At 57.5% G+C, this 165582-nt stretch carries 150 protein-coding genes, 4 tRNA genes, 1 rRNA gene, 1 other RNA gene and 1 pseudogene; 68 read left to right on the top strand and 89 right to left on the bottom strand.

All coding sequences use genetic code 11. From position 1 onward, the window contains the following. Positions 1 to 158: IS1 family transposase (locus tag Q9R34_RS13965; RefSeq protein ID WP_001348782.1), on the bottom strand; the 158-nt coding region annotated here is incomplete at its 3' end. 372 nt (positions 159 to 530) lie between these two features. Here Q9R34_RS13965 and Q9R34_RS13970 point away from each other — a divergent pair. Continuing rightward, positions 531 to 1103, top strand: coding sequence for a hypothetical protein (locus tag Q9R34_RS13970; protein WP_407599784.1), 573 nt, complete (start codon positions 531 to 533; stop codon positions 1101 to 1103). A gap of 770 nt (positions 1104 to 1873) precedes the next feature. On the opposite strand, the gene zorD is transcribed toward Q9R34_RS13970, so the two are convergent. Genes zorD through zorA1 form a run of 4 tightly spaced genes read right to left on the bottom strand, consistent with a single transcriptional unit; the run spans position 1874 to position 9735 of the window. Further along, the gene (gene zorD, locus Q9R34_RS13975) at positions 1874 to 5116 is read right to left on the bottom strand and encodes a type I Zorya anti-phage system protein ZorD (RefSeq protein WP_407599787.1); all 3243 of its coding nucleotides are present in this window, start codon (positions 5114 to 5116) and stop codon (positions 1874 to 1876) included. Then, positions 5116 to 6795 (bottom strand): type I Zorya anti-phage system protein ZorC, encoded by a 1680-nt coding sequence (gene zorC / locus Q9R34_RS13980; protein WP_407599788.1) that lies wholly within the window; start codon positions 6793 to 6795, stop codon positions 5116 to 5118. Before zorC ends, zorD begins: the two co-directional genes overlap by 1 nt. Then, positions 6792 to 7532, bottom strand: a complete 741-nt coding sequence (zorB1, locus tag Q9R34_RS13985) for a type I Zorya anti-phage system protein ZorB1 (protein ID WP_407599789.1) — start codon at positions 7530 to 7532, stop codon at positions 6792 to 6794. Before zorB1 ends, zorC begins: the two co-directional genes overlap by 4 nt. A 13-nt stretch (positions 7533 to 7545) precedes the next feature. Beyond that, positions 7546 to 9735, bottom strand: a complete 2190-nt coding sequence (zorA1, locus tag Q9R34_RS13990; RefSeq protein ID WP_407599790.1) for a type I Zorya anti-phage system protein ZorA1 — start codon at positions 9733 to 9735, stop codon at positions 7546 to 7548. Between the two features lie 364 nt (positions 9736 to 10099). On the opposite strand from zorA1, the gene Q9R34_RS13995 reads away from it, so the two are divergent. The 5 genes from Q9R34_RS13995 to Q9R34_RS14015 are packed head-to-tail and all read left to right on the top strand — an operon-like array spanning position 10100 to position 18015. Then, the gene (locus Q9R34_RS13995; RefSeq protein ID WP_407599791.1) at positions 10100 to 11809 is read left to right on the top strand and encodes a class I SAM-dependent DNA methyltransferase; all 1710 of its coding nucleotides are present in this window, start codon (positions 10100 to 10102) and stop codon (positions 11807 to 11809) included. Then, entirely contained in the window at positions 11799 to 13175 is a 1377-nt protein-coding gene (locus tag Q9R34_RS14000; RefSeq protein WP_407599792.1) for a restriction endonuclease subunit S, read from the top strand. Before Q9R34_RS13995 ends, Q9R34_RS14000 begins: the two co-directional genes overlap by 11 nt. Further along, a complete protein-coding gene (locus Q9R34_RS14005; protein WP_063927988.1) occupies positions 13168 to 14355 on the top strand; it encodes a DUF4268 domain-containing protein in 1188 nt (395 codons plus the stop codon). Before Q9R34_RS14000 ends, Q9R34_RS14005 begins: the two co-directional genes overlap by 8 nt. Next, positions 14355 to 17486: a type I restriction endonuclease subunit R gene (locus Q9R34_RS14010; RefSeq protein ID WP_248203159.1), complete on the top strand. Its 3132-nt coding sequence runs from the start codon at positions 14355 to 14357 to the stop codon at positions 17484 to 17486. Before Q9R34_RS14005 ends, Q9R34_RS14010 begins: the two co-directional genes overlap by 1 nt. 34 nt (positions 17487 to 17520) lie before the next feature. Next, positions 17521 to 18015, top strand: coding sequence for a helix-turn-helix transcriptional regulator (locus tag Q9R34_RS14015; protein ID WP_006809979.1), 495 nt, complete (start codon positions 17521 to 17523; stop codon positions 18013 to 18015). Between the two features lie 72 nt (positions 18016 to 18087). On the opposite strand, the gene Q9R34_RS14020 is transcribed toward Q9R34_RS14015, so the two are convergent. From Q9R34_RS14020 to Q9R34_RS14035, 4 genes are all read right to left on the bottom strand, one after another. Continuing rightward, positions 18088 to 18714, bottom strand: a complete 627-nt coding sequence (locus tag Q9R34_RS14020; protein ID WP_407599794.1) for an inovirus Gp2 family protein — start codon at positions 18712 to 18714, stop codon at positions 18088 to 18090. Between the two features lie 125 nt (positions 18715 to 18839). Next, positions 18840 to 20264, bottom strand: a complete 1425-nt coding sequence (locus Q9R34_RS14025; RefSeq protein WP_000481743.1) for a YfjI family protein — start codon at positions 20262 to 20264, stop codon at positions 18840 to 18842. Between the two features lie 115 nt (positions 20265 to 20379). Further along, positions 20380 to 20610: a helix-turn-helix transcriptional regulator gene (locus Q9R34_RS14030; RefSeq protein WP_000982619.1), complete on the bottom strand. Its 231-nt coding sequence runs from the start codon at positions 20608 to 20610 to the stop codon at positions 20380 to 20382. A 341-nt stretch (positions 20611 to 20951) separates the two neighbouring features. Then, complete coding sequence (locus tag Q9R34_RS14035; protein ID WP_000459847.1) at positions 20952 to 21392, bottom strand: hypothetical protein; 441 nt, start codon at positions 21390 to 21392, stop codon at positions 20952 to 20954. 128 nt (positions 21393 to 21520) lie between these two features. Here Q9R34_RS14035 and Q9R34_RS14040 point away from each other — a divergent pair, with 128 nt between their 5' ends. Beyond that, on the top strand, positions 21521 to 21676 hold the full coding sequence (locus Q9R34_RS14040; protein WP_001225594.1) for a hypothetical protein: 156 nt from the start codon (positions 21521 to 21523) through the stop codon (positions 21674 to 21676). Here Q9R34_RS14040 and Q9R34_RS14045 read toward each other — a convergent pair. The 6 genes from Q9R34_RS14045 to Q9R34_RS14070 all read right to left on the bottom strand — a co-directional run bounded on the left by Q9R34_RS14045 (position 21673) and on the right by Q9R34_RS14070 (position 27859). Then, entirely contained in the window at positions 21673 to 22287 is a 615-nt protein-coding gene (locus Q9R34_RS14045) for a Fic/DOC family protein (RefSeq protein WP_485894445.1), read from the bottom strand. The two genes, Q9R34_RS14040 and Q9R34_RS14045, sit on opposite strands and share 4 nt — an antisense overlap. Before the next feature lie 4 nt (positions 22288 to 22291). Then, positions 22292 to 23608 (bottom strand): tyrosine-type recombinase/integrase, encoded by a 1317-nt coding sequence (locus Q9R34_RS14050; protein ID WP_485894447.1) that lies wholly within the window; start codon positions 23606 to 23608, stop codon positions 22292 to 22294. Positions 23609 to 24462: 854 nt separating this feature from the next. Beyond that, positions 24463 to 24549 (bottom strand): HGGxSTG domain-containing protein, encoded by an 87-nt coding sequence (locus Q9R34_RS14055; protein WP_485894647.1) that lies wholly within the window; start codon positions 24547 to 24549, stop codon positions 24463 to 24465. Positions 24550 to 25191: 642 nt separating this feature from the next. Beyond that, positions 25192 to 25659, bottom strand: a complete 468-nt coding sequence (locus tag Q9R34_RS14060) for a DUF6392 family protein (RefSeq protein ID WP_485894449.1) — start codon at positions 25657 to 25659, stop codon at positions 25192 to 25194. Continuing rightward, positions 25659 to 27359: an S-type pyocin domain-containing protein gene (locus Q9R34_RS14065; protein ID WP_485894649.1), complete on the bottom strand. Its 1701-nt coding sequence runs from the start codon at positions 27357 to 27359 to the stop codon at positions 25659 to 25661. The genes Q9R34_RS14060 and Q9R34_RS14065 overlap by 1 nt, the downstream gene beginning before the upstream one ends. A gap of 2 nt (positions 27360 to 27361) precedes the next feature. Next, positions 27362 to 27859, bottom strand: coding sequence for a hypothetical protein (locus Q9R34_RS14070; RefSeq protein ID WP_485894451.1), 498 nt, complete (start codon positions 27857 to 27859; stop codon positions 27362 to 27364). A 760-nt stretch (positions 27860 to 28619) separates the two neighbouring features. Between Q9R34_RS14070 and Q9R34_RS14075 the strand changes: the two genes are divergently transcribed. The 3 genes from Q9R34_RS14075 (at position 28620) to ddlA (ending at position 30460) form a co-directional block, all read left to right on the top strand. Beyond that, the gene (locus Q9R34_RS14075) at positions 28620 to 28850 is read left to right on the top strand and encodes a hypothetical protein (protein ID WP_485894453.1); all 231 of its coding nucleotides are present in this window, start codon (positions 28620 to 28622) and stop codon (positions 28848 to 28850) included. Positions 28851 to 28942: 92 nt separating this feature from the next. After that, entirely contained in the window at positions 28943 to 29278 is a 336-nt protein-coding gene (locus Q9R34_RS14080) for a hypothetical protein (protein ID WP_485894455.1), read from the top strand. An 87-nt stretch (positions 29279 to 29365) separates the two neighbouring features. Continuing rightward, on the top strand, positions 29366 to 30460 hold the full coding sequence (gene ddlA / locus Q9R34_RS14085; RefSeq protein WP_485894457.1) for a D-alanine--D-alanine ligase: 1095 nt from the start codon (positions 29366 to 29368) through the stop codon (positions 30458 to 30460). Positions 30461 to 30480: 20 nt separating this feature from the next. On the opposite strand, the gene Q9R34_RS14090 is transcribed toward ddlA, so the two are convergent. The 4 genes from Q9R34_RS14090 to Q9R34_RS14105 form a co-directional block, all read right to left on the bottom strand. After that, positions 30481 to 31908 (bottom strand): GGDEF domain-containing protein, encoded by a 1428-nt coding sequence (locus Q9R34_RS14090; protein WP_485894458.1) that lies wholly within the window; start codon positions 31906 to 31908, stop codon positions 30481 to 30483. A gap of 451 nt (positions 31909 to 32359) precedes the next feature. Continuing rightward, the gene (locus Q9R34_RS14095; RefSeq protein ID WP_485894651.1) at positions 32360 to 33829 is read right to left on the bottom strand and encodes a SulP family inorganic anion transporter; all 1470 of its coding nucleotides are present in this window, start codon (positions 33827 to 33829) and stop codon (positions 32360 to 32362) included. 2 nt (positions 33830 to 33831) lie between these two features. Continuing rightward, positions 33832 to 34452, bottom strand: a complete 621-nt coding sequence (locus Q9R34_RS14100; RefSeq protein ID WP_485894460.1) for a carbonic anhydrase — start codon at positions 34450 to 34452, stop codon at positions 33832 to 33834. Between the two features lie 585 nt (positions 34453 to 35037). Next, positions 35038 to 35847, bottom strand: coding sequence for a 5'-nucleotidase, lipoprotein e(P4) family (locus tag Q9R34_RS14105; protein ID WP_485894462.1), 810 nt, complete (start codon positions 35845 to 35847; stop codon positions 35038 to 35040). A gap of 98 nt (positions 35848 to 35945) precedes the next feature. Between Q9R34_RS14105 and Q9R34_RS14110 the strand changes: the two genes are divergently transcribed. Continuing rightward, complete coding sequence (locus Q9R34_RS14110; protein WP_485894464.1) at positions 35946 to 36659, top strand: purine nucleoside phosphorylase YfiH/LACC1 family protein; 714 nt, start codon at positions 35946 to 35948, stop codon at positions 36657 to 36659. 107 nt (positions 36660 to 36766) lie between these two features. Further along, on the top strand, positions 36767 to 38782 hold the full coding sequence (locus Q9R34_RS14115; RefSeq protein WP_485894466.1) for an oxidoreductase: 2016 nt from the start codon (positions 36767 to 36769) through the stop codon (positions 38780 to 38782). On the opposite strand, the gene rlmG is transcribed toward Q9R34_RS14115, so the two are convergent. Continuing rightward, positions 38783 to 39901, bottom strand: a complete 1119-nt coding sequence (rlmG, locus tag Q9R34_RS14120; protein WP_485894468.1) for a 23S rRNA (guanine(1835)-N(2))-methyltransferase RlmG — start codon at positions 39899 to 39901, stop codon at positions 38783 to 38785. Between the two features lie 81 nt (positions 39902 to 39982). Here rlmG and Q9R34_RS14125 point away from each other — a divergent pair, with 81 nt between their 5' ends. Beyond that, positions 39983 to 40486, top strand: coding sequence for a M48 family metallopeptidase (locus tag Q9R34_RS14125; protein WP_033755025.1), 504 nt, complete (start codon positions 39983 to 39985; stop codon positions 40484 to 40486). Here Q9R34_RS14125 and Q9R34_RS14130 read toward each other — a convergent pair. After that, positions 40483 to 42171: a chloride channel protein gene (locus Q9R34_RS14130; RefSeq protein WP_485894470.1), complete on the bottom strand. Its 1689-nt coding sequence runs from the start codon at positions 42169 to 42171 to the stop codon at positions 40483 to 40485. The genes Q9R34_RS14125 and Q9R34_RS14130 overlap by 4 nt on opposite strands. Positions 42172 to 42319: 148 nt before the next feature. On the opposite strand from Q9R34_RS14130, the gene Q9R34_RS14135 reads away from it, so the two are divergent. The 3 genes from Q9R34_RS14135 (at position 42320) to sstT (ending at position 46006) form a co-directional block, all read left to right on the top strand. Next, positions 42320 to 43312, top strand: coding sequence for a Gfo/Idh/MocA family protein (locus Q9R34_RS14135; protein WP_485894472.1), 993 nt, complete (start codon positions 42320 to 42322; stop codon positions 43310 to 43312). Between the two features lie 254 nt (positions 43313 to 43566). After that, positions 43567 to 44538, top strand: a complete 972-nt coding sequence (locus Q9R34_RS14140) for a TerC family protein (protein ID WP_485894474.1) — start codon at positions 43567 to 43569, stop codon at positions 44536 to 44538. Between the two features lie 235 nt (positions 44539 to 44773). Beyond that, positions 44774 to 46006, top strand: a complete 1233-nt coding sequence (gene sstT / locus Q9R34_RS14145) for a serine/threonine transporter SstT (protein ID WP_485894476.1) — start codon at positions 44774 to 44776, stop codon at positions 46004 to 46006. A 250-nt stretch (positions 46007 to 46256) separates the two neighbouring features. Here sstT and Q9R34_RS14150 read toward each other — a convergent pair whose 3' ends face one another. Genes Q9R34_RS14150 through uxaC form a run of 3 tightly spaced genes read right to left on the bottom strand, consistent with a single transcriptional unit; the run spans position 46257 to position 50618 of the window. Then, entirely contained in the window at positions 46257 to 47747 is a 1491-nt protein-coding gene (locus Q9R34_RS14150; protein ID WP_485894478.1) for a UxaA family hydrolase, read from the bottom strand. A 4-nt stretch (positions 47748 to 47751) separates the two neighbouring features. Beyond that, positions 47752 to 49200: a tagaturonate reductase gene (locus tag Q9R34_RS14155; RefSeq protein WP_485894480.1), complete on the bottom strand. Its 1449-nt coding sequence runs from the start codon at positions 49198 to 49200 to the stop codon at positions 47752 to 47754. A 2-nt stretch (positions 49201 to 49202) separates the two neighbouring features. Further along, positions 49203 to 50618 (bottom strand): glucuronate isomerase, encoded by a 1416-nt coding sequence (gene uxaC, locus Q9R34_RS14160; protein ID WP_434125133.1) that lies wholly within the window; start codon positions 50616 to 50618, stop codon positions 49203 to 49205. Between the two features lie 378 nt (positions 50619 to 50996). Here uxaC and Q9R34_RS14165 point away from each other — a divergent pair, with 378 nt between their 5' ends. The 11 genes and pseudogenes from Q9R34_RS14165 to Q9R34_RS14215 all read left to right on the top strand — a co-directional run bounded on the left by Q9R34_RS14165 (position 50997) and on the right by Q9R34_RS14215 (position 58431). Continuing rightward, the gene (locus tag Q9R34_RS14165; protein ID WP_434125298.1) at positions 50997 to 52301 is read left to right on the top strand and encodes an MFS transporter; all 1305 of its coding nucleotides are present in this window, start codon (positions 50997 to 50999) and stop codon (positions 52299 to 52301) included. A gap of 132 nt (positions 52302 to 52433) precedes the next feature. After that, the gene (exuR, locus tag Q9R34_RS14170; RefSeq protein WP_485894483.1) at positions 52434 to 53201 is read left to right on the top strand and encodes a transcriptional regulator ExuR; all 768 of its coding nucleotides are present in this window, start codon (positions 52434 to 52436) and stop codon (positions 53199 to 53201) included. Between the two features lie 330 nt (positions 53202 to 53531). Continuing rightward, complete coding sequence (locus tag Q9R34_RS14175) at positions 53532 to 54209, top strand: DedA family protein (protein ID WP_434125131.1); 678 nt, start codon at positions 53532 to 53534, stop codon at positions 54207 to 54209. Further along, positions 54206 to 54568: an EnvZ/OmpR regulon moderator MzrA gene (gene mzrA, locus Q9R34_RS14180; RefSeq protein WP_434125130.1), complete on the top strand. Its 363-nt coding sequence runs from the start codon at positions 54206 to 54208 to the stop codon at positions 54566 to 54568. Before Q9R34_RS14175 ends, mzrA begins: the two co-directional genes overlap by 4 nt. 178 nt (positions 54569 to 54746) lie before the next feature. Then, positions 54747 to 55120 (top strand): annotated as a pseudogene (locus Q9R34_RS14185) (DUF1090 domain-containing protein). Positions 55121 to 55156: 36 nt separating this feature from the next. After that, on the top strand, positions 55157 to 55462 hold the full coding sequence (locus Q9R34_RS14190; RefSeq protein ID WP_434125128.1) for an ElaB/YgaM/YqjD family protein: 306 nt from the start codon (positions 55157 to 55159) through the stop codon (positions 55460 to 55462). Between the two features lie 2 nt (positions 55463 to 55464). Then, entirely contained in the window at positions 55465 to 55863 is a 399-nt protein-coding gene (locus Q9R34_RS14195; protein WP_187143609.1) for a phage holin family protein, read from the top strand. Beyond that, the gene (locus Q9R34_RS14200; protein WP_434125127.1) at positions 55860 to 56150 is read left to right on the top strand and encodes a YqjK-like family protein; all 291 of its coding nucleotides are present in this window, start codon (positions 55860 to 55862) and stop codon (positions 56148 to 56150) included. Before Q9R34_RS14195 ends, Q9R34_RS14200 begins: the two co-directional genes overlap by 4 nt. A gap of 209 nt (positions 56151 to 56359) precedes the next feature. Beyond that, positions 56360 to 56773 (top strand): DoxX family protein, encoded by a 414-nt coding sequence (locus Q9R34_RS14205; protein ID WP_485894486.1) that lies wholly within the window; start codon positions 56360 to 56362, stop codon positions 56771 to 56773. 75 nt (positions 56774 to 56848) lie between these two features. After that, positions 56849 to 57823, top strand: a complete 975-nt coding sequence (locus Q9R34_RS14210; RefSeq protein ID WP_485894488.1) for a glutathione S-transferase family protein — start codon at positions 56849 to 56851, stop codon at positions 57821 to 57823. Positions 57824 to 57948: 125 nt separating this feature from the next. Further along, positions 57949 to 58431, top strand: coding sequence for a YlaC family protein (locus Q9R34_RS14215; RefSeq protein ID WP_485894490.1), 483 nt, complete (start codon positions 57949 to 57951; stop codon positions 58429 to 58431). Here Q9R34_RS14215 and Q9R34_RS14220 read toward each other — a convergent pair. The 3 genes from Q9R34_RS14220 to rsmI all read right to left on the bottom strand — a co-directional run bounded on the left by Q9R34_RS14220 (position 58428) and on the right by rsmI (position 61227). Continuing rightward, positions 58428 to 59831, bottom strand: coding sequence for an aminotransferase-like domain-containing protein (locus Q9R34_RS14220; RefSeq protein ID WP_485894492.1), 1404 nt, complete (start codon positions 59829 to 59831; stop codon positions 58428 to 58430). The two genes, Q9R34_RS14215 and Q9R34_RS14220, sit on opposite strands and share 4 nt — an antisense overlap. A 121-nt stretch (positions 59832 to 59952) precedes the next feature. After that, positions 59953 to 60330: RNase P RNA component class A (rnpB, locus tag Q9R34_RS14225), an RNA gene on the bottom strand. A 33-nt stretch (positions 60331 to 60363) separates the two neighbouring features. Next, entirely contained in the window at positions 60364 to 61227 is an 864-nt protein-coding gene (gene rsmI / locus Q9R34_RS14230; RefSeq protein WP_434125122.1) for a 16S rRNA (cytidine(1402)-2'-O)-methyltransferase, read from the bottom strand. Positions 61228 to 61289: 62 nt separating this feature from the next. On the opposite strand from rsmI, the gene Q9R34_RS14235 reads away from it, so the two are divergent. Genes Q9R34_RS14235 through dolP form a run of 4 tightly spaced genes read left to right on the top strand, consistent with a single transcriptional unit; the run spans position 61290 to position 64862 of the window. Further along, positions 61290 to 63320: a penicillin-binding protein activator gene (locus Q9R34_RS14235; protein WP_485894495.1), complete on the top strand. Its 2031-nt coding sequence runs from the start codon at positions 61290 to 61292 to the stop codon at positions 63318 to 63320. Continuing rightward, the gene (locus Q9R34_RS14240) at positions 63278 to 63673 is read left to right on the top strand and encodes a YraN family protein (RefSeq protein ID WP_485894497.1); all 396 of its coding nucleotides are present in this window, start codon (positions 63278 to 63280) and stop codon (positions 63671 to 63673) included. Before Q9R34_RS14235 ends, Q9R34_RS14240 begins: the two co-directional genes overlap by 43 nt. A 14-nt stretch (positions 63674 to 63687) precedes the next feature. Further along, entirely contained in the window at positions 63688 to 64275 is a 588-nt protein-coding gene (gene diaA, locus Q9R34_RS14245) for a DnaA initiator-associating protein DiaA (protein WP_033754962.1), read from the top strand. A 14-nt stretch (positions 64276 to 64289) separates the two neighbouring features. Continuing rightward, a complete protein-coding gene (gene dolP, locus Q9R34_RS14250) occupies positions 64290 to 64862 on the top strand; it encodes a division/outer membrane stress-associated lipid-binding lipoprotein (protein ID WP_434125119.1) in 573 nt (190 codons plus the stop codon). Between the two features lie 327 nt (positions 64863 to 65189). On the opposite strand, the gene Q9R34_RS14255 is transcribed toward dolP, so the two are convergent. Further along, a complete protein-coding gene (locus Q9R34_RS14255; protein ID WP_434125118.1) occupies positions 65190 to 65894 on the bottom strand; it encodes a pirin family protein in 705 nt (234 codons plus the stop codon). 130 nt (positions 65895 to 66024) lie between these two features. On the opposite strand from Q9R34_RS14255, the gene Q9R34_RS14260 reads away from it, so the two are divergent. After that, positions 66025 to 66924 (top strand): LysR family transcriptional regulator, encoded by a 900-nt coding sequence (locus tag Q9R34_RS14260; RefSeq protein ID WP_485894500.1) that lies wholly within the window; start codon positions 66025 to 66027, stop codon positions 66922 to 66924. Between the two features lie 45 nt (positions 66925 to 66969). On the opposite strand, the gene Q9R34_RS14265 is transcribed toward Q9R34_RS14260, so the two are convergent. From Q9R34_RS14265 to pmbA, 11 genes are all read right to left on the bottom strand, one after another. Beyond that, positions 66970 to 68880, bottom strand: a complete 1911-nt coding sequence (locus tag Q9R34_RS14265; RefSeq protein WP_485894502.1) for a BglG family transcription antiterminator — start codon at positions 68878 to 68880, stop codon at positions 66970 to 66972. Between the two features lie 130 nt (positions 68881 to 69010). Further along, positions 69011 to 69751 (bottom strand): 2-dehydro-3-deoxy-phosphogluconate aldolase, encoded by a 741-nt coding sequence (dagF, locus tag Q9R34_RS14270; protein ID WP_485894504.1) that lies wholly within the window; start codon positions 69749 to 69751, stop codon positions 69011 to 69013. Next, positions 69748 to 70869: a DgaE family pyridoxal phosphate-dependent ammonia lyase gene (locus Q9R34_RS14275; RefSeq protein ID WP_485894506.1), complete on the bottom strand. Its 1122-nt coding sequence runs from the start codon at positions 70867 to 70869 to the stop codon at positions 69748 to 69750. Before Q9R34_RS14275 ends, dagF begins: the two co-directional genes overlap by 4 nt. Continuing rightward, positions 70853 to 71986 carry an amidohydrolase/deacetylase family metallohydrolase gene (locus Q9R34_RS14280; RefSeq protein ID WP_485894508.1) on the bottom strand — a complete coding sequence of 378 codons (1134 nt, stop codon included), beginning with the start codon at positions 71984 to 71986 and terminating at the stop codon, positions 70853 to 70855. Before Q9R34_RS14280 ends, Q9R34_RS14275 begins: the two co-directional genes overlap by 17 nt. A gap of 45 nt (positions 71987 to 72031) precedes the next feature. Continuing rightward, a complete protein-coding gene (locus Q9R34_RS14285; RefSeq protein WP_434125112.1) occupies positions 72032 to 72673 on the bottom strand; it encodes a DUF4310 family protein in 642 nt (213 codons plus the stop codon). A gap of 10 nt (positions 72674 to 72683) precedes the next feature. After that, positions 72684 to 73460, bottom strand: a complete 777-nt coding sequence (locus Q9R34_RS14290) for a DUF4311 domain-containing protein (RefSeq protein WP_434125111.1) — start codon at positions 73458 to 73460, stop codon at positions 72684 to 72686. A 28-nt stretch (positions 73461 to 73488) separates the two neighbouring features. Then, positions 73489 to 73788, bottom strand: coding sequence for a DUF4312 family protein (locus Q9R34_RS14295; protein WP_434125110.1), 300 nt, complete (start codon positions 73786 to 73788; stop codon positions 73489 to 73491). A 2-nt stretch (positions 73789 to 73790) separates the two neighbouring features. Next, positions 73791 to 74153: an SFCGS family glycine-rich protein gene (locus Q9R34_RS14300; RefSeq protein WP_096072111.1), complete on the bottom strand. Its 363-nt coding sequence runs from the start codon at positions 74151 to 74153 to the stop codon at positions 73791 to 73793. Positions 74154 to 74168: 15 nt separating this feature from the next. Beyond that, positions 74169 to 74501, bottom strand: coding sequence for a glycine dehydrogenase (locus Q9R34_RS14305; RefSeq protein WP_434125109.1), 333 nt, complete (start codon positions 74499 to 74501; stop codon positions 74169 to 74171). 292 nt (positions 74502 to 74793) lie between these two features. Next, entirely contained in the window at positions 74794 to 75180 is a 387-nt protein-coding gene (cybC, locus tag Q9R34_RS14310; protein ID WP_434125108.1) for a cytochrome b562, read from the bottom strand. 69 nt (positions 75181 to 75249) lie between these two features. Beyond that, positions 75250 to 76590 carry a metalloprotease PmbA gene (gene pmbA, locus Q9R34_RS14315; RefSeq protein ID WP_434125107.1) on the bottom strand — a complete coding sequence of 447 codons (1341 nt, stop codon included), beginning with the start codon at positions 76588 to 76590 and terminating at the stop codon, positions 75250 to 75252. 117 nt (positions 76591 to 76707) lie between these two features. Here pmbA and yjgA point away from each other — a divergent pair, with 117 nt between their 5' ends. After that, positions 76708 to 77250, top strand: coding sequence for a ribosome biogenesis factor YjgA (gene yjgA / locus Q9R34_RS14320; protein ID WP_033754925.1), 543 nt, complete (start codon positions 76708 to 76710; stop codon positions 77248 to 77250). Positions 77251 to 77290: 40 nt separating this feature from the next. Here the strand turns inward: yjgA and Q9R34_RS14325 are convergent, their stop codons facing one another. Next, positions 77291 to 78031 carry an oligogalacturonate-specific porin KdgM family protein gene (locus tag Q9R34_RS14325; protein WP_434125106.1) on the bottom strand — a complete coding sequence of 247 codons (741 nt, stop codon included), beginning with the start codon at positions 78029 to 78031 and terminating at the stop codon, positions 77291 to 77293. Between the two features lie 171 nt (positions 78032 to 78202). Between Q9R34_RS14325 and Q9R34_RS14330 the strand changes: the two genes are divergently transcribed. Next, positions 78203 to 78379 carry a hypothetical protein gene (locus Q9R34_RS14330; protein ID WP_485894513.1) on the top strand — a complete coding sequence of 59 codons (177 nt, stop codon included), beginning with the start codon at positions 78203 to 78205 and terminating at the stop codon, positions 78377 to 78379. Between the two features lie 3 nt (positions 78380 to 78382). Here the strand turns inward: Q9R34_RS14330 and mpl are convergent, their stop codons facing one another. Next, the gene (gene mpl / locus Q9R34_RS14335) at positions 78383 to 79735 is read right to left on the bottom strand and encodes a UDP-N-acetylmuramate:L-alanyl-gamma-D-glutamyl-meso-diaminopimelate ligase (protein ID WP_434125104.1); all 1353 of its coding nucleotides are present in this window, start codon (positions 79733 to 79735) and stop codon (positions 78383 to 78385) included. A gap of 168 nt (positions 79736 to 79903) precedes the next feature. On the opposite strand from mpl, the gene fbp reads away from it, so the two are divergent. Beyond that, on the top strand, positions 79904 to 80908 hold the full coding sequence (gene fbp / locus Q9R34_RS14340) for a class 1 fructose-bisphosphatase (RefSeq protein ID WP_434125103.1): 1005 nt from the start codon (positions 79904 to 79906) through the stop codon (positions 80906 to 80908). Positions 80909 to 80993: 85 nt separating this feature from the next. Here the strand turns inward: fbp and Q9R34_RS14345 are convergent, their stop codons facing one another. Next, positions 80994 to 82553: a methyl-accepting chemotaxis protein gene (locus tag Q9R34_RS14345; protein ID WP_434125102.1), complete on the bottom strand. Its 1560-nt coding sequence runs from the start codon at positions 82551 to 82553 to the stop codon at positions 80994 to 80996. A gap of 155 nt (positions 82554 to 82708) precedes the next feature. On the opposite strand from Q9R34_RS14345, the gene Q9R34_RS14350 reads away from it, so the two are divergent. The 3 genes from Q9R34_RS14350 to ppa all read left to right on the top strand — a co-directional run bounded on the left by Q9R34_RS14350 (position 82709) and on the right by ppa (position 84272). Continuing rightward, positions 82709 to 83122 (top strand): lysozyme inhibitor LprI family protein, encoded by a 414-nt coding sequence (locus tag Q9R34_RS14350; protein ID WP_434125101.1) that lies wholly within the window; start codon positions 82709 to 82711, stop codon positions 83120 to 83122. Between the two features lie 70 nt (positions 83123 to 83192). Beyond that, positions 83193 to 83642: a DUF441 domain-containing protein gene (locus Q9R34_RS14355; protein ID WP_434125100.1), complete on the top strand. Its 450-nt coding sequence runs from the start codon at positions 83193 to 83195 to the stop codon at positions 83640 to 83642. A gap of 99 nt (positions 83643 to 83741) precedes the next feature. Then, complete coding sequence (ppa, locus tag Q9R34_RS14360) at positions 83742 to 84272, top strand: inorganic diphosphatase (RefSeq protein ID WP_434125099.1); 531 nt, start codon at positions 83742 to 83744, stop codon at positions 84270 to 84272. A gap of 401 nt (positions 84273 to 84673) precedes the next feature. Here the strand turns inward: ppa and Q9R34_RS14365 are convergent, their stop codons facing one another. Genes Q9R34_RS14365 through tamA form a run of 3 tightly spaced genes read right to left on the bottom strand, consistent with a single transcriptional unit; the run spans position 84674 to position 90515 of the window. Continuing rightward, complete coding sequence (locus Q9R34_RS14365) at positions 84674 to 85030, bottom strand: gamma-glutamylcyclotransferase family protein (protein WP_033754905.1); 357 nt, start codon at positions 85028 to 85030, stop codon at positions 84674 to 84676. A gap of 2 nt (positions 85031 to 85032) precedes the next feature. Beyond that, complete coding sequence (tamB, locus tag Q9R34_RS14370) at positions 85033 to 88803, bottom strand: autotransporter assembly complex protein TamB (RefSeq protein ID WP_485894518.1); 3771 nt, start codon at positions 88801 to 88803, stop codon at positions 85033 to 85035. Then, entirely contained in the window at positions 88800 to 90515 is a 1716-nt protein-coding gene (gene tamA / locus Q9R34_RS14375) for an autotransporter assembly complex protein TamA (RefSeq protein WP_434125297.1), read from the bottom strand. The genes tamB and tamA overlap by 4 nt, the downstream gene beginning before the upstream one ends. Before the next feature lie 469 nt (positions 90516 to 90984). On the opposite strand from tamA, the gene paeA reads away from it, so the two are divergent. Then, positions 90985 to 92313, top strand: a complete 1329-nt coding sequence (paeA, locus tag Q9R34_RS14380; RefSeq protein ID WP_434125097.1) for a polyamine export protein PaeA — start codon at positions 90985 to 90987, stop codon at positions 92311 to 92313. 32 nt (positions 92314 to 92345) lie between these two features. On the opposite strand, the gene Q9R34_RS14385 is transcribed toward paeA, so the two are convergent. After that, the gene (locus Q9R34_RS14385; RefSeq protein WP_033754894.1) at positions 92346 to 92552 is read right to left on the bottom strand and encodes a DUF1107 domain-containing protein; all 207 of its coding nucleotides are present in this window, start codon (positions 92550 to 92552) and stop codon (positions 92346 to 92348) included. 315 nt (positions 92553 to 92867) lie between these two features. Here Q9R34_RS14385 and Q9R34_RS14390 point away from each other — a divergent pair, with 315 nt between their 5' ends. Further along, positions 92868 to 93422 carry a YtfJ family protein gene (locus Q9R34_RS14390; protein ID WP_485894521.1) on the top strand — a complete coding sequence of 185 codons (555 nt, stop codon included), beginning with the start codon at positions 92868 to 92870 and terminating at the stop codon, positions 93420 to 93422. 30 nt (positions 93423 to 93452) lie between these two features. On the opposite strand, the gene cysQ is transcribed toward Q9R34_RS14390, so the two are convergent. Further along, positions 93453 to 94193 (bottom strand): 3'(2'),5'-bisphosphate nucleotidase CysQ, encoded by a 741-nt coding sequence (gene cysQ / locus Q9R34_RS14395; protein ID WP_434125095.1) that lies wholly within the window; start codon positions 94191 to 94193, stop codon positions 93453 to 93455. 272 nt (positions 94194 to 94465) lie between these two features. On the opposite strand from cysQ, the gene Q9R34_RS14400 reads away from it, so the two are divergent. Beyond that, a complete protein-coding gene (locus tag Q9R34_RS14400) occupies positions 94466 to 96409 on the top strand; it encodes a bifunctional 2',3'-cyclic-nucleotide 2'-phosphodiesterase/3'-nucleotidase (protein ID WP_485894523.1) in 1944 nt (647 codons plus the stop codon). Positions 96410 to 96465: 56 nt separating this feature from the next. Here Q9R34_RS14400 and bamJ read toward each other — a convergent pair whose 3' ends face one another. Next, positions 96466 to 97086: a BamJ family beta-barrel-assembly machinery protein gene (gene bamJ, locus Q9R34_RS14405; protein ID WP_033754889.1), complete on the bottom strand. Its 621-nt coding sequence runs from the start codon at positions 97084 to 97086 to the stop codon at positions 96466 to 96468. Positions 97087 to 97429: 343 nt separating this feature from the next. Between bamJ and Q9R34_RS14410 the strand changes: the two genes are divergently transcribed. Next, positions 97430 to 97975: an OapA family protein gene (locus Q9R34_RS14410; RefSeq protein ID WP_434125093.1), complete on the top strand. Its 546-nt coding sequence runs from the start codon at positions 97430 to 97432 to the stop codon at positions 97973 to 97975. Positions 97976 to 98078: 103 nt separating this feature from the next. On the opposite strand, the gene rplI is transcribed toward Q9R34_RS14410, so the two are convergent. Genes rplI through rpsF form a run of 4 tightly spaced genes read right to left on the bottom strand, consistent with a single transcriptional unit; the run spans position 98079 to position 99519 of the window. Then, the gene (rplI, locus tag Q9R34_RS14415) at positions 98079 to 98528 is read right to left on the bottom strand and encodes a 50S ribosomal protein L9 (protein WP_033754882.1); all 450 of its coding nucleotides are present in this window, start codon (positions 98526 to 98528) and stop codon (positions 98079 to 98081) included. A 39-nt stretch (positions 98529 to 98567) separates the two neighbouring features. Next, on the bottom strand, positions 98568 to 98795 hold the full coding sequence (gene rpsR, locus Q9R34_RS14420) for a 30S ribosomal protein S18 (protein WP_000135199.1): 228 nt from the start codon (positions 98793 to 98795) through the stop codon (positions 98568 to 98570). A 4-nt stretch (positions 98796 to 98799) separates the two neighbouring features. Further along, positions 98800 to 99117, bottom strand: a complete 318-nt coding sequence (gene priB / locus Q9R34_RS14425; protein ID WP_033754872.1) for a primosomal replication protein N — start codon at positions 99115 to 99117, stop codon at positions 98800 to 98802. 6 nt (positions 99118 to 99123) lie between these two features. Next, a complete protein-coding gene (rpsF, locus tag Q9R34_RS14430; RefSeq protein WP_033792326.1) occupies positions 99124 to 99519 on the bottom strand; it encodes a 30S ribosomal protein S6 in 396 nt (131 codons plus the stop codon). A 372-nt stretch (positions 99520 to 99891) separates the two neighbouring features. On the opposite strand from rpsF, the gene Q9R34_RS14435 reads away from it, so the two are divergent. Further along, the gene (locus Q9R34_RS14435) at positions 99892 to 100098 is read left to right on the top strand and encodes a hypothetical protein (protein WP_033754868.1); all 207 of its coding nucleotides are present in this window, start codon (positions 99892 to 99894) and stop codon (positions 100096 to 100098) included. Between the two features lie 46 nt (positions 100099 to 100144). Here Q9R34_RS14435 and yjfP read toward each other — a convergent pair whose 3' ends face one another. Continuing rightward, positions 100145 to 100894, bottom strand: a complete 750-nt coding sequence (yjfP, locus tag Q9R34_RS14440) for an esterase (RefSeq protein WP_485894556.1) — start codon at positions 100892 to 100894, stop codon at positions 100145 to 100147. Positions 100895 to 101049: 155 nt separating this feature from the next. Between yjfP and Q9R34_RS14445 the strand changes: the two genes are divergently transcribed. Together Q9R34_RS14445 and bsmA are read left to right on the top strand one after the other, a co-directional pair. Further along, a complete protein-coding gene (locus Q9R34_RS14445; protein WP_485894557.1) occupies positions 101050 to 102981 on the top strand; it encodes a methyl-accepting chemotaxis protein in 1932 nt (643 codons plus the stop codon). A 55-nt stretch (positions 102982 to 103036) separates the two neighbouring features. After that, entirely contained in the window at positions 103037 to 103363 is a 327-nt protein-coding gene (gene bsmA / locus Q9R34_RS14450; RefSeq protein WP_434125090.1) for a biofilm peroxide resistance protein BsmA, read from the top strand. Here bsmA and Q9R34_RS14455 read toward each other — a convergent pair. The 15 genes from Q9R34_RS14455 to nnr form a co-directional block, all read right to left on the bottom strand. Then, the gene (locus Q9R34_RS14455; protein WP_485894559.1) at positions 103337 to 104965 is read right to left on the bottom strand and encodes an isovaleryl-CoA dehydrogenase; all 1629 of its coding nucleotides are present in this window, start codon (positions 104963 to 104965) and stop codon (positions 103337 to 103339) included. The genes bsmA and Q9R34_RS14455 overlap by 27 nt on opposite strands. Positions 104966 to 105050: 85 nt before the next feature. Continuing rightward, positions 105051 to 105785, bottom strand: coding sequence for a 23S rRNA (guanosine(2251)-2'-O)-methyltransferase RlmB (gene rlmB, locus Q9R34_RS14460; RefSeq protein WP_371245467.1), 735 nt, complete (start codon positions 105783 to 105785; stop codon positions 105051 to 105053). An 83-nt stretch (positions 105786 to 105868) separates the two neighbouring features. Further along, entirely contained in the window at positions 105869 to 108298 is a 2430-nt protein-coding gene (gene rnr, locus Q9R34_RS14465; protein WP_485894561.1) for a ribonuclease R, read from the bottom strand. A 16-nt stretch (positions 108299 to 108314) separates the two neighbouring features. After that, complete coding sequence (gene nsrR / locus Q9R34_RS14470; RefSeq protein ID WP_434125086.1) at positions 108315 to 108758, bottom strand: nitric oxide-sensing transcriptional repressor NsrR; 444 nt, start codon at positions 108756 to 108758, stop codon at positions 108315 to 108317. Between the two features lie 218 nt (positions 108759 to 108976). Next, positions 108977 to 110275, bottom strand: coding sequence for an adenylosuccinate synthase (locus Q9R34_RS14475; protein WP_434125296.1), 1299 nt, complete (start codon positions 110273 to 110275; stop codon positions 108977 to 108979). A gap of 165 nt (positions 110276 to 110440) precedes the next feature. Continuing rightward, entirely contained in the window at positions 110441 to 110641 is a 201-nt protein-coding gene (locus tag Q9R34_RS14480) for a DUF2065 domain-containing protein (protein ID WP_485894563.1), read from the bottom strand. 56 nt (positions 110642 to 110697) lie between these two features. Next, on the bottom strand, positions 110698 to 111702 hold the full coding sequence (hflC, locus tag Q9R34_RS14485; protein WP_033792335.1) for a protease modulator HflC: 1005 nt from the start codon (positions 111700 to 111702) through the stop codon (positions 110698 to 110700). A gap of 3 nt (positions 111703 to 111705) precedes the next feature. Continuing rightward, the gene (hflK, locus tag Q9R34_RS14490; RefSeq protein ID WP_485894564.1) at positions 111706 to 112941 is read right to left on the bottom strand and encodes an FtsH protease activity modulator HflK; all 1236 of its coding nucleotides are present in this window, start codon (positions 112939 to 112941) and stop codon (positions 111706 to 111708) included. A 230-nt stretch (positions 112942 to 113171) separates the two neighbouring features. Continuing rightward, positions 113172 to 114452 (bottom strand): ribosome rescue GTPase HflX, encoded by a 1281-nt coding sequence (hflX, locus tag Q9R34_RS14495; protein ID WP_434125084.1) that lies wholly within the window; start codon positions 114450 to 114452, stop codon positions 113172 to 113174. 81 nt (positions 114453 to 114533) lie between these two features. After that, entirely contained in the window at positions 114534 to 114845 is a 312-nt protein-coding gene (gene hfq / locus Q9R34_RS14500; RefSeq protein ID WP_434125083.1) for an RNA chaperone Hfq, read from the bottom strand. Between the two features lie 102 nt (positions 114846 to 114947). Then, positions 114948 to 115898: a tRNA (adenosine(37)-N6)-dimethylallyltransferase MiaA gene (miaA, locus tag Q9R34_RS14505; protein ID WP_485894567.1), complete on the bottom strand. Its 951-nt coding sequence runs from the start codon at positions 115896 to 115898 to the stop codon at positions 114948 to 114950. Next, entirely contained in the window at positions 115891 to 117762 is a 1872-nt protein-coding gene (gene mutL / locus Q9R34_RS14510; RefSeq protein WP_485894568.1) for a DNA mismatch repair endonuclease MutL, read from the bottom strand. Before mutL ends, miaA begins: the two co-directional genes overlap by 8 nt. 48 nt (positions 117763 to 117810) lie before the next feature. Continuing rightward, positions 117811 to 119469, bottom strand: coding sequence for an N-acetylmuramoyl-L-alanine amidase AmiB (gene amiB, locus Q9R34_RS14515; RefSeq protein WP_485894570.1), 1659 nt, complete (start codon positions 119467 to 119469; stop codon positions 117811 to 117813). Then, positions 119466 to 119930 carry a tRNA (adenosine(37)-N6)-threonylcarbamoyltransferase complex ATPase subunit type 1 TsaE gene (gene tsaE / locus Q9R34_RS14520; protein ID WP_485894572.1) on the bottom strand — a complete coding sequence of 155 codons (465 nt, stop codon included), beginning with the start codon at positions 119928 to 119930 and terminating at the stop codon, positions 119466 to 119468. The genes amiB and tsaE overlap by 4 nt, the downstream gene beginning before the upstream one ends. Before the next feature lie 6 nt (positions 119931 to 119936). After that, positions 119937 to 121451 (bottom strand): bifunctional ADP-dependent NAD(P)H-hydrate dehydratase/NAD(P)H-hydrate epimerase, encoded by a 1515-nt coding sequence (nnr, locus tag Q9R34_RS14525; protein WP_485894574.1) that lies wholly within the window; start codon positions 121449 to 121451, stop codon positions 119937 to 119939. Between nnr and queG the strand changes: the two genes are divergently transcribed. Beyond that, complete coding sequence (gene queG / locus Q9R34_RS14530; protein ID WP_434125077.1) at positions 121450 to 122589, top strand: tRNA epoxyqueuosine(34) reductase QueG; 1140 nt, start codon at positions 121450 to 121452, stop codon at positions 122587 to 122589. The two genes, nnr and queG, sit on opposite strands and share 2 nt — an antisense overlap. A gap of 348 nt (positions 122590 to 122937) precedes the next feature. On the opposite strand, the gene Q9R34_RS14535 is transcribed toward queG, so the two are convergent. The 4 genes from Q9R34_RS14535 to orn form a co-directional block, all read right to left on the bottom strand. Then, positions 122938 to 123013, bottom strand: a tRNA-Gly gene (locus Q9R34_RS14535). A gap of 26 nt (positions 123014 to 123039) precedes the next feature. Beyond that, positions 123040 to 123115 (bottom strand) — tRNA-Gly (locus tag Q9R34_RS14540). Positions 123116 to 123142: 27 nt separating this feature from the next. Beyond that, positions 123143 to 123218 (bottom strand) — tRNA-Gly (locus tag Q9R34_RS14545). A gap of 154 nt (positions 123219 to 123372) precedes the next feature. Continuing rightward, a complete protein-coding gene (orn, locus tag Q9R34_RS14550; protein WP_033754827.1) occupies positions 123373 to 123921 on the bottom strand; it encodes an oligoribonuclease in 549 nt (182 codons plus the stop codon). 102 nt (positions 123922 to 124023) lie between these two features. Here orn and rsgA point away from each other — a divergent pair, with 102 nt between their 5' ends. The 3 genes from rsgA (at position 124024) to mscM (ending at position 129457) form a co-directional block, all read left to right on the top strand. Continuing rightward, entirely contained in the window at positions 124024 to 125067 is a 1044-nt protein-coding gene (gene rsgA / locus Q9R34_RS14555; RefSeq protein WP_485894577.1) for a small ribosomal subunit biogenesis GTPase RsgA, read from the top strand. Between the two features lie 137 nt (positions 125068 to 125204). Then, positions 125205 to 126101: an archaetidylserine decarboxylase gene (asd, locus tag Q9R34_RS14560; RefSeq protein WP_485894579.1), complete on the top strand. Its 897-nt coding sequence runs from the start codon at positions 125205 to 125207 to the stop codon at positions 126099 to 126101. Positions 126102 to 126121: 20 nt separating this feature from the next. Next, the gene (mscM, locus tag Q9R34_RS14565; protein ID WP_485894581.1) at positions 126122 to 129457 is read left to right on the top strand and encodes a miniconductance mechanosensitive channel MscM; all 3336 of its coding nucleotides are present in this window, start codon (positions 126122 to 126124) and stop codon (positions 129455 to 129457) included. A 115-nt stretch (positions 129458 to 129572) separates the two neighbouring features. Here the strand turns inward: mscM and mdh are convergent, their stop codons facing one another. Next, on the bottom strand, positions 129573 to 130511 hold the full coding sequence (gene mdh / locus Q9R34_RS14570) for a malate dehydrogenase (RefSeq protein ID WP_485894583.1): 939 nt from the start codon (positions 130509 to 130511) through the stop codon (positions 129573 to 129575). Positions 130512 to 130931: 420 nt separating this feature from the next. On the opposite strand from mdh, the gene argR reads away from it, so the two are divergent. The 4 genes from argR to yhcN (Q9R34_RS14590) all read left to right on the top strand — a co-directional run bounded on the left by argR (position 130932) and on the right by yhcN (Q9R34_RS14590) (position 132865). Next, on the top strand, positions 130932 to 131402 hold the full coding sequence (gene argR, locus Q9R34_RS14575; protein ID WP_103794479.1) for a transcriptional regulator ArgR: 471 nt from the start codon (positions 130932 to 130934) through the stop codon (positions 131400 to 131402). Between the two features lie 482 nt (positions 131403 to 131884). Then, positions 131885 to 132148, top strand: coding sequence for a peroxide/acid stress response protein YhcN (yhcN, locus tag Q9R34_RS14580; RefSeq protein ID WP_485894585.1), 264 nt, complete (start codon positions 131885 to 131887; stop codon positions 132146 to 132148). A 92-nt stretch (positions 132149 to 132240) separates the two neighbouring features. After that, positions 132241 to 132507, top strand: coding sequence for a YdgH/BhsA/McbA-like domain containing protein (locus Q9R34_RS14585; RefSeq protein WP_434127033.1), 267 nt, complete (start codon positions 132241 to 132243; stop codon positions 132505 to 132507). 94 nt (positions 132508 to 132601) lie between these two features. Then, entirely contained in the window at positions 132602 to 132865 is a 264-nt protein-coding gene (gene yhcN / locus Q9R34_RS14590) for a peroxide/acid stress response protein YhcN (protein WP_434127032.1), read from the top strand. Positions 132866 to 132927: 62 nt separating this feature from the next. Here yhcN (Q9R34_RS14590) and Q9R34_RS14595 read toward each other — a convergent pair whose 3' ends face one another. The 5 genes from Q9R34_RS14595 to aaeX all read right to left on the bottom strand — a co-directional run bounded on the left by Q9R34_RS14595 (position 132928) and on the right by aaeX (position 137930). After that, entirely contained in the window at positions 132928 to 133197 is a 270-nt protein-coding gene (locus Q9R34_RS14595; protein ID WP_434127031.1) for a barstar family protein, read from the bottom strand. Between the two features lie 50 nt (positions 133198 to 133247). Beyond that, a complete protein-coding gene (locus tag Q9R34_RS14600) occupies positions 133248 to 134708 on the bottom strand; it encodes an NAD-dependent succinate-semialdehyde dehydrogenase (RefSeq protein ID WP_485894588.1) in 1461 nt (486 codons plus the stop codon). Positions 134709 to 134820: 112 nt separating this feature from the next. Continuing rightward, positions 134821 to 136776 (bottom strand): p-hydroxybenzoic acid efflux pump subunit AaeB, encoded by a 1956-nt coding sequence (aaeB, locus tag Q9R34_RS14605; RefSeq protein WP_434127029.1) that lies wholly within the window; start codon positions 136774 to 136776, stop codon positions 134821 to 134823. 10 nt (positions 136777 to 136786) lie between these two features. Further along, a complete protein-coding gene (aaeA, locus tag Q9R34_RS14610; protein WP_485894590.1) occupies positions 136787 to 137719 on the bottom strand; it encodes a p-hydroxybenzoic acid efflux pump subunit AaeA in 933 nt (310 codons plus the stop codon). 7 nt (positions 137720 to 137726) lie between these two features. Next, positions 137727 to 137930 (bottom strand): p-hydroxybenzoic acid efflux pump operon protein AaeX, encoded by a 204-nt coding sequence (gene aaeX / locus Q9R34_RS14615; protein ID WP_033754795.1) that lies wholly within the window; start codon positions 137928 to 137930, stop codon positions 137727 to 137729. A gap of 271 nt (positions 137931 to 138201) precedes the next feature. On the opposite strand from aaeX, the gene aaeR reads away from it, so the two are divergent. Continuing rightward, complete coding sequence (gene aaeR / locus Q9R34_RS14620) at positions 138202 to 139119, top strand: HTH-type transcriptional activator AaeR (RefSeq protein ID WP_485894592.1); 918 nt, start codon at positions 138202 to 138204, stop codon at positions 139117 to 139119. 105 nt (positions 139120 to 139224) lie between these two features. On the opposite strand, the gene tldD is transcribed toward aaeR, so the two are convergent. The 8 genes from tldD to csrD all read right to left on the bottom strand — a co-directional run bounded on the left by tldD (position 139225) and on the right by csrD (position 151770). Continuing rightward, on the bottom strand, positions 139225 to 140670 hold the full coding sequence (gene tldD / locus Q9R34_RS14625; RefSeq protein ID WP_434127026.1) for a metalloprotease TldD: 1446 nt from the start codon (positions 140668 to 140670) through the stop codon (positions 139225 to 139227). Between the two features lie 126 nt (positions 140671 to 140796). Next, the gene (gene yhdP, locus Q9R34_RS14630) at positions 140797 to 144609 is read right to left on the bottom strand and encodes an AsmA2 domain-containing protein YhdP (RefSeq protein ID WP_485894594.1); all 3813 of its coding nucleotides are present in this window, start codon (positions 144607 to 144609) and stop codon (positions 140797 to 140799) included. 146 nt (positions 144610 to 144755) lie between these two features. Further along, positions 144756 to 146225: a ribonuclease G gene (gene rng / locus Q9R34_RS14635; protein ID WP_485894596.1), complete on the bottom strand. Its 1470-nt coding sequence runs from the start codon at positions 146223 to 146225 to the stop codon at positions 144756 to 144758. Position 146226: 1 nt separating this feature from the next. Next, on the bottom strand, positions 146227 to 146808 hold the full coding sequence (locus Q9R34_RS14640; RefSeq protein WP_485894598.1) for a Maf family protein: 582 nt from the start codon (positions 146806 to 146808) through the stop codon (positions 146227 to 146229). Between the two features lie 8 nt (positions 146809 to 146816). Further along, positions 146817 to 147305, bottom strand: a complete 489-nt coding sequence (gene mreD / locus Q9R34_RS14645) for a rod shape-determining protein MreD (RefSeq protein WP_434127022.1) — start codon at positions 147303 to 147305, stop codon at positions 146817 to 146819. After that, a complete protein-coding gene (gene mreC / locus Q9R34_RS14650) occupies positions 147302 to 148318 on the bottom strand; it encodes a rod shape-determining protein MreC (protein ID WP_485894600.1) in 1017 nt (338 codons plus the stop codon). The genes mreD and mreC overlap by 4 nt, the downstream gene beginning before the upstream one ends. A gap of 147 nt (positions 148319 to 148465) precedes the next feature. Continuing rightward, a complete protein-coding gene (gene mreB / locus Q9R34_RS14655) occupies positions 148466 to 149509 on the bottom strand; it encodes a rod shape-determining protein MreB (protein WP_003855260.1) in 1044 nt (347 codons plus the stop codon). A gap of 311 nt (positions 149510 to 149820) precedes the next feature. Next, on the bottom strand, positions 149821 to 151770 hold the full coding sequence (gene csrD / locus Q9R34_RS14660; protein WP_485894603.1) for an RNase E specificity factor CsrD: 1950 nt from the start codon (positions 151768 to 151770) through the stop codon (positions 149821 to 149823). Positions 151771 to 152052: 282 nt separating this feature from the next. Here csrD and msrP point away from each other — a divergent pair, with 282 nt between their 5' ends. The 10 genes from msrP (at position 152053) to fis (ending at position 160530) form a co-directional block, all read left to right on the top strand. Continuing rightward, on the top strand, positions 152053 to 153057 hold the full coding sequence (gene msrP / locus Q9R34_RS14665) for a protein-methionine-sulfoxide reductase catalytic subunit MsrP (protein WP_485894605.1): 1005 nt from the start codon (positions 152053 to 152055) through the stop codon (positions 153055 to 153057). Next, complete coding sequence (gene msrQ / locus Q9R34_RS14670) at positions 153058 to 153660, top strand: protein-methionine-sulfoxide reductase heme-binding subunit MsrQ (RefSeq protein ID WP_434127018.1); 603 nt, start codon at positions 153058 to 153060, stop codon at positions 153658 to 153660. It begins immediately after the preceding gene. Positions 153661 to 153882: 222 nt separating this feature from the next. Continuing rightward, positions 153883 to 154335, top strand: coding sequence for a type II 3-dehydroquinate dehydratase (gene aroQ, locus Q9R34_RS14675; RefSeq protein WP_033755287.1), 453 nt, complete (start codon positions 153883 to 153885; stop codon positions 154333 to 154335). Between the two features lie 21 nt (positions 154336 to 154356). After that, positions 154357 to 154824, top strand: coding sequence for an acetyl-CoA carboxylase biotin carboxyl carrier protein (gene accB, locus Q9R34_RS14680; protein WP_434127017.1), 468 nt, complete (start codon positions 154357 to 154359; stop codon positions 154822 to 154824). Positions 154825 to 154835: 11 nt separating this feature from the next. Further along, complete coding sequence (gene accC / locus Q9R34_RS14685) at positions 154836 to 156185, top strand: acetyl-CoA carboxylase biotin carboxylase subunit (protein ID WP_033792381.1); 1350 nt, start codon at positions 154836 to 154838, stop codon at positions 156183 to 156185. A 124-nt stretch (positions 156186 to 156309) separates the two neighbouring features. Then, on the top strand, positions 156310 to 156552 hold the full coding sequence (locus tag Q9R34_RS14690) for a YhdT family protein (protein WP_434127016.1): 243 nt from the start codon (positions 156310 to 156312) through the stop codon (positions 156550 to 156552). Continuing rightward, positions 156542 to 157978 carry a sodium/pantothenate symporter gene (panF, locus tag Q9R34_RS14695; protein WP_485894609.1) on the top strand — a complete coding sequence of 479 codons (1437 nt, stop codon included), beginning with the start codon at positions 156542 to 156544 and terminating at the stop codon, positions 157976 to 157978. Before Q9R34_RS14690 ends, panF begins: the two co-directional genes overlap by 11 nt. Before the next feature lie 11 nt (positions 157979 to 157989). Then, entirely contained in the window at positions 157990 to 158871 is an 882-nt protein-coding gene (prmA, locus tag Q9R34_RS14700; protein ID WP_485894611.1) for a 50S ribosomal protein L11 methyltransferase, read from the top strand. A gap of 372 nt (positions 158872 to 159243) precedes the next feature. After that, positions 159244 to 160209, top strand: a complete 966-nt coding sequence (gene dusB, locus Q9R34_RS14705; protein ID WP_033754748.1) for a tRNA dihydrouridine synthase DusB — start codon at positions 159244 to 159246, stop codon at positions 160207 to 160209. Positions 160210 to 160233: 24 nt separating this feature from the next. Continuing rightward, positions 160234 to 160530 carry a DNA-binding transcriptional regulator Fis gene (gene fis / locus Q9R34_RS14710; protein ID WP_000462905.1) on the top strand — a complete coding sequence of 99 codons (297 nt, stop codon included), beginning with the start codon at positions 160234 to 160236 and terminating at the stop codon, positions 160528 to 160530. A gap of 46 nt (positions 160531 to 160576) precedes the next feature. On the opposite strand, the gene Q9R34_RS14715 is transcribed toward fis, so the two are convergent. Continuing rightward, positions 160577 to 160798, bottom strand: a complete 222-nt coding sequence (locus Q9R34_RS14715; RefSeq protein WP_485894638.1) for a hypothetical protein — start codon at positions 160796 to 160798, stop codon at positions 160577 to 160579. Positions 160799 to 161076: 278 nt separating this feature from the next. On the opposite strand from Q9R34_RS14715, the gene Q9R34_RS14720 reads away from it, so the two are divergent. The 4 genes from Q9R34_RS14720 to Q9R34_RS14735 all read left to right on the top strand — a co-directional run bounded on the left by Q9R34_RS14720 (position 161077) and on the right by Q9R34_RS14735 (position 165231). Continuing rightward, on the top strand, positions 161077 to 162102 hold the full coding sequence (locus tag Q9R34_RS14720; protein ID WP_434127013.1) for an amino acid ABC transporter substrate-binding protein: 1026 nt from the start codon (positions 161077 to 161079) through the stop codon (positions 162100 to 162102). Between the two features lie 67 nt (positions 162103 to 162169). Next, a complete protein-coding gene (locus Q9R34_RS14725; RefSeq protein ID WP_485894640.1) occupies positions 162170 to 163348 on the top strand; it encodes an amino acid ABC transporter permease in 1179 nt (392 codons plus the stop codon). A 15-nt stretch (positions 163349 to 163363) separates the two neighbouring features. Then, the gene (locus Q9R34_RS14730) at positions 163364 to 164464 is read left to right on the top strand and encodes an amino acid ABC transporter permease (protein ID WP_485894642.1); all 1101 of its coding nucleotides are present in this window, start codon (positions 163364 to 163366) and stop codon (positions 164462 to 164464) included. Positions 164465 to 164472: 8 nt separating this feature from the next. Then, entirely contained in the window at positions 164473 to 165231 is a 759-nt protein-coding gene (locus Q9R34_RS14735) for an amino acid ABC transporter ATP-binding protein (protein ID WP_485894644.1), read from the top strand. A 117-nt stretch (positions 165232 to 165348) separates the two neighbouring features. Here the strand turns inward: Q9R34_RS14735 and rrf are convergent. Both rrf and Q9R34_RS14745 read right to left on the bottom strand, forming a co-directional pair. Then, positions 165349 to 165464: ribosomal RNA gene (gene rrf / locus Q9R34_RS14740) — 5S ribosomal RNA — on the bottom strand. A 32-nt stretch (positions 165465 to 165496) separates the two neighbouring features. Next, a tRNA-Thr gene (locus Q9R34_RS14745) sits at positions 165497 to 165572 on the bottom strand. Positions 165573 to 165582 lie beyond the last annotated feature (10 nt).

Consider the following 165582-nt stretch of genomic DNA (forward strand, 5'->3'; position numbering starts at 1 on the left):
TGCGTACCGGGCTGAGAGGCGGTGTAAGTGAACTGTAGTTGCCATGTTTTACGGCAATGAGAGCAGAGATAGCGCTGATGTCCGGCAGTGCTTTTGCCGTTACGCACCACGCCTTCAGTAGCGGAGCAGGAAGGACATCTGATGGAAATGGAAGCCACGCAAGCACCTTAAAATCACCATCATACACTAAATCAGTAAGTTGGCAGCATTACCTGAATTACCACGTGATTGCTTTTTGAATATGTATTTATAATCAGTGAGTTGTAGTGGGAAGGATAGATGATCACCGTTAAAAATAAATAATGATGGTGGTGCATTCCGAGCCATCAGATAGCAATGTGTAAAGTGATCGCTCGAGTGATCATGATCAGTGCCGGTATGTTGGTATGAGCGAGAGCTTTACAGATTCAAATAGCAAAATTTTATCGATAGTATTCCTTATTACTTATGGCCTGTTTCTGTAGTGGTACACTGAATTTGGTTGTCTAACAGATTGATCTTCATCCTCGAATAATTGATTGAGGGAAAAAATGGAGCAGCAACGCCAAAGCAGTATCAATTTCCGTCCGTTCGTTGGCTCAAAATACGCTGATAGCCGTTATGGCGTCCGGGTGATGGTATTGGGTGAGTCACATTACGCGGACGAGCACGAAGTAGGCCACGATTACACGCAGTATGTTGTTAAAACGCACGCTTACTGTGCTGGCATTCCTTTTTTCTCTAAGCTCACAGCCGTGTTGCGTGGTGATACCTCATACCCAACGGACGAAGAACGGTTTGAGGCCTGGCAGAACATCGCGTTTTATAATTACGTGCAGTCAATCGTTGGTGAGGGCTCGCGAATAGCGCCAACAACAGAAGCATGGAAGGCCGCAGAAGCCCCATTCTTTGAGGTTGTCTGGGAGCTAGAGCCTGATGTAATTCTGGTGCTGGGTAACCGCCTATGGGACAAGGTGCCAAATCTTCCGCCAGAATACCCAGTAGAATGGTGCGGAATCACACACCCAAGCGGCGGAATGGCCTATGAATCGTCAATTGCTGCGCTGGCTGATTCAATAGCGAAGGCTGGTGGCACCTTTGCCAAGAGAGAAGAACAATTGTGATTAATTTTCGCCCGATTACCCATTCGGAACTCATAAGTAGGGGCAATGAGCCCCTGCATCATGGAGTTTCAAAATGTCACGTACACGAGCGGAGCGCCGCCATCATGAGCGCCGCATAAAGCAGAAGCGTCGCCAGTATTATCATATGTTCGCCAGCGTGTCGCCACGCATGGTCGGAATCATTGCACGTACCCCAACACCTTGCTCTTGCCCTATGTGTGGAAATCAGCGTGAGCACCACGGTATGAGTTGGCAGGAGATTAACGACCGCTTGCGTTATACCGATTAGTAGGAGGATAAATGCACCATGACACCACCGGAGAACATTTGTAAGTACCTTAATTGGAGCTTGCTAATGTCTACTTTCAATACCCGTAAAGACCGTGATTGCCACGGTAAGCCATTGCCACATTGGCGCGTGCAGTACGCCACTCTCTGTCGTGTAAAGCATATTCACTACGCCAACCGTAATGGAGACAATGCGCCCCGAGTAAACTACAGCAAGAATCCGGGTTACTGGAACAACTTGTATACGACCCGCCGACGTCGCGCAGATGATCGCACCCTGGCGCATGCTGTAGTAACTGGCGCAGATCCTGATAGTCTGCTTTGGCTGCCGAATAATCGGCCCCTGGAATATTACTGGTAAACCTCATACCCGCTGCGGCGGGTTTATATTCCTGCATTAACACCACCTCTTGTGGAGGTGGTCAGCAACAGTTTTTTTGAAATGGACCTATGCATTTTTTATAGTGCGAAAATTTAAGCGCTTATGTCCCTTTTAAAATATTCTCAAAATCAGTACTGCTGAGGTCCGGTGTTGAACACAACATATCCCTGGCCAATGCCCGGCGGCGCTGAAGAAGTTCGTCCAGCGTCTCTTCAAACGTTGTGATTTCAGCGTCTCTTACCGTCGGGTAATAGACATACACATCCTTTGTCTGACCAATACGGTAGGCACGGTCTGTCGCTTGGTCTTCTTTTGCCGGGTTCCAGCAGCGGGTGAAGTGAATAACGTGGTTGGCCTTCTGAACGTTAACCCCAAAGCCAACAGCGACTGTAGAGAGAACAATCACGCCAAAGCCGGGTTGGGCCTGGAAATCATCAATCAATCTCTGACGGCTGTTCTGGCTCTGACTTTTCGTGCTGGTATCGCCATTGATGATCACCGGGCGGAAACCAAATCGCTGTTGAATAGCATGCTGGATTTCTCGCTGAAGGTCGCGTAGTTCAGTAAAAATAATCACTTTGTCTTTACTGGTGTGCTTAATTTCATCCAGCGTTTTCAGCATCCAGTTAAGTTTTGGCGACCCCTCCCGATAGCGAGGCTCTGGGCTGACCACTGCCGGATGGGCACAAATGAGTTTGAGCCGATGTAATAGTCCCAACATCCCAGTGCCTGCTTGCTGCATTCCTTCGCTGAGTGCCTGCTGTTGTTGCCAGTTGGCAATCGAGGAAAGGTACAGTTGCTTTTGAGGGCCGGAAAATGGCAGTTGTTTACAACTGGTCACTTCAATTTTTTGCGGCAGATCGCGCGCGACTTCTTCTTTAGTTCGTCGTAACGTCTGTGGCTCAATCAAGGCTCGCAGACTTTCCAGTCGTTCTGTATCCCGACCAGCTTCGTTCTCGATAGGGCGAACATAGTATTTGCCAAATTCATTGAGTGCCCCTAATAGGCCTGGCTGCGCGAAATCAAACAAGCTCCACAGGTCTACAAGCGTGTTTTCGACAGGAGTGCCGGTGCATGCCACTTTAAACCTGGCTTGTATCGCGTTGGCTGCATGGGTAATCAATGCTGCCGGGTTCTTTATTTTTTGTGCCTCGTCGCAGACCATGATGGACCATGGCTGGCGGGCCAGCGAGAACTCTTGATCGCGAAGCGTTTCGTAGGTTGTCAGAATGATTTTCGCCTCACCCTGCCAGCCGGGTTTAAGCAAATTTTTGATCCCCTGAGACTGCAGTTGAGCAGGAATAGCCTGTTTCGGGTATTTCACCGCTTTGATAGTGTCGCCATACAATTTCATCACCGAAATCCCGGAGGTGTAGAAGAAATTGTCGAGCTCACGCTCCCAGTTATCCAAAAGAGAAACGGGCGCAACGATGAGGCTGGGTGGCTCGTCAGGGAATTTTTCAATGAACCAGACCAGGAAGCTCAGGATCTGCAGCGTTTTCCCCAGTCCCATATCATCCGCTAGTAAGCAACCAGCTGTTTCTTGAGGCGAACGAAGGAAAAGCTGCTGAAGCCAGGCCACGCCTTCACGCTGATGGTCTTTGAGCCGGATGTGCTCTTTCAGGCTAAGTGGAATTTCAGGTTCAGCATGGCGTGCATTGAGGAGTGAATCTCGACGCTGTTTAATGTAAACAGCTTCTTCAATGTTCTGTTCAATTTTGAGAACCGCGCGGGTTGCTTTATCAGCAATATTTCCCTCTGATTCATGCGCGGTGTTCTGCTGTTTTTCCCAGTTCTTGCTGAACGTTTTTGCCGCATCCAGCGGCAGTTCGGTCTCATTCCAGGGGGAGATGATATGTGTTTCGCCAGCCGCTTCTGCCTGGTTGATTCTCTCCTGCAGTTCATCGAAATGGTGCAGGTTTTCAGGTTGCCAGCCGTCCAGTGTTTCTACAGAAAATGCGGAGAAGTCGATGCCATCAGGGAGCCAGTTTTCACTTTGCGCTTTGGTCAGCCAGGGAGAGGATATTTTTTCGAACTCACCGATGCCAATAACGCGATCGCCATATTTACCGATATCCAGGACATCATCGAATTCTTTACCTTCGATTTCCTGTTGCCAGCGCGACAACAGCGACTGGCAATCATGCCATTGCTGTTCAGTGAATTGGCTCAGTTCCAGCTCGTAACCCTGCCAGGAGCCTGCGGGCATTTGGGCGGCAACACTGATCCCCAATGCCTGAACAAATTTATCCAGCTCCCAGGGGGCGGAAAAGAGGAAGGTGACTTCCGGTTGTGGTACTGGCGAGACGGGCTCCAGAACCAACGTAATATCCTCTATCTTATTCTCATCATTTAGACGGGGTTGAAGTCTAAAGTGATGGAAGAAAATATGGGCATCAAACAGTGCCTGTTCATGCTCTTTAGGCGCAATCACGCTAGCGGCATCTTCACCCAGGAATGTGTAAGGGTTGCGAACAAACGACAGAGCTTCGCTTCCGGCTACTCGGCGACCTGGAATGGAATGAATTGAATTGAGAACCTCTTTCACCTCGGGAGGAATGATGACATGGCTGAGCTCGCCATTTTCTCCAGGGATGCGATAGCTATCATGAACCTGAGCGTTCTTGTCAAAGCTGCCAAGCCAGTTGGCAGGCTGATCATCGAAGTGAGGCTCAATCTCTATTACGGCAGTATCAGCAATCGTTGCTTTTCGCAGTCGTAACGACAATGAAGTCGGTTTGATGACGTGTGTTTTTTCTAAATAATCATCAAATTTTGCAGCGGCTTGTTTCGCACATTTACGGACAGCAGCCCATCCCAACTGGTTAGTTGTTTCGCTGGGAGACTGTGATTGCTGAGCACTGAGTTGCTCAACTGACTGCAAGAGTGCCCAGTTTTCCCGCGATAATAAATGCTGCTGATTTTCATGGGTGAAAAGAGCACCTGTGCGGCTGAAGCGGATAGGGTGACGGGCTGGGAGTGTGGCCCATTCAGCAATCCAGACGCGAAAATCACTGTCGCTTAATGCCCCTCGCGAACTTAAACTTGCGCGTAATGGCAAAACCTCAGGGACGCCAATCAGAGGCAGGCTACTGGCGTGCTCTTCATCTTCCAACAGGCGGTATAACGCGTCCCAGCTCAGCAACCATCGGTCTGTGAGTGATATCAGATAGTCTTCTTCAACCAATTGCTCAAGCCAAGATGCCAGAGCCCAAAGCTCCGGCACATCAACCAACGATTGTGGAAAACTGAGGCCGCTGTCTTCGACCTGGTACTGATTCTTCAGGTGGCGTTCTATCTGCTGACGGTTTCCCGTCAGTTTACTTAACAGACGTTTGAGCATTATTTGATCCAGTAGCGATGCGGTTCTTTAATCACGGGGGCGAAACCGAGTCGGAGCAACTCTCTTTCCGTTGTGTCATCCGGTGATTTGAGCTGAACAGACAGCACACCACCTTTTTGCCGGTTATCGCTGACGATGCATGAGGTGTTTTCAACCAAGCGCTGTATGGCTGTATCGCGCAATGGGTTGATGATCTTAACATCAGATACCGAGACGGGAGAGGGCGCTTTTTTGTCTACAAATTTGACGGGTTCTTCAGCCATCCAGCGAATACCCAGCTTGCGCAGCTCATCATCGTATTTCAGCATCCAGCCGGTTATGCGAACTTTGTTATAACCTTCAGCTCGTGGCATATGCGGCATCCGGAGCGCACAGCGTCCCTGGTCTTTGAGTTGGTTGATGTCTAGGGTACGCGACTCAGGGTTAAAGGGGGCATGGCCGATCCTGTAGGCATACATTGCATTACCGGTTCCGGAAAACTCAACGAACAAATAGTCATTGATTTGCATGATCATGGCGTTATCCAGGCTACGTCCGCCGCGCAAATGGCTCAGCCGCCCTCTATTTTCTTCGCGGAATTTTACGAAGTCGCTACCACGATCCTGCCAGGCATCGGGTCCCATCACGATGCGTGTGAATCCCATCTGGTTGGCAAATCGTAGCCAATAGTGGAGTCGCGCTTGGTCGACATCGCCATTACCGCGAAGCAGTTCAAAGAAGTGCATCAGGTCCTGTTTTGCCAGCCAACCCCGTACCATGGCTGCGACGGGTTCAGAAACATATTGATGCCATTTGTTCTGCTGACTCTTGAGTTGCGGGTTATCCCAGAATTCCAGCGCCGCCTGTTTTAAGGCTGAATGGGCCTGATCACGATAAATCGAATGATAATAGCGTGTTAGCGTCGCTGTCATAATATCATCGCGAAAACGCACCCACTGTGTCGCCAGCCCTAATAGCCAACTGATTTTTTCCAGGAATTGTGGATCGTCAAGCGTATCGAGTTGTGCCAATAGCACCGTGAAAATACGCTTCCATAACCAGCTGCTGTCGGGGATTTGCGCGATTTTTTCCAGTGATGATAAAGAGTTACTCTCACCGGAAAGCAGCTGTTGGGATATCACACTTCCCGCCAGCGGTGTAAAAATGTCGTGATAAAACTCAATGGTTTTCATCCACGATTTTTCTCTACGGACAGCGGACTTCACCACCAGGTAGCCCTGAGCGATGTGACCACGCAGCACACACCAGTGCGGATTTGATTCTGGTGTTTCGTTCCTGTAAGCAAAATAGCTTGAACAGAGAGCGGCCCAATCCCGGCGTTTCAGCGTTTTGGTTTCAATTCGCTGTTTGATGGCACTGTTTACCTCTGGGAAAAACTGCTCATCCTCCAGTAATACCGGCCGGTCGGGATATAACGGGTCATTATCGGCGAGGCCATAGAACACCATTCGCCACTCGCGTTCAGTCAGTTCTTCGGCAAGACGAAAGCGACGGAGTGCCGCCAGCCGCATTTCATGAGGCGGTGGGGGGATTTTCTCTGCTTTATCAAACCGTTTTTCCATATCAAGGCCAGCAGCAGTCAGTGCGTGAAAATCATTGCGCAGATAACTATCATCCTGCTTGCTGGAAGACAGCTTCGCCGCGATGCGTTGTGCCAGAGAACTGAGTGCAGGTGTCATTGCGACATCCCCAACTGGCAAACTTCTTTATTGACCACCGGAGGGAAATTCACCTCGTTGGCCCCATCTCGTTTATCTTTCAACCCAAAGAATTGCATGCGCAGCTCTACGCGACGGCTGGCTTCTTTACTCTCTTTCGCGTTATTAAACGAGACGCCACCCGCCAGGAAAAGTTTGCGGATCTGGATTTGCTGCTCAGCAGAAATGCTCTTTTGCAAAGGACTGCGGCTATCGAGCAAACTGCACATCACCCATTCAGAACGCTGCAGGGAGAGATGCAGGTTGTAAAGATACGAACCATCGGTGTCGGTAAAACCTTCGATGACGATCTGCTTAAACCACTTTTTGCCTTCTTCACTGTCGGATGCCTCTAGCACCAGCGGAACGGCATCCTGCAATGCTTTTTGTCCTTCGGCATTCAGGAAAAATCGGTTGTGATCGAAACGACCTGCCTCGCCAAAGCTGATGCGGTTATCGTGACAATCCACCACGATGGTTTTATTCACACTACGAGCATGCAGCTCCAGGCGCTCACATAATCTGGCGATATCCTGCCCTCTGACTTTTTCCCCTTGCTCTGCACGTTGAATTCGTTGTGTAACGGAGCTTAGCGACGCGACCATCACCACCAAAAATAACACCATCATGGCCGTCATCAGGTCGGCATAGGAGATCCAAAAGGGTTTCTCTGCTTCATCACTGCGGCGCTTCTTAGCGCCAAATGCATGTCCAAACATCAACTGTCACCCCTTAAGCACGAACGCGTGACAGGACATCATCAAGCTCGCCGACACTTTCACCGATCTGTTCAACGGATCCTGCAAGATGATTGGTGGCTTTCGCCATTTCGACATCCAGTTTGCCCAAGGTCTTATCCAGGCTACGTGCAACACCTTCGGAGAAGTCTTCAAACCCTTTGCCCAGCACATTGCTGACGTTATCCATAAACTCCTGCGCTTCGCGGTTATAGCCTTGCAAGCGCTCACCGTGTTGTTTGAGGTCGGTAATGAACTGGCTGCGTGTGGTCTGTTCAGACTGCGTATTGGCTGCGAGCAATTCCAGCATGGCAATGGATTTGCTGACGGCTTCCCGATTGTTTCGATAATCCGCCACAACGGAGGAGAGTTCGCTGGTGGCAAGGGAAAGCGATGAACCGGCCGATTGCGCTTTATTCAGCACATCAGCGGTGAGGTGGTTGGCTTCCGACACACGATCGCCCGCATGTTCAAAGCGCTCGGCCGCAACACGCATTTTATCGGCCCCGTTTTGCATATCCTGAATCTGTCGGTTGGTCTGTTCAGCGAGTTTGTTCAGTGTTTCTGTCGTGCCCTGATGCTGGCTGGCAACTGTTTCAATCAGCTGTTTAATCTGATCGTCTACCTCACTCATCACCTGCTGGGTCTGTTCGTGCAAGGATTTCTGATTAGCCTGCTGATTGGCTGAAATCTGCTGCTGACCCTTATCAATTTGTCCAAACAGGCTACCCAACTGCTCACCAAGTGCTTCGACAGACGTTGCCATTTTTTCCATTGTGGCACTTTGGCCCTGCTGTACTGAGTTCTGAATGGCTTCAATAAAGGCGGACATATGTTCTGCCTGGGCTTTTTCCCGCGCCTCACTGTCGGCAAACATTTTCTCAAGTTGGCGGGCCATACGTTCACCCGCACCTTCGCCTTCAGCACCAATTTTAGCGACAGATGCCTGAAGGCTGGTGAGCATGTCGTTCATGCCGGCCTGCATGGCTTGCTGGCCCGACTTCATTTCAGAGAGTAGCTGTTCAATGAGCTGGGCGCTTCCCTGGCGGGAATCGTCGCTGACCTGACGCATATCTTGCAACAGGGTGGAAAAACCGCTTTGCATCGTTTGGATAGCACCCACGGTTTGTCCCATCATCTCGTTGAGATTTGTAAACTGCTGGCCAAACGTGGTGTCGAGTTTCGCCATAAACGCGGTCAGCACATCCTGCAGCATGTTTTGAACCATGCCGCTTTGATCGCCGCTGGCGGTCTGAACCGCCCCAGCGATTTTATCCAGTGGTGACTTCAGGCTGTTTTCAATGGCGTCACTCACCTGGTCGGCAAACTGCGAACTTGATTCGCGATAAGTGGTGCTTAACGTATTTGCCAGGCGCTCGTTATCGACTTTCTGGCTTTCGGCCAGATGCAGCAGCATATCGCGTAAGTCGGTAACGAGGCTTTCTTTGAGTTGGCGCGCCTGAGTCGCGCTTTCGTTACTGGATTTCACTAACGAGGCAAGGTATTCCTCACCTACTCCGCTGTCATAAAGGGTGTCGAGGGCTGCGGTAAATTTTTCAAGGTATTTATAGCACTTGGCGATGGACATTTTTTCCAGCCAGGTGATCAAGATAGAGGCGAAAATTGCAAATGCAGAACCCAGAAAAGCGTACAGCACATCGTGCAGCAGGTTATTGACGCTGCTAGTGACCTGCTCTGGTGTGCTGGGGTCGAAGTGATTCAGGCCAATCATCAGCCCGTAGAATGTGCCGATAATCCCCACGCCGGTCAGAATACCGGGTAGATGTTTAAAGAATTCGGTATTGAGGGGAATATCTATCAGTTGCTGTTCTGAAAAATAGCTGGCGCTGGGAGCGGTAGCGCGGATTTTAACGATTTTTTCTTCACTACCGACCAGTTCATGCTGTGGGTGCAGAGACTCTGCAAACTCGCTCCAGGCATGCTTTAGTTCAGGCTGAACAAATAGGTTTTTCAGATACTTGAGTTGGTTTTCCGGCTCATTATTATTGATGTTATTAATTGACTGTGTGTATTTTTTCAGTCTGTTAACAATTTTAATCGACCGATAAAGATAAAAAATAATAAAACAAACAAATGCAAAACTGACGAGGCCGATAACGGTTGCTGGCACCATATAGGGCTGGACAGAGGTAAGTGCCAATAAAACGGAATTAAGCCAGGACATAGTTTTACCTGTTATATATTCAAAAACACACACGATAGAATAACCATCGACAACATCTTGATTACCTTTAATCAAAATTTCGTACGGCTACCCACATTTAACATCTATGAAAGTATCGTTTCGATGTCGCAGGACAGACCTTGCAGCTCTACGGATAGGCTGCGGATGAAGGCGATAGGGCTGATTAGTGCAAACAGAACGGCGGTTTAGTTTCCTATTATTTGTCGATCAAATGCAAATTTCTTTACGTTGTGTCGTTTGTAATCATTCCTGTTCCGGGTATGATTTTGCGAACTAAATTCCAATACTGAATTGATGCCAGGTTGTTATTGCATGCTGGCTGCGATCGTAACCGAGGATTTTCATGAACAACGCGGAACAACTGTTTCTGAACGAGCTGGATAATAAATTCTGGAAGGCCGCTGATAAGTTGCGCGCCAACATGGATGCTGCCAACTACAAGCATGTGGTGCTGGGGCTTATCTTCCTGAAGTATGTCTCCGATGCCTTTGAGGCCCGTCAGCAGGAGTTGATCACCCTGTTCCGCGATATCGGCAATCCGGACAACATCTACGCCATGTTGCGTGAGGGTTTCGACTCTGATGAAGAGTACACACAGGCGATTATGGATGAGCTGGAGGTGGAGGATTATTACACCGAAAAGAACATCTTCTGGGTGCCAAAAGCCGCGCGCTGGGACACGCTGAAAAACAAAGCCATGCTGCCGACCGGCACCGTGCTGTGGGTGGATGAAACCACCGGCAAGGATGTGACGCTGCGCTCTGTCTCCTGGCTGGTGGATAACGCGCTGGATGAAATCGAAAAAACCAACCCGAAACTGAAAGGTATTCTGAACCGCATCAGCCAGTATCAGCTGGGCAACGAGGTGTTAACCGGGCTGATTAATACCTTCTCGGATGCCAACTTCAGCAACCCGGAATATAACGGCGAGAAGCTCAACTTAAAGAGCAAAGATATTCTCGGCCACGTCTACGAATATTTCCTCGGTCAGTTCGCGCTGGCGGAAGGCAAACAAGGCGGCCAGTACTACACGCCAAAAAGCATCGTGACCCTGATTGTCGAAATGCTCCAGCCTTACAACGGCCGCGTGTATGACCCGGCGATGGGTTCCGGCGGGTTCTTTGTTTCCAGCGACCGTTTTATTGAAGAGCACGCGGGAGAGAAGCAGTACAACGCCGCAGAGCAGAAGCAGAAGATCTCCGTCTACGGCCAGGAGTCCAATCCGACCACCTGGAAACTGGCGGCGATGAACATGGCGATCCGTGGCATCGACTTTAACTTCGGACAGAAAAACGCCGATACCCTGCTGGACGATCAGCACCCGGATCTGCGTGCCGACTTTGTGATGGCTAACCCGCCGTTCAACATGAAGGAGTGGTGGAGCGCGAAGCTGGAAAACGACGTGCGCTGGAAGTACGGCACGCCACCGCAGGGCAATGCCAACTTTGCATGGATGCAGCACATGATCCACCACCTGGCACCGAAAGGCTCGATGGCGCTGCTGCTGGCTAACGGCTCGATGAGTTCCAACAGTAATACTGAAGGAGAAATCCGCCGTAGCCTGATCGAAGCCGATCTGGTGGAGTGCATGGTCGCACTGCCGGGCCAGCTGTTTACCAACACCCAAATCCCGGCCTGTATCTGGTTCCTGAGCAAAGACAAATCTGGTGGTAACGGCAAAGCGCACCGCAAAGGCGAAGTCCTGTTTATTGATGCCCGTAAGATTGGCTTTATGAAAGACCGCGTGCTGCGTGATTTCAGCCGCGAGGATATCGCTAAAATAGCCGACACCTTCCACGCCTGGCAGACGGATAAAGACTACGAAGACGAAGCCGGTTTCTGCTTCTCCGCAACGCTTGCAGATATTCAGAAAAACGACTTTGTGCTGACCCCAGGGCGTTACGTCGGTGCGGCCGAACAAGAAGAAGACGACGAGCCATTTGCCGAGAAGATGGCGCGACTGACGGCTCAGCTTAAAGAACAGCTGGCAGAGAGCGCGAAGCTGGAAGCGCAGATTAAGGCGAACCTGGGGGGGCTGGGTTATGAGTTCTGAATTATCAAGAACAGAACTAAGTTGTTTAATAACACATAAAAAAGGCTTTGCCTTCAAATCAAAGGATTACATTCCTTCTGGTGTCCCCGTTGTGCGCGTAAGTAATTTTACCTGGGACTCTATTTCAACTGATGACTTAAGATATGTTTCACATGAGGTAGCAAGTAGTACCAAAGTGGTACAGTTGAATGAATATGATGTAATTGTTGCAACGGTTGGTTCATGGCCTCAAAACCCAGACTCTATAGTAGGCAAGGTTGTACGAGTTCCTTGTCCGTTGTCAGGTGCCCTATTGAATCAAAATACTGTTAGACTTCGGGTAAATGATGATAACTTAGTTAATCAAAAATATTTATATATTGCACTTAAAACTAAGGAGTTTTCTGATCACCTAATATCAAAAGCTCAAGGAAGTGCAAATCAAGCAAGTATTACTTTGTCCGATATTTTCTCCTATGCTATACCGTGGGGAACTTATACGCAGAGAAAATATATTGTTAATGTTATTGATAGTATTAACGATAAAATAGTCATTGCTAACCAAATTAACCAAACCCTCGAACAAATGGCACAAGCCCTGTTCAAAAGCTGGTTTGTCGATTTTGAACCAGTAAAAGCCAAAATGGCGGTGTTGGAAGCGGGTGGTTCGCAGGCAGACGCGACGCTTGCTGCTATGACGGCGATTTCCGGGAAAGATGCCGATGCGCTGGCGGTTTTTGAGCGTGGACATCCTGAGCAATATGCCGAGTTAAAAGCCACGGCAGAACTGTTTCCGTCTGCGATGCAGGATAGTGAGTTGGGGGATATTCCTGAAGGGTGGTATTTACAACGATTTTCTAATATTGCGACACTTCATTACGGAAAAGCACTTAAAAAAACAGAACGTATAGAAGGACCTTATTCGGTTTATGGTTCAGGTGGCATCACTGGCTCACACAACAGTTATCTCGTTGAAGGTCCAGGTATTATAGTTGGCAGAAAAGGTTCTATCGGCACTCTGTATTGGGAGGATGGAAAGTTCCATCCAATTGATACCGTTTATTATGTCGAAAATAAAGAAGGTGTTCCACTAACCTATCTCTATTATTTAATGGGGACATTAAATCTTTCAAGTATGAACACTGATGCTGCTGTTCCTGGATTAAATCGGGATAACGTTTATCGGTTGGAAACCATAAATCCAGAAATAGCTATTTTGAATGAATTCAATAATCATGTGTCTGCGTTGAGAAATATGATTCAGAGAAATAAGAGTTCAACAGAAACTCTAACCCAACTCCGCGACACCCTGCTCCCAAAACTCCTCTCGGGCGAAATCACCCTGCCGGACGCCGAGCAGGCGGTAAGCGAGGTGGCAAATGTATAAAGTCGATAAGCCGACCAATAGCTTGCACTCTTTGCAAGAGGTGTCGTTTAGCAGCCTCGGTTATACCGAGCGCTATCACCTGCAGGAGTGGCTGGCAAAAAACCCCCAAGCACTGACCCGCGATAATGACGACGAACTGCTAATTATTCAGAAAGAATTCGCCGGTTTTGACGACACCAAAGAGCGGCTCGACCTGCTGGCTATCGATAAACAGCGCAACCTGGTGATCATCGAAAACAAGCTCGATGACTCCGGGCGCGATGTGGTATGGCAGGCGCTGAAATATGCAGGTTACTGCGCCAATCTGCGTAAAGAGCAGATCCTCGACATCTTCCAGCTCTATCTCGATAAATACGAACCGGAAGAGACCCGACCGGCGGCGGACGTGATGGCGGAGTTTCTGGAGTGTGAAAGCCTGGATGAAGTGCAAATTAACCAGAGCCGCACCCAGAGGGTGATGATGGTGGCGGCGAGCTTCCGCAAAGAGGTCACCAATACCGCGCTATGGTTGATGCAGTTTGGCCTGCGTGTGCAGTGCTTTAAGGTGAAACCATACAAATTCAATGACGATGTGTTCGTTGATATCCGGCAGGTGATCCCGACGCCGGAAGCGGAATCTTTCATGATCGGCATGGCGCAGAAGGAAGCCGAAGAGCAGTCCACCAGCGGCGAGCTGAAAACCCGCCATCTGCTGCGCAAAGCTTTCTGGACTAAAATGCTGGAGCGTCTGAAAGCCAGTTCCTGCACGCTGTACAACAATATCAGCCCGTCAACAGACCACTGGCTTAGCGCCGGTTCGGGTATCAGCGCACTTTCTTACAATATGATTTTTAGTAAGAAAGAAACCCGCGTTGAGTTCTGGATTGCCAAATCCTCAGCGGAGAGCAACACCTTTGCCTTTAACTGGCTGTATGAGCGTAAAGCGGCGATTGAAGAGACATTTGGTCATGCGCTGAAGTGGGAACCGCTGCCGGGCAAAAAATCCTGCCGAATCTCCTTTGCCACACCTGCTACCAGCCTCGATGAAAGCAACTGGCCAGCGATGATCGACTGGCTGCTGGTCAACCTGACGGCGTTTGAAAAAGCGCTCGATCCTTTTATCGCCCCACTGAATATGGCACTGAAAGAGATTTCAAACGCGCCGGAAGAAGTGGAAGAGCCTGCGACAGAGGAAGCCTGATGCTGAGCGAAGACGATTTAGAACAGCAGTGCCTGCAATGGTTTGCTGAACAGGGGTGGGAAGTGCTGCATGGGCCAGATATAGCGCCGGATGGCGACAACCCGCTGCGTGCCTCCTTTCATGATGTGTTTCTGCGCCCGGTGATGCTGGAGCAGCTGCAAACCATCAACCCCCATCTCCCTGTTGTCGTGCTGGAAGAGGTGATACTGCGTATCGTCCATGCTCAAAGCCCGGACTTGGTCGTCAGCAACAAAGCCTTCCATCATCTGCTGCTCGACGGTGTGCCCGTTGAGTACAAGCAGGAAGACAAGGTTATCCACGATAAAGCGCTGCTGATGGATTTTAACCGCACCGCCAATAACCGCTTTATGGTGGTCAATCAGGTGGCGATTCAGGGCATAAAACAGGTACGTCGCCCGGATGTGATTGGCTATATCAACGGCCTGCCGGTGGCGGTGCTTGAGCTGAAAAGCCCGATTGATGCCAGTGCCGATATCTGGGCGGCGTTTAACCAATTGCAGACCTATAAAAACGAACTGAGCGACCTGTTTATCTGCAATGAAGCGCTGGTGGTGAGCGACGGGCAAAATGCGCGTATCGGCTCTCTGACCGCTGATGAAGAGCGTTTTCTGCCGTGGAAAACGGTGGCGAACGAAGATGATAAACCGCAGTTTCACTGGCAGCTTAAAACGGTAGTGCAGGGCTTCTTTAATAGCGAACTGCTGCTCGATTACATTCGTTTCTTTGTGCTGTTTGAAAACGATGGCAAACGGCTTATCAAAAAGATTGCCGCTTACCATCAGTTCCACGCGGTGCGTGAAGCGGTTGCGGCAACGATTGTGGCCTCTACCGGTAAACATCTTCCGCTGCGCAGCAACATTACCCCCGGCAGTAAAAAAGCGGGCGTGGTGTGGCATACCCAGGGCTCCGGCAAAAGTATCTCCATGTGCTGTTACGCCGGAAAGCTGCTGCAACAAACAGAGATGAATAATCCGACCATCGTCGTGGTGACCGACCGTAACGATCTTGACGGGCAGCTCTACGCCACGTTTTGCCAGGCGCATGATTTACTCAAGCAAACGCCGTTACAGGCCAACGACCGCGACGAACTGCGCGAGCTGCTCAACGCCCGTGAATCCGGCGGCATTATCTTTACCACCGTGCAGAAGTTTGCGCCGCTGGACAGTGAACAGAGCCATCCGGCACTTAACGTCCGCAGCAACATCGTGGTGATTTCCGATGAAGCGCACCGCAGCCAATATGGCCTGAGCGCCACGCTGGACCGGCAAACCGGGGCCTATAAATACGGCTACGCCAAGCATATGCGCGATGCGCTACCGAATGCGTCGTTTATGGGCTTTACCGGTACACCGATTGCGTCTGAAGATAAAGATACCCGTGCCGTGTTCGGTGATTATGTCTCGATCTACGATATTCAGGATGCGGTGGATGACGGCGCGACGGTGCCGATTTACTACGAATCCCGCTTGGCAAAGCTCGACCTGAACCATGAGGAGCTGGAAACGCTCTCCGATCAGGTGGATGAGCTGGTGGAAGATGAAGAGACCGGCCAGCAGGAGAAAACCAAAGGTGACTGGAGCCGTCTGGAAAAGCTGGTAGGTTCTGAGCCACGCATCAAACAGGTCGCGGCCGATCTGGTTCAGCACTTTGAAACACGCAATGCGGCGATGAATGGCAAGGCGATGATAGTCGCCATGAGCCGTGATATCTGTGTGAAGCTCTACAATGCCATCACCGAGATCCGCCCAGACTGGCACAGCACGGATGTCGAACAAGGGGCTATTAAAGTCATTATGACCGGCTCGGCATCGGATAAAGACCATCTCCAGCCACACATCTACAACAAGCAGACTAAAAAGCGCCTTGAAACTCGGTTTAAAGATTTAAACGATCCGCTCAAATTGGTTATAGTCCGTGATATGTGGCTGACCGGGTTTGACGCGCCGTGCTGCCACACCATGTATATCGACAAACCGATGCGCGGCCATAACCTGATGCAGGCGATTGCGCGCGTTAACCGCGTGTTCCGCGATAAGCCCGGCGGGCTGGTGGTCGATTACATCGGCATTGCCAACGAGCTGAAGCAGGCGCTGAAAACCTATACCGACTCAAAAGGCAAAGGGCAGTCCACGGTCGATGCCCGGGAAGCCTTTGCCATTCTGCTGGAAAAAATCGACATTATTCATGGGATGTTTGCGCCCTCGGCAGGAAAACCCGGCTTCAGTTACGCAGGTTTTTCTCGCGACCCGTTAGCGTTCTTACGCGATGCGGTGAACTATATTCTGGGGCTGGATGACGGTAAAAAACGCTACCTCGATGTTTCGCTGGCGATGAGTAAAGCCTGGTCACTGTGTAATACGCTGGATGAGGCGAAACCCTTACAGGAGGAGTTCGCGTTTCTTTCGGCGGTCAGGGTGGGGCTTATCAAGCTCGATCCGAAGGCAAAGTTTAGCCAGTCAGAAAAAAACTCTCTGCTGAGCAAGATCCTCGATAACGCGGTTGTCGCGACCGGGGTTGAGGATGTCTTCGCACTCGCCGGGCTGGATAAACCGAACATAGGTTTGCTGTCCGATGAGTTTTTGGAAGAAGTGCGGGAAATGCCGCAGCGTAATCTGGCAGTGGAACTGCTGGAAAAACTGCTCAATGACGGCATTCATGCCCGTTCGGGCAATAACGTGGTGCAGCAGAAGAAATACTCCGACCGACTGAAAGCGGTGCTGCTCAAATACAATAACCGCGCCATTGAGACCGCGCAGGTGATTGAAGAGCTGATCCAGATGGCGAAAGCGTTCCAGGAGGCGATGGCGCGTGATGATGCGTTAGGGCTGACCCCGGATGAAATCGCCTTCTATGATGCGCTGGCTGAAAATGAAAGTGCAGTGCGTGAACTGGGCGATGATACGCTGAGAAAGCTGGCCATCGAAGTGACATTGAAATTGCGGCAGTCCACCACCGTGGACTGGCAGGTGCGTGAAAGCGTGCGTGCCCGATTGCGTATTCTGGTGCGCCAGACGCTGCGTAAGTATAAGTATCCGCCGGACAAAACGCCGGGCGCCGTGGAACTGATTTTGAAGCAGGCAGAAGTGGTGTCGAACAGCTGGACAGTCTAAAACGTTCATCGATTATCTTGACGGAGGTGGTTCAATGTCGGTTACTGTAACAGTTGAGAAAGTAGGGGCGGCATTTGCATTGATCAAATGCCACCATAGGCCTGAAGCAGAATATGAATTTACTGGTGAGTTTCTCGGGCTTTCACACGAGCTGAAGTTTGCAGGGAAGAATTTACGAGAACTGAGAGAAACTGGCTGTTCTATTTATGGAATTTATCAGGATGAATACGGCATGACCTTACTTCCTGATCATCCCGGCATTAAACTGGCCGAAATACTAGCGGTATCAAATATAGGACTGAATAAATTTTCGGTTTACATGGGATGTCGCGAGCAAGAGATAGTTGAATTGTTGAACGGTTCAGTTTCACTGACGAAAGCTATGGCACTCCGATTATCGCATGTAGTCGGTGGAAGTTGGTCGAAGTGGATGTTAATTCAAGAGCAGTTTGAATTACAGTTGGCACAACGAGAGATTAAAGAATTAATGATTTTGACTAATATCGGGGATGAGGTCGTTGGATTATAGTAAAACAACCATCTTTAACTGATGGGTTTGGCCTTTCCATCCATAAGAAAGGCCATCGTTGTAAAAAATAAATTACCCGCGACTGCAGCCGAAATTACGGTCCCCATCACCGACTATTTTAGTTCTTACTTTGGTCATGTAATCCACTCTATTCATCAAATCGCTATAAGTCTGCTCAAAGTTGTCCCTTTTACGATTGAGAAGGTATTTGCCATTTGGCGGGTAATTAACTAACTTCCCCGAGCTATCTATCGGGATGCCAAGTGCACTGTACCAAGCTGTTGTTATCATTGTTCTTATCGTATTACGGTTTAAATCGTAATCACCTACATGATAATAAGCATCCTGATTGAAGCACAGTATCAAATGGTAATGCCGCTTTCCATTTTTGGTATATTCTCGGACCCATGCGTAACGTAAGGTTGAATGTCGGGTATCAGGCCAGTCTTTCCGTTGAGTTTTAATATGCTTATCGTGTTCAAGCTTTGCTTTTAACGCACTGGTAAAGCGAGATATAGCACCAGAGTCAACTCTGGGTTGAAAGAATGGGTTATCCATATTTTCTGTATCAATTGGATCATGCAGATCAACACGAAGAATCATTGAGTTAGGATGTTCGTTGAGGGAGTCATCAATAACCTGTTGTATTCTATCCCGATATAGGGATACGTGTGATCCGAATTCACTATCGTATGTCATATTGTATCCTATTTATTGATATTGGAGTAAGTGATGGATTTAATATATATTACCTATCATGACAACAAACCATTAACTGAACTGGGCTAATTATTCATTTTTGCTCTTGAATTAAAAACAATTAATCAGAATGAAGTTGAGGAGTTCAAGCCAGCGATAGCTATTAATGTGGTTTTACCCTTTTTTCCTACAAGGATTTTATTTTGAGAGAATAATGTACTGAGTAATTCATTTGCTTTACTACGATTCCTGAATTTATTAGGACCATATTGGAGTATGGTGTTTTTCGTAATAAAAGGTTTACAATAACGAATGCAATAGTTTTTTATCCAGCAGTAAAGCTCATCTGTTTCCGCAACATCTAAAGAAAACTTTTCTTTTTTGGAGAACAAACGGATGTATTCTTCAATATACCAGGCCATTATATCCACTGCTGCTTTTACAGCGGCAATAGATATATCGCCCTCATCACCACTGAAGTAATGTAGTAAGGCAGCAAGCCTCGCCATATTCTCCGCCATTTTAGATGCATAATCCTTAAAATCAGACAGGAAGCCAAGCAACCCCATTTCTGACTCGACTTTGTTATAAAATTCGAGCCAGTGTTTTTCTGCTTCGGGAGAGAAACGCAGACACTGACGCTCATTTTCCTCATTTCTCGCAATGCTCTCATTAACAATGTCTATCAGTCGTTGATGAAATACCGGCAGATGCTCATTTGAGACAACCGGACTGGTAATTTGCCTGTTGCCCTGTGTTGAACCCGGTTGACATATCAAACATCGGGCGAAGAATCCGATCCCTTTCGCGGCATCGCCTTTTCGTTCCAGATACCCTTTTTTAAACACATCAGGCTGAATCATCAACCCCAGCGTCATTCTGGCATCTTTGATTAATTTATCTGGCTCGCTTTTTCTTTCCACGGGAAACATTGCGCCATCCCACATTTTATTGATGAACGGCAGTTCATTCAGCGCATAGCCGTCAAAAATAGTGCCAGCTTCATCAGACATAAGTCCTATGGACCGCCAGCGTCCACAGAGAGAGTCTTTTATCGCCGCAGGTGTGGCATCGTTGTATATCTGCCTTAACCGGACCGGTGCTTTTGGAGACGCAGCCAGTAACACTTTCAGCCGTTCATTCGTTGTGGAGTGATCTTTATTACGGCGAATATCGGATTTCAATTTTGACATCAGTGCTTTCTTTTCAATATTAAAAACCGTTTCTTCATTCCTCCAGACAATTAGGTCCTGGGTATATTTTTTAGACCATTCTTCTTCCAGTTGATACATTGGCTTCATCAGTAGTTTGTCCACAGTGCTTTTGCGCTCACCAGAATCAGCCAGTGTCAGTAAAAAAAGCGATACAGGGCTGCGCAGATTATTCAATCTGCACACATCAATCCGGTTCTGGCAGGCAAGCGAAATTACTCCCAATACCGATGCAGCAATCAAAGCTTGGGGAGCCTGGGTCTGCTGCTCCGCTTCATATACAGCATTTCTGATGATCTGCGGGAACACATGCACAGGGAAAGGACGACCGTTAAACATATAACACCTCTAATACAATTCACGTTAAAAATTCCCGCACAATTTGCTATTCCGCTATTAATAGCGGAAGTAGCAGGGTTAACGCGGGTCACTCAGAAAATGATCTCCCTTGAAACTAACGTTCATTGATCCAATAGAGCAGATCACTTAATAGCCATCCGCAGGATTTCAGGCCAATAGGCTTACGTAGCGGAAACTTACCAACCTGTTCCAGTTTCCACGCGGTAGAGCGGGAAATTGAAGTAATATATTGCCGTTCTTTTTCTCGTACTAATCGATCGCAAGTCTCACCATAATCTCTTAATACTTTTATACGTTGTTCATTTGTTAACTTGAAAGGCATCATTTGAGTTTCCTTGTTGATAGCGTGAAATTATAATGGTCGAGCCAAGATACGTGCGCAACATTCACGATTCTCATTAAGGAAAAGAGAACTTAAAACAAAATAAAAAACTTTACTATCAACAGGTTATGCCATGCATGCATTTTCCCTTATTAAGGGGTGCTATGATATGACTGAGATAAATTGCACACAGCAAACCATATATCACAGAAATAATATGTGAAAGATTCATGCTGGAGAAGAGCTGAAGGATGATTGCTGAAACGACTTTCAATAAATTCAAGAACCTTGTATTACCTGAGAATTACAAGCGTACTGATAAGTAACTCTCAGATTTAAAGAGATTACTGTTTAGCATCCATTTTTTTGAATTCTGTACACCAAGACTCAACAGTCTTTAATTGGAAGGAGTAAACAATATCATGTGACCTTGCTATGGAATCGAATTTTTTAATTAAATCCTTTGCAACAAACTTATCCATTCCATAGTGAGCTTTAATGAGAAGATAAATTGCATTTACTGTTGCCTTTCCTGCTCTTGGGACAGAGCTTTTAACTTTTGATGTCGCGCCATTATTTGACAACCCTTTTTTCAACTCATTATTTTCACTTCTAAGCATTTCAATATCTTTGATGAAATTTCCTCTATCAACAAGGAAGTTTTCCATATCTTTATGATACTTTTTTATGTCATCTAAAAGATTACTGTTTTCGCTTTTTAAAGCATTATTTATCCTCAGTAGTTCCTCAAAATTTTCTCGTGTCAAATCAGACTTATCAAACATTTTTTATCCTTTTAAAATCAACAAACATCTTGCAACCAAAAAAAATTACGATAAGCAATGTGAATTTAACTGGACCAAACTATCGTCAAACACCTACAATACTAGCAGCAGCCATCAGGAAATTTTTCATGAGAAAACATACATCATCTCAAGTAACTAAAGCAAAAATCCTCCGTGCCGTTGCCAGTTCAACTGCAATCGAAACGGGTGTTTCTATCCCAAAAATTGAGCAGCAACTGAAACAAAATCAGGCACAGGCGAAAGCCGTTGGCCTCGCCCGCTAGTCTGGCAAGATATCGCTCATCAGCTGCATCATAGGGCTGTAGTTCCCTGAGACACCTGCCTGTATTGCCTTGAAGTAAAACACCTTGTGCTCATCCCACAGGCTGTAGTCCAATAAGCCCTTCCCCGCCAGTACCGACAACACATCGCAAAGCAATCTCGACAGACGCCCGTTACCTTCTCTGAATGGGTGGATCAAAATAAACTCCACATGGCATTCAGCCAGATAACTTACCAGCTCCAGACGAGCCAAGGATTTCAGCGCACCAGACTGAGCGAGAAACTGTTTCTCGAAACCATCGAGAAGAAGTGGAATCCTGTCGGCAGCGGCAAACTGGAAGCCGTCCTTAGTTAAGTTGGCATTACGCAACCTCCCCGCCCAGTCATACACATTCCCCAGCCACTGGCGATGCCACCTGCTGATGTGCTCAAAAGCCAGCGCCTCAGGCGGCTGGCCCTCAATAAATAGCTGCTCATACAGCATCAGCAGTAGGCCCGATTCCAGCGCCTCCATTTCCTCTTCATCAATGATCCCCAGTTTATTAGATAGCACCAAATCACCAGAGCCCGGCTGATAGCGCTCTTCTGCTGAATTAAGCTCATATTTTGCCAAGCTCTCACCTCCGCCCAAACAAGTTCACAACGTTGTTTTCCTGCTGTCGTTGATAGTTGTTAATCCGATCTTCCCAGATCTCAAGCGCCCTGCGCTTTTCAGTAAGGTAATCATAACGATCATAGTGTTTCGAGCTAACGTCGTTCAAAGCGTGATTCTGGATACGGTCGCGGATCTCTTTGCTGATCCCCGCCTCCCCCATCAACGTTTTACAGGTGCGACGTAAATCTCGCGCCGTGAAAACTTTAAACTCAGGATTAAAAGCCCGGAAATACATGATGGAACGCGCCAGACTATCGGTACGCACCGGTCGTTCGCCGTTGGTCGAGAGCGGGAAGATATAGGGGCTGTTACTTTCCTTAGTCAGTTCTTTCACTGAGGCTAATTCACTTAATGCCGATTCAGTCAGCAGGATCAGGTGCTCCCGTTTGTTTTTCGATACATCGGCAATTACCAGGAGCGTCTTTTGCTGCCAGTCAATCGCGCTCCACTGGCTGGCAATCATTTCAAACGGACGCTGCCCGCCAGCATAAACACAGAAGCGGATTAGGTGCTGCATCAGTGGCCCAACGTTAGTTGCCTGAGCGAACTGCTCCATGACAAAACGTAGCTCTTCCAGCGTTAACCATGTATCACCCACTTTTTCCGCCGAAGACTGTTTCGGTATGGCCGATACCGGATTTACTTCAAGACCGAACGTAATACCCACACTGGTATTCATCGGATCGTTATCGGCTTTTAAGCCGTAGTTAAATGCTGCCATCAGATACGAGCGAATCCGGTTAGCATGCACCACCGCATCACGCTGGATAATGCCTGAGAGGATGGTTTTGATCTGCAGAGGTGTTACATCTTTCGCTTTGGTTTCTCGAGGGATAACCGTGTAGCACTCTTTTTCAAGACGCTTCAGGACATCAGCCCAGGTCCGCTTATTGTCGAGCTTCATCTTGTTAACGTAGCCATGCACCAGCTCATCAAACGATCCTTGAGAGCGATGGATCTGCATAAGGTGCTCTTCGGCCAGGCGTTGTTGCTCAAGCTCTTGTTGGGGCTCTTTTCCTTCAACAAGCCAGGCTCCATACTTTTTCGCCAACTCATTGGCCGTCACCAGCTTCATCTCAGGCCAGATGCCCAACTGGATGAACTTCTCTTTCTTCCCTTTCTCAACGTAATAACGGAAATAAAAAACTTTGCTGCCTGAAGGCTGAACCTTAACGCCAAGCCTGCCGGTGCCACGTTGAGCACTGTTGCTCCACACGTAGTACGACGTACTTTTTGTCTTCAATCCACGTATAGCAGTCTCGGTAAGATTAGCGGCCATGAGGTTACCTTTCTGAGGATAAGCGTTACCTGACCCAATGCCCATTTTGGGTCAGGTAATGGGTCAGGTAAGGATAGTACAATGGGGAAATGAGAGAACCAATCAGAAACAAAAATAACTTCATAACCGATTGATTATAGATAATTAAAAATACAAATAGAGACAATGACGAACAATTAAAAACATACCAATTTTATGACTCATAATCGCTTGGTCGCTGGTTCAAACCCAGCAGGGGCCACCAAATTTATCAAGCAGTTACAGCCAAAAGGTGATTTTCAGGTTTTTTCGGGGATACCTTGGGGATAGATACTTTCACATGCAACGACTTACTTTTCAATCAACGTTCCTTCACCCGATTTGATCCCCCTTCCGTAAAAGCTAACTCTGGTAAAAGTGGTCAAGGCCTTAGGAAGCGCCCATTTGTAATGACAGATTTTCATCGGCTGATGAGAGGGGCAGGTAAAGCTATTCATGTCAGATTTTTTACTGATGTATTATTTGCTCTGACTGGGATAATGCAACCCAGCACACTGACGGCATTGCATAAAGGAGCCGGAAATATAAAGTGCGGTTCTGCGCTTCTGACACACTGGGCAAATGTACCACCAGCGAACGCCGCCATAATGCGGCTGTGTTATTATCAGTTTCACACTGATCTTCTTACCATCGGGTAAGGACACCATCAGACCGTCGCCAGAGAAATACAGCCCGTTATTACCTCCCCTCCTGATTGTGCAGCCTGGTGCTCTGGCGCTTACGTCTGCCAGCATTGCGCCATCCAGTCCGGATACATCGCTGATAAAGGTTTGTGTGCGCTTTCTTCCTGCTTTGCTGGCTCGCTTCTTTTCCAGCTAGGCTAAGTAACCTTCGCGCTGACGTTTATTTCCTGCTCTGGTTTTTGCCCCCGTACTCAATCCGCCGTGGAACCTACAACGCATCCCGCTATTCAGCGTCGTAATTTTACACGGGGTGCCTTTGCGTGTTTTGCGCCACAAATGAGGCCGCGAAGTTCTTCGGGAAACGGTTCGATCTCTGAATGCGGTCGCTGACAGCCTTCTGCCATACAGCGATAATAGTTTTTTCTCAATCGCGCATAGTATGTCTTAAGGCGAGACAGCTTTTTACGGTATTCACCTTCATTAAAATCAGTCATGTCATATGCTCTGAAAAAACTTGGCATTTATTAGCAAAAACCCGGAACTTTTCGCAACTATTCATGGAGTAAGCAGCATTGAGAAAATACGTTTAAAGCGGGGGATGATCATAACGCTAAACGTCAGTATGGAGGCTGTTTTCTCTGTGATTTTCGGATGAAAATTATCCCAAAACAATTTCCGAAATTTTAAGGAAAAAAGCGCACAATTTTTACAGATTGCGCAGTGCGTCATGAACTTAACACATTGATAAAAAGTATTATTTAAATCCTACGGGCAAAATTGCGCATTTTTTTATCTTTTGAAGGTACGCATATGGCCGCTTAAAATCATGATGTTGAACCAACTTAAGCGATAAAAATACGCATCCAAAGATCTGTCTGCGCATTTAACGTCGGTTGCATTTTTAAATGCAACAAAATCACCTTACCAGCGCAATTCTGCGGTAGGCATAAATGTCACGGACCTTACTCTATCCAGAACATCGTAGTTGATTTGCATACTGGTGGAAATTGAAGGGCTTTTTGCCTCGTATAAATCCGTCCAGCCAAAAGCTCGCCTCATGATAACTTGAGGTGGAAGGCTTCTTAATGGCTCACCTAAATGTTCATGCACCCACTGGCGAGACATTTCTTTTTGCAATGGTGAAGGCAATTCATTAGGAAAAACCCAATTCTTGACCCTATCATTCTGAATTTTTAGCACTACCGACTGTAAAATACGACCATCACGCTTAAATGATAAAAAAAGCCCTTCTTTTGCCATATCCAGGCTAAGATCAGGATCACCAGAAGAAGCTGTAGGAGGGCTTTTATATGTAATTAGGCCATCATCAGTAAGCTCTTGATAGCTTTTTCCTAATCCATTAATTAATTTTTTAATATTCGCCGTCATTAGTAAAGCCCCATTTTATTGTTCAGCTCGTGCATTTTCGCTCTTGCCGCCTCTATCTTGCCTTCAGTTGCGCCATGCTCCTTTAATTCCGGGTTGATGACATCCAGATTGCGATCTAATGCAGCCCTCAGGTTCCGTGAGTCCAGGTCTATCTGTGCTAGTGTGTTACGACCACCGTAAGTCTCACTAATTTTTTGATGAACATCTTTAGGAATGATGATTGCAGCCACATCTTGTGAAGCAAGCTCGACATCTTCTGGAGTCATACCCGGATAATTAGCTTTGAGATATGCCTTAACAGCTGCCGCCGATGGCATATGGTCTGCCTCATATTTCCCCTGCCGTGACCGCCGCTTAAAGTCGCTGTAAAGCTCAACTTCCAGCAACTCTACCGGCGGTTTACTCAGATAGATATAAATCGGCGGGATATCCGGGTGCGGAAGGATAAGGATGTAATCCGCGAAGCTCTTCTCTCCCGGGGCCGGGGAGGTGGTGGACGTAATGCCGGTACTCTCAGGCAGCGGGTCTACTATCACCGGGTTTGGCAGCACCGGTCGCGTCTGATTGCCGGTATGCGACGGTGTGTTAACCCCGGCATTATCCGGCGTCCAGATGATGGTGATGCGCGGCTCTTCCGTGGTCGTGAACGAGTAAGCCTGATAGCGGCTGTCCCACGTCATTTTGCGCACCCGCACTCTATCCCTGCCCGGCGGCGTGTGCCAGCCGTGCGGCACCGGGTTGCCGCTGCTGTCATTTTCCCAGGTATAACGCACGCGGGTTGGGGCTTCGCTCAGCGATTCCATTCTCAGCCGGTCAAGATAATCCTGCTCACCGTCGTTGAGCCTTCCGGGCATCATGCCCAGCAATACCCCGGCGACTGAGGCACCTGCACCGGCTGTGGCAATCTCAGCGCCGCGAATCGCCCATGTGCCGTAAGTCAGTGAGCGCCCGGTAAGCTGTTCCAGCACACCCGCTCCGGCTGTCGCAGCCTGCGCCCGCGACGCGGCTGCTGCCGTCGCTAACGCCGCCTGATAGTCCATCTCCTCATGGTTGCCGTTCCACCACTTCCAGAGCGCGCTGCGCTTTTTCGGCTTCGGGATATCCTGCGGCCCTGCGGGCTTCTTCTTCGCCGTCTGGGCGTGCTGCGGAGCATCAGTATACGTGACGGCATCTGCTGGTGGCAGCGCCCGGAAAAAGCACATATCCGTAAAGTTGGTGTGCGGTTCGCTCTGCTTTCCGGCATCATTGCAGCCGTCACCGCGCAGGCATGATTTCGCAAACACCCGGTTACGTTCACGCTCTTCCGCCCGCTGCTGCGCTGCGGCCTCCTGCTCAGCCTTCAGAGCAGCCAGCATCGCCACATGCTTTTCCTGTGCTGTCTCCTCAGGAGACGGGCCGGAACCCAGCCATTGCCCCTTCGGGGCAATAATCCGGTTACTGCCTGGCGGGCAGCCACACCGCACGACAGAGCGATCAACCGCCGCCGCGACGCCGTGCCAGACAGAGTGCGATTCACCGTCAACAATTACCCCATTTTGACCGCACTTCGGACAGGCCGTCGTCGGGTCACCCACCCGGACAACGGCCCTGCCGAACTCAGTGCAGTTCGGCAGGGTAGATAAGATGGTCGCACCCGTTGTTGTTTTGTCGCCGTGCAGGGCCAGCCCGCGCCCGTAACAGTCGGTCCGATAACCGCCGATCGTTACTTCTGACCGACTGTCAGAAAATCTTCGGGCATCGGCACACCTTTGCGGCCCACCAGCATTCCCGATGACTGCGGCGTGCTGATGATGACGTCACCGTTATCCAGCTCGCTGCCAACCAGCGCAACCCCGCGTTCTTCATAAGTGTGCCTGCTCCCGGCACTGCTGATAATCCTTGCTGTACTCCCGTCCGGATAGCTTACCGTACAGCCCTCCGTCAGCACGCTGACCCACTGGCCGTTACTGAGGCGATACTTGTACCCCTGATCGGGGTCGGCATTAAACTCAACGCCGGTACCACCGTGCCGTGTCAGACAGCCCGCCACCGCCAGCCGGTAAATGGCGTTAACAGGATGCTGACGACAGAAAGCAGCCTGCTCAGCCACCAGCGCCTGGGCTTCACTGCTCATCTCTGCCAGCTGCTCTGCCGTGAAGGGGGGCCGATCCATTGCGGCCAGAAGGGCCGGGGTAAGTTCGTTGGTAAACTGAAGCGTCATTTAAAAATCCTTTTATAAGACGGATAGGCTTTCCGTTGCATGCCGCAGCCAATCCGCGCGGAATAATGAACGTGAAAAAATAAAATATTTTCACGCCTTATTAACTAAACTATCTGACGCAGCGGAGAGCTGATCTAAGTCAAGAATTTAACGATGTCGTCGAGTAACTTTTATTACAGCAAAAATGAATTATGTTATTTAATGGGTAATACCTTGCAATTTTCACCTCACCTCAATAGATATTGAATGAGGGGAAGGCCTACTTTTCCCCGGCATTTCTGGATGTTTCATAAAATACACTTAACTGTAATTTAAACATATCTACTACTGAACCCCGCCTTATCCCATTAAAATTATTAATTACAAATCATCAACAGGTTATGCTGAGAAAATTCAGTGGGTTAACTCTCTTACCGTACCACAACCTTTGAAAAAGATAGTTTTACGAGACAGAAAGGCATATCGCGATCTCACAAAAAAATGATGTTCATACTGCTTAATAATTAATGTTATCAGTTTATCCCGATATCCAACTTCACCCGATGCTATTGCCGCTCTGCTGATATAATGCTGCTTATTACACTTTAGGCGGGTCAGCCAAAACGTCGAAGCGTTACTTTTGTTTCTTTTATCCTGATGTTTTAAATGCCCGGCGTCCGCATTCATTGCATGTCAGCAACCCGGACTCTTCCAGAATCCTGCACTCATAACAACGACGGGCACTGCAGAGAATTTGTTCGGCAAATATAAGAGGGATAACATGATATTCCGGCTGACCATCCACACAGTGGTGGCTGAACAGATACTGGCTCTCTATATTGCCATTGCTCTTCCCAACGGCGTAAAGCTGGAAGCGACTCAGGATATGGCGCTGTATGAAATCCCGTGCCTGACCGATTATCTGATGTCTTTCGCGACTCTCAAGGCTACAATCCTGCAATCAGTCATTCATGCCTGTTGTGTGGCCGCCAGGCATGCGTCAGGTGTTTGAGTGCGCCCTGAACGAGATTTCCGCCACCGGCATCGTAGTGATGACGTTAATTTAAAGGAGCCGCGCTTCGCCTCGGCGAACCGAACCAATACATGCGATTCAGACTTAACATTCTTATTCCCCTTCTCCTCCTCTGCATAGCCGCCGCCTGGTACTGGCTGACGCCGCACTACAGCAAAGAGGATGAGGCCTGGTACACCTCGGTGTTCTGCGCGATTCACCATGACGACAGCCGCCGCTTTGTGGCAGATATGCGCACGGTTATCGAAGGCGGCAACTCCGACTACGCGCTGCAGAAAATCCACTTCCAGCCGCGCCTGGGCCAGCATGTGACAGAGGCCTGGCAAACGCTGAGCGCCGATCAAAAGGCACAGGCCAGCGCCAACGCCGACCAGTGCCGCGCCCTGCTCTCCGCCGCGCTAAATTAAGCCGACGCCAGGCTGCACCACGCCGTTACAGCGCGAAATCCGCATGTTATCTTGTGGGTTTCGCAACATCTTTTCAGGCAAGCTCTAATGACAAAACTGCGGGTAGGCATTGTGTTCGGCGGCAAATCGGCCGAGCACGAAGTATCGTTACAGTCGGCTAAAAATATCCTTGATGCGATCGATAAAACGCGTTTCGAGCCGGTGCTGTTAGGCATTGATAAACAGGGTCAATGGCATCTGAACGACGCCTCGAACTTTCTGATCAACGCGCAGGATCCGGCGCTCATCGCCCTTAACCGCGCTGGCGAAAGCGTGGCGCTGGTGCCGGGCGCGTCGCAGCAGCAGGTAATCGCCCGCCAGAGCGGTCATGCACTGTCGCAGATCGATGTGATTTTCCCTATCGTGCACGGCACGCTCGGCGAAGATGGTTCGCTGCAGGGCCTTCTGCGCATGGCGTCGCTGCCTTTTGTCGGCTCTGGCGTGCTCGGTTCGGCGGTCAGCATGGACAAAGACTTCACTAAGCGCCTGCTGCGCGACGCCGGGCTGCAGGTCGCGCCCTGGATTAGCGTCACCCAGGCGCAGCGGTCGCGCATTCAGGCGGCGGAGATTATCGCGCAGCTCGGCCTGCCGCTGTTTATCAAGCCGGCCAATCAGGGCTCTTCCGTGGGCGTGAGTAAAGTCGACAGCGTCGACGACTTCGACCGCGCGCTCGATCTCGCCTTTACCTTCGATCGCAAGGTGCTGATTGAAACCGGCATCAAAGGCCGCGAGATCGAGTGTGCCGTGCTGGGCAACGACGATCCGCAGGCGAGCCCGTGCGGCGAAGTGGTGGTGCACGACGCCTTCTACTCCTACGAGACCAAATATATCAGTGAAACCGGCGCGCAGACGCAGGTGCCCGCCGCTATCGACGCCGCGCGCAGCGAGGCGATCCGCGCCGTGGCAATTAAGGCGTTTCAGGCGCTGGAGTGCAGCGGAATGGCGCGCGTCGACGTTTTCCTGACGGAAACGGGCGAGATTATCGTCAATGAGGTGAATACCCTGCCCGGCTTTACCAATATCAGCATGTATCCCAAGCTGTGGCAGGCGGCGGGGCTCAGCTATCGCGATTTGATTACCCGACTGATCGAGCTGGCGCTGGAGCGCCATCAGCAAATCAGCCAGCTGAAAAGCAGCGTTTAGAGGCGAGGCGGCGCGGCGCGTTACGCCACGTCGCTGGTCGCCAGCGTAAGGGTTCTGAAGGCGGGCGTAGTCTGGTTGCGCCCGTTGCGCTTGGAGAGATAGAGGTTTTTATCCGCGGCGGAGATCAGCTGGTTAACCAGGCTGTGCCAGTCGCGCTCTTCGCCCGCCTTGCCCTGCGCCAGGCCCAGGCTGACGGTAACGGTCACGGTGTTGCCCTGCAGCCAGAACTTCTCTTTGCCGATCGCCTGCCGTACCGCCTCCGCCAGCTGGTAGAGTCGCTCAGGACGGGCGTCGAACAGCACGATGGCGAACTCTTCCCCGCCGAAACGGCAGATGCGCCCCTGTTTCCCTACCACCTGCTGCATGCGCAGCGCGATCTCCTCCAGCACGCCGTCACCCGCATCATGGCCGAAGTTGTCGTTGATGGCTTTGAAATAGTCGACATCCAGCAGGATCACTCCGACGTTGCGCTGCGTTGTGAACGGCTCCTCCTTCAGACTTTCATAGAGCCCGGAGCGCGACAGCAGCTGGGTGAGAAAATCGTAGTTGGCGCGCAGCGCGAGCCGCTGATTAAGCTGCCGCACCGCATCCATGCTGACGGCGACGATCAGCGGGCTGATGGTCAGGGTGGCGACGCCGAGACGCGCCGAGGTGAGGTGGCTTAAGGGCAGCAGATTGTCGCTGCCCTGAATATCCATCACACCGTGCGCCACCAGCACGATTTCGCTGATGCCGGTGAGCAGGATCACCAGGCTGGTGACCGGGATCGGCAAGACGATGGCGCACCAGATGAGCGCCGGAACCGGGAAGGTGAGGCTGCCGGCGCCGCCGATCATGGCCCCGATCGCCAGCGACAGCACCACGCTCAGCAGCGGTAGCCATTTGCCGGGCGAGAGCAGCGCGGCGAACGTCAGGCTGCGCCAGCTGCGCGTCAGCAGGAACGGCAGCAGCATCAGGCCGGTAGAAAACTGCTCGCTGAACCAGTCGGCCCAGGCGGTGGCGAAACGGGTGTCGAAGCTCATATCCTGCGCCAGTCCGCCCCAGGTCGCGCAGGCGAAGGCGGCCAGCAGGCAGGCGGGAAAGATGCGCAGCGCGTTGCTGATCTGCCGCCGGTCGGAGTCGCGCAGGTAGGACTTCACCAGCATTGAGACGGCAATCATAATAAACAGCAGGTTGGCGACGTTAAGCGTGACGGCAGGCCACGCCCAGCCGGAAAAGAGCGTGTCGTTCGCCACCATGGCGGCGAAGCTGGCGAAATAGTAGCGCAGGCGGTGCAGCCAGGGATGCCGCACGATGATAGCGGCGACAATGGCGTTGACCGGCCAGAAGAGAGAGAGCTCCGCAGGCACGCGCAGATGGCTCCCCAAAAAGCAAAACAGCAGGGTAACAAGAAACAGCGAGAGGAGATTCGTTGTCGTGTTGTGCTCTGCAAACAGCTTAACGCGCATAGGTTTTGAACCTTGTAGCTTGTAAATTCTCCGCTCCCTGCCCTTTCTGGACGTTCGCCACGCGCCATTAAACCGCATTTGCCGCCCGGGCAATTCAGTGAATAAACGGTAGAGATTGGCGCTACTCGCAATGTGGGCTGCGCCGTCTGGCTGACGGCGCGGAGATTATGCCTTAAATAAAAAAATCGGCTATCCGAGATATCCGATTTTTCAGACAACGCCTTAGTCGAACTAGCGGGTGACATGGACTGAAGAGCAAAGCGTCCCGCGCCAGGGACAAAAACGCCGGGAGCGTTTTTGAACAACGCAGCGCGTTGGCCCGGCGACGGGCGCACCTCAAGGATGAGGTGCGTAATTGCGCGGGCCGAGCTGGCAGGTATGCCGCTTTTGCGTCTTTGCGATCAGGCCATGTCACCCGCGTAGCTGCCTGACTAACAGACGAATCCTTCTTTTACTTCACCGCCACCGGCCACTGGCTAAGGCGAATGCCGCGCTTATCGGCGTTGTCGCCGAAATCCTTCAGCACCGCCTTCACGTCGGGATCCAGATACTCGGCGTTATCGTGATCCACAATCACCACGCTGTTCTCCGGGATCTCCGCCAGCAGCCCCTGCAGCTTCGGATTGTGTAGAAAGGTCAGATTCTGCTGAAAGCGCAGCACATAGTGATCGTCATAGCGCGTCAGCTGCAGCGCGTTGCAGTGGCTCTTGTAGAGGCTGTACAGCATCTGCGTCGCCAGGCCGATGCCGATGCCTGCCAGCATGCCGAACAGGATAATGCCGCCGATGGTGGCGAGGAACGGCACGTACTGCTGCGCGCCCATGCGGAACTGCTCCACAAACAGGCGCGGCGTCGCCAGCTTATAGCCGGTATAGAGCAGCACCGCCGCCAGGCTGGCCAGCGGAATGGCATTCAGCATATCGCTGAACCAGAGCCCGCAGATCAGCAGCAGCACGCCGTGGATCAGAATAGAGAGTTTGGTCTGCGCGCCGGTGCTGACGTTCACCGAACTGCGCACGATCACCGCCGTAATCGGCATGGCGCCCAGCAGGCCGGCACTGAGATTGCCGATCCCCTGCGCGAACATCTCGCGATTGGGCGACGGCGGCGGATTCTGCGGGCGCAGCTTCTTCAGCGCCTCCTGGCTCAGCAGCGTCTCCAGGCTGGCGACCAGCGCCAGCGTCACCGCCACCACCCAGACCGACGGATTCTGCCACGCATTCCAGGCCGGGCTCTCCAGCTGCGCCGCCAGCGCGGAGAGGCTGTCGAACGACGGCAGCGCGATGCGCGACAGCTGATCCGCCATCTCCGGCATCAGCCGTCCGCCGAATACCGTGGCGGCGCAGCCGAACAGCACCGCCACCAGCGGACCGGGTATCCAGCCCAGCATGCCCGCCTTTTTCACCAGCGGCGTGGTCCAGAGCCAGAGGATCGCCAGGCTGCCGCCGGCGACCAGCATCGCGGGCGCGGAAAAGGTCGCTGCGCCACTGGCGAACCCGGCCAGACCGGCATCGCCCTCAACACCGAACGCCACCGGGATCTGCTGGATAATCAGCAAAATGCCGATAGCCGCCAGCATGCCTTTAATGACGCTGCCCGGCACCAGCGAGATAAATCGACCGGCGCGCAGCAGGCCGAGCCCGCACTGCATCAGGCCAGCCAGCACCAGCGCGGTAAGAAAAGCGCTGAAGCTGCCGAGCGTCTCAATAGAGGCGACGACAATCGTCACCAGGCCCGCCGCCGGGCCGCTGACGGCAAAACGTGACGGGCTAAGCGCGGTGACCAGCAGCCCGCCGATCACGCCGGTCAGCAGACCGGCGAACGGCGGCAGTCCGCTCGCCTGCGCGATGCCCAGACAGAGCGGCAGCGCCACCAGAAAAACCACCAGACCGGCAGGAATATCCTGACGAAGCGTATTCACATTCATGGCGAAGATTCCTCTGCTGATTGCTGGATTAACTCTTTAAGGTGGCCCGACTGCAGGTCGTAAACGCAACCGAACAGATCTAATGTCTGGCCTGCGCGCCACGCGTCGCGCACCGGGGCGGCGGCGGCGAGACGGGCGAACTGCGCCAGCACGTTAACCTCCACCAGCCGGTTCAGCGTCTCCGCTGCTGGCTGAGGCTCATCGGGCAGTCCGTCCCCTAATGCCTCACGCAGCGCGGCGATACGGCGCGCCAGCGCCGAGTCTTCATGCGCCAGCGGGCTCTGCGGCAGGTCAATCGCCGCCTGAACGCCGCCGCAGCCGTAGTGGCCGCACAGCACGATGCGTTTTACGCCGAGATAGAAGATGGCGTACTGCAGCACGCTCATCAGGTTGTCATCGCCGTCGACCACCATGTTGGCAATATTGCGATGGACGAAGAGTTCGCCGGGATGCGAACCGGTCAGGACCTCAGCCGGCACGCGGCTGTCTGAACAGCCAATCCAGAGTGAATGCGGTGTTTGTTGATGGAGGTATTTTTCAAAATAGTCAGGATTACGCTCGCGGCGCTGGAGCGCCCAGCTGCGATTTTTCGCTAATAAAGGTTTCAGTGTTGTCACAATCGTCTCTCTCAACAACCGGGGATCAAATATTCAGGCGAACAAAGCGGTGAGCCGGCTCACAGTTAGCTGGCATCAGCCGAAGAAATAACGCAGTTGATCACAGAAATTGTTTATAGACGTTTATGATTAGTTACGCATCCGTAATTTTTTTCAGGCCAGACCGAATCCCTTTTTTTGTAAGGAACCATTCAGCCAGCGTAAATTCCAGGTAAATCTGGTTAAGCGCACCTCATTTCAACAACGTGAATTCCGTTATTAAAAATAAATAATTTCAAGCAATTAAAATAACCCTATTATTTTAAGGCTCTTTCCGCTGACAAATAATGACACTTCGGCTGGCGGCGTTTTTCCACGCGCTCAGTTACCAGCGGTACTTTATTACAGAAAAATCCGAATTAATTTTTTAACCAATAGCGATTCACACTGGCTGCTGGCAAAAAAGGCAGCGCAATAATCTTAATAAAGGGGGGTTTGAAAGTAAGAGATAATTAAATTAGTTTGCAGCAAAATAGTTACCTGTAAACGTAAATATCGACGGTTAAAAATAAGAGCCTGCTGGCGCAGGCTCTTTCGCTTGACGAATTATTTACCGTTCCACGCTTTCAGCTGCGCCTCGCGCGTTGAGAGCTGCTGCTGCGGCGCCAGCTTGTTGTAGTTTTGCGCCATGCCGCTCTCCCAGTCGCCATAGAGCGGATTAGGCAACACGATAAACTGGGTGCCGAACAACGCGTGATTCTGGCTGACAAAGGCGCGACGCTGCGCGTTGCCCTGATGCCAGGTCGCCGCGCCAAAATCGTTGAGGTTATCGCCCACATAGAGCACGACGTTGTAGCCCGCCGCTTTGATGGCGTCGAAACGCGCCTGCTTGTTAGAGTTGCCGGTGCTGAGGCGTACGGTCTGCGGCGTCACTTCCGGGAAGCCGAGCCGCGTCAAATTGGCGACGGTGGCGTCGAAATCCTTCTGGTCGCGGTTCGACACGTAAAACAGCGTGCCGCCGTGCGAGGTGACGTAGCGGGCGAAATCAACCGCGCCGGGCACCGCCAGCGCCTGCTTCGCCTGGGTCCATCTCGACCAGCTTTGCGCGCTGAACGGCTGGCCGTTTTTCGCCTGCCAGGCGCTGTAGGCGCTGTTGTCGATCATGGTTTCATCGAGGTCGACGATCACTGCCCTGGGCTTGCCGGTCAGCGACGGCGCGGCGTCGAACGCCAGCCGCGCGCCGTTAAAGGCCTGCCACGTCAGCGCCTGGTACTCGCCGGACTGCTGGAACCAGTTCAGGGCCAGCACCGACTGCTGGCCGAGCTGTTGCTGCGCATCTTGCGTCGTCTGCGAGGCGCAGCCCGACAGCATCAGCGCCATCAGGCCGCTGGTCAGCAGCGTTGCGGTCATTTTCATCCTGTTATCCTTAAGCCGAAAGTGGGAAGAGGTAACGCTTTAAAAATGTAGCAGTTAACCCAGGCTGAATGCAGCCAAACGTCTCAGAGGAGATTCATATGGGAATCCGTATACGCTCTACCCTGCTTGATACGCTGGAGTGGGTTGACTATGCCTTTCAGCCCGCAGGCGAAGCGCCGCCCGACGATGTCGCTTACGGCCATCAGCGCCACAGCGCCACGGTGGTGGATGACGAGGCCAACGTGCCGCCGAAAAGCTGCGAGTCCGACGGGATTATCGGCCTGGGCGCCCGGCCGGTCGCGGTCTATACCGCCGACTGCCTGCCGGTGCTGATCGCCGATACGCAGCAGCGGCGCGTGGCGGCGGTGCATGCCGGGCTAAAAGGCACGCTGGCGGGCGTGCTGGAGCGCGCCATCGTCAGGCTGTGCGAAGCGGGCAGCTCGCCGGATGGCCTGTATGTCGCCATCGGCCCGGCCATCGCGCCCTGCTGCTATGAGCTGGGCGAGGAGATGCTGAGCGCCATTATTCCTACCCTGCCCGACCCGCTATCGCCCTGCTGGCACCGCGAGCAGCCGCACAATGCGCTCGCCGTCAGGCCGCAGGCGAAGGCGACCCGCAGCGGCGTCTGGTTCGATCTGCCGCAGCTGGCGACGCAGAGGCTGACAGCGGCGGGCGTACCGGCCGCCCATATCGAAAACGTCAGCTTTTGCACCTACTGCATGGCGGAAACCGGCTCCAGCTACCGCCGCAATACCCACTTCAACAGCGGCTATCAGTCGCGCTTCTCATGGATACGCCGCCGGGGCGGCTAAGGCTCGCTTTTATGATGCGCCTCACAGCGCGGCAAACTTTCACTTTTTTTTAACATCGCGGCAGCTACATTACACTCATCCGACCACTTAACCTGAGTGATGCCGCCGTGAAGAGTCACGCCTACCCTGCCCTGTTCGCCCCGCTCGACCTGGGCTTTACCCAGCTGCGCAACCGCTTCCTGATGGGCTCGATGCATACCGGGCTGGAAGAGCATGCCGACGGCGCCCAGCGCCTTGCCGCCTTTTATGGCGAGCGCGCGCGCGAAGGGGTCGCGCTGATCGTCACCGGCGGCGTAGCGCCCAACGCGCAGGGCGTGGCGATGAAGCATGGCGCGACGCTGGTCTCGTCGGAGGAGTGCGGCTGGCACCGCCAGATCACCGACGCGGTACATGCGGAAGGCGGCAAAATCGCGCTGCAGATCCTGCACACCGGCCGCTATAGCTACCAGCCGGATCTGGTGGCGCCCACGGCGATTCAGGCGCCGATTAATCCTTATCTGCCGCAGGAGATGAGTGAGCAGGCGATCCTGCAAACCATCAACGATTTCGCCCGCTGCGCTCGGCTGGCGCAGCGCGCGGGCTATGACGGCGTAGAGATCATGGGCTCGGAAGGCTACCTGATTAATCAATTTTTAGCGCCGCGCACCAACCAGCGCAGCGACCGCTGGGGCGGCGACGCGCCGCGCCGCCAGGCGTTCGCGCTGGCCGTCACCCGTGCGGTGCGCGAGGCCGTGGGCCCCGACTTTATTGTGATTTTCCGCCTGTCGATGCTGGATCTGGTGGAGGACGGCAGCTCGCTGGAAGAGACGCTGGCGCTGGCGACCGCGCTGGAGAAAAGCGGCGTCACCCTGTTCAATACCGGCATCGGCTGGCACGAAGCGCGCGTTCCCACCATCGCCACGTCGGTGCCGCGCGCGGCCTTCGCCGCGGCGGCGCGGCGGCTGCGTCAGCATGTTTCCACGCCGGTGATCGCCACCAACCGCATCAACCATCCGCAGGTGGCGGAACAGCTCCTGCAGAGCGGCTGCGCGGATATGGTGTCGCTGGCGCGTCCGTTTCTCGCCGACGCCGCCTTCGTCAGCAAAGCGGCGCGCGGCGCGGCGGAGAGCATCAATACCTGCATCGCCTGCAACCAGGCCTGCCTCGACCAGATCTTTGTCGGCAAGATTACCTCCTGCCTGGTGAACCCGCGCGCCTGCCACGAAACCCTGATGCCGGTCACGCCCTGCGCCGCCCCGAAGGCTATCGCGGTGGTGGGCGCTGGCCCGGCAGGCATGGCCTTCGCGCTTCAGGCGGCGCAGCGCGGCCATCGGGTAACGCTCTATGAGGCCGCGGACGCCATCGGCGGCCAGTTCAATATCGCGCGCCAGATCCCGGGCAAAGCGGAGTTCAGCGAAACCCTGCGCTACTTCGCCCATCAGCTTGCCGCGGCTGGCGTTGAGGTGCAAACCGGTCGGCGGGTGACGGCGGCGGATCTGGCCGAGGCGGACGAGGTGGTGCTGGCGACCGGCATCCAGCCGCGCACGCCAGCGATCCCCGGCATCGATCACCCGAGCGTGCTGAGCTACCTTGAGGTGCTGCGCGACAAAAAACCGGTAGGCCGCCGCGTCGCCATTATCGGCGCGGGCGGCATCGGCTTCGACACCGCCATGTACCTCTCTCAGCCGCCGGAAGCGCAGACCAGCGAAAGCTTCTGCCGCGAATGGGGCATCGACCTGACGCTGGCGCAGCGCGGCGGCCTGACGCACGCCGAGCCGCAGCCTGCCGCGCGCACCCTCTGGCTGCTGCAGCGCAAACCGGGCAAACCGGGCGCGGGTCTGGGCAAAACCACCGGCTGGATCCATCGCGCCACGCTGCAGGCGCGCGGCGTGCGCATGTGGGGCGGTGTCGAGTATCTGGCGATCGACGATGAAGGGCTGCTGCTGCGACGCGACGGCGCCGTGGAGAGAGTCGCAGTGGATAACGTGATTATCTGCGCCGGTCAGGAGCCGCAGCGCGAGCTGGAGGCGGCGCTGCGGGCGCACGGCAAAAGCGTTCACCTGATCGGCGGCGCCGACGTGGCGCTGGAGCTGGATGCCCGCCGGGCAATCGCCCAGGCGGTGCAGCTCGCGCTGACTATCTGATCAGCGCATCTTCACCGCGCGCAGCACCACGAACTTCTGGTTCGAGGCTACCAGCGTGCAGTTGCCGAACAGTTTTTTCAGCTTGTGGTGATAGTCGAGGTGGCGGTTGCCGACGATGCGCAGCTCGCCGCCGTACTGCAGGCAGCGTTTGGCGTCGCGGAACATCTGCCACGCCAGGTGATCGGTGACGGCGTGCTGCTGATGGAACGGCGGGTTGCAGAGCACGGCGTGCAGACGGTCTGAGGGATAGCCGCTCAGCACGTTGTTGACGCGAAAGACGCAGCGCGTCAGATCCTGCGGACGGTTCACCTCGACGTTAAGCTGGCTCGACGCCACCGCCATGTAAGACTCGTCAAGAAAATGCACCTCCGCCTGCGGATTGCTCTCCAGCGCCATCAGGCCGATTACCCCGTTGCCGCAGCCGAGATCGACGATCTCGCCTTCGATATTTTCCGGCAGGTGCTGCATAAAGAAGCGCGCGCCGATATCGAGCGAGCTGCGCGAGAAGACGTTGGCGTGGTTGTGGATCTGCCAGGGCGTCTCGTCCAGCGGCCAGACGGTGGTCGCCGCCTGCGGCGCCAGCGTCGGCGCGCTGAACCGGGTGTAGATCAGACGCGCTTTTTTCCACGCCAGCGAGGTGCGGGTGTCGCCGAGGATCTTCTCGAACAGCTGCAGCGTGGAGTTATGGATCTCTTTGGCGCGCGCCGCCGCGAGGATCACCGTCTCGGCGGTCACCACCTCGCGCAGGGCGCGCAGCTGCTGCTCCAGCAGCGCCAGGGTTTTCGGCACCTTGATCAGCACCGCGGCTGGCGCGGCGGGCAGCGGATCGAGGCTGCTGAGAAAGCGCACTTCACCGTCGTCAAGTTCATTGAGGCGCAGGTTTTGCCGCGTCGCCTGCTGGCTGAGCCAGGAGTCGCTGACGTGCCAGACCGGACGCGGGTTGAGCGCGCAGGTGAGCGCGCCGAAGCTGTCGTTGAACACCAGGATCGGGCCTTCCGGCAGCGGCTGCTGCAGCAAATATTCATCCGCCGCATCCCACGCCTGAAGCGGGCTCTCTTCACGCATTTGCGGAAAACGATGCAGGATCAGGGTGCGATCTGCGAGTTCAAGTTGGCTCATGAATTCTCCGGCTGGTACAATCTGGCTGTTTTACGCCCTAAAAAGGGGGCGCAGTATACTGTCTTTCGCCGGGAATCCCTAATGTCCTCACTCATCTATCTGCAGGGTTATCCTGAGAACATCCTTCAGCAGGTTCAGACGCTGATCAAACATGAAAAGCTTGGCGCTTTTTTGCAGCAGCGCTATCCCGACACCCACAATATCGTCAGCGATAAAGCGTTATATGACTATACCCAGGCGCTGAAAAACCGCTTTATGCGCAACGCGCCGCCGATTAGCAAGGTGATCTGGGACAATAAAATCAAGGTGATGAAGCACGCGCTGGGGCTGCATACGGCCGTTTCGCGCGTTCAGGGCGGCAACCTCAAGGCCAAAGCGGAGATTCGCGTCTCGACCTTTTTCCGCCTCGCCCCCGAGCCTTTTCTGCGCATGATTGTGGTGCACGAGCTGGCGCACCTGAAAGAGAAAGATCACGACAAGGCGTTCTATCAGCTCTGCTGCCATATGGAGCCGGACTACCATCAGCTGGAGTTTGACGCCCGGCTCTGGATGACGGATCAGGCGATGCGCGGCAACGCGGCCTAAAGGAACTCCTGCGCTTTCTGGATCAGGCTGGTTTTGGTCAGCGCGCCGAGAAAGCGCTTCTCCTGCGGATTATTCAGCACCGGCAGGCGCTCCAGCGTGACGCGCGCAAACGCCTCCCAGCCTTCGCGCATGCTCTGGTTCTGGTAGACAAAGGGAAAGTTGTCATCCATGACCGTCGAGACCGGCGAATCCAGCGTAATCTCCTGCGCCAGCACCTTACGCGCGATATCGTGGATCGAGACCACGCCGAGAAAGGCGCCCGCCGCGTTAATCACGTAGACGTAGCGCTCGCGCTTCAGCGAGCTGACCGCCAGCGCCTGCCCGACTGACTCCTGCGGCTGCAGTGCCGCCCCCGGAATAATCAGCTCCGCCACGCGCATATTGTCGAAGTCATATTTCGCCTCCGAGCGGTTAAAGTGGTTGCCGACTACCGGATAGGTGCTGGCGGACTGCAGCCGATAGACCACCATCGACGCCAGCACGGCGGCGATCATCACCGGGAACAGCAGCGTGCTGTTCAGCGTCATCTCCAGCACCATCAGGATCGCCATCAGCGGCGCCTGACTGACGGCGGCCAGCACCGCCGCCATGCCGATGGCCGCGTAGAGCAGCAGGTTGCCGAGCGGCAGATGCAGCGACGCCCCCAGCGTCGCCAGCGCCACGCCGAGCAGCGCGCCGATCAGCAGCGACGGGGTAAAAAGACCGCCCACCGCGTTGGAGCCGACCGACAGCGTGGTCGCCAGCGTCTTCAGCAGCAGCAGCAGCAGCAGGCCCGGCAGCAGATACTCGCCCGCCATGATTTTGACGATCACCTCATAGCCGTTGCCCAGGATATCGGTGGAGATGAGCGCCAGCAGCCCGACCGCCAGGCCGCCAGCGCCCAGACGCAGCGGCAGCGAACGGATATGGCCGAACAGCGCTTTGCTGCGGGCGATAAGCTTAATCAGCAGCCAGCCCGCCAGCCCGGCGGCCAGACCAATGACAACCGTTAACAGCAGGCTGCTTACGTCCATCTGAAAGCTGGCGTCCGCCAGCGGATAGAGCGCGTTGCGGAAGCCCAGCGACCACATGGTCATTACGGCGACCGACGAGGCGATCACCAGCGGGATCAGGCGCTGCAGCGCAGAAATGCCGAAGGCGATTTCAGCCACGAAAATCGCCGACGCCAGCGGCGCGTGGTAGACCGATGAAAGCCCGGCGGCGGCGGCCATCGCCACCACGTCGCTGTTTTTCAGGTTGAGCGAGGCGGGCACCCAGCGGCCCAGCACGCTGCCGCACAGCGCGGAGAGCTGCACCATTGGCCCCTCTTTACCGATAGAGGCGCCCGAGCCGATGCTGGCGATAGAGGAGAGCGCGCGAAACAGTGAGGTGCGGGTCGGCACCGCATCGAGCCGCGCGTTAATCACCTCCAGATAGTCGGTCTTAACCGTCTGCTGCTGTTCGATGCTCACCGCGTAGCGCAGGAAAAAACCCGCCAGCACGCCGCCCGCGCCCACCAGCAGCGGCCAGAAGATCCATGGCCAGACGTGCATCGCCACGGTAATCTCACTGCCGCTGTTGAAGAGCAAACGGTTGATCAGCTCGATCACGCCGCGAAACGCCAGCGTCACCAGCGACGCCGCCAGTCCGACCGGGATCGCCACCAGCAGCGTGGTCCAGTTCAGTGCGTGTTTACTTCCCTTCAAGCGCCTTCTCCCCTTTTTTTCAGCCAGTCGCCGTTGCATCATCACTATATTGGAAGGCGGATCGCAGGATCAAATTGCCTTTACTCTCAGCGCTTGCGCCCGGTGGCGGCCATGTTACTCTGCCGCTATTTGCCGCAGGAGAGCCGACGTGATCCGTTTTGCTATTGTGGGAACCAACTGGATAACGCGCCAGTTTATCGATGCCGCGCATGAGAGCGGCCATCTGCGCCTGAACGCCATCTATTCGCGTTCACAGCAGCAGGCGGAAACCTTCGCCGAGGAGTATCCCTGTTCGCATCTCTTTACCTCGCTGGAGGCGCTGGCCGCCTCCGATCTTATCGATGCGGTTTATCTGGCGAGCCCGAATGCACTGCACTGCGAGCAGGCGCTGCTGTTTATGTCGCACGGCAAGCACGTTATCTGCGAAAAGCCGCTCGCCTCCAACCTGCATGAGGCGGAGCGGATGATCGCCTGCGCCCGTCAGCATCAGGTGGTGCTGTTCGAGGCGTTTAAAACCGCCAGCCTGCCTAATTTTGCGCAGCTGCAGCAGGCGCTGCCCGCCATCGGGCCGCTGCGCAAGGCGCTGTTCAGCTACTGTCAGTATTCGTCGCGCTATCAGCGCTACCTCGACGGCGAGAATCCCAATACCTTTAATCCACGCTGGTCAAACGGCTCGATAATGGATATCGGCTACTACTGTCTGGCGACGGCGGTGGCGCTGTGGGGCGCGCCGCAGGCGGTAAAAGCGAGCGCGGTGCTGCTGGCCAGCGGAGTCGACGGCCACGGCAGCGTGCTGCTCGACTACGGCGACTTCGACGTCACGCTGCTGCACTCCAAGGTCAGCGACTCGCGCATCGCCAGTGAAATTCAGGGTGAAGCGGGCTCGCTGCTGATCGAAAAGCTATCGGAGATGCAGTCGGTCAGCCTGGTGCCGCGCCAGCGCGCCGCCCAGGTGCAGGATCTCAGCCAGCCGCAGCATATCAATACCATGCTTTATGAAGCCCAGACCTTTGCGCAGCTGGTGCAGCAGCGTCATATCGCGCATCCAGGGCTGGAAACGTCGCGCATCACCGCCGCGCTGCTGACTGAAATCCGCCGCCAGACCGGCGTGATTTTCCCTGCCGATGAGCAGGCTGTGTAAATATGTCTAAATATGAATGACACGCTCTTGCCTCCTTCCTGACCAGCGCCTATCTTAACGGACAGCAAAGGGGAGTAACTTGTAAGCTGCACGATCGTCATTACGATGCGCAAGCATCCGGTCGGCAGGCAACCCGGAATCTGATTCTGCGTTGTAAGTGAGACCTTGCCGGAAGGCGAGGTTTGCTTACATCTCTGTAAAGCGGCTGACGTCTTCTGACTTCAGCCGTTTTTTATTTCAGGGCAGGAAACGCTATGCAGACAGTAGGAACGCCTCTTCTCTGGGGCAGCTTTGCGGTGGTGGTGCTGATTATGCTGGCGATCGATCTCTTTTTGCAGGGACGTCGCGGCGCGCAGACCATGAGTTTTAAACAGGCGGCCGTCTGGTCGCTGATTTGGGTGTCGGTGTCGCTACTGTTCAGCGCCGCCTTCTGGTGGTATCTCGAGGGGAGCGCCGGGCGTGAAGTGGCCACCACGCAAACCCTGGCGTTTTTAACCGGTTACGTGCTGGAAAAGGCGCTGGCGGTTGATAACGTCTTCGTCTGGCTGATGCTCTTCAGCTATTTCTCCATTCCCGCCGCGCTGCAGCGCCGCGTGCTGATTTACGGCGTGCTGGGCGCGATCGTGCTGCGCACCATTATGATCTTTGCGGGCAGCTGGCTGGTGACGCAGTTTAGCTGGATCCTCTATCTGTTCGGCGCGTTCCTGCTGCTCACCGGCCTGAAGATGGCCTTTGCTAAAGAGGATGATGAGAACGCGGTGGGCGACAAGCCGGTGGTTCGCTGGCTGCGCAAGCACCTGCGCATGACCGACGAGCTTGAGGGCGAGAAGTTTTTCACCCGCAGGAACGGCGTGCTGTTTGCGACGCCGCTGCTGCTGGTGCTGATTATGGTTGAGCTGAGCGACGTGATTTTTGCGGTCGACAGCATTCCAGCGATCTTCGCCGTGACCACCGATCCCTTTATCGTGCTGACCTCTAACCTGTTCGCGATCCTCGGCCTGCGCGCGATGTACTTTCTGCTGGCCAACGTCGCCGAGCGTTTCTCGATGCTTAAATATGGGCTGGCGATCGTGCTGGTCTTTATCGGCATCAAGATGCTGATCGTCGAGTTCTACCATATCCCGGTGGCGATCTCGCTGACCGTCGTCGGCGTGATCCTCGGCTCGACCCTGCTAATCAACGCCTGGGTGAATCGCAAAAGCGACCAGAAAAAGCGCTCGCAATAATCCGCTACAGGGGCAGGTAATGCCCCTGTTTTATTTTGCCAGCTCCAGATGCGACATTTCATCGCTCTGTCACACCTTCTTCATACAGCATAATAGAAATCCGATCCCCCTCGCATCGACAGAATTATCTCTTTCCTCGCCCGCTCTTTTCCTTATACTCCGCCGGGCAAACCGCTTCAGGCGCGTTAATCGACGCCCTCTGGAGCCACATCCCGCTACAACCTAAAGAACAATTATGCAGAACTCACTTTCTGGTCGTCTGGGCGCCCTGTTCGCAGGCAGTCTGGTAAAACAAATCATGGCAGGACTGGTGGCTGGCGTCGCGCTGGCCTGGTTCTCGAAGGATGCTGCGCTGGCCGTCGGCCTGCTGGGCGAGCTGTTCGTCAGCGCGCTGAAGGCGGTCGCCCCGCTGCTGGTGCTGGTGCTGGTCATCGCCTCTATCGCCAACCATCAGCAGGGACAGAAAAGCAATATCAAACCGATTATCGTGCTCTATCTGTTGAGCACCTTTTTCGCGGCGGTCGTGGCGGTGGTGTTTAGCCATCTGGCACCTCAGACGCTGACGCTGGCGGTCGGCACAACGGAAATTACGCCGCCGTCCGGTATTACCGAGGTGCTGCGCGGCCTGCTGATGAGCATGGTAGCGAACCCCATCACCGCGCTGATGCAGGCCAACTATATCGGCATTCTGGTATGGGCGATTGGTCTGGGCCTGGCGTTCCGTCATAGCTCACAGACCACGCGCGACCTGCTTAATGACGCTTCAAATGCCGTAACCTGGCTGGTGCGCTGCGTGATCCGCTGCGCGCCGATCGGCATTTTCGGCCTTGTCGCCTCGATTCTGGCATCAACCGGTTTTGGCGCGCTGTGGCAGTATGCGCACCTGCTGGCGCTGCTGCTGGGCTGTATGCTGCTGATGGCGCTGGTGGTGAACCCGATGCTGGTTTACAGCAAGATCCGTCGCAACCCTTACCCGCTGGTGTTTACCTGCCTGCGCGAGAGCGGCGTGACCGCCTTCTTTACCCGCAGCTCGGCGGCCAATATTCCGGTGAATATGGCGCTGGCGAAACGCCTGAATCTCGATGAGGATACTTATTCGGTGTCGATTCCGCTGGGCGCCACCATCAGCATGGCGGGTGCCTCCATCACGATTACCGTGCTGACGCTGGCGGCGGTGCATACCCTGGGGATCAGCGTCGACGTGCCGACGGCGATTCTGCTGAGCCTTGTAGCGTCGCTGTGCGCCTGCGGCGCATCCGGCGTGGCGGGCGGTTCGCTGCTGCTGATCCCGGTCGCCTGCAATATGTTCGGCATTCCTAACGATCTGGCGATGCAGGTGGTGGCGGTCGGCTTTATTATCGGCGTGCTGCAGGACTCCGCCGAAACGGCGCTGAACTCCTCGACCGATATTCTGTTTACCGCGGCGGTGTGTCAGGCGGAAGCCGAGCGCGAAACCAGCCGGGCTTGATAACAAAATGGCGACCATAAGGTCGCCAGTCTAAGCGCTGATGTTGAGGTAACTGCTTCAGACGGCGCAAAAGCTCAAAGAGCGGGTGGCAGGGTCCGAAGAGCAAAGCGTCCCGCGCCAAGGATGGCGCGGGCCGAGCGAGCAGGGATGCGTTTAGCGACTTTGCGATCGGACCCTGCCACCCGCGAAGGGCTCGAGACTGACAGACAGCAATGGCGGCCTTCAGGTCGCCATTTTTTTGCCCGACAAACTATAACGTCACGCCGCTTTTAAAAATCGCCAGCTCGCGGAAATCGTTCTTCTCGTTGTTGGTCAGCTGGCCGCTGGCAATCGCCACGATGGTGTCGACGAAATCCTCCAGCAGCGCATCCATGCTCATTCCTTCCAGCAGACGACCGGCGTTAAAGTCGATCCAGTGCGGCTTCTTCTCCGCCAGCGGCGAGTTGGTCGCCAGCTTCACCGTCGGCACAAAGCCGCCGTAAGGGGTGCCGCGTCCGGTGCTGAACAGCACCATATGGCAGCCTGCCCCCGCCAGCGCGCTGGTGGCGACCGCGTCGTTGCCCGGCGCGCTCAGCAGATTCAGCCCCGGCGTCTTCAGCCGTTCGCCATACTTCAGCACGTCGACTACCTGGCTGGAGCCCGCCTTCTGGGTGCAGCCCAGCGACTTCTCCTCCAGCGTGGTAATGCCGCCCGCTTTATTGCCCGGCGACGGGTTCTCATAAATCGGCTGCTGATGGTCGATAAAATAGCGCTTGAAGTCGTTGATCATCGCCACCGTCTTCTCAAAGGTCTCCTCATCGCGACAGCGGCTCATCAGGATACGCTCCGCGCCGAACATCTCCGGCACCTCAGTCAGCACCGTGGTGCCGCCGTTGGCGATCATCTGATCGGAGAAACGCCCCAGCAGCGGGTTGGCGGTAATGCCGGAGAAGCCGTCCGAACCGCCGCACTCCAGGCCAAACTTCAGCTCGCTCAGCTTGCCCGGCTGGCGCCTGTCGTGGCGCATCGCCTCATACAGGGCGCGCAGATGCTCCAGCCCGGCTTCCACTTCGTCGTCGTGCTGCTGGCACACCATGTACTGGATGCGATCGCTCTCCGGCAGCCCCAGCGTCTCGCGGAAGGCGTCAACCTGATTGTTTTCGCAGCCGAGGCCGATCACCAGCACCGCGCCGGCGTTGGGGTGACGCACCATATTTTGCAGCATGGTGCGGGTGTTCTCATGATCCTGGCCCAGCTGCGAACAGCCGAAGGTATGGCTAAACAGAAACGCGCCGTCGGTGCCCGCCGCGTTGTCGGTCTCTTGCAAAAAGCGCTGCAGGATCTGACGCGCGATGCCGTTAACGCAGCCCACGGTCGGCAGGATCCACAGCTCGTTGCGGATCCCGACGTCGCCGTTGGCGCGGCGATAGATCTGCACCTCGCGATCGCCTGCCTGCGGCGGCACATCAACGAATTCAGGCTGATAGTCATACTCATCCAGATCGCTCAGATTGGTGCGCGCGTTGCTGGAGTGGATTACTTCGCCTGCGGCGATCGGCTGCGTGGCGTGGGCGATCGGCAGCCCATACTTGATCACCAGCTCGCCCTCGGCGAGGGAGCGCAGCGCGAACTTATGGCCGCGCGTCACCGCCTGCTGCAACTGCACCGCCGTCTGCTGCAGATCGATGGTCTGCCCCGCCTCTAAGTCGCGCAGCGCCACGGCAACGTTATCCTGAGAGTGAATCTTAATCGCGTCTTGCATAGCTTTATCCCAGTGTGCTCAACGCCTCACGCATGCCGTGGACGATGATATTTTGCAGGTGTCGGCTGACCTCGGCCACCAGCTGAGGCTGCCGGGTCAAATCTTCGTCCCAGTGCTGCGCGTCGCTTAACACCTCGCGCACCAGCTGTTCCGGGGAGATCTTGTCGTTATTAAGGGCCTGCCAGTTTGTTTCAAAGCGCGCCAGCCAGTGCGCGTCATCCTGCAGCGGCCAGCGCTTTTCCGCCGACGCGCCGCGGTAAAAGGCGATGAGCGCCGCCAGCGCAAAGGTCAGACGCGGCGGCCAGACGCCGCTCTGCGCGTGCGACGCCAGCAGCGGCGTCAGCAGGCGAGTGCGAAACTTGGTCATGCCGTTGAGTGCGATAGAGAGCAGCGCATGGCGGATAAAAGGGTTGCGGAAACGTCGCTCGACCGCGTCGGCGAAGACGTGCAGTTCGCTGCGGGGCAGATCGAGCGTGGGGATAATCTCCTCCCGCAGCAGGCGGTCGACGAAGCCTGCGATGGCCGGATCCGCCATCGCCTCGCCGACGCTCTCCAGGCCAGCCTGAAACGCCACCGGCACCATCGCGGTGTGGGCGCCGTTGAGGATCGCCACTTTCTGCGCCTTCCACGGCGCAATGTCATCCACCAGCCGCACCTGCGGCGCCAGCGCATCAAGCTTCAGCTCGTCGAACAGCGCGCGCGGCCCCTGCAGAATGAACTGGTAGTAGACCTCGCCCGCCACTAGAAAACGATCTTCATAGCCGAGCTGAGCGGCCAGCGCCTCGCTCTCCTGCGGGAAACCGGTCACGATGCGGTCCACCAGCGTGTTGTAGAACACGCAGTGCTGCGACACCCAGGCGGCGAAGCTTTCCGGCAGCTGCCAGTGGCGCGCATAGCGCAGCACCAGCTCGCGCAGCGCGTCGCCGTTATGGTCGATCAGCTCGCAGGGGACGATCAGCCAGCCCTTGTCTTCAGCGCCGCCAAAGTGCTCAAAGCGCGCCCACAGCAGCTGCGTCAGCTTGCCGGGAAAGCTGGATGCGGGCGCATCCGCCAGGCGATCCCCTTCGGCAAAGGCGATGCCCGCTTCGGTGGTATTTGAGAAGACGAAGCGCATCTGCGGCGCGCGCGCCAGCGCCAGGAAATCTGCGTGCTCGACGTAAGGCTGGATCTCGCGGTTCAGGCTGCGGATCAGGCGCGTTTCGCTGACGCGCTCGCCCTGCTCGTTCAGCCCGCGGATCAGCGTGGTATAGAGCCCGTCCTGGTGATTAAGGCTGTCGCTGACGGCGCGGTTGCGCGGCCGCACCACCACCACGCCCGCGTCGGTGCCCTGGTGCTGGTTCAGCCAGTCGAGCTGCCAGTCGATAAAGGCGCGCAGAAAGTTGCCTTCGCCGAACTGGATAACGCGCTCGCTGTAGGTCGCGCCGGGAAAGTCGTGACGGTTTAGCCGCTGCATGATCAGGCTCCCAGCTCGATGCCGAAGTAGTCGCGCGCGTTATTGAAGCAGATGTTTTGCACCATCTGGCCCAGCAGCGCCTCGTCGCCCGGCGCTTCGCCGTTCTCGACCCAGCGGCCGATCATCTGGCACAGCAGGCGGCGGAAATATTCGTGGCGCGTATAGGAGAGGAAGCTGCGGCTGTCGGTCAGCATGCCGACAAAGCGGCTGAGCAGGCCGATCTGCGACAGCTGCGTCATCTGGCGCTGCATGCCGTCAAGCTGATCGTTGAACCACCAGGCGGAGCCGAACTGCATTTTGCCCGCCTCGCCTTCGCCCTGGAAGTTGCCCGCCATGGTTGCCAGCACTTCGTTGTCGCGCGGGTTCAGGCAGTAGAGGATGGTTTTCGGCAGCGCGTTATGCAGGTTCTGCGCGCCCAGCAGCTTCGCCAGCGGTTCCGCCAGCGGCTGATCGTTAATCGAGTCGAAGCCGACGTCCGGCCCCAGCCGTTCAAACTGGCGGCGGTTGGTGTTGCGCAGCGCGCCAATATGGTACTGCTGCACCCAGCCGCGACGCGCATATTCGCCGCCCAGCCACACCAGCACGGCGGTTTTGAACTGCGCGATCGCCTGCGCGTCCGGCGTTTTGCCGGCGCGGCGGTTAGCCAGGATGGCGTCCAGCGTCGCATCGTCCGCTTCGGCGTAGAGCACCACGTCGAGCGCGTGGTCCGACACTTTGCAGCCGTGCTCGGCGAAGTAGTCAAGACGCTTGCTGAGCGCGCTGCGCAGATCGTCGAAGCGGCGCACGCTGACGTCGGTCAGCGACTCCAGCTTCTCAATCCACGGCAGGAAACTTTCTGCTTCGATATTAAAGGCTTTATCTGGACGCCAGCTCGGCAGCACTTTCACGCCGAAGCTGCTCTCCTGCGCCAGCGCGCGGTGGTGCTGCAGATCATCCAGCGGATCGTCGGTGGTGCCGACCATTTTTACGTTCATCTGCTGCATGATGCCGCGCGCGGTGAACTCATCCTGCGCCAGCAGCGCGTTGCAGCGATCCCAGATGCTGTCGGCGGTTTTTTCAGAGAGCAAAGTGTCGGTAATGCCGAACGGACGACGCAGCTCAAGGTGCGTCCAGTGATAGAGCGGATTGCCGATGGTGTGCGGCACGGTGCGCGCCCAGGCGTCAAATTTTTCGCGGTCGCTGGCGTCGCCGGTGCAGAAGGCTTCCGGCACGCCGTTAGCGCGCATGGCGCGCCACTTGTAGTGATCGCCTTTCAGCCAGATGTCATAGAGGTTGGCAAAGCGGTAATTTTCGGCAATCTGCTGCGGGGGAAGATGGCAGTGATAGTCGAAAATCGGCTGGTCCTTTGCGTAGTCATGGTAAAGACGGCGGGCAAATTCGGTATCCAGCAAAAAATCCTCGGTCATAAAACGCGACATACTTGCTTCCTCTTGGATAGAGCCTTATTGCGCTCAAAGTTATCATACCAATTTTAGCCAGCCACAGAATTATTTGAGATATTGCTCACATAAACAGCAGCTATTCCCTGCGCCCATGGACGTTTTTGCTCTCTGCAGCGTGCTAAATGGCTGTCATCAGGCAGGTTTATAGTATCCCACATTGCAAAAGGGGCTTTTGTGATGGCTCTCAACTTTTAAAGTTGTATAACAAGTTACGCTCTCGCTCCGTAATGGCAAGGTAAACACAGGGTCGCTTTTGCGCGGCCTGCGGGCGTGAGATTGAGCCAGCTCACGGTGGTCCCGCTCCAGATAACAACAGCGGCAAGACCGCAGACAGCACACTGGAAGAGGTAAATGATGCGTAAGATTAAAGGGCTACGCTGGTATATGATCGGGCTGGTGACGCTAGGCACCGTGCTGGGTTATCTCACCCGTAATACCATCGCCGTCGCCGCGCCGACGCTCCAAACCGATTTGCATATCACCACCCAACAGTACTCCTACATCGTGGCGGCCTACTCCGCCTGTTATACCGTTATGCAGCCGGTCGCCGGCTACGTGCTCGACCTGCTCGGCACCAAAGTTGGCTATGCCGTATTCGCCGTGCTGTGGGCGATCTTCTGCGCCGCGACGGCGATGGCCGGCAGCTGGGGCGGATTTGCGCTGGCGCGCGGCGCGGTGGGCGCGGCGGAAGCGGCGATGATCCCGGCGGGCCTGAAGGCGAGCAGCGAATGGTTCCCGGCTAAAGAGCGTTCCGTCGCCGTGGGCTACTTCAACGTCGGCTCCTCTATCGGCGCCATGCTGGCGCCGCCGCTGGTGGTGTGGGCGATCGTGGCGCACAGCTGGCAGATGGCATTTATTATCACCGGCGTGCTGAGCCTGATCTGGGCGATCTGCTGGCTGATTTTTTATAAGCATCCCAAACAGCAAACCAGGCTCAGCGATGAGGAGCGCCAGTACATTATTTCCGGCCAGGAGGCCCAGCATCAGACCGGCAATACTAAAAAGATGTCGGCACGTCAGATCCTGCGTAATCGCCAGTTCTGGGGCATCGCGCTGCCGCGCTTTCTGGCGGAGCCCGCCTGGGGCACCTTCAACGCCTGGATCCCGCTGTTTATGTTTAAGGTGTACGGTTTCAACCTGAAGGAGATTGCGCTGTTTGCCTGGATGCCGATGCTGTTCGCCGATCTGGGCTGCATTCTCGGCGGTTATCTGCCGCCGCTGTTTCAGCGCTGGTTCGGCGTGAATCTGATTGTGTCGCGCAAGCTGGTCGTGACGATGGGCGCGGTGCTGATGATCGGTCCCGGCACCATCGGTCTTTTCACCAGCCCTTACGTCGCTATCGGCCTGCTCTGCGTCGGCGGTTTCGCTCACCAGGCGCTTTCCGGCGCGCTGATCACCCTCTCCTCCGACGTTTTTGGCCGTAACGAAGTGGCGACCGCCAACGGTCTGACCGGCATGGCCGCCTGGACAGCCAGCACCATGTTTGCGCTGGTGGTCGGCGCGCTGGCCGATACGCTGGGCTTTAGCCCGCTGTTCGCCGCGCTGGCAGTGTTCGATCTGCTGGGCGCGGTGGTGATCTGGACGGTGCTGCGCAATCAGCCCGTCTCGGAGCTGGAAAAAGAGGTCACACCGCCGCAGGCCGCGCCGGTGCGTAGCTAGCCGCGCTGGCCGCTAACCAGGCGGCGAGCGCTGACCAAAGAGCAAAGCGTCCCGCGCAATCCTTGCGCGGGATCTTTTATTTAACCGCCGCAAAGTGGTATAACAACTTCATTTGCGACACGGGAATGCGCTATGGAACTGACCGAACCTCGTCGACTCTATCAACAGCTTGCCAGCGATCTGAAAAGCCGTATTGAATCAGGGATTTACCCGGTGGGAGATAAGCTCCCTGCCGAACGCCTGATCGCGGAAGAGATGAACGTCAGCCGCACCGTGGTGCGCGAGGCGATCATCATGCTGGAGGTAGAGGGCTACGTTGAGGTGCGTAAAGGTTCCGGTATTCACGTTATCGCCAGTCAGCAGCAGAATCGGGTGATGACCTCCAGCCAGCTCGAATTCGCCAGCTTTGGCCCGTTCGAACTGCTGCAGGCGCGCCAGCTGATTGAGAGCAACGTCGCCGAGTTCGCCGCGACGCAGGTGACGCGTCAGGACATTATCGAACTGATGGCGATTCAGGAAAAGGCGCGTCAGGAAGATCACTTCCGCGACTCCCAGTGGGACATGCAGTTTCACGTGCGGATTGCGCAATCCACCCAAAACAGCGCGCTGGCGGCCATTGTTGAAAAAATGTGGCTGCATCGCCTGCACAACCCCTACTGGCTCAAACTCCACGAGCATATCGATCAGCGCAGCATCCTCAGCTGGTGCGACGACCACGATCAAATCCTCAAGGCGCTGATGCGTAAAGATCCGGCCGCCTGCAAACTGGCGATGTGGCAACATCTGGAAAATACTAAACAGATGCTGTTTAACGCGACTGCCGATGATTTTGAATTTAATGTGGATCGTTATATGTTTGCTGAAAATCCCGTTATCCTGCCGGACGGCGCAAGCAGTTAACCTTGATTCTGCTGCGTTTTCACGCAGGAAAGTCAGTTAATCTGCAATAGTGTCAGGTCGTGTAAAGCTCCTGTTGACGGGCCGCGTCAACAGGTAAAACTCCTGTGCGGCAGGCACTTTCCCCCTGTCTCAAACCTGTGATCTTTGTTACAGTTATCGACCCTTTCTTACCCTTTGCGACAGGGTTTAAAAATTCGCTGATTTAACAATCTATTCTGGAAGGATCCGGAAAATCCTGCACAGACTGCGCTCCTAAAACAGATAACTAATTGCCGGTCTGCGCTTATGTCTTTAAAGACGCGTTAAAACAATGATGTTCAGGAATGATTGATGGATATTTTGCAAGCGTTGCTGCAGGCGTTGTGGCAACAGGACTACGAAACCCTCTCCGATCCGACGCTGGTCTGGGCCATTTATGGCGTGCTCTTCCTGATCCTGTTTCTGGAGAATGGCCTGCTGCCCGCCGCCTTTCTGCCGGGTGACAGCCTGCTGATTCTGGTCGGCGTGCTGATCGCTAAAGGTACCATGAGCTTTCCGCTTACCGTGCTGGTGCTGACCACCGGTGCCAGCCTCGGCTGCTGGGTCAGCTATATTCAGGGCCGCTGGCTCGGCAACACGCCCACGGTGCAGAAATGGCTCTCTCATCTTCCTGCGCAGTATCACGCCCGCGCGCACAGCCTGTTTCATCGTCATGGCCTGTCGGCTCTGCTGATTGGCCGCTTTATCGCTTTTGTCCGTACCCTGCTGCCAACCATTGCCGGTTTATCCGGACTGAATAACGCCCGCTTTCAGTTTTTTAACTGGGTCAGCGCGCTGCTCTGGGTGCTGATTCTGACCGTGCTCGGCTTTGCGCTGGGCAAGACGCCGATTTTCCGCCGCTATGAAGATGAGCTGATGTTCTGCCTGATGCTGCTGCCGCTGGTGCTGCTGGTGGCAGGCCTGGTGGGATCGCTGGTGGTGTTGTGGCGCAAACGCCAGGCGAATCAGAACGGCAAGGGCGAGTCATGAAAATTTATGGTCCCCTTCCCCGCCGCATGCTGCCCTGGCTGGCTATCGCCGCGCTGCTGCTGCTGGCGATCTGCCTGACGCCGACGCTGCTGCGGCACGAAAGCGTGGTGCAGATTCGCGTATCTCACGCCGGTGGCCCGCTGCCGGACGGGTTTTATCTCTATCAGCAGCTGACGGCGCAGGGCATCCGTATCAAAAGCATCACCCCCGCGGGCGATGCGCTGATTATTCATTTCGAGAACGAAGAGCAGAGCCTTGCGGCGCAAAAGGTGCTGCGCCGCCTGCTGCCGGACGGCTTTGTTGTCGCCAGACATCCCGACTCCGCTTCCGCCGGTTCGACAACGCTGAATATCTCCTGATTCGCACTTGCCGTCCTGCGCTGGCAGGGCGGCAACAGAATAGTCCGTATCCCCCCGTCTTTTTTGAACTTTTTACGGTCGCTGTCTATGCTTAACAGATGGCTCAGCTATCTGATACGCCAGGAGATGACGCTGTCCGCTCGCGGCAGGTCTGCAACAAAGGAAGGTAACAAGCCTGATGAAACGTCAATTACTTCTTAGCCTCGCGCTGTTTTCTCTTTCTGGTTCGCTGATGGCGGCGGAATCGCTCTGCCAGCAGAAAGAGCAGGATATTCAGCATGAAATTGCGATGGCGAAACAGCATAACAATCAGCGTCGCGTGAATGGACTGGAGCGCGCGCTGACCGAAGTGCGCGCGAACTGCAGCGACAATAAACTGAAAGCGTCTCACCAGACGCGCATCAAGGCGCAGCGAGAGAAAGTCGCTGAACGCGAGCGCGAACTGAAAGAGGAGCGACAGGAAGGCGATGACAAGGAGAAAATCGCAGGCGTGAACATAAACTGGAAGAAGCACGCCAGGAGCTGAAAAAGTTACAGGCGGAGCCTTACTAACCCGGACTCAACCACTGAAGCTAAAAGGAACATTACATGTCAAAAGAGACTTCATCAGAACATTTACGTGCTGAGTTAAAAAATCTGGCGGACACTCTGGAAGAGGTGCTGAGCAGCACAACGGATAAGTCCAAAGGTGAACTGGATAAGCTGCGTCAGAAAGCGCGCGTTGCGCTCGACAGCTCGCGCGAGAAGCTGGGCGATTCTGGCGAATATCTGGCGCAGACCACGCGTGAAGCCGCGCAGAAAGCAGACGGCTACGTGCGTGACAATCCCTGGCATGGCGTTGGCATCGGTGCGGCTATCGGCGTGGCGATCGGCATGCTGATTTCTCGGCGTTAACCATGGCAGATTCACAGCAGAGCCACGGCCCCGGCAAAGGGGTCATCAACATTGGTCAGCGCATTGTCACTACGCTGGTCAGCATGGTCGAGACCCGCGTGCGGCTGGCGGTGGTCGAGCTGGAAGCGGAAAAGGCTAACCTGATTCAGCTGCTGCTGATGGTTGGCCTGACCATGCTGTTTACCGCGTTCGGGCTGATGAGCCTGATGGTGTTGATTATCTGGGCCGTCGATGCGCAGTATCGCCTGATGGCGATCGGCATCACTACCGGCGTACTCTTTCTTCTGGCGATTATCTTCGGCCTGTGGAGCCTGCGCAAATCGCGTCAGTCCACCCTGCTGCACCATACGCGCAAAGAGCTGGAGACCGATCGCAAGCTGCTGGAGGATGATCGCGTATGAGCCGCAGCAAGCTGGAACGTGAAGCACGTATTCATGAATTAGTCGGTGAAATACAGCAGCAGCGGCTCGACCTGAGCGCGAGCCGCCGCGATTTTTTACTGAGCACGGCGCAGTATGACCGCGGCTGGCTGACGTTCCTCAGCATGCGACGCTATCTGGCCATCGGCAGCAGCGCCCTGGCTATCTGGTCGGTGCGCAGCCCAAATAAATTCATGCGCCTGCTTAAGCGCGGATTCGGCGTCTGGAGCACCTGGCGCATGCTGAAATCGGCTCTGCCGCAGCGCTGATCCTTCTCTGCATTCAGCCGGTGCGCAATCGCCGGCTTCGCTTTATCAGTTTTCCTGAATAACACCTACAGAATATCTCGCTTACAACCTTTCCCCTGCGCGATTATTATCTCCAGCTATCAGCTCAGCAAACGGCAAAGCCGCCTTTTGCCGGGAATTATCTCACGCAGGCGCGACTGCCCTGCCGACAAACTAGCCTGGAGTAAATGATGAAAAAATTCGAAGATACTGGTCTGCTGCTGGCGCGTATTTTAATGCCAATCCTGTTTATTACGGCCGGCTGGGGCAAAATCACTGGCTATGCGGGAACGCAGCAGTATATGGAAGCGATGGGCGTGCCGGGCTTTATGCTGCCGCTGGTAATCCTGCTGGAGTTTGGCGGCGGCCTGGCGATTCTGTTTGGCTTCCTGACACGCTTCACCGCGCTGTTTACCGCTGGCTTCACCATCCTGACGGCGTTCCTGTTCCACAGCAATTTTGCGGAAGGCGTCAACCAGCTGATGTTTATGAAAAACCTCTCTATCGCGGGTGGTTTCCTGGTGCTGGGCCTCGTCGGTCCGGGCGCGTACAGCATTGACCGTCTGCTGCGCAAGAAAACCACGCCTGCAGCGGCGCTGCGTTAAGCACACATCCGGCGTAATGCCACATATACTTAGCAGGGCGAGGATACTCCTCGCCCTGTTTGCACTGGAGGCGATATGGGCCAACTGATTGACGGTGTCTGGCACGACACCTGGTACGACACCAAATCAACCGGCGGACGCTTCAAGCGCACTGAAGCGGTCTGGCGCAACTGGGTGACCGTGGACGGCAGCGCCGGACCAACGGGCGACGCGGGCTTTAAGGCCGAGCGCGATCGCTATCATCTGTATGTTTCTCTCGCCTGCCCCTGGGCGCACCGCACGCTGCTGATGCGTCAGCTAAAAGGGCTGGAGTCGATGATTGACGTCTCCGTGGTGCACCCGCTGATGCTGGAGAACGGCTGGACGTTCGACAACGATTTTCCCGACGCCACCGGCGACAAACTTTATCAGAACGAATTTCTCTATCAGCTCTACCTGCATGCCGATCCGCACTATACCGGGCGCGTGACCGTGCCGGTGCTGTGGGACAAACAGCAGGGCACTATCGTCAGCAATGAATCGGCGGATATCATTCGCATGTTTAACAGCGCCTTCGACGCGGTCGGCGCGCGCGCCGGGGACTACTACCCGCCCGCCCTGCGCGAGAAGATCGACGAGCTGAACGGCTGGATTTACGACACGGTCAACAACGGCGTCTATAAGTCGGGCTTCGCGACCTCGCAGGCGGCCTATGACGAGTCGGTAACCGCGCTGTTCCATTCGCTATCGCGCCTGGAGCAGATTCTGGGGCAGCACCGCTATCTGACCGGCGACCAGCTCACCGAGGCGGATCTGCGTCTCTGGACCACGCTGGTGCGTTTCGATCCGGTCTATGTGACCCATTTTAAGTGCGATCGCCACCGCATCGGCGACTATCTCAATCTGAGCGGTTTCCTGCGCGATATCTACCAGATGCCGGGCATCGCCGAGACGGTGAACCTGCCGCATATCCGTCATCACTATTACGTGAGCCATAAAACCATCAACCCGAACGGCGTGATTTCGCTGGGACCGGCGTTTGACTGGGATGAGCCGCACGGCCGCGGCTAAACGCACGCGCCGTTCTTACCCGGACGGCGCGCCTCAACTGTTATAAAAATTCTGCGCGTTTCTGTGTCTGCCCCGGCTAACTGTTATCTGTTTTACTGAGCAGAAAAGTAACGGTGAGGTGAACAATGGACGCCATTAAACAAATCTTAATCGACGAAATCGCAACGCTTAACCGTGAAGAGCGCCGCGATAACCGGCCGCGTTTTAGCTTCTCTTTTCTAAAAACCCATCCCGGCCTCTGGGCGCTGATGTACCTTTGCTACGCGCTGTGCGTGGCGCTGATTTTCTCCACCGAGATGCTGGGCTGGCCCGCCTTCTGGTTCGCCACTCTGTTTGTGCTGGTGATGAGCTTTCTGATGCTGCTGGATATCAACCCGAAATATCGCTTCGAGGATATCGACGCGCTGGATCTGCGCGTCTGCTATAACGGCGAGTGGTATTACGTGCAGCCGGTCTCTGAAGGGGGCGTGAAAAAGATCCTGAATCTGCCGGACGCGCCAGAAGAGGTGAAAAGCGGTATTCATCGCCTGCTGCGACAGAAAGGCGAAGTCGATTTCTATGACGTTTACTACCTGACCTGGGGCCACCAGCAGGCGGCGCAGGTTTAACCGCGCTGCGGGTCGGCAATCAGCCGGCCCAGCGTCTCGACCGCCGCCTCGGCGCGCCTGTCCCACGGCCAGGCGGTATTGATGCGAAAACAGTGGGTAAACTCCTCCCCCGCTGAAAACAGCCGCCCTGGCGCGATGCTGATCCCCTGCTGCAACGCCTGCTGATAGAGCTGCGTGGTGTCATAGCCGCGCGGCAGCGTTACCCACAAAAAGAAGCCGCCCGGCGAATCGCTTACGCTGGCCCCTTCCGGCAGCGCGCGGCAGAGCGCCTGACGCATCCACTCTTTGCGCCGCGCCAGCGTCTGGCGCAGCTTTTTCAGATGGGTATCGTAGCGGCGCGTGGCGAGGAAGTCCGCCAGCGCCAGCTGCATCGGCGCGCTGGTGGAGAGCGTGCTCATGAGTTGCAGACGCTGGATGCGCTGCGCGTGCTGTCCCGCCGCAACCCAGCCGACGCGGAACCCCGCGACCAGACACTTGGAAAAAGAGCCGCAGTGCAGCACGTCGCCGTCGCGATCCCAGTATTTAGCCGGATGCGGCGCCTCATTGCCCGCCCAGAGTTCGGCGTAAACGTCATCTTCGATCAGCGGCACCCGGTAGCGCGCCAGCAGCGCCACCAGCTGCGCCTTGCGCGCGGGCGAGAGCGTGACGCCAAGCGGATTTTGCAGCGTGGTCATCAGCCAGCACGCTTTTACCGGCCAGCGCTGCAGCGTCTCTTCCAGCTGCTGCATATCGATGCCCTGCTGCGCGTCGCTCGGCACCGCGAGCGCTTTGAGCTTGAGCCGCTCGATCGCCTGCAGCGCGCCATAGAAGGTCGGCTGCTCAATCACCACGTAGTCGCCGGGCTCGGTCAGCGCCTGCAGGCTGAGATTGAGCGCTTCCAGCGCGCCGTTGGTGATGACGATCTCATCCGGCGAGAGCGTGATGCCCTGCCGGGCGTAGCGCTGCGCCAGCATCTGCCGCAGCGCGGCATTGCCGGGCGGAAGATTATTCAGCGCGTCGAGCGGCGTCAGCTGATGGGAGACGTTGGTCAGCGAGCGCATCAGCTGGCGCTGCGGAAAGAGCTCGGGATCGGGAAAAGCGGAGCCAAAGGGGACGATCGCCGGATCGCGGATCGCCTGCAGCACGTCGAAGACAAAGTTGTTGATATCGACCTGCTCGCTGAGCGCCACCTGCGCCGGCGCGGTCTGCAGCGCGCGCGGGGCGACGTAGTAGCCGGACTGGGGCCGCGAGACAATCCAGCCCTGGCTCTCCAGCACCTCGTAGGCGTGCATCACCGTCATCAGGCTCAGCCCGTGCTGCGCCACCTGCTGACGCAGCGACGGCAGCTTTGTGCCCGGCGGCCAGATGCCCGCCTCGATCTGCTGCTGAATCTCATCCGTCAGTTGCTGGTATTTCGCCACGGGCTGCTCCTTTCGTTGCCGGGGCGCAGTTTAGCATGGGGAACTGCATCAGGTGGGGCTTCCTTTGGTCTTCCCGCTGCCAGAAAGCAAAAACCCCGCTGCGCGGGGTTTTCACCTGAAAAGTCGAAACTGACCGATAAGCCGGGTTCTGTCGTGGACAGTCATTCATCTAGGCCAGCAATCGCTCACTGGCTCAAGCAGCCTACCCGGGTTCAGTACGGGCCGTACCATGCGAACCCCTATTTGGCCTTGCTCCGGGTGGAGTTTACCGTGCCGCGAACTGTTGCCAGACGCGCGGTGCGCTCTTACCGCACCCTTTCACCCTTACCTGATCCCATAAATGGGCCATCGGCGGTTTGCTCTCTGTTGCACTGGTCGTAGGCTTGCGCCCCCCAGGCGTTACCTGGCACCCTGCCCTATGGAGCCCGGACTTTCCTCCCCTCTGCCCGTCTCCCTACAAGAGGGACGACGACAAAGCGGCGACTGTCTGGTCAGCTTCGGCGCAGAATATTAGGGCATTCGGCCCCATTTGTCACGCCTCTTGCTGATCGAGCGCAAAGCGATAGAGCGCATTTTTCTTCACGCCGTGAATTTCCGCCGTCAGCGCCGCGGCCTTTTTCAGCGGCAGCTCTTTCTGCAGCAGCGCCAGCGTGCGCAGCGCATCGGCGGGCAGCGCCTCTTCATCCGCCTTATGCCCTTCGACCACCAGCACCATCTCGCCTTTACGGCGATTCTCATCCTCTTTGATCCAGGCGAGCAGCTCGCCCACCGGCGCGCCGTGGATCGATTCCCAGGTTTTGCTCAGCTCGCGCGCCAGCACCACGTAACGATCGGCACCGAGTTCCTTCGCCATATCTTCCAGGCTGTCGAGCAGACGGTGGGTGGACTCGTAGAAAATCAGGGTACGCGGCTCCTGCGCTACTGCGCGCAGCGCGTCGCAGCGCGCCTTGGTTTTGGCGGGCAGAAACCCTTCGTAACAGAAACGATCGGACGGTAACCCGGCGGCGCTTAATGCTGTGACGGCGGCGCAGGCGCCGGGCAGCGGCACGACGCGGATGCCCGCCTCGCGGCAGCGGCGCACCAGATGGTAGCCAGGATCGTTGATCAGCGGGGTCCCGGCATCGGAAACCAGCGCGATGCTCTGCCCTTCCTGCAGCTTCGCCAGCAGCAGTTCGGCCTTCTGCTGTTCATTGTGGTCGTGAAGTGCGAAGAGCCGCGCAGCGATGGCGAAATGTTGTAGCAACAGTCCGGTATGACGTGTATCTTCCGCTGCGACCAGATCGACGCCCGAAAGCACCGTCAGCGCCCGCTGGGTGATATCACCCAAATTACCAATCGGGGTTGGAACGATGTAGAGCGTGCTGGCAGAAATCTCTGCCCGATCGAGTTGTTTCATTGTTTCATCCGAATTGCCGATTTAATATTGAGCATCTTGAAAAAAACATCACTGGATACAGTATGCTTCCTTCAAAAGTCGTTCGTCATAAAGCAGGACGCTTTGTGCCTGTCCTTCTTGCTGGGCTGATTTTAGCCGCCTGTAGCGGTCAGGGGCCGCAAACCTCAAACGTAAATATTCAGGGGCCCATTACCGGCGGGTCTGATTACTATCTGCAGCAAGTGCAGCAAAGCAGCGATGATAGCAGGACAGACTGGCAATTACTTGCCATCCGTGCCCTGATGAAAGAAGGAAAGTATCCGCAAGCTGGCCAGCAGCTCAACCTGCTGCCGAGCCGGCTCAGCGACACGCAACAGCAGGAGCTGCTGCTGCTTAAATCGCAGTTCCTGTTCAGCCAGCAGAACGTGCCGGGCGCCACGCAGCTGCTGAATCAGGTCAAGGTCGACGACCTGTCGAAAGAGCAGCAGGCGCGCTATTACGGCCTGCAGATCGCCGCCGCGCAGGGCAAACCCTCGCTGGCGCTGCTGCGCGCCTATATTGCGCAGGAGCCGCTGCTGAGCGGCGATGACCACCAGAAAAATATCGACGCCACCTGGCAGGCGCTGACGCAGATGACGCCGCAGGAGATGAGCAGCCTGGTGATCAACGCCGATGAAAACACGCTGCAGGGCTGGCTGGATCTGCTTAACGTCTGGCGCGCCAACGCGCAGGACGGCGAGATGCTGAAATCCGCCCTGAAAGACTGGCAAACGCGCTATCCGCAAAACCCGGCGGCGAAAACCCTGCCGACGCCGCTGAGCCAGGCGCAGAACTACACCAAAGCCTCTACCAGCACCATCGCGCTGCTGCTGCCGCTGAACGGTCAGGCGCAGGTTTTTGCCAGCGCGATTGAAAAAGGCTTTAACGATGCGAAAAACGGCGCCCTGCACGCTGCGCCGCAGCCCACCGCACAGCCCGCGACCCAGCCAGCTACCGCGGAAAGCGCGCAGCCCGCGCCGACCGGCGAAGCCAACGCCGTGGTCAGCCCGGCCGCCGCCGCAATTACGCCCGCCGCCGCCGCACAGCCCACCGCCTCCCAGAGTCAGCCTGAGGCTAGCCCCCCCTCCAGCAGCGCGCAGATCAAGGTGTACGACACCAGCAGCCAGCCAATTCAGCAGGTGATGCAGCAGGCGCAGCAGGATGGCGCGACGCTGGTGGTTGGCCCGCTGCTGAAAAACAACGTTGAAACCGTCGCCAACAGCCAGACGCCGCTCAATGTGCTGGCGCTCAACGCGCCGGAGCAGATCCAGAACCATCCGAATATTTGTTACTTTGCGCTTTCTCCTGAAGACGAAGCGCGCGATGCCGCGCACCATATGTGGAACCAGGGCAAGCGTCAGCCGCTGCTGCTGGTGCCGCGCAGCAGCTTCGGCGATCGCGTGGTCAACGCGTTTGCGCAGGAATGGCTGAAGCTGGGCGGCACGGCGCCGCTGCAGCAGCGCTTCGGCTCGACCGCTGAGCTGAAACAGGGCATCAACAGCGGCGCGGGCATTACGCTGAGCGGTACGCCGGTCAACGTCCAGCCTGCCGCCGCCGAACCCCAGGGCGTGACCATCGCCGGGCTAAATATCCCGTCGCCGCAGCAGCAGAGCGAGCCGACGACGGCGAGCAGCGGCAACGTTGATTCAGTCTATATTGTCTCGACGCAGGATGAGCTGCAGCTGATTAAGCCGATGATCGCCATGCGTACCGGCAGCCGCAGCGCGGCCTCGCTCTACGCCAGCTCGCGCAGTTACCAGGCGGGCGCAGGCCCCGACTTCCGTCTGGAGATGGAAGGTCTGCAGTTCAGCGATATTCCGCTGCTCTCGGGCCGTAATCCAGCGCTGATGCAGCGTGCGGCGCAGTCGTTCAATAACGACTACTCGCTGGTTCGCCTCTATGCGATGGGCATTGATGCCTGGACGCTGGCGAACAGTTTTAACCAGGTGCGCCAGACGCCGGGCTTCACCATCGACGGCAATACCGGCAAGCTGAGCGCAAATCAGGATTGCGTGATCAACAGGACGTTGTCATGGAGCCAGTATCGTCAGGGCGAGATCGTTCCCGCCTCCTGAACACCCGGCGCTTCGGTGCCGAACAGGAACAGCGCGCCCGGCGCTATTTAGAGCACGCCGGACTGCGCTGGGTCGCCAGCAACGTGACCTTCCGCGGCGGCGAGCTGGATCTTATCATGCGCGACGGGGCATGCTGGGTCTTCGTGGAGGTGCGCTACCGGCGCGATGCGCGCTACGGCGGCGCGCTGGCCAGCGTTACTCGCCTCAAGCGGCAAAAGCTGTTGCGCGCCGCCGCACTCTGGCTTGCCCAGCGCGGCGGCAGTTTTGAGACGGTGGATTGCCGTTTCGACATTATCGCCATTACCGGTACGGTGCTGGAGTGGCTGCCCAATGCCTTTAATGCAGACGTTTAGAACCAGGTGGTTGTGTGCAGGACAGAATTAAAGCGTGTTTTACTGAAAGTATTCAAACCCAGATTGCCGCCGCAGAAGCGTTGCCGGACGCCATTTCCCGCGCCGCGATGACGCTGGTGCAGTCGCTGCTTAACGGCAATAAAATCCTTAGCTGCGGCAACGGCGCTTCAGCCGCTAACGCGCAGCATTTTGCCGCCAGCATGATCAACCGTTTCGAGACCGAGCGTCCCAGCCTGCCCGCGCTGGCGCTCAGCGCGGACAATGTGATGCTGACGGCGATCGGCAACGATCGTCAGCACGATGAAATCTACGCCAAGCAGGTGCGCGCGCTGGGTCAGGCTGGCGACGTCCTGCTGGCGATCTCTACCCGCGGCAATACGCGAGACATCGTGAAAGCGGTGGAAGCCGCGGTTACCCGTGATATGACCATCGTTGCGCTCACCGGCTATGATGGCGGCGAGCTGGCGGGCCTGCTCGGCCCGCACGACGTGGAAATTCGCATCCCGTCGCACCGCAGCGCCCGCATCCATGAGATGCATATGCTGACGCTGAACTGTCTGTGCGACCTGATTGATAACACCTTGTTTCCACACCAGGAATAGCTGAAGGAGCAAACATGAAAGCATTGAACGCTGTCGCCATCCTGTTAACCGCCATGCTGCTGCAGGGCTGCGTCGCCGTTGTCGCAGGCGGCGCGGCCGTGGCCACCAAAACCGCCACCGATCCGCGCACCGTCGGCACCCAGGTTGACGACGGCACGCTGGAGCTGCGCGTCAGCAACGCGCTGGCGAAAGATCAGCAGATTAAGAGCGATGCCCGCATTATCGCTACCGCCTACCAGGGCAAAGTGCTGCTGACCGGCCAGGCGCCGTCGCAGGATATCGCCAGCCGCGCCAAACAGATCGCCATGGGCGTCGACGGCGCGACCGAAGTCTTCAACGAAATTCGCATCGGCCAGAAGGTCAGCCTCGGCACCTCGTCGTCCGACACCTGGATTACCACCAAAATTCGCTCGCAGCTGCTGGGCAGCGATCAGGTGAAATCTTCGAACGTGAAAGTGACCACCGAGAACGGCGAAGTGTTTCTGTTAGGTCTGGTGACGGCGGAAGAGGCGAAGGCGGCGGCGGATATCGCCAGCCGGGTTAGCGGCGTGAAGCACGTCACCACCGCGTTTACGATGCTGAAGTAAGCGTGCATCAGGCCGCGCTCATCCGCTGACAAAGCGGCAACATACGCAAAAGGGCGGCTTTAGCCGCCCTTAACTTCACTGGCATTGTGCCAGCGCGGGTGATATGGCCCGATCGCAAAGACGCAAAAACGGCATCCCTGCCAGCTCGGCCCGCGCAATTACGCACCTCATCCTTGAGGTGCGCCCGTCGCCGGGCCAACGCGCTGCGTTGTTCAAAAACGCTCCCGGCGTTTTTGTCCCTGGCGCGGGACGCTTTGCTCTTCGGCCCATATCGCCCGCTCTTACGCTTTGTGAGCCGTCTGTCGAAGGCCTATCCCATCAATTTTTTTATACCGGTATATCGATCACCAGCGCCCAGGTCGCGGTTTTCGCCCGCAGCCTGATCTGCTGCTCCTCCTGCAAAAACGCCCCGTCGCCGCAGCCCAGCTTCTCCTGACGATCCTCGCGCGTCACCGCCTCCAGCGAGCCGTGAATCGACTGCAGATAGGCGCGCGGCCCGCGCAGCGTCAGCGACTGCTCTTCGCCCGGCGCCAGCCGCAGCTGATGCACCCACACCTGCTGACGCAGCTGCAGGCTGTTTCCCGCGCCGTCTGGCGAGGCGATCAGGTGAAGATTGCCGCGCTCCGGCAGCGCAATCTTTTGCAGCGTCGGGTTTTCCCGCTCGGGACAGGCGGCGAGCCAGAGCTGCATCCGCGTCAGCGGCTGATCCTTGCGCAGGTTGATTTCGCTGTAGCTGACGCCTGGCTGCGTGGCGAGCAGCAGCGCTTCGCCCTCGCGCGCGACGATATGGTTGCCTTCGCTGTCGCGGTACTCCGCCTCGCCCTGCAGCACGATATTCAGCACGTCCACCTGCGGATAGGTACGCGGCTGAAAGGCGGCCCCTGGCGCCAGCACTTCCTGATTCAGCACGCGCAGCGAGGCGTAGCCCATTAATTTGGGATCGAAATAGTGACCAAAAGAGAAACTATAGCGTGCCTGCAACCAGCCGAAGTCGGCCTGACCGCACGCGGACGCACTACGCGTCGTTATCATGATTTACCTCCAGCTCGCTGCGGCAGAGAACGACCGCAGACTTGATACCCATTATGGTAAAAGGCTGGACGCCGTATTGTTAGCCAGTTAATCTGCCGTGCATATTCAAATTTCCTGAAAGAGAGTTCGGATGGCTAAAGAGCGTGCCTTAACCCTTGAAGCGCTGCGCGTGATGGATGCGATCGATCGCCGCGGCAGTTTTGCGGCAGCGGCGGATGAGCTGGGGCGCGTTCCTTCGGCGCTCAGCTATACCATGCAAAAGCTGGAAGAGGAGCTGGACGTGGTGCTGTTCGACCGCTCCGGCCACCGGACGAAATTCACCAACGTCGGACGTATGCTGCTGGAGCGCGGACGGGTGCTGCTGGAAGCGGCGGATAAACTCACCACCGACGCCGAAGCGCTGGCGCGCGGCTGGGAAACCCATCTGACCATCGTCACCGAAGCGCTGGTGCCGACTGACGCCCTCTTCCCGCTGGTGGAGAAGCTGTCGGAAAAGGCCAATACCCAGATTTCGCTCATCACTGAAGTGCTGGCAGGCGCGTGGGAGCGGCTGGAGCAGGGCCGCGCCGATATCGTTATCGCGCCCGATATGCACTTCCGCGCCTCGACCGAAATCAACACGCGTAAGCTCTACACCATGATGAGCGTCTATGTCGCCAGCGCCGACCATCCGATTCACAACGAGCCGGAACCTCAGTCCGAGGTGACGCGCGTGAAATATCGCGGCATCGCCGTGGCCGATACGGCGCGCGAGCGCCCGGTGCTGACGGTGCAGCTGCTGGACAAACAGCAGCGTCTGACGGTGAGCAGCATGGATGACAAGCGCCGCGCGCTGCTGGCGGGGCTTGGCGTCGCCACCATGCCCTATTCGATGGTGGAGCAAGATATTGCGGAAGGTCGGCTGCGCGTCGTCAGCCCGGAATATACCCGCGAAGTGGATATTATTATGGCGTGGCGCCGCGACAGCATGGGCGAAGCCAAAGCCTGGTGCCTGCGCGAGATCCCGCGTCTGCTGGCGAAGAAAAGCTAAACGCCGCCTTCGGCCTTAGCCTGCCCGGCGGGCTGGAGCCCGCTGCTACAGCCGCCCCAGACACTCAATCGCCACCGCCTTGAAGGCGGCAAAATCTTTGCTGTCGCGCAGCCGGGGCGTCGCCCTTTCGCGCAGAAAGGTCACGAAGAGGTCGTAGATCGCCATCGCCTCTTCATACTCGCTTTTACTGATCGCCAGCAGAAAAATCACCGAGGCGGTATCGTCGCCCCACGCGATGCCCTGCGGCGCCAGCACGGTGTAAACCACGGTTTTTTTCGCCAGCAGGCCAAGCGAGTGCGGCAGCGCGATACCTTCGCCCAGCATGGTGCTGACGATCGCCTCACGCTCCTCTACCGAGGGATAAAAGCTCGCGTCGACAAAGCCTTCCGCCTCCAGCCGATCGCACAGCTGGCGGAACAGCTGCGACTGCGTCATCGGCTTATCGACGATCAGAAAGTGCTGCGCGTCGAAAAACTTCTCCAGCATATAGGGCCGCGTGCGGTCCACCAGCACCAGTTTGCCGATCTGCTCCAGCTGGAAGCCGGTAGGAAACGGCGACATCACGACTACCGGCTTATCCTTCTCGCTCAGCCGCGTGGTAGAGATAACGAAATCTTCATCGATGCGCGTGCGCGTCTCATATTCGCGCTGCGACAGCCGACCGGCGACCTGCAGCTGCGGGTATTTGCGCAGCAGCATCGCCTCAATCATTCGCAGCGTGGAGTTACCGCTGTCGCACACCAGCAGCACCTGGGGATGACGCTGGTAGCCGACGTCGTAGTGGCGCTCCAGCCCGACGCCAATATGCAGCACCAGAAAGCCGATCTCATTCTCGCTGATAACGTAAGGCGTATATTTGCCCCAGCTGGAGACCGCCGCCAGGGTTACGTCATAGGCCATCGGATAGTGCTGTTTGATATTATCCAGCAGCGGGTTGGGAATATGGATCTGGTAACGCACGCGCGTGATCATGGTTTTAATGTGCGTCAGCAGATCGGCGCGCAGCTGTTCATCGCCCTGCAGGTTGTAGTTGTAGTGGGTATTGATATAGCTCAGCAGATAGTCCACCAGCGCGTCGGCGTCATCGGCGTTGATAGCGCTCGGCGCCACCTCCTGCATCTGGCGCGCTGCGATATTGACGCGCAGCCAGCCCTCTTCCGCCGGCGACACCGGCTTGCCCACCAGCGGCCGCAGCAAATTAATCAGCTCGCGCGCCGCCTCGCGCACATCCAGCCCGACATCCTCCGCGCCGGGATCGCTCAGCGGATAGCCTTCGCTGATGCGCCGCACCGCGACGGCGCAGTAGAGGCGCAGATAGCGCTCGCCCTCGTCGCTGAGGCGAACGTTATGACGCGTCAGGCACTGCTGCAGCAGCGGACGCAGCGTCTCAAGAATATTGCTGTGCAGCGCTTCGATGGCGATCAGCGGGCTGTCGGCCTGCTCCTGATCGATCTGCCACAGCAGATCGGTTAAGCAGGTGCGGATCGCCACTTCGCTGCCGAACAGCTTCATGCCGTAGTGGGGTTTGCTCTCGATGTGCAGATGGTAGCGCGCCAGCCACTCGCGCACCTCGGCCATGTCGTTTTGCAGCGTAGCGCGGCTGACGAACCACTCATCGGCCAGATCCTCCAGCTTGAGCGACCAGGCGGCGGTCAGAAAGCGCGTCAGCATGTAGCGCACCCGCTCGGTAGAGGTACGCGGCACGCGCAGCGGCGAGCGGCTTTGCTGCTCCAGGCGCTGGAAGCGCTGCGCGTCGTCGATTTTTAGCTGATAGCCCGCGCCGCGGCTGAGCACGAACTGCGCGCCGTACTCCGCCAGCAGCGCGTTAAGCGCGCTGATGTCGGTACGCACGGTGCGCGTTGAAACGGCGAAGCGCCGCGCCAGCTCATCCTGAGGCAGCGTTTCGTTTTGCAGGGCGTCAAACAGTTGCGCAAGGCGTTGATTTGGGAATCTCAAGGCGGTCTACCTGTTACGGCGCTGGCATGCATTCAGCGGCATCATGTCGAAAAACAGCAGCCTAAAGCGAACGGCGCGTCACCTCCAGGCAAGCGCCGGCGCCCTGTGAAGCGCGCCAGCGTGGCTGTCGCTACGGCAGCAATTTTTTGCAAATGGCCAGCAGCTGGCGCACATCTTCCACGCGCGTATCGCCGCTGACGGGATCGATAATGGAACTGTAGACGTGCGGGATAATTTTACTGACGCCCGCCTCCAGCGCGATCCTCAGGATCGCTTCGACGTTATCGAGATCGATGCCGCCGGTCGGCTCCAGCCAGAAGTCATGCGCCGCGCACGCCCGGGCGACGGCGCGGTACTCGTCGACCGCCTTTAGTCCGCCCATCGGGAAATATTTCACCGAGCTGCCGCCCATATCCTTCAGCAGCGCGATGGCGCTGTCAATCGGCACCCGCGCGTCGCTGCCCTGCGCGCTGAGCGGGCCGGTGGAGATCTTCACCAGGCCCGGCGTGCCGGTCGGCGAGATCAGACCGTTGACCACGGTTTGCGACTGGCCCAGCAGCGCGCGGCTGGTGGCGACGCCGGTAAAGACCTGGTTAACGTGCTGCGGCTGCAGCACCGCGGAGATCTCGCTCACCATTTTTGACTGATTCGGGTCGCCCGCGCCGAGTCCGACCGAGAGCGCGTTGTCGATCAGCGCGGCATAGTCGCGCATATCGGCGATAGCCGCCTCGTTGCTGCTGTAGTTTTTCGACAGCACGCCCACCAGTACATGTCCTTCCGCTGCCTCCCAGATGGCGCGCGCGTTGGCTTTCGAGCCTGCCAGCACGTTAAGACAGAGACGATCCTGATAGAAATTCGGGGTCAGCTTCATGCGGTTTTTCCTCCGTTCAACAGCGTTTGAATCGAGGTGAAGATGGTGTGCAGCTGTTCAGCGCTGACGCTGCGCACATCCGCCTCGATAATGCCCTCATTGGCTTTGTAGCCGCGAAAATAGATAGCGGTCGCGCCATTTTTCAGCGCCTGCACGATGTCGCCGGTACGCTGGCCGATGGCCGCCTCGTCGAATTTGATCTCGGCGCGGGCGATATCGCGCCCCGCCGCGTCCCACACGACGCGGGCGCTCACGCCGCGCAGCTGATTGAGGTTGTCGATAAAGGGCGTCATTTTCTCCACCATCTGCGCGCCGCTGGTTTTTTCCAGCCGCAGATAATTTTCAATCGCCTGCGTCAGGCCGAGAATGCCCTCTTTGCCTACCTTCATCGCCCGGCCGATGCCGTTGCTCTGGCGCTTCACCCACTCCACAGGCTGCGCTCTGCCGATTACCAGCCCGCTGGTCGGCCCTTCAATCGCCTTCGCGCCGCTGTAGATCACCAGATCGGCGCCGTACTGGTAGTAGCACTGCAAATCTTCTTCGGCGGCCGCGTCGACGATCAGCGGCACGCCATGTTTGCGCGCCACGACCGCCGCCTGCTCGACGTTCAGGTGGCTTTTCTGCACGCAGTGGTGCGATTTCACGTAGAGGATGGCGGCGGTCTGCGGCGTGATCGCCGCCGCCAGCTGCTCGGGCGAACACTCGTTGCTGTAACCCGCCTCCACCAGACGACCGCCGCCCAGCGCCACCATGCTGCCGACCGGCGCGCCGTAGTTCACGTTATGGCCTTTCGGCACCACGATGTCGTGCGGCACCTCAAGCGGCGCGGCATGCAGATTATCCAGCAGCCAGTCGTTCTCTTTGACGATCGCCGCCGCGACGCACTGCGCGATGCCCGCCGAGGCGCAGGAGACCACCACCGCGTTTTCCACATTCAGCAGCTGCGCGATGTAAGCGCCGGTCTTGTTGACCAGATCTTTCATTTCAAAATAGTGGCTGAGGCCGATCTGCACGGTGTCGACCACGTCCGGCGACGGCGTAGAGACGCCGAGGATCGTCATGCGGCCAGAGGCGTTGATGACCGGCTTCAGGCCATATTTTTCATAGATCGAAGACATTGGCTTTCCCTTCTTCTGTCAGGAACCACTCGCCCGCCACCACGGCGGCCAGCGGCGTAAGATGTTTCTCCCCGGTGACCTGTTCGCCTTCGGAATCGACAAACAGGCGGGGCGCGTCGGTCACGCTGAAAAGCGTGAGATCGGCGTCGAAACCGACCTCCAGACGCCCTTTGCGCATCAGGCGCAGCCCGTCCGCCGCCTTCCAGGTGACGCAGTCGATCACCTGCTGCAGCGTCATGCCGAGGCTGAAAAACTTCGACATAACGTGCGCCAGGCTATGCACCGGGCCGTTGAGGCGGTTGCGGCAGTAGATATCTGAGCTGATGGTGTCGGGCAGAATGCCCTGCGCGATGGCGACGCGCGCCACCTCGAAGCTGAAGCTGGCGCTGCCGTGGCCGACGTCCATCCTGACGCCACGCGCGATGGCGTTGCGCACCGACGCCTTCAGTTCGCCCTGCGGCGTCAGCACGCGGTTAGGTTTGCCGTTAAAGCAGTGGGTAATGATGTCGCCGGCGGTGAGGCGCTCGGCGATCTCCGCCAGATCCGGCGGGTTATTGCCGATATGCACCATCAGCGGCAGACCGCCGACCCGCTGCTGGATCGCTTTGGCTTTGATCAGCGGCTGAATGCCATTCTCGCCGACCACGCTGCTGCTCATGCGCGCCTTCAGGCCGACGATAAAGCCGGGCAGCCGCTCTACAGCTTGCTGCACCGCGTCGCCGTCGATCTGCCGCATATCCGCCAGCTCGTTCTGGGTCACGATGCCGGTGCGTGCGATATTGATCAGCGCGTAGACCTGGGTGGTGGCGGCGCGGGTAATGGCATAAAAATCATCGATACGATCGGCGCCGGTGCTCCCCGCGTCGATCACCGTCGTCACCCCGGTCGCCACGCCGATGGCATCAGCCTCGTCATGGTAAATCGGGGATTTTGGGTAGCAGTGAACGTGGGAATCGATCCAGCCAGCGCTGACGTAGTAGCGTCCGGCCAGATCGCGTTCGCTCGCTGCTTCGCCCTGTAGGCTGTCGCCGATAGCGGCAATTTTGCCGTCCTGAAGCGCGATATCTGCCAGCCGCTCATCCGTGAGCCGTGCGCGGCGAAGAATTAGATCGAACATAGCAACTCCTTGACGCGGCGGCCCGCTGGCGAGCCGCCGTCTGTATCAGATAGCGACCGGGAAGATTGCGCCGAGGATCATGGCCCCCAGGATCGCACCGCCGGTGATCGGTTTATTCCAGAGGTAGAACAGCAGCGCACCCAGCAGCGAGCCGAGGCCGATCGGGATTGAGGCCGCCATCGCCGAGAGAATGATCAACGGGCCTAAGAAACGGCCAGAAGCGTTGCCCGCGCCCATCATCACATCGGCCCCGTAGGTGGAGTCGCTCTGGTTGATGGTGAACTTGCGCGCCAGGATGATGACGTAGCCGATCGCCAGGCCAATCACCAGGCCGGTTGCCAGAGAAGCAGCAAAGTTAGCCACCGGAAAGACGATGCCCGCGCCCAGCAGCAGCGCCGGAACACCCAGGCCAACGCCAGTCTGGATCGCGCCGCCGATATCGAGAATCCCCACCAGCGAGCCTTCAATGATGCGCGCGAACAGGAAGCTTGCACCGAAGGCCGCCACCGCGCCGTAGACGCCGGTTTCCATGCCAGCACGCAGCATCGAAACAAACGCCACTTCGTTAAACGCGCCGATGCCGTAGAGGTAGTACATGTGCGTCCCGGCGAACACGCCCGCCGAGAGCAGACCGACAAAGAGTGGAAAAGACCAGTCGGCGTACCAAAAACCTTTATTTTCAGTCATGTCAATAACCTTACTTGCCGCTCAGGGAGTTATGGATCATGTCGAGCCAGCCTGGAATGCCCAACTGGAAAGATTGCAGCAGCTTCATATCGAAACCGCGGAAGAAGCCGCTCAGCACGAACAGCAGCACGATTGCCACCATCATCACTTTGGTGACCTTGTTCCAGCCGCTCTCTTCCACGCCTTTACCGATCAGGATGCCGAGCACCAGGCCAGGTACGGCGTTGCCCATGATCAGCTGCGCCAGACCGCCGAAAATCGTCGCCCAGAAGCCCGATTTCTTTCCGGCGTCGATGGCCGCCAGCCAGAAGATCACCGGCATAACGGTATTGACCAGCAGGTTTGCCGCCGGTACCAGCACTTTTACCGCGGTCACCTGCAGCGCGGCCGGCACCGCCGAGGCGGTGGAGTTAAGAAAGGCGACGACGATCATGCCGATAATGCCGCAGGCGATGGCCATCTTTTTCGGGTCGTGCAGGGTCTCAGCCAGGTTGCGGTTTTTCACCATCAGCGCGGCCGCGCCCCAGTTAGGAATGATGCGGTGGTCGACGTCCTGAGTGAAGGAGCCTGCCGCGACGGATGATGCCCAGGCATTGAAGAAAAAACCGAGACCAAAGGAGAAGTGCGAGGCGGGATCGCCTTCGCAGGCGTTGAGCTCGCCCAGCGTACGGAACGCGCCCATCCCCTGCGACGTCGGCGCGTGGAACATACGCGCCGCACCAGCGCCGACGCCCACACCGACCAGCCCCCCAATGATCAACGACTTAAACAAAATAATTAAAAACATGTTTTTTTACCTTTGTTGTCGTCTGTTTTTACGGTGCCGCCGTGAAGGTCACCTGCCCGGTATCAATCACGGTGACGCTGACGGAGATCTCCAGCTCAACGCTGTAGCTCCGCCGCTGGCGCGCCAGAAAAAAGAACAAAAACTTCTCTGTTTTGACGCTCTCCTGCGCGTGCAGCACCCGGACATCAAGGGGTTCGATGCGCAGCAGGATTTTTTGCGTCGCGCGCAGAACCTGGTTCTGCACGCGACTCAGCGCATCGGCAAAAGCTTTCTCTTTACTGTCGCCTTTGCCCTGCACCGTCACCTGAGTAACGTATTGTTCTTTCATTATCAGCTGCCGTGCTTCTTGTTCCAGGCCTGCACCAGCCGCTCGCCCAGCTCTTCTTTGTCCATAAAGCCGAAGCCGAGCACATTGGCGCCTTCGTTGATGGCGGTGACGCCTTCGTCAACGGAACGCATACCGTGGCGCGCCTTATAGCCATATTTGTTCTGCGCGGTGATGGCGCCTGCGCCGCCGCTGCCGCAAAAGGAGATGCCGAAGTCGGCATTTTCCGCTTTCATTACGTCACCCAGCTTCATATCCGCCGCAACGCCCGGCACCACGACGGCGCGGCCGCCCGCCTTTTCCACGCCCGCCGCAACTTTCTGTCCTTTACCTAAACGATCGCCAATCACTACGGTTACCATGATGATTTCCTCTTTATAGAGTCAGTTAGATCGAGCTACTTCTATATGGACGGAGAGAAGCCAGGCCTCTTCGCGCGGCAGATTGCCGAAGAGATCGACCACCTGCTGCGCCAGCTGCATGGTCTCCGGCGAAATATCTTCAAACAGCTCCGCTTCCACCTCAGGAAGGGGTTCGCCGGTTAGCGAGCGCAGCGCCATGGCGCGTACGTGCGACGCCAGCATCTGCTGCTGCACCGCGTTGGGCGCGATATGGTGCTGGGTGTAGATCGCCGCGATTTGCGCCATCACCTTGTCGGCCAGGGCCTGAATCTCTTCCGGCGTTGCCTGCCGTACCGAAGCTCCGTTACTGCTCACCTTGCTACTCCTGTTCACGAAAATTCGCGTTGCGAATAAATTACGGCGTGACAAGGTGGAAGTGCAGACGCACTTTTTCCGCATGTAAGTGGAAATCGCAGGGCAGGCTGTGCGCCAGATCGCAGGGCGCACGGATTGTGTGACAGAAGCCGCGCTATGCGCGTCTTCAACAGTAAATAGCGGGTATCAAAAGAGAATCGTGCAGGCAGCGGCGCACGGCGCGGCAGTAAAATGGAACGCGATAAGAAAAGCTGATGATAAGACAGAGCCGGTCGCGCGACCGGCCCGAGCGTTAGCGGAACTTTTTATGATTAGCGTTGCGGATCTCCGCCAGCTTCTTCGCTTCGGTTTTGGCGCCGTCCAGATTATTGGCCTGCGCCAGCTTGTCGACCACATCAATCTGCGCAATCAGCGAGTCCAGTCCCGCATGGTAATCCTTGATCTGCGCGCTGTCGGCCGGCTGCCCTTCAAGTTTGTCCGGCGTCGATTTCTTCGCATCCTGCGCCGCCTGGCGCATCTCGCCCAGCGCTTTATGCATCTCCTGCGCGTCGTCGGTTTTCATCACGGTATTCAGCCCGTCTTTCAGCGTATCCATATCATTTTCTAAATCCGCCGCATACAGGCTGGCGCTTCCAGACAACAAGGAGAGAGTCAACATTGCAATCACACGCTTACGCATCGGAATATCCTTTTTATTGTGGGTAAAAAAAAAGCAGCCAGAGCGGCTGCTTTCAGGAAGCGAGTTCTGTTATTGTCCGGCGATTTTCATCTCCGGCAGCAGCACCGAGCCACATTGTATGTTGCTGCGGGTTTCAATGTCGTTACCCACCGTGACGATATTGCGCCACATATCCTTGAGATTTCCTGCAATAGTGATCTCGCTCACAGGATACTGAATTTCGCCGTTCTCAACCCAGTAGCCAGCCGCGCCGCGTGAATAGTCGCCGGTAATGGCGCTGACGCCCTGCCCCATCAGTTCGGTCACCACCAGGCCGCGGCCCATCTGCCTCAGGAGATCCTCAAAGCTGCTGCCCTGCCCGGCGATACGCCAGTTGTGGATGCCGCCCGCGTGGCCGGTGCTTTTCAGGCCCAGCTTGCGCGCCGAGTAGCTGGTCATCAGCCAGGTTTGCAGCACGCCATCCTTCACGATGTCGCGCGCCTGGGTGCGTACGCCTTCGCTGTCGAACGGCGTTGACGCCAGCCCTTTCAGCAGATGCGGCTGCTCCTGAATAGTGAGCCATTCCGGCAGGATCTGCTGGCCGAGGGCGTCAAGCAGGAAGGTCGATTTACGGTAGACGCTGCCGCCGCTGATGGCGCCGACCAGATGGCCGAAGAGCCCGGTGGCGACTTCCGGCGCGAAAATCACCGGCGCTTTCATGGTAGATAGCTTGCGCGGCGCCAGCCGCGACAGCACGCGACGCGCGCACTCTGCGCCTACCCAGTCGGGGCTTTGCAGATCCTCGAAGGCGCGGCCGATGGTATAGGCGTAGTCGCGCTCCATATCGCCGTCCTGCTCGGCAATAACGGAGCTGGAGAGCGAATGACGGCTGGAGCAGTAGCTCTGCAGCAGGCCGTGGCTGTTACCGAAGACTTTAATACCGACGTGGCTGTTGAAGCTGCCGCCTTCGGTATTGGTAATACGCGGATCCGCTTTCAGCGCCGCCTGCTCCGCCTGCGCGGCGAGCTCGATGGCGCGATCGGCGTCGATCTCCCAGGGATGATAAAGATCGAGATCCGGCGCGTCGAACGCCAGCAGATCGGCATCCGCCGGGCCGGCATAAGGATCCGTCGAGGTGTAGCGCGCGATATCGATCGCCGCCTGCACGGTGCGTTTGATCGCCTCCGGGCTGAGGTCGGTCGATGAGGCGCTGCCCTTGCGGTTCTGATGATAAACGGTGATGCCGAGCGCGCCGTCGCTGTTGAACTCGACGTTCTCCACTTCGCCGTAGCGGGTGCTGACGCCGATTCCGGTGGTTTTGGTCACTGCCACTTCCGCGCCGTCGGTGCTGGCCTTCGCCAGATCGAGCGCCTGCGCCACTGCCTGTTCCAACACTTTTCGCTGTTCTGCAACCTGAGTAGATACGTTCATCGGCCTGCCGTCTAATCTTAAGTATGAAAGTTTTGAGTCTATCAGAGTCAGAGAACAATTTCGCAGTCACCCGATAAACTGATAGGATTAGCCTCTTTTTTTAGGGGAGCCCAGAAAATGACCAAACAGCCCGATGAGTGGCTCGACGATGTGCCGGATAATCAGGAAGAAGAAGATGAAGAGATTATCTGGGTCAGTAAAAGCGAAATTAAACGCGACGCTGAAGAGCTAAAACGCCTGGGTGCCGAACTGGTCGATCTGGGCAAGAACGCCCTGGAGAAGATCCCGCTGGATGAAGAGCTGCTGGCCGCCGTCGAGCTGGCGCAGCGCATCAAGAAAGAGGGCCGTCGCCGCCAGCTGCAGCTGATCGGCAAAATGCTGCGCTCGCGCGACGTCGATCCGATCCGTCAGGCGCTGGACAAGCTGAAGAACCGTCACAACCAGCAGGTGGCGCTGTTCCACAAGCTGGAAGCGCTGCGCGATCGCCTGATCGAACAGGGCGACGAGGCGATGAACGAAGTGATTACGCTCTATCCTCATGCCGATCGTCAGCAGCTGCGCAGCATGATCCGCAACGCGCAGAAAGAGAAAGCAGGCAATAAAGCGCCTAAATCGTCACGTCAGATTTTCCAGTATCTGCGCGAGCTGGCGGAAAGCTAAGCTACGCCGAGGCGGGCAAGGCTGCCCGCCAGAATAGCGGTTAACGATAGTTGTAGAGAATGCCGGCGCGCAAACGCAGCTGGCGTTCGCTGGAAGTCGACGCACGGCCGATATCGCCGAAGGTCACATAGGGTACCCAGGCGCGATCGTTACCGAGTGCGTAGTCGAACTGCAGCTCCTGCTCATAATCATCGTGTTTATTTGCGAAAAGCTTCGCGTCCGCATGCTTATAGACCAGCTTATAGGTCGTGGTCAGCCGATCGCTTTTATTACGTAAATAGAGGTCGAAGCGATTCGCGGTGCGATGACGATCGGTATCGCAATAATCGATGCCGCCGGTACGACACTTATCTTCATGCGCATAGTCGGTCAGCTCAAGGCGATAAAGTCCGCCAACAAACCAGCGGTCGTTAATTTTATACCAGGGCGCAACGCCAAATTTCCATTCGGTGCGCGCAGAATTAAACTCCGGCTGAATAAAGGGCGAGATCGTCCAGCGCCCCCAGTAATAAGATTTCAGAAAGGTCACTTCGACCACGTTCAGCACCGTGTCGTTATAAAATTTATCTTTAGGATCGGCACCGCCGGTTTTATATTTGGTCTCAATACCGATAAACATATCATTGGGCAAGGTCGTGCTGAGCCCCAGTTTGTCATAGTGCGTGCGGTCACGTAGCCGATACTCATGGCGATAATCCACCGTCGCGGTCGCCAGCGCCGCTGCGGAGCTGAGCAGCAGCGCCATGCCCAGAGAGGCGCGTAATAGTTTACTCTTTCCCATAATAACATCCTTATTTAAACGCGTGAGGCAGCTTAAATAAACGAGCCTGCCTACAATAACGATTAACCTGTAATTAACCCGCATACCAAAATAAGCATGATTGCATCATGAACACCTGTTATTTACCTCATTAACGGGAAAGCTGTTATTTCTTATATGGCAGCAGGTCTGATGCTAAAAAGTCTTGCGGCGGCAATCCTTTCTTTTTTTGACAACAAAGGAAAAAATGTGGCAATAGCGGAGAGAGTAGAGAGATCGGTTTCAAATATTAGCGCGACGGTTTGTGAAAATAAAAAAGAAACCGGCGTGAGCGATGAAATAAAAAGGTGCCTCGAAGAGGCACCCTGAGCGTTAAGCGAGCCGATCCAGTAGCTTCTGATGAATGCCGCCAAATCCGCCGTTGCTCATAACGAGAATCGAATCACCTGGCTGTGCAGCTTTCGCGACCATCTCTACCAGCGTGTCGATATCGGCGCTCCAGTGCGCCGGCGGCATACAGGCTTCGGCCACGTCGGAGACTTGCCAGGGAATATGGTGCGGCTGAAACAGAAACACCTCATCCGCGCGCGCCAGCGAAGGCGCCAGATCGTTTTTGCTGACGCCCATTTTCATGGTGTTAGAGCGGGGTTCCAGCACTGCCAGAATACGTGCCCGGCCGCCGACTTTGCTGCGCAGCGCCGATAAAGTCGCCAGAATTGCCGTGGGGTGATGAGCGAAATCGTCATAGACCTTGATGCCGTTGACGTCACCGCGCAGCTCCAGGCGGCGGCGCGCATTAATAAAGCCGTCGAGCGCCTGCGCCGCGTCTTCAGGCTTGACGCCGACGTGACGCGCGGCGGCGATCGCCATCAGGCCATTATGCATGTTGTGCTCGCCCACCAGCGACCAGTTCACCTCACCGACCTTTTCACCGTCGAGCAGCACTTCCCAGCGCGAGGCGTCCTGCACCAGCTTCTTCGCCTGCCAGCGGCCGCCCTCGCCGACGCTTTCCTGCTCGCTCCAGCAGCCCATCGTCATCACCTGGCGGATGTTGTGGTCGTGCTCTGGCAGCACGATTTTTCCCTGGCCCGGCACGATGCGCACCAGATGGTGGAACTGCTTCTGAATGGCGCGCAAATCGTCGAAGATGTCCGCATGATCGAACTCAAGGTTATTGAGGATCAGGGTGCGCGGGCAGTAGTGAACGAATTTGGAACGCTTGTCGAAGAAGGCGCAGTCATACTCATCCGCCTCGATGACGAAGAATGGACTTTTTCCTAATTTTGCCGAGACGTCGAAGTTGCCGGGCACGCCGCCGATGATAAAGCCCGGCTCCAGTCCGCACGACTCCAGTATCCAGGCTACCATACCAGAGGTGGTTGTTTTGCCATGCGTTCCTGCTACTGCAACCACCCAGCGATCGCGCAGCACGAAGTCATGCAGCCACTGCGGGCCGGAAAGGTAGGGAATGTTGCGCTCCAGCACGGCTTCTACGCAGGGGTTGCCGCGCGTCATGGCATTGCCGATGATAACGAGGTCCGGCGCGGGGTCGAGCTGAGAGGCGTCGTAACCCTCTGTTAATTCAATGCCTTGCTGCTCAAGCAGCGTGCTCATCGGCGGGTAAACGTTGGCGTCCGAACCGGTCACCTGATGGCCAAGGGAACGTGCCAGCATCGCCAGACCACCCATAAACGTGCCGCAAATCCCAAGGATATGAATACGCATAACGAGATCCATTACTCAAAAGTTCGGCGCACAGTGTAACCCCGCTCGCAGAGTTAAGAAACGGATTAGGACTATGGTTTTTGAAGTTCATTCGGCTAAACTGCGTACGCAAACGTTGGCGGTTTGCCAGGCAGGCTGCCACTCCATCGAAGATTCAGGGAATGTGTTATGAAAACGTTAGGCGAATTTATCGTCGAGAAACAGCACGACTTTCCTCACGCAACAGGTGAACTGACGGCGCTAATTTCCGCTATTAAGCTGGGCGCGAAAATCATCCACCGTGACATCAATAAAGCCGGTCTGGTAGATATTCTCGGCGCAAGTGGCGTTGAAAACGTTCAGGGCGAGCAGCAGATGAAGCTCGATCTCTTCGCGAACGAGAAGCTGAAAGCGGCGCTGAAGGCGCGCGGCATCGTGGCGGGGATTGCCTCGGAAGAAGAGGACGAATTTGTAATCTTCGAAGGAGTGGAGCACGGTAAATACGTGGTATTGATGGATCCGCTGGACGGCTCGTCCAATATCGACGTTAACGTCTCTGTCGGCACCATTTTCTCTATCTACCATCGCGTTAGCGCGCCAGGCACGCCGGTCACCGAAGCGGACTTCATGCAGCCGGGCCACAAGCAGGTTGCAGCGGGCTACGTGGTGTATGGCTCTTCGACCATGATGGTCTACACCACCGGCTGCGGCGTCCACGCCTTTACCTACGATCCGTCACTCGGCGTCTTCTGCCTGAGCCACGAGCGCATGACCTATCCGCCGACGGGCTACACCTACTCAATTAACGAAGGCAACTATATTCGTTTCCCGCAGGGCGTGAAGAAATACCTGAAGTTCTGCCAGGAAGAGGATCATGCCTCACATCGTCCTTACACCTCGCGCTACATCGGCTCGCTGGTGGCGGATTTCCACCGCAACCTGCTGAAAGGCGGCATCTATCTCTACCCGAGCACCGCCAGCCACCCGAACGGCAAACTGCGCCTGCTCTATGAGTGCAACCCGATGGCGTTCCTCGCCGAACAGGCTGGCGGCAAGGCGAGCGACGGCAAGAACCGTATCCTCGACCTCCAGCCGGAAACCCTGCATCAGCGCTGCCCGTTCTTCTGCGGCAATGACGCGATGGTCGACGACGTTGAGCGCTTCCTGCGCGAATACCCGGACGCCGCGCAGTAATTAAGAGTGGGCGATTGGGCCACCTTATTCGCGTAGCAGCGTAAACGCACAGACGACAAGGGCGCGAATCTCGCGCCCTTCTCTTTTACGCCGTTTCCAGCCGGAACAGCGATACCGTAGCTTGCAGATGCTGCGACTGCGCCTCCAGCGACTGGGTTGCCGCCGTTGCCTGCTCAACCAGCGCCGCGTTCTGCTGCGCCGCCTCATCCATCTGCGTCACCGCCTGATTCACCTGCTCGATACCGCGGCTCTGCTCGTCAGACGCCATGGAAATCTCCTTCATCAGCGTTGTGACGCGCATCACCTCGCTGGCGATCTCATCCATGGTTTCGCCCGCGCGCGTCGCCATATCGCTGCCCTCTTTGACCCGCGTCTGCGACTCCGAGATCAGTCCGCGGATCTCTTTCGCTGCGTTGGCGCTGCGCTGCGCCAGCGTGCGCACCTCATTAGCCACGACGGCGAAGCCGCGCCCCTGCTCGCCCGCGCGCGCCGCTTCTACCGAGGCGTTCAGCGCGAGGATATTGGTCTGAAAGGCGATGCTGTCGATCACGCCGAGGATATCGCCGATGCGGTTCGCGCTGGCGGTGATCTCCTGCATTTTCTCCATCACGTAGCTGACCACTTCTGCGCCGCGATCGGCGGTGCTGGAAACGCTGCTCGCCAGCTTATTCGCCTGCTGCGCGTTGGCGGCATTAAGGCGCACCGTGGCGGTGAGCTGCTCCATGCTGGCGGCGGTCTGCTCCAGCGACGCCGCTGACTCTTCGGTGCGTTGGGAAAGATGCACATTGCCCGCTGCCAGCTCGCGACTGCCGACGTCGATCTGCTGGCTGGCGTGGAGCACCTGGCTCACCTGAGCGCGCAGCGCCTGCTGCATCACTCCTAGCGCGCGGTTAAGGCGGCCCAGCTCGTTGTCGCCCGCAGGCGGCAGCGTCCGGGAGAGATCGCCTGCCGCAACCTGCTCAAGATGGGTAATGGCGCGGTTAAGCGGCAGCAGCAGCAGGCGGCGCATCAGCACCCAGGCCAGTACGAACAGCAGCAGGGTCAGCGCCACCGCCGCGCCGATAAGCGCCTTCATCAGCGTTTCGTGCCAGGCTGCCTGCGCCAGCTGCGCGTCGGTGACCTGATCGGCATAGCTGCCGAACGCCGTCACCGCGCTGCTGTAGTCCGAGGCAAGCTTAGCGAGATTGCCCTCCAGCACGCTGTAATATTCGTCGGTGTACTGCTTTTCCAGCGCATCCATGATGGGTTTGATGCCCTGCGCCAGGTAGGCGTTCCAGGTGGCTACGACGGCGTCAGCCAGCTTTTTGCCCTGCGCCGTCACCGTCCCGGCCGCAATAAACGCCTTCATGCTCTTCTGCGACGCCTGTACGTCAGCCTGCGCCTGTTTCACCGAGGCGGCGCCCTCGTCCAGCAGGCCAATCTCGATTTTGCGCACCGCCAGCGCGGCGGTGGCGCGCGCGCGCATCAGGTCGCCGTTACTTTGATAGAGCGCGTTAAGTTCGATACCCTGGATGCGGTTAATCACATCCAGCGATCGGTTTCCTTTGTTAATGGCAATAATGCCCATGACGCTGACCGCCAGCAGCAGCAAGGTCATAAAGGCGAGTAAAGCTAATAATCCTGTGCGTAGTGAGAGCTTTTTCATGATGTTGTTTTCCGTTTGCTTATATAAAGGCAGAAAATCCAGTCGCCCTAAAACGTACAAGTTATCGGCAATTGCGTAAGGAAACTTTACCGACGTTGATGGTCATTTCCCTGATGATCACCCACGCTTAACCTTTCTTAATAAGGATTCACAGCATGAAAAAAGGTATTGCCGCCGCCGGGCTGCTGCTCTGCACCTCTGCGCTGGCACAGCAGAGCCCGATCGATCATACGCTGGCGCAATGCCTCAACGGCGCCTCTACCACCCTGGCGATGGTGTCATGCTACGACCGCGCCAGCCAGGCGTGGGATAGCGAGATGAACATGCAATATGGTCAGTTAATGAAGAGGCTCACCGGCGAGCCTAAAAATAAGGTGCGCGGTGCGCAGCGTCAGTGGCTGGCGTATCGCGACAGCTGGCAGTCGGCAAGCGCGGCTTATTTCAACAGCACGCAGGGCACGCTGGCGCAGATTTCGCTGGCGGCGCAGCGCGTCGATCTGGTGCGTAATCAGGCGCTGTTGCTGCGCGCAATGAATAAAGGCAGTTGCGCCGACGGCGGCGATTGTTGATAAATGGAGACGGTTGTTTATTCACGCGTCGGCATCGGCTGGCGCATCCATCTATTTTCAGGGAGAAATTATGGCTGCGTACGCCTCTACCCTTATTCTTATCGGCCTCGCGGTCCTTAGCTATTTTGTTCACAACAGTGCAGTCACTATCTCTATTGTGATCCTGCTGGCGATCAAGCTCACCCCGCTGTCGCAGTTCTTTCCCTACGTCGAGAAACAGGGCATCCAGCTCGGCATTATTATCCTGACGGTCGCCGTTATGGCACCGCTTGCCAGCGGTTCACTGCCCGCCACGTCTCTGCTGAAATCTTTCGTCCACTGGCAGTCGATCGTGGCGATTCTGGTCGGCATTTTTGTCGCCTGGCTGGGCGGGCGCGGCGTGAGCTTTATGAGCGCGCAGCCGTCGGTCGTCGGCGGCCTGTTAATCGGCACGGTGATTGGCGTCGCCTTCTTTCGCGGCGTGCCGGTCGGACCACTGATTGCTGCGGGGATCGTCTCGCTGTTCGTCGTCGCGAAGTAGGACGAGGAGCATTCCGAAAGGTCAAAATTGGGGCATACTTTCCCAGGCAGTTGGCTATAATAGCCGACACTCAACATGTGACTATTGAAGGAATGCCCGATGAGTTTGAACCAGGTGCCTGCCGGTAAAGAACTGCCAGAAGATATCTACGTTGTCATTGAGATCCCGGCCAACGCCGATCCGATCAAATATGAAGTCGACAAAGATTCCGGCACCCTGTTCGTAGACCGTTTTATGTCTACGGCGATGTTCTATCCGTGCAACTACGGTTATATCAACCACACCCTGTCACTGGATGGCGATCCGGTTGACGTGCTGGTTCCGACCCCGTATCCGCTGCAGCCGGGCTCCGTGATCCGCTGCCGTCCGGTTGGCGTGCTGAAAATGACCGACGAGTCTGGCGAAGATGCCAAACTGGTTGCCGTGCCGCACACCAAGCTGACCAAAGAGTACGATCACATTAAAGATGTGAACGACCTGCCGGAACTGCTGCGCGCGCAGATCACCCACTTCTTCGAGCAGTATAAAGCGCTGGAAAAAGGCAAATGGGTGAAGGTTGAAGGCTGGGACAACGCCGAAGCGGCGAAAGCTGAAATCATCTCCTCTTTCGAGCGCGCTCAGCAGAAATAATCTGACGCCGCCCGATAAAAAACACCGCCCTCTGGGCGGTGTTTTTGTCTGTGCGCCGGATGACTGAGCGGGTGGTATGGGCCGAAGAGCAAAGCGTCCCGCGTCAGGGAAGACGCGGGCCGAGATGGCATGGATGCCGCTTTTTGCGTCTTTGCGATCGGCCTGTATCACCCGCTCTTCAAAGCCGCAGATAAAAAACACCGCCCTCTGGGCGGTGTTTTTGTCTGTGCGCCGGATGACTGAGCGGGTGGTATGGGCCGAAGAGCAAAGCGTCCCGCGTCAGGGAAGACGCGGGCCGAGCTGGCATGGATGCCGCTTTTTGCGTGTTTGCGATCGGCCTGTATCACCCGCTCTTCAAAGCCGCAGATAAAAAAACACCGCCCTCTGGGCGGTGTTTTCGTTTATGCGTCTGACGGAGGATCGTCGCGCCGTAGCCAGTCGCCGCTGGCGATGCGCTCACGCCCCTTAACCGGGCGCTGATAGACGTAAAGCCATGCGCTGCCGTAAGGCGTTTGCATCAGCTGGCGTTTGTATTCGCCAGCCTTAGTGCGCAATGCATCCAGCTCGCCCAGCGTCGTGGCGTCGATGCGGTAAACTTCACAATAGACGGTTCCTTCGCCCGGGATCACGCCCGGATAATGGCCGAGACTGTAGAGCTCATAGCCCTCAATCTGCATATCCCCCAGCCATTGCGCATTCGTCATCCAGTGACTGTTTCCCTGTTTGCGCCGTAAACTGCCGTAGACAATTATTCGCATTGCTAAAACTCAAACTGATAAAGCAGATCAAGCGCCTGGTCCACACCAGACACGGCTTCCAAATAGAGTTTGGGCATCAGGCGATAACGCAAGGTTAAGGTCGCCAGTGAATCAAATATGCCGACACCATATTTTACTTGTAGACCCGGCAGCACATAGCCGCTGACCTGCACCTGCTGGCTGTCGCCAACGCCGGTCGTATCCAGGGCAAGATTGCTGACGCCGAACGTCTCGCCAATTTTACCCACAACCTGACCACTTTGTGCAACCCCCAGGCCAATTAAGGCGGAGGTTAATGCGTTACCGTCGCCGTCTGAGCCCAGTCCCTGGCCGCGCAGCAAGTAGGAAAGCGCCTCCTGCTGCGACATCGCCGGATCGGAGAAAATTTCCACCTTTGGCTCATCCGCCAGCCCGGTCACGCGCAGGCCGGCCGTCACGTCATCCTCTGTCGCTTCGGGGTTACGAATCGCTTCCAGGTTGATATAAGGCTGATCCGGCGGGCCAGCGAACTGCAGCTCGCCTTTGCGCACGATCAGATCCTGGCCATAAGCGTGGAAACGGCCGGACGGGATATTGATCTGGCCGTTGAGGCCCAGACCGGTTCTGTCCTGCACCACTTTCAGGTCGCCGTTAAGCTTCGCCTTCAGGCCAAAGGCCGATAGCCGCACATCGTTGCCGACGTGGACGACCAGATTGCTGTTAATCGGGATAGCGGCGGTTTTCGGCTGAATGGGCTGCAGATTTTTATCCAGCAGCACTTCATCCGAGGAGACGCCGGTGGCGCTCTCCGGCACCTCCTGCACGGTAATGCGCGCCCAGGGAATATCGACACGGCCGTCAAGGCTAAAGGCCGCCGGCGTCGCTTCGAATACCAGATCGGGCGAAACGTCCATGCGCACCATCGGCGGCACGGTCACGCGCACGCGGCTGCCCTGCGCAGCGATGCGGGCGCGCCAGTTGTCGAGCTGACTCCAGTCTGCGTTGCCGTTAAGGTTGAGATTGCCCTGCGCGGTCTGTATCTGGCCATTGAGCGTCGAACTCATGCCGTTGAATACCATATTCAGGTTAGCGTCGGTGAGATCGACCGGCATAAAGTTACCGTCAACGTCGACGCCCTGCAGGCCAAGCTGGCCGAAAAGCTGCGGCTGCTTGATGCTACCGCCAAGGCGCAGCGCGCTGTTCAGGTTGCCCTTAATCTTCTCGCCCTGCATCAGCGCCGGATTGAGCAGCGCCAGAGAGATATTGCGGATGTTGACGTTGCCGCCCAGCGTACGGCGATTTTGTGGATCGTCGATCTGCACGTTGCCGTCGAGCTGGCCATTGTTGGCGATGCGGATCAGCCAGTCGAGATCGGCGCGGCCGTTGCGCAGCGCCGCGTTGAGGTTGAGCGCGCTGAAATCGATGGGCAGCGTATTGCCCTGCACATCCTGCCGCACCTTGACGCCGTTGCCCTTCAGCGAGACGGTGCCGGTCGGCAGCGCACCGTCCGCCGTCCAGTTCACGCGCGCATCGCCGCTAAAGACGCCTGCCAGCTGGGTTTCCTCCGGCAGGAAAGGCTTAATCATCGCGAGGTCGAAACGAGTGAGCTGGATATGCGCGTGACCGCTCGGACCCGCTTCGACTGGCTCTGGCACGCAGAGCTGCGCGTTGGGGTTCTGCCAGCAGTGCGGCCCAATGGTGGCGGTCTGCTTCGCGTTAAGGTAGTCGATCGCCATCGCCCGCGTCAGACGCCACTCGCCCACCGGCGTGTCAAAGCGCGTATTGTTAAGCGTGCCCTGCCAGCGCTGCTGCTGGCGATCGAAGCTGCCGTTAAGCGCCAGCTGGCCGGAAACCGGCTCGCCCTGCACGTTGAGTTTCAGCTGATGCGCTTTTTCATTGCCGTCGGCGTTGAGCGTCAGCAGGCCGATCTTAAGCGCATCCTGCTGCAGCTGCTCGACGCGCAGCTGCAGCTTGCCGGCCACCTGATCGCTGGAGCGCACGTCGCCGTTTAGCGTGACGCGGCGGATCTGCAGCTGCTGCCAGCGCAGGCCGGTGGCGTTGAGATCGGCCAGCAGCTGCGGCGCCTGCAGCGTACCACGCGCCTTGATGGTGCCTCTGGCGACGCCGCCCAGCCCCGGCAGAGCATTGTCGAGATGGGGCGCGTCCACAGTGGCGTCCAGATTAAGCGCGTCGCCCAGCGAGCCTTTGATATCCAGGTTGTTGCGGCCCAGCACAATTTTCACCCCCGGGATATCCCACTGGTTATAGCTGTTGCCTTTCAGCGAGCCTTCGGCGCTGACCGCATTCTGTTTGACGTTGCCCTTCAGCTGCAGCTGCGGCACGCTCATCTGCCAGCTGCCGCCGTAGAGGCTGCCGCGCGTGGCAATTTTGCCGTCCAGCTTCGCCGGCCAGTCGGGATACTGACGCGCCGTGTCGATGCCGGAGAGCGTCAGCTCGCTGCGCCAGCTGATGGCTTTGCTCCAGTCCACCAGCGCCGTCAGGTCGACGTTGCCCTGCAGCGCGCCGATGCGCAGCCTGTCGAGGTTGAACTGCTCGACGTTGCCTTTGCCGTCCAGCGTCACGGTGGCGGGCGGCACGCTGTCGCCCTTCACCGCCGTGCGCAGCGACATCACATAGTCAGTGGCTTTGCCTTTGAACTGGTAGTCGAGATTGTCCGCCTGGTACTGCACCGCGCCGGTCAGCGGCCAGCGCAGCTGCGGGCTGGTGAGGCGCAGCGACAGCGGCAGCCCTGCCTCAGCCAGCCGGGTGGCGGCGTCGAGCTGGGCGCGAACCGGACCAGAAAGATTCAGGCCCAGCTTCAGCTCGTCGCGCATGGCGCCGCCGAGATCCAGCTTGATCTTCTCCCCTTTCAGCGGATCGACGTTCGCCGTGCCGTTAAGCGTAAAATTCACCGGCCAGTTGTCCGCCAGGGTCGCTTCGCCGCTGCCGTTAAGCTGGCCGAGGTTCGAATCGACGTCCAGCGTCTGCAGCTGCAGCCGCCGGTCGGTGGTTTTCGCCTTCAGCAGCAGGCGACTTACCGCAATATCGGTATCGCCGGTGAGGCGCAGCTGTTCGCCGAGGATCTCCTGCACGTCAATATCGAGCGGCAAACGGAAGTCGGGCAGCTCAGGCAGCAGCGGTTTAGCGAACATCGTCTGCAGCGTTTCGCCCAGCGGCTTCTCATCCGGCTGCGGCTGCTGCACCTTCGGCTGCACGACCTCTTCGCTGGCGACCTGCGCCGCTTTCGGCAGCGCCACCAGCAGGCTCTGAATATGGGTCGGATTTAGCGTCAGCGCGCGCCCTTGCCACTGCAGCCCGGTGGTGAAGTCGAGCAGTGAGACAGCGGTGTCGTCAATCTTGACATGGATGTTATGCAGGCCGAGATGACGCAGCGTAATCGGATAAGGGGTGCTGAGATCGCCGCTGCCGCTCTCCTCTTCCGGCGGCGTCTGCTGCGCTGGCGTCATCTTTTTGCTGTCCACCACCACGCTGACATCTTTCAGCGCGATATCGTTGACGCACACCGAGGAGTGCAGCAGGCAATTAAGATCCACCGCCAGATGAAAGGTGCCGGCATCGACGTTGACGCCAGGCATCTCATAGCGCAGCCCGCTGATGGTCAGGTTGCGCCAGCCGCCGTCAACCTGCTTGATCGATAAGCCCGGTACCCAGCGCGCCGCGCCGTTCAGCACCAGATGCAGGCCAGGCGTGGTGCCGATTAAAAATGCCACGCCGCCCAGTAATAGCACCAGAAAAATCAGTACGCCGATCAGGACCTTTTTCCACAGCTTCATAGTTCAGGCCCCAGTCCGATATAGAATTGCAAACCATGCTCCTCGCTGTCGCCAATCGGTCGGGCAATATCGAGCTTGATTGGTCCGACCGGCGATGCCCAGCGCACGCCGAAACCCGCGCCGGTTTTAAAATTACTCTGTTTGATGTCGTTGACCGCTTCGCCCGAGTCGATGAACGCCGCTCCCCACCATTTGCCTGTCACGTTGTACTGGTATTCCAGCGAGCCGGTGGCGAGCTTCGAGGCGCCGGTTAGCTTGCCGTCGTCGTCGCGTGGAGAAATGCCTTTGTATTTGTAGCCGCGAATACTGCGGTCGCCGCCCGCGAAGAAGCGCAGATCCGGCGGCACTTTCTCGAAGTTATTGGTTTCAATCCAGCCGAGGTTACCGCGCGCCACAAAGCGGTGCTTATCCGCCAGCGTGCGGATCCAGACGTTCTGCGCCTGCATAATCAGGAAGTCGACATCGGAGCCCCAAGTGGTGTCGGAGACGTCTACAGAGTAGCGTTGTGAATCTCCCCACGTTGGCATCAGGCCGCCGCGCGAGCGCGTGCGGTTCAGGCTGACGCCGGGATAAAGCAGCATGGTGGTGTTGGTGACGTTACCCTGTGTAAAGTGATCGAGGCTCCACTTCAGGTTGACCGCCTTCTGCCAGCCAGTGCTGTTTTCCCAGTAGCGCGATACGCCGAGCGTGGTGGTGTCGGCTTTGGTGTCGTTTAAATCGGTGCGCTTCAGGCCGCCGGAGAAGATGTAATACTGCTCCAGCGGGCTTTTTAGCAGCGGCACTTTATAGCTTAAATCAAGCTGCTGCTCTGGCGCGGAGAGATAGGCGCTGGCGGCCATGCTATGGCCGCTGTCGTTGACCCAGGGCTTTTTCCACGTCGCCTTCAGGCGCGGCCCAACGTCGGTTGAATAGCCAACGCCGGTTTCAATGGTATTTTCAGTGCGCGGCGTAACGGCGGCGTTGAGCGGCAGCACTTTGCTTTTTCGCCCCTGCGCAAAATCGGGCGCGACCACCACCGAGTTGAACCAGCCGGTGGCCGACAGGCGCCGGTTCAGCTCGGCAAGCTCGCGCGAGCTGTAATAATCACCTTTTTTGAAGGGAACGAGCTTCTCCAGGTAGGCTTCGCGGATCTGCGATCCGGAAAAGCTAACGTCGCCGAAGCGGTAGCGCTGGCCGCTGTCGTAGTCGATATCCCAAAAAGCCTCGCGTCGTTCGACCGACACGCCGAGCTGGCTCTTTTTAAAATTTCCGTCAAAGTAGCCGTTACGCAGCGCCAGACTTGAAAAGCCATTTTTGAACCGGTCATATTCGCCGTGGTTGAGCTGCCGCCCTTTTTGCGGCGTACCGGCTTTCACCCAGGCCCGATAGTCAGGATCGCGCAGCGCGTCGCCTTCCAGCACGATGGTGCTGCCGGCGATTTTCACCGGCTCACCGGGTTTGACATGGGCGATAAGCACCGGCCGTCCGCCCTGCGGCGGCGCGGGACGCGCCTCAAAGTCGATATCGGGCTCGTAGTAGCCGAGCGCTTTAAGCCCCTGCTGGATCGCTTCTGAAACGCGCGCGCGAAAACGGCCATCGTTCGACACTTCATCGGCGCCGATAGTCGAGAGGCGAGCGCGCACATTCCTGTTAAGATCCCCGGTTAAGCCTTGCACCTCAAGGCGCACTTTCGCTGCCTGGGCGACCGGCGCGGCGGCCAGCAGGCAGGTCATAAAACAGACGTGAATTCGTGGCACGCGTACTCCTGTTAATCATGCCGACCCCAATTCCGCGGGGCGTAATAGATCCCTGGATAAGAATATCGCAGCGGCGCAGTCATCATCATAGCCGCATACAGCGGCCTGCGGCTGCGAAAAACGCGAACAAAGTCAAATAGCGCCTTATTGTCGGCAAATGGCCAGAGCGATACAACCGCTGCGCAACAGTTGCGCGCGCCACTCAGATTAATCTGAGCGCAAAGGCGTTGCCGCGAACTCTGGCGGCGTTGAGGGCGCTGCTGCTATAATCAGCGGCGCAGGCGTCGCCTGCTCTGTTTCTGCCCCGGCGCTGCTTCACATCGTCGATAAGGCGCAGACATTTTTGGCACGGACAGCCCAGACTATGAGGTGAGTACGCTCGGTACGCCCTCCAGGCGCGCTGCCCAGGCCAAAAATGACAAGTGGATAACCCTTTGGAAACCCTATGTTAGATAGCTTGCTTGTCATATTGTTGCTGATCGTGATCAGCGCCTTTTTTTCTCTCTCAGAAATCTCGCTGGCGGCCGCCCGCAAGATCAAACTCAAACTGCTGGCCGACGAAGGCAATATTAACGCGCAGCGCGTGCTGAAGATGCAGGAAACCCCTGGCACCTTCTTTACCGTGGTGCAAATCGGCCTGAACGCGGTGGCTATTCTCGGCGGTATCGTCGGCGATGCCGCCTTTTCCCCCGCCTTCAGCAGCCTTTTTAGCCGCTTTATGGAGCCAGCGCTCGCCGACCAGCTCAGCTTTATCTGCTCCTTTATCATCGTTACCAGCTTCTTTATTCTGTTCGCCGATCTGACGCCGAAGCGCGTCGGCATGATCGCGCCGGAAGTGGTGGCGCTGCGCATCATCAACCCCATGCGTTTTTGCCTGCTGGTGTTTAGTCCGCTGGTCTGGCTCTTCAACGGCCTGGCGAACGTCTTCTTCCGCGTCTTTAAGCTGCCGATGGTGCGTAAAGACGATATCACCTCCGACGATATCTACGCGGTGGTGGAAGCGGGCGCGCTGGCGGGCGTGCTGCGTAAGCAGGAGCACGAACTGATTGAAAACGTGTTTGAGCTGGAGTCGCGCACCGTGCCCTCCTCGATGACCTCGCGCGAAAACGTGGTCTGGTTCGATCTGCGTGAAGATGAAACCACGCTAAAGACCAAAATCGCCCAGCATCCCCACTCTAAATTCCTGGTATGCGACGGCGATATCGACCATATCGTCGGCTACGTCGACTCCAAAGAGCTGCTGCTGCGCGTGCTGGGTAACCAAAGCATGGCGCTTAACAGCGGCGTGCAGATCCGCTCGGCGCTGATCGTGCCGGATACCCTGACGCTCTCTGAAGCGCTGGAAAGCTTTAAAACCGCGGGCGAAGACTTTGCGGTGATCATGAATGAATACGCGCTGGTGGTGGGCATTATCACTCTTAATGACGTAATGACCACGCTGATGGGCGATCTGGTGGGCCAGGGGCTGGAAGAGCAGATCGTGGCGCGCGACGAGAACTCCTGGCTGGTAGAGGGCGGCACGCCGATCGACGACGTGATGCGCGTGCTGCATATCGACGAGTTTCCGCAGTCGGGCAATTACGAAACCATCGGCGGATTCATGATGTATATGCTGCGCAAGATCCCGAAGCGCACCGATTTCGTCAAGTTCGCCGGATTTAAGTTCGAAGTGGTCGATATTGACAGTTATCGTATCGATCAGCTGCTGGTGACGCGGATTGACGATCGTCCGCCGGTGATTAACGTGGCGAAAACCACGGAAGCTGAAGAGTAGAAAATCAGAGGGCGCCGTCGGCGCCCTTTTTATCAGTTGAACTCCGCCTGAAGGCGCAGAACCTGACGGTTAATTTCGGACATCACGCTCAGATGCTGAATGTCCTTTACGCGCGGAATCAACACTTTTCCTTTGTCGAATTCGAACGCGCCAACGTCCTTGATATACATCCGTCCTTTGAACAGCGTTTTTACGTATTTCGCTATTTGCAATGGATTATAGCGTTGGAAGATCTTCATGCTGTCTAACTCCTGTACATTTATAAATACGCTTCGCCGTTGCCAAGTTCGGTACGAGCCCATGAAGCGCAAAGTGCCGGTAAACTATAGAACACACCACGATGGTATTGTTCCGAAAACTGAACTTTTTTACTGAATTGACACATCATTACAGAATAGTCTGTTATGTCGCTTTACCAACACAGTATAAATCCAAACTTGTTAAGAGATTGTGGCATACATAGCAAACCTGAAACCTTAACAAGACAGGCGCATCATCCCCGCTTACTATTGCAGAAAAATGACTAACTGGTCCGATCACCGAGGAGACTGATAATGCGACTCGCCTGCACTCTGTTTGCGCTGGTTCTCTTGCCCGGCGCCGTTTTCGCCCACAGCCTGAAGCAAGACCAGCGCGTGCCCGCGGTTGGCGTCGAGGATAAAGGGGAGCTGCTCTATCAACAGGATGATTTCCGCTACCAGCGCTGGAACAGCGCACAGCTCGCCGGCAAGGTGCGCGTGATCCAGCACATCGCCGGACGCTCCTCTGCAAAAGAGAAAAATGCAGCGTTGGTTGAAGCAATCAAAGCCGCCGCCTTTCCGCACGATCGCTACCAGACCACCACCATCGTCAATACCGATGACGCGATCCCCGGCACCGGGATGTTTGTACGCAGCAGTATCGAGAGTAATAAAAAGCAGTATCCCTGGTCGCAGTTTATCGTCGACAGCAAAGGCAACGTAAAGCACGCCTGGCAGCTGGCGGACGCCGGCTCGGCAATTGTGGTGCTGGACAAGAGCGGTCGCGTGCGCTTTGTTAAAGACGGCGCGCTAACGCAGGAGGAGGTGATGCAGGTCATTAGCCTGGTTCGGACGCTGCTGAAATCCTGAAAAAAGGGAGGCGGCAGCCTCCCTTCTTGATCAGAACAGCGAGACGCGGAAGCCCGGATTAAGGAAGGACTCACGCGGCGCGTAATCCAGCGTTTTGCCTGTCCAGTCGTGAACGTGCGCCCCGGCCGCGACGGCGACGGCGTGCCCCGCGCCGGTATCCCAGATATTGGTCGGCCCAAAGCGTGGATAGAGCTGCGCTTTGCCCTCCGCCACCAGGCAGAACTTCAGCGAGGAGCCGATGGCGATGGTCTGATGTTCGCCCAGCTGCTTGAGGTACTCTTTCAACTCATCGTCGGCGTGTGAACGGCTTACCACGACGAGCGGTGGCCGTGCCTCCTGCGCATGGATCTGCGTCCTGTTGCCGCCCTCTTCTTTCCAAGCTTTGCCCTCCGCTGCGGCGTAAAGCACGCCGAGCGCAGGCGCGTAGACCACGCCCAGAACCGGCTTGCCCTGGTCGATCAGCGCGATATTGACGGTAAACTCGCCGTTGCGCTTGATAAACTCTTTAGTGCCGTCGAGCGGATCGACCAGCCAGTAGCGCTGCCACTGCTGGCGCTCACTCCATGAAGGCGGCTCTTCTTCCGACAGCACCGGCACCTCTGGCGTGAGCTGTTTAAGTCCCTGCAGAATGATATCGTGCGCGGCAATATCCGCAGCGGTCACCGGGGAGTTATCGGATTTGCGGGAAACGTCTACCGGCGTCTCCTTTTCATAGATCAGCATGATCGCGTTGCCCGCTTCGCGCGCCAGCTGGCAAATTTGCTCTAACATTTTTCACCTCCTTTTCGGTGGCAGCCGCACGAGGCTATCGTGCGCTACATCGGTTAAATTTTAGCAGCTACATCGCTTCCGCCCGGTCTGCCAGGCGCTAAAGTCTCAATATTTTAATAATATCAATACCATAGATTGCGCTTCGCCGCTATGCCGCGTGCTTGTCACTCTTTTAAACGCGCAAAACGTTAAACCCATCACGTAATCCTCTGACACATCATCATTCTTTTACATTAATTTGAGACACTTAACTTTTTGCAGCAGGAGCACGCATGTTTAAACCGACTATGACCCTTCTGGCGCTGAGTCTCTCATTGAGCCTGCACGCCGCCACCGTTGATCTCCGTTTGCTGGAAACCACCGATCTTCACAGCAACATGATGGATTTCGACTACTACAAAGATACCCCAACCGAAAAGTTTGGGCTGGTGCGCACCGCGTCGCTGATCCATGCCGCGCGGAAGGAGGTGAAGAACAGCGTGCTGGTGGATAACGGCGATATTATTCAGGGCAGCCCGCTCGGCGACTATATGGCGGCGAAAGGCCTTCAGCAGGGCGAAATCCATCCGGTCTACAAGGCGATGAATACGCTGGACTACAGCGTCGGCAACCTCGGCAACCATGAGTTCAACTACGGCCTGCCCTACCTGCGCAAGGCGCTGGCGGGCGCGCGTTTTCCCTATGTGAACGCCAATATCATCGATCTCCAGACCAACCGGCCGATGTTTACGCCCTGGCTAATCAAGACGGTTGAGGTGACAGATCGCGACGGCAAGCCGCAGCAGCTGAAGATCGGGTTTATCGGCTTCGCGCCGCCGCAGATTATGGTGTGGGACAAAGCCAACCTGCAGGGCAAAGTGCGCGTCGAAGATATTACCGAAACCGCGCGTCGCTATGTGCCGCAGATGCGCGCCCAGGGGGCGGATCTGGTGGTGGCTATCCCCCATTCCGGCCTCAGCAGCGAGCCTTACCATGCCATGGCGGAGAACTCGGTCTACTACCTCAGCCAGGTCGAAGGTATCGACGCCATTCTCTTTGGCCATGCGCACGCCGTCTTTCCCGGCAAGGATTTCGCCGCCATCAAAGGGGTCGATATTGCAAAAGGCACGCTGAACGGCGTTGCGGCGGTGATGCCCGGCATGTGGGGCGATCACCTCGGCGTGGTGGATCTGGTGCTGACCAATGAAGCTGGCCACTGGCAGGTCAGCGATCGCAAAGCAGCAGCGCGGCCGATCTACGATGCGGCGCAGAAAAAATCGCTGGCGGCGGAGGATTCGGCGCTGGTGAAGGTGCTGGCGGACGATCATCGCGCCACGCGCGAGTTTGTGGCGAAGCCGATCGGCAAGTCGGCGGACGTGATGTACAGCTATCTTTCACTGGTACAGGACGATCCTACCGTGCAGATCGTCAATAACGCGCAGCGCGCCTACGTAGAACATTTTATTCAGGGCGATCCCGATCTGGGCCATTTGCCGGTGCTTTCGGCCGCCGCGCCCTTCAAGGCGGGCGGACGCAAGAACGATCCGGCCAGCTATACCGAAGTAGAGAAAGGCGAGCTCACCTTCCGTAACGCCGCCGATCTCTATCTCTATCCCAATACGCTGGTGGTGATGAAGGTCAGCGGTGCGCAGGTAAAAGAGTGGCTGGAGTGCGCCGCAGGTCAGTTCAACCAGATTGATCCGCAGCGCCGCGCCCCTCAGTCGCTGATCAACTGGGATTTCCGCACTTACAACTTCGACGTAATCGACGGCGTTAACTACCAGATCGACGTGACTCAACCGGCCCGCTACGACAGCGAATGTCAGCTGATCCATCCAGACGCCTCACGCATTAAAAACCTGAGCTGGCAGGGCAAGCCGGTCGATCCGCACGCCACCTTCCTGGTCACCACCAACAACTATCGCGCCTACGGCGGCAAGTTTGCCGGTACCGGCGATCGCTTTATCGCCTTCGCCTCGCCCGATGAGAACCGTGCGGTGGTCGCGGCCTATATCAGCGCCGAAACCAAAAAACAGGGCGAGGTGCGTCCGCAGGCGGACAACAACTGGCGGCTGGCGCCGATAGAGAGCAGCGTTCCGCTCGATATTCGCTTCGAGACTGCGCCGGGCGAGAAGGCAACCGCCTTTATTCGTAGCCATGCACGCTATCCGATGCAGCCGCAGGGGAGCGATGAGATTGGCTTTGCGCTGTGGAAGGTCGACTTACAGCAGAAATAAGCGCGTAAAAAAGCCAGCCCGAGGGCTGGCTTTTACAAGCTGAAAAGCGGCAAAGATTAAAGAATTTCCAGCAGCTCAACTTCGAAGATCAGGGTGCTGAACGGCGGAATGGAAGCGCCTGCACCGCGCTCGCCGTAGGCGAGGTTGTGCGGGATGGTCAGCTCCCACTTCGAGCCGACCGGCATCAGGGTCAGCGCTTCAATCCAGCCGGCAATCACGCCGGTCACCGGGAATTCCGCCGGTTCGCCGCGCGCGACTGAGCTGTCGAATACCGTGCCGTCGATCAGCTTACCGGTATAGTGCACGCGTACGCGATCCTGACGTGACGGGATCGGACCGTCGCCCTGCTTGATCACGCTGAACTGCAGGCCCGACTCGGTGCTGTTGACGCCTTCGCGCTGCGCGTTTTCCGCCAGAAAAGTCTGGCCTTCGGCAGCCATCGCCTCTACGCGCTCGCGGCGTACGCCTTCCGCGCGCTCATGCACTTCACGCAGCGCGCGATGCACGACGTCAACCGGCACGGCCGGCGAATTCCCTTCCAGCGCGTCGCGCAGGCCCGCGAGCAGCGCTTCTGGCTGAAGTCCCTGCAGACCGGACTCGAGCAGCTGCTGGCCAACCTGTAAACCAATTCCGTAACTTGCTTGTGATTCGACGCTGTCGAATGAAGGGGTCGTCATCTTGATACCTGTCTCTTTCGCTAATTTGAACCGGCAGCATAGCAGCGCGGGCCGCTGGCGTAAAATCCCACGCCGTGCAGGTGACTTTTGGCGGTGAAACAGAAACAATACGCAGGTCATATTTCTTAAGGCTGACAGGCACGTCGCGCCCGTATTGCCCATACTATAACTCTGGACGAGGGCAACCTCGGCAGCGTACTGAAAGAAGAGAAGATACATGGGTCAAATCGCCCCACAACGCCGCAGGACGCGCGCGCCACGCACATTGCGCACATTGCGCCAACGCTTCGCCTGGCGGCCTGCTAAACCGTCGCGCGCCGCTGGCGATGAGGAGGATTCACGAATGGCTTCAGAGGCGCCTTCCCGCTTGCCCGCCTGGCTCAGTTCAGTCTGGCACTATACCGATCATATTCGCTGGATGTCCCCGCTGCCGCCCGCGCACCGGCGCGGCATTGTTATCGCCCTGCTGGTGATGCTGCTGGCGTTTTTATGGCCCTCCAGCTCGCCGCAGTATCCTGTGGAGCGTCCGCAGACGGCAGGCGCCGAAAAAGAGGTGCCGATGCAGGCGGAGATCTACGACCAGAAAGCGCCGCAGCAGAATACGCAGCCGCCGAAAGCGGATTCTCAGGGCGAGTGGCGCAACTACACTATCGCTTCAGGCCAGACCCTGGCGCAGCTGTTTCGCGACAATAATCTGCCGGTGGGCGATGTATTTGCCATGGCGCGCGTAGAGGGCAGCGATCAGCCGCTGAGCGCGTTGCAGAGCGGGCAGCAGGTGAAAATCCGACAGAATGGGCAGGGCGTGGTGACGGGACTGACCGTGGACGGCGCCAGCGGGCCGGTGCTCTTTACGCGTCAGCCTGACGGCAGTTTTATCCGCGCGCAGTAGCCTTTTCCCGGCGCGATTCAGGCGACCGGCAGGACCTCTGCACATCGGAGACAAAAACAAAAAAGCCGGCGCAAGGCCGGCTTTTTCGCATTACCGAGTAAAATTACTCAGCAACTACATTCACAACCAGTTTAGCGAAAACTTCGCTGTGAACCTGGAAGTCAACTTCATGCTCACCGGTGGTGCGCAGAACGCCGTTCGGCAGACGAACTTCGCTCTTAGCCACTTCAACGCCAGCTGCAGTGACAGCGTCAGCGATGTCGCGAGTACCGATAGAACCGAACAGTTTACCTTCGTCGCCTGATTTAGAGGCGATGGTCACTGAACCCAGTGCATTGATTTTCTCAGCGCGTGCGTTGGCAGCAGCCAGAACGTCAGCCAGTTTGGCTTCCAGTTCAGCGCGGCGAGCTTCGAAATATTCAACGTTTTTCTTGGTAGCCGGGACAGCTTTGCCCTGCGGTACCAGGAAGTTGCGCGCGTAGCCCGCTTTAACGTTGACCTGGTCACCCAGGCTGCCCAGGTTTGCTACTTTATCAAGCAGAATAACTTGCATTACCTTATCCTCTTAAAGTCGTTAATGGACAGTTGCCGATTACTGATGACGATCAGTGTACGGCAGCAGAGACAGGTAACGCGCGCGCTTGATAGCACGAGCCAGCTGACGCTGGTATTTTGCGCGAGTACCGGTGATACGGCTCGGTACGATCTTGCCGCTTTCAGTGATGTAGTTTTTCAGCGTTGCGATATCTTTATAATCGATCTCTTGAACGCCTTCCGCGGTGAAACGGCAGAACTTGCGACGACGGAAATAACGTGCCATTTGGCTAGTCTCCAGAATCTATCAATTCAATCTGCTCGGCATGCAGCACCATTTTACTCTGTCCATTTCGCGCCTGATGGCAGCTAATGAAGCCTTCGAGAATGAGCGGCGTGCCGACCGTTATATGTTGAGTAATCTCCTGATGAAGCGTGCCGCTGATAATCACGGGCATTCTGCACCAGGCTTGCCGGTGGAAACCGGCTTCTTCCTGCACTGAGCGGTGCTCAAGCACGAACTGACAGTGAGGAATTCCTGACGGGCTCACTTTTCGAACCGGCGTCTTGCACACGGTGCCAGACAGGCGCAGTCGATTAGCCGTCACGGATGATTACTCTTCAGAATCCCCAGCATCTGACTCGTCAGAGGTTTCGTTAGCGAAATCTTCGCGGCGCTCACGACGCTCGTCTTTCGCTTTAACCATCGGAGATGCTTCGGTTACCGCGTGCTTAACGCGCATAACCATGCTGCGGATAACGGCGTCGTTGAAGCGGAAGTTCGTTTCCAGCTCGTCGATCACTTCCTGCGGTGCTTCTACGTTCATCAGAACATAGTGAGCTTTGTGCAGTTTGTTGATCGGGTAAGCCAGCTGACGGCGGCCCCAGTCTTCCAGACGGTGAATCGTGCCTTCTGCACCAGTGATAGCACCAGTGTAACGCTCGATCATGCCCGGAACCTGTTCGCTCTGGTCAGGATGGACCATAAATACGATTTCGTAATGACGCATCGAAATTGCTCCTTACGGATTATTCAGCCTCCTGTCAGGGTCAGCTGCGGCCCACGGAAGCAAGGAACGTTATAGGTCGTGAAACATTCGCTGAATGTAACGCGCCCCTGAATGCAGCTGAAAAATTGACGCGTAATCATACTGACGCAGGGCGCTAAACTCAAGCGCACATTTCATTAAATCGTCATTAAAGAGGCTTTCCGTGCGAAGGCAGGCGATTCAGTGGGTTGCGCAGCCTTTATCAATTTTCCTGATGAAGGCGTTCAACGGCGCGGTCTGGCATTGGCGACGGCGCGCGCTAAAATTAACCATGGCGACGCATTTTTAAGCAGCAGCGTCGCAGAGTGTGTTCCCATCAGTGAGGAGTCGGGCATGAAAACGTTCGTCATCGCCACTTTACTGGGTCTCTTCCTGTCTCCACCCGCCCTTGCCAGCCAGACTGACTGTGCGCAGCAGATGAGAAGTAACAGCAGCAAAGCGGCCTCAGGCTATGTCTACGTCAACCGACTGGACGCGCCGGGCAATACGCACGCCAGCGCAACCACCAGCGCGGCGCAGCGATTATCGAATCAGTTGTAATCTCTGCAGGGCAACGGGCTGACGGCGCGCCGTCGGCCCGGCTGCATCATAAATTCCGCCTGAAGAAATCCACCAGCGCGCGCAGCGCGAAAGGGGTAATTTTGTGGCTGATGCCTTTTTCCGCGAAGAAGGACATCTTATCCGCCTGGCCGCTCGCCTGCAGCGCCGCCACCAGCCGCGCAGTTTCCGCGAAAGGCACGACATCGTCCGCTTCGCCGTGCCACAGCAGCAGCGGCCGGTTTGCCAGCACCTCCAGCTTTTCGCTGGGATCGTAAGCGGCCAGCGGCGCCATCAGCCGATCGAACTGCGCCCGATCGTCAGGGGTGCTGACGTTCACCGGCGGAAAAAGCGACTGGCTGAGCCGCATAAAATAGGCCGATCCCATCAGGCAGGCGGCGCTGCGGAGCTGCGGGTAGCGCGCCATCGCGCCTAACGCGGTCATGCCGCCCAACGACGCGCCCGCCACGGCGAAGCGATCGCCCTCGACCAGGCCCGCCGTGCGCAGCGCGTTCTCCAGCTGCGGCAGCTCGTCGATATTGCGCTGCAGAATCTGCCAAAAACGCGAAAGCCGCACCGCGTCGTTGCCGTTGTCGCGCGCGCCGTGCAGATCGGCGTCAGGCATCACGGCGCGAAACCCTGCCTGCGCCAGCGCTACAGCTAAATAGGCGTACACCTCTTTTGAAGAGGTAAAGCCGTGATAAAGCAGCACCGTCGGCAGCGCCGCCTCGTGCTGGCCCGCAGGCGCGGCGTGCAGCACCTGAATACCCGCCAGCCGTTCCGTGTTGAGTTCGATCATGCTCGCTCCGCTGTGGATGTCGACTCCGCTGAGTTTACGTGCCGCGCGCTTAATCTGCGAACGACTTCACACATCCACTGTTCGATTTAGGGCGTAAACCTTTTACCGCCAGTGCCGTTAACCGTATTTCCTCTAAACCGATCTAAAGGTATTTTATGAAGCGTCTCTCTCCCAGCCGCATGAGTCTTGGAGTCAAGCTGTCTGTACTGACGTCTCTCAGCGTCGCGCTGCTGCTGTTCGTTCTGACCCTGACTCAAAGCCACAACGCAGCCCGCCAGCTGGAAAGCCTCGCCACGGATGACATGCACAATCAGGTGCAGGGCATCAGCGAAATGGCCTCAATGTTCAACGCCACCCTCACCGAAGAGGTCAACAACTACACCCAGCTGTTCGCCAGCTTTTTGCCGCAGCGCTTCAGCCGCGACGACAGTGCACGTATTCAGGTCGGGGAGTTTTCGACCCCGACCCTGCGCGCCGGCCTGAAGACCCTGAACCTCGATCAGGTCGCGGTCGACGACTTTTTACAGCGCACCACCGCCGTCTCCACCATCTTTGTGCGCGACGGCGACGACTACTACCGTATCTCGACCTCGCTGAAAAAAGAGGATGGCAGCCGCGCCATCGGCACCCGCCTCGATCGCGCCAGCGCGGCGTGGAAAAGCGTCAGCCGCGGCGAGATCTATCGCGGGCTGGCAACGCTGTTCGGCCACCGCTACATCACGCAGTATCAGCCGGTTAAAGATGAAAGCGGCGCGGTAATCGGCATTCTGTTCGTCGGCGTACAGATCGATAAGCAGTATGCGCTGATGCGCGATAAGGTGCTGGCGCGCAAGCTGGGCGACAGCGGCCATTTTTACGTGCTGAACGGCGCGCCGGGTGCCACACAGGGACACTATCTGTTTGCCGCGCAGAATGAGGGCAAACTGCCGGACTGGGACGCCAGCGTACAGCAGGCGCTGCTGAGCCAGCCGCAGGGCGTACAGGAGGCGGAGCTGGACGGCGAAAGCAAGATGCTGGCATGGCAGCAGCTGCCGGGCTGGAACTGGATTGTAGTCGGCGAGGTGAGCCGCGACACGCTGCTGGCGCCGATCACCCACAGCCGCAACCTGTTTATGCTGACCGGCCTGGCGCTGGTGCTGATTTTTGCGCTGGGCTTTGTGCTTTACAGCCGCCGCGCCATTACGCGTCCGCTGCAGCAGGTCATCCACCTGGCTGAAGAGTACGCGGCGGGCAACCTGCGCGTTCACCTGGATACGCGCCGCCATGACGAAGTCGGCCAGCTGATTACCGCCATCAACGGCATCGGCGACGGGCTGGAGAAGATTGTCGGTCAGGTGCGCGTCGCCGCGCAGGAGATCAGCGACACCACCGACACCATCGCCGCTAGCAGCCTCAATATCAGCGAGCAGATTGGCCGCCAGGCCAGCAGCGTCGAAGAGACCTCGGCGAGCATGGAGCAGTTTGGCGCCACGATCGAGCATACCGCCGACAACCTGCGCCAGGCGATGACGCTGGTGGCGGAAGCGAGCGACCTGGTCACGCACGGCAGCCAGACCGTGAGCCGTTCGGTGAACACCATGTCGGCGATTCAGGTCTCTTCCCAGAGCATTGCCGATATCACCCACGTTATTGAGTCGATCGCGTTTCAGACCAACATTCTGGCGCTTAACGCGGCGGTAGAAGCGGCGCGCGCCGGAGAACACGGTCGCGGTTTCGCGGTGGTGGCGGCGGAAGTCCGCGCGCTGGCGCAGCGCAGCGCCCAGGCGGCTAAGGAGATCGACGGTCTGATCGCCACCTCGATCGGCAACGTCTCGGAAGGGCATCAGCTGTCGCAGCAGACGCACGACGCCATGGCCCATATCGTGTCGCACATCGAGCAGGTGCAGGCGCTGATGAGCGAAATCAACGTCGCGGCGCAGCAGCAGGCGGCGGGGATTGGCCAGGTAAATCAGGCGATGAACCAGATCAGCCAGGCGACCCATGAGAACAGCGAGCTGATGGCGCAGGCGGATGCGTCGGCGCAGAACCTGAGTCACAAAGGTCATCATCTGACGCAGCTGGTCAGCGTATTTCACCTGAAATCCTGATCCTCTTTGGGACGGTGGCTTACACTTACTCCACCGTCCCACTGGAGTAAACCTTATGCGTTACGCTTACTTACTGACAATGGCGCTGCTGTTGAGCGGCTGTTCGGCGCTGAAAACCACGCCGCAGCCGCCGCCTGCGCCCACCCATCAGGCGCAGGAGATCACGCGCGCGCAGAGCGCCGGACTGCCGAGGCTCGGCAGCGTCAGCACCCAGGTGCGCGGCTCGCCGGATGACGCGCAGCGCGCGCTGGCGGCGGAAGCCAATCAGCGCGGCGCGGTCTACTATCAGGTCATTATGGTGGATGAAACGGTCATGCCGGGATACTGGTACGCCACGGCGATTTTGTACGGCGCCTCACCCGCCGCTCGCGCGCAGCAGTAAGCGCTGCGCTATTTGACTTTCCAGCGGCCGGACGCCGCGCGCGTCGAGCCACTGCCGACACCAGGCGTCCGCCAGCGGTGGCTCACCATATTTCAGCAGCTGCGCGCCGGTCGCCAGTAGAAACAGGCGCTGGGCGATCTCCCGCGCCTGATTCTCCTGCAGTCGGTTCAGGCGCAGCTTTAGCTGTCGCCAGGCGGCGTCAAACCGGCGATTCACGCCTCTGACCGCCTCGAACTCCTGATGCAGCATCTCTGCTACGCCGGGCTGTTTACGCAGCACGCGCAGCACGTCGAGACACATCACGTTGCCCGATCCTTCCCAGATGCTGTTGACCGGCATATCACGATAGAGCCGCGGCAGCTCGCTCTCCTCACAGTAGCCCACGCCGCCCAGCACCTCCATCGCCTCGGCGACAAAGGGCATGCCCGCCTTACAGACGGCGTACTTCGCCGCCGGGGTGAAGAGCCGGGCGAACGCGCCCTCCAGCGGCTGCGCCGGCTGCGACCAGGCGCGCGCCAGCCGCATCAGCAGCGCCGTCTGTCCCTCAAGCTGCAGCGCCTGCGCCGCTAAAACCTGACGCATCAGCGGCTGATCCACCAGATTTTTGCCCATCACCTGGCGCTGATGCGCATGGTACAGCGCGACGGAGAAGGCGCGGCGCATCTGGCCGTGGCTGCCGAGCGCGCAGTCGAAGCGGGTCATGCCGCCCATTTTGAGGATCAGCCGCACGCCGTCGCCCTCTTCCCCCATCAGCCAGCCGGTGGCCTCCTGAAACTCCGCTTCGCTGCTGGCGTTGGCGCGATTGCCCAGCTTATCTTTAAGCCGCTCAAGGCGAATGGCGTTGCGCGTGCCGTCCGGCAGCAGACGCGGCAGAAAGAAGCAGCTTAAGCCGCTGCCGCTTTGCGCGAGGATCAGATGCGCGTCGCTCTGCGGCACGGAGAAAAACCACTTATGGCCGGTAATGCGCCAGATCGAGCCGGGCGCGCGATCCGCCAGCGGCTCCGCGCGGGTCGTATTGGTGGTGACGTCGCTGCCGCCCTGTTTTTCCGTCATGCCCATGCCAATCAGCAGACCGCGCTTCTGGTCGCCAGGCTGCGCATGGGTGTCGTAGCGATCGCTGAGCAGCGGATCGCGCCAGCCGCTGAAAGCGTCAGGGAGCCAGCGCTGCAGCAGCGGGACGGCGGCGTGCGTCATGGTCGCCGGACAGAGCGTGCCGGCTTCGACCTGAGCGTGAAGGATAAAGCGCGCGGCGCGCGCCACCATGGCGCGATCCAGCACGTCGGGCTGCCAGCTGAGATTATGCAGTCGGCTGGCGCAGACGCCCTGCATCAGCAGGTGCCACGCCGGATGAAAACGCACCTCGTCGATGCGTACGCCGCGCGCGTCGTAGCGCAGCAGCTCCGGCGGCGCCGCGTTGGCCAGCCTGCCTAACTCCAGCGACTCGGCTCCGCCAAGCTGCGCGCCGACCGAAGCCAGCCATTCACGATCCCACTCTGCCCCTTCGCGCGCGAGCGCTTCGCGCAGCGGCGTGTCGGAAAGAAAGAGGTTGCTGTTGCTAAGAGGCTGCGGCTGATTGAAAACGGTGTGGGTTGTCCAGGTCATAACCCCTCCTCGCGATGCGTATCCCGCTAAGTATGGGAGAGCAACGCGCAGTTATGCCTGGCACTGAGGGGTTTTGCGGCGGCGATCACGCCCCGCGCTGGCGTACCGCTTCGAACAGGCAGACGCCGGTGGCCACGGAGACGTTAAGCGATGAGACGCTGCCCGCCATCGGAATGCTGATCAGCTCGTCGCAGTGCTCGCGCGTCAGGCGGCGCATGCCTTCGCCTTCCGCCCCCATCACCAGCGCCATCGGCCCGGTCATTTTGCTCTGGTAGAGCGTGTGATCGGCTTCGCCAGCGGTACCGACCACCCAGATGTTGTACTCCTGCAGCAGACGCAGCGTGCGCGCCAGGTTGGTGACGCGGATGAGCGGTACGTTCTCCGCCGCGCCGCTGGCGACTTTTTTCGCCGTGGCGTTCAGCGAGGCGGAGCGATCTTTCGGCACAATCACCGCATGTACGCCTGCGGCGTCGGCGCTGCGCAGGCAGGCGCCGAGGTTATGCGGGTCGGTTACGCCATCCAGCACCAGCAGCAGCGGTTTTTCCAGACTTTGCAGCAGATCCGGCAGATCGCCTTCCTGATACTGGCGGCCAGGCTTGATGCGCGCCACGATGCCCTGATGCACGCCGCCTTCAACCTGACCGTCCAGCCACTGGCGGTTCGCCAGCTGGATAACGATGCCCTGAGCTTCCAGCGCCGCCACCAACGGCTGCAGGCGACGATCGTCGCGGCCTTTGAGGATAAAGACTTCCTGGAAGCGCTGGGGATCGCGCTCCAGCAGCGCCTGCACGGCATGGATACCAAAAATAATTTCGCTCATCGATCTGCTCAGTTAAGAATTGAATGGACTTCAGCGGACGCTCTCTGCGCGGCAGAGAGCGTCCGTTAACGCATCAGGCGGAATCAGGCCTGCTTTTTCGCGGCGCGCTTCGCCTTTGTGGCGGCGGCGATTTTACGGGTTTTTTCCGACGGGGTTTTGCTTTTTTTCTCTTTCTTCGCTTTAGCCGGTTTCTCCTTACCGTCTCGGAACGCTTCGTTCGGTTCGAAGTTGCCTTTCTTGCCGACCTGACGGCGACGCTTCGACGGCGGCTTGCCTTCGCGTTTTGCCTTCTCCCGCGCGGTTTTGCCCTCGCCGCGCGGCTGACGCTGGCTGGAGATCAGCGCGAAGTCGATCTTGCGCTCGTCCAGATGCACCGCGTCGACCCGCACTTCAACCGCATCGCCCAGACGATAGGTGCGCCCGCCCGACTCGCCGATCAGACGCTGCCCCACCGCATCGAAACGGTAGTAGTCGTTGTCCAGCGTGGAGACGTGCACCAGGCCGTCGATAAAGAGATCGTTCAGGCGCACGAAGAAGCCGAAGCCGGTGACGCTGGAGATGACGCCGTTAAAGGTATTGCCGACCTGATCCTGCATAAAGTCGCACTTCAGCCAGTCGGCGACGTCGCGCGTGGCTTCGTCGGCGCGACGTTCGGTCATCGAACAGTGCTGGCCGAGCTGCAGCATCTGCGCCATCTCGTAGTGGTAGCCGCCGGTCGCCGTGGTGTTGCCTTTCACCTCGCCTTCCGCCTGCGCCAGCAGATATTTAATGGCGCGGTGCAGCAGCAGGTCGGGATAGCGGCGGATCGGCGAGGTAAAGTGCGCGTAAGACTGCAGCGCCAGGCCGAAGTGACCGCGGTTTTCCGGATCGTAGACCGCCTGTTTCATCGAGCGCAGCAGCATGGTTTGCAGCATTTCCGCATCCGGGCGATCGGCGATCTGCGTCAGCAGTTCGGCATAGTCGACTGGCTCAGGTTTAATACCGCCCGGCAGCGAAAGGCCCAGCTCGTTGAGCACGGTGCGGAAGCTGGTGATGCTGTCGTCGCTGGGGCGATCGTGATCGCGGAACAGCGCCGGCTCCTGATGCTTCTCGACGAAGCGCGCCGACGCAATATTGGCGAGGATCATGCACTCTTCGATCAGCTTGTGCGCGTCGTTGCGCACGGTGCGCTCTACACGCTCGATACGGCGTTCCGCATTGAAGATAAACTTCGCTTCTTCCGTCTCGAACGAGATGCCGCCGCGCGCTTCACGCGCCTGTTCCAGCACCTTGTACATGTTGTGCAGCTCTTCCAGCGGCTTCACCAGCGGCGCGTACTGTTCACGCAGCTCCGGGTTGCCCTGCAGGATATTCCACACTTTGTTGTAGGTCAGACGCGCGTGTGAGTTCATCACCGCTTCGTAGTGCTTATAGCCGGTCAGCTTGCCTGCGGCGGAGATGGTCATCTCACACACCATGCAGAGGCGATCGACCTGTGGATTGAGCGAGCAGAGCCCGTTGGAGAGCACTTCCGGCAGCATTGGCACCACCTGCGACGGGAAGTAGACCGAGGTGCCACGCTGCAGCGCTTCGTCGTCCAGCGGCGTGCCGGGACGCACATAGTAGCTGACGTCGGCAATGGCTACCCAGAGGCGCCAGCCGCCGCCGCGTTTTTTCTCGCAGTAGACCGCATCGTCGAAGTCGCGCGCGTCTTCGCCGTCGATAGTGACCAGCGGCAGCTGGCGCAGATCGACGCGCCCTTTTTTCGCCGCTTCAGGCACCTCTTCGCTGAGCTTGCTCACCTGTTTTTCAACTTCTGGCGGCCAGCTATGCGGGATTTCATGGGTGCGCAGAGCCATATCAACCGCCAGGCTGGTGCCCATGTCGTCGCCAAGAATTTCGGCGACTTTACCGATGGCTTTGGTGCGGCGCGTCGGGCGCTGCACCAGCTCGACTACCACCACCGACCCCATACGCGCCTGCAGCGTATCTTCCGGCGGGATCAGGATGTCGAAGCTCAGACGGCTGTCGTCGGGCACCACAAAGCCGGCGCCCGCATCGGTGAAGTAGCGGCCGACAATCTGGTTGTTGCGCGGCTCCAGCACGCGCACCATGCGCGCTTCGCGACGGCCTTTACGATCGGCGCCCAGCGGCTGCGCCAGAATGACGTCGCCGTGCATGCACATTTTCATCTGCTCGGCGGAGAGATAGAGATCGTCTTTCTGACCTTCTACGCGCAGGAAGCCGTAGCCGTCGCGGTGGCCGATAACCTTGCCACGCAGCAGATCGAGACGTTCCGGCAGCGCATAGCACTGGCGGCGGGTGAAGACCAGCTGACCGTCACGCTCCATGGCGCGCAGACGACGACGCAGCGCTTCAAGGTGCTCTTCGTCGGTCAGGTTCAGCTCTTGCGCCAGCTCATCGCGGCTGGCTGGCTTTTCGCGTTTTTCCAGGTGAGCCAGAATAAATTCACGGCTCGGAATAGGGTTTTCATATTTTTCAGCTTCTCTTTGCTGAAAAGGATCGTTTGACATAGCGGTTCCTCCGATGTCATTTCAGATTCATTGCCACCGGCGGTTCGGACAATAAAATTTGGTATAAGGGTTCGTTCCCCTCGACTAAGTCCGCCAGCGTGTAGCTGTCCAGTTCCCGCAGAAACAGCTGTACCGCATCGTTTAGCGCCTTTTTTAAGCGGCAGGCTGGCGTGATAGCGCAGGTTGCGCAGTCTACTAACTGTAGCGGCTCCATTTTGCGCACCACATCGCCGATGACAATATTATGCGGATCCATACCAAGACGAATGCCGCCGTTTTTGCCCCGCGTCGCGGCGACAAAGCCCGCCCGGCTAAGTTGATTGATGATTTTCACCATATGGTTGCGCGACACGCCGTAGGTCTCAGTGACTTCACTAATGTTCGTCATTTTGCCTTGCGGCAAACTAGCCATATAAATCAAGGCCCGCAGACCATAATCGGTAAAACTTGTCAGCTGCACAATTACCTCGGTAGATCACCCATGGCATGTTTATTTATTGCGTCCGCATTGCGGTTGATTTTAATAGTAAACCGGCCTGCGGCTACTGTAGATGATAAACCAGAGTCGAATCCAGAGTGTGTTTTTTTCCGCCGGACGGCGATGCGGCGAAGCGAAGGGAGAGTAAGCGGCGTGCTGAGCGGAAAACAGAGGCTGGCGCAGCGCCAGCCTCTGCAGGATTATGCGTCGAACGGATCGCGCAGAATCATGGTTTCGCTACGGTCCGGGCCAGTGGAGATAATATCAACCGGTACACCCGTGACTTCTTCCACGCGCTTGATATAGTCGCGCGCGGCCTGCGGCAGCCCTTCCAGCGTTTTCACGCCAAAGGTGGTTTCGCTCCAGCCGGGCAGCGTCTCATAGACAGGCTCGATGCCTTCCCAGTTCTCTGCCGCCAGCGGCGTGGTAGTCACTTCGCGGCCGTCCGGCAGGCGATAGCCTACGCAGATTTTCACTTCTTTCAGACCGTCCAGCACGTCCAGCTTGGTCATGCAGAAACCTGACAGGGAGTTGATCTGCACCGCACGGCGCACGGCGACCGCATCCAGCCAGCCGGTGCGACGACGACGGCCGGTGGTTGCGCCGAACTCATTGCCTTTCGCGCACAGGAACTCGCCGGTGTCGTCGAACAGCTCGGTCGGGAACGGGCCCGCGCCGACGCGCGTTGAGTAAGCCTTCACGATGCCCAGCACGTAGTCAACGCAGCGCGGACCGATGCCTGAACCGGTCGCCACGCCGCCAGCGGTGGTGTTAGAGGAGGTCACATAGGGATAGGTGCCGTGGTCGATATCCAGCAGCGTACCCTGTGCGCCTTCGAACATGATCAGGTCGCCGCGCTTCTGCGCCGTATCCAGCAGATCGGAGACGTCAACCACCATGCTGGTCAGCACGTCGGCTACCGCCAGCACGTCGCTCAGCACCTTGTCGTAGTCGACTGCGTCTTCTTTGTAGTAGTTCACCAGCTGGAAGTTGTAGTAATCAACAATCTCTTTCAGCTTAACGGCGAAGGTCTCTTTGTTGAAGAGATCGCCGACGCGCAGACCGCGGCGCGCCACTTTATCTTCATAGGCCGGGCCGATGCCGCGACCGGTGGTGCCGATGGCTTTGGCGCCGCGCGCTTTTTCGCGCGCCAGATCCATTGCGACATGGTATTGCAGGATCAGCGGACAGGCTTCAGAAATCAGCAGACGTTCGCGTACCGGTACGCCACGTTCTTCCAGGCCTTTCATCTCTTTCATCAGAGCTTCAGGCGACAGCACCACGCCGTTACCAATGATGCTGGTGACGTTTTCGCGCAGGATGCCAGATGGAATTAAGTGGAGGACGGTTTTTTCACCGTTGATGACAAGCGTATGGCCTGCATTGTGGCCACCCTGGTAACGCACCACATAATTAGCGCGTTCAGTCAGCAGATCTACAATTTTACCTTTGCCTTCGTCACCCCATTGGGTGCCCAGTACGACGACGTTCTTACCCATTTTCAAAATCACCGATTGCTTAAAAATGGATTCTACCATCTGATCCTGTGGCTTTCAGCACTTTTAGCATACGTTTGCGCGCATTTTTCGCCTGATTTTTGCGCACTACAACATCCTGGGGAAAGGCGGCGCAGCAGGCACAATTTAGCCCTGCCAGTCGCGAAATCAGCCGCCGCCGTGCGCGCCGATCATGTAGTAAATGACCACGCCCGCCACGACCAGGCCGCCGCCGAAACGGTGCAGCAGGCGATCGGGCAGCTGCGCCGTGCTCAGGATCATACGACGCCAGATGCGCGGCAGAAACATCGGCCCCAGCCCTTCCAGCACCAGTACCAGCGCCAGCGCCATCCATATGGTTTGATTCATTTACCCTTCCAAAAAAAAGGCCGACATCATTGTCGGCCCGTAGGTTATAGCAGTTCTTATCGCGTCGCGTTAGAGGGCGCTTTCATATATCGGAAGAAATCGCTGTCCGGGCTGAGCACCATCACATCCTGATTGTCGCTGAAGCTATTTTCATAGGCGCGCAGGCTGCGGATAAAGGCGTAGAAGTCCGGATCCTGGCTGAATGCATCGGCAAACAGCTTCGCAGCTTCGGCATCGCCGTCACCGCGCGTGATCAGCGCGGTACGCTGCGCTTCCGCCAGCGTGCGGGTGACCTGATAGTCCGCCTGCGCACGCAGTTTTTCCGCCTCTTCCTGACCCTGAGAGCGCTGGCTACGCGCAACAGCTTCACGCTCAGCGCGCATACGATTATAAATAGCGTCCGAGACCTCGGTCGGCAGATTGATCTGCTTGATGCGCACGTCGACGACCTGAATGCCCAGCGCCGCCATGCTGTTCGGGTTGATCGCAGGCTCTTTGCTGTTGGTTTCGCGCTCGACGCGCGCCGCCGCGCTGGCGATGGCGTCATCTGCCGCCGGCGTCTGCACTTCGTCATCGCTGCCAGCGCTGCCGGTATTCAGCGCGTCGCGCACGTCAGTGGTCAGGCGGCCGCGAGAGTCCGTCACGATATCCTTCACATCAAGACGGCCCATCTCAGAACGCAAACGGTCGCTGAATTTGCGCTTCAGCAGCACTTCTGCCTGCGAAACGTCGCCGCCGCCCGTCGCCAGGTAGTAGCGGCTGAAGTCGCTGATGCGCCATTTGATGTAAGAGTCGACGATCAGATCTTTCTTCTCTTTGGTGACGAAGCGATCCGCCTGGTTGTCCATGGTCTGAATACGCGCGTCCAGCGTTTTAACCGTCTCGATAAACGGCACTTTCATATGCAGACCCGGCGCGAACACCTGCGGTTTGTTTTCGTCGTCGCGCAGGACTTTGCCAAAGCGCAGCACGATGCCGCGTTCGCCTTCCTGCACCACAAACAGTGAAGCGTAGAGCGCCACCAGTACAACAATAATGACTACAATTATGGGCTTACGCATCGATTACTCTCTCCCTTCGCGCTGGGTATCGTTGCGCAGAGCATTGGCCCGACGCTGATCCATGATGCTGTCTGGATTGTAGGCTGACGTGTCGCTGCGGCTGGCAGTGCTGCCAGGCGAAGCGGGCAGCGTGCTCAGACTCGCGCCTTTGTGACCGCCCTGCGCCGCGCCAGTTGCGCCGCGCATCAGCTGGTCAAGCGGGAGCACCATCAGGTTATTGCCGCGCTCGTTAACCAGCACTTTGCGCGTATGGCTCAGCACGCGTTCCATGGTCTCGATATAGAGACGCTCTTTGGTGATGTCCGGCGCCGCCTTGTACTCAGGCAGCAGCCTGGCGAAGCGTGCGACTTCACCCTGCGCTTCCAGCACGGTACGTTCTTTATAAGCGCGCGCCTCTTCGAGGATACGCTGCGCCTGACCATTCGCGCGCGGCTGCACTTCGTTCGCGTAGGCTTCCGCCTCGCGCACGTACTGCTCGCGGTTTTCACGCGCGGCGATGGCGTCGTCGAACGCCGCTTTCACCTCTTCCGGTGGACGCGCCGCCTGGAAGTTGACGTCAAGCAGCGTAATGCCCATGTTGTAAGGGCGAATGGTTTCGTCGATTTCGCGCTGCGTATCGCTACGCACCACGGTACGGCCTTCAGTCAGAATACGATCCATCGTAGAGCGGCCAATGACGCCACGCAGTGCGCTGTCCGTCGCCTGGCGTAGACTGTCGTCCGCGCTGGTGACGGCGAACAGATAGCGTTCAGGATCGGTCACGCGGTACTGCACGTTCATCTCAACGCGCACCACGTTCTCATCCGAGGTCAGCATCACGCCGGAGGCAGCCAGCTCGCGCACCGCTTCCACGTTTACCGCGCGCACCTGGTCGATAAAGGTAGGTTTCCAGTTCAGGCCTGGCTCCACCAGATGACTGAACTTGCCGAAGCGCGTGACGACGCCGCGCTCCGCTTCTTTAATGGTGTAGAATCCACTGGCGGCCCAGATTACCACCGCCGCGACAGCGACGATCCCGACCAGTTTGCCACCGCCGCCGCCGCTGCGCTGGCCATTGTCACTCTGTTTGCCACCGCCCAGTCCGCCGAGCTTTTTGCTCAACTTACGGAAGATATCATCCAGATCCGGCGGTCCCTGTTCACGACCGCCTTTGTTTCCCCCAGAGTTGCCGCCTTTATTATTGCTGCTTCCCCACGGGTCGCGGTCCTGTCCGTTATTACCGGGCTGATTCCACGCCATGTTCTACTCCATTTATTGTAAGTGCGCTGTTTACCCTGCAGCTTTCAGGCTGTAGCTGTATTGGCTGCCTTGCTACAGCCTGGAATCTCTGGGTAAACCCTGCTTTTCGCGGCTGTAGTTCTGCTGGCCGCCTTCATTCGCCCTAAAGAGCCAAAGAAAAAGTCCCAGAAAAAACGGCGGCCGCCTGCTACACCATACCAGCTATTGCGTAAGGACGTTTGGGCAACGTGTCAAACTATGTAATCAAGCAGCGCCGGTTCCTGCTTGCACAGGCGTCGCCAGTCAACCATCGGCAGACGCACGCGTAGACCGATGCCGCCTTCCTCTTCATTCCATTCATCTTCAATGGCCTGCAGCTGGTAGAAGCGGCTACGCAGGCGCCCCGCTTCTGGCGGCAGGCGCAGTTCGTACTGCGCGATTTCGCCCGCCAGACGCTCGGAGAGCGCCTGCCAGAGCAGCGGCAAACCTTCCCCGCTCTGGGCGGAAAGCCAGACGCGGATCGGCCGATTTTCTTCATCGCGATCGATACGCGGAACGAAGCCATCCAGCATATCGATTTTATTCATCACCAGCAGCGCGGGAATTTCATGCGCGTCGATCTCTTCCAGCACCGCATCGACCGCTTCGATATTCTCATTGACGCGCACGTCGGCGGCGTCGATCACGTGCAGCAGCAGCGTTGCCTGTCGTGTTTCCTGCAGCGTCGCTTTAAACGCGGCCACCAGATCGTGAGGCAAATGACGAATAAAGCCGACGGTATCCGCCAGCACCACGTCGCCGACGTCCGCCACGTTGAGACGGCGCAGCGTCGGATCGAGCGTCGCAAACAGCTGATCTGCTGCATAGACGTTAGCGGAGGTGACGGCGTTGAACAGGGTGGATTTACCGGCGTTGGTATAGCCGACGAGTGACACGGTTGGCACGTCCGCTTTGGCACGCGCCTGACGTCCCTGATCGCGCTGTTTCTCTACGCGTTCAAGGCGGGACAAAATCTGACTGATTCGATTGCGCAGCAAACGACGGTCGGTTTCCAGCTGGGTTTCACCCGGGCCGCGCAAGCCGATGCCGCCTTTCTGACGTTCAAGGTGCGTCCAGCCGCGTACCAGTCGGGTAGCAAGATGGCGCAGCTGAGCCAGTTCGACCTGCAGCTTACCTTCATGCGTTCGGGCACGTTGGGCGAAGATATCCAGGATTAGACCGGTACGGTCTATGACGCGACATTCGCACAGGCGCTCCAGGTTGCGTTCCTGCGCAGGGGTTAACGCATGATCGAATAATACGACCGATGCTCCACTTGATTTTACCGCATCGGCAATTTCAGCTGCCTTTCCTTCACCGACAAAATATTTGGGATGTGGCGCTTTACGACTGCCAGTAATGACCTGCAGCGCGTCTACGCCCGCAGAAGAGACCAGGGTTTCGAATTCCTGGAGATCTTCCATCTCTTTGTCTTGGGAGAACCAGATGTGTACCAGTACGGCCTGCTCACCGGCTTCATAACGGTCAAACAAGCTATAACCTCGCTTAGAAAATAAGAGACCAGGACGGAAAACGGTCTGCGTTCTCCCGCCCTGGCTTATCCGGGTAGCGCGTTATTCCGCGCTATCGCCGTCTTGTTGTGGCTGCGACGGCGCAGAAGCGTTGCTACCGCCGTGGTGGTAGTTGTTGCTGCCGCCACCGGTGTTGTTGCTGTGATGGGAAACCGGGCGCGATGGAACCACGGTAGAAATGGCGTGCTTGTAAACCATCTGGCTTACCGTGTTCTTCAACAAAATCACGAATTGATCGAAAGACTCAATTTGTCCCTGCAGCTTGATACCGTTGACCAAATAAATCGAAACCGGAACACGTTCACGACGCAGTGCGTTCAAAAACGGGTCTTGTAATGATTGCCCCTTAGCCATTCTATCTTTTCCTTATATGCTTGTTGTTTATTACTTGTAGAACCGAAGTTCTGAAAAAACTGCGTAAAAATTTGCGCACGATAACCAGCCAATTGTACACAATCACCCATGCTTCGCACTAAGAACCTGAAGCACCTCATCACGCGCGGATTCTGGGCTGTCGCTGTCAAGCCAGCGTACATTTTCCCAGCCGCGTAACCAGGTCATCTGACGTTTAGCGAGCTGCCGGGTTGCGCAAATTCCCCGATAAACCATCTCGTCGTAATCGATCTCGCCAGCCAGGTACGACCACATCTGACGATAACCGACACAGCGAATGGAAGGCATATCCGTATGCAAATCACCTCGTGCAAACAGGGCCCGAGCCTCCGCTTCAAATCCTGACGCCAGCATCTGCTGAAAGCGTAGTTCGATGCGCTGATGCAGCAGTTCACGGGTCGCGGGGGCGATGGCGAACTGATACACATCGTAGGGTAACGCTTCGCCGGATGTTTTAGTCAGTTCCGTTAAAGTTTTACCCGAAATAAAAAAAACTTCCAGTGCTCGCGAAAGTCTCTGCGGATCATTCGGATGAATACGACCCCCGGCCACCGGGTCGATGTCGCACAGCTGACGATGCAGCGCCTCCCACCCTTTTTCGTGCGCCATTTGTTCAATGCGCTGACGTATTTCAGGATCGGCCGAGGGGAGCGGCGACAATCCTTCCAGTAACGCCTTGAAATAGAGCATGGTTCCGCCGACCAGCAGCGGAATGCGACCGTTCTGAACGATTTCCGCCATCGCCGCCAGCGCATCGCGGCGGAAATCGGCGGCGGAATAGGCTTCAGAAGGATCGCGGATATCCAGCAGGCGGTGCGGCGCCTGCGCCAGTTCTTCTGCCGAGGGCTTGGCCGTGCCGATATCCATCCCACGATAGATTAAGGCAGAGTCGACGCTGATAAGTTCCACCGGCAGCTGCTTTCTTAGCGCTATCGCCAGCGCGGTTTTGCCCGAGGCGGTCGGCCCCATCAAAAAAATAGCCTTTGGTCGGCCAGCCGGGTTTTGTTCACTCATGGGTTAATGCGGCAAGCGCGCTCTCAATATCCAGGGCCTGAATCAGGCCAGAAGGCGGCGATTTCAGCAGGTGCGGACAGAGCCGTTCCAGCTCCGCCAGCAGCGTAATCGCCTGCGAGTGATTCCAGTGAGGCGCGTCGGTATCGCAACGTCGCGCCAGCCATTGAGCCAGCTGAGAAGCGCCGCTCTCAGGCTGCTGGGCGAGATAGCCTAACAGCTCTGGAATCAAGATTTGTAAATTTTGCGTGCGCAGGGGTAAAGGCACCGCGCGCAGGGTAACGTGGTCGCCTTCCGGCTGCAGATCGATGCCCATTTCATTGAGCAGGTTCTGCCTCTCTGCAGCGATCTGACGCTCCGGCCGTGCGACCTTCATGCGTACCGGAATAAGCAGCGGCTGTGACTTCAGCCCGGTCTCGCCCGGCTGTAGCTGCGCATGCCGCACCCAGCGCGCGGCGACAGACAGCGATAGCAGCAGCAGCGCCTGCTCCTGCTCCAAGAGCGCATAGCGCTCCCGCACCACCGTTAACACGCGGCCAAAGCTTTGCGCATGCGAGGAAAGCGGCGTCTCAGCTGGCTGCGCGCGCGGGGTGACCGTCGGCGTGGCCGGTTCAGCCGGTACGCGCGGAGCTGCGGCTGGCGTTTTCAGCAGTTGTTGATAGACCGCGCCTTCGCGCTTGCTGTAGCTACTCTCTTTATTCTGCCAGCCCGGCTGCGCGGCTGGGGATGAGGCCGCTGCCGTGCCGCCCCCGTCGCTGCGGTGCGGCGCGGCGGGCTGGGAAAAGTGGTTGCCGCCCGCCGCCTGACGATTTTCCGGCTGCCAGCGCGGCGTTGGCTCTTCCGCCTGCATTAACGGCAGGGTCGGCGCGCTGCTCGCCTGCAGCACGCTCATCACGCCCTGAAAGATAAAATCGTGCACCAGCCGTGACTGATGGAAACGCACCTCATGCTTGGCGGGATGCACGTTGACATCCACCTGATGCGGATCAATTTCCAGGTAGAGCACATAGGCTGGCTGCTGGTCGGCCTGCAGCTGCGTCTGAAACGCCTGCCGTATCGCATGATTGATCAGCTTGTCGCGCATCATGCGGCCGTTGACGTAGCAATACTGAATATCGATCAGCTGCCGCGATCCAGCCGGATCGGCGACCCAGCCGCGCAGCAGCAGATCGTCATGTCGCCAGTCGATGCGTAGCGCATGCTGCATAAAGGTCGTGCCGCAAATCGCGCCCAGCCGCCGTTCGCGCTGCGCCTCATCATTGACCGCGCGATATTGACGCATCAGCTTGCCGTTATGGCTGAGCGAGATAGAGACGTCAAAACGCGCCAGCGCGATGCGGCGAATCACCTCGTCGATATGGCCAAACTCAGTTTTCTCGGTGCGCATAAATTTGCGACGCGCGGGCGTGTTGTAGAAGAGATCGAGCACCTCCAGCGTGGTGCCACACGGATGCGCTGCGGGCTTAACCGTCACCGCCATCTCGCGGCCTTCGGCGTAGGCCTGCCAGGCCTCGCTCTGCGCTTCAGTGCGCGAAGTCAGGGTCAGCCGCGAGACTGAACTGATGCTGGCCAGCGCTTCGCCGCGAAAGCCCAGGCTCATAATCGCTTCCAGATCGTCGAGCGAGGCGATTTTGCTGGTGGCGTGGCGCGCCAGCGCCATCGCCAGCTCCTCTTTGCTGATGCCGCAGCCGTTATCGCGAATACGGATCAGTTTCGCGCCGCCTTTTTCAATGTCGATATCGATGCGCGTCGCGCCAGCGTCAAGGCTGTTTTCCACCAGCTCTTTGACCACCGAGGCTGGACGCTCGACGACTTCACCCGCCGCAATCTGGTTAGCCAGCTGCGGCGGTAAAATTTGAATGGGCATGGTGATTATCCTTGTAGAGCCTGGCCCGGCGCCTGGCCGGGCGGGCCGTCAGGAGGCGGGTATTTTCAGGGTTTGCCCCAACATCACATTTGAGGACTTCATATTGTTCGCCTGGATGATCGCCTGCGGGCTGACGCCGTAATGCGCGGCGATAGCCGTCAGCGAGTCGCCCCGCACCACTTTATGACGCGCCGGACCGCGCGCGGCCACCGTATTGCTGGCTGGCACTTTCAGGCGCTGTCCGACCCAGACCACATCGCGCTTCAGCCGGTTCATCTCGCGCAGCGTCCCCATGCTGACGCCATATTTCGCGGCGATGCCAGAGAGCGTTTCGCCGCGGGTGACAGTATGACGCTGCACCGCGCCGGTATACTGCGTGGTGCCGGTCGCCGGATTACTGGCGACGCTCACCGCCGGCGATGAGCCGACTGGGCGGTTTTCCTCCTTTGGGAGCGATTGTAGCGGGTGCGCCAGGAAATAATTGCGCAGGCCTTTGTAGATCGCCATCGCAATTTTATCCTGGTAAGCGCTACTGCCGAGCAGTCGCTCCTCCGAGGCATTACTGATGAAGCCGGTTTCCACCAACAGCGAGGGGATATCCGGCGAACGCAGCACGCCGAGGCTGGCGTGCTCCGGCAAACGCTTATGCAGCGGCGAAACGCCGCGCAGCTGCTGCAACACCTTCATCGCCACGTCATAACCGACGCGCTGCGAATGGCCAAACTGCAGATCCAGCACCGCCTGGCTCAGGTAGGGATCGGCCTGGCTGTTAGCCAGCAGGTCGCCTGCCCCGCCCAGCAGCTCGGACTGTTTCTCGCGCTGCTCCAGCCAGTTCGCCATTTCGCTGTTGGCGCGACGATTCGACAGCACCCATACCGACGCCCCGGTGGCGCTGTGGCTCGGCGCCGAATCGGCGTGAATTGAAACCAACAGGTTGGCGTTCTCTTTGCGCGCCACTTCAGAACGGCCCATCACCGAAATAAAGTAGTCGCCGTCGCGCGTCAGCACGCCTTTAAACATCGGATCGTTGTTCAGCAGGACCTTCAGCTTGCGCGCGATGGCGATGGTGACGTTCTTCTCATGCAGCCCGTGCTGGCCGGTGGCGCCAGGATCCTGGCCGCCGTGGCCGGCGTCGATCGCTACAATCACCGTGTCGTTGCTGGTGGGCACCGCATTGCCTGGACGCGTGGTGGTGTTGCTATTGCTGACCGCTGTTACCTGGTTGCCGTTGAACGGGTTCGCGGCAGGTCGGCTCGGTGCCGTCCGTCCCGGCGTTGTCGTGGTCGCGGTTGAAACCGGCGCGGTACGGCTGGCGGGCTGCTTGCCCTGAATAGTGAACACCACGTTATAGCTGCTGCCGTTGCGCTGGGTCACCGCGCGGGTTTTGCCCGCCTGCGTCAGCTCGAACACCAGGCGAATGCTCTGCTTATCCTTTGGCGTGCTGGTGCGAATGCGCCTGACGATATTTTCGCCGCTGAAGTTAAGCGGCAGCCCCTGAATCACGCCGCTCTGACGAATATCCAGCACCACGCGATCCGGGTTGCGCAGCGGAAAGAAGCCGTAGACCGGCTGCCCGGCGAAGCTCAGGGTTACCGTCGCCTTGCTGTCGCCGTTTTCAACTTTGATATCGGAGAGGCTGGCCGCCAGCGCGGGCGCTGTCGCCAGACAGAGTATCAGCAGCAGTGCGCGTTTCATCCGTGCGATCATGCCTGCGCCACCTGCTCTGTCAGGCGTTCGCCCAGCGCGGAGTGCGCCTCAAGGCGCGCCTCGCGCGCGCTACCGACGTAGCTTAGCGTGAGTGCCAGATCGGGCGGCGGCAGGACGCCAGCCCCCTGCTGCGGCCACTCTACCAGGCAGATAGCCTCGCCGGTGAAGTAGTCACGGATCCCCATGAACTCCAGCTCTTCAGGATCGGCCAGGCGATAGAGATCGAAATGGTAGAGCGCGCGCGCGTCAAGCTGGTAGGGCTCGACCAGCGTATAGGTCGGGCTTTTGACGTTGCCCTGATGGCCAATCGCCTGCAAAAATCCACGGCTGAAGGTCGTTTTACCCGCGCCCAGATCGCCATAGAGATAGATTACCGCCGCGCCGGTACAGGCGCGGGCCAGCTTAGCGCCCAGATCGAGCGTTGCCGCCTCATCGGGCAAGGAAATAACACAGGTCTTCATGCTTTATTATTGGGTCATCTCTGGATTAACAAACTGCCAAAGCAGCTCGAATAAATCTGTTGCCAACATGCCGCGCGTTCCGCGCCGCGCCGCCACTGCGTCCGCCGTCGCGCCGTGCGCGACGCAGCCTGCGCAGGCCGCGTCGAACAGCGCCAGCTGCTGCCCCATCATTGAGGCGATAATACCACTTAATACATCGCCCATGCCGCCGGAGGCCATGCCCGCATTGCCGACGTCAGCGAAGGCCATGTCGCCCTCCTCGCTGGCGATAAGGGTGCCAGCGCCTTTCAACACCGCGACTCCGCCATAGCGCGCCGCGAGTTTCTGCGCGGCGAGCAGGCGATCGCTCTCGACTTCGCTGGTCTTAATGCCCAGCAGTCGCGCCGCTTCGCCAGGGTGCGGCGTAATGATGCGATTCTGACGTTTCTCTGCATTGATTGCCAGCAGGTTAAGCGCATCAGCGTCCCAAAGCATCGGCTTTTCACTGGCAGCGACCGCTTTCAGCGCATTCTGTCCCCACTCCCGCTGGCCCAGGCCCGGCCCGATGGCGATCACGTCCGCCCACGCCAGCCCGCTTTGCAGGCTGGCGTCGGTCAGCTCATCCACCATGATCTCCGGACGCGCCGTGAGTACCGGCGCAATATTATCGCGATGCGTCAGGACACGCACCAGACCCGAGCCAGCGCGCAGCGCCGCTTCGGCGGTCATGCGAATCGCGCCGGCGGTGCCGGTGTCGCCGCCCACCACCAACAGGCGGCCGTGGTTGCCTTTGTGCGAGGTAGGCTTGCGCGGCTTCAGCCAGTGCGAAAGCGAGGTGGCGTCGTAGCGCGCCATCGGCGCGTTTTCACCGGCGAGAAAAGCGCTCAGGCCGAGATCGGCGTAGCGCAGATCGCCGATAAGGTCGCGCGCCTGGCCGGTGATCTGGCCGGGCTTCAGCGCAATAACGCTCAGCGTCTGCGTCGCAACGATCGCCTCGCCCGGCGCACAGCCGGTCGCCGCCGACAGCCCCGACGGTATATCGATCGCCAGCACCGGCGCGGTATGGGCGTTCGCCTGTTTAATCAGGCTCAGGTAAGGTTCTGCAGGCGCACGATTGATGCCGGTGCCCAGCAGCGCGTCGACAATAAGATCGACCTGCTCCGGCCAGGGAGCGTCAGCGGCATGGATCTCGCCGCCCGCCTCCAGCCAGGCCTCGCGCGCGCGCTGCGCCTCATCGGGCAGCGGCTTATCGCTGTCGCACGCCAGCAGCGTGACCGCATAGCCCGCCGCCTGCGCCAGCCGTGCCGTGACATAGCCGTCGCCGCCGTTATTGCCATGCCCGCAGAGAATCAGCCAGCTGCGCGCCTGCGGCCACTGCGCGCGCGCCAGCTCGAACGCCGCCTGCCCGGCGCGCTGCATCAGCTCATAAAGCGTAATGCCCAGCGCGTCGGCGCCGTCGCGCTCCAGCTGGTGCAGAGCCTGCGCAGGCCAGACGGAATATGGTAAACTGCGGCCGTTCGCTTTCGATTCCTGGTTACTCATGTCATACCCTCTCGATCTTCATCAGCTTGCTCAACAGATTAAACAGTGGGGCAAGGATCTCGGCTTTCAGCAGGTCGGCATCACCGACACCGATCTCAGCGCGGAAGAGCCGCGTCTGCAGGCGTGGCTGGACAAACAGTATCACGGCGAAATGGAGTGGATGGCGCGCCACGGCATGATGCGCGCGCGTCCGCATGAACTGCTGCCCGGCACGCTGCGCGTTATCAGCGTACGCATGAACTACCTTCCGGCCAAAGCCGCCTTTGCCAGTACGCTGAAAAACCCGCAGCTCGGCTATGTCAGCCGCTACGCTCTGGGACGCGATTACCACAAAGTATTGCGCAATCGCCTGAAAAAGCTCGGAGAAATGATTCAGGAAAAGTGCGGCGAGCTCAATTTCCGTCCCTTCGTCGACTCGGCGCCGCTGCTGGAACGACCGCTGGCGGCCAAGGCAGGTCTTGGCTGGACGGGTAAACACTCGCTGATCCTGAACCGCGAGGCGGGCTCATGGTTTTTCCTCGGCGAGCTGCTGATCGATCTGCCGCTGCCGATCGACGCGCCGCAGGAAGAACAGTGCGGCCGCTGCGTCGCCTGCATGACCATATGTCCGACTAACGCCATCGTCGAACCCTATGTGGTGGATGCGCGCCGCTGCATCTCCTACCTCACTATTGAGCTTGAGGGCGCCATTCCGGAAACGCTGCGCCCGCTGATGGGCAACCGGATTTACGGCTGCGACGACTGTCAGCTGATCTGCCCCTGGAATCGCTATGGGCAACTCAGCGATGAAACGGATTTCTCGCCGCGCGCCGCGCTGCATGCCCCGGAGCTCATGACGCTGTTCCAGTGGGATGAGAAAACCTTTTTACGCGTAACGGAAGGCTCGGCGATACGCCGTATTGGTCATCTGCGCTGGCTGCGCAATATTGCCGTGGCGCTGGGCAATGCGCCCTGGCGCGCTGAGATTGCAGGCGTGCTGGAGAAGCGGTTGGGCGAAAATGCCCTGCTTGATGAACATATTGAATGGGCGCTGCTTCAGCAGCAGGAAAAACGTCAGGCGCTGGCGATTGACGTCCAGCCCGCGCAGCAAAAACGGCTGGTACGCGCTATCGAGAAGGGTTTGCCGCGTGACGCATGATTAAACAGCAGCCATTGTCAGCTATTTTTCCACAAGCTGTGCATAAAAATAAAAAGCTGTTGTCATTCAACTGACACAGGGCGCGCCAGAGCAGTATTTAACAAAATGAAATATTTTCACCACCTGTTAAATCAAGCAGTTAAACGCGAAATGTGTACAAATAAGAATGTGCATAGCCTGTGTAGCCACAGCCAAAGTTGTGGATAACTCTGTTTAAAATAGTTTTACAGATCGCCCTGAGCAGCGGCAAAACACGGCTCGTGCGTTGTGGATAACCTAATAAGCGCAGCGCCACGTGGCAATCGCCAACGGCGTAACTAAGCGTATGATTTTTAGTGATGTAAAATCTGGAGCGGGAAACGAGACTCGAACTCGCGACCCCGACCTTGGCAAGGTCGTGCTCTACCAACTGAGCTATTCCCGCACTGGAAGGTACTGCTAAACAAATTTTGGAGCGGGAAACGAGACTCGAACTCGCGACCCCGACCTTGGCAAGGTCGTGCTCTACCAACTGAGCTATTCCCGCTTAGGAAAGGTACTGCTAATCAAATTTTGGAGCGGGAAACGAGACTCGAACTCGCGACCCCGACCTTGGCAAGGTCGTGCTCTACCAACTGAGCTATTCCCGCGCCTTGTACCGTTGTATAAATTCTTCATCGGTACGGGGTGCGCATTATACGAGAAATTATTGCTGCTGCAAGAGTCTAAAAGCAAAATTTTGCGCTTTCGATTCGTTTGCCGATTAAAGCAGCAACCTGCTGTTTTCCTGCGCACCTTTCAGAGTTAAAGCTGCAAAAAGTGCTCGCGGTAGTATGCCAGCTCGGCGACCGATTCGCGAATATCATCCAGCGCCTGATGCGTGCCCGCCTTTTTGAAGCCTGGCAGAATTTCCGGCTTCCAGCGACGCGCCAGCTCTTTTAAGGTGCTGACGTCGAGATAGCGATAGTGGAAGTAGGCTTCCAGCTCCGGCATGTATTTGAAAAGAAAGCGGCGATCCTGCCCAATGCTATTGCCGCAAATCGGCGAGCTGTTAGCAGGCACCCACTGTTTAAGGAATTCAATCGTCGCCAGTTCGGCGCGGCGATCGTCGAACTCGCTGGCTTTGACGCGCTCCACCAGCCCGCTCGCGGTATGGGTGCGCACGTTCCATTCGTCCATCAGCGCCAGCTGGGCATCGGACTGATGCACCGCCATGACCGGCCCTTCCGCCAGAATATTAAGATTCGCATCGGTCACCAGCGTGGCAATCTCGATAATGCGGTCGCGCTCCGGATCCAGTCCGGTCATCTCCAGATCGATCCAAATCAGATTATTTTCATTTCCTGTCGCCATGCTTTTTCCCGCCGTAGCCGTAGTCGTCATCAAGAGTGAATAAGGTGTATCATAGACGTTTTGCCCAACCGGGCGAAGTCTGACGAAAGCCTGAGAGGATGCGTGAGCAAAAATAAACTGTCGAAAGGTCAACAACGTCGCGTCAGCGCTAACCATCAGCGTCGTCTGAACCAGCGCGATGCGCCGGAAGCTGACGACAATCTGTTCGGTGAAGCGGCGGAAGGCGTCGTGATCAGCCGTTTCGGCATGCACGCAGACGTCGAAGACCGCGCGGGCGAGGTGCATCGCTGCAACCTGCGCCGCACTATCCGTTCGCTGGTGACCGGCGATCGCGTCGTTTGGCGCCCGGCGCTCGGCGGCGGCAAAGGCATTGTCGAAGCAGTGCACGAGCGCAGCAGCGTGCTGACGCGCCCCGACTACTACGACGGGCTGAAGCCGATCGCCGCCAATATCGACCAGATTATTATCGTTTCGGCGATTTTGCCTGAGCTGTCGCTTAATATTATCGACCGCTATCTGGTGGCGAGCGAAACCCTGGGCATCGAACCGCTGCTGGTGCTGAACAAGACCGATCTGCTGGATGACGAGGCACGCGCCTTCGTCGACCAGCAGATGGATATCTATCGCCGTATCGGCTATCGCGTGCTGATGGTCTCCAGCCATGCCAAAGCGGGCCTGGTGGATCTCGAAGCGGCCCTGACCGATCGCATCAGCATCTTCGCCGGACAGTCCGGCGTCGGCAAATCGAGCCTGCTGAACGCCCTGCTCGGCCTGGACGCGGCAGTGGAAACCGCCATCGTTACCAACGACGTCTCTGACGTTTCCGGGCTGGGCCAGCATACCACCACCGCGTCGCGCCTGTACCACTTTCCTCACGGCGGCGACGTGATCGATTCGCCGGGGGTGCGCGAGTTCGGCTTATGGCATCTTGAGCCGGAACAAATTACCCGCGGATTTGTCGAATTTCGTGAATTTCTCGGCAGTTGTAAGTTCCGCGACTGTAAGCACGGCAGCGATCCTGGCTGCGCTATCCGCGCCGCCGTCGAGGCGGGCCAGATAGACGTTTCGCGCTTCGACAATTATCACCGTATTCTGGAGAGCATGGCGCAGGTGAAAACGCGCAAGAATTTCTCCTCCAGCGAGTGATGCTCGCTGCTTACCGCGGCATTGACCCTGCATCGCCTCTGTAACGGACGCGATCACGGGGAAATTCGCCATCTGACCGGGGCGCTGATATGATTCGCCCCCTTTTGATTGACGCGAAACAAAGCCAGGAGGCTAAGGTGTTTGATCGTGTAAAACTCGGCCTGAATCATGTACTGCCGAAAAAATGGTTAACGGAACTTGCCGGTTGGGGTGCCAGCCGTCGTGGCGGATGGTTGACCAAACTGGTGATTGATATCTTCGTCTGGTTCTACAAAGTGGATATGTCGGAAGCGCGGAAGTCCGACACCGCCAGCTATCGCACCTTTAACGACTTTTTTGTTCGTCCGTTAAAAGATGACGCGCGTCCGGTCGATCCCGACGCGAACCTGATCGTGCTGCCTGCCGACGGCGCCATCAGCCAGCTGGGCCGCATCGAAGGCGATCAGATTTTCCAGGCGAAAGGCCATCACTATACGCTCGACGCGCTGTTAGCGGGTCAGGAAACGATAGCGGCGCAGTTCCGCGACGGCCATTTCGTTACCACTTACCTTGCGCCGCGCGACTACCATCGCGTGCATATGCCGTGCAACGGCATTCTGCGCGAGATGATCTACGTGCCGGGCGATCTCTACTCGGTGAACCCGCTGACGGCGCGCAATATCCCCAATTTGTTCGCGCGCAACGAACGCGTGATCTGCTATTTCGATACCGACATCGGCCCGATGGTGCAGATCCTCGTTGGCGCCACTATCGTCGGCAGCATCGAAACCAGCTGGGCCGGCACCATTACGCCGCCGCGCGAAGGGGTGATCAAACGCTGGCACTATCCGGCTGCGGATAGCGAAGGCGCCGTTGTGCTGCTGAAAGGCCAGGAGATGGGCCGCTTTAAGCTCGGCTCCACCGTGATTAATCTGTTCGCGCCGGGACGCGTGAAGCTGGCGGAGAGCCTGGAAGCTGAAAGCAAGACCCGCCTCGGTCAGCCGCTGGCTATCGCGCTGCCGCAGACCGACCCCGTCGACGTTATCGCCGACTAACCGCTGAGAGTGTTTTTGCTGTGCGATCGTTTCTCATCCTGCTGCTGAGCCTCTGGCTCAGCACCTCAGCGCTGGCGGCCACCGTGCCGGACGCCAGCCAACTTAAACAGGCGCTGGACGAGGCGAAAGCGGCAAAAAGCTCTCCCGCGCAGGCGGATCAGGTGCAGTCTCTCGAGGCTGCCCTCAACTCTCTTTCTGAACGCGATGCGTCGCTGGAGCGCGCAAAGCAGTATCAGCAGGTCATCGACGATTTCCCCCGCCTCGCGCGCGAACTGCGCCAGCAAATCACCTCGCTAGACGACGGCAGCAAAGGCGTGCGCAGCACCAGCAGCATGAGCAGCGCTCAGCTCGATCAGGAGATCCTGCAGGTCAGCAGCCAGCTGCTGGAAGAGGGCCGCCAGGCGCAGCAGGAGCAGGACCGCGCCCGCGAAATCAGCGACTCGCTGTCGCAGCTCCCACAACAGCAAACCGACGCGCGTCGGGCCATGACCGAGAGCGACCGACGCTTGCAGAGCGGCTCTGCCACTGCGTCGTCGCAGAGCCAGGCGCAGCTGTGGGCGCGCCAGGCGGAAAACGCGGTCAATAAGGCGCGCGTGGACGAGCTGGAGCTGGCGCAGCTCTCCGCCAACAATCGTCAGGAGCTGGCGCGCATGCGCGCCGATCTGCATCAGCGCAAAGCGGCGCAGCTCGACAACTATCTGCAGGCGTTGCGCAATCAGTTAAATGAACAGCGTCAGCGCGAGGCGGAGCAGGCGCTGGCGCGCACCGAGCAACTGGCGGAAAACAGCGGCGACCTGCCACCGGTTATCAGCGATCAGTTTCGCGTTAACCGCGATCTTTCTGCCGCACTGAACCAGCAGGCGCAGCGTATGGATCTGGTAGCCTCTCAGCAGCGGCTGGCGACCAATCAGATTATTCAGGTGCGGCAGGCGCTGGGCACCCTGCGTGAACAGTCGCAGTGGCTTGGCGCCTCCAACCTGCTGGGCGAAGCGCTGCGCGCGCAGGTAGCGCGACTGCCTGATATGCCTAAGTCACAGCAGATCGACAACGAAATGGCGCAGCTGCGCGTGCAGCGCCTGCATTATGAAGATCTGCTGCAGCAGCAGGAGACGCTGCGCAAAGCGCATCAGCCCGATGGAAAGCCCTTCAGCGCCGAACAGCGCCGTATTCTGGAGGCGCAGCTGAAGACCCAGCGCGAGCTGCTAAATTCGCTGATCTCCGGCTGCGATACGCTGATCCTTGAGATTACCAAGCTCAAGGTCGCCAATACCCAGCTGCAGGATGCGCTGACCGACGTGAAAGACGCCACCCACCGCTATCTGTTCTGGACGGCAGACATCAGCCCGGTCGGCCTGAACTACCCGGTGGAAGTGGCGCGCGATCTGTCGCGCCTGCTGTCGCTCGATACCCTGAGTCAGCTCGGCAAAGCGCTGGCGATGATGGTCACCAGCCGCGAGACCGTACTGCCCTTAATCGGCGCGGTGCTGCTGGTCGGCTTCAGCCTCAGAACGCGCCGCCACTTCAACGCCTTTCTGGCACGCTCGGCGAGCAAGGTGGGCAAAGTGACGCAGGATCGCTTTCGTCTGACGGTACGCACCGTTTTCTGGTCGATTCTGGTAGCGCTGCCGCTGCCCGTGCTCTGGGCGGCGCTCGGCTATGGGTTGCAGCACGCCTGGCCCTACCCCATCGCGGTGGCGTTTGGCGACGGCATCACGGCGACGCTGCCGCTACTGTGGGCCTTTATGATCAGCGCCGCCTTCGCCCGACCTAACGGCCTGTTTGTGGTGCATTTTCGCTGGCCGCAAACCCGCGTGGCGCGCGCGACCCGCTACTACTCGCTGACCATCGGCTTGATTGTGCCGCTGATTATGCTGCTGATCGCCTTCGCCAATATGGAGGATCGCCAGTTTTCCGCCTCGCTTGGCCGACTCTGCTTTATCCTGATCTGCGGCGCGCTGTCGATCGTTACCGTGAGCCTGAAGCGCGCCGGCATCCCGCTCTATCTGGATAAAGAGGGTAACGGTGAGAATCTGGTGAACCGCGTGCTGTGGAACCTGATGATCGCCATTCCGCTGGCGGCCGCCCTCGCCTCGATGATTGGCTACCTGGCGACCGCGCAGGCGCTGCTGGCGCGACTGGAGACCTCTGTCGCTATCTGGTTCCTGCTGCTGGTGATCTACCACATTATCCGCCGCTGGATGCTGATCCAACGGCGGCGCATCGCCTTTGACCGCGCGCGTCAGCGCCGTGCCGATATGCTGGCTAACCGCGCGCGTCATGAAGATGAGAAAGAGTCCGCCGCGCAAAATGGCGAGGTTGAGATCGATGAGCCGATTATCGACCTTGACGCCATCAGCGCGCAGTCGCTGCGGCTGGTGCGCTCAATCCTTACCCTGATTGCGCTGGTGTCAGTGATTGTGCTCTGGTCGGAGATTCATTCCGCCTTCGGCTTTCTTGAGAATATTCGACTGTGGGACGTCAGCACCACGGTACAGGGCGTGGAGAGCATTCAGCCGATTACGCTGGGCTCGGTGCTGATTGCGATTCTGGTGCTGATTATCACCACCCAGCTGGTGCGCAATATGCCCGCGCTGCTGGAGCTGGCGCTGCTGCAGCACCTCAATCTGACGCCCGGCACCGGTTACGCCATTACCACGCTGACTAAGTATGTGCTGATGCTGGTTGGCGGCCTGATTGGCTTCTCAATGATCGGCATTGAGTGGTCGAAGCTGCAGTGGCTGGTCGCCGCGCTCGGTGTGGGACTCGGTTTTGGTCTGCAGGAAATTTTCGCCAACTTTATTTCTGGCCTGATTATCCTCTTCGAGAAGCCGATCCGTATCGGCGATACCGTAACCATCCGCGATTTGACCGGCAGCATTACGCGCATCAATACGCGCGCTACCACCATTATCGACTGGGACCGCAAAGAGATTATCGTCCCGAACAAGGCCTTTATTACCGAGCAGTTCGTCAACTGGTCGCTTTCTGACTCGGTGACGCGCGTAGTGCTGACTATCCCTGCGCCCGCGCATGTCAACAGCGAAGAGGTAACGACGGTACTGAGACAGGCGTGCGAACGCTGCAGCTATGTGCTGGACGTGCCGGCGCCAGATGTCTTCCTGGTCGATCTGCAGCAGGGCATTCAGCTGTTCGAGCTGCGTATCCACGCGGCGGAGATGGGCCACCGCATGCCGTTGCGCCACGAGCTGCATCAGCTGATCCTGAAAGGCTTTGCCGAGCACGGTATCGAAATGCCCTTCCCGCCTTTCCAGGTGCGTATGGAGACGCTGGGCAAGAAGACGCCAGCCAGCAACGGCACGCCGGCAGCGCGCACCTTTAAATCTGGCGGCCTGTAGCGCGGCGGTGAACGGGTAAAGGCGCGTAATAAAGGGAAGGGAAAAGCGGTTCACACGCTGCAGAGGCCCGTTAAGCCGGGCCTCGTCAGCGGTGAAAAGAGTCTGAACGCAGCGCTTACTGCTTCACAAAGTCCTCGCCCTGCGCGATATCTTTTTTCAAGGTCTCCAGCATGCCGTTTAACGCCTGCTGTTCAAAATCGCTCAGCGCGCCGATAGCGCGTCGCTCGGCGATGCCGTTCTTGCCCAGCAGCAGCGGCTGCGAGAAGAAGCGAGCGTACTCGCCGTCGCCCTCTACGTAAGCGCACTCCACTACGTTCGCTTCGCCCTGCAGGGCGCGCACCAGCGACAGGCCGAAGCGCGCCGCGGCCTGACCCATCGACAGCGTCGCCGATCCGCCGCCCGCTTTAGCTTCGACCACCTCCGTCCCCGCATTTTGGATACGTTTCGTCAGGCTGGCGACCTCGTCTTCGCTAAAGCTTACGCCTTTCACCTGCGACAGCAGCGGCAGGATGGTCACGCCGGAGTGGCCGCCGATTACCGGCACCTCAACCTCATCCGGCTGCTTGCCTTTTAGCTCGGCGACAAAGGTATTGGCGCGGATAATATCCAGCGTGGTGACGCCGAACAGCCGGTTTTTGTCATAGACGCCGTGCTTTTTCAGCACGTCAGCGGCGATGGCTACCGTGGTATTGACCGGGTTAGTAATAATGCCAACAAGCGCTTTAGGCGCGGTTTGCGCCACCTGCTCGATCAGGTTGCGCACGATGCCTGCGTTAACGTTAAACAGATCGGCGCGATCCATGCCTGGCTTACGCGCGACGCCCGCTGAGATCAGGATGACGTCCGCACCCTGCAGCGCAGGCGTCGCGTCTTCGCCGCTAAAGCCCTGAATTTTGACCGCGGTGGGAATATGGCTGAGATCCACCGCTACTCCGGGCGTCACCGGCGCAATATCATAGAGCGTAAGTTCAGAACCCGCAGGAAGCTGGGTTTTTAACAGAAGGGCGAGCGCCTGACCAATTCCGCCAGCAGCGCCAAGAACGGCAACTTTCATTCTGTACTCCTTATTAAGGTGGGGCAGAGTAGAGCCGAATTTCCATCTGTGTTAAGACCTGAATCAACTTCTCAGACGATGACAAACCCACTGTTCATTATGCGTGCAGCAGCACTTAATCTTTTGGGTTGCTACTTTGTCAGCACAACGCGCCTGAATGACCAACAACAATGTCGATGGCAGATAGAGCACGGCCATGATAGCTATCCATATGACACCTCAATTGTATAACAATTCTGCAACCTTCGCTTTTCCTGCTCTTGCGTCTTTTTGGTCTGTGCTAAAAATTTTGCTATCATTGCCGCCCGCAACCCGCGGCGCCTGCCTTTTTTATCGACTAATTGCATAAAAATTCATTCATATGCATAATAATGTATCTGCCGTCGGCGGGCGTTCGGCATTTTTCTTTACTGGTAGCTTATGCGAAACCCATCTAAACAAGACGAATTGATTAAAGCGTTTAAAGCCTTGTTAAAACAAGAGAAATTCAGCTCTCAAGGCGAAATTGTACAGGCGCTTCAGGAGGAAGGCTTCGACAATATCAATCAGTCGAAGGTGTCTCGTATGCTGACTAAATTTGGCGCGGTGCGCACGCGTAACGCCAAAATGGAGATGGTTTACTGTCTGCCGGCGGAACTGGGCGTGCCGACCACCACCAGCCCGTTAAAAAATCTGGTGCTGGATATCGACTATAACGATGCGCTGATCGTGATTCGCACCAGCCCTGGCGCAGCGCAGCTGATCGCCCGTCTGCTTGACTCGCTAGGCAAAGCGGAAGGCATTCTCGGCACCATCGCTGGCGACGATACGATCTTTATCACGCCCGCGCGCGCGTTCACCGTCAGAAAACTGCATAGCGCGCTTCTTACCGTATTTGAGCAAGAGCTTTAAATCGCTTCTTTTGACCGGCAGCCCTGCTGCCGGTCGCTCTGCCTGCCCTGCTTGCCCTGCTTGCCCCTCATTCACCGCTTATTCAGTTCCTTAACTTATTCCTCTACCTGCTGACGTCATGAGTCTGTATGGTCATACCTATTTGCCCGCTTAACCTTCCGCGCTATTTTACGCTGCTTTACACTATGTGATTAGCGGCAACGCCCAGATCTAAATCAATAACCAGCGACATTCACCATAGCCTTTCGCACAAAAAGATAAAGTCACCCATCCTGCTATTTTTAAAGGCATTTAACCGCTATAGCCTGGTTTTTAACCCGTTTTTATAACCATAAAGAATAAAAATGAGCCATAAGGATAAAGAATAACAACAAAACATTATTAGTCAGGTATTAATTTCATGCGTTATTAGTTCTATACTTCTTTTCGTGACGCAAATCACATCAAACAAAAAGAGAAAAACAGACGACGAGGAAATATATATGAACGTTAAAACTACTATCGCAACCCTGAGCATTCTGTCTGCCCTGTCATTCGGTGCTTTTGCAGCGGAATCTGTCGACACCCAGCAGGCGCAAAATCTGCAGTCAATTGGCTCAGTCAGCGTAAGCGGCGTAGCCGGTTCTCCAATGCAGATTAAAGAAGAGCTGAATGCGAAGGCAGAGCAGAAAGGCGCCAGCGCTTACCGCGTTATCGAGGCTTATAACAACGGCAACTACCACGCTACCGCCGAGCTGTATAAATAAGCGCGTTAGCCAGATGTCGTTGGACGGGCAGCCTTATTGAAGCGCGCATTGCGCATCGGGTGGCCTTATCGATGAATTCAGGAGAGTAGACCATGAAAACCAAATCTCTTATTGCTTTAGCCGCGCTGACCGCCACGCTGTCATTCGGTGCCAGCGCAGCCAGTCTGGTATCGAATCAACAGGCCCAAACGCTGCAGCCGCTGAATCAGACCATCAGCATCAGCGGTCATGACGGCGATCAGACCAATATCCGTCAGGCGCTTTCTCAGAAGGCGGACGCGCAGGGCGCAAGCCACTACCGCATCATTGAGAACAACCAGGACGACACCTATCACGTCACGGCTGAGCTCTATAAATAATTAACCGATCGGGCGCCCACGCGACGCCTGCTATATCGACGACCCGCATCATGATGTCAACCGCAGGTTGTTGATTGTAATGAGGAGACGAACAATGAAAATCAAAACAACCATCGCAACCGTTAGCCTGCTTTCCGTCATCGCATTCGGCGCTCAGGCAGCGCAGTTGGTTACCGGCGATCAGGCACAGAACATGCAGCCTGCGGGCACAGTGACAATCAGTGGTACAGCGGGCGCGCCGATGGATTACCGCGCACAGCTTTCGCAGAAAGCCGATGAACAAGGCGCCAGCGCCTATAAGGTGATCGAAGCGCGCACTGGCGACAACTATCACTTTACTGCCGAACTCTATAAATAATTCCTCGTCAACAACTGCTGACGAACCCTTTGGCCTCGCTTGTCGGGGCCCTTTTTGTCGGGTTACCGGATATTAAAGCGGAGCTGGCCCTCCAGCTCCTCTTCCGCCTCATCAAATAACAGGATCAGTGCGCCGTAGCGCCGTTTCTGCCCCTTTCCCAGATTGATAAATTCAATTTCCAGCGGCATCGGCAGCTCCTCGCCGGTGAGGACGTCCCATAACGCATCCAGGTCGCCAATACGATACATGTTCAGGGCAAAGCGCTCGCTGAACTGGCGGAAAAAATGCGACTGGTCGACGATCTCGTCAAAGTCGAAACGCTCGGTTTTCATAGTGAAGGCTCCTGTCCTTCCTCACCGGGCGGCGCGAAGCCGCCCGCGCGTTAGCTGTCGCTCAGGCCGCCGATATGCAGCGCCTTGACCTCCAGGTACTCTTCCAGTCCAAGCACGGAACCTTCGCGCCCCAGCCCCGACTCTTTTACACCGCCAAACGGCGCCAGCTCGGTCGATACCGCACATTCGTTGATGCCGATCATGCCGCTTTCCAGCGCGGCGGAGACGCGAAAGACGCGCTGCAGGTTCTGGGTATAAAAGTAGGCCGCAAGGCCAAACTCGGTATCGTTAGCGCGACGAATCACCTCCTGCTCGTCGCTAAAGCGGAAGCAGGCCGCCACCGGACCAAAGGTCTCTTCCCGTGCCAGCTTCATCTCTTCGTGCGCGTCGGCGATTACCGTCGGCTGCCAGAAATTGCCGCCCAGCGCGTGACGTTCACCGCCGGTGACGATCCGTCCGCTTTTTGCTTTGGCGTCCTTCACGTGCTCCTCCACTTTATCCACTGCAGAAGCCTCAATCAGCGGGCCTACCACCACGCCCTCCTCTACACCGTTGCCAACCTTGAGCTTTTTCACCTCCTCCGCCAGCTGGTTGACAAAGCGGTCGTACACGGCGTCGTGGATATAGAAGCGGTTGACGCTGACGCAGACCTGGCCGGCATTGCGGAATTTATTGGCGATAGCGCCTTTAACCGCCGCGTCGATATCCGCATCTTCAAAAACGATATAGGGTGCGTTGCCCCCCAGCTCCATCGACACCTTTTTCATGGTGTCAGCGGCGTTGCGCACCAGCGTTTTGCCGACTGCGGTCGAGCCGGTGAAGGAAATTTTGCGCACCGCCTTGCTGGCCATAATCGCATCGCTAATGGCGTGGGTATCACCAGCCACCGCGTTAAGCACGCCGTCCGGCACGCCTGCTTTTTTCGCCAGCGCCAGCAGCGCAAAAGCGCTCAGCGGCGTGTTGTTTGCCGGCTTGATAATACCGGTACAGCCTGCCGCCAGCGCGGGACCAAGTTTGCGCGTCAGCATTGCCATGGGAAAGTTCCACGGCGTGATCGCGGCAACGACGCCGATCGGCTCGCGCGTGGCCAGAATGCGCGAACCCGGTTTGGCCGGTGGAATAATTTCGCCATTAGCGCGCTTCGCCTGCTCGGCGAACCACTGAATAAAGCTGGCGGCATATTCCACCTCGCCTTCCGCCTCTTTCAAAGGCTTGCCCTGTTCGGCTGTCATCAGCTGCGCCAGCCAGGCTTTGTTGTCGATCATCAGCTGATACCAGCGATAGAGGATCTCGGAACGCGCTTTGGCGGTCTGCGCACGCCAGGCAGGAAAGGCGCGTTCGGCGGCGGCGATCGCCCGTTCGGTTTCGGCCTTGCCCGCCTTCGCCACGGCGGCCAGTACTTCACCGGTGGCCGGGTTCAATACGTCAAAGGTGGCGGCGGCGCGATGCCATTCGCCATTAACCAGATAGCCGGTTTGAAAAAGTTCGCTGTCGTGCAGTGGGGTCGTCATGAGGTCGCTCCTGTCAGTTTCTCTTCCTGTCAGAAAAGTATAGATGGCAAAAGCGAGGGTTTTAGGAAAGGCGTGGCGCTGGCGCGGCCGCTGCGCAGGGCAGCGGCCAGATTCAGATTTGGATGAGGGTGTTCTGGTATTTGCTGAGCATATCGGCAAGGCGCTTCACCGGCTCGGTGACGCTGAGCGGCGCATCGTACTGCACCAGCTTCTGCTGATAGACCTCAAACTCCGCCAGCAGCTGTTCAAAATAGTGGCGCCGTTTCTCATCGCTGCGCGCTGAAATCACGCGATCCGCCGTAGCACGTAGCTGGCGATGGAAGGCCGACAGATCGGCGTTGACCGGCACGTCCGCACTGCGCAGCCGCTGATGGCCGATAATCAGCGTCAGCGCAATGCGATACTTGTCGATATCGCCAGGAAACAGGTTCAGCAGCATAAACAGCTGTTGATAGAGCGCGGGAAGATGGTTTTCGCGACGGCGCGCCTGGTTGGTGGTCAGCGCCGACACCGCAGCATACATAAAGCGGTTAAGCAGCTTACGTCCGGTGCGCGCTTTCGATTTGTCGCGAATAAGCAGGATGACCATCAGGGCGACGAACGCACCGATCATCTGCCCCAGCACGTTGTCGATGAACACGCTCAGGTGGAAGGTCATGGGATTATCCAGAACCAGCACGTTGATGGTACCGGCCAGCGCACCGAGCGTGCCTATCTGACGACGCTGTATCAGGATGCCGCTAATGAAGCCGAGCAGGCCGATGGCGATGCAGAGCAGCAGCACGCTCTGCTGGGTGCTGGGCAGCAGGTACATAAAATAGAACGAGCTCAGCGGCACCGCAAAAATCATACCGTAGAAAAAATCCTTCGCCATCATCAGCGGATTCGGCACGCGCATCGCCAGCGCGGTGATCACCGCCAGCATCACCATACAGCCGCTGCCGGAGGTCCAGCCGGTATAGAGCCAGAACAGCGAGCCGAGGGCAGTGGCGACAAAGGTGCGGATGCCGTTAATCATCGCGTGGTGGGTTTCAGCGGAGCGCGCCTGGATAACGATTTCGCGCTTGAGAATGCTCTCTTCTACCGTTGTGATGCGGCTGTTGCTTTTAATCCCTTTCAGCAGCAGCAAATATTCCGTTGCCGCGCCGACCCAGCTTGCCAGCGTCACGGGCGCCTTGCCCTCTTCGCTGGCGCCGATCACCCGGCGCATCACTTTCATGCGTCGGTGCACGTCGGCAACGCTTTCCACCTTCTTCTCAATCAGCAGACGATACTGCGAGGGAATATATTCGGGGCGCGAATTCTGGATAAGGAAGGTTTCCGCCGCCTGGGTAATCATGGTCAGCGACAGCGTGTTGAGCATCTGCAACCGACGGTTGGCGTTTTGCCAGCGCGACGACTCCATCATCAGCTGGCCGCGCATAGTGCCGAGCGCCGAGGTGCGGCGCACCAGCGCGCTCCACGCCTTGTCGACCTCCTCTTTGTCCTCATGCGCTACGCAGAGCTGCAGCAGGCGATAATGCGCCACCAACAGCGCATCGACTTCACTGTCGATGACCTTTTTAATCGAGCGCGGCGAGAAGAGCATATCCGCCAGAATGGCGCAGAGAATGCCGAGCACAATCTCGCTGCAACGCTCAACCGCAAACTGCGGCACCAGCGTCAGGCCATTATTGGCGTCGGCGGTCACCACGATAATCAGCGCGGTATAGCCTGCGAGCCCCAGCGCATAGGAGTTTTCGACTTTGATCAGCGAGGAGAGCCAGACGCAGACGCCCGCCCAGATGCAGCAGAGCAGCAGCATCACCACCGGCGCGCGTACCGTAGCGATCATAATGGTCAGCGCGGCGATACAGCCGATAAAAGTCCCGATAATACGCAGCACGCCGCGATAGCGCAGCGCGCCGGAATAGGGATCGCCGCCAGCGACAAAAGCGGTGCCGCCCGCGACGATGCCGGCGGTCATTACCGCCCAGCGAGGCGTTTCAAGATTAAGGTGAAAGCCGATCATCAGCGCTGCCACCAGCGCGAAGGTCAGCTTGATCGGGAAACGCAGGAACTCGATCATATCGCCCCGCTTAGCCAAACTCACGCAGGCGATTGAAGAGACGCGACATCGGCGACACCTGCGTATCGGCGCGATCGTGCTGGCCGGTAATCACCACGGTCGCGGTGGTGCCCGCCGGGAAGCGATTACCGGGCTGCCGATCGAGACGAATGCGCACCGGAACGCGCTGCGCCAGACGTACCCACTCGAGGTTGGAATCCACGGTCGCCATGCCTTTATTGTCGACCGAGCTGCTGCTGTTGGTCACGCCAGCGGCGACGCTGTCGACGGTGCCACGCAGCACCACGTTGCTGCCGAGCGGCGTCACTTCGGCGCGATAACCCGGCTCGACGCCGTGCAGCTTGGTCTCTTCAAGATAGGCCAGCACGTAGAAAGAGTGCTGCTGCACCAGCGCCACCGCCACCGAACCACGGGTAATGAATTCGCCCTTGTAGACGTTGAGGTTGGTCACCCAGCCGTCGGACGGCGCGGTGATGGCAGTGCGATCCAGATCGATCTTCGCCAGGTCCCGCGTGGCGATCGATTTCGCCAGCTGATGTTCCGTGGTTTGCAGATCGTTGTTCGCCTGGTCGATCGCTTCGCGCGACATCGCCGAGGTGCCCAGCTGGTTGCGGCGCGACGCCTCACGACGTTTTTCGCTGACCAGCGCCTGGTAGTACTCGACGTCGGCCTGCGCCTGATCCAGCGCTTTTTGATAGCGTGGACGATCCACGACAAACAGGGTATCGCCCTTTTTTACCAGCTGGTTGTCATGCACAGGTACGTCGGTAATCAAACCCGTCACGTCCGGCGAAATCGCCACGACATCCGCCGCGAATTTAGCGTCGCGCGTCCACGGCGACTCGGTGTAAAACACCCAGGCGCGAAAGATGATAACAATAGCGATGATAACCAGCAGGATAGTAATCGCGTAACGCGCGATTTTTCTTATTAGCGATTTCACTTAGACCTCAGACGAATAGACGGGATACCAGGTAAAACACACAGCAGTAGAGCGCCGTGTTAAAAAGCGCCGGATGCCATACGAGATCGTAGATACCGCTTGGCGTCAGCAGTCGTTTCACCAGCCAGAACAGCATTAGCGAGACGATTAACTCAATGAAGATGGGCGGGAAAGAGAGCCCAAATACGACAAAAACCGGAAGCACACTCATCAGGGATCCTTAGTACGACCATGCCGGGATGATCCTTAGCCTGCCCGGCTGCAAGCCGCAACGGCTGGGTGGCGGATGACAGCATCCGAACCACTGCTGAGTAAATAATAGCGTATCATCGGGCGGCAACAGACGTTTGCATCAGGTCAGCTTGACCCTTCCCGGGCAAAAGCGAATCTCCGGGAAATACCCGGGCGCGCATATAGTAACGCGCCTGACTATACGTTTTCTACAGAATGTGAGCTAAATCACTTTTTAACCAGAGTAAACAATGGAACGACTGAAAGGCATGTCAATTTTCGCCAAAGTGGTTGAATTAGGTTCTTTTACCGCCGCCGCACGCCAGCTTCACCTCAGCGTTTCGTCTATCAGTCAGATTGTGGCGAAACTGGAAGATGAGCTACAGGTTAAGCTGCTAAACCGCAGCACGCGCAGTATCGGCCTGACCGAGGCGGGCAAAATCTATTATCAGGGCTGTCGCCGCATGCTGGCTGAAGCCACGCAGGTGCACGAGCAGCTCTACGCGTTCAACAATACGCCGGTCGGCACGCTGCGCATCGGCAGCTCCTCTACCATGGCGCAAAACGTCCTCGCCGAAATGACCAGCAATATGCTGCGCGAGTACCCCGGCCTGAGCGTAAATCTGGTGGCGGGCATTCCGGCGCCGGACCTGATCGCCGACGGGCTCGATTTAGTGATTCGCGTGGGCGCGCTGAAGGACTCCAGCCTTTTTTCTCGCCGCCTCGGCGCGATGCCGATGGTGGTGTGCGCGGCGAAAAGCTATCTGCAGCAGCACGGCGTGCCGGAGAAGCCGGCTGATGTCGATAACTTTTCCTGGCTTGAGTACAGCGTGCGTCCCGATAACAATTTCGAGCTAATCGCGCCCGAAGGGCTGGTTTCGCGCCTCTCGCCGCAGGGCCGTTTCGTCACCAACGATTCGCTGACGCTGATCCGCTGGCTCAAGGCTGGTAACGGTATCGCCTATGTGCCGATGATGTGGGTGATTGAGGAGATTAACGCAGGGGAGATCGATATTCTTTTCCCGCAGTATCAGTCCGATCCCCGTCCGGTGTATGCGCTTTATACCGAGAAGGATAAGCTGCCGCTGAAGGTGCAGGTGTGCATCGACTATCTCACGGAGTATTTCCAGCAGGTGGCGGAGCAGTATCAGCAGCATCGCGCCAGCTGACGACCTGCGCCGTGACCAGCGCTCAAAGCGCCAGGGCTGGCATCCTTGCCAGATGCGCGCGCGGGGCGCGTAGCCCTGCGCGCGCTGTCAGCGATGAGCGGACGATCAGGCGGTGCCGCCGACGGTGAGTTTATCCAGCTTCAGCGTCGGCTGACCGACGCCGACCGGCACGCTCTGGCCCTCTTTACCGCATACGCCGACGCCTTTATCCAGCGCCAGATCGTTGCCGACCATTGAGATTTGCTGCATTGCTTCAATGCCGGAACCGATGAGCGTGGCTCCTTTCACCGGCTTCGTCACCTTGCCGTTCTCAATCAGGTAGGCCTCTGAGGTCGAGAAAACAAATTTGCCGGAGGTGATGTCGACCTGACCGCCGCCGAAATTAGGCGCGTAGATGCCATATTCGACGCTTTCGATAATCTCCTGCGGCGTCGATTTGCCCGCCAGCATATAGGTGTTGGTCATACGCGGCATCGGCAGATGCGCATAGGACTCGCGGCGGCCGTTGCCGGTCGGCGCGACGCCCATCAGACGCGCGTTGAGCTTGTCCTGCATATAGCCTTTCAGCACGCCGTTTTCGATCAGCACGTTGTACTGGCCCGGCACGCCTTCGTCATCTACCGCCAGCGAACCGCGCAGCCCTTCGAGGGTGCCGTCATCCACTACGGTGCAGAGTTCGGACGCCACCAGCTGGCCCATTTTGCCGCTGAATACCGAGGTTTCGCGGCGGTTAAAGTCGCCTTCCAGGCCGTGGCCTACCGCTTCATGCAGCAGCACGCCCGGCCAGCCTGCGCCCAGCACCACCGGCAACGCGCCTGCCGGTGCGGCGACGGCGGAAAGGTTGACCAGCGCCATACGCACCGCCTCTTTCGCCCAGGCGTCGGCGCGCACGTCGCCGTTTTCATCAGCAAGGAAGAATTCGTAGCCGACGCGCGCGCCGCCGCCGCTGGCGCCGCGTTCGCGTTTACCGTTATCCTCAACCAGCACGCTGACGGAGAGGCGCACCAGCGGACGCACGTCCGTTGCCAGCGTGCCGTCGGTCGCCGCCACCAGCACCTGCTCGTAAACGCCGGTCAGGCTGGCGTTGACCTCCTGCACGCGCGCGTCTGCGGCGCGCGCCACTTTGTCGACGCGCTGCAGCAGCGCGATTTTATCTTCGCGCGTCAGGCTGTCGAGCGGGTTAATCGGCTGATAGAGCGCGCGATGCATCACGCTGGAAAGGGTATGCGCCTTGCCGTTGCCTTGCTCACGCACGATGCTGCGCGCCGCTTCCGCCGACTGGCGCAGCGCGTTCAGAGTAATCTGGTCCGCATAGGCGAAGCCGGTTTTTTCGCCGCTGACGGCGCGCACGCCCACGCCCTGGTCGATATGCCAGGAGCCGTCTTTGATAATTCTGTCCTCCAGCACCCAGGATTCATGGAAGCTGGATTGAAAGTAGAGGTCGGCATAATCCAGACGACGTTCTGAAAGCTGCCCTAACAGGGAAAACAGATCCTGCTGATTAATATTGTTAGCAGTTAGCAACTGCTCACTTACCAGGTTCAGAGTCATCGTATCTCGCTCGTTTTATGCTCAGATAATGAGGGTGTGACACGCATTATGCGTCAGTGCCCGGTGGCCCTACGCTAATAACGTCAGATTTTACTAGCCTGCGGCAATTCCCTGACGGCGTCAAATTCACTGCTTCTCTTCTTCACGCGGTTTGCGCAGCACTTCATTGATTTGCGGCTTATCCAGCGGGCCGCTGATGTGATAGCGCAGCAGCGAAATCTTATTCCACAGCGGACCCAGCACCTTGCTTGCGGCGAAGACCGCCGCGCCCACAACCGGGTTAATCACGAAGGCGGTTGCAACCCCAACCGAGGCAGAAATCTCGGGCGCGACCACCGCTTCCATATCGATATTGCGCTTCACTAAATCGACCTTGCCCTGCATAGCGATATCCGCTTCAAGGCCATCCACCAGCAGGTTATCGGTGCGCATCACGCCGTTTTCAATCCACGCGGTGCCGCTGATCGAATCGAAGTAAAAGCCGTCGTTATTAAATGTATCGTTAAAATCGAGACGTAGCTTGCGCAGCAGCGCATCGAAGCTCACCAGGCGCAGCAGCTGTCCCGCCGCACCAGTATTGACGTCGGCAATCTGCCCTTTGCCGAAGTGGGTTTTCAGCGTGCCGCTCAGCGTCTCCTCCGAAGGCTGCCACGGCGCTGAGCGCCAGTGCAAATCGTAATCGACCTTGAATGGAGCATCGCGCAGCGGCGTATTAAAGCCGAACCAGTTGACGGCATTGTTAATATTGCTGCCGCTCAGCGAGCCCTTCAGCGAGGTGCGCGGAGCGTCAGGGCTGTTGACCCATTCGCCGGAAACCTTGAGGCGCGAGCTGCCGGTATCCACCAGACCGTTAGTAAGCGCTAACGTATCACCTTTCGGCGCGACCTGCGCCTGAATGCGTCCGAATTTCTGCCCCCGCAGCCAGCATTCAGCGCAGCTCAGCTGCAGCGTGGGCCAGCGGCTAAAGTCAATGTTACTCGCCTGCTGCTGCTGCTGATGTGCCGCGCCGCTGCTGCTTTGCCATTCAGGATTGTAATAGAGGTAGTCGAGGGCGACGCGCCAGGCGGCGTTTTGCGCCATCGCCAGCGTGCCGCGGATTTCGCGCCCTGTAATGCTGACGTTGCTGCTGCCCTTAGCGCCTTGCTCCAGCGTTGCGTCGATATCATGCCACTGCTGCCCCGCCAGGGTGACCGCTGGCGTGCGCAGGGTGAGGTCGCCCGGCAGGGCCACGCCGCCCATCTCGCTCATGCCGCCGCCCTGAGCGGCGCCTGCCATCATCAGTCCGGCCCAGGCTTCCCCGTCCAGTGCAGGCAGGTTCAATACCATGCCCGCGCGATCCGGCAAGGCGGGTTTGCTGCGGGCATCGTTTAGCCAGACGCCGCGCTCGACGCGCAGCTGTGGCTCAAGCAGCCAGCGGCTATTGAAGCGATGGCGATTCGCCACGCTGCCGCTGAGTTCGAACTGTTTCAGATCGCCGCTGGCATTGACCGCGATGGGCATCGCTTCGCCGCCGGTCTTGTTGAGCGGCGCCGGTAAGCGACTGCTTACTTCTTTTGCATCGCCTTTTAATTCGACGTCATAATGCGCTCCGCCCTGATGCGGCAGCTGGATGTTAACCTTGCCCTGCCACGGCAGATGGCCGCTAAGCTGGCTGGCGATCTGCGCGGGCACCTGCGACAGCTTCGCCGGCAGCCAGTCGCCATCGAGTTGGATGTTGACGCCGAAGTCCTGCGGATTCTCTTTGGTGCTAAAGCTGACGTTGACCGGCTGACCGAACCAGTTCGCGCGCAGCGTATCGCTGTCCAGATTGCCGTTATTAAAGCGGAAACGGCCGGTAAGGTTTTCCAGTGTCGTGCTGAGCGGCTTAATGTGCAAAGCGTTATTGTTAAGATCGACGTTGCCGCTGGCGTGCACCAGCTCGCCGTCGAGCGGAATATCAAGCTTCAGGTGCCCCTGGGTTTTTCCCTTTATCTCCAGCTGCTCCAGCGCTGCGCCCAGCGACTTTTTCAGCGGCGTATCCTGGAAATAGCGCGCGATCTGATCGCCGTTGCCGCTGATATCGCCGTCGATCAGCAGCTTCTCTTTCAGATAGTCCGGGATAGCCGCGCTGAAGTTGCTGACCTCGACTTCGCCCAGCCTGAAGCGCGGCGCCCGCATCCACAGCCCGTCGTTGATAAAGTCGAGGTCGATATCGACCTGCGTCACATCAGGCCAGTTGGGCTGAAATGCGTAGGTTGCGTGCCGCAGCGGCACCCAGACCTGAAACATGCCGTCGTTGTGGCTAAAGGGGAACAGCTTCGGATTGCCAGCGAAAAGCAGCGTGGCGTTGTCGACCTGCCCGCCTTTGATGGCGCCGCTCAGATAGCGCGTTAGCGCCTTGCCCATCAGCGGCTGCGGAAAGTAGCGCCACGCGTCGCCCGCGTCGGTGACGCGGATGCCGGCGAGAATGTCGAGGCGCGGATCGCGCCCAAGATTTTGCTGATAGCGGAAATCGCCGCGCGCCCAGAGCGAGCGCGCCTGCACATCGAGATCGCGGCCGTCGAGCGTTAAGCCGTTCGCGTCGCGCAGCCAGCTCAGCGAGCCGTGCAGCTGGTGGATCTCCAGCGGCGCATTGAACATGGCGCTATAGGCTACATCGGTGCGGCCCATTGCGACCTTGACCTGCCCGTTACTCAGACTGCCGCGCGCCTCGCCGCTCAGGTTGCTGACGCCCGGCAGCAGCTGCCAGGACTGCCAGCGGAAGTCGCGCCATTTGACCTGCATCCGCGTCTGATCCGGCTGATCCAGCGGAATATCCAGCGCCAGCCCTTCGATAGTGCCCTGCGGCTGCAGCGCGCGCCAGTTTTCGAACAGCGACGGCGACAGCGGCGCAAAGAGCGGCACCAGCGGCGCGATGCGGTTCAGCACCAGCTGCGTCGCCCTGACCCGCACTTCACCCTGATGTTCAGGGCCGAGCAGCTCTTTATCCTGCGGACGCCACAGCAGCGCGAAGTGCCCTGCTGGCCATGCCTCGCCGTCGGTGCTGAGACGCGTCTGCGGCACGTTGACCATCCAGCCGTTTTGATAGCGTGAGAGATGCGCGGTCAGGCCGTCGACCTGCAGGTGATGCGCGCCCTCTTCGCTCTGCCAGTTCGCACCGCCTTTGCGCAGCAGCAGATCGCCTGCATAGAGCTCGCCTTCGCGCAGGCTGGCCCAGGCCGCCAGGCTAAAACGCGCGCTGTCGAGCCGCGTATTGTCGCGCATCCAGCGCCCCAGCCATGGCCGCACGTCGACATCGTCCGCCTGCATCCAGATGCGGCCGTCGTTGAGTAAGCCTTCGCTATCGTTTAAGTCGAGCCGCACCTGCACCACGCCGTGCTGGCCGGTAAAGCTGGAGAGGCTGACCTCGCCCTCCGCGCGATGGCGGGTCTTTTCGTTCAGCCAGGTCAGTTTCGGGATCGCCAGCTCTGCGCGCTGGCCGGAAGGGGTACGGAAAAAGATCGAGCTGTCGCGCAGGTCGAAGTGGTCGAACTGACGCAGGAAAAGCTCATTGATGCGGCCGGGTCGGAAGCTGTTTTTCTCTTTATCGCTGGAGAAAAGCGGACGGTTGCTGTCGAGGCGCAGCTGCCAGAAGGTGAGATCGCGAAACTGCCAGCGCCAGTGAAGCAGCGACTGCCAGACATCCAGCGCCAGCGTAACGCGCGCAATGTCGAGCTTGCCGTTCTCCTGCATATCGACGCGCAAATCGCGGATTTGCAGAGTCGGCCCAAAAGTTTCCCAGCGGCCGCTCAGCGCGTCGGCGGTCACGCTGACGCCGCTGGCGCGCGAGACCGCCGACAGAATGTCGCTGCGGTAGCTGTCGAGGTGCGGCATCGCCAGACGCAGCCCGCTGACCAGCAGCGCCACGATCACAATCGCGGTCGCAACCAGCAGTAACATAATCCTCGGCAGCTGCCTCACACACCTCTCCTTGTCTTCCGCACTGGACGGATGGTTATCTCTCATACTCAACCGTCGCCAGACAATCAGCGGTATGAATGCGCATTTTAACCTAAGCGAGGCCGCTTTTTCAGCCCGTCGACGAGGGATTCGTCGAAAGCGAGGGCTCACATCATAACGACGTCAAACTGCTCCTGGGTATAGAGCGGTTCAATATGCACCTTGACCTGTTTGCCGACGAAAATCTCCACCTCCGCCAGCGCGTGCGACTCATCGCTTTTTAACGCTTCACCGACGGCCGGGGAGACATAGACCAGAAAACGGTCGGAGTCGTAGGCGTGATGGACGCGGACGATTTCACGCATGATTTCGTAGCAGACCGTTTCCACCGTTTTTAGCGTGCCGCGCCCTTTGCAGACCGGGCAATCCTCACACAGCACGTGCTCAATGCTTTCGCGCGTGCGCTTGCGCGTCATCTCTACCAGGCCGAGCGCCGAGAAGCCGTGGATGCCGGTTTTGACGCGATCCTTGCTGAGCGCCGCCTCCAGCGAGTGCAGCACGCGACGGCGATGCTCGTCGTTGCTCATGTCGATAAAGTCGATGATGATGATGCCGCCGAGGTTGCGCAGCCGCAGCTGGCGCGCAATCGCCTGCGTCGCCTCAACGTTGGTATTAAAAATGGTTTCGTCGAGATTGCGGTGGCCGACAAAGGCGCCGGTATTGATGTCGATGGTGGTCATCGCCTCGGTCTGATCGATGATCAGGTAGCCGCCTGATTTCAGCTCTACCTTGCGGTCCAGCGAGCGCTGAATTTCATTCTCGACGTCGAAAAGATCGAAAATCGGCTGCTTGCCCGCGTAGAGCTCCAGCTTGCCAGCCATTTCCGGAATATATTCGCGCGTGAATTCCACCAGCAGTTCGCAGGTGAGACGCGAATCTACGCGGATGCGATCCAGCGCCGCGCCGGCGAAATCACGCAGAATGCGCTGCGCCAGCGCCAGCTCGCCATAGAGCAGGCAGCGGGTCTGATTGCGCTTTTTCCGCTCGGTGACTTTGGTCCAGAGGCGCTTCAGAAAAGCGGCGTCCTGGGCCAGCTCCTCTTCGCCAATGCCTTCGGCCGCGGTGCGGATAATAAAGCCGCCGAGATCGTCGCAGTAGTCCGCCACCACCGCCTTCAGGCGTTCGCGTTCGCGCTCGCTTTCGATACGCTGTGAGACGCCGACGTGCGAGGCGCCTGGCATAAAGACCAGATAGCGCGACGGCAGCGTGATGTCGGTGGTAAGGCGCGCGCCTTTAGTGCCAAGCGGATCTTTCACCACCTGCACCATCAGATCCTGTCCCTGCCGCACCAGCTCGGCGATGTCGCGCACGATGAAGTTTTTCTTCTCATCGCCAGCCACGCACTCGGTGTGCGGCATGATATCGGAAGCGTGCAAAAAGGCGGCTTTCTCCAGACCGATATCGACAAAGGCCGCCTGCATGCCCGGCAGTACGCGACTGACGCGCCCTTTATAGATATTGCCGACGATGCCGCGCCGCGCTTCGCGCTCGATATGTATTTCCTGCAGAATGCCGCCGTCGATATAGGCAACGCGCGTCTCGGAAGGCGTGACGTTGACCAGTAATTCAGCCGTCATGTTATCCCCTTACGGCACGCAGTGACTGAAAATGGCTGAATAACTCGCCTGTCTCAACCAACGGCAATCCGACAACCGCGTGATAGCTTCCATTAATTTTACGAACAAAGTTTCCACCTGTGCCCTGAATACCGTAGGCGCCGGCTTTGTCCATCGGCTCGCCGGTCGCGATATAGTCGGCGATCTCCGCCGCGCTCAGCAGGCGAAAGGTGACGTCCGTCGTCACTAAGCAGTCGAGCGCGCGCGCGCGATCCGCCAGCGCAACGGCGGTCATTACCTGATGCGTCTGTCCGGAGAGTCGCCCCAGCATGCTGGCGGCGTCGGCGGCGTCGCGCGGTTTTTCCAGCACGTCGCCGTTGAGCACCACGATGGTATCCGCGCCCAGCACCGGCAGGTCCTGTTCCGCCACGGCGACGCCAGCGCGCGCTTTATCATGCGCCAGGCGACGCACATAGCTTTCCGCCGCTTCATCAGGACGGCGTTGCTCTTCAACATCGGTATGGAGACGTTCAAACGACAGGCCAAGCTGCGTCAGCAGCTCACGTCGACGCGGTGAACCGGAAGCCAGATAGAGGGATAGCATAAAATTCCTTACTGAACAGCGAACTGACGACGAATCTTTCTCATTAATAAGAATAGCCAGGGCCAGAGAATTCCGTCGATAACGCTGCTCCAGAAAATTTCCGGCCTGAACGAGACGTTAATGACCAGAAATTCCGCCCAGAAGACAATGACATCCACCGCCAGCGACAGCACCATAACCATTAACGCCTGCTGCCACAACGCCAGGTTACGAAAAAGCTGGAATTTAAAGGCGACCAGATAGGCAATGATGCTGAGCGCCAGCGCGCGTACGCCAAGGGTAGATCCGGCGATCAGATCCATCACCCCACCCAGCACGAAGCCGGTGCCGACGTTGACGCGGTGCGGCAGCGCCAGCACCCAGTAAACCAGGATAAGCAGGATCCATGAAGGCCGGAACATATAGAACTGTTCCGGCCACGGCATGATCTGCAGCACGAGGGCGACAAGAAAGGAGAGCCAGATAACCCAACGACCCTGGCTGCGGTAACGACTCAATGCTGGCCTCCGCGCGCGCTAGCAGGCGCGCTTTGCGTCCCGCTGCTGGCTGGCGCGGGCGGCCCCATCTGCGCGGACGGCGCAGGCGGCCCCATCTCGCCCGCTGGCGGCAGCACCTGCGGCATCATCTGCATCAGGCGTTCGTTAGCGACGCGGTGCACGTCATCCGGTGCCATCGGCATATCGCCGTTTTTATCCGCACCCCACAGCAGCAGCAAATAGCGCAGGCGCTGCAGGCCAGCGGTCGGACGCGCCTGAATCACGGTATAGGCGCGCTGGGTATCAACCTTGACGGAAGAGACCACCGCAACAGGATACCCTTCCGGGAAACGTCCGCCCAGGCCAGAGGTCACCAGCATATCGCCGACGCGAATATCGGTGTTGCCTGGCAGATGCTCCAGCTGCAGATCTTCGGTGCAGCCGTTGCCTGCCGCGATGACGCGAATATCGTTGCGCAGCACCTGAATCGGCAGCGCATGCGACGCGTCGCAAATCAGCAGAACGCGACTGGTCACCTGGCCGACGGCAATCACCTGACCAACGACGCCTTTGTCGCTGATGACCGGCTGGCCTTCATAGACGCCATTAACGCTGCCTTTGTCGATCACCACCTGATCGGTGTAAGGATCGGTGCCGGTGGAGATCACCTGCGTCACCATCTTGTGCTCGTCCTGACGCAGCGGTGAGCCCAGCAGTTCGCGCAGGCGTGCGTTTTCCTGCTTATATTGCCCCAGCATCAGCAGGTCGCTGTTTTTCAGGAAAAGCTCGCGGCGCAGGGCTTTATTCTCCAGCTCAAGCTGCTGGCGCGACGCCAGCGAACCGGAAATGCCGTCAAGAATCTGACGTGGGCCGTTGGCCAGGAAATAAAACGGACTGACCGATGTGTCCAGATAGTTGCGGATTTGGGTAAACGAACCCAGGCGGCTATCGGCGACGATAATCGCGATGGCTACTATCACCGCCAAAAACAGGCGCAACTGCAGGGAAGGCCCCCTGCTAAAAATCGGCTTCATATATTCTGCGTGTTCCTCGACAACAGGTAAGGAAGTACGGCCATCGCCGTACTTCCCTGGGCTGGACATCTGACGCCGACGCGCGCGGCGTCAGCTTCCACGCGACTCCCTGCGCATTTCGATTCAGGTCTCAGCCGATTGAGGCGATTATTCTTCGCTGAACAAATCGCCGCCATGCATGTCGATCATTTCCAGCGCTTTACCGCCACCGCGCGCCACGCAGGTCAGCGGATCTTCTGCGACAACCACCGGAATGCCGGTCTCTTCCATCAGCAGACGATCCAGGTTGCGCAGCAGCGCGCCGCCGCCAGTCAGCACCATGCCACGTTCGGAGATATCTGATGCCAGTTCCGGCGGGCACTGCTCCAGCGCGACCATTACCGCGCTCACGATGCCGGTCAACGGCTCCTGCAGCGCTTCCAGAATTTCGTTAGAGTTCAGCGTAAAGCCGCGCGGCACCCCTTCCGCGAGGTTACGGCCGCGTACTTCGATTTCGCGCACTTCGTCGCCCGGATAGGCGGAGCCGATCTCATGCTTGATACGCTCAGCCGTCGCTTCGCCGATCAGTGAACCGTAGTTACGACGCACATAGTTGATGATCGCTTCGTCGAAGCGATCGCCGCCGATACGAACAGAGGAGGAATAAACCACGCCGTTCAGGGAGATGACCGCCACTTCGGTGGTGCCGCCGCCGATATCAACCACCATAGAGCCGGTCGCTTCTGAAACCGGCAGGCCAGCGCCGATCGCGGCCGCCATCGGCTCTTCGATCAGGAAAACTTCACGCGCGCCCGCGCCCTGCGCGGATTCACGGATAGCGCGACGCTCGACCTGGGTCGCGCCGACCGGCACGCACACCAGCACGCGCGGGCTAGGACGCATAAAACTGTTGCTATGCACTTGTTTAATAAAGTGCTGCAGCATTTTTTCAGTAACGAAAAAGTCCGCGATCACGCCATCTTTCATCGGGCGAATCGCTGCAATATTACCTGGCGTACGGCCGAGCATTTGTTTTGCATCATGGCCTACGGCCGCCACGCTCTTTGGGGATCCGGCACGGTCCTGGCGGATAGCAACCACGGAAGGCTCGTTCAGCACGATGCCTTGTCCTTTTACATAAATCAGGGTATTCGCGGTACCCAGGTCAATGGACAAGTCATTGGAAAACATGCCACGAAATTTTTTAAACATATCTAAAGGATAATCCTGCAAGCTGGGGGCGGAAAATAAAATCCGCTTACTTTACCAACCACGCGAAGCCGCCACAAGGCGCAAAAACGTTCTGCTTCGGTGAAAAAATAGACCAATTTGGCTTTACACAATCGTCAACGAGAACTCACGGGTGCAAAACGGTGATATTCACCCGTTTTGTTGGCTCCCTGGGCCCTTTCACAGGCGCTCGTTCGACATAAAATCTAACATTTCCGCCGCAGGAGACTGGCGATGCCGCCGCCTCTTCCTGCCGCCCAGATCCGGCTTTAGAGAGTAGCCACCGGAAATGGCTAAATATGATAGCGTTGTGAATACTTTTTCACATTACTGTTTACCGGCAGCGAAGGTGCAAAGAGATCGCCCTGCCCGCCCGATACGCCCAGTCCGATCAGCGTCTGCCACTCGGCACGCGTGCGAACGCCCGTCGCGAATACCTGCGTCTGAGTCGACTTGCACACCTCCAGCAGGCTCTGCACGAACAGCTGATTTTCGGTGCGCCGATCGATGTTGCGCACCAGGCCAGGATCAAGCTTGATTAAATTGATGGGAAGTTGCCTGATATAAGCGCTACTCACCACGGTCAAACCCGCCTGATCGACGGCGATACGACAGCCAAACGCCTGTAGCGCATGCAATACCGGCGCTAAGCGGTTGATGTGTTGACAGACATCTGCCTCAGCAAGTTCAAATAAAAATCGTTTTCTTTGTGCTTTGGTGCACTGCAGCAGCATGTTCTGCAGCCAGCTGAAGAAAGGACGCTGCAGCAGCGAGTCGATATTGATCGGCAGAGCCAGCGTTTCGTCAGGCCAGACGTCAGACAGGGCGACGATACGCGTGACCAGCTGACGGTCCCAGCCGTCCGCCATGCCGAACTGCAGCACCAGCGGCATAAACTCCGCCGCCAGCACCTCTTTATCACCGTCGAAGATGCGCATCAGCAGTTCGCGATGATGCACGCTGCCGTCCAGCAGCACCGCCGGTTTCTGGTAGAGGCGCGGACCGCCGCGGCTCAGCGTGTTTTCCAGCAGGGTTCGCCAGCGCACACTGCCACGTCCGGCATCGAGAGGGTTACCCTCGCCGTTGGACCAGTTGTTACCACCCAGCAGCGTCGCCCGCCGCGTCGCCATCTCGACGTTGTCCATTACCTGCGACACGCTCTGTCCGCTGTGCCAGGCGCTGATGCCAATATGAATCAGATCGTCGCGATTCACCATGCGCATCGGCGGCAGCGAATCGACGGCGTTAATGAGCTGATCCGCGATGCCGTTGGCCTCTTTCAGGCTGCGGTGCGGCAGCAGCACGGCAAAGTCGCTGCGAAAGTAGCGGGCCAGCAGCGCGCCCGGGTAGCGCAATACGAAGGTCGAGAGCATGTTGACCAGATCGTAGAGATACTCATCCACCAGCGTCGTTCCCAGGGTCTCATTGAGCATATCGAGATCGGGCAGGCGCACCATCATCACCACGCCGTGCGTGCCGACATCCTCCTGGTCTTCCAGCAGCGTCGCCAGCTGATTGTCAAAAAAGAGCCGGTTGTTGAGGCCAGTGCGGCTGTCCTGCGCAGCGAAAGCGCGAATCAGCGTGTCGATGCGCAGGCGCTGCTCGCCCGCCTCTTGCAGATCGTTCAGTAACACGTCGATGGCGCTGCTGGCGCGCGGTGGCCACTCGTCGACGTCGCCTTTGCGCAACTGCGTTCGCTCGCCCGCCAGGATCGCCTCGGCACGTTTCTCCAGCCGCTCCATGCCGCGCCACTGGCGGTTGAGCCAGCAGTGCATCATAAACAGCAGCAGGCTCATCACCAGCACCACGAAGAGGATCGCGGTCAGGATATAGGCGCCGGTAAAGGACTGGAACCAGGTTTTGGCGGGATCGAGCGCCACGACGCGCATCGTCACGCCTGGCTGATGAACCAAAGGTACGTCGAACTGGATAAAGCGGTTGGTTTCATCTTCCAGCATCGGATTTTCATGCCGGCTGAGTCGGAACAGGATAGCGTCGCCGTTGCGCAGCTCGATCCGCTCGGTATTCATCACCGTCATGGTGTGCTGCAGCCAGCCGCGCAGCGCGTCAGGCGGCTGCTTCAGCAGCGCCTGATCCACTTCGGTCACCAGCGTCTGCACGCGTCCTTCGACACGCTGATGGGTTAGCCAGTAAACGCTAAAAGCGCAGCCCACCAGCATTAAAAACATCGCCAGTAAGCTTAAAAATGTAATAAACGCAGATAGTTTCGTGGTTAATCGCATCCCTGTGCCTGTTCGCTGCGGTAATGACCCATTTACGCTCGCCCTGCGCCGCGCCTGACGCAAGCGCGAGCAAAATAGCATAAATCCCGCTCTGCGGCAGCGCCGCTGCGTAAGATGAGCAAGTATATCCGTACCAGACAACGGTTAGCCCGTGTTGTTCAGCTTTTCGGCGCATTCTCATCGGCGCGTGGTGCCAGGAAATTTCATATTTTAGCGGCGAAAGTCGCGGCGATCGGCAATAGTCATCATGCTGGAAGAGATACTCGAGCCGGGAGGTGAGCAATGAAACCCACAAAATATCTGACTGAAGCCGACGTGACGCCGGAAAGCATCTTTAATATGCGGCGCCGGCAGGTGCTGAAAACCCTCGGCCTGAGCGCTGCGGCGCTCGGCATGCCCGGCATCGCGCAGGCGGATGTACTGAGCTGGTTCAAGGGCAACGATCGCCCTGCCGCGCCAGCCGGACACCCGCTGACCTTCAGCAAGCCGGAAAAGTATCAGGCCAGCCTGACGCTGACGCCAGAAGATAAGGTTGCCGGCTATAACAACTTCTATGAATTCGGCCTTGATAAGGCGGACCCCGCTGCCAATGCCGGCACCCTGAAAACCGATCCCTGGCAACTGACCATCGACGGCGAAGTGGCAAAGCCGATCACGCTGAATATGGATGATATTTTCAAAAAGTTCGCGATGGAGCAGCGAATCTACCGCATGCGCTGCGTCGAGGCCTGGTCGATGGTGGTGCCCTGGGTCGGTTTCGAGCTCAACAAGCTGCTGAAGCTGGCGGAGCCCAACAGCCATGCGCGCTTCGTCGCGTTTCAGACGCTTTATGCCCCGGATCAGATGCCTGGCCAGAAAGATCGTTTTATCGGCGGCGGGCTGGACTATCCCTACGTAGAAGGGCTGCGCCTTGACGAGGCGATGCATCCGCTAACCCTGCTCAGCACTGGCGTGTACGGCAAAGCGCTGCCGCCGCAGAATGGCGCGCCGATTCGCCTGACCGTGCCGTGGAAATATGGTTTTAAAGGCATTAAGTCGATCGTCAAGATTACCCTGACGCGGGATCGTCCGCCGACAACCTGGAACCAGATCGCGGCCAACGAATATGGTTTTTACGCCAATGTTAATCCGCACGTCGACCATCCGCGCTGGTCGCAGGCGACGGAACGCTTTATCGGCCCCGGCGGCACGCTCAGCGTGAAGCGTCAGCCGACGCTACTGTTTAATGGCTATGCCGACGAGGTGGCCTCGCTTTATCGCGGGCTCGATTTGCGGGAGAACTACTGAGTGCGTCTGACGCTAAAACAGATCGTCTGGCTAAAGGCGGTGCTGCATCTGGCGGCGTTTCTGCCGCTGGTTTATCTCTTTATGGCAGCGAACCAGGGCTGGCTGAGCGCTGACCCGGCGAAGGATATTCAGCACTTCACCGGCAGAATGGCGCTGAAGCTGCTGCTGGGCACGCTGCTGGTATCGCCGCTGACGCGCTACGCGAAACAGCCGCTGCTCATCCGCACTCGTCGCCTGCTCGGCGTCTGGACTTTTGTCTGGGCCTCTCTGCACCTGCTGAGTTACTACCTGCTGGAGCTGGGCGTCGACAATCTGGGACTGCTGGGCCGCGAGCTGGTCACGCGCCCCTACCTTACGCTGGGCATCCTGACCTGGCTGATTCTACTGGCGCTCGCAGCGACGTCGTTCCAGCGCGCCCAGCGCAGACTCGGCCGCCGCTGGCAAACGCTGCATAACTTTATCTATCTGGCGGCGATCCTCGCGCCGGTGCACTATCTCTGGTCGGTAAAGGTGCTCTCACCTCAGCCGCTGCTCTATGCGCTGGGCGCGCTGGCGTTGTTAGCGTGGCGTTACAAAAAGTTTCGTCAGTGGTTGCCGCGCTAAGTTGTCTTCTCCCCGTTATTTCTGATAAAAGGTGTGGCCTTCGGGCCACGCTGGATCAACTTCGCAGATAAGACCAGTATTTTGCTGCGAATTGCCCCGAAACGGATATAATGCCCGGCTTTGTTGCGCGCGGCGTCCTCTTTTTGGGCGCGACGGGTGACAAACGGAAGATAGCAAGGTATTTTACGCGATGCCTCAATGATTGCGGGAGATGGCAGCACGATGGCGCATAAATTTCACATTCTGCTTTTGAACGGTCCCAACCTTAATTTGTTGGGCACGCGTGAGCCGGAAAAGTATGGTCGCGCTACGCTGCAGCAGATCGTCAGCGATTTAGCCGCACAGGCGGACCAGCTCGATGTGGAACTGAGCCATTTGCAGTCCAATGCGGAATATCAGCTGATCGATCGCATTCATGAGGCCAGAGGCAATGTGGATTACATTATCATTAATCCCGCTGCATTTACGCACACCAGCGTAGCATTGCGCGATGCCCTTCTGGCGGTAAGCATTCCTTTTATCGAGGTGCACCTCTCAAACGTGCACGCGCGTGAACCTTTCCGCCATCACTCCTATCTTTCCGACGTATCCGCCGGCGTCATTTGCGGTTTAGGCGCCGACGGCTACTCATGGGCTTTACAAACGGCAGTAAAACGCCTGTCTCACTCCAATTAAACAGAGTACGGAACCACACTCATGGATATTCGTAAAATTAAAAAACTGATCGAACTGGTTGAAGAATCTGGCATCGCTGAGCTGGAAATTTCTGAGGGCGAAGAGTCCGTTCGTATCAGCCGTGCACCTGCCAATGTGGGTTATCCCGTTATGCAGCAGGCTTACGCCGCGCCCGCTCCGCAGCCTGCGTTAGCTAACGCTGTCGCGCCGATCGCCGCGCCAGCAGTTGAGTCCGCCAAGCCTGCTGAAATCAGCGGCCATATCGTGCGTTCGCCGATGGTCGGCACCTTCTATCGCACCCCGAGCCCGGATGCGAAGGCCTTTGTTGAAATCGGACAGAAAGTGAACGCTGGCGACACCCTCTGCATCGTTGAAGCGATGAAGATGATGAACCAGATCGAAGCCGATAAATCTGGCGTCGTGAAAGCCATTCTGGTCGAAAGCGGCCAGCCGGTTGAATTTGACGAGCCGCTGGTCGTCATCGAATAACGAGGCGCACCATGCTGGATAAAATTGTCATTGCTAACCGCGGTGAAATCGCGCTGCGTATTCTCCGCGCCTGTAAAGAGCTAGGCATCAAGACCGTGGCGGTGCACTCCACCGCGGACCGCGATCTGAAACACGTGCTGCTGGCGGACGAAACCGTCTGCATCGGCCCGGCGCAGTCGGTTAAAAGCTATCTCAACATCCCGGCGCTCATCTCCGCTGCCGAGATTACCGGCGCGGTCGCCATCCATCCCGGCTACGGCTTCCTCTCCGAGAACGCCGATTTCGCCGAGCAGGTTGAGCGTTCCGGCTTTATCTTTATCGGCCCGAAAGCGGATACCATCCGCCTGATGGGCGATAAAGTTTCCGCCATTACCGCCATGAAAAAAGCGGGCGTGCCGACCGTTCCGGGTTCCGACGGCTCGCTGGGCGACGACATGGAGAAAAACCGTGCCATTGCTAAGCGCATCGGTTATCCGGTCATCATCAAGGCGTCAGGCGGCGGCGGCGGTCGCGGCATGCGCGTCGTGCGCAGCGATAAAGAGCTCGAGCAGTCCATCAACATGACGAAAGCGGAAGCCAAAGCGGCTTTCAACAACGACATGGTTTACATGGAGAAGTATCTCGAGAACCCGCGCCATATCGAAATTCAGGTACTGGCTGACGGCCAGGGCAACGCCATCTATCTGGCCGAGCGCGACTGCTCTATGCAGCGTCGCCACCAGAAAGTGGTCGAAGAGGCGCCCGCGCCGGGCATTACGCCGGAACTGCGTCGCTATATCGGCGAGCGCTGCTCCAACGCCTGTATCGAAATCGGCTACCGCGGCGCAGGCACCTTCGAGTTCCTGTATGAAAACGGCGAGTTCTACTTTATCGAGATGAACACCCGTATTCAGGTTGAGCATCCGGTTACCGAGATGATCACCGGCGTGGATCTGATCAAAGAGCAACTGCGCATCGCTGCCGGTCAGCCGCTCTCTATCAAGCAGGAAGATGTGATCATTCGCGGTCATGCGGTCGAGTGCCGTATCAACGCGGAAGATCCTAATACCTTCCTGCCGAGCCCGGGCAAAATTACCCGTTTCCACGCGCCGGGTGGTTTTGGCGTGCGTTGGGAGTCGCATATTTACGCTGGCTACAGCGTGCCGCCGTACTATGATTCCATGATCGGCAAGCTGATCTGCTATGGCGAAACCCGCGACGTGGCAATCGCCCGCATGAAAAATGCGCTGGCGGAGCTGATCATCGACGGCATCAAGACCAACATTGAGCTGCAGATGCGCATTATGTCCGACGAATACTTCCAGCAGGGTGGTACCAACATCCACTATCTGGAAAAGAAACTCGGACTGTACGATAAGTAAGCGCAACAGCAAGGGCGATGCAGGAGTTTACAGACTGCTGACAGCGCCCAGGTTGGCATCTTGTCAACAAGACCAGGCCGGTGATACCGGCCTTTTTCATTTTTGTCGCCGTAGAGGTTGCATAATGGACTGGCGTTTTCTGCAAGCGAATAAAGAGGCGCGCTGGGCGCTCTACCTGACGCTCGCCTATCTGGCCGTCTGGGGTCTCTCCGCGTGGCTGGGTGGCGATGAGGCGGGTTTGACCGGCCTGCCGCGCTGGTTTGAACTCTCCTGCGTGTTTGCCCCGCTGCTGTTTATCGTGCTGTGCTGGCTGATGGTACGCCTGGTGTTCCGCGATATGCCGTTAGAGGATAACGATGGAAACTGAAATCATTCTTCCGCTGCTGGCTTACCTGGTACTCATCGCCGGGCTGTCGGTGTTTGCCATGCGCAAGCAGCGCCAGGGCAGTTTTCTCACTGAATATTTTCTCGGCAGCCGCTCCATGGGCGGTTTTGTGCTGGCGATGACCATCACCACCACCTATATCAGCGCCAGTTCGTTTATCGGCGGACCCGGCGCAGCCTATAAATATGGACTCGGCTGGGTGCTGCTGGCGATGATTCAGGTGCCGGCGGTCTGGCTGTCGCTCGGCGTGTTAGGAAAGAAGTTCGCTATTCTGGCGCGCCGCTATAACGCGGTAACGCTGAACGATATGCTTTATGCTCGCTACGGCAGCACCCTGCTGATCTGGCTGGCAAGCATCAGCCTGCTGGTCGCCTTTATCGGCGCGATGACGGTGCAGTTTATCGGCGGCGCGCGCCTGCTGGAAACCGCGGCGGGCATTCCTTACGATACCGGCCTGCTGATTTTCGGCGGCACTATCGCGCTCTACACCGCCTTCGGCGGCTTCCGCGCCAGCGTGCTCAACGACGCCATGCAGGGCCTGGTGATGCTGGTAGGCACCTTTCTGCTGCTGTTCGCCGTAGTTCACCAGGCAGGCGGGTTCGACACGGCGGTGACCAAACTGCGCGCTATCGATCCGCAACTGGTGTCGCCGGAAGGCGTCGACAACGTCATCAACCCGACTTTCCTCAGCTCCTTTGCGGTGCTGGTCTGTTTCGGCGTTATCGGCCTGCCGCACACCGCCGTGCGCTGCATCTCGTATAAAGACAGCAAAGCGATGCATCGCGGCATTATTCTCGGCACCATCGTGGTAGTGATACTGATGCTCGGCATGCATCTGGCTGGCGCGCTCGGCCGGGTGATCCTCCCGGATCTCACTATTCCCGATCGCGTCATCCCGACGCTGATGATCACCGTGCTGCCCCCAATGGCAGCGGGTGTGTTTCTCGCCGCGCCGATGGCGGCGATCATGTCGACCATCAACGCGCAGCTACTGCAGTCCTCCGCAACCCTGATCAAAGATCTCTATCTGCGCATCGCGCCGCAGCAGAGTGAAAATGAAGCGCGTCTGCGCCTGCTATCCGGCACCATTACCTTCCTGTTGGGCGCGCTGCTGCTGCTGGCGGCATGGAATCCGCCAGATATGATTATCTGGCTCAATCTGCTGGCCTTCGGCGGTCTGGAAGCCGTTTTCCTCTGGCCGCTGGTGCTCGGCCTTTACTGGTCGCGTGCCAATGCCGCTGGCGCGATCTCCGCCATGCTGGCGGGCGCCGGAAGCTACACGCTGCTTGCCAGCCTCAATATTCAATGGGGTGGCTTTCACCCTATTGTTCCGTCATTGACCATAAGCCTGCTGGCTTTTCTGGTCGGTAATCTGTTTGGCCGCGCGCCTGATGCCGCGCTGGAATAAAGAGAAACGCTATGCCATGGATTCAAATCAAAATTAACAGTACAGGCGAGCACGCCGAACCCCTCAGCGATGCGCTGATGGAGAGCGGCGCGGTCTCTGTGACCTTTCAGGATACGCACGATAATCCGGTTTACGAGCCGCTGCCGGGTGAAACGCGCCTGTGGGGCGATACCGACGTGATTGGCCTGTTCGACGCGGAAACGGAGATGGAGGATGTGGTTGCAGAGCTAAGCCAGCATCCGCTGCTGGGATCCGGCTTTCGCCATAAGATCGAACAGATCGAGGATAAAGACTGGGAGCGCGAGTGGATGGATAACTTTCATCCAATGCGCTTCGGCGAGCGCCTCTGGATCTGCCCAAGCTGGCGCGACGTCCCGGATCCTGACGCCGTTAACGTCATGCTCGATCCGGGCCTGGCGTTCGGCACCGGCACGCACCCCACTACATCGCTCTGTCTCACCTGGCTGGACGGCCTGGATCTGGCGGGCAAAACGGTGATCGATTTCGGCTGCGGCTCCGGCATTCTGGCGATTGCCGCGCTGAAGCTGGGCGCAGCACAGGCGCTCGGCATCGATATCGATCCGCAGGCGATCCAGGCCAGCCGCGATAACGCAGAGCGTAACGGCGTCGCCGATCGCCTGTCGCTCTACCTGCCGCATCAACAGCCTGAGAACCTGCAGGCCGACGTCGTGGTCGCCAATATTCTCGCCGGTCCGCTGCGCGAGCTGGCGCCGCTGATTGGTGTGCTGCCGAAAGCGGGCGGTTACTTGGGTCTTTCCGGCGTGCTGGCCAGCCAGGCAGAGGGCGTTTGCGAGGCCTATGCCGATCGCTTCGCGCTCGATTCAGTGGCGGAAAAAGAGGAGTGGTGCCGCATTACCGGCGTGCGGCGCTAATAAGATGGCAGGTCGGTTATGCTGGCCTGCTTTTTTAGGGCTAAACCAGGCGCCAGCCAGCCTGTTAATTACGTTCAGGCCGCAATCAAATGGCGCAATAAAACACCATGTGGGCGTCATATCTCTGGTTAATTCCCTGATGTGGCGCTTTTTATATTGTGATTTACGCCATGTTTTGAGAAAAATTTTTGTTCACAATTTCAGCGTATTTTTTTAATTGATTGATTTTTATATAAATTTAAAAAATTGACTGCTGTTTAACCGGCTTTGTCCCGATATTTACGGCGAATTGTTCAAAGTTTGGCCTTTCATCTTCAGTAAAAAATGCGTAATATACGCCGCCTTGCGAACAGTTACGGTCACTTCTTCTTCATGCGCATTGGACACCACCAGCTACGTAATCGACTCATTGCTGCGCCGATGGCCGGGATTACCGACAGGCCGTTCCGCACACTCTGTTTTGAGAACGGCGCCGGTATGGCGGTCTCCGAGATGCTGTCATCTAACCCTGAAGTCTGGGCCAGTGACAAATCCCGTTTGCGTATGGTGCACAGTGATGAGCCCGGCGTTCGCGCCGTGCAGATAGCAGGTTGCGATCCCGATGATATGGCGGCGGCCGCGCGTATTAACGTGGCGTCCGGCGCGCAAATCATCGATATCAACATGGGTTGCCCGGCCAAAAAAGTGAATCGTAAGATGGCAGGTTCAGCGCTGCTGCAGTATCCCGAGCTGGTGAAATCTATTCTCACCGCCGTGGTTAACGCAGTGGATGTGCCCGTTACGCTGAAGATTCGCACCGGCTGGGATACGGAAAACCGTAACTGTGTAGAGATTGCCCAATTGGCTGAACGCTGTGGCATTCAGGCCCTGACGATACATGGACGCACTCGTGCCTGCCTGTTCAACGGGGAAGCTGAATACGACAGCATTCGGACAGTTAAGCAGAGTGTCACCATTCCTGTTATTGCGAATGGCGACATAACTGACCCGCATAAAGCCAGAGCTGTGCTTGACTATACGGGGGCAGATGCCCTGATGATAGGCCGCGCGGCTCAGGGAAGACCGTGGATCTTCCGGGAAATCCAGCATTATCTGGACACTGGGGAGCTGCTTGCGCCGCTGCCGCTGGCAGAGGTGAAGCGTATGCTCGTTGCGCATATACGTGAGCTGCACGACTTTTATGGTCCAGGCAAGGGATACCGTATATCGCGAAAGCACGTCTCCTGGTATTTGCAGGAGCATGCCCCTAATGACCAGTTTCGGCGCACATTCAACGCCATAGAGGATGCCAGCGAACAGCTGGAGGCGTTGGAGGCATACTTCGAAAATCTTGCGTAAACGAAATAAAGAGCTGAAAGAACTATGTTCGAACAACGCGTAAATTCTGACGTACTGACCGTTTCTACCGTTAACTCACAGGATCAGGTGACGCAAAAGCCTCTGCGTGATTCGGTTAAACAGGCACTGAAGAACTATTTTGCTCAACTGAACGGTCAGGATGTTAATGACCTCTATGAGCTGGTACTGGCTGAAGTCGAGCAGCCCCTGTTGGACATGGTGATGCAGTATACCCGTGGCAACCAGACCCGTGCTGCGCTGATGATGGGTATCAACCGTGGTACTCTGCGTAAGAAACTGAAAAAATACGGCATGAACTGATTTTTAGTTGATGCGGTAAATGACGCCAGCCTGAGTGCTGGCGTTTTTATTGGCGCAGCCTTTCACAATAAGGCTGAAGAGATGAAACAACTCGCTCGCAAATGGTAACCTTAGTTGCAATTGCGCCAGTGAAAATTACCTGCGCATTGATTCCCAATCCTCTCTGACGCGCCTCCACTTTTCCTCGCTTGTTTCCCCGCAGCGCCAGCGCTGACGGCCGCTCAGTGATCTTCATTGCCGAAAAACGTAACTCATCCTTCGCATACATTCTTTCCTGAGCTTTGGCTCACATTGCGTCTATATCGTGAAACTATTTGCACTAATTGTGATCGAGGCGACTCGCTTTGCTTCCTTTTGGTGCGCGATAGTAACGCTGCTTTCCTGATAGTTCAGATTAATAAGAGATCTTTCCAGCCCACTCAGCTTTCTGCAAACCTGGCACTGGCTTTGCAGTGCTATGCGTGGCTGACCGCCACAGACAGGTAATAACGCGCTGAAGAGTGCGTATCAAACATAACAAAATAATTACGCCACACAGGATGCTTTATGAAAAAGATGATGCTCTCTACGTTGGTCGCCGCCGCTGCGCTTCTCGCGGTTACTCAGCAGGCGCACGCTGGCACCACGCTGGATGCGATTAAGAAGAAAGGTTTTGTGCAGTGCGGTATCAGCGATGGTCTGCCGGGCTTCTCCTATGCTGACGCCAGCGGCAAATTCTCCGGCATTGACGTTGACGTCTGCCGTGCGACAGCCGCCGCCATTTTCGGCGACGCCAGCAAAGTGAAATATACGCCGCTGACCGCGAAAGAACGTTTTACCGCGCTGCAGTCAGGCGAAGTGGATATCCTGTCGCGCAACACCACCTGGACTTCTTCGCGTGACGGCGGCATGGGCTTCCTGTTTGCTGGCGTGAACTACTATGACGGCATCGGCTTTTTAACTCACCAGAAGGCGGGTCTGAAGAGCGCGAAAGAGCTGGACGGGGCCACGGTCTGCATTCAGGCGGGCACCGATACAGAGCTTAACGTGGCGGACTTCTTCAAAGCCAACAAAATGCAGTATACCCCGGTGACCTTCGATCGCTCTGACGAATCCGCCAAAGCGCTCGACAGCGGTCGCTGCGATACCCTGGCGTCCGATCAGTCGCAGCTCTACGCGCTGCGTATCAAACTCGGCAAGCCGGACGAATTTATCGTACTGCCGGAAGTGATCTCGAAAGAGCCGCTGGGCCCGGTCGTGCGGCGCGGCGACGATGACTGGTTCACCATTGTGAAGTGGTCGCTCTACGCCATGCTGAACGCGGAAGAGATGGGCATCAACTCGAAGAACGTCGATCAGATGACCGCCAAACCGACTACGCCGGATATGGCCCACCTCCTGGGCGCGGAAGGTGACTTCGGCAAAGACCTGAAGCTCGACAACAAGTGGGCCTATAATATCATCAAGCAAGTCGGCAACTATCAGGAAGTGTTTGACCGCAACGTGGGCAAAGAGAGCGCGCTGAAGATTGCGCGCGGCCAGAACGCGCTGTGGAATCAGGGCGGCATTCAGTACGCCCCGCCGGTCCGCTAATTACCCATGTTAACGGGACGCCGCATTGCGCGGCGTCCTGCCTGTGCTTTGTCTCTGAGGTTTCAACATGTCACAACGCCCACGCGTGAAAAGGGACATTTCATTCGGTAATCCCGCGGTTCGCGCCTGGCTTTACCAGATTTTCGCCATTGTTGCGGTGGTTATCGTAGTGGGTTATCTGATCCACAATACGATTATCAATCTTGCCAGCCGCGGCATTACGTCAGGATTCGGCTTTCTTGAGCGCAGCGCCGGTTTCGGTATCGTTCAGCATCTTATCGACTACACCGAAGGTGACACCTACGCACGCGTGTTTCTGGTAGGCCTGACCAATACTCTGCTGGTTTCTGCGCTCTGCATCGTTTTCGCGTCGCTGCTGGGATTTTTCATTGGCCTGGCGCGCCTGTCGGATAACTGGCTGCTGCGCAAGCTCTCGACTATCTATATCGAGACCTTTCGCAATATTCCGCCGCTGCTGCAAATCTTCTTCTGGTACTTTGCGGTGCTGCGCAATCTTCCCGGCCCGCGACAGGCGTTAAGCGCGTTCGATCTCGCCTTTATCAGCAACCGCGGACTCTATGTGCCCTGGCCGCAGTATGCGCCAGGATCCGGGCCTTTTATCGTTGCGCTGGCATTAGCGGCCGCAGGCAGCTATGCGCTGTTCCGCTATCATCGCAAATATCAGCTCAAAACCGGCCAGCTGCGTCGTACCTGGCCCGCCGCTCTCGCCATGTTTGTGCTGTTCCCCGTGGTGGCGCATCTGGGCTTCGGCGCCGCCACGCACTGGGACGTGCCGACGCTGCGCGGCTTTAACTTCCGCGGCGGCTTCGTCATGATTCCGGAGCTGGCGGCACTGACTCTGGCGCTCTCTGTTTACACCTCATCGTTTATCGCCGAAATCATCCGCGCCGGTATTCAGTCCGTGCCGCACGGCCAGCATGAAGCCGCTCGCTCGCTGGGGCTGCCTAATCCGGTGACGCTGCGTCAGGTGATTATCCCACAGGCGATGCGCGTCATTATTCCGCCGCTAACCAGTCAATATCTCAACATCGTGAAAAACTCTTCGCTGGCAGCCGCGATCGGCTACCCCGATATGGTGTCGCTGTTTGCCGGTACGGTACTGAATCAAACCGGCCAGGCGATCGAAACTATCGCTATCACCATGGGCGTCTATCTGGTGATTAGCCTGGTGATTTCGCTGTTGATGAATATCTATAACCGCAAAATTGCGCTGGTTGAGCGCTAAGAGAACGGGATGACGATGTCTGTTACCACACACGAAACCTCGCCGGCCGACGCCACGCCGCTGAGCCGCGCCTGGGCCTGGGCGCGAAAAAATCTCTTCTCCAGCGGTTTAAATACGCTGCTTACGCTGTTTTGCCTTTGGCTGATGTGGGAGGTTATCCCACCCGCGCTGGAGTGGCTGGTATTCCAGGCGAACTGGATTGGCGAGACGCGCTCCGACTGCACCAAAGAGGGTGCATGCTGGGTGTTTATTCATGCGCGCTTCGGCCAGTTTATGTATGGGCTCTATCCGCATGAGCTGCGCTGGCGTATTAACCTGGCACTGGTGCTGGGCATCGCCTCGATTGTCCCGATGTTTGTGAAATCCCTGCCGCATCGCGGTCGCTATATCGCCTGCTGGGCGGTGATCTATCCCCTCACCGTCTGGCTGCTGATGTATGGCGGCCTCTTTGGCCTGGAACACGTAGAAACGCGCCAGTGGGGCGGACTGACATTAACGCTGATTATCGCTGCAGTCGGCATCGCCGGCGCGCTGCCGCTGGGCATTCTGCTGGCGCTGGGACGTCGCTCGCGTATGCCGGTCGTACGTACGCTCTCGATCATTTTTATCGAGTTCTGGCGCGGCGTGCCGCTGATTACCGTGCTGTTTATGTCGTCGGTGATGCTGCCGCTGTTTATGTCGGAAGGCACCAGCATCGATAAGCTGGTGCGCGCGCTGGTCGGGGTGATTTTGTTCCAGTCGGCTTACGTCGCCGAAGTGGTGCGCGGCGGTTTGCAGGCGCTGCCGAAAGGTCAGTATGAAGCGGCGGAGTCGCTGGCCCTCGGTTACTGGAAAACGCAGATGCTGGTGATTTTACCGCAGGCGCTGAAGCTCACGATCCCTGGCCTGGTAAATACCATTATTGCGCTGTTCAAAGATACCAGTCTGGTGATCATTATCGGCCTTTTCGATCTGTTCAGCAGCGTGCAGCAGGCTACCGTCGATCCCGCCTGGCTGGGGATGTCGACCGAAGGCTATGTTTTTGCCGCGCTGGTTTACTGGATTTTCTGTTTTAGCATGTCGCGCTATAGCCAGCATCTGGAGAAGCGCTTTCACACCGGGCGTAAATCGCATTGAGGTTTTCCATGACACAACATTTGCATCACGATTCAGCTTTGATGATTTCGCTCGAAAACGTAAATAAATGGTATGGGCAGTTTCATGTGCTGAAGGATATTAACCTGCAGGTGAAGCCGCGCGAGCGCATCGTGCTGTGCGGCCCTTCCGGTTCCGGTAAGTCTACAACGATCCGCTGCATTAACCATCTGGAAGAACATCAGCAAGGACGCATTGTGGTTGACGGTATCCATTTAAATGATGATGTACGCAACATTGAACGCGTGCGGACCGAAGTAGGCATGGTGTTTCAGCACTTCAATCTTTTTCCGCATCTGACGGTGCTGCAGAACTGCACGCTGGCACCCATCTGGGTGCGTAAGACCTCGAAAAAAGAGGCTGAAGCGCTGGCAATGCACTACCTGGAGCGCGTACGCATCGCCGAGCATGCGCATAAGTTTCCGGGCCAGCTCTCTGGCGGACAGCAGCAGCGCGTGGCGATTGCGCGTTCGCTCTGCATGAAGCCGAAAATCATGTTGTTCGATGAGCCAACCTCAGCGCTGGATCCTGAGATGGTTAAAGAGGTGCTGGATACCATGATTGCGCTGGCGGAAGACGGCATGACGATGCTGTGCGTTACCCATGAGATGGGTTTTGCCCGCACCGTGGCCGATCGCGTGATCTTTATGGATCGCGGTGAGATCGTGGAGATGGCGCCGCCGGAAACCTTCTTCTCAAATCCGACATCTGAACGTACACGCGCGTTTTTATCGCAGGTTATCCATTAACGCTGAGCACAGCTTCAATGCCCCGGACAGGTTCCGGGGTGTTTTATGGATAGAAAAGGTAAAGCGCAGAAAAGAAAAAAGCCCTTTGCATATGCAAAGGGCTTTTTCTTGTTTGATGCCTGGCAGTTCCCTACTCTCGCATGGGGAGACCCCACACTACCATCGGCGCTACGGCGTTTCACTTCTGAGTTCGGCATGGGGTCAGGTGGGACCGCCGCGCTAAAGCCGCCAGGCAAATTCTTTATTCGCCGAACTCTTATGTAACTGGTGCTGATACCCAGAGTCGAACTGGGGACCTCACCCTTACCAAGGGTGCGCTCTACCAACTGAGCCATATCAGCACACTGTATT

Origin of the sequence: Enterobacter sp. BRE11, assembly GCF_031844285.1 — a bacterium.
In the GTDB taxonomy this organism is placed as follows: Bacteria; Pseudomonadota; Gammaproteobacteria; order Enterobacterales; family Enterobacteriaceae; genus Pantoea.

What these genes read in the sequence shown, in the direction of transcription:
- Q9R34_RS14330 (WP_485894513.1), top strand. Translation starts at nt 78,203, where the DNA reads ATGCTAAAAAGTCTTGCGGCGGCAATCCTTTCTTTTTTTGACAACAAA.
- zorC (WP_407599788.1), bottom strand. Translation starts at nt 6,795, where the DNA reads ATGACACCTGCACTCAGTTCTCTGGCACAACGCATCGCGGCGAAGCTG.
- Q9R34_RS14325 (WP_434125106.1), bottom strand. Translation starts at nt 78,031, where the DNA reads ATGGGAAAGAGTAAACTATTACGCGCCTCTCTGGGCATGGCGCTGCTG.
- argR (WP_103794479.1), top strand. Translation starts at nt 130,932, where the DNA reads ATGCGAAACCCATCTAAACAAGACGAATTGATTAAAGCGTTTAAAGCC.
- Q9R34_RS14390 (WP_485894521.1), top strand. Translation starts at nt 92,868, where the DNA reads ATGCGACTCGCCTGCACTCTGTTTGCGCTGGTTCTCTTGCCCGGCGCC.
- bsmA (WP_434125090.1), top strand. Translation starts at nt 103,037, where the DNA reads ATGCGTTACGCTTACTTACTGACAATGGCGCTGCTGTTGAGCGGCTGT.
- rplI (WP_033754882.1), bottom strand. Translation starts at nt 98,528, where the DNA reads ATGCAAGTTATTCTGCTTGATAAAGTAGCAAACCTGGGCAGCCTGGGT.
- uxaC (WP_434125133.1), bottom strand. Translation starts at nt 50,618, where the DNA reads ATGTCGCGTTTTATGACCGAGGATTTTTTGCTGGATACCGAATTTGCC.
- Q9R34_RS14205 (WP_485894486.1), top strand. Translation starts at nt 56,360, where the DNA reads ATGAAAAAATTCGAAGATACTGGTCTGCTGCTGGCGCGTATTTTAATG.
- aaeX (WP_033754795.1), bottom strand. Translation starts at nt 137,930, where the DNA reads ATGAGTGTGCTTCCGGTTTTTGTCGTATTTGGGCTCTCTTTCCCGCCC.
- Q9R34_RS14480 (WP_485894563.1), bottom strand. Translation starts at nt 110,641, where the DNA reads ATGAATCAAACCATATGGATGGCGCTGGCGCTGGTACTGGTGCTGGAA.
- Q9R34_RS14285 (WP_434125112.1), bottom strand. Translation starts at nt 72,673, where the DNA reads ATGACTGAAAATAAAGGTTTTTGGTACGCCGACTGGTCTTTTCCACTC.
- msrP (WP_485894605.1), top strand. Translation starts at nt 152,053, where the DNA reads ATGAAACCCACAAAATATCTGACTGAAGCCGACGTGACGCCGGAAAGC.
- Q9R34_RS14410 (WP_434125093.1), top strand. Translation starts at nt 97,430, where the DNA reads ATGGCTTCAGAGGCGCCTTCCCGCTTGCCCGCCTGGCTCAGTTCAGTC.
- tamB (WP_485894518.1), bottom strand. Translation starts at nt 88,803, where the DNA reads ATGAAGCTGTGGAAAAAGGTCCTGATCGGCGTACTGATTTTTCTGGTG.
- Q9R34_RS14215 (WP_485894490.1), top strand. Translation starts at nt 57,949, where the DNA reads ATGGACGCCATTAAACAAATCTTAATCGACGAAATCGCAACGCTTAAC.
- Q9R34_RS14105 (WP_485894462.1), bottom strand. Translation starts at nt 35,847, where the DNA reads ATGAAAATGACCGCAACGCTGCTGACCAGCGGCCTGATGGCGCTGATG.
- yhcN (WP_434127032.1), top strand. Translation starts at nt 132,602, where the DNA reads ATGAAAATCAAAACAACCATCGCAACCGTTAGCCTGCTTTCCGTCATC.
- zorD (WP_407599787.1), bottom strand. Translation starts at nt 5,116, where the DNA reads ATGCTCAAACGTCTGTTAAGTAAACTGACGGGAAACCGTCAGCAGATA.
- Q9R34_RS14140 (WP_485894474.1), top strand. Translation starts at nt 43,567, where the DNA reads ATGCAGACAGTAGGAACGCCTCTTCTCTGGGGCAGCTTTGCGGTGGTG.
- hfq (WP_434125083.1), bottom strand. Translation starts at nt 114,845, where the DNA reads ATGGCTAAGGGGCAATCATTACAAGACCCGTTTTTGAACGCACTGCGT.
- Q9R34_RS14585 (WP_434127033.1), top strand. Translation starts at nt 132,241, where the DNA reads ATGAAAACCAAATCTCTTATTGCTTTAGCCGCGCTGACCGCCACGCTG.
- tldD (WP_434127026.1), bottom strand. Translation starts at nt 140,670, where the DNA reads ATGACTCTGAACCTGGTAAGTGAGCAGTTGCTAACTGCTAACAATATT.
- tsaE (WP_485894572.1), bottom strand. Translation starts at nt 119,930, where the DNA reads ATGAAGACCTGTGTTATTTCCTTGCCCGATGAGGCGGCAACGCTCGAT.
- ddlA (WP_485894457.1), top strand. Translation starts at nt 29,366, where the DNA reads ATGACAAAACTGCGGGTAGGCATTGTGTTCGGCGGCAAATCGGCCGAG.
- Q9R34_RS14475 (WP_434125296.1), bottom strand. Translation starts at nt 110,275, where the DNA reads ATGGGTAAGAACGTCGTCGTACTGGGCACCCAATGGGGTGACGAAGGC.
- fis (WP_000462905.1), top strand. Translation starts at nt 160,234, where the DNA reads ATGTTCGAACAACGCGTAAATTCTGACGTACTGACCGTTTCTACCGTT.
- amiB (WP_485894570.1), bottom strand. Translation starts at nt 119,469, where the DNA reads ATGATCGCACGGATGAAACGCGCACTGCTGCTGATACTCTGTCTGGCG.
- panF (WP_485894609.1), top strand. Translation starts at nt 156,542, where the DNA reads ATGGAAACTGAAATCATTCTTCCGCTGCTGGCTTACCTGGTACTCATC.
- tamA (WP_434125297.1), bottom strand. Translation starts at nt 90,515, where the DNA reads ATGACCTGCCTGCTGGCCGCCGCGCCGGTCGCCCAGGCAGCGAAAGTG.
- paeA (WP_434125097.1), top strand. Translation starts at nt 90,985, where the DNA reads ATGTTAGATAGCTTGCTTGTCATATTGTTGCTGATCGTGATCAGCGCC.
- dusB (WP_033754748.1), top strand. Translation starts at nt 159,244, where the DNA reads ATGCGCATTGGACACCACCAGCTACGTAATCGACTCATTGCTGCGCCG.
- Q9R34_RS14040 (WP_001225594.1), top strand. Translation starts at nt 21,521, where the DNA reads ATGAGAAAACATACATCATCTCAAGTAACTAAAGCAAAAATCCTCCGT.
- orn (WP_033754827.1), bottom strand. Translation starts at nt 123,921, where the DNA reads ATGGCGACAGGAAATGAAAATAATCTGATTTGGATCGATCTGGAGATG.
- Q9R34_RS14000 (WP_407599792.1), top strand. Translation starts at nt 11,799, where the DNA reads ATGAGTTCTGAATTATCAAGAACAGAACTAAGTTGTTTAATAACACAT.
- rpsR (WP_000135199.1), bottom strand. Translation starts at nt 98,795, where the DNA reads ATGGCACGTTATTTCCGTCGTCGCAAGTTCTGCCGTTTCACCGCGGAA.
- rng (WP_485894596.1), bottom strand. Translation starts at nt 146,225, where the DNA reads ATGACGGCTGAATTACTGGTCAACGTCACGCCTTCCGAGACGCGCGTT.
- Q9R34_RS14355 (WP_434125100.1), top strand. Translation starts at nt 83,193, where the DNA reads ATGGCTGCGTACGCCTCTACCCTTATTCTTATCGGCCTCGCGGTCCTT.
- Q9R34_RS14050 (WP_485894447.1), bottom strand. Translation starts at nt 23,608, where the DNA reads ATGGCCGCTAATCTTACCGAGACTGCTATACGTGGATTGAAGACAAAA.
- Q9R34_RS14435 (WP_033754868.1), top strand. Translation starts at nt 99,892, where the DNA reads ATGAAAACGTTCGTCATCGCCACTTTACTGGGTCTCTTCCTGTCTCCA.
- Q9R34_RS14350 (WP_434125101.1), top strand. Translation starts at nt 82,709, where the DNA reads ATGAAAAAAGGTATTGCCGCCGCCGGGCTGCTGCTCTGCACCTCTGCG.
- Q9R34_RS14235 (WP_485894495.1), top strand. Translation starts at nt 61,290, where the DNA reads ATGCTTCCTTCAAAAGTCGTTCGTCATAAAGCAGGACGCTTTGTGCCT.
- Q9R34_RS14730 (WP_485894642.1), top strand. Translation starts at nt 163,364, where the DNA reads ATGTCTGTTACCACACACGAAACCTCGCCGGCCGACGCCACGCCGCTG.
- Q9R34_RS14075 (WP_485894453.1), top strand. Translation starts at nt 28,620, where the DNA reads ATGATATTCCGGCTGACCATCCACACAGTGGTGGCTGAACAGATACTG.
- cybC (WP_434125108.1), bottom strand. Translation starts at nt 75,180, where the DNA reads ATGCGTAAGCGTGTGATTGCAATGTTGACTCTCTCCTTGTTGTCTGGA.
- Q9R34_RS13995 (WP_407599791.1), top strand. Translation starts at nt 10,100, where the DNA reads ATGAACAACGCGGAACAACTGTTTCTGAACGAGCTGGATAATAAATTC.
- Q9R34_RS14260 (WP_485894500.1), top strand. Translation starts at nt 66,025, where the DNA reads ATGGCTAAAGAGCGTGCCTTAACCCTTGAAGCGCTGCGCGTGATGGAT.
- rnr (WP_485894561.1), bottom strand. Translation starts at nt 108,298, where the DNA reads ATGTCAAACGATCCTTTTCAGCAAAGAGAAGCTGAAAAATATGAAAAC.
- Q9R34_RS14090 (WP_485894458.1), bottom strand. Translation starts at nt 31,908, where the DNA reads ATGCGCGTTAAGCTGTTTGCAGAGCACAACACGACAACGAATCTCCTC.
- pmbA (WP_434125107.1), bottom strand. Translation starts at nt 76,590, where the DNA reads ATGAACGTATCTACTCAGGTTGCAGAACAGCGAAAAGTGTTGGAACAG.
- zorA1 (WP_407599790.1), bottom strand. Translation starts at nt 9,735, where the DNA reads ATGTCCTGGCTTAATTCCGTTTTATTGGCACTTACCTCTGTCCAGCCC.
- prmA (WP_485894611.1), top strand. Translation starts at nt 157,990, where the DNA reads ATGCCATGGATTCAAATCAAAATTAACAGTACAGGCGAGCACGCCGAA.
- Q9R34_RS14295 (WP_434125110.1), bottom strand. Translation starts at nt 73,788, where the DNA reads ATGAAAGAACAATACGTTACTCAGGTGACGGTGCAGGGCAAAGGCGAC.
- cysQ (WP_434125095.1), bottom strand. Translation starts at nt 94,193, where the DNA reads ATGTTAGAGCAAATTTGCCAGCTGGCGCGCGAAGCGGGCAACGCGATC.
- Q9R34_RS14595 (WP_434127031.1), bottom strand. Translation starts at nt 133,197, where the DNA reads ATGAAAACCGAGCGTTTCGACTTTGACGAGATCGTCGACCAGTCGCAT.
- Q9R34_RS14385 (WP_033754894.1), bottom strand. Translation starts at nt 92,552, where the DNA reads ATGAAGATCTTCCAACGCTATAATCCATTGCAAATAGCGAAATACGTA.
- Q9R34_RS14445 (WP_485894557.1), top strand. Translation starts at nt 101,050, where the DNA reads ATGAAGCGTCTCTCTCCCAGCCGCATGAGTCTTGGAGTCAAGCTGTCT.
- Q9R34_RS14175 (WP_434125131.1), top strand. Translation starts at nt 53,532, where the DNA reads ATGGATATTTTGCAAGCGTTGCTGCAGGCGTTGTGGCAACAGGACTAC.
- Q9R34_RS14080 (WP_485894455.1), top strand. Translation starts at nt 28,943, where the DNA reads ATGCGATTCAGACTTAACATTCTTATTCCCCTTCTCCTCCTCTGCATA.
- Q9R34_RS14020 (WP_407599794.1), bottom strand. Translation starts at nt 18,714, where the DNA reads ATGACATACGATAGTGAATTCGGATCACACGTATCCCTATATCGGGAT.
- Q9R34_RS14025 (WP_000481743.1), bottom strand. Translation starts at nt 20,264, where the DNA reads ATGTTTAACGGTCGTCCTTTCCCTGTGCATGTGTTCCCGCAGATCATC.
- dagF (WP_485894504.1), bottom strand. Translation starts at nt 69,751, where the DNA reads ATGAAGCTGACCCCGAATTTCTATCAGGATCGTCTCTGTCTTAACGTG.
- Q9R34_RS14255 (WP_434125118.1), bottom strand. Translation starts at nt 65,894, where the DNA reads ATGATAACGACGCGTAGTGCGTCCGCGTGCGGTCAGGCCGACTTCGGC.
- exuR (WP_485894483.1), top strand. Translation starts at nt 52,434, where the DNA reads ATGGAACTGACCGAACCTCGTCGACTCTATCAACAGCTTGCCAGCGAT.
- yjgA (WP_033754925.1), top strand. Translation starts at nt 76,708, where the DNA reads ATGACCAAACAGCCCGATGAGTGGCTCGACGATGTGCCGGATAATCAG.
- aroQ (WP_033755287.1), top strand. Translation starts at nt 153,883, where the DNA reads ATGGCGCATAAATTTCACATTCTGCTTTTGAACGGTCCCAACCTTAAT.
- Q9R34_RS14060 (WP_485894449.1), bottom strand. Translation starts at nt 25,659, where the DNA reads ATGACGGCGAATATTAAAAAATTAATTAATGGATTAGGAAAAAGCTAT.
- Q9R34_RS14010 (WP_248203159.1), top strand. Translation starts at nt 14,355, where the DNA reads ATGCTGAGCGAAGACGATTTAGAACAGCAGTGCCTGCAATGGTTTGCT.
- Q9R34_RS14210 (WP_485894488.1), top strand. Translation starts at nt 56,849, where the DNA reads ATGGGCCAACTGATTGACGGTGTCTGGCACGACACCTGGTACGACACC.
- Q9R34_RS13970 (WP_407599784.1), top strand. Translation starts at nt 531, where the DNA reads ATGGAGCAGCAACGCCAAAGCAGTATCAATTTCCGTCCGTTCGTTGGC.
- hflK (WP_485894564.1), bottom strand. Translation starts at nt 112,941, where the DNA reads ATGGCGTGGAATCAGCCCGGTAATAACGGACAGGACCGCGACCCGTGG.
- Q9R34_RS14240 (WP_485894497.1), top strand. Translation starts at nt 63,278, where the DNA reads ATGGAGCCAGTATCGTCAGGGCGAGATCGTTCCCGCCTCCTGAACACC.
- nnr (WP_485894574.1), bottom strand. Translation starts at nt 121,451, where the DNA reads ATGAGTAACCAGGAATCGAAAGCGAACGGCCGCAGTTTACCATATTCC.
- csrD (WP_485894603.1), bottom strand. Translation starts at nt 151,770, where the DNA reads ATGCGATTAACCACGAAACTATCTGCGTTTATTACATTTTTAAGCTTA.
- Q9R34_RS14725 (WP_485894640.1), top strand. Translation starts at nt 162,170, where the DNA reads ATGTCACAACGCCCACGCGTGAAAAGGGACATTTCATTCGGTAATCCC.
- Q9R34_RS14015 (WP_006809979.1), top strand. Translation starts at nt 17,521, where the DNA reads ATGTCGGTTACTGTAACAGTTGAGAAAGTAGGGGCGGCATTTGCATTG.
- Q9R34_RS14715 (WP_485894638.1), bottom strand. Translation starts at nt 160,798, where the DNA reads ATGTATGCGAAGGATGAGTTACGTTTTTCGGCAATGAAGATCACTGAG.
- Q9R34_RS14155 (WP_485894480.1), bottom strand. Translation starts at nt 49,200, where the DNA reads ATGCAGCGGCTAAACCGTCACGACTTTCCCGGCGCGACCTACAGCGAG.
- rsmI (WP_434125122.1), bottom strand. Translation starts at nt 61,227, where the DNA reads ATGAAACAACTCGATCGGGCAGAGATTTCTGCCAGCACGCTCTACATC.
- Q9R34_RS14005 (WP_063927988.1), top strand. Translation starts at nt 13,168, where the DNA reads ATGTATAAAGTCGATAAGCCGACCAATAGCTTGCACTCTTTGCAAGAG.
- Q9R34_RS14735 (WP_485894644.1), top strand. Translation starts at nt 164,473, where the DNA reads ATGACACAACATTTGCATCACGATTCAGCTTTGATGATTTCGCTCGAA.
- mutL (WP_485894568.1), bottom strand. Translation starts at nt 117,762, where the DNA reads ATGCCCATTCAAATTTTACCGCCGCAGCTGGCTAACCAGATTGCGGCG.
- zorB1 (WP_407599789.1), bottom strand. Translation starts at nt 7,532, where the DNA reads ATGTTTGGACATGCATTTGGCGCTAAGAAGCGCCGCAGTGATGAAGCA.
- mreB (WP_003855260.1), bottom strand. Translation starts at nt 149,509, where the DNA reads ATGTTTAAAAAATTTCGTGGCATGTTTTCCAATGACTTGTCCATTGAC.
- Q9R34_RS14195 (WP_187143609.1), top strand. Translation starts at nt 55,465, where the DNA reads ATGGCAGATTCACAGCAGAGCCACGGCCCCGGCAAAGGGGTCATCAAC.
- yhcN (WP_485894585.1), top strand. Translation starts at nt 131,885, where the DNA reads ATGAACGTTAAAACTACTATCGCAACCCTGAGCATTCTGTCTGCCCTG.
- Q9R34_RS14035 (WP_000459847.1), bottom strand. Translation starts at nt 21,392, where the DNA reads ATGTTTGATAAGTCTGATTTGACACGAGAAAATTTTGAGGAACTACTG.
- mreC (WP_485894600.1), bottom strand. Translation starts at nt 148,318, where the DNA reads ATGAAGCCGATTTTTAGCAGGGGGCCTTCCCTGCAGTTGCGCCTGTTT.
- ppa (WP_434125099.1), top strand. Translation starts at nt 83,742, where the DNA reads ATGAGTTTGAACCAGGTGCCTGCCGGTAAAGAACTGCCAGAAGATATC.
- dolP (WP_434125119.1), top strand. Translation starts at nt 64,290, where the DNA reads ATGAAAGCATTGAACGCTGTCGCCATCCTGTTAACCGCCATGCTGCTG.
- Q9R34_RS14200 (WP_434125127.1), top strand. Translation starts at nt 55,860, where the DNA reads ATGAGCCGCAGCAAGCTGGAACGTGAAGCACGTATTCATGAATTAGTC.
- Q9R34_RS14690 (WP_434127016.1), top strand. Translation starts at nt 156,310, where the DNA reads ATGGACTGGCGTTTTCTGCAAGCGAATAAAGAGGCGCGCTGGGCGCTC.
- accC (WP_033792381.1), top strand. Translation starts at nt 154,836, where the DNA reads ATGCTGGATAAAATTGTCATTGCTAACCGCGGTGAAATCGCGCTGCGT.
- fbp (WP_434125103.1), top strand. Translation starts at nt 79,904, where the DNA reads ATGAAAACGTTAGGCGAATTTATCGTCGAGAAACAGCACGACTTTCCT.
- mdh (WP_485894583.1), bottom strand. Translation starts at nt 130,511, where the DNA reads ATGAAAGTTGCCGTTCTTGGCGCTGCTGGCGGAATTGGTCAGGCGCTC.
- Q9R34_RS14455 (WP_485894559.1), bottom strand. Translation starts at nt 104,965, where the DNA reads ATGACCTGGACAACCCACACCGTTTTCAATCAGCCGCAGCCTCTTAGC.
- aaeR (WP_485894592.1), top strand. Translation starts at nt 138,202, where the DNA reads ATGGAACGACTGAAAGGCATGTCAATTTTCGCCAAAGTGGTTGAATTA.
- Q9R34_RS14640 (WP_485894598.1), bottom strand. Translation starts at nt 146,808, where the DNA reads ATGCTATCCCTCTATCTGGCTTCCGGTTCACCGCGTCGACGTGAGCTG.
- Q9R34_RS14110 (WP_485894464.1), top strand. Translation starts at nt 35,946, where the DNA reads ATGGGAATCCGTATACGCTCTACCCTGCTTGATACGCTGGAGTGGGTT.
- Q9R34_RS14365 (WP_033754905.1), bottom strand. Translation starts at nt 85,030, where the DNA reads ATGCGAATAATTGTCTACGGCAGTTTACGGCGCAAACAGGGAAACAGT.
- miaA (WP_485894567.1), bottom strand. Translation starts at nt 115,898, where the DNA reads ATGAGTGAACAAAACCCGGCTGGCCGACCAAAGGCTATTTTTTTGATG.
- Q9R34_RS14720 (WP_434127013.1), top strand. Translation starts at nt 161,077, where the DNA reads ATGAAAAAGATGATGCTCTCTACGTTGGTCGCCGCCGCTGCGCTTCTC.
- accB (WP_434127017.1), top strand. Translation starts at nt 154,357, where the DNA reads ATGGATATTCGTAAAATTAAAAAACTGATCGAACTGGTTGAAGAATCT.
- Q9R34_RS14030 (WP_000982619.1), bottom strand. Translation starts at nt 20,610, where the DNA reads ATGATGCCTTTCAAGTTAACAAATGAACAACGTATAAAAGTATTAAGA.
- Q9R34_RS14165 (WP_434125298.1), top strand. Translation starts at nt 50,997, where the DNA reads ATGCGTAAGATTAAAGGGCTACGCTGGTATATGATCGGGCTGGTGACG.
- mpl (WP_434125104.1), bottom strand. Translation starts at nt 79,735, where the DNA reads ATGCGTATTCATATCCTTGGGATTTGCGGCACGTTTATGGGTGGTCTG.
- Q9R34_RS14400 (WP_485894523.1), top strand. Translation starts at nt 94,466, where the DNA reads ATGTTTAAACCGACTATGACCCTTCTGGCGCTGAGTCTCTCATTGAGC.
- mzrA (WP_434125130.1), top strand. Translation starts at nt 54,206, where the DNA reads ATGAAAATTTATGGTCCCCTTCCCCGCCGCATGCTGCCCTGGCTGGCT.
- Q9R34_RS14600 (WP_485894588.1), bottom strand. Translation starts at nt 134,708, where the DNA reads ATGACGACCCCACTGCACGACAGCGAACTTTTTCAAACCGGCTATCTG.
- rlmB (WP_371245467.1), bottom strand. Translation starts at nt 105,785, where the DNA reads ATGAGCGAAATTATTTTTGGTATCCATGCCGTGCAGGCGCTGCTGGAG.
- rlmG (WP_485894468.1), bottom strand. Translation starts at nt 39,901, where the DNA reads ATGAGCCAACTTGAACTCGCAGATCGCACCCTGATCCTGCATCGTTTT.
- sstT (WP_485894476.1), top strand. Translation starts at nt 44,774, where the DNA reads ATGCAGAACTCACTTTCTGGTCGTCTGGGCGCCCTGTTCGCAGGCAGT.
- queG (WP_434125077.1), top strand. Translation starts at nt 121,450, where the DNA reads ATGTCATACCCTCTCGATCTTCATCAGCTTGCTCAACAGATTAAACAG.
- Q9R34_RS14125 (WP_033755025.1), top strand. Translation starts at nt 39,983, where the DNA reads ATGTCCTCACTCATCTATCTGCAGGGTTATCCTGAGAACATCCTTCAG.
- rpsF (WP_033792326.1), bottom strand. Translation starts at nt 99,519, where the DNA reads ATGCGTCATTACGAAATCGTATTTATGGTCCATCCTGACCAGAGCGAA.
- yjfP (WP_485894556.1), bottom strand. Translation starts at nt 100,894, where the DNA reads ATGATCGAACTCAACACGGAACGGCTGGCGGGTATTCAGGTGCTGCAC.
- Q9R34_RS14190 (WP_434125128.1), top strand. Translation starts at nt 55,157, where the DNA reads ATGTCAAAAGAGACTTCATCAGAACATTTACGTGCTGAGTTAAAAAAT.
- hflC (WP_033792335.1), bottom strand. Translation starts at nt 111,702, where the DNA reads ATGCGTAAGCCCATAATTGTAGTCATTATTGTTGTACTGGTGGCGCTC.
- Q9R34_RS14150 (WP_485894478.1), bottom strand. Translation starts at nt 47,747, where the DNA reads ATGCAAGACGCGATTAAGATTCACTCTCAGGATAACGTTGCCGTGGCG.
- Q9R34_RS14275 (WP_485894506.1), bottom strand. Translation starts at nt 70,869, where the DNA reads ATGTCTTCGATCTATGAAAAATATGGCCTGAAGCCGGTCATCAACGCC.
- Q9R34_RS14290 (WP_434125111.1), bottom strand. Translation starts at nt 73,460, where the DNA reads ATGTTTTTAATTATTTTGTTTAAGTCGTTGATCATTGGGGGGCTGGTC.
- Q9R34_RS14055 (WP_485894647.1), bottom strand. Translation starts at nt 24,549, where the DNA reads ATGCGTTGTAGGTTCCACGGCGGATTGAGTACGGGGGCAAAAACCAGA.
- aaeB (WP_434127029.1), bottom strand. Translation starts at nt 136,776, where the DNA reads ATGATCGAGTTCCTGCGTTTCCCGATCAAGCTGACCTTCGCGCTGGTG.
- Q9R34_RS14345 (WP_434125102.1), bottom strand. Translation starts at nt 82,553, where the DNA reads ATGAAAAAGCTCTCACTACGCACAGGATTATTAGCTTTACTCGCCTTT.
- Q9R34_RS14280 (WP_485894508.1), bottom strand. Translation starts at nt 71,986, where the DNA reads ATGTTCGATCTAATTCTTCGCCGCGCACGGCTCACGGATGAGCGGCTG.
- bamJ (WP_033754889.1), bottom strand. Translation starts at nt 97,086, where the DNA reads ATGACGACCCCTTCATTCGACAGCGTCGAATCACAAGCAAGTTACGGA.
- Q9R34_RS14070 (WP_485894451.1), bottom strand. Translation starts at nt 27,859, where the DNA reads ATGACGCTTCAGTTTACCAACGAACTTACCCCGGCCCTTCTGGCCGCA.